Raw genomic sequence first — 209,979 nt, 5'->3', positions numbered from 1 at the left:
CCCAGGCGCTGCGCGCCTGGGAAGGGATCGCCTTCGCTTCGCTCAGGCGACAGGCCCCTTTGCTTCGCGAAGGGGCGGCGCGCTTCGCGCGCCAGAGATAGCCCTCCGCTTCGCTTCGGGCTGAAGGCCCCCTTCCCAGGCGCTGCGCGCCTGGGAAGGGATCGCCTTCGCTTCGCTCAGGCGGCAAGACCCCCCTCGCTTCGCGAGGGGGCGGTGCGCTTCGCGCACCAGAGATATCCCTCCGCTTTGCTTCGGGCTGGAGGCCCCCTTCCCAGGCGCTGCGCGCCTGGGAAGGGACCGCCTTCGCTTCGCTCAGGCGAGAGGACCCCCCTCGCTTCGCTCGGGGGCGGGCCGCTTCGCGGCCCATAGCCGGCCCTCCGCTTCGCTTCGGGCCCAAGGGCCCTTTTCCCAGGCGCTGCGCGCCTGGGAAGGGGCCGCCTTCGCTTCGCTCAGGCAAGAGCAGCCCCCTGGCTTCGCTCGGGGAGGCCTGCTTCGCAGGCCAAAGCCGCCCCTTTGGGGCGGAAGGCCTCCGCTTCGCTCCGGCCTAGTGATCTCCCTAGCTGAGCTCTGCCGAGTAGAGCCGACTCTTTGAGCCAGGTGACCTCAGCTTCGGGTCGAACCTTCCGCGGTTTCATGCCGAGCCCGATCGGCTCAGTATGACCAGGCATCAGTCCAGCTCTCGTGTCAGGCTCGATGAGGATCACTGACCTCCGGACAAAGGAGACACTCTGATGGGTATCAAGGACGAGATGCAGGAGAAGGCCAAGAAGGCCAAGGAGAAGCTGCAGTCAAAGCAGGATGAAGCTTCGCAGCGTGGCAAGACCGAGCAGGAGCGACTCAAGCAGCGAGCTGATGAAGCCCGCCAAAGTGGCACAAAGTCCTTCGATGACATTCCGGATGAGATGGACGACCGTCGCTAGCTAGCGTGGCCAATGGGGCCTGCATCCCTAGGGGATGCAGGCCCCATCAGCTTGACCACCGCTTACTGTTTTGCCTCGTCAGAGCCAAGTTTTGAGTAGAGGGAGGCTCACCTGAAAATTGGTTGATCAGGTGTGTTCGAGAATGACTCTGTGGTCTATGACCGTTTAGTGCAGGGGAGTTAACGCCGTTAACGCTTGTTGAGTGTCTCTGATTCAAAACAGTCTGTGGATAGAAATGGGAATCAGTCAGATTCAGGGCTGTTCTGGACAGGGTGTCCGGGGAGCGGTGAAGATCCACAACTACTGATGGGGCGTCAGGAAGTGCAGGGCAGAAGTGCCTTGCAGACGACGTTAAGTGCGCGCAGCGGGACGACCACCGGCCTATAGAGGGTACGGAGATGCGTTGCCGCAGGTCAGACGGGGTTCGCGGGGAAAGATATGTCCCCTCAGGAGGGACATATCTAGGGCGTTGTGTCGCTGCTGGGGGGACAGAGCGCCTACAAAACGTCAGTGCGGCTGACGGTTTTTGGCCCAAAACGTCTGCGGGGCTGACATAATGCGGGAGATATGTCGGCGGACTGCCGGGAGGAGGCGTGGGGTTCGTGAGAGGGGCACGGAGGGGGCTTCGAAGAGGCCGTGGCCGAGATGTGTCCCCTCAGGGGGGACGTAAGACACGCCGAACGTCAACGAGCGTGACACTAGTGTCACCCTTGTTGACATACTGCTTTCCGCAGATCAACGAAGTGGAGAGCATCCTCGTGTCATCAGAGCCACAGCGCCGTCGGCCGAGTCCGTCGCGCGCGCCGCGTCCTGATCTGCCCGTTGATGACGCGATCTCGGCGTGGAGTCAGCCGCTGGCGCCCGTCAAGGATCTGGACAGCCTCGCGAAGAGGTACCCGAGCCGGAAGCTGACTCTGGACGGCGAGCGCAAGCCGCTGGAGTTCTACGGGACCCAGAGCCAGCCAAACGCGTTCTCGATGGACAGCCTCGAGTTTTTTCTTGTGATCGCGCAGTACTTCCGTGAAGCACTGCCGTTGCGCCTGATCCTGCTGCTGATCGCGTGCCAGAGAGCGGGGGGGCGGATTCCGCTGACCCAGGAGGAGATGGCTACGATCCTGGATGTCAGTCGGACAAAGACGTCGGAGGCGCTCCACACGGTCATGTCTCATGGGATCGTCTTCAAGGTGAGGCGGGGTGTGTATCAGTTCAACCCGCCCTACAGTTACCGAGTAGCCGAGTTCATCCCGGGTACTGAGACAACGGGTGAGTTTGTGAAGGTGGAGCAGTCCAGCACCATCTCGCAGATTCGCGGTGACACGAGCTTGCCGGATCTGGTGCGGTTCCCGTCGCTGGACCACATGCGGCAGGCGATCGAGGAACTGCGGGCCGAACGGGCCAAAGAGCGCGCTGCGCGTCGGCTTAGCCGAGGACAGCGCAAGGAAGAAGGGACAGCTCAGTGAGCACCTTGCGATTCGCTGCGGTCAACGCCGACGGGCTTCTCTCTGACCTGGACCTCCCGCCCGCGGCCTACCGGGTGCTGCTGAAGCTGCGTTCGCTGAGCGAGCCCGGCGGGCGGATCCTCATCGATCAGGCCTCGATCGCCGGGATGCTGGATCTGAGCCGGCCGAGCGTGAACGCGGCGCTGCGGAGCCTGGAGCTGGCACGGCTGGTGCGGAAGGTCCGTAACGGCGTGTACCAGATCAATCCGATGCTGGCCGGATACAACTCGTTCGAGGACGCGGTGGCGGCCGTGAACGAGATGCCGATGGACGAGCGGCTGGACGCGCGGGGGTATGTCGACAGCTACCACCGCGCGGTGGCGGAGTATCAGGACCAGCTGGCTGAGCAGCGGAAGAAGCGGGCCGTGCAGACGGCCGCGAAGAAGGCTGTCGAGGCGAAGCGGAGGCGGACCCTGCACGCCGTGGGGTGATGCCGGTGGGACGTCGTCCGTTGATGAGGCGCTATGGAGTGGCTGAAGCCGCTCGGTGGCGCCTCTCGGCTTGTGGGGGTCTTGGCGACTATCTGGCCACTGAGGGCGGGGGATAGGGGCTCAGAAGGGCCTTGGGGGCCCTTGACGGGGTATCTGGGTGGCTGTCTGTGGGCGATGGTGACGGACTGACAGGTTGGGGAGGGTGCGGGGGCGGGGTGGTGGGGATCATGGGGGGATGAGTGATCATCTGGTGGGTGCGGCGGGCGGTGTGGTGCGGCTTGAGCGGTATGCCGAGGCCGAGTTGAGGGAGATCCTCGGGGACGGGGGCGATCCGTTCGGGGTGGCGGACGTGGGGCTCAGCTGGTTGGCCAAGGAGGTGCACTTCGGGGTTCGGCTGGATGGGCGGCTCGTGGCGCATGCCGGGTTGCTCAGGCTGCCCGTGGTGGTCGGTGGGGTTCGTGGCGAAGTGGTGGGGGTCGGGGGAGTGGCCGTCGCGGCTGATGTGCGGGGGCAGGGGCTGGCGCGGCGGGTCGTCGCCGCGGCTCTGGAGCACGCGGGAACGCTCGGGCCGCGGCACGGGCTGCTCTTTTGCCGGGAGGCCCTGGTGCCGCTCTACGAGCGGCTCGGGTGGCGGGTGGTGGGGGAGGACGTCCACGTCGAGCAGGGCGACGGAACTGTGCTGATGCCGTTGCGGACCATGGTCATCTCTCTGGGGGAGGCGACGGAGTGGCCTGGTGGTGGGGTGCGGCTGCTTTCGTTTCCCATGTGAGCGTCAGAAGTTGAAGTCGATGTAGTCGATGTCGGTGAAGTCGACCAGGAGGCCGGGGGCGCGGGAGCCCTGGTCGCGGAAGTAGACGTCCTGGAGGCCCTGGGCGGTGATGTGGCGCAGTTCCGTTTCGGTGGCGCCGGATTCCTGGGCGGCGAAGAGGCGGGACGCGTACTCCGGGGGCAGGTGCTGGGTGATGCGGCGCATCCGGCCGTCGTCGGTGGTGCCGGGGGCGGCGGTGAAGCCGAAGCGGGCGCGGGTCTCGACGACGAGGCCGGTGGACTTCGCCGCCTTGGCGCGGGCGCGCTTGCGGACCAGGGGCTGCCAGCTCTTGCGGACCTCGGCTTCGAGGCGGGCCGCGAGGTCGGGGCGGGGGGTCTTGATCTGGCCCTTGAGGTAGCGCTCGACGGTGCGGGGGGAGATGCCGAGGCGCTGTGCGACCGCTTTGGTCGAGTTCTTTTCGGATTTGAGCAGGAACTTCATACGGGCCTGGGGGGACTTCGGGATCGGTCGTGTGAAGTTGTGTTCGTCTGCTTGCGCGAGGCTGTCTTCGATGGTGTCGGACATGTCTTTCTTTATTCTCCGTCGGACGCGGCGTCGTGGCCCTTGATGTGGCGGGCGGGGTTGTGGCCTTCGTCGAGGAGGCCGACGGCCCACAGGAGGGGCTGGGTGCCCTCGTGCTTGACCATGCCCGGGCTGACGCCGAGGCGGAAGCCGCCGGGCAGGGGCTTGCCGTCAGGGGTGCGGGGGAGGAAGTCCAGGGGGCTCGGGCCGTCCGAAAGGTACACCGCGCAGTCGGAGAGGACCGCGATGGGGTACAGGTCGGCGGCGGTGGCGAGCTTGCGCATCTTGCGGTGCATGTTCACCCGGGCCGTGGAGATCACGGCCGCGCGGATGTCGGGGCGCCAGGTGGGGCGTTCGAGGGCGGGCCAGGCTTCGCCGGGGCGGTAGCCGGCGCCCTGGGGGCGTTCGCGGAGCTTGCCGATGCCGCCCTTGACGGTGGCCTTGATGGCGGAGAGGACCGCGGCGAGGGCGGGGTCTTTCTGTTTGTGGACCGACATGGCTTCGAGGAAGGCCTCGTCGGTGAGGTCCGGGGTGACGCCGAGGTCGGCCATCGTGGCCACGTAGGCGTCGCGCAGGCGGGTGTACCAGGCGTCGAGGTACGAGCCGTTGTCCGGGCGGAGCCAGGCTTCGGCGGGTTCGACGCGGTGGCCCAGCTCCTGCGCGTAGGCCAGGGTCGGGGTCGCGTACCAGGCCGGGCCGGTGGGGGGCTTGCCGTGCGGGGTGAAGGGGCTCGGCAGGCGGGGGTCGAGGGAGAGGGCCGAGAGGTCGGCGAGCCAGCAGCCGGGGACCTTCGGGTCGAAGCGGGGGGCCGGGGTGTGGACCGCCGGGCCGAGGCCGACGGTGAGGCGGTTCGCGGCCGCGGCGAAGGCCATGTTGACGTCGATGCCGACCGCGTGGGTGCGGGCGCATTCGGCGTCGGTGAGGAGTTCGGGGTCGCGGATCCAGTCGTACGCCTCTTCGTCGAGGACCTGGTCCGGGGTGCGCTGGTGGGCCCGGGGGTAGAGGGCGGCGACGACCGGGTGCTCGTCGGGGGCCTCCGGGGGAGCGGGGTCGACGGGGCGGGTGAGGGAGCCGGGGACGGGGGCCGATTCCCAGAGGTTGGTCTCGGGGTTGCGGGCCGCGCGGGTGGGCGGGCGCAGGGCCGTCATGAGTTCGAGGCCGGTGACGGCGGTGGAGCCGCGGGGGGTGAGGACGCGGGTGGCGTAGGTGGTGAGCAGCAGGGCGAGTTCGGGTGCGGGGAGGTTCGCGGTCTCCTCGCCCCAGGCGCGGGGGTCGAGGGCGGCCCAGGGGAGCACGGCGAGCTGGACGCACTGGCGGCCGGTGGTGGGGGAGGCCGGGCGGTAGACGCGGGCCCACGGGCCGAAGCCGCGGCGGGTCAGCTGCCACTTGCTCTTGGCGAGCTGCCGGACCACGGGGTGGTTGTCGGGGAGGCGCAGGCCGCGGCGGTCTTCGAGGGTGAGGGGGAGGCCGAGGGCCTCGGTGGCCTCGGGGGTGAGGACGAGGAGGGGGTCGCCGTCCTTGCCGTTGCGGTGGAGGCGGGGGGAGCGGAGGTCGGCTTCTTCGCTGAGGGCCCAGGCGATGAGGGTGGGGAGGTCGGTGGCGGCCTTGGGGGGGAGGGGGAGGATCAGGCCGTTGGTGGTGTGGGCTTGGGCTTGGGCGTCCAGGACGGCGAGGGGGGTGGGGGTGTGGGCTTTGTCCCCTGCGGGGGTGCTGGGGCTCCGCCCCAGGCTCCGCGCCTCAAACGCCGGCGGGGCTGGAGGTGGCGGGGTGGCGTTAACGGCGTTAACGGTCGGCTGGGGTGTGGGTGCGGCTTGGGGTGCCGGTGACGATGACGGTGCCGTGGGGGTGAGGGCGGGGGCGGGGGCGGGGGGAGTGGCTTGGTCCGCTGTGGGGTTCCTGGGGCTCCGCCCCAGGCTCCGCGCCTCAAACGCCGGCGAGGCTGGAGATGGCGGGGTTTGGGGGGCTCCGCCCGGGGCCTTGTGCTCCGGCGGGGCTGGAGATGGCGGGGCTTGGGGGGCTTCGATAGCAGGGGGCGGTGTGGGTCCGGCGTTAACGGCGTTAACGGTCGGCTCGGTGGGTGCGGGTGCGGGTCGGACGTTTGGGGTGGGGGCGTTAACGGCGTTAACGGGGTGGAGGGTGGCGAGGCCGTCCAGGAGGCGGGTGTAGGCCGCGCGTTTGGGGGGGCGGGGGTCCGTGCGGCCCGTTTCCCAGGAGGTCACGGTTTCACGGCGTACGGACAGGGCCTTGGCGATCTGGTCCTGGCTGAGGCCTGCGGCTTCGCGCAGGCGCTTGCGTTCGTCCGGGTGCGGGAGCGCGTCCTGGGCGGCGGCTTCCTCCAGCAGGGCGTCGACCGCTGCGAAGAGGCTCTGTTGTTCGTCGGGCATGTACCTACCTCCGTAGCGGAGCCTAGTCGAGTCGCACGCTTGAACGCACACGAAACGCACGTGGGGGCGTCATCAGCGTTAACGGCGTTAATGCTGGCAGCGCCCCCACCGTGAGTGCCGTCTGTGTCAGATGCGGGTCATGAGGAGTTCCGTGACGGCCTTCAGGTCGTCCGGGGTGAGGTGGGCGGTCAGGGCGTCCGCGATCGTTTCCGGGGATTCCGTCGTGATCGTGATGCGGGGGACCGGGGGTGCGGTGGGGGGTGCGGGAGGGGGCGTGGCGTTAACGGCGTTAACGCCGTTAACGGTCGGCGGGGTCGGGCGGGTGCGCTGGCGCGGGGGGTTAACGGCGTTAATGGTCTCTTCCGCCGCCGCGGCCTGGGATTCCTGCGGGAGGCGGCCGATCCGGCGGGCGGGTTCCACCTTCAGCTCGCCGGTGTCGACCTTCTCCTGAAGGGTGGGGGTGAGGTTCAGGAGGGTGAGCCGCTGGGAGACCCAGGCCGGTGTCTTGCCGAGGCGCTTGGCCACCTGGGCCTGGGAGCCGTGGACGTCCACCAGTTCCTGGAGGGCGCGGGCCTGGTCCATGGGGGCCACGTCGACGCGGTGGACGTTGGCGATCAGGGCCGATTCCAGGATGTCCGCGGCCGAGGTCGAGAGGGCATCGTTGACATGGATGTGCATCGTCTTCAGGCCCGCGAGCTGTGCGGCGGCGAGGCGCCGGTTGCCGTCGATGACGACGTACGGTGCCCGGCCCAGGCCGTCGGTCTGGCCCGGGTGGGCCTCCATGAAGGCCATGCGGGTGGCGACGGCGAGGGGCTGGAGCTGACCCCGGGAGAGGAGCGACTGGGCCAGTTCGTCGATTTCCGTGAGGTCTTCGCGGAGGTTGAACGGGTTGTGGGCGAGGGCCTCGATGGGAACCTCGGACGGGGGGACCACGCCGGAGGTGGGTGCTCCGGTGGCTTCGGCGATGGCCGCGCGGCGGGAGCTGACCCCGGCCGGCTGGGCGCGCGCGAAGGAGGCCGAGACCCCCAGCTTGTCGGCCTTGCTCATGAGATCTCCCTGGCGAGGGCGCGGAAGGCGACGGCCTGGTCGCCCTTGGGCGCGTAGACGAACAGCGGTTGCTTCACGCGGACGGCCTCACGCTGTTCCTTGAGGTCCGGGACGATGGCGACGACACGCGGATCCTTTATGTCCATCCAGGCCTGGAGGGAGGAGGTCGCGATGTAGCCGCGGCGGCCGTCGTAGAGGTTCACGACGAGACCGAGGTAGTCGATGTCGAGGCTGAGGTCGTCGCGGAGGTCGTTGATCTGGGAGGTGAGCAGATCGTAGGCGTCCGCGGAGGAGTCCTCGGCCTGTACGACGATCAGCGCGCCCGAGGCGCCGGGCTGTTCGGCGTCGCGGCGGCGGCCGTAGTAGATGGCCGCGTCCATGCTGAGGCCGAGGCTCGGGGGGCAGTCCACGAGGATCACGTCGTAGTCGGACTCGACGGGGGCGAGGGCGCGTTCGAGGGCGGCCTCGCGGGCGCGGACGGTGGAGAGGCGGACGTCGAGGAGGAAGGCGTCCGTACAGGCGGGGAGGATGTGCAGCCGGTCGCCGAACCGGTCGTCCGCGATGGGGACGATGAGGTCCGAGAGGGGACCCTTCGCTTCGCTCGCCATGTGGCAGGTGAGGCTGTCGCCGCCGATGGGGAGCGGCTGTTGGCCGAGCTGCTTGGTGAGGTGGCCCTGGGGGTCGAAGTCGACGAGCAGGACGCGCATGCCGAGGCCCGGGAGGTCTTCCAGGTCGAACGGGGTCGGGTGGGTGTCCGTCTCTGTGGAATGTGCCCCCGTGGGGTGGGGGTCTTCTTCGGCCGCGAGGCGGGCCAGTTGGCGGGCGATGCGGACCGGGTGGAGGCTGGCCGGGTCCTCGGCGAGGGCTTCGGCGGTGCCCGCGGTGATGGCGGTCTTGCCGACTCCGCCCTTCTGGTTGCACACGATGATGCGGCGGACCACGGAGGGACGCTTGACCGTGGGGGCCGGGTTCATCTCCAGCCAGAGCTGGACCGATTGGGCGAGACCCTGGATGAGGGAGACACCGCGGTCCTTGGAGGTGGAGCGGAACGATTCCCACTGGCCGGCGGGCAGCCAGGTGGAGAACGATTCGGCGCCGGAGGTGTCGACGGGGGAGGGGGCGGAAGCGAGGGCGCTCCAGTGGGAGATGCCTTGGTGTACGGCGTCCTGGATGTCCACCCGCAGCTGTGCCGTGCGGATTTTCAACTCCTGGCGCAGCCACGGGGGCAGCTTGGAGACGACCTTCTCTCGGTCGTTCTGAGACGAGGGCGAAGTCATGAGAGGGACTTTACTAACGTTCAGAGGGTGATGTGGGCGCCACGCTTGAGTTTTGCTAACGGAGTGGGTGGCAACCTGTCTCGGGCCTGGCTGTGCCGGGGAGGGGTGGCTGGATGCCTGCAGGTGGGTGCCCTGGTGGGTGCCTGATGGGTGCCCTGGTGGGTGCCCTGGTGGTGGGTCAGGGGGCGGAGCCGGGACTGCGGGGCAGCTGAAGCAGGTCTCGATCCAGGCGTTGTACGGGGACGGGTCCGGGTCCGTGAACGAGCCGAACTCGATGACCAGGCGGATGCCGGCGTGGATCCGGACGTTGGTGCGCAGTCCGTGGGCCATCTGGTGGGACAGGTCGATGGCGGTCTGGAGACCGGGATCGACGACGGCGGGCACGTCCTCGGAGACCTGGAACTGCTCGTCCATCAGGGTGCGGGCGAGGGCTTCCTTGGACGGGAAGTGGAAGTACAGGGCGCCCTTGGTGACACCGGCGTGCTTGACCACGTCGCTGAGGCTGGTCGCGCCGAAGCCGGACCGGTCGAAGGCGATGGCCGCGCCGTCGAGGATCGCCTGGCGGGTGATCTCGGCCCGTTCCTGCCTGGCCCTCGCCACGTGCGGTCTCCTCGGTCGGGGGTGGTTCGGCCGGGGCCGAGTGGTGGTGTTAACGCCGTTAAGTGGAGTTGGGTGGTCCGGTTGTTAACGGCGTTAACGGTGTCGGGCGTTAACGCCGTTAACGCCCGGGTGGGTGGGGTGCTGTACTACCGTGCCGAGCCGAAGGGTGGGTGAGGGCATGGGCGGCGGGGGAGTGCTCGTGACCGGCGGCGCCGGGTTCGTCGGGGGACATGTCGTGGAGCGGCTCGCGCGGTGGGCGGGCGGTGGTGGTGCGGTGCCGGTTCGGGTGCCGGTTCGGGTGCTGGTGCACCGGAGTGCGGTGGAGGTTCCGGGGGTCGAGGTGGTCCGGGGGGATCTCGCTGGTGGAGCGTTACGAGGGCTGTGCGACGGGATCGGGACGGTGCTGCACCTCGCCGCGCGGATCGGGGACGACGAGGAGGAGTGCCGGGCCGTGAACGCCGAGGGGACGCGGGCGTTGCTCGCGGAGGCCGGGCGGGCGGGGGTGCGGCGGATCGTTCAGCTCGGGACGGCAGCGGTGTACCGGGACGGGGCGCACCGGGGAGAAGCCGAGGGGGAACTGCTCGAGGGGCCGGAGTCGGTGACGAGCGTGACGCGGCTGGCGGGTGAGCGGATGGTGCTGGCCGCGGGTGGCACGGTGCTGCGGCCGCACCTGGTGTACGGGCGGGGGGACCGGTGGATGGTCCCCGGGCTGGTGGGTCTGATGGCGCGGCTTCCGTACTGGGTGGACGGCGGGCGGGCGCGGATCTCGGTGGTGGGTGTGGACGCGCTGGCCGATGCGTTGGCCGAACTCGCGGTACGGGAGGAGCCTCTGGGGGGCGGGGTGCTGCATGCCGGGCATCCGGTTCCGGTGACGGCCAGGGAACTGGTGGGCACGGTGGCTCGGGAGCTGGGGCTGCCGGGGCCGCGGGGGGACGTGGACCTGGCCGGGGCGATGGAGTTGTTGGGGGCGGTGGACGATCCGGTGACGCGGCGTCGGGTGTCGCTGCTGGGCGTCGACCACTGGTACGACAGCGGGCGGTTGTGGGGGATGGTGTCGGCGTCGCCTGGGCCGGGGTTCGGGGAGGGGTTCGCCGCTTACGCGCCGTGGTATCGGGAGGCGATGGCGCTTGGGCGGCGTGGCTGAGGCACTGCGGGTGTGCTCTCGTGCCCGTGGTTCTGCCCGTGGTTCTGGGTGATCGTGGTGCGGTGTGCTGCGCTGTGCCGCGGTGGTGGTGCCGGATCGGCTAGTGGGCGTCGAGGTGGACTGGCAGTCGGCCGGATGTGTCCAGCACGGCGGAGGTGGAGGCGGTGATGACGGCCGGAGGCGACACGGGCCGCGATGGCCCGCAGCGGCCCACAGCGAACAGGTCAGATCACGGGGCGGTACCCGTTGCCTCCGGCGGCGCCTCAAACGCCGGCGGGGCTGAAGGGGGTGGCTGGGCTGTGGGTGGTGGCCGGTTGGGGGCGGCGGGGTTGAGGGAGGCCGGGTTGAGGGGGGTGAGGTGGGTTGGTGGGGCGGTGGGTGTTCGGGTTTGGGTCAGGTGGTTGCGTCGTCCAGGCGGGTGAGGGTGGTGCGGAGGGACTGGGCGCGGTCGACGGCGTCTGGTGGGAGGTGGGCCAGGCAGGAGCGCAGGGCTCGTACGGTTGTCAGGCGGACGTTGCCGGGGTCGGTGGCGTCGAGCACTGTGTCGATGGCCTTGAAGGCCCAGAACTGGGCGAAGGGGAGGGTTTCCGTGGTGGCTGCTGACACTAGGGGCTGGAGGTGCTCTGCTTCCGGGCAGGCGTACAGGCGGGCGTAGGCGCTCAGGCGGGTGCCGCCGTCCGTCGAGGCGAGGGCGGTGGGGACGTCGAATCCGGTGAGGTGTGGGGTGACCCTGATCAGTTCCGCGAAGATCTGCTCCTGGCGGTAGGTCCGCTCCGGGCCGGAGGGCATTCTGCGGCGCAGGGCGGTGAAGTCGGCCGTGAGTCGGCCGACCCTTTCGGCCGCGGCTTCGCCCTGGAGGGTCTCGTCCCCTGAGGTGACCAGGGCGACCCGTGCCTGGCGGCTCGCGCTGTTCACGGCCAGTCGTACGTCCTCGGCCTGCTGTTCGGCGGCCTCCAGGCGTTCCTCCAGCTTGCGGTACTGGATCTTGGCGCCGCCGGGAAGTTCGAGGCTCTCGAAGAGATCGCCCAGCCAGGGGATGAGTGCGATGGCGGCCAGGGCCAAGGTGATGCCGTCGATCCTCAGATCGGGCCGGGCGAGGTGGATGGCGGCCACTGCCACCGCGGCTGCCGAGATCAGCGGTGCTGTCAGACGGTTTCGCCGGTTCATCGGTGCGCTCCCCTCTCCCCGGTTCCGGCGGCGCGTTCAGTTCGCGAGGCGGCCGCCGTCGACGGGGAGGGTGGTGCCGGTGATGTACGAGGAGTGGTCGGCGCAGAGCCAGGCGGCGGCCTCAGCGATCTCCGTGGTTTCGGCGAGGCGGTTCAGCATGGCCTTCGACGCCATGGCGGTTTCGCGGGCCGGGTGGTCGGCGGCGAGCCAGCCGGTGAGCATCTCGCTGCGGGTGGCGCCGGTGGCCAGGACGTTGACGCGGATGCCGTGGGGCGCGTACTCCTTGGCGGCGGCCTTGGTCAGGCCGATCACGGCGTGCTTGGCGGCGATGTACGGGGATCCCGCGACGGTGGCGACCAGGCCGGCGGTGCTGCTGTTGTTCACGATGGATCCGCCACCGGATTCCAGCATCGCGGCGAGTTCGGGGCGCATGCAGTTCCACACCCCGCGTGCGTTGGTGTCCATGACGCTGTCGTAGATCTCGTCGTCCATCAGGTGCATGGGGCCCGGCAGGGCCGCGAGGCCCGCGTTGTTGAAGGCGGCGTGCAGGCCGCCGTAGCTCTCGACGGCCGTGGCGACCGCGCGGGCCGCGTCCTGGGAGCGGGTGACGTCGGCGACGACGTACTGGGCTTGGTGACCGGCGGCCGTCAACTCGGCCGTCAGCGCGGCGAGTTCCGGTTCACGGCGGGCCACCAGGGTGACGCGGGCGCCTTCGCGGCAGAACACGCGGGCGGCGGCGGCGCCGATGCCCGCGCTGGCACCCGTGATCAAGGCAGACTTTCCCGTGAGCGCACCAGCAGGGCCACGTGTCATGGACGGGACATTAGCAGCGGTGGCACGCCGGGGTGGAGTGGTTCGGACGGTGCGTCAGCGGAGCGTTCCGGTGACCGTGGAGCGGAAGACGGTCTGCCCCTCCTGGTGGCCGGTGACGTCGATGACCGTGGGGGTGCGCGGGGTGGCCTCGATCCAGCAGGGGGTGTCCAGTTCGGCGTAGTGGTGGAACTCGGTGGACACGGCGGAGGGGGCGAAGCCCGCCGCGGATCTCAGTCCGCAGGCGGCCTGGCGGGCGGCCTCGACGAGGACCATGCCCGGGTGGTGGTCGTTGGCGTGCTCGAAGAGGATCGGGTGGTCGAGGTCGGGGCTCAGCAGCCAGCGGCCGGCGTCTTCGGTGGGCGCGAGGACCACGTCGAAGGGGAGGAGCCGTCCGGCGGTCGCCGCGGGGATGGGCGTACGTCGCTCCAGGGGCCGGGCCAGGCCGGCGCGGCCGCGGTCGCCGCGCAGGCGGCGGTAGGTGGCGGGGGCGACGCAGGTGAAGCGGGCGGTGCCGGTGGCGGCGAGGCGGCCTGCGCGGTGGATGTCGACCTGGAGGAACCCGCCGAAGCGGTTGCCCTGCCAGCCGAAGTCCGTGCAGGTGGCGACGATTTCGAGTTCGCTGGGCCCGCGGCCGATGCGCAGCCGGTCGGGGTCGGAGGCGAAGTCCAGGCTCCACAGCAGGACGTTGTGGCCGAGGGGGACCCCGTACACGGCGTGGCAGAGGTAGAGGCCCACCTGGCGGATCGTCTCGCCGGCCTGGACCGGGTCGTGGCTGGTGCCGTCGGCGCTGGTGAAGAAGGTGTGGGCGCGGGGCCACTGGCCGGTGAGCGAGAAGGTGTCGGCGCCGATCAGGTCGCAGCCGGTCAGGAAGACCTCGGCCAGCGAGGAGCGGTGGACGTACTCCCGGGGGACCGTGGTGGTCAGCTGGGGGGCGGGGGCCTCGTTGCAGCGGGTCCATGGTGCTCCCGTCGGCTCCAAGGGGCGGGCCGGGGGGTTCTTCCGGATCGTCAGCATCGTCATGGACCTCTCCACAGAGCCGTACGACGGATGGGATGGGCAGCGCACGCGAGACGCAAGATACGTACTCTCCGGTTTTGTTTGCAAGGTGCTAAAGGTGTCCGCATGTCGCACGTGTACCAATGTCAACATCTCGGATGACAGGTTTGGCGGCTCGTCGGGCGGGTCTCACCAGCGAAGTTCCGGTCGGAAGGTGTCGGCGGTGACGGCTGGGTTCCGCCCCAAGTGAGAGCTGGTCTTCCGGTCATATGCCCCGGTCCGGCGGGGTGTTGGCGGGTGCGGGGCCATGAGGGGAATTCAAGCCACCGTCAAGTGTAGGTCGAGCGGCATGCCGGTGGTGGCGTACACGTGTGCCCAATGCCAAACTTGGCTCCGCCGCCGGTGAGTTCAAAACCGGATGGGCGGTTTGGAATACAGGGTGTGGAGCTTCCTGCGCACCCCGTCGCCAATGTGTCACCACCTCATTGCCGATCCACCGCCGACCCTCTGGAGCCACCGATGAACCGTCAGTGCCCCTACGTGCTCGACCTGTCCGGAACGGACATCCACGCCGAGGTGGCGCACCTCCATCAGCAGGGGCCCGCGACGCGGGTGATCCTGCCGGGCGGGCTGGCCGGCTGGGTGCTGAGCGGGAGCGACACGATCCGCGCGCTGCTCGTCGACCCCCGGGTCTCCAAGGACGGCTACCGGCACTGGCCCGCCTGGATCAGCGGCGAGGTCGGCGCGGAGTGGCCGCTGGCCATCTGGGTCTCCGTACAGAACATGATCACTGCCTACGGGCCCGAGCACACCCGGCTGCGCAAGCCCGTGGCGGCGGCCTTCACCGCGCGGCGGGTGGGCCGGATGCGGCCGCTGATCGAAGAGGTCGCCGACGAACTGCTCGACCGGCTCGCCGAACTGCCGCCGGACACGGTGGTCGATCTGCGCACGGCCTTCGGGCACGAGCTGCCGACCCGGATCGTCTTCGAGCTCTTCGGGATACCCGAGCGGTCGTGGGCGCCCCTGCACACGATCATCAAGGGGTTCTTCGACACCACCATCACGGCCGAGGACGCCCAGGCCAACGGCGAGCTGATGTACGCCACGATGACCGACCTGCTCGCCCACCGGCGGGCGCACCCCGGCGACGACATCACCACCGTGCTCATCAACGCGCGGGACGAGGGCGACGGTTCGCGGCTCAGCGAGAAGGAGCTGATCGACAACCTGATCCTGCTGCTCACCGCGGGCTACGAGACCTCGGTGAACCTCATCTGCTCGGCGGTCCACGCGCTGCTGGGCAACCCCGGCCAGCTGGAGCTGGTGCGGAGCGGGGGCGCCGAGTGGGACGACGTGGTCGAGGAGACGCTGCGGCTGGAACCGCCGGCGACGTACGGGCTGATGCGCTTCGCGGTGGAGGACATCGAGATGGCGGACGGGGTGGTGATCCCGAAGGGCGATCCGATCGTGGTGTCCTTCGGCTCGGCGGGGCGCGACCCCGCGGTGCACGGGCCGGACGCCGGGAGCTTCGACATCACCCGGGCCACGCGCGGGGACCACCTGTCCTTCGGGTTCGGGACGCACCACTGCCTGGGGGCCTCGCTGGCGCGGCTGGAATGCCGGGTGGGGGTCGAGCGGCTCTTCGACCGGTTCCCGGACCTCTCACTGGCCGTCCGGCCGGAGGAGCTGCGCACGGTGGACTCGTTCATCTCCAACGGGCTGGAGTCGCTTCCGGTGTTCCTCGGTGCGGCGCGGTAGCGGGGGGCGCGGCGTGCGTGGTCCGGGGCGACTTGACACACTCGGCCCGCCGACCTGACACACCCGACCTGACACAGATGCGACGGGGTTCTCCGCGGCGGGTGCGGAGCGGACCCGGGCCGGTGAACAGGGAGTGTCCCCGAGGTGCGGGGGGAAGGTGTGGCCGGCGGGGCTCCGGGCCCCGAGAGGATCAAGGGTGAACCGTTGTCTGCTTGATAAAATACGGACCTTCTGGTTGGTTTTAGCGGGGGTGGTGGATCCTGTTCACAGGACCAGCCTGAACCGACCCTGGACAACGGAGGCACCCGTGGCACGACAGGAACGTGCGGTCCGTACGCGTCGCGCGATCTTGGAGGCGGCCGCCTCGGTCTTCGACGAGCGCGGCTACGACGCGGCCACCATCGCGGACATCCTCGCGCGCGCGGGCGTCACCAAGGGCGCCCTGTACTTCCACTTCGCCTCGAAGCAGGAGCTGGCGCAGGGCGTGCTCGACGAGCAGTTCGGCGAGGCCGGTGTGCCGTCCAGAGAGAGCAAGCTGCAGGAACTCGTCGACGTGGCGATGCTGCTGGCCCACCGGATGAAGCACGAACCGATGCTCAGCGCGGGGGCCAGGCTCTCGCTCGGGCCCGGGATGCGCGAGATCTTCGGGGGCGGATCGGTGCCGGGCTGGATCGAGTTCACCCGTGAACTGCTGGTCCAGGCGAAGCGGCAGGGCGAACTGCTGCCGCACGTGGATCCCGCCGAGACGGCCTGGATCCTCTCGGCCTGCTGGACGGGTGCGCAGATCTACTCGCAGACCCTCAACGACCGCGCGGACATCGAGGACCGGGTGGCCTCGGTCTACCAGCACATCTACCCGAGCATCTCGACGCCCGCGATGCTCTCCAGGCTGGACATCGCGCCGGACCGCGGGCGCCGGGTGGCCCTGGAGCTGGAGTCCCTGGCCGGGGCGGGCGCGGGTGCGGGAGCAACGGCGGGTGTGGCGGCGGGTGCGGGTGCGGGAGCCGGTGTGGGAGTCGGGTTTCCGGGCGGGCGGTAGGCCGGGACGGCGTGTCGGACCGCGCTGTCGGGCGGCCGCGGGCCGACTCCGGTTGGAGCGGTGGTCGGCCGCCGTTCACCTTCCCGCTCCGGCGGGGCGCGAGCGCCGCTCCAGTGGGGCCGCCGACTGTGTCGGCTGAAGATCTTTTACTCCCTTGGGCAAACCGCGAGGGCGGTTTGTGGAGACTCCATGGCCAAACAGGAACGTGCCGCCCGCACGCGTGAAACTCTGGTGCGCAGCGCCGCGGAGGTGTTCGCCGAAGAGGGATTCGTCACCGCGTCGATCGCGACGATCAGCAAGCGGGCCGGGGTGAGCGCCGGCGGCCTGCACTTCCATTTCGAGAGCAAGGCGGCGCTGGCCGAGGCCGTGGAGGACCGCGCCGTGGAGGCGTTGCGGCGGATCACCGTGGGGCGACCGCGACCGCGACCGCGACCGCATGACGGGCCCGCGGCGGCCGGGGCGGCCGCTGTGGCCGGGGCGGGCGGGGCGGGCGGTGCTGCTGGGGTGGCCGGGGCGGCCGGCAACTGGCTCCAGGTGCTGGTGGATTCCACGCACGAGCTGATGGCCCTGCTCGCGGAGGACATCGTCGTGCGGGCCGGATTCGGACTGTGCGCGGACGCCTCGCGGGGCAGCGGAGTGGATCTGAGGCGCCAGTGGCAGCTGTGGGTGGACGAGGTGCTCCGGTCCGCCGCGCGGGAGGGCGCCCTGGCCGAGGGGGTGTCGGCGCGGGACGCCGCGAGCGCGGTGGTGGCCTCGACGGTGGGGCTGGAGGTGCTGGGCGCCGGTGAGCGGGACTGGGTCTCGCGGCAGACCCTCACCCGGTTCTGGACCCTGATGCTGCCGCGGCTCGCCGCGCGGGAGGTGCTGGGGGACCTGGTGGCCGAGGGGACCGGGGGGTCCGGGGAGCCCGGGGGGACTTCGGGGCGGGTGGCGCGGGGTGCGGTCACCGGTGGCGGCACGGGTGCGGGTGCGGGGCGCTGAAGCAGACCAAGCGGTTGGGTTTGCGGCCTCAGGAGGCGGGTCTGTAGGCCCTGTTGAGGCAGGGCCTAGGCCTGCTGAACATCTTCCGGCGCGCGGATCGACGTACAACTCCCCAGGTCAGAGTGGGTTCTTGAGTGTCAGTAGGGCGCGGCTAGGCTGCAAAACAGCGCAACCGGTATGGTATTGACAAACCGTCGGTCCTGTTTTCTACTGAGGATGCGACTCATCCAAGGACAGGGGAGTACGGCGTGGATATCGATGTACTGGGCGCACTGGCCGTGCGGGAGAACGGAATCTCCATCACGCCGACCGCCCCCAAGCCCCGGCAGGTCCTGGCGCTCCTCGCGCTCCATGCCGACCAGGTCGTGCCGGTGTCGGCACTGATCGAGGAGCTGTGGGCGGGCGAACCGCCGCGCAGCGCGCGGACCACCTTGCAGACGTACGTACTCCAGTTACGCGCACTGATCGCGACGGCGCTGGAGCGCGAACCGGACCCGGAGGGCGGCGTCGCGGGCGCCGCCGGTGGCCGGACCGCGAAGGACGTCCTCGTGACGCTGCCCGGCGGCTACCTGCTCAACAGCAACGGCGGCACCAGCGACGTCCGCGAGTTCGACCGGCTGGCCGGGACCGGCTACCGCGCGATGGACGCCGGGGACTTCCCCGGCGCGGCGCGGCTGCTGCGCGAGGCCCTCGCCCTGTGGTCCGGGCCCGCCTTCGCCGACGTACAGGGCGGGGTCCAGCTCGACATGGAGACCCGGCGGCTGGAGGAGACCCGGCTGTGCGCGCTCGACCAGCGCATCGAGGCGGACCTGCGGCTGGGGCGCCACCGCGAACTGCTGGCCGAGCTGACCGTGCTGGCGAGCCGCTACCGCACGCACGAGAACCTGCACGGCCAGTTCATGCTGGCCCTGCACCGCTCCGGCCGGCGCGGTGAGGCCCTCGACGTCTACCAGCGGCTGCGCGGCATGCTCGTGCGCGAGCTGGGGCTCGAACCGTCGGCCGCGCTGCGCCGGTTGCAGCGCTCGATCCTCATGGCCGGCCCCGAGAGCCTCGCGGAGGCGACGGACGCGGGTGGCGAGCGGCTCGTCCGCGTCTGATGCCGGGCGCGATTGCGGATGCGGATGCCGATGTGGACGCGGGGGCGGGTGTGGCGCCGGCCGCGGCGCGGCGTGCCGGTCGGCGCGAGGGTGTGAAGGCGGGTGCCGCGGCTCGGCTGCGCGGGACGAGAGGGGACGGCGCGGTGCAGGAGAGGTCGGAGCGGACCCGCAGGCGGCTCGTCGGCGCCGGGGCCGAGTTGTTCCACCGCAATGGATACGCGAACGCGACCCTGGGCGACATCGCGGGCGCCGCCGGGGTGACCAAGGGGGCGCTGTACTTCCACTTCGCCTCCAAGGACGAGCTGGCGGAGGCGGTGCAGCAGCGGGGCTGCGCGCTGCTGCACGACTCGGTACGGGCGCTGCGCGAGGGCGGGGCCTCGCCGTTGCAGGCGCTGATCGACACCACGCACTGGATGGCGCGGATGCTGCACGAGGACCCGGCGATCCCGGCGAGCTTCCGGATCACCAAGGAGTGCGCGGGCCAGCAGCCGCCGGTGATCGACTTCCAGCGGACGTGGATCACCGCGGTGTGCACCTTGCTGCGGCAGGCGCGGGACACGGGTGAGCTGAGCGCGGACCAGCGCTGGGAGAGCGCGGAGTCGCTGGTGGCGGCCGCGGCGTGCGGCATCGAGGGCATGTCCGGGACCGGCATGCCGTACGGGGAGTTGCAGCGCAAGGTGGCGGCGCTGTGGGCGCTGTTGCTGCCGAGCGTGGTGGCTGCCGGGCGGGCGGGGGAGTACCGGACGCGGGGGGCTGCGCCGCTGTGGGTGGGGGCGGGGCTGGTGTCCGACGCGGAGGAGGGTGCCGGGGGCGAGGGTGCGGGCGGGGTTGAGGGGGATTCCCTGTCCGGGGCGGGGGCCGGTGCGGGTGCCGGGTTCTCTTCCTGAGTTTCCCGGTTCCCGTGGGCCTTTTCCGGTTATCCGGTGAGCACTCCAGTGGAATTCAGGCGGCGTGTGAGTTCGTCCACGCGGGTGCGGGGGTGGGTGCGGCTCGGTGATCCCTCCTGTTGCCTCCGGCGGCGCCTCAAACGCCGGCGGGGCTGATTTTGGCGGTGCCTCAAACGCCGGCGGGGCTGGCTTTGTTCGGCGTGGGCACGCCTTGCCTCCGGCGGCGCCTCAAACGCCGGCGGGGCTGACTTTGCCCGGTGGGCGCCTTCGGCTGTTGGCGAGGCTGACTTTGTCTGGAGTGGGCGCCTTTAGGCGTTGGCGGGGCTGGCCTTGCCCGGGGTGGGTGCCTTCAGCTGTCGGCGGGGCTGGTCTTGCCCGGGGTGGGGGGAATTCCGGGGCGGTGGGGATTTTCCTTCGTGCGTCATTTCGTACGGCTTCGAGCGGAATCCAGTAGCTGTCGGAAGGCGGGCTGGCATCGATTGTGGAGGTGGCCTCGAAAGGGGCTTGAGAATGCGGTGACATCGCGTGGGGCCCGGCTATCTTTCGTGAGTCGAAGGCCGAAAGAAGGCCGAAAAACGAGGTGGCTCGACGACGTGCGGAGGAGACCGTGAAGTTTCGGGTTCTGGGTCCGTTGAGTGCCGAGGTCAACGGGGGCTCGATCGTTCCGACAGCGCGCAAACCGCGGCAGATCCTGACCCTCCTCGCGCTGTATCCGGGGCGGGTCATGCCGGTCCCGACCCTCATGGAGGAGATCTGGGGCACGGATCTGCCGCAGAGCGCGCTGACCACGCTGCAGACCTACATACTCCAGCTGCGCCGAAGACTCGGTACCGCGATGGGCCCCGGAGGAGTGGGGGGTGGGCCGGGCGGAGTGGACGGTGCGGGCGGTGGTGCCAAGGACATTCTGGCCACGCGGCACGGGGGGTACCTGCTCCAGATACCGCCGGAGTGCGTGGACGTGTTCGAGTACGAGAACCTCGTCGCCGGAGGGCACGCCGCCTTCGAGGCCGGGGACGACGAGAGCGCGGCGGCGCAGCTGCGCAAGGCGCTGGCGCTGTGGCAGGGTCCGGCCCTGGTCGACGTACGGGTGGGACCGATCCTGGAGATCGAGGTGATGCGGCTGGAGGAGTCCCGGCTGGTCACCATGGAGCGGCGGATCGACGTCGACCTGCGGCTCGGGCGGCACGGGGAACTGCTCGCGGAACTGGCGGAGATGATCGCCCGGCACCCGCAGCACGAGGGACTGCACTCGCAGGCGATGGTGGCGCTGTACCGGTCGGGGCGGCAGGCGAGCGCGCTGGACGTCTACCGGCGGCTGCGGACCCGGCTGATCGAGGACCTGGGCGTGGAGCCGTCGCCGCAGTTGCAGCGGCTGCACCAGGCGATGCTGACGGTGGATCCGGCGCTGGACGTGGCCGCGGGGCCGAAGCGGGGGTCGACCTTCGATCTGTACGCCGCCTGAGGGGGGTGGATGCCGGGGGCGGTTAGCATTCCCGTGCATGGACAGTGATCTTGAGGTCGGGGTGGGCGGGGCCGGGCTGCGGCCCTTCCGGCTGGACGTGCCGCAGCGGGAACTGGACGACCTCGCGGAGCGGCTCGACCGGACCCGGTGGCCCTCCGAACTGCCGGGTGTGGGCTGGGACTACGGCGTTCCGGTCGATCACCTGCGGGAGCTGGCCGGACACTGGCGCCACGGCTACGACTGGCGGGCGGCCGAGGCGCGGCTGAACGAATGGCCGCAGTTCACCACCGTCATCGACGGGGCGCGGGTGCACTTCGCCCACATCCGCTCGCCCGAGCCGGACGCGACGCCGCTGCTGATGACCCACGGCTGGCCGGGGTCGATCGTCGAGTTCCAGCGGGTCGCCGAGCCGCTCACCGATCCGCGGGCGCACGGCGGGGATCCGCGGGACGCGTTCCACCTGGTGCTGCCGGGCATTCCCGGCTTCGGGCTGTCCGGGCCCACGACCGAGGCCGGGTGGGAGTTCAAGCGGGTCGCGCGGGCGTTCGCCGAGCTGATGGAGCGGCTCGGGTACCCGGCGTACGGGGTCCAGGGCGGTGACTGGGGAGCCGCCGTCTCCCGGGAGCTGGGCCGGATCCGGCCCGAGCGGGTGATCGGCGTCCACCTGAACCTGCTGCCCGGCGGGGGCGCCGTGACCGCGCCGCAGGAGGCGGAACTCGCCCCGCTGAGCCCGGCCGAGCGGGAGCGGACGGTGGCCTCCTGGGAGCGCTACCGGGTGTGGGCGCGGGAACGGCAGGGGTACGCCGACATCCAGGCGACCCGGCCGCAGACCCTGGCGTACGGGCTGAACGATTCGCCGGTGGGGCTGCTGGCCTGGATCGGCGAGAAGTTCGTGGAGTGGACGGATCCGCGGTGCCCGGTGGACCGGGACCAGGTGCTGACCAACGTGATGCTCTACTGGCTGACCGGAACGGCCGGTTCGGCGGCGCGCATCTACTACGAGCGGGCGCACGCGGACCACCACGGCGCGCCCCCGGAGCCGTCGGCGACGCCGACCGCCCTCGCCGACTTCCCGCGGGACAACTTCATTCCGCTGCGCCATGTCGCGGCGCGGACGGACAACATCGTGCGGTGGACCTCCTTCGACAGGGGCGGGCACTTCGCCGCGATGGAGGTGCCGGAGTTGCTGGTGGGGGACGTGCGTGCGTTCTTCCGGGAGCGGGCGGCCGCGGTGGCCGAGGTGGGTGGAGTGGCTGAGGTGGCCGAGTAGGTATATGCCAACTCGGCCGAACGTCTGCGCGAACAGGGAACGCCCTCATAACATAAAGGGCGTTCTCTTTTTTTCTGTAGCGCAGTCAGCCGGGGGTGGCGTGATGATCGTGATCAGTGGGGGGACCGGGTTCGTGGGCTCGGCGGTGGTGCGCAGGCTGGTGGGTGAGGGACGGTCCGTCCGGGTCCTCTCCCGGGAGGGCCGTGTGCCGGGCGGGCGGGCGTGCGCGGGCGGGGTGCGCGGGGACCTGGGCGATCCCGGTTCGCTGCGCGGGCTGTGCGACGGGGCCTCGGTCCTGCTCTCGCTCGCCTCGTACGTCGGCGGGGACGAGCGGCGCTGCGACGACGTCAACGTCCGCGGTACGTCGGCCCTGGTGGCGGAGGCGCGCCGGGCCGGGGTGGAGCGCATCGTTCACCTGTCCACCTGTGCCGTCTACGGGCCCGGGCCGCACCGGGGCGAGGGGGCGGGCGAGTTGGAGCCCGCGCCCGTCTCGGCCGCCAGCCGCAGCCGGCTGGCCGGGGAGGCTTCGGTGCTCGCGGCGGGCGGAACGGTGCTGCGGGCTCCGCTGGTGACCGGTTACGGGGACCGCTGGGCCGTGCCGGCGCTGGTGGACGCCTTCCGGCGGGTGCCCGCGCGCTGGGCCGGGGGGAGCGGGCTCGCCTCGTTCGTGGATGTCATGGACCTGGCACGTTTGCTGGCCGCGCTCGCGGTGACCCCGCGGGCGCTGCCGGGTGGGGTGCTGCACGCCGGACACCCCGAACCGGTGCGCAACGGGGCGCTGATGGGGGCGCTGGCGGAGTACGGGGTGCTGCCGCACGCGCCGGAGGCGGGCGGTTCGCTGACGTGGGAGGACTGCCTGGCGGGGCTGCGGGAGCGGGCCGGGTGGGTGAGCGAGCGCCAGTTCTCCCTGCTCGCCGGGGACATGTGGTACCGCAGCGACACGGCCTGGGAGCTGGGCGGGATCGACCCCGGACCCGGGCCGCTGGGACGGCTCGGGGCGGCCGCCGGGTGGTACCGGGCGCGGGGTGGGGTGGCGCCGGAGGGGGATGTCGTTGCCGAGGTGAGGACCGTACGGCCCGTGTCGTCCGTACGGTCCGTGTCGTCCGTAACGTCCCTGCCGTACGTGGGGCCCGTGCCGTCCGTGTGGCCCGTGCGGCCTTCCGGGTGGGGGGCGGGGGCGGGGGCCGGGCAGGTCCTGGTGCCGGGGGCGGTGCCGGGGCTGCCGTTCGCCCCGTCGGCCGGGCTGGCGTCCGGGCTGATGTCCGGTTCGGCGGGGGGTTCGGTGGCCGGTCTGGTGCCGGGGCTGGTGCCCGGGCAGCGCGGGCGGCGACGGGCCGTCCCGGCGGGCGTGGAGGCGGGGGCCGGGGCGGGCGTACGGGCGGGCGTCCAGCAGGTGGAAATCCCGGCGGGCGCCATCGCGTAGCGGGCATGATCACCCGATGCTCGACGAACAGCGAACCCTTCCGGTCCAGGTGGGCGACGAACGCGCCACGCTCACCAGCATCCTCCAGTACCAGCGCGACACCCTGATGATGAAGTGCGCGGGCCTGACGGCCGGACAGCTGCGCAGCAAGGCGCTCCCGACCACCGGGCTCACGCTGCTCGGGCTCGTCCGTCATCTGGCCGAGGTCGAGCGGGGGTGGTTCCGCAACGTCATCAACGGCGAGGACGTGCGCGGGTACTGGCCGCGCGACGCCGCCGGGCGGTGGACGGAGTGGGAGGTCGAGGACGCGGACCCGGCCGAAGCCTTCGAGAAGTGGGAATGGACCTGCGGGCTGTCCCGGGCGATCGTCGACGCGGCCGAGTCCCTCGACGTCACCGGCCGGTACGTGGACGAGGAGCGGCGCATCGACGAGACCTACTCCCTGCACTACGTCCTGACCCACATGATCGAGGAGTACGCCCGGCACAACGGGCACGCCGATCTGCTGCGCGAGGCGATCGACGGCACGACCGGGGAGTAGATCGACGGTACGACCGGGGAGTAGGCGGTACGTCTTGGGGGGGGCAGGCGGTACGGGGGCCCGCCGGGCCGTCGGCCTCAGGCCGCGCCGCCCGGGGTGGCGACGCGGCGGTCCACGGCGTCCAGGGCCGCGGCCCACGGGAAGTGGGCGGGGGCGTCCGGGCCCGCCGGGCCGGGGACGAAGCCGCCCTCCCCGTAGAGGAATTCGACGCCCGCCCCCCGCAGGACGGCCACGCTCTGGTCGAACTGCGGGTGGGCGGCCAGGGCGCTGTTCACGCAGGGCATCGCCACGACGGGCGTCCCCATGCCGGTCGCCTCGGCGGCCGAACCGGCCACGAACCGGTCGGTGAGGCCGAGGGCCCAGGCGTTGACCGAGTTGAAGGTGGCCGGGGCGAAGAGCAGGGCGTCCGCGGCGGGCCACACGTCCGGCTCGCCGGGCAGCTTGTACTGCCAGCGCACGGCGTGCCCGGTCAGCGCCGCCAGTCCGTCGAGGCTCCCGGCCACCCAGTGCGCGGCGGTGGGCGTCAGGCCCAGGCACACGTCCCAGCCGCGGGCCTGCGCGTCCTCGATCACATGGGCCACGTCGAAGACGGGCGGGGCGGCGGAGCAGAACAGATGGAGGGTCCTCGTGGTCGTCTTCATATGATCATGGGATCACATCCCCGTGCCGGCGATCACCGGTGGCTGTCCGGTGGCTGTCCAGCGGCTGTCCAGTGGGTGTCCGGGGGGTCGCGAGCGGCGCCGCCGAGGATGGAACGCCGTGAACGCCGCGCCGCCGTACCCACGGGGGCGGCCTGACGGCCCACGGGGAGGGGGCGGCGCCATGCCGCGGAGCAGCGGGACGGGCGCACGGGTACTGATCGTCGGGGCCGGGCCGGCCGGGCTGACCGCCGCGCACGAACTGGCCCGCAGGGGTCTGCGGGTCCGGGTGGTCGACGCGGGTGGTGGGCCGGGGCGTGTGGGTGGTGGGCGCGGGGGCGGTGTGCCGGGGCGCGTGAGTGGTGGCCGTGGGGGCGGGGCCGTCACGCTGCATCCGCGGACGCTGGAGGTTTTCGACCAGATGGGTGTGGTGGGCCCCGTACTGGAACAGGGGCGCCGCAACCGGGCGTTCACGATGACCGCGGGGGGTGGTCGGCCGGTCCGGCTCGACGCCGACTACGGCTCGACGCCCACCCGGTACCCGTACACCGTGCTCATCGAGCAGGCCCGTACCGAGGCCGTCCTGCGCAGGGCGGTGGCGCGGCTCGGGGTCCGGGTGGAGTGGGGCGTGCGGCTGACGTCCCTGGACCAGGACGAAGACGGCGTACGGGCGCACCTGGAGCATCTCGGCGGGCGGCGGGAGGTCTGCGCCGTGCCCTGGCTGGTCGGCTGCGACGGAGCGGACAGCACGGTCCGGGCCCGGCTGCGGCTGCCGGGTGTGGAGGGGGGCGTCGAGACGTGGGAGATGGCGGATGCGGTGGTGGGTGGGATTGCTGGTGGGGCTGCTGGTGGGCTTGTGCAGGACAGTGTGCACTGGGTGCACACCGGGGGGCAGGCGTTGTTGATGATTCCTCATCGGCGCGCCGGACACTGGCGGCTGCTGGACTCCGCGCCCGCCGATGCGGTCCGGGACGGGCGGCCGGTGGAACTGCGGCTGTCCGAGAAGCTGTCGGCCGGGCTGGGGCGCGAGGTCAGGGTGGGCGTGCCGCTCTGGAGCGCCGTGCACACCTTCCGGGGGGCGGTGGCCACGCGGATGGGCGAGGGCCGGTGCTTCGTCGCCGGGGACGCGGCGCATGTGTACGGGCCCGCGTCCGGGCAGGGTCTCAACACCGGGGTGCAGGACGCGTACAACCTGGCCTGGAAGCTGGCCATGGTCGAACAGGGCTGGACGGGGCGGGAGTTGCTCCGTACGTACGAGGAGGAACGGGTGCCGGTGGCGCGGGCGCTCCTCGGGGCGGCGCAGCGGACGGGGGTGCTGGCGCAGGTCACGAACGCGATGGCGGGGGCGGCGTTGCCGGCCGTCATGGGTGTCGTACGCGGCACCGGGCTGCTGCACCGGGCCATCCAGCGGAAGGTGCTCGGCGACATGTCGGGGCTCGGGCAGGCGTACGGGGGGCGGCCCGGCGGGCTCGGGGGCGGTCGGCGGGTCGTCGCGGAGGGGATCCGGGGGGAACTGCGGGACGTGCGGTGGTCGTTGCTGTACGTACCGGAGGGCACCGGTGAGGCGGTGGAGGTGGCGCGGGAGGCTGCGGGGCGGTATGCGGGGTGGTTGTCGGTGCGGGCGATTTCCGGGGCGGGCGGGGGAACTGGGGCGGGGGCGGGGGTGGGGGCGAGGTCCGGGGTGGGGCCGCGGGCGCTGGCGGATCCTGGGGGGCGTGTGCGGGGGGCGCTGGCGCTGGCCGCGGGGGGTTGGCTCCTGGTCCGGCCGGACGGGTACACGGCGGGGGGTGGGACCGAGCTGACGGAGGCGGAGTTGGCGGGGGCGGTGGCTCCGCTGGGGGTGGGCCGTGTTTCGCGGGGGAGGGGGGCTCCGGCGGGGCGGGGGGTTTGGGCTGGGTGAGGTGGGTGCGATGGGGGGTGCTGCGCGGGCTGGGGTGCCTCCGGCGGCGCCTCAAACGCCGGCGGGGCTGATTTTGGTGCGGCCTGGAGGTTGCCTGCGGGCGGATGTGGCGTGGGCTGGAGGTGGCCCGCGAGGCTGGACTTGGTGTGGCTGAGTGGTGGGCTGCGGTGGGGGTGCTGCGCGGGTTGTGGTGCCTCCGGCGGCGCCTCAAACGCCGGCGGGGCTGAATTTGGTGCGGCCTGCAGGTTCCCTGCGGGGTGGATTTGGCGTGGCCAGGCGGTCCCCTGCGGGCCGGACTTGGCGTGGCCAGGCGGTCCCCTGCGGGGCGGATTTGGTGTGGCCTCGAGGTGGGCTGCGGGGTGGATTTTGCGTGGCCAGGCGGTCGGCTGCGGGGTGGGTTTGGTGCGGCCTGGTGGTGGGCTGTCGGCTGGGGTCAGTGTTTGGGCCAGCCTATGTCTTCGTCCGACTGGACGTCTTGGGGTGGGTCGAGGGGGTCGTCTCCGATGTGCGGAAAGGCGGCAGCCGGGACGGCCGCGCGTGGTGCGCACACCGATGGCCTCATCGTCGACCCCCAGGCGTCGGAAAAGAGCAGGTCCCGGCCAGGTGCGGGGCCGGGTTCTGGAGAGTCTGCCTCGATCCGGTCGAGGAGCGCTTGAGATGGGGATGAGAGAAGCCGACTGGCTGTGGCAAAGGTTTGCCCGCGTGTTGCCAGGCGGCCTACGCTCGGTGCGGTTCTCCCGGCGACTCTCCTGCCCCGATCACCCCAGGGATGCTCATGCTGCGACAGCCCGCGTTCGGACACCGCCTGAAGAAGTTGAGGATGGCCCGGGGCCTGTCCCAGACCGCGCTCGCGGGGGAGGGCATGTCCACCGGCTATCTGTCCCGGCTGGAGTCCGGTGCCCGGCAGCCCACCGAACGGGCTGTCAACTATCTTGCGGGGCGGCTCGGGATCGAGGCTGCTGACTTTGAGGAGCCTGTTACCGGGTCGCTGGCCCATGCGCTCACCCTTGCCGCGTCCACCGGATCCAGTGACGCCATCGAGGAACTGCGCCAGGCGCTGGCCGCCGAGGCGCACGAGAGTCCCGTACTGCGCTGGCAGGCCCTGTGGCTGCTCGCGCAGGCCGACCGGCTCCAGGGTGACCACGCGGGCGAGCGCGAGCGGCTCACCCGGCTCGTCGCGCTCGGCGACGAGGTCGGCGTCACCGAGCTGCGCGTGCGCGGGCTGACCCGGCTCGCCCGCTGCCTGCGCTCCCTCGGTGACATCACCCCGGCCCTCGACGCGGCCGTCGAGGCCCACCGCCTCGCGCTCGGTGAGGAACTGGGCGTGGAGGACCGGGCCACCGCCCTGCTGGCGCTGATCTCCGTACAGGCGGAGGCGGGCCGCATCGGCGAGGCCCGGACGCACGCCGACGAACTGACCGCGCTGGTGGAGGGACGTACGGACGCGCTGTGGGCGGAGGCCATGTGGACGGCCGCCGCCGTACGGATGCGGCAGGGCGATTACGCCGGTGCGCAGGCCTGTTTGGAGGAAGCCCTGGAACGTTTCAGCAGCCAGGAAGACCTGGTGCTGTGGCTCCGTCTGCGCCTCGCCGCCGCCCGGCTGCACCTGCAACGGCTGCCCGCCGACCCCGAACAGGCGCAGCGGCGGGCCGCCGAGGCGGAGGCCGCCCTCGCCTTCGTCGGCACCCCCGCGCTGCGTCAGGACCTGACCGCGCTCAAGGCCGATCTGGCCTTCGCCACCGCCCGCTACGACGACGCGCGCGCCCTCCTCGGCGAACTGGCCGGGGACGCGCCGAGGATGACGTACCGCGACCAGGTCCGGCTGGAGATGCTCCGCCACCAGCTGCTGATACTCGGCGGCGACCCGGCCGGCATCCAGGGCCTGCGCACCCTGGCCCAGCAGGCCCAGGAGGACGCCAACATCGACCTGGCCGCCGAGATCTGGCGGATGCTCGCGGACGCCCTGGCCGAGAGCAGCCGGTCTTCCGCCTGAGGGGTCGTGCCGCCGGGCTTGAGGGAGGTTCGAGCGGGGCCGTGCACTCTGGAGGGCACCCGCAGAGGTGAAAGGGGCATTCATGTCGTCGCAGCGTGTGCACGCGAGCGAGCAGACGGCGTGGGTGGCCGCCCCGGCCGGCGTGGTCTACGGACTGCTGGCCGACGCCGTGCGCTGGCCCCTCCTGCTGCCCTCCCCCGTGCACGTCGAACGGATGGACTTCGACGGCGAGCACGAACGCCTGCGGCTCTGGGACGTGGCCGGGGACCGGGTCCGGTCCTTCCACCTCCGGCGCGTGCTGCGCCCCCACGCCCGCGCGGTCGACTTCGAGCAGGAGGACACCGCCCGCCTGGGCGTGCCCGTGTCCGGGACCTGGACGGTCGAACCGAAGGGCGATACGGAGTCACTGGTGACCCTGGTCCAACGGCGCACCCTGGTGGGGTTGCCCGCCGCCGAGAGCGAACGCAGCCAGCGGGAGTGGCAGGCGGAGCTGGACGCGCAGCTCGCGCACCTCAAGGAGGCCGCCGAACGCTGGGAGCGGATGGACCGGCTGCTGCTCTCCTTCGAGGACAGCGTGCACGTCCAGGGCCCGGCCGAGCTGGTCTACGACTTCCTCTACCGGATCGGGGACTGGAGCGAATCCGTCCCGCACGTGGAGTGGTCCAGCGTCATCGAGGACGTGCCGGGCGTGCAGGTCGCCGTCCTGGACACCTGCGCCGCGCCCGGCGGGCGGACGGTCTCCACGCGGGCGGTGCGGCTGTGTTTCCCCTCGGCCGCGCGGATCGTCCACAAGGAGCTGGTCACCCCCGAACTGATCGCCGCGCACAGCGGCGAATGGTCCCTGGTGCCGGACGAGGACGGGGTCCGGGTGGTCTGTGCGCAGCAGGTGATGCTGAACGAGGAGGCCGTCGAGCGGGTGCTGGGAGAGGGGACGAGCCTCGCGGAGGCCCGCCGGTACGTGCGCGCGTGGCTGGGGCGGGCCTCCGAAGAGGTGCTGGGGCTGGCCAAGTGGCACGCGCAGAGCGCCGTACGCAGGTTGCGATGACAGGTCCCGACACCGCTTCACCGTTCCCCCGTTGACCGTTCCCCTATGACGACCTCGCCGATGAACAGGAGCAGTTCGATGGCCCTCACCCGGTCCGGTCCCGTGCAGGAGCGCGAGGTCGTCCTTCCGGAGGCCGAGCCGGTCGCCCAGGAGGCCGCCGAACGGCCGCCGCGGACGCGGCACTTCGCGCTCGCCCACCCCTACGCGGCCCTCGCGCCCACCGTGGACGTCGCGCTGCGGGCGGTGCGGCTGGAGGCGCTGCTCTCCGATCCCTACGACGAGGGCAATCCGTACGGGTTCCACGGCCTGCGCGAAGGCACCGGCGGCCGGGGCGGGGTGCAGCGCACCGCCGTCGAAGCCGCCGTGCGGGCCGAGCTGGTACCGGCGGCGCACGGCGGCCGCTACACCGCCGCCGACGACCTCGTGCGCGTGCTGCGCCCACTGTTCCGCCGGGACCTGGCGCTCGGGTACGCGCACGGCGCGCGGGCGCTGATCGCCGCCCTGGAACGGGAGGAGCCGGTGCCCGCGCGGGCCGGGGAGTTCGCCGCGCTGCTCGGCCCGGCGGCGCTGATCGCCACCACGGGTACGGTGCTGCGCGCGGCGGTGCGGATGGTCGCCGAGCGGGGCCGGACCGAGCCCGCGATCCGGCAGTGGCGCGGACCGCTGGCCGCCGCCTTCGCCGAGCTGCTGGCCTGCGAGAGCCTGGTGGCGGTGGGGCTGCGGGCGAGTGCGCTGCCGCAGGGCAGCGGGCGGGCCGTGCGCGCGGCCGTCGGGTACGTGACGGCGCAGGTGGTGGGCGGGGTGCTGGACGAGGTGGACCTCGTACTCGGTGAATGCGGGCGTCCGGCCGGCTCGCTGGAGCGGCTGATGGTGGCCAAGCTGGCCACGGACGTGTCCCGGGCCGGGTCCGGTCCGGCGGACGTGTCCGCCTACCAGACGGACGTGGTGCGCGAACTGCCCTCGCTGGCCCTCGCCTTCGAGCGCCGGGCGGACACCACGGGCGCCGTGCTGTTCCGGCTCGGCGAGGCCATGCCCGCCCGGAGCGTGCCCCCGGCGCCGGAGGGCGACGACACCCTCGTCGGCGTGCTCACCGGCGCCGCGGCCCGGCTCTCCACCGCCGTCGCGGGCGGCGAGGCGGTCACCGCCGCGCTCGCCCGGGTGGCGGGACGGCTGGTGAGCGAGCAGCGCGCGCTGCACGGACCGTGCCTGGCCGCCGCGCACGCGGGCCGCGCCGATCCGGCGGTACGGGCGCTGGCCGACCGGCAGGCCATGCTGCTGCTGGCGGGCGCCGTGCTGGGAGTGCAGGGGGCCGCCGCCGGGCGGGTCCCGTTCCTGGGCGGCGAACACTGGTCGCTGCTCGCGGCCTCGCGGATCGCGGCCCGGCTCGGCATCGGTCCGGGCGGCCCGGCCGGGCCCGCGGAGATCGAGGCGCAGCAGCGGGTGTGGGCGGAGCTGGACGGCCGCGACCGGCTCGGGGTCGACTGCGACCTCTACGCGACCCGGGTGCTGTGGTGAGCGCGGCGGCGCCCGGCTACGGGCCGGGGCCCGCGCCGCTGGCGGTCGCCGGGCCCGACGGGCCGTGGGACGAGCTGGGCGACCGGCTCGACGACGACGGCCGGGCGGTCGTCTGCACCACCTGGGGCCAGTGGCTGACGGCCGCGCTGCTGGATCCGGGGCTGCGGCCGCTGCTCGGGCACGACTGGCCGCGCTACCGGCAGGGGCCGACGGCGGCCGGGCGGATGCGGTTCGCGGTGTCCCGGCTGGTGATGAAGTACACCGCCGCGAGCGCGCTGAACGTACCCGTGGGCGCCCTCGACCTCGGCTACCGGCCCGGCGGGCGGCCCGTCCTGCGCGGGCTCGGCGGCGAGCTGGAGGTGAGCCTGGCGCACACCGACGAGCTGATCGTGGTCGGGGTGAGCCGGACCGGGCCGATCGGGGTGGACGCGGAGCCGGTGGGGCGGCAGATCTCCTTCGAGCTGCTGCGCGAGCACGTGTGCACCCCGGCGGAGGACGCGGAGCTGGCCGCGCTGCCCGAAGAGGAGCGCCGGGTGCGGCTGTTGCGCATGTGGACCTTGAAGGAGGCGTACACGAAGGCGCTCGGGCACGGGATGCGGCGGAGCTTCGCCGGGTTCGGGTTCGCGTACGGGGCCGGGGCGGGTTCCGGGGACGGGGCCGGTGCGCCGCAGGTCGTGCCGGGCGATGACGCGGGCGGGCGGTGGAGCTTCGCCACGCATCTCGTCCAGGACCGCTATCTCGTCAGCGAGGCGCACCGGCGGGTACGGGCGGGCTCGGCGCCGAAGTCTGTGCCGGAGACCGCGCCGCCGGTCGACGCCGGTTCGCGGAGCGGTGCAGGTCCGCTTGAGGAAAGGGGCCCCGAACCGCTGGGCCTACTACGCTTTTTGGACCGGTAACCTCCGGCCGGGCCAAGGGAAGGCGTACGCCGTGAAGGCAAGGGAACTCGCCGGAGCGCGGCCTGCGGCCGCGCGCGGGCCGCGCCGTGTCCGGGTCGGGGGCCGTCGTGCCGGTCAGGACGGATAGCCCGGGTTTCCCCCAGCTCCCGGTGGCGGCCGGGGGAAGTACGGGCCAGGGATGACCGGCACGTCGGGCCCCCGGGGCCCGGGGCCGGTCCTCGTCGTGGTGCGCGAGGCGGGGCGGCCGGTGGCCGGAGCCCCCCTCGTCTTCGGCGTGCGCGGGCTGCGCGACGACGCGGACGCCGAACTGTTCGCTGCCCGGATCGCCGGGCGGCACCGGGAGTTCCAGGTCACGCTGGAGTGCCACGGGCCGGGGCGGCACACGCTGCGGCTGGTTCCGGGTGCGGGTGCGGGTGCGGGCGTGGGTGCGGGTGCGGGTGCTGGTGCGGGTGGCGGGCCGGGGCCCGAGTTGCTCGCCGACCTGCTCGGTCCGCACCGGGCGGCCGGGGAGCCGCTCGAACTGGTCGGCCACCAGCGGGAACTGCTCTGGGAGGCGGTCACCCGGCAGAGCGGCCCCGACCGGCACATCGAGCAACTGCACTGGACCTGGTCCGGCCCGCTGGAACGGGCGCGCTTCGCCGCGGCCTGGCAGTCGGTGGCCGACCGGGAAGCGGTGCTGCGGGCCGCCTTCGACTGGACGGCGGTGGCCAGGCTCGTACTGCACCCGCGCGCCGACGTCGACATCGTCCACCGCGCGCACGGCGAGGCCGACTGGCCCGGGCTCCTCGCGGCCGACCGGCTGCACGGCTTCGCGCTGGACCGGCCGCCGCTGCTGCGGCTCACCCTGCTGCACGGGCGGCCGGGGGCGCCCGTACGCGTCCTGCTGACCTACCACCGGGCGCTGCTCGACGAGCGCGGGGTGCACCTGCTGCTGCGCGAGTTCTACCGGGCCTACCTGGCCGGCGGGGTGCTGCCCGGCGGGGAGCGCCGCCCCGACCTGCGCGACCACGCCCGCTGGCTGGCCCGGCAGAGCAGCGAGGGCGCGCGCGAACTGTGGACGCGGACCGGACCCCCGCGGCACGCCGCGACCGCGGTGGGCCGCCGGGGCGCCGACACCCGCCAGAGCGGGGCGGGGCGGCTGCGCAGGCGGCTCGTCGAGCCGTACAGCTCCGGGCTGCGCTCCTGGGCCGCGGCCCGGGGGGCCGGGGAGAGCAGCGCCCTGCACGTGGTGTGGGCGCTGCTGCTGTACCGGGCGGCGGGGACCGGCGGCCCGCTGCGGGTGAGCTTCGGGGTGCAGCTTGGGCCCCGGGACATCGCGCTGCCCGGAGCCGCGGGGATACCCGGCGTGCTCGGGCACCCGCTGCCGATGACGGTGCGCGTGGACCCGGCGGCCCCGCTGGCCGAGCTGCTCCAGCAGGTGCGGGACGCGCTGCTCGACCTGGCCGCGTACCCGTGGGTGTCCGGCGACCGGATCCGGGCGTGGATCGGGCGCGGTGACGGCGAGCCGCCGCTCACCGACACCGTCGTGTCCTTCGACCACTGGCCCGAACTCCCGCCGGGCGTACGGGCCGAACTGGAGGGACAGGGGATCGAGGTGGACGAGCCGCGGCCCGCGGGCGGCGGGACCAGCCTGCCGATCACGCTGAACGCGCGGCACGAGCGGGGCGGGGCGCTGGCGCTCAGCGCGGTGTACGACCGGGCGAGTCTGGCCGACGAGGACGCGTCGGCGGCGCTCGGGCAGTGCGTGAGCCTGTTGCGGGCGCTGGCGCAGATGCGGGATCCGGGGACGACGGTGGGGCAGGCGCTGTCGCTGCTGGCCCATGTCGAGGTCCCGGCCGTGGCTCCGGACCCGCCGCCGGTCCGGCGGGTCGTGCTGCGGACCCTGCGGGCGGGTGGGGCTTCGGCGGATGTGATCTGCCTGGTGGCGGTGCCGGGGGTGGTTGCGGGGGCGTACGAGGTGTTCGCGCGGCGGTATCGGGGGGTGGGGAGGGTGGTCGTGCTGTGGCTGCCGGGGCTTCCGGGGGCGGGGGCGGTTTCGGTTCCGCCGGAACTGGATGGCTTGCTTGTGCCCGTCCCCGGGCGGCGGGTGTTCCTGTGCGGGTGCGGGCCCGGGGCGGGGGCGGCGCAGGGGCTGGGGGAGGCGCTGGTCCGGGAGCCGGGGCGGGACTTGGCGGTGACGGTGGTGATGACGGGGGTCGCGGATGCGGAGGCTTCGGCGGAGGCGCTTGTGCGGGCGCTGGCCCCGGTGGAGGCCTCGGCGTCGGCCTCGACGCCCAGTCGGTAGCCCAGTCGGTAGCCCTGGCGGGCCTGGTCTCGGGGGCGGGGGCGGGGGCCGGATCGGTGGCGCCGGTCGGCTGGCCCTCCGGGGGCGCCTCAAACGCCGGCGGGGCTGGAATGGCCTCGGCGAGGGTGGGGTGGGTGCGCCCCGTTGGGTCGGCTGGCCCTCTGGGGGCGCCTCAAACGCCGGCGGGGCTGGAATGGCCTCGGTGGGGGTGGGGTGGGTGCGCCCCGTTGGGTCGGCTGGCCCTCTGGGGGCGCCTCAAACGCCGGCGGGGCTGGGGTTGCGCGCCCTTGTCGGTCGGCTGTCCCCCTCTGGGGGCGCGGCGGGGGGTCAGGTGGTGGTTTCGGCGGTGGAGAGGGCTTGGAGGCGGGTGCGGATGTGGTGGCGGGCGGGGGTGCCGGTGGGGGTGCGGGGGATGGTGTCCAGGGCTTCCAGGCGACGGATGCGTTCTCCTGAGGAGAGGCGGGCGTTGGCCTGTTCCGCTATCGAGTCCAGGGTGTCGAGGAGGAGCAAGGGGGTGTGGGTCGGGACACCCGGGCGTAGGACGATGCCTGCCCAGACCAGGGCGCCGCGTGCTGGGTCGGGCCAGTCGGCCACGACGCACTCCGCGACCCGGGGGTCCTCGGCGATGACCCGTTCGATCAGGGACGGCGCGATGAGGACGTCGTCGCAGGTGAAGACGGAGCCGAGGCGGTCGACGACGTACAGTCCGCCGTCCTCGTCGAGATAGCCCACGTCGCCCGTGGAGAGCCAGCCGTCCGCCCCGCAGCCCGCGGTCAGCTGCGGACCGCGGATCTCCACCTCGCCCGTCGACCACACCGCGACCGGCTCCCGCCCGGCGGGCGCGACCACCCGGCACTCGGTGCCCGGCAGCGGGACGCCGACCGCGCCGAGGTCCGGCCGGGAGCCGGGCACCTGGTGGTGGGAGAGGGTGCACACCTCGCTCAGGCCGTACCCCTGCAGGACGGGCGCGCCCAGGACGTCGCGCAGCCGCCGCGCGGTCGCCGGTTCCAGCGGGGTGCCGCCGGAGAGCACCGCGCGCAGGTGCGGGCCGGGCAGGTCCGGGTGTCCGGGTGCGAAGCGGCGGTCGGCGGCCAGCCGGGTCAGCCGGCTCGCGAGCCCGTGGTAGTGGTCCGCGCCCACCCGCGCGGCGAGCGCGATCCCGGCCCAGGGCGCCGGATCGGCGCACAGCACCTGCCAGGCGCCCGCGTGCACGGCGGCGTTGAGGTGGGCGGGATGGTAGAGGGGCAAGTGGTTCACGATGACCGAACCGGAGTCCAGGTTCTGGGCGATGGCCGTTTGGGCGGCGCCCGCGATGAGGTTGCGGTGGCTGAAACGGATCGCTCGCCATGCCATGCCCGGCGACCCCGTGTGCGGGCTCGTGTGCGGGGTGAAGTGGAGGCAGGCCACGGAGTCCACGTCGATCGGGGGGCCGGTCCGCAGTGGGGTGTGCGGCGCGGACGCAAGCACCGTGGACAGTGCCAGGGACGAGCCGGGGGCCACTTCGCCGACCGCGTCCGTCACCACGATCGTGCGCAGGTGCGGCAGCTGGTCCTCCATCTTGACCAGCAGCTCGGCGAGGGCCGTGGGCACGAAGGCGATCTCGGCTCCGGCCGTGGTGAGGATCTCGTGCAGGGCGGCCGGACCGGTCAGCGGATCGACGAGGGCCAGCAGGTGGCCGCTGCGGATCGTGCCGTAGTAGACGGCGGGGAACACCGCGTCCAGGTTCGCGGCCGCCGCGACCACGGCGCCGGGCCGGGACGCGAGGCGGCGTACGACGTGCGCGATCCGGTCTGCTTCCCGGTCGATTGCGGCGAAGGTGAGGGTGGTACGGGCGGTGGTGACGGCCGGTGCGTCACCCCCGCGCGCCGCGGCCCGCCGCAGCAGGTCGTCGAGCGGGTTCTCCAGGTACCTCAGGATGGGCACGTGCGACCTCCTGGCTCCGAACGGCACCCCAAGCGGCGGGCCGGTGATGACCCATCACTGTCCGCGCCCCGGCTGGACCGGGGCTGGAGAGGCCTTCGAGAGGCCCGGCACGGGTGGCGGAGCCGCCCCGGGGGTACGCGCGTACCGGCCAGGAGGTGCGCGTACCGGCCCGGGGCGGGTCCTCAGGCGGCGAAGAGGTCGAAGGTCGAGGTGTGCCGGGGGCCCGCGAAGACGTCGAGCTGCGGGTCCACGGACAGCATCGCCTGGTGCAGGCGCTGCAACTGCGGGGAGGGCTCCACGCCCAGGTCCTCGATCAGCCGCATGCGCAGCTTGCGGTACACCTCCAGTGCCGAGGCCTGTCGGCCCGAGCGGTAGAGCGCGACCATCACCTGGGAGTGCAGTCCCTCGTGCTGGGGGTGGCGCGCGGTCAGTTCGGTGAGTTCGGCGATGAGTTCGGCGTGCCGGCCGAGGCGCAGGTCGGCGTCGATCCGCCGTTCCACGGTGACGAGCCGGCTCTCCTCCAGGCGCATCACCTCGATGTCGAGGATCGGTCCCACGCGTACGTCGACCAGGGCCGGTCCGCGCCACAGGTCCAGCGCGGCCTTGAAGCGGGCCGCCGAGACCTGGCTGTCGCCCGTCTCGAAGGCCGTCTGGCCCTCGCGGATCAGGCGCTCGTAATCGTGTACGTCGACGCTCTCTTCGGGGATCTGCAGCAGGTAGCCGCCGTGCCGGGTGGCCAGTACCTCTTTGGCGCCACCGGGCGCGTCGGGGCCCATCGCGGTGCCCAGGCGTCTGCGTAACTGGAGGATGTACGTCTGGAGGGTGGTCAGCGCGCTCTGCGGCGGCTGGGTCCCCCAGATCTCCTCCATGAGGGTGGGGACCGGCATGACGCGCCCCGGATAGAGCGCGAGCAGTGACAGAACCTGCCGTGGTTTACCCGCGGTCGGAACGATGGATCCCCCGTTGACCTCGGCACTCAACGGACCCAGAACCTGAATCCTCACGGTCTCCTCCGTACTCGTCGAGTTCCTTGTCTTTTCCATCCGGTGGGCAGAAATCCGCCCCCGCTCCAGGCACGCTAGCGGGGGCCACAGGTCTTTCTCTATTTCCTGTAGTGGTCCTTGAGCGCCTTTCCATGGCGTCCCATCAGTACGGGATGGATTCAGCCTCTTTGCAGGTCAGGGCGGGCTGGATGATGTTACGGGCGGATGTCCGGGGAAAGCTGGAGAGATATAGATCAACTTTCCGGGGCGCGAGAAGATCCGCGAATGTTTCCAAATTATCGGTAAAGGATTCGAGGAGTGTTCCGGGGGTGTTCGGGGGCTGTCCGGGGTGTCACGCGGGAACGGATGCCTGGATTCCGCCGACCGGATCCGGGAGCGGAAAACTCTGGGGGGCGCTGCGGCTCCACGGGAAGCCGTGGTTCAGCTGGATCACCGCGTCCTGCCCGGGGTCGGCGGGGACCGCGACGGCGACCAGGACGCCGGGGACCGGCTCCAGCTCGATGAACCACCAGGGGCGGGCCGTGTCGTCCTCCGGCGGGGCGAAGGCGCGCACACCGCGCTCGTCGTCCATCGTGAACACGAAGCTGTCGAAGGGCAGTCCGAGACCCAGGCCGCGGGCCTTGGAGTACGCCTCCTTGAGCGTCCACACGCGCAGCGCGCGCCGGTCGCGCTCGCGCCCCGGGGGCAGGGTGTCCACCCAGTCGCGCTCCTCGGGCGCGAAGGTGCGCACGATGGTGGTGATGGCCTGGGCGTCGCGGTCGTCCATCCGCTCCACGTCCACGCCGATGCGCTGGTGGCGCACGATGCCGAGCAGGTTGTAGCCGCCCGCGTGCGAGAGGTTGAAGTCCAGCTGGGCGCCGCCGCGCGGCAGGGCGTCGGGGGAGGGCCGCAGGAACGGCCGCCCGCGGGCGGAGCGCCAGATGACCAGCTCGGCCTCGGACAGGCCCGCCTCCAGGGACAGGGCGCGGCGCACCAGCGTGTGGGCGATCAGGTACTGGCTGCGGTCCCGCTCGAAGAGGAACTTGCCCGCGGTCTTGTGCTCGTGGGCGTCCAGCCAGTGCCCGGCCAGCAGACTGGCCAGGGCCGGACTGACCTCGTCGTTGGGGCACAGCCACAGGGTGACCGCCTCGGCGGTGGGGCCCTGGGCGGCGGCCGCCTCGACCAGTTGCTGCCGGTTGGTGCCGCCGGGCGCTCGCGGGGCGCTGGTTGCCGTCGTGGCGCTGGTCACCGTCGCGGCGTTCACCGTCGTGGCGGCGTTCATGCGAGGTCTCCCCGCTCGGCGCGGGCCGTATCCGGCGGGGCGGGCAGCCAGAAGGGGCGGGGGCGGGACGCGGTCGTCGGCAGGTCGAGGACGGGCCGCGGGCCGGCGCCGGGTGCCGTGTCGGTGACCAGGACGTCGACCCCGGCCAGCCACAGCCGGGTCAGCTGCTCCAGCCGGTCGCCCCGCCAGAGGGCGTCGACGTACGCGCGGGTCTCGCCGAGATCGCCCAGCAGCAGCGGGTCACGGGCGTGCGCGGTGCGGAGGTCCGCGCTGCGGACGGGGGGCGCGTACGGGAGGCCGTCCGCCTCCGGGAGCCCGCCGGGCGCGGCGAAGGCGGCCAGGGCGCTCGCCAGCTCCGGCACGTCGGTGGCGACGACGGCGAGGCGGCAGTCCATCGGGGCCCGGCCGGAGCGCAGTTCGCCCGCCACCGCGTCCAGATCGCAGACCGCGCCGCGGGCGGCCCCGGCGGGGGAGGTCAGCCAGCGGGCGAGCCGCCCGGCGGTGGCGGTGAGGTGCGCGGGGGTGGGCGCCGACAGCAGCACCAGGCGGGGGCCGCCGCCGGGCTCCGGGGCGGGTTGTTCCGGGGCGGGTGCCGGGGCCGGGGCCTCCGCCAGGACGAGGACGGCCTGCGGCTCGCCGTCCTCGTGTACGCCGACCAGGGCGCGGCGGGGCGCACCGGCCGGCCAGGGGGCGGGCTGGGCCCGGCCGCCGGAGCGCGCCGGGTCCGGGAGCAGGGTGGCGTGGCGCAGCTGCAAGACGGCCCGGGCGAGCGCGGCCGCGCCGGTCGCGGCCCCGGCCCGGCCCACGGAGCGCGCCGCGCTGCGGGAGTCCTCGGTCAGGGCGACGGCGGCGGCGGGGATCCGGGCGGTGGCCAGGGCCCGTTGGGCGAGGCGCTCCCGCAGCGGGGCGTGCGGACCGCGACCCGGGTGGCCGACCGCGCTGGACAGGACCACGGCCTGAACCCGGTCTCCGTCCGCGCGGGCGGCGGACAGCGGGCGCAGCAGGACGGCGGCGACCCCCTCGCCGTCACCGGGGCGCAGGCGGCCGGGGTGCAGGCGCAGTTCGGCGGCGCCGACGAGGGCGGCCGCGCACTCGCCCGCGCGCAGGGCGGCCAGCGCGTGGTGCACGGCGGTCAGGAAGGAGGAGGCGCCGGTGTCCACGCTCTGGCTGGGGCCGCGCAGGTCCAGCAGCCGGGAGAGCCGCCCGGCGGGGTCGCCGTACGGGGTCCCCGCGGGGGCCAGCAGGGAGTAGTCGTGGGAGGTGACGGCGGTGAAGACGCCGACGCTGCGGGACGCGGTGGCGCCGTCGGGGGAGCCGAGGGCGTCGAGGCGGGCCCCGGCGTAACCGGCGCCCTCCAGCACCTGCCGGGCGCTCTCCAACAGCAGCCGCTCCTGCGGATCGAGCGCGGCGGCGGTGGCGGGGTCCAGGCCGAAGAGGTCGGGGTCGAAGGCGGCTACTCCGTTGAGGAGGCGGGGGTTCTGGTCCGGGATCGGAGCGGTACCCGGTGTGTTCCCCTGGCCGGGGACGGTGGCGGGTTCGTGGCCCGGGGCCGGGCCTGCGGCCGGGGGCGTATTCCGGTCCGGGGGCGTGGCCCAGGCGGCCATGGCCCGTACCGAGGCCGGGGTTTCGGCCGTTCCCGGTCCGGGGGTTCCCGTGGGGGCGGTGTCGGCGCCGGGCGCGCCCGGGTGGACGTCCGGGGCCGTGCCCGTGCCGGTGGCTGCGGCGGGTGCGGCGGGTGCGGCGGGCGAGTTCGGGCTCGCGCCCGGGGCCGTGCCCGGGGTTGCGCCTGGGCCTGCGGCCGGGCTTGCGCCCGGGGCTGCGGTGGGGCCCGTGCCCGTGTCGGGGCCTGCACCCGGGCTTGCGCCCGGAGCCGCGCCTGGGCCTGCGGTCAGGCTTGCGCCTGGGGCTGTGGCGGGGCCAATGCCCGTGCCGGGGCCTGCGTTCGGGCCTGCACCCGGGCCCACGCCCGGGGCCGCACCCGGGGCCGCACCCGGGCTCACGCCCGGGGCCGCGCCCGGGGCCGCGCCTGGGCTCACGCCCGGGGCCACGCCCGGAGCCGCACCCGGGCTCACGCCCGGGGCCGTGCCCGGGGCCGTGCCTGGGCCTGCGGCCAGGCTTGGGCCCGGGGCTTCGGTGGGGCCGATGCCCGTGCTCGGGCCTGCGCCCGGGGTACGGACCGGGGTGAGGCGGGGGGTGCCTGTGGCCGTAACGCGGCCTGCGGCGGCCAGGCTTGGGCCCGTTGCGGGCGGGCCCGGGCGGGGCGCGGGGCGGCCTGTGGCCGTGGCTTGGCCTGCGGCCGCTACCGCCGGGCTCGGGGCCTCGGCCGGGGTTCCGTCAGCGGCCCTGGCGGGCACGGTGCCGGGGCCGGGCGGGTCCGCGGGCCTGGCGTACACCGGGGCGGTGCCGGGGCCGGGCTCGGCCGCGGCCGGGGCGGCCGCCGGGTCGGGGCCGGGGGCGGGCTGGTCCGTGGGCGTGGGGTACGCCGGGTCGGTGCCGGGGTGGTTTGCGGTCGGTTCCGCTCGGGCCGCGGTCTGGGCCGGGGGATCGGGCCAGTATCGGGCCGGGGGCGTGGGGGACGTGGGGCCGGGGAGGGTGCCAGGGCCGGGCTGGTCCGCGGGTCTGGCGTACGCAAGGCCGGGGCCGCGCTGGTCCGTGGTCGTGACGACGGCAGGGCCAGGGCCGGGCTGGTCCGTGGGCCTGGCGTACGCCGGGCCGGTGCCGGGGCCGGGCTGGGCCGGGGGTGTGGTGGCCGCCGGGACGGGGTCGGACATGGGCTGGGCCGGGGGCGTGGTGGGGGACAGGGACAGGTGCCAGAACGCGGTGAGGTCCACGGCTTGGGGGAAGTGGCCCTGGAGGGCGATGACCGCGCAGGGGGCGGGGGGCCGCGGGGCCGTGGGTGGGGTGGCGGGGAGGGGCTCCGGGGGAGCGGTGGCGGTCGGGTCGGCCGTCAGCAGGGCCACCGCGCGTCGGCGCTCCAGGGTGCCGCTCTTGAACCGCCTCAGGATCTCCCGGTCTTCCATCTCCTGGCGTGCCTTTCGTCTCCGGCCTGGTGGTGTCCGGGCGGTCGTTCCGGGCCGTGCGGAAGTGGAATCCGTCGCCCGGGAGGGGGAGGGGCGGGCCCGACCGGCCCTGGGTGCGGGGCGCGATGGCTCCGCGGGAGGTGCCCCGGGGCGGTGGACCCGGCAGCGCCCCCGTCGCGGGGTCAGCGGGCGGCGAGCAGGGCGGCGGCTTCGTCGATGCTGAGTACGTCGTCCCGTACCGCGTCCAGCAGGGCTTCGAGGTCGAGGCCCGGGCCCTGCGCGGCGGGTGGCGTCGGCGCGGCGGGCGCCGGGGGGACCGCGGGGGTGCCGGTGACGCGGGAGGTGACGTACGCGGCCATCGCGGCGAGGTCGGGGTGTTCGTAGAGCAGGGCGGTCTGTTCGGTGAGGTCCCAGGTCTGGTTGATGCCCGCGACGAACTCCGCCGCCAGGATGGAATCCAGGCCCAGCATCGTGAAGGGGGTCCCGGGGTCGATGGCCTCGGGGGCGCAGCGCAGGATCCGCGCGAGCTGGTCGCGCAGCACCAGGGTCAGGCCGGCGGGGTCGGCGGCCACGGCGACCGCGGCCGGGTCCCGTACGGGCCGCAGCGGGGACCAGGAGGTCGTGGCGGCGGACGGCGCCGGGGCGGAGGGCGCGTGCAGGCGCCCGGCGATGTGCCGGGCCAGCGCCGCCGGGGTCCGGTGCTCGTACAGCGCGTCGCTGGGCAGCCGGATGCCGTAGCGGGCGCCGAGCGCGGCGACGAACTGCGCACTGAGCAGGGAGTCGATCCCCAGGAAGGCGAAGGGCCGCTCGGCGTCGACGGAGTGCACCTCGGCGCCGGTCATCCCCGCCAGTACCGCGGTGAGTTCGGCGAGCACATCGGCGGCGGGAGTGTGCGGGGCGGTGGTCATGATGGGCGTCTCCCCGTGTCGGATCCCGGTCCCATGGTACTTTTCCGCAATTTCCTGGAGGGGTCCTCGAATTCCGCTGGGGCGGGGGAATTATGGCTTGACGAGGTTGGGCGGGGCTGGCGAATCTCTAGAGGGTATTCCTGCGTGTTCCGCGTCTGAAGGAGACATCATCGTGGCGAGCAAGAAGAAGAACGTGACGGGTTCCGAGCCGGAAGTGGCGCCGGGCGCCGTCGGCGAGGTCACCGAGGGAATGGACGACAGCTCGGACGCGGACATCCTCGGCAACATCGCCCTCCAGTAGGAGTTCAAACGGAGCACGGCTGAGGGGGCCCACCGGCGGGTGGGCCCCCTTCGCCGTGTCGTCCGCGCGCCACTCAGGTGGTGGAGAGGACCACGCACATCGCGCCGAGGGCCACCGCCTGGAGCAGCACCCGGACGTTGATGACGCTGTCCCAGGTGCGCTGCAGGCCGCGGGCGTCGGGGGCGACCTTGCACTCCAGGGCCGCGCTGGTGAGCGCCTTGTTCACCGGCACGCTCACCTTGTTGTAGATCGCCAGCCAGATGACCAGGGCCAGGGCCGAGACGCCCGCGGCGATGGAGGGCACGGGCTTGCCCTCGAAGCCCGCCAGCCCGGCGGTGGCCACCGTGGAGACCAGGCCCGAGACGCCGGGGACGACCATCCGGGCGTCCCCGAAGCGGTGGGTCTGGCCCATGACGCTGGTGAGGGTCGCGTCGTCGACGTGGGCGAGGGCCGGGCGCTGGACGAGTGCGCCGAAGACGTCGGTGCCGTAGACCACCGCGTTGGCCATGGTGGCGATCACGGCCAGCGTTTGCAGGAGGACTTCCATCACAACCACCTTTGTAGCGACGCTAGATGTTCTGCTGAGACTATCAAGTTCGATGCTTGGAATGCTAGCGTTGACAACTCCACTAGTCCGCCAGGGAGTTCATGACCGGTCCCGGACCGGCCCGGGCAGCCACGAGGAGAGCACACAAGATGGCCATAGGACATGCCCGTCGCATACTCATCGCCGGCGGAGGGATCGGCGGCCTCGCCGCGGCCCTCGCCCTCCAGCAGCGCGGTTTCGAACCCCTCGTCCTGGAACGGGCCGAGGAACTGCGCGACGGCGGGGCCGGTCTGCACATCTGGACCAACGGCGTCCTCGCGCTGGACTACCTCGGCGTCGCCGAAGAGGTCCTGGAGATCGCCCCCGCGCAGGAGACCGCCCACTTCAGCACCTGGCGCGGAGAGGTCCTCGGCGCCTGGCCGGTGGGCGACTTCGTCGCCCGCTACGGCGCGCCCACCATCGCCGTCGAACGGTCCGTCCTGCACGGCATCCTGCGCGACGCGCTGACGGGCGACGTGGTGCGCACCGGCGCCCACGTGGTCGGCTTCGACCAGGACCGCGAGGGGGTCACCGTCCGTTTCGCCGACGGCACCACCGAGCGCGGCGACCTGCTGATCGGCGCCGACGGCATCCACGGAGCCGTCCGGGACGCCATGTTCGGCCCCGCGCAGAACCGCTACAGCGGCTACATCGCCTGGCGCGGCCGGGCCCAGATGGAGCACGCCGACATCCCCCCGGGCACCTTCAACGCCATGTTCGGGCCGGGCACCCGCTTCACCTACTACGACGTCGCCCCCGGCCTGGTCCACTGGATGAGCGTGGCCAACGGCGCGCCCGGCGGCCGCGACCTGCCCGGCGTACGGGACATGCTGCTGCGCCGCCACGCGGGCTGGGGCGGGCCCGTCGCGGACATCCTGCGGGCCACCCCCGAGGAGTGGATCCTGCGCGGTGACGTCGAGGGCCGCAAGCCCGAACGCCAGTGGGGCCAGGGCCGGGTCACCCTCCTCGGTGACGCCGCGCACCCCATCACCTTCAACATCGGCCAGGGCGCCTGCCAGGCCCTGGAGGACGCCCTCGTGCTCGCCGAGCACCTCGCCGGGGCGGGCAGCGACCCGGTCTCGGCGCTGCGCCGCTACGAGAGCGAGCGCCAGCAGCGCACCGCGCCGCTGCAGAACATCGCCTGGCGGATCGGGCAGATGGGCTCGGTGAAGAACCCGCTGCTGATCAAGGTGCGGGAGGCGTTCATGCGCAAGAACTGGAACACCAAGGCCTTCGCCGCCGCGGAGAAGGACCAGGTCGCCTACGGGACCCGCTGGGCCAGGCAGACCGGGCGCCACCGCGCCCCCGCCGCCCCGGACCGGACCCCGGCGGCCAGCTCCGCCCCCGGCGCGGAGTAGGACCGTACGCCCGGAAGATCCCCGTGTACCGCCGAGCCCGGGTGGGCGGCCCATGGCCGCGTCACCCGGGCAGCGCGCGTCCGGCGGCCGCGTCCACCGGCAGCCGGGACCACAGCGGGTGGCCCGCCGGGAAGCCCATGCAGACCAGCACGTTGACCAGCATTCCGTACGCCATGAACGTGGTCGTCCCGGCCGGGTCGGCCCCGCCGAGCGGGGCCTCGACCGCCTCCCACACCTTCAGCCACTCCGCCCGCACCGCCTCGCCGAAGGCGGCGTCGCCCGCGGCTTCCGCGGCCGCCACCGCCACGTACACCTGCATCTGGAGCCGGAGCCGGTCCGGCTCCTTGACGAGGACCCGGGTGTAGGCGTTCGACATCGCGCGCAGCGCCTCGCGGCCCGTCAGCCCCCGCGCGGCCCCGGCGAACAGGGCCGCCGTGTCGGCGACGCAGCGGGTCGCCGCCGCCAGGAAGATCGCCCGCTTGCCGGGGAAGAGCCGGAACAGGTACGGCTGGGACACCCCCGCGCGCCGGGCGATGTCCGCGGTCGAGGTGCCGTCGTAGCCGCCCCGGGCGAATTCGAGCATCGCCGCCCGGATAACGCTCGTACGCCGTTCCTGCGCGCTCATCCTCGCCATGTCGCCGCCATGTCGGCCAGTTTGTGGCGGTGTGCTTTCCCCGTCAATGGCGGCCCCTTGGGCGGTCCCTTCGGCGGGTCCTTCGGCGGCAGTCGAGGTCAATTCGAGGAATGCGCCAGAACAGGGTGCCAGATTCACAGAGTCGAAAACCGGTCGCCGACGGCTCGATGACCTATCGGCCACAAGTCAGTGAGGTAGGAACGGGGATGATCGACAACCTATTCACGATGTTTCCCGGACAGGGCTCGCAGCGCGCGGCCATGGCGGGGCATCTCCTTCGCGAACACCCCCGCACGGCCGGACGCGTCCTGGCCCGGGCAGAGGAGGCCACGGGCCTGCCGCTGACCGAGCTGTGCACCACGGCTCCCGAAGAGGCGCTGGCCCCGACCGAGATCGCCCAGCCCGCCATCGTCGCCACCAGCCTCGCCGTGTACGAGATCCTGCGCGCCGAGACCGGCTTCACACCGGGTGCGGTGGCCGGGCACAGCCTGGGCGAGTACACGGCGCTGATCGCCGCCGGGGTGCTGGACGCGGACGACGCGCTGCGCCTGGTGCGCATCCGCGGGCAGCTCATGGCCGGGGTCTCGCGGACGGTCTCCGGCGCGATGACCGCGCTGATGGGGCTGGACCCGGCGCGGATCGAGGAGGTCTGCGCGGCGGCCGCCCCGCTCGGGGTGGTCGAGGTCGCCAACTACAACGAGGCGGGCCAGACGGTGATCTCCGGGCAGAGCGCGGCGGTCGCCGAGGCGGCCCGGCTCGCCCTGGAGGCCGGCGCGGAGCGCGCCGTGCAGCTCAAGGTCTCCGCCCCCTTCCACTGTTCCCTGATGAGCGCCATCGAGGACGAGTTCGCCGCGGCGCTGGAGCGGGCCACGTTCCACGCGCCCCGGGTGCCCGTCGTCAGCTCGGTGACCGCCACGGTCGTCCGCGACGGAGCCCACGCCCGTGACCTGCTGCGCCGTCAGCTGGCCGGACCCGTGCGCTGGGTCGGCGTACTGGAGACGGCGTCCGCGCTCGGCGTGGGCGGCTACCTGGAGGCCGGTCCCGGCCGGGTGCTCAGCGGCTTCGCCGGCCGCGCCCGGCCCGACGCGCCCGTCCGCAGCACCAACGACGCGCGCCGCATCACCACCCTGCTGCGCGACCTGAGGCCGGAGCCCGCCACCGCGGCCGCTGCCTGACCTCCGGCCCGACCCGCACGCCTTCCCACCCCGTTCTTGCCAACCCTCTCGAAAGGCAGCCCACGGTGCCCGAAACCCTTGCCACCACTTCGACCGACTACCTCTCCGCGGTCCAGGCCGCCATCGCCGACGCGCTCGGCATCGACGAGGCCGAGGCCGTGCCCGAGGCGACCCTGCTCGGTCAGCTGGGCGCCGAGTCGATCGACCTGCTCGACATCCTCTTCCGCGTGGAGCGCGCCACCAAGGTGAAGATCACCGTGGCCGACATCGCCAACCTGCTCCAGGGCGGCATCCCGGACGAGGAGTTCGGCGACGAGAACGAGGTCGTCAACGACACCGGTCTGACCCACCTGGAGAAGGTCCTGCCGCAGTTCAACCGCAGCCAGCTCAGCGAGCCGCTGACGGCCGAGGGCGTGCTGGGCCTGTTCACCGTCCAGAACCTGACCGACCTGCTGACCGAGCGCGCCCACGCGGCGGCCGCCGCCGCGTAGCGCGGGACCGGCAGGGGGCTCCGGGCCGACGGTGCCCCGGAGCCCCCTGCCGCTCCCTCCCGCCTCCCTCCCCCTCCAGACACCAGGCCGCCCGCCTCGCAGCAGAAACGGGAAGAGACAGATGAAGCTGAAGGACCGCACCGCCCTGGTCACCGGTGCCTCGCGCGGCATCGGCCGGGCCATCGCCCTGGCCCTGGCCGAACAGGGGGCGGCCGTCGCAGTCAACTACCGCTCGCGCCAGGAGGAAGCCCTGGCGGTCGTCGAGGAGATCGAGGCGGCGGGCGGGCGGGCCGTGGCGATCGGCGCCGACGTCTCCGATCCGCAGGACGCGGCCCGCCTGGTCGCGGAGGCCGTCCGGCAGCTGGGCGCCCTGGACATCCTGGTCAACAACGCGGGCATCAGCGACGACGGGCTGATCTACCAGTCGAAGCCCGACGCCTGGTGGAACGTCATGAAGGTCAACTTCGGCGGGGCCTACCACTGCACCCACGCCGTCAGCGAGCAGTTCATGACGGCGGGCAACGCCACCATCGTCAACATCTCCTCGGCCATGGGCGAGACCGGCTGGATCGGCCAGTCCAACTACTCGGCCTCCAAGGGCGCGCTGAACTCCTTCACCCGCGCCGCCGCCATCGAGTTCGCGCGCTTCGGCGTCCGGGTCAACGCGGTCCTGGCGGGCTTCACCCCGACCGAACTGGTGGGCGAGGTGATGGAGAAGGACGGCGGCAAGTCCATCAAGAAGCAGATCCCGCTGCGCCGCTTCGCCACCGTCGAGGAGGTCGCCGCGGCCGCCGTGTTCCTGGCGGGCCCCGACTCCGGCTACACCACCGGCGAACTGCTCTGCGTCGACGGCGGGTTCTCCGCCCAGCTCGGCATCGGCCGTCCGTAACGGACCGCGAGGATCGAAAGGACCGGAAGAAGAGACGACGATGCGATTCCATCTGATCGACAGGATCGAATCCTGGACTCCCCGCGAGCACATCACCGCTCGCAAGGTCACCTCCGTCGACGAGGACTACTGGCAGCACACCGGCGGCGGCCCCGCGATGCCCTTCGGGCTCGCCCTGGAGGCCCTGTGCCAGTCGGCCACCTGGCTGATCATGCTCAGCACCGACCACACGCTGCGCGCCGCGCTCCTCGCCGTCGGCGACGCCACCGCGAGCCGCGCGGTACGGCCCGGTGAGGTGCTCCGCATGGAGGCCAGGATCGAATCGATGACCGACGAGGCCGCGATCCTCGACGGCACGGTCACCGTGGACGGCGAGACCGTCCTGGACGCGAGCGGCATCCTGTGCGCGCTCATCGACGCCGAGCGGCTCGACGACCCGGCGAACACGGCGCGCATGGCGCGACAGCTACAGGGCGGAGGGCCGGTGGGATGAGCGGTACGAGCGACTACAAGCGCGTGGCCATCACGGGAATCGGGGCGGTCACCCCCCTCGGCAATGACGCCGGGACCACCTGGGAGGGCCTCGCGAGCGGGCGCAGCGGCATCGGGGCGCTGACCACCTTCGACGCCACCGGCTTCCCGGTGCGCATCGCCGCCGAGGTCAAGGACTTCGACGCGGCCAAGGCCATTCCGGCGCACGTGGGCCGCAAGCACCTCTCGCGGGTCGGCCAGTTCGGCGTCGCCGCCGCCTGGGAGGCGGTCCGCGACGCGGGCATCGACCAGGTCTCCGAAGAGGTGTACGCCGCCGACGAGCGCGGGGTCGCCATGGGCGCCAGCGTCGGCCGCCCCGAACTCCAGGCCCTCCTCGACATCGGGCACCTGCGGGCCACCACCGGTCAGCAGGACGCCTTCATCTGCCAGCCCCCGGCGGTCACCCTGACCGACGACCAGAACGTCCCGCTGGCCGCGATGGCCCGGATGGTCGGCGGCACCGGCCCGATGATGGGCATCTCCACCGCCTGCGCCGGATCCGGGCACGCCATCGGGGAGGCGTTCCGCGCCATCCAGGAGGGCGACGCCAAGATGATGGTCGCGGGCGGCTACGACTCGCTGACCACCTGGCTCGACCTGCTCGGCTTCAGCCTGCTGGGCGCGCTCACCGACCGCTACAACGACGACCCGACGCACGCCTCGCGGCCCTTCGCCGCGGACCGCTCCGGCTTCGTCATCGGCGAGGGCGCCGTCGCCGTGATCCTGGAGGACCTGGACAGCGCCCGCGAGCGCGGCGCCACGATCCTCGCCGAGATCCTCGGCTACGGCTCCACCCTCAACGCCTGGCGGATCACCGACTCCCCGCCGGACGGCTCCGGCGCCATCCAGGCCATGGAGGGCGCCATCGCCGAATCCGGCCTCGGCACCGGCGGGATCGACTACGTCGTCGCGCACGGCACCAGCACCCACGGCAACGACCAGTCCGAGACGGTCGCCATCAAGAAGGTGTTCGGTACGGACGCGCAGCGCATCGTGGTCAGCGCCCCCAAGTCGATGTCCGGGCACCTGACCTCGGCCAGCCTGGGCCTGGGCGTCCTCGCCGCGGTCAACGCGATGCGGCACTCCCTGGTGTCCCCGACGGTCAACCTCGACGAACCCGACCGCGGCCTCGACCTGGACTACGTACCGCACACCGCGCGCCCGATGCCGGTCGGCGCCGCACTCATCAACGCCTTCGCCTTCGGCGGCAGCAACACCGCCCTCGTCATCGGCGCCCCGCGGGAGGACGCGTGACCACCTCGCTCGCCACCCCCGTCGTCCCCGGCTTCGACCGCGTGGTGGAACTCGTACCGGGTGAACGGGGCGTCGGCATCCGCAACGTGCCGGCCACCCTGCCCGCCTTCGACCACCACTTCCCCCGCCACCCCATCCTGCCGGGCGTCCTGCTCCTGGAGTCCATGGCCACCCTCGGCAAGGCCGTGGCGGGCAGCGGCACCGACTGGCGCCTGAAGGGCGTGCGCGGGGTCCGCTTCAAGCACTTCGTCGGACCCGGCGACCAGGTCGAGATCACCGTCGAGGTGATCGGCCGCACCGAGGACAGCACCGATGTCAGGGCCACCGCCAAGGTCGAGGGCCGTGTGGTCGCCGCCGCTCGCGTCCTCACCCTCGTGAGCGCCGAGAAGCCCTGGGAGGGCACAGCATGAGCGACAACAGGCGGCGCGTGATGGTGACCGGCATCGGCCTGATGACCGGGATCGGCCAGGGCGCCGCACAGACCTGGGAGGCCCTGCTGGAGGGCCGCAGCGCCATCGGGCCGCTGCGCGCCTACGATCCGGCCCCGCTGAAGACCGGCATCGGCGCCGAGATCCCCGATTTCCAGCCCACCGAATGGGCCAGCCGCCGCACCCTGCGGATGCTGTGCCGCGGCGACCAGCTCGCCCTCGCGGGCGCCACCCTGGCGCTGCGGGACGCGGGCCTCGACGGCGAGAAGGACCTCGGGCACCGGGCCGGCCTCTTCCTGGGCAGCAACAAGGAAATGCCGCGCATGGACGAACTCATCGCCCAGCTCCAGGCCGTACGCGCCGAGGACGGCACCCCCGACCTGTACAAGCTGGGCCAGGACGCCTCCTCGGTGGTCGCCCCCCTCTTCTTCGTCGAGGGGCTCCAGCCCGCCGCCGGGTTCCACATCTCCGAGAAGTACGGGATCCGCGGCGCCAACGCCTACTTCGCCGGGACCGCCGACTCCGGCGCCATGGCCATCGGCCGCGCGATGCGCACCGTACGCCGCGGCGAGGCCGACATCGTGGTCGCCGGCGGCTACGACGACGCCACCGGCTGGTGGGCGATGTCCAAGATGGACGGCCTCGGCGTCCTGACCACCCGACCCGAACTCGGCGACGCGGCCTTCCGGCCCTTCGACCGGGACCGCTCCGGCTCCGTCTTCGGCGAGGGCGCCGCCCTGCTCGTCCTGGAAGAGCGCGAACACGCGCTGGCCCGGGGCGCCCACTGCTACGCCGAGGTCACCGGCTTCGGCGCGGGCAACGACTGCGTACGACCGCCCAGTCCGCAGGCCCGGGCGCGCGGCCTGTCCCGGGCCATCGGCCGCGCCCTGACCGACGCGGGCGGCATCTTCCCCGACGGCAGCTACATCGCCGCGCACGGCTGCGCCACCGTCCAGGGCGACGCCAGCGAGACCATCGCCCTGCACGACGCGCTCGGTACGTCCGCCAAGGCGGCGCAGATCAGCAGTGTCAAACCGCAGACCGGGCACCTGGTCGGCGGCGCCGGGGCACTGAACGCGGCCGTGGCCGCACTGACCCTGGACTCCGGGATCATCCCCGCGACCCGGAACCTGGACAACCCCGCCGCCGAGTGTGACCTGGACTACGTCCCGCTCACCCCGCGCGACACACGGCCCGACAGCGCACTCGCCCTCGCCCGCGGCCTGGAAGGCCAGGCGGTGGCGGTCGCGCTGAGGCGGGTCTCATGACCGGCACACCCGAAAGGAGCGCGGACATGACGGACGACGTGTACGACCACACCACCCCGCCGGACGGCCCGGGCCGCACCCGCACCGTGGTCATCTGCGGCGTCGGCGCTGTGACCGCACAGGGCGACGGCGCCGAGGCGCTGTGGGAGGGCATCCGCACCGGACACACGGCCATCGGCCCGGTCCGCGGCATGTCCATGGAGGGATACGACACCGAACTCGGCGGCGAGGTCTCCACCGACCGCCGCCCCGCCTACGACTACCTGGCCTCCTTCGGCGGGCAGGTCCGCGAACCCGCCGCCGACTTCGCGCTCCTCGCGGCGGAGGAGGCGATGGACCAGGCGGGCCTGGGCTCGCTGCCCGCCGACCGCTGGGGCGTCGCCTTCGGCTCCTGCAACGGCGGTCTGCGCAGCGCCGAACTGCTCGCCCGCAGAGCGATGGACGGCGCCGCCCCCGAGGACGACGGCCGGCACTACCTGCTGGTCCCGCCGCAGGCCATAGCCGAGGCGCTCAGCAGCGCCTTCGGCCTCAAGGGCCCCTCCCTGTCGGTGAACACGGCCTGCGCCTCCGGCGCCCACGCCATCGCCCACGCCACCGAGGCGATCGCCGCGGGCCGCGCCGACGCCATGCTGGTCGGCGGCTCCGACGCCTTCACCGAGACCGCCTTCGCCGGTTTCACCAGCCTCCAGTCCCTGTCCACCAAGCCCGCCGCGCCCTACTCCCGGGACCGCGACGGCCTCTCGCTCGGCGAGGGCGCGGGCATGCTCGTGCTCGCCGAGGAGTCCGTGGCGCGCGCCGCGGGCGCCCCCATCCTGGCCGAGGTGCTCGGCTACGGGCTCTCCGCCGACGGCTACCACGCCACCGCCCCGCACCCCAAGGGCGAGGGCGCCGCGCGCGCGATCCGCGGCGCGCTGACCTCCGCGGGCATCGCCCCGGAGGACGTCGGCTACATCAACGGGCACGGCACCGGCACCCCCAAGAACGACTCCGCCGAGTCCAACGCGGTCCGCGCCGCCTTCGGCGAGGCCGCCGAGAAGACCGCGCTCAGCAGCTCCAAGTCGATGATCGGCCACCTGCTCGGCGCGGCGGGGGCGGTCGAGGCCATCGTCACCGTCAAGGCGCTGGTCGAGCAGATCGCCCCGCCCACCGCCAACTTCACCGGCGTCGACCCCAAGTGCGGCCTGGACGCGGTGCCCGACCCCGGGCGCTCGCTGGCCATGAACGCCGCGCTGTCCAACAACTTCGCCTTCGCCGGAGCCAACGCCTGCGTCGCCTTCGGCTGGCCCTCCGGGCACCGCTTCACCGTCCCGGCCCCGCCCGCCACCGAGAAGGTCGTGATCACCGGCTTCGCCGCGATCACCTCGGCCGGTGACGGCGCCGACGCGCTGTGGCGGGCCTGGAGCGAGGGCGTCCCGCTGGGCGTGGACGAGGACGGACTGAGCGTCGCCCGCGCCGACTTCGACCCGCACGCGCACATCGACCGCCGCGTCGCCCGCCGGATGGACCGGCTCGGCCAGCTCGCCGTGGCCTCCTGCAAGGAGGCCCTGGAGCACGCGGGCCTGACCGCCGACGAGCGCGTCGGCGTGGTGCTGGGCACGGGCCTCGGCCCGATGCGCAGCATCGAGGAGTTCCTGCTCCCGGTGCTCGGCGGCTGCCCCTCGCACGGCAGCCCGGCCGTCTTCCCCAATACCGTCTTCAACGCGGCCGCGGGCCAGGTCGCCATGAACGTCGGCGCCAAGGGCCCCACCTCCACCGTGACCACCGGGCACGCGGCCGGGGCCTCCGCCCTGACCGTGGCCCACGACCTGCTGCTCCAGCACCGCGCCGACGCGGTGCTGTGCCCCGCGGTCGAGGACCTCTCGCCGGGCGTCCTGGACGCCTACCGCAAGCTGCCGCTGTTCGCCGGATCCGGGTACACCCTGGCCGAGGCGGGCATCGCGCTGGTGCTGGAGCGGGAGTCCACGGCCCGGGCCCGCGGCGCGAAGGTGCTGGCCGAGTTCGCCGGACACGGCACCGCCTCGGACGCCCAGGGCATCGGCCGCTGGGACGCCGAGGGCGAGGGCGTGGAACGGGCCATGCGCGAGGCGCTGGCCCACGCCGGGGTGGAGCCGGGCGAACTCGCCGGGATCTGGGCCAACGCGGCCGGACTGGAGCGGGCCGACACCCCCGAGACCCTGGCCACCGCCCGGCTGGGAGTGGCCGACGCGGCGCCCGTGCACAGCCCGAAGCGGATCCTGGGCGAGCCGGTCGGCGCGGGCGCGCAGCTGGCGGCCCTGCTCGCCCTCACCGGCTGGGACAACGGCCTGGCCAGTGGGCCGGTGCTCATCAACAGCTCCTCCCTCGGCGGCACCCACATCAGCCTCGTCCTGCGTCCCGCAACGGAGAACTGACCATGTCAGCCAGCACCGCGTCCACCACAAGTGACCGCCATGTATCGATCCTCGCCACCGGCGCGCACCTGCCCGGCGACCCCCTCGACAACGACGCCCTGGCCAAGATCTGCGGACCGCTCCCGGACGACGTCCTGGAGGGCATCCAGGTCGAGCGCCGCCACTGGCTGATCGACCCGGCCACCGGCGCCCACCGCACCTCCACCTCCGCCATGGCCACCGCGGCCGCCCGCCAGGCCCTGGAGCGGGCGGGCATGGAGGCGTCCGAGGTCGAGCTGATCGTGATGTCCACGGCCAGCCCCGACTACCTGCTGCCGGTCGCCGCGACCTACGTCCAGGAGCAGCTCGGCCTGGAGAACTGCGCGGTCATCGAGGTCCGCGCGGGCTGCGTGGGCGCCGTACAGGCCCTGGACATCGCCCGCCGCCAGCTCGCCGACGGCACGTACAAGACCGCCCTGGTCATCGGCTCGGAGGCGGTCTCCCCGCTGCTCGCGCCGGTCTTCCTCGGCAAGGACCCGTACAAGGTCCGGATGCGCGACCGGCTCACCGTCTACACCTTCGGCGACGGCGCCGGGGCTCTGGTGCTCAAGGCCGGCGAGGAGGGCTCCGCGCACGAGGGCAGCCGCCAGGTCTTCGCCACGCGGTCGATGGGCGGGGCGCGCAAGCCCGGCATGCTGATCACCGGCGGCGGGACCGACGCACCGCTGCACGAACAGCAGCAGCGCAAGCGGCTGATGGACATCAGCCTGGACATCCCCGGTACCGCGAAGTTCGGGCCGCGGGTCTTCGTCGAGGGCATCCACGACATGCTGCGCCGCTCGGGCCTCGCGCTCGACGAGATCGACGCCTGCGTGCTGCCCGAGGGCAACGCCGAGTACTTCGCCAGCGAGTACGGCACCGCCGGGCTCTCCGCCGAGGACCAGGCGACCCTGAGCAAGAACATCGTGGAGAACCTCACCGATGTGGGCGCCACCGGTTCCGCCGCGGTGCCGCTCGCCCTGGACGCGGGCTGGGTGGACGGCCGGATCACGCCCGGGGACACCGTCCTGCTGCTCGCGATCGAGGCCAGCCGCTACCTGTACGCGGGGCTGACACTCACCTGGGACGCCCCGACCCCCGCCAAGTGACGACGTAAGCGACGTAAGGACGGATGGACGTGTCGATACAAGAGACGGAGCGCACCGAGGTGGGTACCGGTACCGCAGTGAGCGTCGGGGAGAGCGTCGAGGAGCGGAACAAGAAGACCATCCGCTCGGTCTTCGACACCTTCGTCAACCGGGGCGACTTCTCCATCGTCGACCGGATCTACAGCCCCGACATGATCGACCACCAGCCGCTGCCGGGCGCCCCGGAGGGGCTGGAGGGGGTCAAGTACACCATCGCGGGTCTGCGCGAGGGCTTCCCCGACCTGCACGTGACCATCGAGGACATGAGCGCCGCCGGGGACCACGTGGTCATCCACAACACCTGGCGCGGCACGCACACCGGCGAGTTCCTGGGCATGCCGCCGACCGGCCAGTTCATCGAGTTCACGGGCGTGGTGGTGTGGCGGCTGCTGGAGAACGGGCTGATCGCCGAGCGCTGGGGCATCGGCGTGGAGTCCAACATGCTCTCGGTGCTGGGCATGCGGCGCCTGGCCCCCGCCTCGCGCGGGGCGGCCAAGGCGGCGGCCCGGCGGACGGTGAAGCCGGCGACCGTGGTGCTGGAGCTGCCCGCCGAGCGGGCGGCGCGGTGGCAGGACGTACAGGCCGAGCTGTCCGGTGAGCGGCTGCGCGCGTACGAGGCCTCCCGGCGCCGGGCCGGGATCCTCCAGGAGTCCTTCGCGGTACAGGAGTTGGGCGGCCGGTCCGTGGTGGTGCTCCAGCTGGAGGCGCGCGATCCGGCCGGGGCGGCGAAGCGGCTGCGGGAGTCCGGCAACGCCTTCGACGTGTGGCTGCGCGGGGCGGCGGGCGAGGTCTTCGGGGCCGATCCGTACGCGGCGCTGGCCGAGGGCGGGGCCGCCGAGCAGGGGCACGGCTGGTCGTCGGTCACTTCCGAACTGGTGGCGGGCGGCTGACTGATCTGACGCTTCGTCAGGTCTGTTGTCTAGCTTAGGTATTGACTCTTTCATTGCTAGTTCTCAAGAGCTATCACTGCTAGAGTTTCTAGGGATGAAAACTACCCGGGGAAGGCGTGGATGATGCGGCAACGAAAGCTCGGCAGCCAGGGGCTGGCGGTCTCCGAGCAGGGGCTCGGATGCATGGGCATGACCTTCGCCTACGGCCCCGCCGACGACCAGGAGGCCCTGCGCACGGCCCACCGGGCCCTCGAACTCGGCGTGAACCTCCTCGACACCGCGGACTTCTACGGACCGCACTCCAACGAGGAGTTCGTCGCCCGGGTCATCGCGGGCCGCCGGGACGAGGTCATCGTCTCCTCCAAGGTCGGCAACGAGGTCAGCCCCACCGGGCAGATCACCGGCAAGCTCAACGGCCGCCCCGAATACATCCGTTCCACCGTCGAGGGCAGCCTGCGCCGGCTCGGCACCGACCGCCTCGACCTCTACTACCTGCACCGCGTCGACCCCGACGTGCCCGTCGAGGAGAGCTTCGGCGCGCTGGCCGACCTGGTCGCCGCCGGAAAGGTCGGCTACCTCGGCATCTCCGAGGCCTCCGCCGCCACCATCCGCCGCGCCCACGCCGTCCACCCGCTGAGCGCCGTACAGACCGAGTACTCCCTGGCCACCCGCGACGTCGAGGCCAACGGGGTCCTCGACACCGTCCGCGAACTCGGCATCGGCTTCGTCGGCTACAGCCCGCTCGGCCGCGGCCTGCTCACCGGCCGCATCCGCACCCTCGACGGCCTCGCCGAGCACGACTTCCGCCGGGTGGCGCCGCGCTTCCAGAAGGAGAACCTCGACGCCAACCTGCACGTCGTCGAGCAGCTGGAAGCCCTCGCCGCCGCCAAGGGCATCACCACCGGCCAGCTCGCGCTGGCCTGGGTGCTCGCCCAGGGCGAGGACGTCGTGGCCATCCCCGGCACCAAGCGGGTCACGTACTTGGAAGAGAACATCGCCGCGTCCGCCGTCGCACTCGGCGCCGACGACCTCGCGGCCCTCGACCGGATCGCCCCCCACGGCAGCCTGGTGGGAGACCGCTATCCCGCAGGCGCCATGGCCACGCTCGACGGCTGAGGAACGGCCCGCGCACCTGCGAGGTGCGCGAATCCCCAAGGTGCGCGAATCCCAAAGGTGAGTGAGTGCGATAACCATGGCGAACATCACGATCATCGGCGGCGGGCTCGCCGGCCTGACCGCGGCGATATCCGCCGCCGAGCAGGGCGCCCGCGTCACCGTCCACGAGGCGCACGCCCACCTGGGCGGCCGCTCCCGCTCCGCCACCGGGCCCTACGTCACCAACGACGGCCCCCACACCTTCTTCGACAACGGCCCCTGCTGGAGCTGGCTGCTCCAGCGCGGCCTCGCCGGGAACTACGTCCGCCTGTCCTTCCACGAGTGGACGCGGATGCGCTTTCGCCACATGGGCAAACTGCGCATGACCCTGCCCGGCGGCTACATGAAGATGACCTGGATGCACCGGGACATCGAGGTCCCCATCGACCGCTCCTTCCAGGACTGGGCCAGCGAGCGCTTCGAGCAGCAGACCGTCAACGAAGCCCTCGGCTTCCTCGGTCCGATCCTCTTCGACGGCGACCCCGGCCGGCTCTCCGCCGCCTTCGTCTGGGAGCGGCTGCTGCGCGTCGGCACCCCCCGCTTCCCGCTCCCGAGCCGGTACTTCATCGGCGGCTGGGGCGGGGTCATCGACCGGATGGAACGCCGGGCCAAGGCCCACGGCGTCGTCATCGAGAAGAACTCCCGGATCACCGAACTCCCCACCGACGGCCCGGTCATCGTCGCCACCTCGCTCGCCGCCTCCCGCGGCCTGCTCGGCGACCCCACGCTCGACTGGCCCAGCGGCACCGCCGCCCTGCTCGACATGGCCGTCACCCACTCCAAGAAGGACGGCAACGTCTCCTTCGACATGGACGAGGGCGGCTTCACCTCCCAGTACTCCGACCACGACCCCTCCCTCGCACCCGAGGGACAGGCCCTCTTCCAGGGCCAGATGCCCATCCGGCCGGGCGAGTCGAAGGCCGAGGCCCTGGCGCGCCTCGAAAAGCTCTTCGACCTCACCACCCCCGGCTGGCAAGACCGCATCCAGTGGCGCCGCGAGGGAGTCTCCCGCGGCCGCACCGGCGCCCTCGACCTGCCCGGCCTGAGCTGGCGCGACCGTCCCGCCATCGACCGCGGCGACGGCGTCTACCTCATCGGCGACGCGGTCGCCGCCCCCGGCATCCTCGCCGAGACCTCCATCAACAGCGCCCTGCACGCGGCGGAACTCGCCGTCCGGGCCCAGCCCGTGACGCGCCGCGCGCCCGGCGTCCAGGCGGTGAGCCGGTCCGTCCTCTCGGCCCACTCGACCCTGTAACTCGACCCTGTAAGGGGGCGCATCACACATGAGAATCACGCTGTCCGAGCGCGGTACCCCGGACTGGCTGGTCGCCAGGGAGATGGCCCGCGAGGTGTTCGCCAAGCAGTACCAGGCGACCATCAACCCCGACCCCGACGGCTTCCTCGCCTTCTTCGAGGAGGACGAGAACGGCCAGGAGCAGGTCCTCGCCTGCGCGGGCCTCTCCTTCCCCGAGGACGAGCCGGTCCTGCTGGAGCGCTACCTCGACGCCCCGGTCGAAGAGGTCATCGCGGCCGAGGTCGGCGACCCCGTCGGCCGCCACCAGGTCCTCCAGATCGGCAACATCGCCTCCGTCCGCGCCTCGGCCGGCGGCGAGATCATCAAGTCGATCCCGCTGGTCATGGCCTGCCTGGGCCGCCCGTACGCGGTGATGACGATGACCGGCCGGCTCGCCGAGCTGATGTCCCGCCTCGGCTGCGTCTTCCACCCGCTCGCGGACGCCTCGCCCGACCGGCTGGAGCCGGAGGAACTCGCCTCCTGGGGCTCGTACTACGACACCCGGCCCATGGTCGGCTACGCCAAGGCGGTCGACCAGAGCACCCTGCTGCTCGCCGCCATCGGCCGCTACTGCTTCGAATCCGTCGACATGCGGCTGCTCAGCAACCGCCCGCAGGCGAAGGTGCTGACCCGTGCCGCATGACACCCTGCCCGTCTCCCTCGCCCAAGGCCTGCTGGACCAGGCCGACAGCGACGCCGTCATGGTCCGCGTCCTGTCCGGCGACGGCGGTACGGGCACCACCTGGAGCTACCGCGAGATCATCGGCGCGGCCCTGGTCCTCGCCGGACACCTGGAGCGCTGGGCCGCCGAGCACGGCCGCCCCGCCAAGGTCGGGCTGCTCGCCGAGAACTCCCCCGAGTGGGTCGTCGCCGACCTCGCCGCCCTCTTCGCCGCCGCCGTCGAAGTCCCGGTCCCCACCGCCTTCGCCGCCGAACAGGCCGCCTCCCTCCTCGACACCGCGGACCTCTGCTACGTCGACGACGGCGGCACCCGCGCGCTGGCCCGCTGGGCCGCCGACAGCGGACCGGCCAACACCGGATCCAAGGTGCTTCCCGACACGTGCCCGGTGACCGCCGTCGACATCAAGGCGCTGCTCGCCGAGACCCCTGCCGGGGGAGCGGCCCGCCCGCCGGTGCCCGCCGAGGACGCGGTCATCAAGGTGATCCACACCTCGGGCACCACCTCCGCCCCCAAGGGCGTCCAGATCCGCCGCCACGGCCTGGACGCGCTCCTGACCTCCCTGCGGGCCCGCACCGAACCCGCCGTCTTCGAGCGCTACCTCTCGATCGTCCCGCTGAGCCTGCTCATCGAACAGGTCGCCGGGCTCTACATGCCCTTCCTGGCCGGCGGCTCGGTCTCCTTCCTGCCGCCCGGCACCGCGCTGGTGGGCACCGCCGCCGACGCCGCGCCCCGGATGCTGAGCCTGCTGCGCCAGGCCCGCCCCACCGCACTCGTCGTACCGCCCACCGTCGCCGGACTCTTCCTCGCGCTCAGCGACCAGCAGCCCGGCGAGAGCGTCCCCGAGCGGCGCCGCCGGATCTTCGGCCACGAGGGCTCCGTCTTCATCGCCTGTGGCGGCGCGCCCGTCCCCGCGGAGATCCTCCAGCGCCTCGACGCCTACGGGGTCACCGTCCACGAGGGGTACGGACTCAGCGAGAACTCCTCGGTGGTCTCCTGGAACTTCCCCGGCCAGGTCCGCTTCGGCACCGTCGGGCGCCCCCTGGACCACGTACAGGCCGAACTCGCCGAGGACGGCGAGCTGCTCATCCGCAGCACCTCGCTCTTCGCCGGGTACACCCGCGAGGACCCGTCCAGCGTGGTCGTCGACGACCAGGGACGCCTGCACACCGGCGACCTCGCCGAGATCGACGAGGACGGGTACCTGCGCATCACCGGCCGCAAGAAGAGCATGGTGATCACCTCCAGCGGCCGCAACGTGTCACCCGAATGGGTGGAAGCGCGCTACCGCGAGATCGGCTTCATCCGTGAGGCCGCCATCGTCGCCGACGGCCTCGACCAGGTGCACGGCCTCTTCGTCATCGAGGCCGGCCTCGACCAGGACACCGCCCGCGAGCGCATCGACGCCTTCGGCAAGGAACGCCTCTCCGGCATCGAACGCGCCGCCGTCGTCCACCTCATGTCCGAGGACGACCCCGAGTACGCCACCTGCTTCACCGTCACCGGGCGCCCGCGCCGTGACGTCATCCGCACCCACGTGCTGCGAGGGCACCAGAGCGCCCCGGCCGGGGACACGACCGAGGAGAAGGCATGAGCACGGCAGTGAGCACCGCAGCGAGTACCGGAGTGAGCACCGCAGTGAAAACCACGCCCTACGGCACCGGCAGCGGCCTGCTGGTGGAACCCGTCGAGGGCGGCAGCCTCGCGGACATCGACCCCAAGGCCCTGCGCGGCCTGCTCGCCGAGGCGGGATTCCTGCTGCTGCGCGGATTCACCCCCTCCGACATGGACTCCTTCACCGCCCTGGTGCAGGCCACCTCCACCTCCACCACCCTCGACCCGGCCCGCGACTTCTACTCGGAGGTCGCCCAGAAGGTCGACGCCGGATTCGCCGAGGTCGGCCTGCACACCGAGAACGGCAACAGCCCCTTCCGCGCCCACGTCGCCTGGTTCTTCTGCGAGAAGGCCGCCTCCTCCGGCTCCCAGACCACCGTCTGCGACGGCTACCGCGTCTGGGACGCCCTCAGCGACGGGGCCCGCGAGGCCTTCGCCGCCCAGGACATCGTCTACAGCCGCTACGTCGGCGAGCAGCAGTGGCGCGCCATGGCCCACCACCTGCTCGGCAAGACCAAGCCCGCCGAGGACATCAAGGTGGAGGAACTCCTCGCACTGGCGAGCCAGTTGCCCGGCACCGAAATCCAGGCCGAGGCGGACGGCGGCATCCGCTACGCTTTCTGCACCCCCGCTGCCGGGACCACGATCTTCGGCGAGCGGCGCTCGTTCGCGAACAGCATCCTCGGCCCCTCCTTCAACTACGAGAAGCCGACGATCACCTTCGCCGACGGGACCGAGTTGTCCGAACAGCTGCTGGCCGAAGTCGAGTCGGTGACCGCACGGATCACCGAGAACCTCGAATGGCAGGACGGCGACGCCGCTGTCATCGACAACACCCGGGTCATGCACGGCCGCCGCGCCATCACTGACCCGAACCGGACCATCTACAACGCCCTGAGCTACATCGAGGCCACTGCCGCCTGACCGGACTGCGCCGCTCCCGGCCGCGGGGCCGGGGGCGGCGGGCCCACCCGAGAGGGAGCCATGAACACCGAGAAGAACGCCCCCCGTATCCAGGACCAGGCACCGGCCGCCGCGTCCGCGGCCGGACCGGGCACCGACACCCCGCCCGACCCACGACGATGGCGGCTGCTCGTCTTCGTCGCCCTCGCCCAGTTCATGGTGCTCCTCGACACCACCGTGGTGAACCTCGCGCTGCCCGCGATCCAGTCCGACCTGAAGGCCACCGCCACCGGCATCGAGTGGGTGCTGACCTCCTACATCCTGTGCTTCGGCGGCCTGATGCTGCTCGGCGGGCGCACCGCCGACCGCTGGGGGCGCCGGCGTACGTTCCTGCTCGGCGCGTTCCTGTTCACCGCGGCCTCGTTACTCTGCGGCATCGCCGACGGCACCGGCCTGCTGATCGCCGCGCGCGCCCTCCAGGGGTGTGGCGCGGCCTTCCTGTCCCCGGCCGCGATGTCCCTGGTCACCACCACCTTCCCCAAGGGCAAGGAGCGGACCACCGCCCTCGCGATCTGGGCCGCGCTGGCCGGACTCGGCGGCACCCTCGGCGTCATCGCGGGCGGCCTGATCACCGACAGCCTCAACTGGCGCTGGATCTTCTACATCAACATCCCCTTCGGGGTCGTCGCCGTCATCGGCGTGCTGATCCTGGCCGGCGGGCGCACCGAGACCAAGAGCGAGTCCACCCCCGACATCCTGGGCGCGATCGCCGTCACCGGCGGCCTGGCCTCCCTCGTGTACGCCATCGTCAACATCCAGGACAAGGGCTGGGGTTCGATCCCGTACGTCATCGTCCCGGCCGTCGCCGCGGTGGCGCTGCTGGTCGGCTTCGTCGTGGTCGAGCGCAAGGTCGCCGACCCGCTGATGCCGCTCCAGCTCTTCGCCACCCGCTCCCTGGTCACCGCCGGCCTCGGCCGCATCCTGACCAGCGGGGTGCAGGCCTCCGTCCTCTTCCTGAGCAGCTACTACCTCCAGCGCAGCCTCGGCTACTCCACCCTCAAGTCGGGCTTCGCCTTCCTGCCGCTCGGCGTCATCGCCATCCTGATCACCGCCCCGGCGACCCGGATCATGCACAAGTCCGGACCCCGCCCGGTCTACCTCTTCGGCGCCATCGGCTCCGTACTCGGCCTGATCCTGCTGACCCGGGCCCCGCACGACGGGAACTACCTCCTCGACGTGCTGCCCGCGCTGCTCATCCTGGGCGCCTCCATGCAGTGCTGCGGCATCCCCGTCAACGTCCACGGGGTGTCCGACATCCCGCAGGAACAGCAGGGCATCGCCTCCGGCGTGCTCGTCGCCGCCTTCCAGGTCGGCGCCTCGCTCGGCGTGGCGACCGTGGCCACCAGCGCCATGACCCGCACCACCGGCGAACTCGCCGACGGGCGGCTGCCCGCGATCGCCTGGGTGGACGGACTGCACCTGGGCTTCTGGATCGCGGTGGGCATCGGCGTACTCAACCTGCTCAACGCCTTCTTCGGGCTCCCCGGCAAGCGGCGTACCGGGCCCACCGAGAGCACCGGGACCGCTGTGGCCGCCACCACCGCGCGGAGCACCACCAGCGTCTGACCACCCCCTCGCCCTGACCACCCCCCTTGTCCTGACCACCCCCGGACACCAAGGAGAGGCATCCGATGGCACGCCCCGGAGACACCCTGCAGCTCGGAAAAGACCGGCTCACCTTCCTCACCACCGCCTCCCAGACGAACGGCGCCTATGTCGAGGTCGAGGTCGAGTACGCCCCGACCGTCCTGAAGCCGCCCGTCCACTACCACCCCAAGCAGACCGAGGTCATGCAGGTCCGCGGCGGCCGGATCACCCTCCAGCTGGAGGGCGTCGAACACGAATACACCGAAGGCGCCGAGTTCTACATCCCGCCGGGCGTGCGCCACTCCATGTGGAACCCGGGCCCCGAGACCACCCGGATGGTCTGGCGCACCACCCCCGCCTACCAGACCGAGAAGGTCTTCGAGACCCTGTGGGGCCTGGCCAACGAGGGGCGTCTCAGCGCCTCCGGCCCCGCGCTGCAGATGCCGCTGCTCGCCCTCGGTTTCCGGGACGAGTACCGCGTGATCACCGGCCGGCCCTTCGCCCTGGACATGGCGCTGTGCACCCTGCTCGCGCCGATCGGCCTGGCCTGCGGCTACCGCTCCTCCTACAAGCCCCCGCAGCAGCAGCGCACCGAGCCGGTCGGCGCGAACGCCTGACGGTGCGCGGGGGCCGACCGACCGGTCCGTCCGGCCCGGCGTTCGAGCGGTACGCGAGGTCGCGGCCCTAGCGTCTGCGACATCAAGCCGGTCGACGCGTGGAGGAACGGTCATGGCCACCGAACAGCACGAATTCACCCTGCCCGGTGCGGATCTCCCGCAGCCCGACGCGGATCTGCGCAAGCGGCGCGAGGCGGTCGTCCTCGCGCACACCGTCGCCGAGATCGCCTGGGACATCGACGGCGTACTGGCCACCTTCCCGCGCGGTGGCATCTACCGGATCCAGGCCTTCGAAGAGGGCCCGCTGATCGGTGAAGAGGCCATCAAGAAGGGCTACTTCGCCGACCTCAAGGCCGCGTTCCCGAACCTGGAGCACGACCTGCACCACGTGCACCACACCCCCACCGCCGTGATCCTGGAAGCCCAGGCCCGCGGCAAGCAGGAAGCGGACTACCGGGGCATACCCAACCTCGGCAAGTCCATCGACGCGCCCGTCGCCGTCTTCTTCCACTTCGACGGTGACGTCCTGGTCGACGAGACGCTGTACTTCGACATGGCGACCTTCCAGCGCCAGCTCGGCTGACCGTTCCCGCGCGCCGGACCCCGAAGCCACCCTCCCCGATCCGGGGAGGGTGGCTTCGCGCGTCCGTGGGTCCACCACGAATCGAGGAGGGCTGTAGTCCGGTTCCGTAGCGTCGTGAGCGCCGAAACGGCCTGTGTCACGGATGAGTTATGAGCATCTCCTACTGACATTGCCTCCAGAAAGGATGCTCGGATGAGCACCGTCAACCCCCCAGCCCCGGCCGGTGGAGCAAAGGGGGTGGTCTTCTGGGCCATCCTCACCACGAGCCTCGCCTCCTTCATGGCAGGCCTGGACAACCTCGTGATCATCACGGCGCTGCCCACCATCCGGGAGAAACTCGGCGGCAGCCTGACCGACCTCGAATGGACGGTCAACGCCTACACGCTGTCCTTCGCGGTCCTGATGATGTTCGGTGCCGCGCTCGGTGACCGCTTCGGCCGCCGCAAGCTGTTCGTGCTGGGCCTGCTGCTCTTCACGGGTGCCTCGGCCGCCGCCGCGCTCGCGCCCGGCATCAACGAACTCATCGCCTTCCGCGCCATCCAGGGCGCCGGCGCGGCCATCATCATGCCGCTCTCGGTGACCCTGCTGACGGCCGCCGTCCCCGCCGAGAAGCGCGGTACGGCGCTCGGCATCTGGGGCGCGGTCAACGGTCTGTCGATCGCGGCGGGCCCGCTCGTCGGCGGTGCGATCGTCGAGCACCTGTCCTGGCAGTGGATCTTCTGGCTGAACGTGCCCATCGGCCTGGCCCTGGCCCCGATGTCCTGGCGCAAGCTCGCCGAGAGCAAGGTCGCGAACTCGCGGCTCGACGCGGTCGGCACGATCCTGGCCAGCATCGGTCTCTTCGGCATCGTCCTCGGCCTGATCAAGGGCCACGGCGACGGCTGGACCTCCCCCGTCGTCCTCGCCTCCCTCATCGGCGGCGTGGTCGTCATGGGCGTCTTCGTGGTCTGGGAGAACAAGACCGCCCACCCCATGGTCCCGATGCGCCTCTTCAAGATCCGGGCGTTCACCGCGATCAACCTGGCCGGCACGCTGATGTCGGTCGGCATGTTCGGTGCGATCTTCCTGATGACCCAGTTCCTCCAGAGCATCCAGGGCTACAGCGCGATGGAGGCCGGTGTCCGGCTGCTCGCCTGGACCGCGATGCCGATGGTCGTCGCCCCGATCGGCGGCATGGTCTCCGACAAGATCGGCGGCAAGCCCGTCGTCACCCTCGGCCTCGCGATGATGACCGGCGGCATGGTCTATTGGGCCTTCATCCTGGAGCCCGATGTCTCCTACGTCGCCCAGCTGCCCTCCCTGATGATCTGCGGCGCCGGCATGGCCCTGTTCTACGCACCGCTGATGAACCTGACGATGGGCTCGGTCAAGGAGGAGGAGCAGGGCATCGCCTCCGGTGTCACGGCCGCCACCCGTGAGGTCGGCGCCGCGCTCGGTGTCGCCCTGCTGGCCTCCATCTTCTCCGCCAACGGTGGCTACGCCTCCCCGCAGAACTTCGTGGACGGGCTCGTCCCGGCCATGTGGGTCGGTGCCATCGGGGTGGCCCTCGCCACCCTGTCCATGCTGATCGCCCCCGGCAAGGGCAAGGGCGTCCAGCCCGAGCTCGCCCCGGTGGCGGCGGGTCAGTCCGCGCCGGTGGCGCCGCCGAAGGCCGCGCCCGCGGCCCCGGGTGGCAAGGCTTCCGGCGGCAAGGCGCCTGCCGACAAGCCGGCTCCGGCCTCCGTGCGCTGACCGTACGCACCGCTCCGATGGCCCCCGCGTCCCGTGCGCGGGGGCCATCGGCCGTGCCCGGGCGCTCCACCCGGGTTCGAGCGGGGCCGGAGCGGCTGCCCCGAGGATCGGACGGCCCGCTGTTCACGATTCCGATTCCGACCCCGACTCCGATTCCGATTCCGACAACGAACCGAGGAAGCATGGCAATTGAGGAGATGAAGGTCCGGGACGCCTTCCGGATCACGCCGTCGCAGCTGACCGACAACCGTGGCCGCTTCTTCGAGGCCTGGCGGATCGGCGAACTCACCGAACTGAGCGGCCAGCCCTTCACCGTCAAGCAGGTCAACTTCTCGGTCTCTTCGCGGGGCACCCTGCGCGGGATCCACGGCACCACCCTGCCCCCGGGCCAGGCCAAGCTGGTGACCTGTGTCCGCGGCGCCGCCCTCGACGTGGTCGTCGACCTGCGCGTCGGCTCGCCGACCTTCGGCATGTTCGACACCACCGTCCAGGAAGCCGAATCGGGCATCGGCGTCTACCTCGCCGACGGCCTCGGCCACGCCTTCCTCGCGCTCACCGACGACACCTGCATGAACTACCTCTGCTCGGAGGAGTACGTACCGGGCACGATGGTCGACATCCAGGCCCTGGACCCGGCCCTCGGCATCCCGTGGAACACCACCGAGCCGCTGGTCCGCTCCGAGAAGGACGCGCTGGCCCCGACCCTGGCCGAGGCCGTGGAGCTGGGGCTGCTGCCCACCTACGAGCAGGCCCGCGCCTCGTACGGGCCCGGCCACCGCCCGTGACACGGATCGCCGTCCTCGGCTCCGGGGCCGTCGGCACCAGCCTCGCCACCGGGCTGGCCGCCGCCGGCCACCGGGTGCTGACCGGCTCCACCCGGCCGGACCGCCCCCGCCCCGCCGACGACCCGGCGCTCGCGGCGGGCGTCCGGTTCACCGGCCACGCCGAGGCCGCCGAGCACGCCCGGATCGTCTTCAACACCACCCCCGGCGAGGTGTCCGTGGCCCTGCTGCGCGACCTCGAACCCGCCCTGCGCGGCCGGATCCTGGTCGACGTGTCCAACGCCGCCGAACGCAGCCCCGAAGGCTTCCCCGCGGCCCCCCTCTACCCGCACAGCAGCCTCGCCGAGGAGATCCAGCGGGTCCTGCCGCGGACCAGCGTGGTCAAGGCCCTCAACACGATGGACCACTCCGTGATGACGGCCCCGAGGATCCTGCCCGCCCCCGCCACCGCCTTCCTCTCCGGCGACGACCCGCGGGCCAAGGAGGAACTGTCGGCGCTGCTCGGGGACCTGGGCTGGCCGCGCGAGTGGATCCTCGACCTCGGCGGCCTCTACACCGCCCGGGCCCTGGAATGGACCGTCCTGATGCTGGGCCCGTTCATCACCCGCCACGGCTTCGTCCCGTTCGGCCTGGCCATCGCGCACTGAGCGTACATACGTACGCGTGCGGGAGCGGCGGCCGATGACCCACATCGGCCGCCGCTCCCGTTTTCGCCTACGTGGACGCCAGCACCCGGGCTCCGGTCAATGCGGGCATCGCTGCGGCCAGGGCCTCGCGCCAGTCGCGGATCACCTCGATGCCCGCGGCTTCCCAGCGGCCGTGTTCCAGCACGCTGTACGCCGGGCGCCTCGCGCCGGGGGCGGGGCCGACGAGGGGTCGGACCCGTTGCGGGTCGGCGCCCAGCAGGCGGAAGACCTCGCGCGCCAGCTCCAGGCGGGTGCAGCCGCCGGCGCTGGTCGCGTGGTAGATGCCGGGGGCGGCGCCGAGGCGGGCCGCGCGGCCGAGGGATACGAGGCGGTCGGCTACGTCCGCGGTCCAGGTGGGCTGACCCCGCTGGTCCTCGACGACGTCGACGAACTCCCGCTCCCGCTCCAGCCTGATCATCGTACGGACGAAGTCGTCGCCGCCCTCGCCGCCCTCGCCGTAGAGCCAGGCCGTCCGCACGACGTACCCGGTCCACGGCAGCAGCCGCAGCACCGCCCGCTCGCCCTCCAGCTTGGTGCGCCCGTACGCCGTGCGCGGGGCCGCAGGCGCGTCCTCCGGGTACGGCACGCGGGCCTCGCCGGAGAACACGTAGTCCGTGGACACCTGCAGCAGCAGCGCCCCGAACTCCCCGCACGCGCTCGCCAGATGCAGCGGCGCCGCGCCGTTGACGTGCTGCGCCTGGGCCTCGTGCGTCTCGGCGGCGTCGACGTCCGTGTACGCCGCCGCGTTGACGACGACCACCGGCCGGTGCGTGGCGATCGCCGAGCGCACCGCGCGGCGGTCGCGCACGTCGAGCTCCGCGCGGCCCAGGCACACGGCCGGCTGCCCGGCCGCCTCCAGCGCCACCCGCAGGTCCCGGCCCAGCAGCCCGTCCGCGCCCGTCACCAGCCAGTGGCTCACAGGGCGGCCTTCCGCTTCAGCGGCTCCCACCAGGCGCGGTTGTCCCGGTACCAGGCGAAGGTCTCCGCGAGGCCCTGGTCGAAGTCCTTCCGGGGCCGGTAACCCAGCTCGGTGGAGATCTTCGTGCAGTCCACGGAGTAGCGCAGGTCGTGCCCGAGCCGGTCGGCGACGTGCTCGACCCGGTCCCAGCCCGCGCCCGCCAGGTCCAGGAGCAGGGTGGTCAGCTCCTTGTTGCTCAGCTCGGTGCCACCGCCGATGTTGTACACCTCGCCCGCGCGGCCGCCCGTACGCACCAGCTCCAGGCCCTGGACGTGGTCGTCGATGTGCAGCCAGTCGCGGACGTTGAGCCCCTCGCCGTACAGCGGCACGCGCAGCCCGTCGAGCAGGTTCGTGACGAACAGCGGGATGACCTTCTCCGGGAAGTGGTGGTGCCCGTAGTTGTTCGAGCAGCGCGTCACCCGCACGTCCAGGCCGTGCGTCCGGTGGTACGACAGCGCCACCAGGTCGGAGGAGGCCTTGGAAGCGGCGTACGGCGAATTCGGCTTCAGCGGATCGGTCTCCGGCCAGGACCCCTCGGCCACCGACCCGTACACCTCGTCCGTGGACACGTGCAGGAAGGGCACGGGCCCGCCGGGCCGGCGCAGCGCCGCGTCCAGCAGGGTCTGCGTACCGAGCACATTGGTGGTGATGAACTCGGCCGCGCCCAGGATGGAACGGTCCACGTGCGACTCGGCCGCGAAGTGCACGACCTGGTCGTGCCCGGCCACCAGCTCGGCGACCAGCGCGACGTCACAGATGTCGCCCTGGACGAACCGGAACCCGGGACGCCCGCGCACCGGATCGAGGTTCGCGGGATTGCCCGCGTAGGTGAGCTTGTCGAGCACGGTGATCGCCACGTCCCCCGGGCCGGCGGGCCCGAGCAGCGTACGGACGTAGTGCGAACCGATGAACCCCGCCCCGCCGGTGACGAGGATGCGTGTGGTGGTCAACGGAATCTCCTCGGATGGAAGCCCCGGCTTTCGGGCCGGGGTGTTGCGTGGTGCTTTGACCAGAGGTTGTTTCCTCGTGGACGGGCTGAATAGCGTCGGGAAACATGAGGTCCCGGACCGTGAAGCGGGCGTTCAGGTATCGCTTCCATCCCACTGCCGTGCAGGCGGCCGAGTTGTCGCGCACCTTCGGCTGTGTACGCAAGGTGTACAACTTGGCGCTGGCTGCCCGGTCGGAGGCGTGGCGGCGACAGGAGCGGGTGGGCTACGCGCGGACCTCGGCGATGCTGACCGAGTGGAAGAGGACCGAGGAGCTGGCGTTCCTGTCGGCGGTGTCCTCGGTCCCGCTGCAGCAGGCGCTCAGGCACGTGCAGCACGCGTTCGTCGCGTTCTGGGACAAGCGCGCGAGGTATCCGCGGTTCAAGTCCAAGAAGCGCTCCCGGGCGAGTGCGGAGTACACGCGCTCCGCGTTCGCATTGCGCGATGGTCGGCTCACACTGGCGAAGATGCGAGAGCCGCTGGACATCGTGTGGTCGCGGCCGCTGCCGGAAGGGGCGGATCCGAGCATGGCCACGGTGTCCCGTGACGCGGCCGGCCGGTACTTCGTGTCGTTGCTGTGCGAGGACATTCCGGCGGACCTGTCCGGCGGAGCAGGGGCCGTCGGAATCGATGTGGGCATCACTTCGCTGGTGACGTTGTCCACCGGCGAGAAGATCGCGAATCCCGGGCACGAGCGCAGGGAGCGTGCCCGGTTGGCCAGGGCCAAGCGGGAACTGGCGCGCAAAGAGAAAGGTTCGAGGAACCGGACCAAGGCACGGATGAAGGTCGCCAGGATCCATGCCCGCATCGCCGACCGGCGGCGGGACTCGCTTCACCAGCTCTCCACCCGGCTCGTGCGTGACAACCAAACGCTCGTGATCGAGGACCTGTCCGTGCGGAACATGCTGGGGAACCACGCTCTCGCCCGAGCTGTCGCGGACGCGAGCTGGGCGGCTCTCCGGTCCATGCTGGAGTACAAATGTGCCTGGTACGGGCGTGAGCTGATCGTGGTCGACCGGTGGTTTCCCAGCACGAAACTCTGTTCCTCCTGTGGAACGCTCGCCGACGTGCTTCCGCTGGGCGTCCGCATCTGGACGTGCGAGACCTGCGGCAGGACCCATGACCGGGACGTGAACGCGGCAGTCAACCTTCTGGCCGCCGGGCTGGCGGTCGCAGTCTGTGGAGACGGCGTAGGACCTCAACGGAACTCTCCTGAGAGGCAGCGGTCGGCGAAGCAGAAATCCCGACCCGTGAGGGAAGGAACCCTCTCCTCCTGAGGTGAGGGACGAGGTCAAGAGGAAATCTGCACCTTGCTGTGGTCGCCGAGGATGAGACGGTGGGCCGCGGGCACCCGGGGGGCGGGGGTCACCTCCACGTTGCGGCCGATGATCGAGGCCTCCACGCGGCTGGCGCCCCGGACCGAGGAGCCGTCCAGGATGATGGAGAACTCGATCTCGCTGTCGGTGATGGTGCAGTCGCGGGAGATCGAGGTGAACGGCCCGATGTACGAACCGGTGACCACGCTGCCCGCGCCGATCACGGCGGGGCCGACGATGCGCGAGGCCGTGACCTGGGCGCCCTCGTCGATCTGCACGCGCCCGATGATCTCACTCGCGGCGTCGACCAGGCCCTCGATGCGCGGCTCGGCGCGCTCCAGGACGGACCGGTTGACCTCCAGCATGTCGTTGACGTTCCCGGTGTCCTTCCAGTACCCGGAGATCGTCGTGGACCGGACGTCGAGGTCCGCGTCGATCAGCCACTGCAGGGCGTGGGTGATCTCCAGCTCGCCGCGCCAGGAGGGCTTGATGGCGCGCACCGCCTCGTGCACGGCTGGGGTGAAGAGGTAGACGCCGACGAGGGCGAGGTCGCTCTTGGGGACCTCCGGCTTCTCCTCCAGACCGACGACCCGGCCGTCGGGGCCCAGCTCGGCCACGCCGAAGGACTTCGGGTCGGAGACCTGGGTGAGCAGGATCTGCGCGGTGGGACGCTCCGCGCGGAAGGACTCCACCAGGTCGGAGATCCCGCCGACGATGAAGTTGTCGCCGAGGTACATGACGAAGTCCTCGTCGGCGAGGAACTCCCGGGCGATCACCACGGCGTGGGCGAGGCCCAGCGGCGCGGTCTGCGGGATGTAGGTGACCTCGATGCCGAACTTGGAGCCGTCGCCGACGGCTTCGCGGATCTCGTCGGCGGTGTCCCCGACGACGATCCCGACCTCGGTGATGCCTGCGTCCGCGATCGCTTCCAGGCCGTAGAAGAGCACCGGCTTGTTCGCCACGGGCACGAGCTGCTTGGCGGATGTGTGGGTGAGGGGGCGCAGGCGGGTTCCGGCCCCGCCGGAGAGTACGAGAGCCTTCATGGCACCAGAGGCTAGAAGCGGCCACTTGAGCCGGGGTGGGGGTTCACCTTGAGCGGGGTCGTGGACCCCCGGGTTCCCCGGGTGCTCCAGGGCGGCTCCACCGGGAGTGCGGATCGTCGGTGTGCAGCGACCGGCGACGCGAGCCGTACAGCCGTACAGCCGTACAGAGAGGCAGACACACCCATGTCGGAGAACCACCGGGACCTCGTCCAGCGCTTCGTGGACATGATCAACAGCCATGACGTGAGCACGATGGCCGAGCACACCGCCGTCGACCACATCGACCACAACCCGATCGTCGCGGACGGCATCGAGGCCAACACGGCCTTCTTCCAGTCGATCTTCGACGCCTTCCCGGACGTCAAGGTCGTCGCCCACGACCTGATCGTCGACGGCGACCGCGTGGCGGGCCGCTTCGAATACTCGGGCACCCACCAGGGCCCCTTCTTCGGCATACCGGCCACCGGCCGCACGCTGAACTTCCAGTCGATCGACATCTGGCGCGTCGAGAACGGCCTCCTGGCCGAACACTGGGACCAGCTGGACGTGGCGGGCATGTTCCACCAGCTGGGCGCGGACTTCTACGCGCTGCAGGGGGAGTAGTTCCGCCCTTTCTTGCGCGCTTTGGCGGTCCGGGCCGGATGGATTTACCGTCCGGCCCGGACCTTTTTGATCTGGCTGGCTTAGCGGTCGTGGTCGTGGTGGTGGTGATGGCCGTGGTGGTGGTCGTAGCAATAGTCCCAGTTCCAGTACCAATACCAGTTGTAGCAGTAATCGTGATGGTCGTGGCTGGGCGCCATCGCGGTCGTGGTGCTGGTGTGCGCCGCTGATGGCGCGGCGAATGCGGTGGTGGGGAGCAGTGCGCCCGCTGCGGCCAGGGCGGTCGAGGCGGTAAGAATGGCGAAGCGCTGTATTCGGGATTTGTGGGTCATGGCAAATTCACCTCCGGCGAGAAATGCTTTCTGTCTGGGTGATCTGATCCCATGTATCGATTAAGCCCGAGTAAGCGCACGTGGTCATGCCCCTGATTTTCGGGGCTTGACAAATCAGTCGGTCAGGAGGTGGTCGGCCTTTCCCGCCTTGATGTCCCGGATCAGCTGGCGGAGGGCGTCCGTCGTGTCGGTGAGGTACGAGGCCTCTGCGCCCGCGACGGCGATGTAGCTGTTGCCGTCCCCGTCCACCCCGATCCGGTAGCAGGAGTTTCCCTCGCCGCAGAACGGCTCTTCCCAGGTCACGGCAGGCACGTTGTCCCCTCTCACAGCTGGTTTGCGATGGTCTGGATGAATGCCCGCGAGTCATCGGGAGACAGGGCGAGTTCTTCCATGAGGTCGAAGTGGGCTCGGTACTTGCCGAGTTGCGCATCGGCGTAGAGGAAGTCGGGTCCGTGGGCGTTGTCGACCTGCACGGTGTCCAGCTGTGCGGTCGGGCCCTCCGCGTAGAGCACGGTCTGGCCTGCTCCGGGAAATCCGCCCGCTTCGAACGGTAGGACGAGCACGGTCACATTGTCCTGCTGCGAGCGCTCAAGCAGGTGCTCCAGCTGGGCGCGGAGTACCGCACGCCCGCCGAACTGCATGCGCAGGGCGGCTTCGTGCACGATGGCGACGAATTCCCGGGCGCCCGTGCCGGCCAGGACCTGTTGGCGTTCGGCGCGAAATGCCAGACGCAGCGCCACCTCGTGCTCCGGCAGGGCCGGGATGACCATCCGGAACACGGCGAGTGCGTGGTCGGATGTCTGGAGGAGGCCGGGCATGTGCACCGAGAAGGCGCCCCGCATGCGGCTGCTGTGCGCTTCCAGCTCCGCGATGTCCAGGAAGCCCTGGGGCAGTTGGCCTCGATAGCGGTCCCACCAGCCGCGACTGGACGCGGTCAGCGTCGTCAGCCCGGCGATGTGCTCCTCGTCGGTCACCGCACAGTTGCAGGCCAGCGTCCGTAGCCGGTCTGCGGAGATGGCGCGCGTTCCGGACTCCATCGCGGAGATGGCCCCGCGGTCCACGCCCAGCAGTCCGGCCGCGTACTCGGCCGAGATGCCCGCTGCCGTGCGCATTCTGCGTAGCTCATGCCCCAGCCTCTTCTGACGCTCCGTGGGTGCGGTCCTCGCGCTCATGGCGTGCAGTCTTGCGCGTCCGTAGCCGGTCTGGCCACGAGAGGATGATTTCTCCCGCAAGCAGGGCCAAATTTGGCCCGTGGTCGCTACGTTAGGTGACGCACCGCTCACGCAGTGGGAGTCGAAGTGCATCGCCGCAGCATGCCTTGGGCCTTGGGCCTTGGGCCTCGGTGACGAGCCACGCTTCCGTCCGCGTCAGCCATTCGTGCGCGCCGAACTCGCCGTAGTCACCTCCGACCTCAGGGAGTCCCGCGATGTCCACCCACCCCTTCATCGCCTGTCCTCCGGCCCCGCCGGTCCGTGCCGGGGGCGAACCGCCCGCGCTCGACACGCTCACCTGCAGCCTCACCGTGCCCGGGGAGCCGCTCGGTGCCCAGATCGCGCGGTCCGTCGTACGGTCCGTCCTGCACGCGTACCGGCTCGATCCGCTGGAGGCCGCCGTCGTACAGGTCGCCGGAGAACTGGTTGCCGCCGCCTGGCAGTTGGAACCCGGGCGGAGCCTGTACCTGTCCGTCCGCCATCGCGACGACTCGCTCCACCTGACCACCTACGACGGCCACGCGCCCCACACCCACCCCCGGATCGCCGCTCACTGCGAGGCCCGGCGGCGGGCGGCGCTGCGGCTCATGGCAGCGGTGGTGCGGTCGTGTGGCGGGGACTGGGGCTTCGGGGAGTCCCGCGAGCCCGGTGGCGGGACCCGGACCTGGGCGAGCCTGCCCCGGCGCGGGGCGGCCGACTACCTGGGCGCCTGACCTGGCGTTATTGCCCCGGAGCCCGGCCCGCTTCGTCTGCGATGCCGCGGGCGATGACGGCCGTCGAGGTGACCGCGGTTCCGGCCTTGCCCCAGGGGCTGTCCTTCAGGAGCACGGTGCGCTCGCCGAGCAGGTGCGTGGTGGCCTTGTCGAAGATCCACTCGGTGCGCTCGCCGTTGTGGATGCGGGCGACCGCGACGCCCTCGCGGCCAGCGGCGTCCGTCGCTCCAGGGACCAGGACGACGCCGGGGATCCGGGCCGCGGCGCGGTAGAGGGCGGCGCTCACGCCGGGTGGGGCCTCCACGGTCCGCAGCAGGTCGCCGATCGCGACGAAGGCCTCCTGGTCGGGGCCGGTGGTGGAGCCGGATCCCGCGCCGTGGTTGAGGCGGGTGTCGGCGTAGATCGTCTCCAGCAGACGGTCGGGGTCCGTCGGGAGGGATTCGAGGAAGCGGTGGGTGGGGCTGTTGATGGTGGCCCTGCCCTTGCCCGGCGCGGGGTCCTGTGAGGTGCCGCTCGCGGTGCGCGTGAGCGTGCCGGTGGATCCGTCGGCGGATACCCAGCGCTCCGCCGATTCGTCGGTACGGGCCGCCTCCATTCCGCCGTTCCCGGTCTCCGCCAGGGACGTGGAGAACCCGGTCGTCTTGGTGTAGAGGTACTGCCCGTCGCGTACGGGCGCTGCCGCAGCCGCCTGCGCCGTCATGGCCGCGCGGTCCAGCAGCCGGACGGCGGCCGGGTCGGGCGGGGCGGCGACCGGACCGCGACCGCCTCCGCCGGAGCCGCTCGCGCCGAGGGTCACGGCCAGGGTCACGGCACCCGTCGCGGCCCCGGCCGCCAGGAGCAAGGCCAGCGGTCGGCGGGACCACGCCCGCGTCCGGGCGCCGGGGGCGGCCCCGGCCGTTTCGCGCATCAGGTGCTCCTGGACCCGAAGAGACGGGAGGGACGGGGGAGGTGAGGCTCTTCGGTGGTGTTCACGAGCCGGGAGCGTACGGTGCCAGCCGGTCCGCCGCACCCTTGTGCCATCTCGCTCTGGCTGAGACCGGACCACACGCACGGGAGCAGGACCTCGCGGTCCGCGCGGCGCGCACCTGCCACCCTGGGAGGGTGGACGGACTACGAGAGGCTGGCCGTTGACCGGAGACGATTGGATACTCGCGACCTTCGCGGTCACGCCGCTCGCGTTGTTCGCGATCGGCCTCACGGTCGACGTGATGTCCAACGGTTCCGGCTGGGGCACGGGCTCCTGCCGCAACTGCCGGCACGGCTACGAGCAGCATCGGAGCGGAGCCGACCAGGGCGCGGGCCGCTGCACTGTCGTGTCGGAGGGCGGCACACGGTGCGACTGCCTGAACTACGAGTACCCGTCGGAACCGGAGCAGTCGACCGGGCACATCGGCTGCGGCGGCTGACCCGGCGGGCCAGCCGCCCGGCTCAGTCGGCGGTGAGCAGGGCCGCCGCGGATTCTTCGGCGAGGGCTTCCGCGTGCGGGGGAAGGGGGTGGCCGGCGCGGAGGTGGCGGCGGACCAGGGACAGGGGGAGGTCGATCAGGGCCAGGATGACGCGCTCGTGGTCCATGGGGCCCTTCGCGCCCAGGACTTCGGCGAGGAGGTGGAGGGAGTCGAAGACGTGCTCGTTGCCCCGGTCCGCGCGCTCCCTGTGTTCCGCGGACCAGTCGGCGCGGCCGAACTGCTCGGCGCCGTAGAGGAGGAGCGAGGCCTCCTGTGGGTGGGCGCGGCTCCAGGAGACGACGTGCCGCGCGGCCGCGCGGGCGGCGCCGCGGGGTTCGGGGGCGCTGCCGAGCGCGATGAAGTACCCCTCCTGGAAGCGCTCCACGGTACGCAGCCACACCTCGGCGAGCAGTGCCGTACGGCCGGGGAAGCGGTGGTACATGGACCCGCTCGGCGCGCCGATCGCCTGGGCGACGGCGGACATGGTCACGCCCGCCGGTCCGGTGGAGGCGGCCAGTTGGACGGCGGCGTCGAGGATCTGGTCGGTGTCGAAGCGGGGTGGTCTCGCCATGAATCAGAGAGTACCCTCCAGATTATTAGAGGGTCACCTCTAATAGGCGAGGGGAGGACGTCATGGGCGTCTACAACGTGCACGAGCGTCTGCTGGCCGCCAAAGGGAGCGAGGTGGGCGCGCTCATCGACAGCCTGTCCGATGGTGTGGCGGACCGGCTCTGGCCGCAGCAGAAATGGCCCGCGCTGGAGTTCGACCGCCCCTTGGCCGTCGGCGCGACCGGCGGTCACGGGCCGGTCCGCTACGCGGTCACCGCGTACGTCCCCGGGACCTGGGTCCGCTTCACCTTCAGCGGGCCGCGCGGATTCCACGGCTTCCACGAGTTCGCGGTGCTGCCCGTCGACGCGGAACGCACCGTGCTGCGGCACACCCTCGCGATGAGGACCGGCGGACTGGCGCGCCTGACCTGGCCCCTGGCCTTCCGCTCGATGCACGACGCGTGTTTGGAGGACGGCCTGGACCGCGCCGAGCTCGCCTGCACGGGCACGGTGGCCCGTCCGGCCCGCTGGAGTCCGTACGTACGTCTCCTCCGCGCCCTCGAACGCCGGGTCAGTGCCCAGTAGTCGAAGCCGCCATCGCCGTGATGGTGTCCATCAGGTGGGCGTGGGTGAGGATCGCTTGGGAGTGGGGGGTGAAGTCCTCGCGGTGCAGGATCGCCGAGGCGAAGGCGCCCGCGATGTTCGTGAAGTGGTGGTCGGGGGCGAGGGGGATCTCCGTGGTGCCGTCCGCCTTCTCGACGCGCAGGATCGGGGTGAGGTCGTCCGGGGTGCTGAAGGCGCGTTCCAGGCGCAGGCGGCCCTCGCTGCCCCACAGGCCGTAGCCGCTGAGGTAGGAGTGCTCGACGCCGTACGCCAGGTGGGCGGCCGCGCCGGAGGGGGAGGTCAGCAGGGCGCTCCCGGCCGGCTGGGGACCGTACGCGCTGTCCGGGCGGACCTGCGCGCCCGCCACCCGCAGATCCGGGCCCAGGAACAGCTGGGCCGCGCGGACCGGGTACGCCGCCACCTCCGGCAGGGTGCTCGCGCGCACCCCGCCCGGGCGCAGCGGGATGCCGAACTCCGAGGTGAAGAGCTGGACTTCGCCGATCAGGCCGTCCGCCACCAGCTGCCGCACCCGCGCGTGCTGCGCGTGGTGCAGGAACATGAAGCTCTCCATGAGGAGCAGACCGCTCTCGTGGGCCGCCGCGACCGCCTTCTCGGCGTCCGGCAGCGAGGTCGCGAAGGGCTTTTCGCACAGCACGTGCTTTCCTGCCGCCAGTGCCCGCAGGGTCCATTCGACGTGCATCTCGGGCGGCAGCGGGATGTACACCGCGTCCACGTCGGAGCGCTCCAGGACCTTCTCGTAGCCGGCCAGCGGGGCGCCGCCGAAGCGGTCGGTGAAGTGCCGGGCCTTGTCGATGGTGCGGCTGGCGATCGCGGTGATCTCGACGAGCGGCTGGCGCAGCATCGAGGGCAGCATGCGGCGTTCGGCGATGTCGGCGCAGCCCAGTACGCCGACGCGCAGGGCCTTCGGCGCGCTCACAGGGCGTACGCTCCGCCCAGCGCCCAGGCCGCCCGCAGGCTGGTCAGGAGCGTCCGGGCCTCGATGTTCAGGTAGTTGCTGTGCCTGAGGAGCCCGGCCAGCTGGCCCGCGGTCACCCACAGGAAGTCCTCCGGTACGTCCACGGGGAACTCGTCCCCGACCTCCACCAGCGCGTAGCGGTTGCCCGCGTGGTGGAAGCGGCCGCCCTCCTCGGACTGCACCGTGTCGTACAGCAGCCGGGACTTCGGCGCGGAGAGCACCATGTCCAGGTAGCGCGGCTGCCGCTCCACGGGCAGGGTCAGCGCCCGGCCCGGCTGGCACTGCACGGTCGGGCCCAGCTCGGCGACGTCCAGGACGCCCGCCTCGGAACGGGCCTGCGCCAGCAGGTGCGGCACCCCGCCGATCCGGCGGACGACGAAGGCGGCGAGGCCCTGCTCGGCGGGGGCGAGCAGCGGCTGCGTCCAGCGCTTGACCTCGCGGTTGGCGGCGGAGACCGAGGCCGCGATCACGCTGAAGTGGTGGCCGCCGGCGTGCCGGATCTCGTGGTCGGTGCGCTCCCAGCCCTCCACGCCGTGCAGCGGCAGGCTGCTCTGCACCAGTTCGCGGGTCGCCTTGATCTCGGTGAGCCGGGACAGGACGTGCTCCGTGGTGTGCAGCGAGGGGCCCTCGTCCGCGAAGGTGGGGATCAGGGACAGGACGGTGCGGGCGTCCATGTTGATCACGTTGTTCTGGTAGAGCAGCTGGTGTATCTGGCCGAGGGTCAGCCAGATGAAGTCCTCGTGCGCGGGTACGTCGCCCAGCGCCTCGACCACCATGTTCCGGTTCCGCTTGCGCAGGAACCAGGAGCCCTGCTCCGACTGGAGGGAGTCGAACAGCACCCGTGAGCCGACCCGCGGCGGCTTGAAGTAGTCGATGTAGTGCACGGACGCGCCCTTGTGCACCCCGGTGTAGTTGCTGCGGGTCGCCTGCACGGTGGGGGAGAGCTGCACCGTGTCGAGGTTGCCGGGTTCCATCTTCGCCTGCATCAGGCAGTGCAGGATCCCGTTGAACTCCTTGACGACGATGCCGAGGATGCCGACTTCCGGCTGGTTGATGATCGGCTGCGACCAGGAGGCGCCGTGGCCGCCCCATTCGGTGCGCACCCGCAGGCCCTCGACGGAGAAGAAACGGCCGCTGTCGTGCACGAGGTTCCCGGTGGAGTCCTCGAAGTGCCAGCCGACCAGCTCGGCGAACGGGATGCGCCGCACGTCGTAGCGGTTGGTGCGCCGCTGCTCGGCGAACCACTCGCGGAAGACCGGGTTGGGGGTCACCGAGCTGTCGAGGGCCTGGGCCGACAGGGTGAACCGCCGCCCCAGGCTCGTGACGACGCCCGGGGGCATTGCCTGGGTGATGGTCATCGGTGGACTCCTTCGCCTTGTCACGCCTTGTCCCGTTGTCACGCCTTGTCCCGCGCGCCCAGGGGCAGCCGGTCGCACCACGACGATGGGGGAGCGCGATCGGCTGTGGCTGGAGAGGGCCTTGAGGTGGGACGTACGGGGGCTCAAGTGACGGACGGTCATGGGGTGGATGCCAACGCGTGCGGGCGGGGCTGCTGTTGGTGCTCGGCGGCGCGTTCCGTGCGGTGCCGCTCGCGGTAGTGGCCCGGCGCGGCGAGGAGTTCGGCGTGCGTGCCGCGCTGGACGACCCGGCCCCCGTCGAGGACCACGATCTCGTCCACCGCGTCCAGGCCGATCGTGCGGTGGCTGATCAGCAGCACCGCGCGGTCCGGGCGGGGCGCGAGGAGCGCGGCGAGCACCGCGTCGGCGTCCCGGGGGGCCAGCGATTCGGTGGGCTCGTCCAGGACCAGTACGGCCGGATCGGCGAGCAGGGCCGCCGCCAGGCCCAGGCGGCGGCGCTCACCGCCGGAGAACGCGGCCGCGTCCTCGCTGACCTCGGCGTCCAGGCCGCCGGGCAGCGCGCGCACCCAGTCCGCGGCCCCGGCCCGGGCCAGCGCCGCCCACAGCCGGTCCTCGGCCGCGCCGGGGCGGGCCAGCTGCAGGTGCTCGCGCACGGTGCCGGCGAACACGTGGTGGTACTGGGTCAGTCCGGCGGCCAGCCGCGGCCGCAGCGCGCCCTCCGGGAGGTCCGCGAGCGGTACGCCGCCCAGCGCGACCCGGCCCGCGGTGGGCTCCAGCAGCCCCAGGGCCAGCCCGGCGACCGTGCTCTTCCCGGAGCCGCTGGGCCCGACGAGCGCGACCCGACGGCCCGGTGCGAGGACGAGGCGGATCCCGGTCAGGGCGGGGCGCGCGGCACCGGGGTGGGTGACGCCGACGTCGGTGAACTCCAGGGTGAGGGGGCCCGTAGGTGTGGCCGTCCGCCCCCTGGTCGGGGTGGTCGGGAGGGTGCGCAGGGCGCGCAGCCGGTGCAGGGAGGTGGTGAGCCGGGTCAGGTGGTCGGCGGCGGTGCGGACCGGGGTGGCGAGGTCGAGGGTGGCCAGCGCGGTCAGGGTCAGGACCGCCGCGGTCACCGGGCCGGTGGCGGCGCGCAGGGCGAGGACGGCCACCGCGGCCGTGGTGCCGAGCTGGACCAGTACCGCCGTCGCGGCGAGGACGGCCGCGGCGCGGGCGGCGGCGAGTTCGCGGCGGGCCACGGCGCGGGAGGCGGCGCGCTCACGGGCGGCCACCCGCGCGGTCGCCCCGCACAGGGCGAGGTCCTCCGCGCCCTCGACCACGTCCACGGTGCGCGCGGCCAGTTCGGCGCGGGCCGCCGACAGCCGGGCGGCGGAGCGGCGCCCGGTGGCCGCGGCCAGCACCGGCAGCGCCACGCAGGCCAGCAGCAGCCCCGCGCCCAGCGCCCACCCGGCGGCGGGCACCACGAGCGCGGTCCACACCGTGACCCCGCCGCCCACGAGCAGCGCGGTGAGCATCGGCAGCGCCACCCGCAGCAGCGCGTCCTGCACGGCGTCGGCGTCGGCGACGAGCCGGTTCAGCAGCTCGCCGCGGCTGAAGGCGCGCAGCCCGTACGGTGCGTGCGGGGCCAGCAGCGTGAGCAGCCGCCCCCGTACCCGCTCCATGATCCGCAGCGTCGCGTCGTGGCCCCACAGCCGCTCGGCGTAACGCAGCGCCCCCCGCCCCAGGGCGAACGCGCGGACCGCGACCACCGCGACCATCAGCGCCCCCAGCGGCGGCTGCTGGGAGGCCCGGCAGATCAGCCAGGCCGCGCTCGCGGTCAGCGCGATGGCACAGGCCTCCCCGAGCGCGGCGGCGAGCGCGGCACCGATGAGCCTCCCGGCGGGGGTCTGGTCCCTGCCCGGGGTCGGCCCGCTGCCCGGGACCGGGCCCAGGGCCGGGGCGGGGTCGGAGGTGCGCTCCGGGACCGGGGCGGAGGCAGATGACTGGGCCGGGCCCAGTTCCGGGGCCGGGGAGGGGCTGAAGGCGGGGGACAGGGCAGGGGGCGGGGCGGAGGCCGGGTGCGGGGCTGCCGACGGGGGCGGGGCTGAGCCCGGGGGCGGGGTCATGGGTGGGTCTCCTCAAGTGCCGGTACGGGGCGCGGCGCGTGCAGGCGTAGGACCGTGTCCGTGTGTTCGACGACCGCCGGGCGGTGGGTGGCCACCAGCAGGGTGGCCCGGCCCGCCGCCGCCTCCAGGGCGCGCAGTACGTGCTCCTCCGTGCCGCCGTCCAGCCGGGCCGTCGGCTCGTCCAGCAGCAGCAGCGAGGGGCGGCGCAGCAGCGCGCGGGCCAGTGCGAGCCGCTGGCGCTCCCCGCCGGACAGCCCGGCGCCGCCCTCGCCGACCCGGGTGGCCGGTCCGTCCGGCAGGCGGCGTACGAAGTCGGCCGCGCCCGCCGCCTCCAGCGCGTCCCACACCTCGTCGTCGCCCGCCTCCGCCCGCCCCAGACGCACGTTGTCCGCGACCGACAGGGCGAACAGGTGCGGCTGCTGCGGCACCATCGCGATCCGGTCCGTCCACGCGGCCCGGTCCTGCGGCGTGCGCGCGGCCACCGATACGCCGCCCACCCGCAGGTCCCCGGCGAGCGGCGGCAGCAGCCCGGCGATCGTCCGCAGCAGGGTGGTCTTGCCGGTTCCGCTGGGCCCGGTGACCGCGCAGCTGCGCCCGGCCTCGAACCGCCAGGACAGCCCGGTCAGGGCGGGCGCGCCGGGCGCGTGACCGACGCTGAGCCGGTCCAGTACGAGGGGGAAGCGGGCCGGGTCCGGCAACGGCTGTGCGACAGGAGGCCGTTCGCGTACGAGGGCGGGCGCGGGCGCGGTGCCTTCGAGGAGGGTGCGGACCTCGGCCAGGACCGTACGTCCCTCCTGCGCCGCGTGGAACCGCGCGGCCAGCAGCCGCAGCGGCCGGTACGCCTCCGGGGTCAGCAGCAGCACGGCCAGCCCCGTCGACAGCGGCATCGCGCCGTCCAGCAGCCGGAAGCCGACCGGGACGGCGATCAGCGCCACCGACAGGCTGGTCAGGGTGTCCATGACGAAGGTGGACAGGAAGGCCACGCGCAGCGTCCGCACCGTCGCCCGCCGGTGTTCGGCGGCCCGCGCGCGCACGCTCTCGGCGGCCCGGCTCTCCTGCCCGAACACGCGGAGGGTGGCGAGGCCGCTGAGCGCCTGGAGGAAGTACCCGCCCAGGCGCAGCAGCACCGCCCACTGCGCTTCGGTACGGGCCTTGGTGTGCATGCCGACCAGCGCCAGCAGCAGCGGCACCAGCGGCAGCGTGACGAGCACGACCAGGCCCGAGACCCAGTCCGCGGCCCAGATGGTGCCGGTGACGGCGAGCGGCAGGACCACCGCCTGTGGGAGCAGGGCCACCGATCCGGTGAGGTGGTCGTCGAGCGCGTCCATGCCCTTGCCGAGCAGGGCGACCACTGAGGCGGGCCGCGGGCCCCGGCCGCGGACAGCGGCGGCGGTGACGGCCGCGGTGAGTTCCGCGCGCAGCTCCTCCTTGTACCGGGCGGCCGCCGCGCCCGCCGAGGCCCGGTCCCACCAGGCGTGCGCGGCCCGCCCGGCGATCACGACCGCGAGCAGCGGGACCGGAACGGCGTGCAGTGCGGCTCCCGGGCCCCGTTCGACGGCGGCCGCGAGCACCGAGGCCAGGAAGACGCACTGCAGGAGGGTCAGGACGGCTTCCGCCACCGCGCCGAGCGCGCGGTGCACCAGGAACCGCCGGAGCAGGGGCGAACTCCGTACCAGGGCGAGGTCCATCGGTCGCTGTCCGTCCTGACTCTCGGGGCCTTCAGGAGAAGGCGGGTGCGTCCAGCGTTTCGGATGCCGGTGTCGCCGGAGCGGGGGTGGTCCGCGCCGGGGCCCACAGCACCAGCCACATGTAGACCTGCGCCGCGACCACGATCAGCAGCACCGGCCCGGAGGTCCAGATCACCGCCGCCAACGCGGTCTGGTCGGTGGCCAGTTGGGCCGCCGTCGGCGCGGGCACGCCCGCCACGGTGGAGGTCAGCAGGGCCGGGTACTTGCCCGCGAAGACCGCCCCCGCCGCCGCGATCACGGCGGCCGTGGTCGCCCAGGGCGCGAGCCGCGCCCGCCCGCTCCCGGCCAGGGAGCGGGCGAAGAGCAGCGCCCCGACGGCGAGTACGACGGCCAGCGCCGCCAGGACCGGGTGGCGCAGCGCGTCGGCGACAGCGCCGGTGCTGCGCCCGCCGACCCAGCCCGTCAGGGCGGTGACCGCGAGCAGCGCCGCCGCGAGCATCGCGCCGATCCCGGTGAGCGCGGCCGCCCGCCGGGCCGGGGCCCCGGTCAGCCGGGCGGCCAGGAAGGCGCTGCCGTGCGTACCGAGCAGCGCGACCATGGTCAGCCCGCCCAGCAGGGTGAACAGGTCCGGGGCGGCGACGCCCCGCACATGACCGTCACCGCCCAGGGAGACCCCGGCGGCCGTGACGGCGAGGAAGCAGCCCCAGCCGAAGGCGGCGGCCGCGCCGGCCGCGCAGATCAGCAGGTCGAAGGCGCGCCGGACCCGCTCGCCGGGGTGCCGGCCGCGCAGTTGGATGCCCGCGTTCAGGACCAGCGCACCCGCGAAGGCGATCAGCGCGTAGGGGTACGCGCCGTCGACGAGCGCGCCGCGGAGCCCCGGCAGGGTCCCGGCGAGGGCGCCGATGGAGACCAGCAGCCAGGCCTCGTTGCCGAGCAGCAGCGGCCCGACCGCCCCGAGCACGGCGCGCCGCCCGGGGGCGTCGGAGCCGGTGCGGGGGAGGGCCAGCCCGACGCCGTAGTCGATCCCGGCGAGGACCAGATATCCGGTGAACAGCACGATGAACGCCACGAGGGCGAGGGTCGGGTAGCTCATGACGGGTGCACTCCTTCCCGGGGGGCGGCGTACGGATCGGCGTGCGGACCGGCTTGCGGCGCGCGGGGGTTCGTACGGGGATCCACGCGCGGGTCGTGCCGCCCGTCGTGGGCGGGGGCGGCCAGGCCACTGGCGAGGGAGTCCGAGGCCGTGCTGCCGGAGGTGGCGGGCTCCGAGCCCTGGCCGAGGCCGCTCTCGCCGGGGCCGCGCAGGGCGGCCCGGGACAGCAGCCACCAGTCCAGGCCGAGCAGACCGACCACGAGGACGACGAGGACGAGGAGCGAGGCGGTGAGCCGGCCCGTACCGAGGCCGGGGGTCATGGCCTGGCGGGTGGTCAGGATGCCGGTGATGACGAACGGCTGGCGGCCGACCTCGCGGACGATCCAGCCGCAGAGGTTCGCGACGAAGGGCAGCACCATCGCGAAGGGCAGCAGCCGCCGCAGCACGGCGGACCGCATGACGTCCGCGTCCGAGTCCGGCGTGCCGGTCCCCTGGCCGGGGTGGCTGTACGGGGCCTGCTGGGCGTACGGGCCCGGCTGGCCGGGATGACCGTACGAGGGGTACTGGCCGTGCTGGGCCGGGGGTTGCCCGTACTGGCCCGTGCCCTGGCCGTACTGGCCGGTCGGGCCGTGCAGGCCCTGGCCCGGGGCCCACTGGCCCGGGTAGACCTTGCGGCCCCGCACCTGGGTCGGGACGGGCCGGGCCGGGGGAGCGGCCTGCCACTGGCCCGGCCGGGGGGCCTGGCCGGTGGGCCACTGGCCGGGGTATGCCCGGCCCGCAGGGGTCTGCGGGCGCTGCTCGCGCAGGGAGACGAGGGCCCAGATGCCCAGGATCAGCAGCACCCCGCCGATCATCATCATGAGGGTGAGGGCGCCCAGTACGGGCCCCGACGGCGGCCCCTCCAGCGGGCCGAACTTCTTCGCCAGCTCCTGGAGCTGCCGCGTCACCTCGGCCTGGTTGCCGTCCAGCACCGCCCCCTTGAGCGGCTGGTCCTTCTTCGTGTTGCCGAGCTGGACCATCCCGCTGAGGACGACCAGAGAGGCGCCCCAGGTCCCGGCGTGCGCCCCCATCTTCAGGGAGTGCCGGACGAACGCCCGGTCCGCGCGCCCGCGCCGGTGCAGCAGCAGGCTGATGCCGAGCACGAAGAAGCCGCCGACCGCGAGCGCGCCGCCGGTGATGTGGAAGATGGCGATCCAGGAGTTGGCGTTGGAGAACAGCGCCCCGAAGCTGGTCAGTTCGAGGTGCCCGTCGCGCATCGTGTAGGCGACCGGGTTCTGCATGAAGCCGTTGGCCAGCAGCGCCCACACCGCGGAGGTGTACGCCGCGGCGGCCACCACCCAGATGCACGCCAGGTGGACGTACTTCGGCAGCCGGTCGAAGCCGAAGATCCACAGCGCGAGGAAGGTCGACTCGGCGAAGAACGAGACCACCGTCTCCACCGCGAGGGGCGCGCCGAAGACGCTGGCGGCGGAGGACTCCAGGCCGGTCCAGTTGGCGCTGAGCTGGAACTCCATGGCCAGGCCGGTGGCGATGCCGACCGCGTAGTTGATGACGTAGAGGGTGCCCCAGTAGGTGGTCATCCGTCTGAACGCGGGGTCGCCGGTGCGCACCCAGCGGGTGTGCGTGACGGCGACGAGGGCGACCAGCCCGAGGGTGAGGGTGACGAGGAGGTAGTGAGTGGCGACCGTGAGGCCGAACTGAAGGCGCGCCAGGTCCTGGGGGGCCATTCCGTTCACCTCGATTCTTTCGTTGCTAGAATTCCTAGCAACACTAGACAATCGTGGTCGGCGCCCCTAGGGTTGGGCCTCATGAGAATCCTCTTTGCCAGCGTGGGCAACTTCGGGCACATATTTCCCTTGCTTCCCTTGGCGAGGGCGGCGCGAGCCGCCGGCCACGAGGTCGCGTTCGCAACGGGTGAGCAGTTCCACCAGACCCTCAGCGAGGCTGGTTTCGAGCCGGTGACGGCAGGCCGGTCCGTGCCCGAGGCATTCATCGAAGCAGCGGGCGGTCGAGCCTTCCTTGAGGCCCACGGCGGCGAGGTGGGCGCCCAGGACGTCCCGCCGGAGGTCCTCGCGAACCTGCACATCAAGGTGTTCGGCTCGGTCCTGCCGCGGTGGGTCGCCGCCGACCTCGCGCCGGTCTTCGAGAGCCGCAGCTTCGACCTCGTCGTCCACGAAGTGCTCAACCCGGGCGCCGGATTCGCGGCCCAGCTGGCGGGCGTACCCGCCCTCGCGCACGGCGTCGGCCTGCTCTCGCAGGACCACGAGGCCGAGCGCCTCCAGCAGGAGATCCTCGCCACCGCCGCCGACCTGGGCGTCACCGTGCCCGCCGGGCAGGCGCTCACCCTCGGCAACACCTACATCGACATCTGCCCGCCGTCCCTCCAGGACAAGGCGTTCGTCGCCTCTGTCCAGGAGCGCATCGAGCAGCGCCCCGTCGCCTTCGTCGAGCCCGGCGAACTCCCCGCGGGCCTCGGCGAGTCGGGCGAGCCCTTCGTCTACCTCACCCTCGGCACGGCGCTCGGCTCCGCCGAGAACCTGCGCACCGTGATCGACGGCCTCGCGCCGCTGGGCGTGCGGGTGCTGGTCGCCGCGGGCTTCCGGGTGCAGATCGCCGACCTCGGCGAGCTGCCGGAGCACGTGATCGTCGCGCCGTGGCTGCCGCAGTCCGCGGTCCTGGCGCACGCCGCGCTCGTCGTCCAGCACGGCGGCAGCGGCACCACGCTCGCCACCCTCGAAGCGGGCCTGCCCCAGCTGATCGTGCCGCAGGGCGCGGACGGTCCCGCCAACGGCCAGGCCGTACGGGACGCGGGCGCGGGCGAGGTCCTCTTCGACCTGACCGCCGACGCGGTGACCGAACACGCCCGCAAGATCCTGGGCGACCCCGGCTACCGCGACGCGGCCCGCAAGATCGCCGCCGAGATCGCCGCGATGCCCTCCCCGGAAGACATCGCGGCCCGCCTCCCCGACCTGGCCTGACCCGCCCTCCGGGTTAAGGGCCACCGGCCCACTGAACTCCCGGGCGTCGGCGCCCCCTCCGGCCGCCCGGGCCCCGGAATCCGGTGCGCGCGCCTTCCGTTCCCCCGCGCGGCGCGCGCACCGGATCCTCAACGGGATCGGTCGGCTCAGCCTGAGACGGCTACGGGTAGCGGGGCCAGGGAGGGCTTCGTGAGGCCGGCCGGGAGGAGGTCTTCCACCGGGTCCGTTTCGGCGGCGGAGGACAGTGCGGTCAGGGCGGTGCGGAGGTCGTTCGCCAGGGCTGACGCCTGCGCGCGGTCCAGGACCGCGGAGGCGAAGTCCAGCGCCAGCAGGGGGTCTTCGCGCCAGCGCAGCACCGTCAGGGTCGCGTCGGCCGTGGCGCCGCCCAGGTGCCCGTGGTGGAAGCGGGCGGTCAGTGGGCCCGCCGTGGTGCGTACCGGCAGCAGGCCGTCGTGGTCCGCGAAGGTGACCTGGGTGAGGGGGGTCCGCGACCGGTCCCCGCGCAGGCCCAGTTCGCGGACGAGCGCGTCCGTGTCGAGCGCCGCGCAGGCCAGGGCCTCGCCGAAGGCGCAGGCGATCCCGCGCAGGAAGTAGTCGACGCCGCCCTCCAGCTCGCAGCACACCGGCACGCTCGCCGAGCCCGGCGCGACCGTCCGCAGCGGCGCGCCCGCGCGGTGCCTCGGGAGTTCGGCGCCCACCAGCAGCCATTCGTGCCCGGAGCGCCGCCCCACGGCGAGCGCCCAGGCCGCGAGCAGCACCGTCCCGTGCGGTACGCCCGCCCGCGCCGCCGTCGAGTCGACCGCGTCCCGCAGCTCCGCGTCCAGCGCGAGGGACAGCCGCTCGCCCCGGAAGTCGAAGACCGCGGGCCGCCGCCCGGGGGCGGTCAGGTCCACCACGGCGGGGAACTCCCGTATCCGTTCCACGCGTTCGGAGAGCAGCACCGGGTCCGGGTCCTCCCGTATGGCGAGGGGCGGCGGCGCCCCCGCCCGGGCCGCGGCCGGCTGCCGCCCGGCCGCCGCGCGGGCGTAGTCGGCGAGCAGTTCCCGCCAGACCAGGGCCGCCGACCAGGCGTCCGCGACCGCGTGGTGGCAGAGGAACGACAGCAGGTGCCGGTCCGCCGCGAGCCGGGTCAGGGCGAAGACGTAGGGCGGCCGGTCGGGGTGCCCGATCAGCCGGTCCACCTCCTCCGCGAGCCGCGCGTGCACGGCGTCCACGGCCGCCCCGGCGCTCGCGGCCGGAGCCCCGGGCAGCTCGGGCAGGGTGATCAGGGGCGGGGCGTAGGCGTCGAGCACCCGGCGTACGGGCCCCCGCGCCGACGTCGGGAACGCGGTCCGCAGCCCCTCGTGCCGTGCGCCCAGCGCGGCGAGCGCGGCCCGCAGCACGGCGGGGTCGAGCGGCCCGGCCAGTTCGGCGCTCAGCATCCGGTGCACCGCGCCGGGGCCGACGTAGCGCTGGGCGGTGAGCGGCTCCGACTGCCCGGGCAGCAACGGGAGTTCGCGCGGGCCCGGGCCGGGATCCGGGGCCGCGGGGGCCACCGGCACGGCCCGGGCCAGTACGTCCGTCAGCGGAGCGGCGCCCAGCAGCTGGGCCACGTCGAGCGAGAGTCCCAGCTGTTCGTCGGCGCGCGCCTGGAGCCGCATGGCCTGACCGAGGCCGCCGCCCAGGGTGAGGAAGGGCGAACCCGAGGCCCCGGCCGGCAGCGTGCGCCGATCGTGGCGCAGGACGTCCGCGGCGAGGTCGAGCAGCTCCTCCAGGGGAGTCGGGGTCTGCATGGGGTGGCCCTCTCTGTGGGCGGACTTACCCCGATGCTGCCGACCATGCCTTGAAGGCCACTAGACGATGAGGTCAGAGGGCCGGGACGGGCGCGCCCGACCCCGTGACAGGACCCATGACCGGACCCGTGACCCGACCCGGCTGTCAAAGGCAGGAACCCTATCACTGACCGCTGGAATTGCACCGAAAGTGGTACCGTGTGGGCCATGACTCCCCGAGAGCGACGCCTTCGTGAGCAGGGCCAGCGCCGCCAGTTGATCCTCAGCTCGGCCCGCGAGATGGCCGAGGCCGAAGGCTGGGACTTCGTCACCACGCGGCGTCTCGCGGAGCGCATCGAGTACAGCCAGCCCGTGCTCTACCAGCACTTCAAGAACAAGGACGCGATCGTGCACGCGGTGGCCCTGGAGGGCTTCGGCGAACTCGCGGGCGCCCTGCACGCCGCGCGCGTGCGGCACGCGGAGGCGGATCCGCTGGAGGCGCTGGACGCGGTCGCGCGCGCCTACCTGGCCTTCGCGGCCAAGGGCCCGGTCCTCTACCAGGCGATGCTCACCCTCGACGCGGGCGGCGCCGCGGCCTCGGGCGGCGCGGCCGACGCCGAACAGGCGGCCACCCCGCAGCCGGTGCTCGACGCCCTCGCGGAGATCCGGCTGGCCGTCGAGCCGGTGGCCCGGGGCCGCGATCCGGAGCTGCTGACCGAGGTGCTGTGGAGCGCCTGGCACGGCCTCGCCACCCTCACCCGGGGCCGGCGGCTGCGCCCGGACCTGACGGAGGAGCGCCTCACCGCCCTGACCGCCGTCCTGACGGGACCCGCGGCCCAGGTCGGCTGACCACCCGTCTGAGGCCGGTCAGCCGCTCAGCCGGACACCTTCCCGGACTCCGACGTCCCGGCGGCCTGCCCCGGCAGCGTGGCCTGCGCGGCCTTTCCGGCCTCCTGCGCGTCCACATGCTCCTTCACGCGCTTGCCCAGCAGCGTGAAGAGCAGGATCAGGCCGACCGTCAGGATGATGTGCCCCAAGCCGCCCACCAGGGAGAAGAGTTCGGGCACCTTGTGCCCGAGCACGGTCTGGGTGCCCCGGTAGGTCATGCTCGCGCAGGTGATGGTGATGCCCGCGTTGTAGAACCAGAAGAAGTAGTCGAAGTGCTTCGTTCCCGACAGCGAGAACACCTTGTCGAGGCCGAGGACGATCAGCAGGCCCAGCATGCCCAGCGCGAGGAGGTGGGTGTGCACCACCGCGAGCTGGGTCTCCCCGGTGAAGTCGTAGGCCTTGGTGAGTTCCCGGTAGTACAGGCCGGAGATCACTCCGATGATCATGTAGACGTGTGCCGCGTAGAACGTCTTCCGCATGCCTGTGCCCCGCTCCCCTGATGATCACATCCCGCCCCGACGAGATCATTCAAGCACTCGGCGCAAGCCTCTTCGCGGAATTGCCCAGATCACTCAAGTCCGTTTCCAGCAGGCCTCGACCGTCTCTCCACCAGGGCTCCCCGGCCGCGGCGGGCAGCGCCACCGGGACCGGAGCGAGCTGCTCCGGCGTCAGCTCCGGCAGGTCCACCAGCGCACCGAACCGCCGCGCCACCTCCCCCGCCTCCGGGTCCCCGCCGCACACGAACCAGGGGCGCGGCAGCCCCTTGGTCCCCTTCACCCAGCGCAGGTAGCGGGCCGCCTCGTCCATCAGCGCGGCCCCCGGGTCGAGGGTGAAGGTGGGCACGTGCGCGGTGCGCCGCAGGTACGCCCGGCTCAGCGGCATCGAGTCCAGCCGCAGCAGGACGACCTCCACCTCGCCGCGCCCGAGGACGCTCTCGGCGAAGGCGGTGCGCGGGCTCTCGGCAAGCAGGATCGCGTTCATGGTCAATCTCCCTGAGGTCTAGAAGTGGTCGGTGGAGCCGTCGCCCAGGTCACCGGCGAGGTCGCCGAGGTGCTCCAGGCACAGCTCGTACACGTCCTCGGGGTGCGTCTCGTGCCACCCCTGCGGTACGGGCGCCCCCGCGGGCCACAGCGCGCGGTGCCCGGCGCCGTCCGCGACGACGACGAAGGTCGCGAACTCGTCGGCGAACGGGTCGTCCGCCCACGGGTGGTCGAGGATGTGCAGGCTCCCGTCGGCCTCCACCCGGGCCGCGTGCCCGGTCCGCCACATCCGGGCGGTGGACCCCTGCGGCCCGCCGGCCAGCGGGTCGGGCAGGAAGCTCGCGCCGCTGGCGCCCGGCAGGCCCGTGTAGCCCTGGGCCACGCCGACCCCGGCGACGTACAGCGAACCGGTGTTCCCGGTGGCCACCGGCCGCAGCCGCGCGTCCAGGACGTAGGCCCGGTAGCCCGGCGCGGGCCGGGTCCGGCCGTCCGGGGTCTGCTCGATGACCAGGCGGCCCTCGGCCCACCCGGCGCTGTAGGTCAGCGCCGTCCCCTCGGCCCGGGCCAGTGTGACGAGCGCGTCGTCGGCGCGGCCCAGCACGGCCGCGGCGCCGTGCTCGCGCAGCCAGCCCAGCACCTCGTACGGGGTGCCCAGGTGTGCGAGGGCCGGGTCGGGTACGTTCACCCGCGCCCCGGAGACGAAGGCGGCCAGCAGCCCCACCGCCGCGTCCGCGTCCGGGTAACCGGTGACCAGCCAGGCGGCGTCGCCGTGCGCGCCGTGCGATCCGTGCCCCAGGCTCGCGGCGGCCAGCGGGCCGGTGCCGATCGCGACGGTGGCGTGCGGGGTGCTCGCCAGCACCACCGGGGCGTCGGGGTCGAGCGGGCTCGTACGGTCGGCGGAGCGCACCGGCCACTTCCCGTCGGCGGGCAGCAGGTCGGCGGCCGGGTCCCGGACCAGCCGGGCCGCCCCCGGCACCGGCGGCAGCAGCCGGTCGGCGGCCTCGTCCAGCAGCAGGACCACCGGCCAGACGGCGGCGGGCAGCCCGCGCACCGGATCCACCGGCAGACAGGCGGCGCCCGTCTTGGCGATGGCGAGCGCGGCCACCGCGAAACCGGTCGGCGAGGCGATCGCGGTGACCACCGTGGTGCCCGGGCCCGCCTGGTGGGCGATCAGGGCGTGGGCCAGCAGATCGGAGCGCGCGTCGAGTTCGGCGTAGTCCATGCCCGGGGTGGCGCCGCCCATCCCCGGCATCCCCGCCATGCCCGCCATCCCCGGGACGCCGGAGCCGCCGCCGATGCCGGCCAGGCCCGCGATCCCCGCCAGGCCCGCGAGCCCGGCCGGACCGGCCAGCGGCGCCAGGCCGCTCAGGTCCGTCAGCCCCGCCGGACCCGCCGTCGCGCCGCCCGACAGGGCCGGGGCACCGGGCGTACGGGCCACCTGGGCCGCGAACAGCGAGGCCACGCTGCGCACCGGCAGCTCCAGGTGCTCCCCGAGCCAGGGGCCGACGGTCTGCGCCGACACCTCGCCCGGCAGCGGCCGCAGCCGGCTCAGCGCGCTGTGCGGTGCCTCCAGGGCCGCTTCGAGCAGCGAGACCAGCTGCCCGGTCAGATGGGCGGCGGCGGTCTCCCCGATCGCGTCGTGCTGGAAGGCGGCGTTCAGCGCGAGCCCCGCGGGCGCCCCGGCCGGGGTCTGCCGCTCGGTCAGGGTCAGCGCCAACGCGGCGGCCCGGTGCGGGAGTTCGGGGTTCTCGGCGGAGACGGTCAGCCCGGCCCCCTCGAACTCGCCGCCCGTCTCCTGGAGCAGGGCGAGCGCGATCCCGCCCGGCAGGGCCAGGGCCGCGTCCCCCTGCCGGTAGGCCGCGAGGTCGGCCGTACGGACCCGCGCCAGGAGTTCGGTGAACGCCGGGTCCCCCGAGGTGTCCACCGACAGGGCCAGCACCCGCCCGTACGGGCCCACTGCGCCCCGCAGCGCCGCGCTGTCCCGGGCGGGCACCGGAGCGGCAAGCGTGACCGGGGACCGCGCGCCCAGCCGGGTCAGCAGCGCCGCCAGCGCCGCGTGGACCACCATGAACAGGGTGGCGCCGTGCCCGGCGGCCAGCAGGGCCAGCCGCTCGTGCAGGGCGGGGGGCAGCTCGCCCGCCAGCGAGCCGAGCGTGGAGTCGGCGCGGTCGGGACCGCTGCCCGGCGCCGAGGTGGGCGCGAGGTCCCCGTACATCGCCCGGGGCGCGCCCTGCGGCGCGGGCGTCGGCCAGCGCGGGGAGTCACCGGTCGCGCGGGCCCCGTAGGCCAGGGCCAGTTCGGCGGCCAGCGGCGTGTGCGACCACAGGTCGACCGACTCGCCCGGCAGGGTCAGCTCCAGCACGTGGTCATCGGCGGCCAGGGCGCGCAGCCGGGTGCCCGCCGAGCCCAGCCGGCTGTTGCGCAGCGCCTCGTGCCGCCCGCCCAGGTCCCGCAGCGCCTCCTCCAGGGCGCGCACGCTCAGCGCCCCGCGCAGCCGCAGCGGCAGCACCGCGCTCGCGGTCGCGCTCCCGCCCGGACCGGTGGCGGTGGCCGGGCTGTCCCCGACGAGCGCGGCGAACAGGGCCGGGGTCGGGGCGTCGTTCAGGGCGCGCGGGCCGGGGTCGACGCCGAGCGCGTGCCGGGCCCGGGCCAGCAGCCGGGCCGAGGCCAGCGAGTGACCGCCGAGGGCGAAGAAGTCGCAGTCCGCGCTGACCGCCCGCCGCGGCAGGCCGAGCACCTCGGCGAACAGGTCGCGGACGATCTCCTGGACGGGGGTGCCCGGCTGGGTGCCCGGCCGCTCCCCGCTGAAGGCCGGTACGGGCAGGGCCGCCCGGTCGAGCTTGCCGCTGGGGGTGAGCGGCAGCGCGTCCAGGACCATCAGGGCGGAGGGGATCATGTAGTCCGGCAGCCGCTCCTGGAGGTGGGCGCGCAGCACCACTTCGATGTCGACGCCGTGGTCGAAGGCGGCGGGGGTGTTGGCCCCCGTGCCCGCAGGGGTCGCCGGGGCGGCGTACACCGAGGTGAGCGGGCCGTACGGGATCCGCTCCGGGTCGATCAGGACCAGGTCCAGGGCCTCGCCGCGCTCCGCCGACCAGGTCGGCAGCGCCCGGTAGCCCGCGGCCTCCGCCGCCGTGCACAGCTCCTCCGGGTCCGGCGCGCCGCCCGGCTCCGCGAGCCGCGCCAGGGCCTCGCGGAGCGTCCCCGCCCGCTCCAGGGTGCGCAGGGCGGCGCATTCGCCGTGCAGCCGGGCGTTGGGGAGCCCGGTCAGCCGCAGCGCCGCCGGGCGGTGCTGCCCGAGGTACGCGGCCAGCCCGGCGGCGCCGCTCACCTCGCGCCCCCAGGGCAGCGCCGGGGCCGCCGCGAGGTCGGCGACGGGCTCGGCGGTGCTCAGGACGACGTCGTAGCGGTAGCGGGTCAGCTCGTTGTGGTCGGCGCCGCGCTTGGCCCGTACGTCGACCGCGCGGATCTCCGGGAACTCCGCGGCCAGGGCCGTGAACAGACCCGGGTCCAGGAGCAGTTCGGTCTCCAGGGCGACGCGCCGCTCGACGGCCCGCAGCACGGACGCGGAGTCGGTCGGCTGTCCGCCCGGTTGTCCCTCCCGGTGCGCCAGCTCGACGCCGGTCCGCAGGGGGCGGGCCAGACCCAGGTGGCGCAGGTCGCCGAGCAGGATCGAGCCGCCGGGGGCGAGCAGGGGCAGCGCGCGGCCGATGACGGTGCGCAGCCGGTCCAGGTCGGGGAAGTACTGGGCGACGGAGTTGAGGACGATCGTGTCGAAGTGACCGGCGGGCAGCCCGGCGGTGTCCTCGGCCTCCCGGCAGCTGAGCCGCACCTTGCCGCGCAGCCGCCCGTCCGCCCGGGTCTGGGTGTACAGGGCGTCGATGACGGCGGGGGAGAAGTCGGTGGCCCAGTACTCCTCGCACTGCGCGGACCGCGCCAGCGGGGCCATCAGCAGTCCGGTGCCGACACCGATCTCCAGGATCCGGCGCTGGCCCAGCTCGCGGATCCGGTCGAGGGTGGCCGCGCGCCAGGCCCGCATCTGGGACAGGGGCAGCGGCAGGGCGTCGTAACTGCTGTCCCAGCCGGTGAAGTTCTCGCCGAGGCCGCCGGAGCGGGCGTCCTGGTAGAGGGTCTGGAAGATCTCCCGCCAGGCGGTGACCTGCCCGGCCGGGTCCGCGGCGGGCGGCGCGAGCGGGGCGGGCACGACGTGCGCGACCAGGCGGCGCTCGCCGTCGTCGCTGCCATCGGAACTCTGGTGTACCGAGACCACGGACTCGGCGACGGCCGGGTGCGCGCCGAGCACCGCCTCGATCTCGCCCAGCTCGATCCGGAAGCCGCGCAGGGTGACCTGCTTGTCGACCCGGCCGAGGAACTCCAGCTCGCCGTCCTCCCGCAGCCGTACGAGGTCACCCGTGCGGTAGAGGGTGCCGCCGCCGGGGGTGAACCGGTCCTCGACGAACCGCTCCGCCGTGAGCCGGCCGCGCGGGCCGGGTTCGTTCCGCGCGAGGTAGCCGGTGGCCAGGCCCGGCCCGCCCAGCAGCAGTTCACCGGAGCCGCCCGGGCCCACCCGCGCGCCGTCACGGCCGACGACCACGGTGACGGTGGCCCCGACGGGCCGCCCGATCGGGATCGTACGGGCGTCCTCGGCGGGTTCGGTGACCTCGTGCCAGGTGGCGAAGGTGGTGGCCTCGGTGGGCCCGTACATGTGCAGCAGCCGGTTCGGCGGCCCGGCCCGGAACACCTCGCGCACCCGGCGCGGGTCGCAGGGCTCGCCGCCGAACAGCAGCGCGCGCAGCGGGGCGAAGGCGGCCGGGCGCTCGCGGGCGATCCGGTGGAAGAGCGGGGTGGTCAGGAAGGCGACCGTGACGCCCTGGTCGCGGACCGCCTGCTCGAAGCGGGCCGGGTCGACGACGGTGTCCCGGGCCAGCCCGGCGAGCCGGGCCCCGGCGGCGAGGGTCGACCAGATCTCGAAGGTGACGGCGTCGAAGGCGGGGCTGGCGGCCTGGGCGACCACGTCCTCGGGGCCCAGGCGCAGGAAGTCGTCGGAGGCGATGAGGTCGAGGACGGCGCGGTGCGGGACGACGACGCCCTTGGGCGCGCCGCCGGTGCCGGAGGTGTAGCAGACGTACGCCGCGTCCTCGGGGCCCGGCGCCGGGGCGCTCAGCGCGGCGAGCGCGGAGGGGCGCTCCGAGATCAGGGTGGCGTCGGTGTCCACGGAGACGACGGCGACAAGGGCTGCATCGCCCTCCAGGTCCGTCAGGTCCGTGTAGTCGGCGGCGAAGGCGCCCTCGGTGACGACGGCGCGGGCCGCGCTGTCCCGGACGATCAGACGCCGCCGCTCGGCGGGGTGCGCCGGGTCGACGGGTACGTAGGCCGCGCCCGCCCGGACGATGGCGAGGAAGGCGGTCACCAGGTCGGGCCCCGGCCGCAGCGCGGTCACCACGCGGTCGCCGGGACGTACGCCGTGCGCGCCGAGGTGGGCGGCGAGCCGGTTGGCGGCGAGGCTCAACTCCCGGTAGGAGAGCGAGACTTCATCGCCCCCACCGGCGGGGTGGGTGACGGCGGTCGCCTCGGGCCGCGCGAGTACGTGCTGTTCGATGAGGCCGGAGAGTGACATCAAGGCTGTAGCTCCTTCGACAGCGGCGACCGGGCTGGCGGCGACCGGACTGGCGGCACCGGACTGGGGCTTGGCAAAACCTTGCCTTGATGTTGGCAAGCGGATCCTGAGCCTCTGTCCAAGAACGCATGAAGTTCGGTGGAACCGCAGGCCAATGGGGGTGGATTGGCGATCTTGTACGATCTCCCGATGGCAGAAGACGGGTTGTCAGAAGAGCACGCTGTGGTGGTGCTGCGGCCGGTGACGGCGGCGGACCTGGACCGGTTCGAGGCGGAGTTCGCCGGCCCCCACGGGCCGGGCCCCTACCAGTGGTTCGGTCACACCCCGGCCCTGCGCGCACGGCAGGTGCTCGCGGAACGGGGGCTGCTGGGCGGGGACGAGAACATGCTGTCCGTCACGGTCGGCGACACCCTCGTCGGGCGGGTCGAATGGTTCCGGCGCGCATGGGGCCGGGCGGACACCTCGTCCTGCTGGGAGATCGCGATCGGCCTCTTCACCGCGCACCGCGGCCGGGGCATCGGCACCCGGGCGCAGCGCCAGCTGGTGGAGTACCTCTTCGAGCACACCCGCGCGGAACGCGTCCAGGTGTGCACCGACGCGGACAACATCGCCGAACAACGGTCCGTAGAGAAGGCCGGTTTCGCACTGGAGGGCCGCATCCGCCGGGCCCAGTGGCGCGCGGGGACCTGGCACGACCAGCTGATCTACTCGGCGCTGCGGACACCCTGAACTGCCCGGTCCCTCCCGGCGCCCCGCCCACCGAAGGCGCGGAGGGGAATGGCGGAGACCCCGGCGCGCGCGGGCGGTGCTGGCCGCGCGGTCGCGGTCGAAGTCGGCGAGCAGTTGCGGGGCCACCTGGGCGAGGACGGCGCGGATCGCCTCGGGCTGGGCGGGGGGCTGTGGGACAGCGGACGGCTGGGGTGCGGTGCTCATGCGGCCTCGGTCCTCTCCTCCTGGTCAAGCTCGCCCGCACGGTAGGCGTTGGCAAGGGCGGTGACGTGCCGGCGGGACCAGCCGACGCGGCGGCCTGCCGCGGCTTTCTGTCCGTAGCGGTCGGCGGAGCCGATCCGGCCCACCGTGCGATGGAGGTGCGCCTGCGCCCGCGCAAGGGCCTGCTCGGCCCGGCGGACGGAATGGGCGGCCGGACCGGTCAGGAATCGAGAAGTGCCGGTCGCCGGGCCGCGGTTACCGTGACGGCATGGACATCACCATTCACACCACCTCCCTCCCGCACGACGATCCGGACGCCGCCGTGGCGTTCTACCGCGACACCCTCGGCTTCGAGGTCCGCAGCGACGTCGGGCAGGGCAAGATGCGCTGGATCACGGTCGGTCCCGTCGGCCAGCCGGGTACGTCCATCCTGCTGGCGCCGCCGGGCGCGGACCCCGGGGTCACCGAGGAGGAGCGCCGCACCATCGCCGAGATGATGGCCAAGGGCACCTACGGCTGGATCCTGCTGGCCACCCCGGACCTCGACGCCACCTTCGAGAAGGTGCAGGCCGGCGACACCGAGGTGGTCCAGGAACCGACCGAGCAGCCGTACGGCGTCCGCGACTGCGCCTTCCGCGATCCCGCGGGCAACCTGATCCGCATCCAAGAGCTCCGCTGAGCCGTTCGGCGATCGATTCGGCTTCGACGGAAGGAGTTCTCCCATGTGCCATCCTGCGTGGATGAGCGCACTCATGGCGGCACAGCGCCTGGCCGACCTGGCGCGGCTGCGTCGCGTGCGCGACCGGATCGACCGGGAGTACCAGCAGCCGCTGGACGTCGAGGCACTCGCCCGCGGCGCGAACATGTCGGCCGGGCACCTCAGCCGCCAGTTCCGGCTGGCCTACGGCGAGTCCCCGTACTCCTACCTGATGACGCGGCGCATCGAGCGCGCGATGGCGCTGCTGCGCCGTGGCGACCTCAGCGTCACCGAGGTCTGTTTCGCGGTCGGCTGCTCATCGCTGGGCACCTTCAGCACCCGCTTCACCGAGCTGGTCGGCGTACCGCCCAGCGTCTACCGGCGGCAAGCGGCGGACGCGGCGGCGGGCATGCCGTCCTGCGTGGAGAAGCAGGTGACCAGACCGGTCAGGAATCGAGAAGCACCGGCGACCGCGCCGCACCTAGCGTGAAGACCATGACTTCCCTCGCATCCGTCACCCTTGAGGTGGCCGACCTCTCCGCCGCCCAGCGCTTCTACACCGCCTTCGGTCTGGGCGACCGGATCCGTCTGCGGGCCTCGGAGGAACCGACGACCGGCTTCCGCGGGTTCGCGGTGGCGCTCACGGTGTCCCGGCCGGCCACCGTCAAGGGCTTCATCGACGCCGCCCTCGACGCCGGTGCCACAGCGCTGAAGCCCGCCTCGAAGTCGTTCTGGGGCCACGGCGGCGTCGTACGGGCCCCGGACGGCACGATCCTGAAGGTCGCGACGTCGGAGAAGAAGGACACCGGCCCGGCCACCAGGGACATCGACCAGATCGTGCTCCTGCTGGGAACCGCGGACGTGACCGCGAGCAAGAAGTTCTACGTCGGCCGCGGCCTCGCCGTGGCGAAGGGCTTCGGCAGCAAGTACGTCGAGTTCGCGGCGGGGGCCGGGCCCGTGAAACTGGCTCTGTACGGGCGCCGGGCCCTCGCCAAAGACCTCGGCGTCCCCATCGACGGCACCGGATCGCACCGGCTCGCGCTGGGCACCGATGCCGCGTCCTTCACCGACCCGGACGGCTTCGCCTGGGAGGGCGTACCGGCGGTGTGTGCCTGAGGCATCGCGCATGACCGAAGCCCCCGTCGTGGTCGGATGACCGGCGGGGGCTTCGCGGTGGTTGGTCGGGTCAGGCGACGGCCCAGGGAGCGAGGTCCCGGGTGCGGTGGCCTGTGGCGACGGGGCGCTGCTGGTCCCAGGAGGGCTGCAGCGCGGCGGAGAGTATGCCCCACAGCTGACCGGCCGTGAGGGAGTGCACGGGGATGACGACCTGTCCGGCGAGGCTGGTGCCGAACGCCCGCTCCAGGCCGCTGACGATGCCGATGAGGGCCATCGAGTCCAGCCCGTACGCGTCCATCGGGACGTCGGCCGCGGGCTGCTTGTCCTTGCCGAGCCCGGGCAGGCCCTGGCGCAGGACGGTCTCGAACTTCGCGTTCCACGGTGCGTGGGCCATCGGGGACTTCCTTCCGGGGCGGCGGTGCGGGTGCTCTTCGCAGCACCGTGCCGCATCCGGCTAGAGCCGCCGTGGAGGTTACGGCCAGCCGATGTTGGGGGTCGGGGTCGGCGCCGGGGCGGTGGGCGGGGCGACCGGCCAGCCGATGTCGGTTCCGCCGTCGGCGTTGGCGACTCCGCCGGCGGTGAGGACAGCGGCTCCGACGAGGGTGGCGGTGGCGATGAGGCGGGCGATGTTCTTCATGGTGTCCTCCGTGGCAATTGTTTGATCCGGCTTGGCAACCTCTCTGCCAAGAAGATTGGCAACACCCACTGGAAATCTGCTCGGAATCCACTGGAGAAGGAGTGGAGAACCCCCGAAAAGGCGTTGTCTGTGCCACCGCTGGCCGGTCGGGTTGCCTGAGCACACCCCTTTGACCTGCATAGATGGAGATCCGGCAAGGGTGGCGGCGAATGTTGCCAAGTATTGCCAAGAGGGGGTTGCCCGGGTGGGCGGGGGATTGCCAAGGCCCACTGCCTAGAGTCCCGCCGGAGCGGGTGTTGCCAAGGATTGCCAAGCTGGCCCAGTGGTGGGCAACATATTGCCAAGCTAGTTGGCAAGACTTGGTACACCCCAACTGTGGGGGGAGGCCCCTGAAATGAACACGGCTCACCTCGACACGGCGGGCAGCGGCCGGATGCCGGCCGCCGTGCGCGCCGTACTCGCCGACGCCACCGCCCGCGACGACCTCTACGGCCCCTACGACCTGGAGGAGCGCCTCGGCGCCGTCCTGCACACCGAGGTCTACGCCCGCCTCGGCGGACTCCTCGGCGTCCCGGCCGCCGACACCGCCCTGTTCACCGGCGCGGCCGCCGCCTTCGACTCCTGCGTCGCGGGCCTCGCCCCCGCCCTCGGCCCGGGCCACCGGATCTGGACCACCCCGTACGAGGGCGTGGCCCGGCTGACCACCCTGTACGCCCTGCGCGACCGTACGCACTGCACGCTGGAGGTCGTCCCGCTGCGCGCGGACGGCGGCCTCGACCTGGAGTGGATGGGCGCCCACCTCGACGAGGACGTGGCCCTCGTCTCCGTCACCCACGTCGCCGCGACCCTCGGCACGGTCAGCCCGGTCGAGGCCGTCGGACGGCTGCTGGCCGGTCACCGCGCCGTGTACGCCGTCGACGCCTCGCACTCCGTCGGACGGCTGCCCGTCGACGCCACCGCCATCGGCTGCGACCTGCTCACCGCCGACGGCTGGCGGTTCCTGCGCGGCCCCGACTCCATCGGCTTCGCGTACGTCGCCCCCGCGCTGAGGTCGGCGCTCACCGGCCACGCGCACCCGCAGCCCCACCCGGCGGCCGTCGCCGCGCTGAACGAAGCCCTCGCCCACCACGCGGCGGCCGAACTCCTCCCGCGCCGCGACCTGCAGACCGAGCTGCGCGCGGTCCTGGAGCGCACCCCGGGCATCGAACTGCTCACCCCGGACGCCCCGGCGGGCCCGGACGCCCCGGGCGCCCCGGAGCGGGAGCAGTCCGGGATCCTCGCCTTCCGGCACGCCGACCTGCCCGCCGCGCTGATCCGGCGGGGCCTGGCGCGGCGCGGGGTCGTCGTGTGGAAGACGGTGGGGCAGGAGACGCCGCTCCATCTTCCGGCGCGGGGCGTCACGACGGCGTTGCGGGCTTCCGTCCACTACGACAACACCCCCGAGGACATCGCCCGCTTCGACGAAGCCCTCCAGGACGTGCTCGCGGAACTCCGGGAGGAGCTGCGGGCACGGGACGAGCAGAACGCCCCGGTCCGGTTGCTCGCCCCGGCGGCCTCCGGCCCGGCCACCCCCACCCGCGCCCCGGCCCGCCGCGGCCACCTGACACTGGTCGCGGGCTGACGCCGTACGCCTCGCCGCGAGCCTTCTCCGTACGCCTTCGCCGTACGGCGGCCGATTCGGTACGGCCTACCCGTACCGCCCGCGATGATGCGGACTCGTCAATGGGTGGCTGGCGATCTTGACCCTTCGAGTGAACGTCCACACATCGGACGCCGTGATCATTTGGAGTGACTGCCGCCGCAAGGCCTTCTGTTGCAGGTCGGGGCCATGGAGAGTCCTCCCCGTTGCACGGACTTTTCGTCTTCGGCAGGGGAGAGAACCATGAACGGAACGAAGAAGCTGGCCCTCGGGGCAGCGGTGCTGGCGCTCGCGATCGGCGGCTCGGTCGCCGCGTCGACCGTATCGACCGCGTCGACCGCCTCGGCCGGGACGCGGGAGGCGTCCCATGCCGCGGTGACCACCACGGCATGGGCCAAGGTCAGCGCGAACGGGCAGATCCTCGGCGGGCAGGGCATCACCGGGATCAACAAGTTCGGCATCGGCCGCTACAACATCAGCACCAGTGCCGGCCTCGACAGGTGCGCACTCCTCGGCACGATCAACACCAACGGGGGCTCCGACCCCGGCCCGGGCAGCTCGTCCATCCTGGTCGGCCAGGTGAACGGCAACACGCTCTTCATCCGCACCGCGACCCCGTCCGCCGGTGGCAGCGCCGCGGTCGACAGCGACCGGCCGTTCTCGATCACCATCGTCTGCGCCTGACCGATGCCCCGCTCCTGACCCGTTCCTAACCCTCCTCTCGGCGCTCCAGCCGTGCCGAGAGGTGGTGCTGGAGCGGCTGGCCGACCGCCTCCAGGTCGTGGACGAAGGTGAGCGCGCCGTCGTCGGTCAGGGTGTAGCGCCGGTGCGTGGCGCTGACCTCCTTGGCCGTGGGCGCGAGGGCCACCTCGTGGGTGGCGAGGTCGACAGACGTGCCGTCCGCCCGGCCGACCAGGATCTCCGCGATGCCGGTGGGCTGCGTGATCAGCGCCTCCACCCGGCCGTCGGGCTGGAGCCGCCACCAGCCGCTCTCCCGGGCGGACGGGCGCAGCGGCGCGTCGTCGGCGTCGAGCAGCCAGGCCCGGGTCTCGTAGTGCAGGAAGGGCCGGCCGTCATGGCTGAAGGTGACCTCCTGCGCATAGGTGAACTCCCCGGCGAGGGTCGGGTATCCGCCGCGCCCCCGCCCCCGCCAGGTCCCCAGCAACCCGAGCACCGGCCCCAGCAGCGGGTGCGGCGCGGGCGCCTCGTCCGGTCGGTGGGCGTCGGGGTACGGGTGCTGCGGTGCGGGGTCGAACACGGTGCGCGCTCCTGGGGCCGGTGCTGTGTGGTGCCGCCGGGAAGCCTAGCGCTGTGGCCGGAAAGGTTCACCGTGTCACGGCGCCCGGCACGGCACCTCTCCCCCAGCTACCGCTGGGAGGTGCCCCCGGCGTTGTCGGACCACGACGGTACGTCCAGTACGAGTCGCGGCCCTCCGCCTTGCGATGCGTCCCCTCGGCCCTTCGGGCCTGGGGAGACCCCAGGGCACCGGACACCGCGACCCGGCAAACCTTTCCGGCCACAGCACTAGCGCCGGCGGCGTCATCGCCCGCGCCGGCGGGCGGGGACGTTCGCGCGGGCGAGGACGGACAGGGTGAACGGGCGGAGCGCGTCAGTGCGTTCCCACCCTCCCGGGTCCATGACCTCGCGCTGCTGGACGTACGCGACCGGGTCCAGCCCGTGCTCACGCAGGAGGGCGTCCATCTCCTCGATGCTCAGGAACGTCCGCCAGGGCTCGCCCTGCTCGGCCGTCGCCGCCATGACCGCCTCCGCGTACGCCTGCCCCGCCCCGTCGCGCAGTCCGGCCGGCAGGAGGTGCTCCACGATGAGTTCGGTGCCGGGCGGGAAGCCGCTGATGACGGCCGGCGTCCGTCCGATCGCCTCCCGGGTGAGGTACATCGTCACCCCGAGCCAGCTGACCAGGGCGGGCCGGTCCGGGTCGAAGCCGGACTTCACCAGGTGGTCGGCCAGCGCGTGCGCGGACTCGCGCTCGAAGTCGAACGGGACGAAGGCCACGGACGAGGGCACCTCGGTCCCCGTCGCGACGAGCAGTTCCCGCTTCCACTCCTGGGTCGCGGGCAAGTCGACCTCGAACACGTCGACGTGGGTGGCGAGTTCCGACCGGTAGGCGAAGGAGTCCAGCCCCGCGCCGAGGATCACGTACTGGTCCAGGCCCCCGTGGGCCAGCCGGGCCAGCCGGTCCTCCGTGTGGCGGCTGCGGAAGTGCTGTGAGGATGTGGTTCGGTAACGATCCGGCGCCCGGCCCCGGGTGGGGGTCCAGCAGGTCTCCAAGACCTCTTGAGGGCCCGGGGTGACGGTGGCTGGATCCGGCCTTCAGACCTGGAGGATCCACATGACCATGGCTCCCGAAGCCCCGCCCATACCGGTTCTGGACCGAGCCGCCGAACTGGCCGAGATCAAAGCCCAGGCCTTCGCCGGGCCCGACGAGCGCGCCACCGAGCGCCAGCACGCCAAGGGCAAGCTCACCGCGCGCGAGCGCATCGACCTGCTGCTCGACCCGGGCTCCTTCCAGGAGATCGAGGCCCTGCGGCGGCACCGCGCGACCGGGTTCGGGCTGGAGGACAAGCGGCCCTACAGCGACGGCGTGATCACCGGCTGGGGCACGGTCGACGGACGCAACGTCTTCGTCTACGCGCACGACTTCCGCATCTTCGGCGGCGCCCTGGGCGAGGCCCACGCCGAGAAGATCCACAAGGTGATGGACCTCGCCGAGGCGGCCGGAGCCCCGCTGGTCTCGCTCAACGACGGCGCGGGGGCCCGTATCCAGGAGGGCGTCAGCGCGCTCGCCGGATACGGCGGCATCTTCCAGCGCAACACCCGCGCCTCCGGCGTGATCCCGCAGATCAGCGTGATGCTCGGCCCGTGCGCGGGCGGCGCCGCCTACAGCCCCGCCCTGACCGACTTCGTCTTCATGGTCCGCGAGACCTCGCAGATGTTCATCACCGGCCCGGACGTGGTCCGCGCCGTCACCGGCGAGGAGATCAGCCAGAACGGCCTCGGCGGCGCCGACGTGCACGCCTCCGTCTCCGGCGTGGCCGCCTTCGCCTACGACGACGAGGAGAGCTGCCTGGAGGACGTGCGCCACCTGCTCTCGCTGCTGCCCTCCAACAACCGCGAGAGCGCCCCCCGCGAGGAATGCGACGACCCGGCCGACCGGACGAACGACGCGCTGGAGGAGATCGTCCCGGCCAACCCGCAACAGGCGTACGACATCCGCAAGGTCATCGAGGAGACCGTCGACCACGGCGAGTACTTCGAGGTCCAGCCCGCCTGGGCGCAGAACATCGTCTGCGCGCTTGCCCGGATGGACGGGCACGTCGTCGGCTTCGTCGCCAACCAGCCCGCGGCGCTGGCCGGCGTGCTCGACATCCACGCCTCGGAAAAGGCCGCGCGCTTCGTGCAGTTCTGCGACGCGTTCTCGATCCCGCTGGTCACGCTGGTCGACGTACCCGGCTTCCTGCCCGGCGTCGACCAGGAGCACAACGGGATCATCCGGCACGGCGCGAAGCTGCTCTTCGCCTACTGCAACGCCACCGTCCCGCGGATCTCGCTGGTGCTGCGCAAGGCCTACGGCGGCGCGTACATCGTCATGGACTCGCGCTCGATCGGCGCCGACCTGGCGCTCGCCTGGCCCACCAACGAGATCGCGGTGATGGGCGCCGAGGGCGCCGCCAACGTCATCTTCCGGCGGGAGATCGCCGCCGCCGACGACCCCGAGGCGATGCGCGCGCAGAAGATCAAGGAGTACACGACCGAGCTGATGCACCCGTACTACGCGGCCGAGCGCGGCCTCGTCGACGACGTGATCAACCCGCAGGAGACCCGCGCCGTCCTCATCCGGTCCCTGTCGATGCTCCGGTCGAAGTACGCCGACCTGCCGTCGCGCAAGCACGGGAACCCGCCGGTATGAGCGACGGTATGAGAGCCGGCATGAGAGCCGGTATGACCGATATCGCCGAAAGAACCGAAACGAAAGAAACAAGTCCGGACAGTGAACTCTGGCGGATCGTCCGGGGTCATCCCAACGGGGTCGAAACCGCGGTGCTGACCGTAGTACTTTCGGCAATGTTCCGCAGGTCGGACGGCATATCGGAGCAGGTCAAGCGCACGGTACCCTCCGGCTGGGACCGCACCCCGAACAGCCGATTCCGGTCCGCGGGGACGTGGCGTCACGGCTGAGAAACCGCCGTGTCCGACCACCCCCCGTGCGCACCACACTCCCGAGGAGGACGAGCCCGTGAAGGACCCCAAGGACTCGAAGGCCAGGCTGGACGCGCTGCGCGCGGACATCGAACGCCGCAACCCCGCCCAGCCCGAGTTCCACCAGGCGGTGCGAGAGGTACTGGAGACCCTCGCCCCCGTCTTCGCCGCGCGCCCCGAGTACGCGGTGCCGGGACTCGTCGAGCGGCTCTGCGAGCCCGAGCGGCAGATCATCTTCCGGGTGCCGTGGACGGACGACCACGGGCACGTCCAGGTGAACCGCGGCTACCGCGTCGAGTTCAACAGCGCGCTCGGCCCGTACAAGGGCGGCCTGCGGTTCCACCCGTCCGTCGACATCGGCGTGGTGAAGTTCCTCGGCTTCGAGCAGATCTTCAAGAACGCCCTGACGGGCCTCGGCATCGGCGGCGGCAAGGGCGGCAGCGACTTCGACCCGCGCGGCCGCTCCGACGCCGAAGTGATGCGCTTCTGTCAGTCGTTCATGACCGAACTCCAGCGCCACATCGGCGAGCACACCGACGTGCCCGCCGGTGACATCGGCGTCGGCGGCCGCGAGATCGGCTACCTCTTCGGCCAGTACCGCCGGATCACCAACCGCTGGGAGGCCGGCGTCCTCACCGGCAAGGGCCGCGGCTGGGGCGGATCCGCGATCCGTCCCGAGGCCACCGGCTACGGCTCGGTGCTCTTCGCCGCCGAGATGCTGAAGCTCAAGGGCCTCGGCCTGGAGGGCCGCACCGCGGTCGTCTCCGGCTCCGGCAACGTCGCGATCTACACGATCGAGAAGCTGCACAAGCTCGGCGCACACCCGCTGACCTGCTCCGACTCCCAGGGCTACGTGCTCGACGAGAAGGGCATCGACATCGAGCTGCTCAAGCAGATCAAGGAGGTCGAGCGCGGTCGCGTCAGCGACTACGCCGCCCGCCGCGGCGGCTCGGCCCGCTACGTGCCCGGCGGCCGGGTCTGGGAGGTGCCCGCGGAGGTCGCGTTCCCCTCGGCCACCCAGAACGAGCTGGACGTCCAGGACGCCCACAGCCTGATCGCGGGCGGCGTCAAGGCCGTCTCCGAGGGCGCCAACATGCCCACCACCCCGGAAGCGGTCCGCATCCTGCAGGAGGCCGGCGTGGCCTTCGGCCCGGGCAAGGCCGCCAACGCGGGCGGCGTCGCCGTCAGCGCCCTGGAGATGAGCCAGAACGCGGCCCGGGTCTCCTGGACCGCGGAGCGCGTCGAGCAGGAGCTGGCCGGGATCATGCGTGACATCCACGCGGTCTGCCACGAGACGGCGGAGCGCTACGGCGCCCCCGGCGACTACGTGACGGGCGCCAACATCGCGGGCTTCGAGCGCGTCGCGGACGCGATGCTGGCCCAGGGCATCATCTAGTCGGTACGCGTAGGGAGGGCGGCCGGGCGGGAGGTTTCCGCCCGGCCGTCGTCCGTTCCCGGTCGTCTGACACCCTGGGACGCAGTCGACGTCGACGATGGACAGACGATGGACAGGGGACCCTTCGGTGCTGCTCAAGGCCTTGCACGGCATCCACGGAGACCGCGCGGACGCGGTCACCATCGCCGGCCGCTCCACCTCGTACGAGGACCTGCTCGGCGCGGCCCGCGCGGTGGCCGCCGACGTGGCCGGGGCGCCCGCCTTCGCCGTGACCGCGACCGCCTCCCTGGAGACCGTCGCCGCGGTGGTGGGCGGACTGCTCGCCGGGGTGCCCGTGGTCCCCCTGCCGCCGGACGCCGGGCCCGCCGAGCGCGACCACATCCTGCGCGACTCCGGCGCCGCCGTCGTCGAGGTCGACTTCACCCGGCGGGCCGCCGCGAGCGCCGTCACGGCCGGCGCTGTCACGGGCGGCGCGGGACCCGGCGACCCGGCCCTGATCCTCTACACCTCGGGTACCACCGGCGCCCCCAAGGGCGTCGTCCACACCGCCGACGCGCTCGCCGCCGGGCTCGACGCCCTCGCCGACGCCTGGCAGTGGACGGCGGAGGACACCCTGGTCCACGGGCTGCCGCTGTTCCACGTCCACGGCCTGGTCCTCGGCGTCCTGGGCGCCCTGCGCACCGGCAGCCGCCTGGTCCACACCGGCCGCCCCACCCCCGGGGCGTACGCCGCGGCGGGCGGCAGCCTCTACTTCGGCGTCCCCACCGTCTGGTCCCGGATCGCGGCCGACCCGGCCGCCGCCGCGGCCCTCGCCGGAGCCCGGCTCCTGGTCTCGGGCAGCGCGCCGCTGCCCACCCCCGTCTTCCGCGCGCTGTCGCACCTCACCGGGCACGCGCCGCTGGAGCGGTACGGCATGACCGAAACCCTGATCACGCTCAGCGCCCGGGCGGACGCGGTGCCCCGCCCCGGTACGGTCGGCACCCCGGTCGCGGGGGTCCGTACCCGGATCGCCGCCGAGCCCGGCGCCGAGATCGGGGAACTCCAGCTCACCGGACCCACCCTGTTCAGCGGCTACCTGGGCCGCCCCGAGGCCACGGCCGCCTCGTACACCGAGGACGGGTGGTTCCGTACGGGCGACATCGCGGCCATCGACGCGGACGGCCTGCACCGGATCGTCGGCCGCGCCTCCATCGACATGATCAAGTCGGGCGGCTACCGGATCGGCGCGGGCGAGGTCGAGAACGCCCTCCTCGACCACCCGGCGGTCAGCGAGGCCGCCGTGGTCGGCGTCCCGGACACCGACCTCGGCCAGCGCATCGTCGCCTTCGTCGTCGCTGAAGGGGTCGGCGCGGCCGAGCTGACGGACTTCGTCGCGGCCCACCTCTCGGTGCACAAACGCCCGCGCGAGGTGCGGTTCGTGGCGTCACTCCCGCGCAACGCCATGGGCAAACCCCAGAAGCGGCTGCTGCTTTCGCCGGACGAACGCTGAACCGGCGCCGGACCGGGGGGCGTTAACGGCGTTAACGCCGTTAACACCGTGAGTGGCGGAGGCAGAGCGGAGCGTTAACGGCGTTAACGCCCGGACCCCGGCCCGGCCCCGGGCTCGGCCCGCACGCCCGGCCCGCACGCCGGGTTGGCATGCTGTGCCCATGACACACACGGAACCGGCGTTCGTCTGCCGCCACGAAGGCCCGCACGGGCGCAGCGCGCTGACGGTGGAGGGCGCGGGCGACGCATGGCTGCTGCGCGCCGAGTCGCCGTCCGGTACGGAGACCCTCGCCTTCGACGGCGCCGCGCACGTACGGGCCTTCGCGCGGGCGGTGCTGGACCTGCCGCCGCGCGCGGAGCCGTACGAGTACGAGATGGAACTCTCCCGTACGGACGACACGGGCCGCACCCACCTCGTGACGCTCCTGATCGGGCGGGACGCGTCCGACGGGTTCCAGCCGTACATCCAGTACCAGTCGTTCTACGAGAGCGCCGCGGCCACCGGCATGGGCATGGCGGTGGACTGCGAGGAGCTGGACGCGGAGCGGCTGCACGCCGGGGCCCGCGCGCTGCTGCGGGCGGCCGCCGAGCCGGCCGCGTAACCGGCCCCGTAACCGGCCGCGTAACCGGCTGTCCGACACCCTCCGGTTTCCTCCATCACCCTTCCGGTGCGCCCCGAGTCCCCTCCGCGACCGTCATGACGTCAACGCGAGCATGGGAGGGCGCCCGATGAAGGCACAGCCGACGGCGATGAACAGAGCCCCCGAACGGCCCGTGGCCCTGGTCACCGGGGCGACCAGCGGCATCGGCCTGGCCATCGCCCGGGACCTCGGCGCGCGCGGCCACCGGGTCTTCCTGTGCGCGCGCACGGAGTCGGCGGTGAAGCAGACCGTCGAGGACCTGCGGGCCGAGGGCCTGGACGTGGAGGGCGCGGCGGCCGACGTACGCGACCGCGCCTCGGTGGCGGCCCTCGTCGCGGCGGCCGCCCTCGCCTTCGACGAGCCGGTCTCCGTCCTCGTCAACAACGTGGGCCGCAGCGGCGGCGGCGCGACCGCCGACCTCACCGACGAGCTGTGGTACGAGGTCATCGACACCAACCTCAACAGCGTCTTCCTGGTCACCCGCGAGGTGCTCGGCCGGGGCGGGCTCGGCGCCGCGGGCTGGGGCCGGATCATCAACATCGCCTCCACCGCGGGCAAGCAGGGCGTCCTGCTCGGCGCCCCCTACTCCGCCGCCAAGCACGCGGTCGTCGGCTTCACGAAGTCCCTGGGCAAGGAGCTGGCCCCGCTCGGGGTCACGGTCAACGCGGTCTGCCCCGGGTACGTCGAGACGCCCACCGCGGCCCTCGTGCGCAGCGGGTACGCGCAGGTGTGGGACACCACCGAGCAGTACGTGCAGGAGCAGTTCGAGGCGCGGATCCCGCTGGGGCGCTACTCCACGCCCGAGGAGGTGGCCGGGCTGGTCGGCTATCTGACCACCGACCTCGCCGCGTCCATCACGGCGCAGGCGCTGAACGTGTGCGGCGGGCTGGGGAACGTCTGAACGTGCGGGGCGCCCCGGCGGGGCGCCCCGCACGGCGTCCATCGCTCACAGCACGGTGGGCGATCCCGAAACCTCCCAGACCACGGCCCACGGCGCGATCCCCGAGGCCTTCCAGTCGGCCGGCACCCGCTCCTCCACCGGTTCGTCCGACAGCAGTACGTGCCGCAGCGCGGGCAGCGTCGTCCCGCGCGCGGCGGCTCCGGTGAGCCGCGCCAGCCCGGAGGGCAGCTGCGTCAGCACCGTCACCTGCTCGTCCCCCAGCAGTTCGGCGAACTCGCGGGCGTCCGCCCCGGTGTCCCGGTCGACGACCACCGCGAGCCCGCCCGAGAGCAGCGGCCCCCATATCTCCCGCATGCCCAGGTCCAGGCTCAGCGAGTGGAACGAGGCCCACACCTCCTGCGGCCCCGCCTCCAGCAGCGGAACGATGCTGTCCACCCAGGACAGCACCTCCCCGTGCGTCACCGGGTCCACGGACAGCGCACGGCCGGGGTGGCCGCCCGAGGGGAGCGCCAGGAAGGCGGCCTCCTGCGGGAGTTCACGACGTACGGCGGCCGCGCTGCGCGGACGGGTCGCGATGACGAACGGACCGGCCTTGGACACGGGGACCTCGTCGCGCAGCAGTCCGCTGTCCGAAATGACGAGCGAGGCGTCGGCGTCGCGCATCAGGAATTCCTGGAGCCCCGCGTTGTGCCCGGGCTCCAGCGGGAGTACGGCCGCCCCCGAGCGCAGCGCGCCGACGACGGCGCCCGCGGACATGCACGAGCGCCGGGCGCGCACGGCGACCGCGCGCCCCGGGCCCGTACGGCCGGAGAGCTTGCGCGCGATCTCGTCGGCGAGCCAGTCGAGTTCGAGGTACGTGGCCTGCTCCTCCGGGTCGCGCGCGGCGATCCGGACCGGGTGGCGGGCGGCCGTGGCCGCGAAGCGGATGTCGATGCGGTCCCGGCGCTCCGGCCGTTCTCCGGCCGGGTCGAGCCCGATCCGGCCGAGCAGACCGCCCAGGTCGGCGGACAACTGGTCGAGCTCCGGATGCTCCGGAGTGGGGTTCATGGGGCCTCCCGGACCTCGCTGCGGTCTTCCAAGGGTTGATGCTGGTGGCGCGCGCCGGAGGATCGCTCAAGTCCCGGCGTACAGAACGGTTCCAGGGCGGGTCCAGGCCGGGTCCAGGGCGGGTCCGGGCCGGGCGGAGGTCCGCTGGGCGTGCGCCGGGGAGTGGGTCCAGGGATCCCCGGGAGCCCCTCGTGAACGGCTCCAGGCGGGGTCGAGGGGGGCTCGGGACGGGCTCGGGATGCTGTGGCCGGGCCGGGTAAGGCATGCCTACGATTCGAGGGTTCCCGCCGCCGCCACGCAGTCCATGCCCCCTTTCGCGGGCTCAGGCCGTAGACGCACGCGTATGGAGGAGAGCTTTGTGGCTATGGCCCGTCTCGCGAGACTGGACTTGACTGTACTCATGACTCAGAACACGCAGAACACTCAGAACGCGCAGATCACCCTCGTCATCGGAGGCACCGGCAAGAGCGGCCGGCGCGTCGCCGAAAAACTCGCCGCCCAGGGTCTTCCGGTCCGGGTCGGATCGCGCCATGGTGAGCCGGCCTTTGACTGGAACCAGCCGGAGACGTGGGCGGCGGCCCTGGAGGGTGTAGACCGGGTATACGTGACCTACTACCCGGACTTAGCTTTCCCGGGTGCCGCCGAGCAGGTCGGCGAGTTCTCCAAGGTGGCCGTGGCGAGCGGCGCCCGCCGCCTGGTGCTGCTCTCGGGCCGCGGCGAGGAGGCCGCGGAGGTCAGCGAGGACAACCTCAAGGCCTCCGGAGCCGACTGGACCGTGGTGCGGGCCAGCTGGTTCAACCAGAACTTCAACGAGAGCTTCTTCCTGGAGCCCGTCCTGGCCGGTGAGATCGCCCTGCCGACCGGGGACGCGGTGGAGGCCTTCGTCGACGTCGACGACATCGCCGACGTGGTCGTGGCCGCCCTGACCGACGACAAGCACATCGGCAAGACCTATGAACTGTCCGGCCCGCGGCTGCTCAGCTACAGCGACGTCGCCGCGGAACTGACCAAGGCCACCGGCCGGGAGATCACGTACATCCCGGTCACCAACGAGGAGTACCGCGCCGTCCTGCGGGAGAACGACCTCCCGGAGGAGTTCGCCGACCTGTTCACCATGATCCTGGACGGCCGCAACGCGCACCTGGTGCACGGGGTCGAGGAGGCCCTGGGCCGCAAGCCCAAGGACTTCGCCGACTTCGCCCGCGAGGCGGCGGCGAGCGGGGTCTGGAACGTCTGACCGGCACGTCTGGTCCCTGTCCCCGTCCGGCGGCCTGCCGGACGGGGACAAGGGCCGGGTGTACGCACGCCCACACGTCGCCCCCACCGGGAGGAGACCCCGATGACCGGCACACCCCCACCGTCCTTCTCCAGCTCCAGCGAGAACGGACTGGCAGCGCTCCCACCCCACTTCCACGGCTTCGCCCTGATGCACATCGCGATGCGGCGCGACGCGGCACGGCTGCGCGCGGCCGCGCCCGCCTGGCGGGGCGGGGGCGCCGAGTGGTGGCAGCGGCTGCGCGAGGTCATCGAGTGGCACCACACCAGCGAGGACGACGTGCTGTGGCCGGGGCTGCGCCGCCGCGACGCCGACTTCGACGCGCAGGCCCGCGAACTCCACGACGACCACGAGGAGTTGGACGCGGCGATGGCGGCGGTGTCCACGGCCGTGGGACGCGGCGGCGACGGGCTGGTGGCGGCGGCCAAGGGCTTCGAGGAGATCCTGCGCGGCCACCTGCGCGACGAGGAACGCGTGGTCTTCCCCGTCTTCGACCGGCTGGGGGAGCGGGCCTACCTGGCGGAGGAGCGCAAGGTGGTCTCCAGCGCCCCGGTGCGCGTGATGACGTACCTCCAGCCGTGGATGTTCGACGGCGCGAGCCGCGAGTCCGTCGCGCACGTGTCCTCCACCATTCCACCGCCGGTCCGGCTGATCGGTGCGACGCTGTTGCGCAGGCGGTACGAGCGCACACTGAAGGGAATCCTGACGTGACGAGCACGACGACCCAATCGGCCACCCTGGTGGCGGCGACGGTGGGCACGGGCCTGATGGCCGGTCTCTACTTCGCCTTTGACATCTCGGTGATGCCGGGCCTGGGACGCGGTGACGACCAGACCTACGTGACCGCGATGCGGAACATCAACGACGCCATCGACAACGGGCTGTTCGGCCTGCTCTTCCTCGGGGCGTTCCTCGCCACCGGCGTGGCAGCCGTACAGCAGCAGCGCGGCGGCCGGCCGGACGCGGCGCGCTGGGGCTGGACGGCCTTCGCCCTGTACGCCCTCTCGCTGGTGGTGACCGCGGTGATCAACATCCCGCTGAACACCCAACTGGCCCGCGCCGGAGCCGACTTCGGGGCCGCCAGGTCCCGCTTCGGGGCCCGCTGGACCGGCGGCAACATCGTGCGCACCGTGGCCTGCACGGCGGCCCTCGCCGCGCTGGGCCGGGCGCTGACCCTGCACGGCCGCGGCTCGGCGGCGTAGGCGTCGTAGGAAGCACCACCCCCGTGAACGGCGCCCGCTCTCACTTCCGTCCCCCGCGGGAGAGCGGGCGCTTTCGGACCGACCGGCACAAGGAAGGCGCATCGCAGATATGGACACTCTGACCGGTCTGCTGGAAGGCCCCAAGGCCCGGGGTGCCTTCCTCCTCAAGTCCGTCTTCAACCCGCCCTGGTCGCTGCGCGTCGAGGACCAGGCCCCGCTGTCCGTCGTCACGATGGTGCGCGGCGAGGCGTGGCTGGTGCCGGACCGGGGAACGCCCGTACTGATCCGCCCCGGCGACCTGACCGTCGTACGCGGCCCCGATCCGTACACGGTCGCCGACAGCCCGGACACCCCGGTCCAGATCACGGTGGGACCGGAGCAGCGGTGCAACACCGAGGCGGGGGAGGACGTCACCGACACCATGGCGCTGGGCGTGCGGTCCTGGGGCGAGGCCTTCCAGGACGACGGCTCGGCCATCATGCTCAGCGGCACCTACCAGGCGCCCAGCGAGATCGGCCGGCGGCTGCTGAACGCGCTGCCCACCATCCTGGTCCGCCCGGCCGCGTCCGGGGACGACACCCTGGTCCGGCTGCTCGCGATGGAGATCGGCAAGGACGAACCGGGCCAGGAGATCGTCCTGGACCGCCTCCTGGACCTCCTCCTCATCGGCATCCTGCGCACCTGGCTCGCCGATCCGGGCAGCGGCGCGCCCGCCTGGTACCGCGCCCAGAGCGACCCGGTGGTCGGCCCCGCGCTGGGGCTGCTGCACGAGAACCCGGCGTACGGCTGGACCGTCGAGGAACTCGCCCTCAAGGTCGGGGTCTCGCGCGCCTCCCTGGCCCGCCGCTTCGCGGAGGTCGTCGGCGAGCCCCCGGTCGCCTACCTCACGGGCTGGCGCCTGGCCCTGGCCGCCGACCTGCTGCGCGAACCGGAAGCCACCGTCGCCACGGTCGCCCGCCGCGTCGGCTACAGCAGCGCCTTCGCCCTCTCGACGGCCTTCAAGCGCGTCCGCGGCGTAAGCCCCCAGGAATTCCGCGCGGGCACCACCCCGGACACCCCCCAGGAAGCCCCGGCACCCCCGCGCACGGTGATCCTGCCGGTCTGACTCACACGTCGGCGCTACTCCGCGCCCGCACCGGGGCGCTGAGCGAGGGGTCGACCAGGACCGGATCCTCGGCCCTGGCCCGCGCCAGCACATCGGGCTCCAGCCGCGCCACGGCCAGCCCCGGATCCTCCGTCCCCGCCTCGGCGAGCAACATCCCATCGGGCCCCCACACCCCACTCCTCCCACACCCGTCGTACGAACCACTGGGCCCGCTGTGATTGGCGAGCACCACATAACTGGTGTTGTCGAGCGCCCGAGCCGGAAACACGGTCCCGAGCTGCCGCTCCCCACCCCCTCGCCCGAACATCGCCCCGACGAGATACGCGTGCGCCCCATCGAGCGCGGCAGCCCGAGCATGCTCGGGAAACCCGGAGTCCCAACAAATCCCCAACCCGAGCCGCCACCCATCAAGCGAAACGGTGCACCCCCGAGCCCCCGCGGTGAACCCGGCGGCCCGCTCGCCCGGCGTCACATGCTGCTTGTCATACCGCACCACGAACCGCCCGTCCCGCCCGAACACGAACGCCGAAATCCGCAGCCCACCACTCCCCCCATCCACAGCAGGAGCCCCCACCACCACAGCAGTCCCGGTCTCAGCACAGGCGGTGGCCAGTACGTCCAGTCGGGGGTCCTCGGGGCTCAACGCGTAGGTCGCGGGGGCGGCCACGATGCCCGGCAGTTCGTATCCGGTGAGGAACAGCTCCGGAAGGACGAGCAGGTCGCTGCCCTGGGCAGCGGCGCGCCGGACCAGACCGGCGGCAGTGGCAGCATTCGCCGAGACGTCCAGCGCCACACAGGCCGCCTGCCCCGCCGCGACGGTGAGCGGCTCGACGGGCAGGGCGGAAGGCAGGTCATGAAGATCATCCATGGAGGGCCAACCTACCCGAGCGCTGCTCACCCCTCCCGGTGGACCGCCGTCAGGACCAGAGTCGAAGTCGACAGCCAGCGGCCCTCGTAGTGAGGGTTTGCGGGGGGCGCGTGGGGCGGGGGGTGGAGGACGCAGGTGAAGGTGCCTGTGGGGGAGAGGGTCAGGGTGGCTTGGCGGAAGCCGAGCCAGATGCCCGTGGACGGGTACCAGGCCTTGTATGCCGCTTCCTTCGCCGAGAAGAAGATCCGCTCCCAGAAGATGTCCGGGTGGGCTTCGGTCAGGGTGGCCAGGTGGGCGCGTTCCGCCGGGGAGGTGATCAGGCCGAGGACGCCCGGGGGGAGGGGGCCCGCCGGTTCGGCGTCGATGCCGAGGGCCGACGTATGGGTGCGGTGGTCGGCTACCGCGGCGCGGTAGCCGTCGCAGTGGGTGATGCTGCCGACCACCCCGGGCGGCCAGGCCGGGGCGCCGCCCGGGCCCGGGAGCAGGGGGACGGGGGCGTGGCCGAGGTCGGCCAGGCAGCGGCGGGCGCAGGCCCGGGCTGTCGCGAACTGGCGGCGCCTGCGCTCCCGGCGGCCCGCCAGCAGTGCCGCCTCGGCCGGGAACAGGGGGGCGGGCGCCGCGTCGTCGAAGGCTTCCGAGGACGCGACGCCCGGCGGGAGGAGTCCCTCGATCACCGTGGCGAGAGCGACGAGAGTGAGGTGAGTTCCGCCACCGCCGAGACCGCCAGCAGCGGGCGTTCCAGCGGCAGCATGTGGCCCGCGCCCGGCACCGGTTCGAAGCGGGCCCCGGGGAGGGTCTCCGCGAGGATCTCGGCCAGCGCCGGGGCGATCACCTTGTCGCCCTCCCCGTGCAGCACCACCGCGGGCACCGTCACCTTCTTCAGCGCCTCGCGCACGTCCCAGCCCCGCGTGCAGCGGAAGAACTCGGCCCGGACGTGCGGGGCGGTCGCCGCGAACAGCTGCCGGTTCACGTCCAGCGCGACCGGGTCCACCCCCTTGCCCATGGTCGAGGACAGCAGCTTGCCGCCCAGCCAGGACCGGCGCAGCGCCCACGAGAACAGGGCGTTGCCCATCATCTTGACCTCGCTGTCCGGGGTGTCCTGGCCGTGCGCGGCCGTCCCCAGCAGCACCAGGCCGTGCAGGCGCCCGGCTTCCGGGTCGTGGGCGGCGTACGACAGCGCCGCGAACCCGCCGCCCGAGTGGCCGACCACGACCGCGCCGCGCGCGTCCGTCTCGCCCAGTACGGCCGCCAGGTCCGCGCCGAGCCGTTCCACCGAGACCGGGGTCCGGCCCGCGGTGGAGGCGCCGTGCCCGCGCTGGTCGTAGAGCACCACCCGGTGCCCGGACCGGATCAGCCGGTCCGCGACCGTGCCCCAGACGCGCCGGGTGTGCGCCCAGCCGTGGACGAGGACCACGTCGACGGAGGGCGCCGTCCCGGCGAGGGGGGCCAGTACGGTCACCGCCAGCTCCGCGCCGTCGTCCGTCCGTACGGTCAGCTCCCGGCTCGTCTCCCGGGCCAGCTCCGCCTCCAGCGGCGCGCTCATCGCCGGGCTCCCGCGCCCACGGGCGAGAGCTGACGGTTCAGCGACTCGAAGGCCGACAGGGCCCCCTTGGAGTGCTCCGCGCCCAGGTCGGCGACCTTGGAGAGGATCTTCAGGAAGCCGTTCGGGGTGCCGACGAAGTGCATCGAGATCCGGGTCCGGCCGTCGGCCAGCGGCTCCAGCCGGAAGACGCTGCGCCCCCGGAACACCCCGTCGACGTACTCCACTTCCAGCTTTCGGCCCGGCTCCACCGCGACGGTGCGCGAGGTGAAGCGGAGCTTGAGGCCGCCGTTGTCGGATCCCTTGGTGTGGACGGTGACCCCGATCCGGCCGCCGACCTGGTCGGCGGAGCCGGAGATGACGGCGAACGTGTTGGACGGCACCCACCACTTCTTGGCGCCGTGCAGCTCCGCGACGAGCGCCTCCCAGACGGCGGCCGCCGGGGCGTCGATCACCGCCTCGTCGATCAGGTCGTATGTCGTCGTCATCTCGAAGCCTCCGAAAATTGAGCACAGGAACGGGATACAGGAACGGGATATGGGACAGCGGCGGGGGCGGGGTCCCTCACCCCACCCCCGCCGCCGGGACTCCACTTCCGGTCAGGCCGTCACCGTCAGGCGAAGAAGCCCTGGCCGGGCGTGAAGAGGTTGTTCGGGTCGTACTTCTTCTTGGCGTTGACGAAGCCCGTCCAGCGGTTGCCGAAGTGCGTCCGCCAGTCGGCCTGCGTCATGTTCGGGACCGAGCCCACGAGGTAGCGCTTGGCGCCCATCGACACCGCCAGGTCGTACAGGCGGCGGTTCTGCGCCAGCATCCCGTCGATGTCCGCGCCCGCGTTCGGGAAGCGGAGCAGGTCGAAGAGGTAGCCCACGGACTCGTTGGGCTGCATCGCCAGCGGCTTCTTGATCTTCGAGGTGAAGTACGGGTAGAAGAGCAGGAACCCGCCGCCCAGGGATTCGGCGTTCAGCTCCCGCTCCACCAGCTTCATGAAGGTCTTCGTCTTCGAGGCCGGGAGGAACATGCTCAGCCACGGCTTGGGGCCGAACCAGTGGCCGGTCTCCTTGAGGTAGGCCTCGTAGGCGTCCAGCCGGAACATGTACTCCCGGTACGTCGTGTCCTCGATGACCGCGTCCGCCCGTACGTCCTTCAGGTCGCCCAGCAGCTTCGCGCGGTCCGGCGGGGTCGTGTTGTAGGTGGCGCCGACCTCCATCTTGTAGCGCCAGCCCGAACCGTCCGGCTTCTGGAGCATCTCGCCGGCCTGGACCTGGAACCGGCCGTCGGCCATCACCTTCTCCGCGTCGTGCAGATACGTGTCCACGTCGGCGTAGAAGAGACTGAAGATGACCGACCGCTTCGGCGCCGGGATCAGCTTGACCTTGACCCGCACGATGATGCCGACCTGGCCGCCGCCCGACAGCGCCGCGTTGAACAGCTCCGCGCGCAGCAGCGGGGTGGCGGTGACCAGCTTGCCGTCACCCGTGACGATGTCGATGGACTGCACGTTGTCGCACAGCAGGCCGTAGCGCTGCACCGTGCCGCCGATCCCGCCGATGCTGATGGTGCCGCCGACCGAGATGTACAGGTAGTCGGGCAGCGCCGGCGGGGTCTTGTCCACCTTGAGGGTGGCGTCGGTCAGCTGACCCCAGGTCACCCCCGCCTCCACCACGGCGCAGTTCTCGCCGATGGAGAGGATCTTCGACATGCCCTTGGCGTCGATGGAGATGCCGCCGGGCACCCGGGCCTGCCCGTACACCGAGTGCGACTCGATGTCCGTGCCCGTGCCGCCCTGCCCGTTGGCCGCCACCTTGATCCCGTTGGTCCGGGCGTAGTTGACGATCGTGACGATGTCCTCGACATTGCCCGGGTGCAGCACGGCCCACGGCTTGTTGCCCGGCGCGTCCCAGAGGTGACCGAAGTCCGTGCCGAAGGACCCGACCGTGGCGGGCGTCGTCACCAGGGTGCCGACGAGTCCCGGCACCGGGACGACGTCCGGGTTCCCGGCCGCCTCGGCGGCCGTCGCCCAGGTCTGGTCGACGGCGTTCCAGCCCACGACGGCGACCGCGGTGGCCGCCATCGAGCCGAGGATCCGCCGCCGGGACGGCTGCGCGACGGTGCCGGCGACAGCGTCGGCGCCGGCGTTGACTCCAGAGGTACTGCTCATCTGCGTACGTCTCCCGATTCCATGGCGTACGTGCATACGTGACGTGCGTGACCTGTGTGAACGGCGCGCGTACGTCCGTACGTCCGTACGCGCGCCCGGTGGAACGGTGGGGACCGGTGGGGACCTACTGCTGCGGCACCGGCTTCGTCGTGCGCACCTGCGAGGCGAGCTGGTACTCGCTCAGGTCGAAGCGCTTGGTCTGGTTGCGGAAGCGCCAGGTGTACGTCGGCCAGATGGACGGGTTGCGCCCGTTCTCGTCGAGGTACCAGCTCTGGCAGTTGCCCGCGTTCCACACCGAGCCGTCGAGCTTGGCGTCGAGGGCCTTGTTCCAGGCCGCCTGCGCTTCCTTGCGGACCTCGACGCTGGACAGACCGCGCTTCTCGATCTGCTTCAGCGCGTCCACGACGTAGTTGATCTGCGCCTCGATCATCACGACCTGGGACGAGTGCCCCAGCGTGGTGTTCGGGCCCAGCAGCATGAACAGGTTCGGGAACCCGGCGATCGTGGTGCCCCGGTGGGCCGACATGCCCTCCCGCTTCCACGCGTCGCGCAGCTGTACGCCGTCCCGGCCCCAGATCCGGCGCGCGACCGGACGGTCGGTGGCCTGGAAACCGGTGCCCAGGATGATGGTGTCGACCTCGCGCTCGACCCCGTCCTCGCCCACGATGGACTTGGCGCGGACCTCGGCGATCCCGTCGGTGACCAGGTCCACGTTGGGCTGCTGGATCGCCGGGTACCAGGTGTTCGAGAACAGCAGCCGCTTGCAGGCCATCACGTAGTCGGGGGTCAGCTTGGCGCGCAGCGCCTCGTCCGGCACCGACTTCTTGAGGTGGTCGCTCGCCATCTTCTGCATCTTCCCGGCGACCTTCGGGCGGGCCATCACGAAGGCCAGGATCTCCCGGCCCCACATGTTGAAGTTCCGCCGGAAGTTCTGGTAGCCGGGCATCGAGCGCAGCAGCTTGGCCTGCGTCGCGCTGGTCGGCTTGTCGTTCTTCGGGCCGACCCACGGGGGCGTGCGCTGGTAGAGGTCCAGGCGCTCGACGTCCGGCTGGATCTGCGGGACGAACTGGATCGCGGAGGCGCCCGTACCGATGACCGCGACGCGGCGCCCGGTCAGGTCGTGGTCGTGGTCCCACCGCGAGGAGTGGAAGACCTTGCCCTCGAAGTCCGCGAGCCCCTTGATGTTCGGGACGGCCGGCTCGCTGAGGTAGCCGGTGCCCGTGACCAGGACCTGCGCGGTGTAGTCGCCCTGCGAGGTCTCGACCTTCCAGTGCCGCTCGCCGTCGTCCCAGCGGGCGGAGACCAGCTCGTGCCCGAAGCGGATGTGCGGGCGGACGCCGAAGCGGTCGGCGGTGTCGCGCAGGTACGCGTACAGCTCGTCGCGCTTGCCGAAGGTGGACTTCCAGTTCGGGTTCTGGGCGAACGAGAAGGAGTACAGGTGGGACATGACGTCGCACGCACAACCCGGATAGCTGTTGTCGCGCCAGGTGCCACCGACCTCATCGGCCCGTTCGAACACCAGGAAGTCGTCGATGCCCGACTGCAGCAGCCGGATGGCGGTACCCAGGCCCGAGAACCCGGTACCGATGACGGCGACCCGCAGATGCCGGGTCGGTCCGCGGCCCTTGGCGGCCGCCTCGGTCGTCGGGCGGGCTCCGCCGTCCTTGGCCGGTTCGAGAATGCTCGTCACGTCGGCCTCCTAGCGGCGCGTGATGGTCACGCGGAAGTTGTTGAAGAACTTGTCTTCGAGGGTGTACGCGAAGATGTCGAGGTAGCGCTCGAAGCGGGCCACGACCTCCTCGCCCTCCAGGGCGACGGCCTCGTCCCGGCGCTCGGCGAGCAGCACCAGCCAGGCGCGGCAGGCCATCGCGAAGGACTCGCGCTCGTTGACGATCTCGTCGATCTCGAAGAGACCCTCGGCGCCCGCGGCCAGCTCGTGCAGGTGCGGGATGTGGCAGTCCTTGAACTCGGACCGCTGCAGGAACTTCAGGTCGTCGAGGAGCGCGCGGTTCATCGGCAGCGCCTCGGCGGTCATGGTGTGCAGCACGAACTTGGCGCCCGGCTTGAGCGTGTTCGCGACCTGCTGGAAGAAGTACCGGTAGCGCTTGGTGCGCTCCTTCGGCGGCAGCGCCGAGGAGACGAAGTGCTCCAGCGCGTTGATGCAGAACGCCGCGTCGTACTTCTCGCTGTCGTCGGCGACCTTGTAGTCGGCCCAGCTCTCGACCAGCGTGGTGATCTTCGGGTTCTTCAGCCCGTCGATGAAGGCTTCCTGGGTGCGCGACAGGGTCAGGCCGACGGCCTCTTCGGCGCCGTGGACGGTGGTGAGGCGGTTGAGCATGGTGCCCCAGCCGCAGCCGATGTCCAGGACCCGCTGGGCGCCGCCGGCGCGGACGCCCGCGAGTTCCGCGAACTTGTCGAGCTTGCGCTCCTGCGCCTCGTCGAGGGTGGCGACGAGGTCCTCGCCGTCCTCCCAGTAGCCGCCGGAGTACATCATCGTGGGGCCCAGCAGCAGCCGGTAGAAATCGTTGCTGACCTCGTAGTGGTGCCTGATCGCATCGACCTCGGGGTCCACCGACTTGGGGGCGACCGTTGTCATCTGATCCTCATTCCTGGCTGTCCGGGGCTGTCCGGCGGGGCCCTGGCTGTCCGGCGGGGCCGTCCGATCTGAATTCGCGTCCGAGAAAACCCGATGACGCGCAAGGCATGCGCAACACGGTCCGAATCCGCTGGAAAAAGGGGGTGCCGAGGGGGTGGTGGGAGGCCGTGTTGCGCCTTCCTTGCGGGCCCGGGGTTTTCATCGCTGTCGAAAACCAAGACGCACTGCCGAGTTGCACTGCCGAGAGAGGACCGACCCCATGTCGCTGCCCACCATCGAAGAACTGGCGAGCCAGCTCGAGGCCGTTTCGGGTGCCGCAGAGGTCAGCCCCGACGCCCCGCTCCAGCACATCGCGGACGTCGACTCGCTGGACCTGATGGAGTGGCTGTACGGATTCCAGACCAACTACCCGCACATCCCGGCCGACGAGTCGCTCTTCGCGGACCTCGACGACACGACGACTCTGCGTGATGTCTACGCGAAGATCGTCGAGCTCGTCCCGGCGCAGGCGTAACAGAGGGCGAGGGGAAGCACGTGACCGGCTTCGACATCACCGGGTGGGGCATGTCCGTACCCGAGCGCGTCGTCACCAGTGCGGAACTCGCGGAGCGCTTCGGCGTGGACGAGCACTGGGTCGTCAGCCGCTGCGGGATCCGTGAGCGGCGGGCGGTGGATCCGGGGCAGACCACCGTCTCCCTGGCCGTCGAGGCCGGCCGGCGCGCTCTGGACAAGGCGGGCCTGACCGGCGCCGACATCGCCCACCTCATCGTCGCCACGGCGACTCCGGAGCAGCCGTCCCCGGCGACCTCCGCGTTCGTCCACCACGAACTCGGCATCGCCGGGAGCGCGCACGACGTCAACTCGGAGTGCGCGGGCTTCGTCTACGGGCTCGTCTCCGCGATGGCCCTCATCGCGATCGACCCCCGGCCGATCCTGCTGATCGGCTCCGACACCCACACCCTGACGGCCAACCCGGCCGACCGGGACCTGTCCATCCTGGTCGGCGACGGCGCGGGCGCCGTCGTCCTCCAGGCCGGGCCGGAGAACCGGGTCAAGGCCTGGAACCTGGGCGCCGACGGCTCCTGCACCGGATCCCTGAAGGTGCTCGCGGGCGGCAGCCGGATGCCGACCACCCAGGAGACGCTCGACGCGGGTCTGCACTACGCGCAGATCAACGGCAACGAGATCTACCTCAACGCCGTCCGCTACACCGTCCGTACGGTGCGCGAGACGCTGGAGAGCGCCAAGGTGGACGCGGCCGACGTGGACCACGTGGTGCCGCACCAGGCGAACATCCGGATCATCAACTCGATCATGTCCCACACCGGGCTGCGCCAGGAGGCGCTGATCACCAACCTCCAGAAGTACGGCAACACGGCGTCGGGTTCCATCCCGATCGCGCTGGCGGAGGCCCTCGACGAGGGCCGGATCAAGGCCGGTGACAAGGTCCTGCTGGCCGGGTTCGGCGCCGGTATGACATGGGGTTCGATCCTGATGGAATGGGGCGGTGCGGCAGCATGAGCAACAAGAGTGCGGGCCAGCGGCCCGAGTCCCCGGTCGCGCTCGTCACCGGCGCCTCGGGCGGTCTCGGCCAGGCGCTGGCGCTGGAGCTGGACGCCCTGGGCTGCCGGGTCGCGGTGCACTACAACAGTTCGCGCGACGCGGCGGTGGCGGTCCAGGAGAAGCTGACGAACCCGTCCGTGCTGGTCACGGGCGACGTCGGCTCCTGGGAGACGGTCCAGGGGATGTACGCGGAGATCACCGCCGCGCTCGGGCCCGTCGACGTACTCGTCAACAACGGGGCCATCCGCAAGGACGGCCTCATGGCGATGCAGAACCCGGCGGACTGGGCGCAGGTCATCCAGACCAATCTGATCGGGTCCTTCCACACGGCCCGGGCCTCGGTCCCGGCCATGCTGCGGCAGCGCTGGGGCCGGGTGATCAACATCGTCTCCCCGTCGGGCATCATCGCGACGGCCGGGCAGACGGCGTACTCGGCGTCCAAGGCGGGCCTGATCGGCTTCACCCGCACGCTCGCGTCGGAGTGCGGCCGGCGCGGCGTCACGGTGAACGCGCTGTCCCCGGGGTTCATGATCACGGGGATGACGAAGGACCTGCCGGACCGGGTGATCGAGGGCATGGAGGACAAGGCCCCCATCCCGCGGTTCGTGACGGTCGAGGAGGTCGCGCGCAGCGCCGGCCTGTTCCTGGACCAGGACTGCATGACCGGCCAGGTCATCAGCATCGACAGCGGCGTGTCGATCACCTGACCCGGCGCGCGCGTGCGACGGTCCCCGCGTACGACGGTCCCCGCGCCAGGACGGCCCCGGCCCCCAACCCCCCAGGGTGGCCGGGGCCGTTCGGCGTGTCCTACGCCGCGGGGTGGGAGGCGGCCGGCCGCGCGGCCGCCGGACCCGCCGCCGTCGGGTGCGTCACGCAGCCGTGGTCCGACAGCGAGCACGGCTGCGGGGCCGCCGCCCGGTCCACCTCGAACATGCCCATCAGGAACGGGTCCAGGACCGCGAACGGCCGCGCCGCGGGCCGCGGCTCCGGCGTGCGCAGCAGGTCCAGGTACGCCGCCTCCGTCTCCGGCGCCGGATCGATCCCCAGCTCCTCCGCCAGCACCTCGCGCAGCTGCTGGTAGCTGCGCAGCGCCTCGGCGCGGTTGCCCGCCCGGGTGTGCGCCGCCATCCGGCAGCGGTACGCGCTCTCGCGGAACGGAGCCCGCCGCACCGCCTCCTCGGCGTACCGCAGGGCGTGGTGCTGGTCGCCCAGCGCGGACGAGGACAGGCTCGCCATCTCCAGCGCCTTGAGCCGCAGCTCCTCCAGCTGCTCGCGCACCGCGTTGACCCAGTCCCCCTCGTGCGAGGGCAGGAACGAGCCGCGCAGGTTCGAGACCGCGCCGGCCGCCAGCTGCTGGGCCACCGCGTAGGCGCCCTCCGCGTACGCCTCGGCCGCCTCCGCGACCGCCGTCTCCGCGCACTCCACGTCCACGGCGGCGTCCTGCGGTATCCGCAGCACGTACCGGCCGCCCTGCGCGATCAGGGGCGTCACCCCCGGCTGGTCCTGCGGGGTGGTGACGAAGGTCCGTACCCGGCTCACGACGCTGCGCAGCGCCGAGGCCCAGGTGTCGGGCAGTCCCTCGGGCCATACGGTCTCGGCCAGTTGGTCACGTTCGGTGCCCCCTGCCCGTTCGAGGAGGAGACGGGCGAACGCCACCTGCGCCTGGGCGCTGGAGAGGTGCTGTGGCGGGGCTCCGTCCGGCTCGATCGTGACAAGGCCTACGAGTCTGATCAGCACTATGCACTCTCCGAAACGGTCGACTTCCGGCCGTGTCCCCCTGGTTCGCGTGCGGTTCGAAGATACCTTCGGGCCTTCTCCGCGTGTCAACAGAGCCCGGCAAACATTCCTTCGCGAATGAAATGCCAGGTCGCGCCGCGCTATCGCCCCGCTCGAATCCCGCTGTTGCGTCGTCATTGCGCCGACGCGTCTTAATGGAATTCCACTAGAGCCCAGCCGGAAGAACGGCAGGGCACCGATGGAGTTCCGGGTCCGCCGGACGATCACGACGAGGAGAAGCACGTGAACGCATCCGCCGCCTGGGACCGCCTGGAGCCGAAGCTGGCCTACTTCCGGGACCGCGTCCGGTCCCTTGAGTACGAGCCCAACCGCAAGAACAGCTTCGTCGCATACACGGTGGAGCGGGACTCGGCGTACGCGGACCAGGACGGCCAGCGGCTGCTGATGATGTCCGGCTACAGCTACCTCGGCCTCGCCGGTGACGAACGGGTGGTTTCGGCCGCCAAGGCCGCCGTGGACCTCTACGGCACCGGCAACCACGGGGTGCGCGCCCTGGCCGGCTCGACCCCGCTGCACGAGGAACTGGAGGCGGAGGTCGCCCGGTTCGCGGGCCGCGAGAAGGCCCTCGTCTTCGGCTCCGGCTACGCGGCGAACGTGGGCACCGTCGGCGCCATCGTCGGCCCCGGCGACACCGTCTTCATCGACAAGTACGACCACGCCAGCATCGTCGACGGCTGCAAGCTCTCCGGCGCCACCGTCACCCGCTTCCGCCACAACGACGTGGCGCACCTGGAGCGCCGGCTGGCCGCCGCCCCCGACACCGGGGTCCGCCTGGTCATCGTCGACAGCGTCTACTCCATGGACGGCGACATCGCCCCCCTCGTGGAGCTGCGCAAGGTCTGCGACGCCCACAACGCGCTGCTGATGGTCGACGAGGCCCACGCGCTCGGTGTCATCGGCGCCACCGGCAGGGGCATCGAGGAGCACTTCGACCACGAGGTGAAGGTCGACATCAAGCTCGGCACCCTCTCCAAGGCCATCCCCTCCATGGGCGGCTGGGTCGCGGGCTCCGCGGAGCTGGTCCACCACCTGAAGTACGCCGCCCGCCCCTTCCTCTTCTCCGCCGCCCTCGGCCCGGCCCAGGCCGCCGCCGCCCTGGAGTCCCTGCGGGTGCTCCAGCGCGAGCCGGAGCGGGTCGAGTTCATCCAGCAGGAGTCGGCGCGCTTCCGCGGCATGCTCCACGACGCCGGGATGAGCACCGTCGACAGCGAGACCGCCGTCGTCCCGATCATCGCCGGGTCCGACGAGGCCGCCTACGACTACGCGACCACCTGCCGCAAGAACGGGGTCATCGGCCTCCCGGTGGTCACGCCGGCCGTCCCCAACGACCTGGCCCGGCTGCGGATCGCCATCACCGCCGCGCACACCAAGGCGGACATCGACTTCGCCGCCGAGGCCTTCATCAAGTCCGCCCGCGAGTGCCGGATCATCTGACCCCGCGCTCACCGGCCCCACCCTCCCGCCTCCCGCACCCGTCACCGAGGAGAGACATGCCTGGATCGTCCAGGGGCAGTTCGGCGCAGCCGCCCGTAGCCATCACCGGCATGGGCGTGGTCACCCCCGGCGGGTGCACCCCGGACGAGTTGTGGAGCACGCTGCGGACCGGCCGGTCCACCGCGGCCGAGCTGACCCACCTCGACCTCAGCCGCCACCGGGTCCGCATCGGCTGCCGCGTCCGCGGTCTGGAGGAGCTGGCGGGGCTGGTCCCCGCCAAGGAGGCCCGCCGGATGGACCCCTTCGCCCATTACGGCACGGCCGCCGCCCTCGCCGCCCACCGCGACGCCGGATCACCGGCCGCCGAGGCCGGCCGCACCGCCATCGTCGTCGGCAACGCCGTCGGCGGCCGTGCCACCAGCGACCTGGAGTCCGCCCACTACACCGAGGCCGGACCGGCCCGGGTCAACCCGCTCATGCCGCTGATGACCATGCCCAACGCGGCGGCCGCCCAGATCGCCATCCGGCTCGGCTGGACCGGCCCCGCCCTCACCGTCGCCAACACCTGCGCCAGCGGCGCCGACGCCATCGGCCACGCCCTGATGCTCCTCCAGACCGGCCGCGCCGACCTCGTCCTCGCCGGGGGCTGCGAGCACACGCTCACCCCGGTCACCCTGGCCGGCTTCGGCAACCTCAACGCCGTCTCGCTGCGCAACGACGACCCCGAGCACGCCTCACGTCCCTTCGACGTGGACCGCGACGGGTTCGTGATGGGCGAGGGCGCCGGGTTCGTCGTCCTGGAACGCCTCGACGACGCCCGGGCCCGCGGCGCGAAGACCTACGGCCTGGTCGCCGGGTACGCCGCCACCGCCGACGCCCACCACCTGGCGATGCCGCTGCCCGACGGCGCCGGAGCCGCCGCCGCCATGGCCGGGGCCATCGCCGACGCGGGCCTCGACCCCACCGACATCGTGCACGTCAACGCGCACGGCACCTCCACCCCGTACAACGACCGCTCCGAGGCCGCCGCCCTCACCAAGGTGTTCGGCACCGCGCAGCCCCCCGTCACCGCCCCCAAGTCCGTCATCGGCCACCTCATCGGCGCCGCAGGCGCCGTCGAACTCATCGCCACCGTGCAGGCCATGCGGCACTGCGAGGTGCCGCCCACCGCCAACCTCGAACAGCTGGAGCCAGGAATGGACATCGACGTCGTCCACGGCGCGCCGCGCGCCGTCCGGCCGGGGCCCGCGATCACGAACTCCTTCGGGTTCGGCGGCCACAACTCCTCCGTGGTGGTGACGCCGGTATGACGCTCCTCGCCCTGCCCGCCCCCGTCCGCACCCTGACCGTCACCGAGGCCGACGTCACCGGCTACCGGGCCGCCGCCCGCCCCGGGCTGGCGCCCGCCGCCCCCGGCCAGGCCTCGCCCGTACACCCCTTCGTCCTCGCCCACACCGTCGCCGAACAGACCGTGGCCGAGCTGACCGCCGCCGAGCCGGGCCCGGTCTCCGTGGTCCACCTCGGCCAGGACATCCGCGTCCTGCGCCCGGTCCGCCCGGATGAGGAGGTCACGGTACGCCTGGAGGTCCTCGGCGTGCGCAAGGAGCCGCGCGGCGCCCGGATCGCGCTGCGGGTCCGGCTGACCGGGCAGGGCGCGGGGGCCACCGGACCGGAACCCTTCGCGGAACTGGTCATCTCCGCCCTGCTGGTGGGCGCCACCCTGCTGGAGCCCTTCGGTGACATCGCGGGCGGATCCCCCGCCCCCGCCCCGCTCGGCGCGGGCCCGCCGCAGAGCGTGACGCACGAGCTGACCCCGGACCGGATCCGTACGTACGCCCACGCGTCCGGCGACCTCAACCCCATCCACCTCGACGCGGAGGCCGCCCGCGCGGCCGGCTTCGACACCGTCATCGCGCACGGCATGAGCGTGGTCGCCCTCGCCGTCGAGGAGGCCGTGGACCGCTTCGCCGACGGCGACTCCGGCCGGGTGCGCGGCCTCGGCGGCCGCTTCTCCGCCCCCGTGCCCCCCGGTGTCCCGCTGGAGATCGTCCTGCAGCCCGACGCCGAGGCCCGGGTCGTCCGCTTCACCTGCAAGACCCCCAAGGGCGCGGCCGTCAAGAGCGGCTGGATCGAGTTCGCGGGGCCGTCCGCGGAAGGAGGTGACCAGCCATGACCACCGCCGTGAACACCCGGCAGGTTCCCGCCCCCGGCCTCGTCGCCGGATTCCTGACCCAGGTCCACGACCGGCCGCACGCCACCGCCCTCGTCTTCAACGGGGCCGAGACCACCTACCGCGAGCTGTACGACCTGGCCGGCCGCGAACGCGACCGCCTGGCCCGCCTCGCCCTCGCCCCCGGCGAGCCGGTCGGTGTCCTCGCCGACAAGTCCCCGGCCACCGTCGCCCTCGTCCTCGCCTGCCTGCTCGCCCGCCGCCCGGTGATGCTGCCGTCCCCGGCGCTCGCGGACACCCTGCTCGCCGACCTCTTCGCCCAGGCCGGGTGTACGCACGTACTCGCCCCCGGCGGGGAGAGCGCCCGGGTGGGTCCCAACCCGGACGTGGCGGCCCAGCCGCTGCCCGCCGAGGAGGCCGCCGAGGTGGCCTTCCTGCTCACCACCTCCGGCTCCACCAGCCTGCCGAAGATCGTCCCCCTGGGCCGGGACGAGGTGGACCGGTTCGTCGCCTGGGCGGGCGCCGCCTTCGACATCGGACCCGACCGGACCGTCCTCAACTACGCCCCCCTCAACTTCGACCTGTGCCTGCTGGACGTGTGGACCACCCTGGCCCGCGGCGGGCGGACCGTCCTGGTCGACCCCGCCCTCGCCGCCCACGGCCGTCACCTGCTCGACCTGGTCGACCGGCACGAGGTGCACGTCGTACAGGCCGTCCCGATGGCCTTCGGCCTGCTCCAGGACGCGGCCGCCAAGACCGGCTTCACCTTCGAGACCGTCGAGCACGTGATGTTCACGGGCGACGCCATCGCGGACCGCACCTTCGCCGCCCTGCCGACGCTCTTCCCCAAGGCCCGCGTCCACAACATCTACGGGTGCACCGAGACCAACGACAGCTTCATCCACGAGGTCGACACATCGGCCACCTCCTTCCCGCCCGTCCCCATCGGCCGCCCGCTCCCCGGGGTGCACGCCCTGGTCCTGGACCCGGTCACCGGCGCGCTCGTCGAGGGCGCGGGCAGCGGGGAACTGTACGTCTCCACCCCCTTCCAGACCCGCGGCTACCTCGACCGGACCCGGCACGCCGACAAGTTCACCGGGCACCCGCTCGGCCTGGACGACCGCCGCTGGTTCCGCAGCGGAGACCTCGTACGACGCGACGCCGAGGGCACCCTGCACCTGACCGGACGCACCGACTTCCAGGTCAAGGTGCGCGGGGTCGCCGTCAACACCGCCGAGATCGAACGGGTCCTGCAGGAACACCCCGAGGTCCTGGAAGCGGGCGTCAGCGCCGTACCCGACCCGATCGGCGGCAAGAAGCTCGTCGCCGGGGTCCAGCGGACGCCCGGCTCCACCCTCACCGTCCTCGCCCTGCGCTCGCACTGCGCCCGGCACCTGCCCCGCAACGCCGTCCCCACGCAGCTCACGCTCACCGACGAGCCGCTGCCGAAGACGGCCACCGGAAAGGTCGACCGCAAGGCGCTCGACCGCCTGACTCCCATCACTCCTGTCACCACTGCCGCGTCCGCCGCTCCTCTCGCCGAAGGAATCCCGTCATGAGCAACGTCGACACCATCAAGAACTTCGTCATCACCGAGTTCCTCCCGGGCACCGCCCCCACCGAGCTGGCCGTCGACCACGACCTCCTCAACGACGGGGTCATCGACAGCCTCGGCGTCCTCAAGCTGATCGCCTGGGTCGAGGACCGCTTCGAGCTCGCCGTCGGCGACGCCGACCTCGACCCGAACAACTTCCGCAGCGTGGAGGCGATCGACCACTTCATCGCCGACGCCCGCGCGGCGGCCTGAGCCAACCACCGAGAGGGATGAGGGAGGGGGAGCGACCGTGCACGAGGCACTCACCGGCCTGCTGGAACAGAAGGCTCCGATCGGGCGCGACACCTGGGGTTCCTGGTGGGACCTGCTGGGCGACGGCGGCCTCGACACCGCCCAGGTCGTCGGTCTGCTGGCCTCGCTGACCAGCCGGCTCCCCGACCACGACACCCTGCGCCACCTGCTCGACTCGCTCGCCGAACGCCGCCCGCCGACGACGGTGACGGGCCCCTGGGAGGGCACCGTCAACGTCGTCGGGACCGGCGGCGGACCCCGCACCTTCAACATCTCCACCGCCTCGGCGTTCGTCGCCGCGGCCGCCGGGGTGAAGGTGGTCAAGACCGGCTCCCGCGCCTACACCAGCTCGCTCGGCTCCGTCGACCTGCTGGAACGGCTCGGGGTCCGCCTCACCTCCTCCTACGCCCAGACCGAGGACACCCTCGCCGCGTACGGGATCGCCTTCGCCGGGCCCTTCGTCTACCCGGCGCAGCTGACCCGGCTGGCGCGGACCGTGGCCCCGCTGAGCATGAAGCCCTTCGGCCGCTTCCTGAACGCGCTCGGCCCCTTCCTCGCCGACCTGCCGGTCGCCGCCCAGATCACCGGGGTCTCGGCCGCCGCGCCGCTGGACACCCTGCGCCAGCTGGCCGCGTCCACCCTCACCCGGCGGATCTGGCTCACCGCGAACGACACCGGAGCGGACGAGCTGCTGCCCTTCGCCACCAACACCGTCTACGGGGAGCGTGCCATGACCCGGATCATCAGGCCCGGCGAACTCGCCCCGGGCGACGGCTCCTTCGGGGACCTGCGGCCGGTGACCGACCCGGCCGACGCCGTCTCGCACTTCCTCTCCGTGCTCTCCGGCACGGCGGGCGCGGTGGCCACCCGTACGGTCGCACTCGGGGCCGCGGCCCTGCTCGTGGCCGAGGGCACCCGCAGGGACTGGCCCTCCGCGGTCGCCCTGGCCCAGGGCGCGATCCTCTCGGGCGCCGCCCGGGACCTGGCCGAGCGCATGGCCGCCGCCCCGAAGCCGGGCCCCAAGCCCGCCCCGAAGCCGGCCGCCCCGGCGCCGCGCACCCGGGCGGTGTCCCGTGCCTGAGCCCACGAAGCCCGCGTCCTCGACTCCCGTGTCCTCGGCTCCCGCGCCCTTCTTCCCGGGGCGCCGGACCCCCGGCGGAGCCCCCGGACTCGCCCTCTTCCTCAACGCGGGCGACCCGCCGCTCCCGGTCCTGCGCGACCTCGTCCTGATGCTGGACGAGGAGGGCGTCGACTGCCTCGAACTGGCCGTGCCCTTCCCCGACTCGGTCACCGACGGCCCCGTCATCCGGCGCTCGGCGCGCCGGGCACTGGACCGGGGCGGGGCCGCGCTGGACGACGTACTCGCCTTCGTGGCGGACGTACGGCCGCACCTGAACCACACCCGGATCGCCCTGCTCACCGACTGGAGGTACTCCCTCGGGGACCGCGACCTCGGCGCCGTCACCCGCGAGATCGCCGCGTCGGGCGCGGACGGACTCCTCGTCCACGCCCTGCCCCCCAGGCTGCGCGCGGAGCACCTGGAGTCGGCCGCCGCGGCCGGGCTCCCGGTGGTCACCACCTGCTACACGCAGAGCCCGGCCGACACCCGGGCCCAGGCGGCGGCCTCCGCCTCGGCCTACCTCTACCTCGTCGCCCACTACGGGCGCAGCGGCACGGCCCCCGCCACCGGCCACGCCGCGCTCGCCCACACCGTCACCGGCCTGCGGGCGCACACCGACTCGCCGATCGCCGTCGGCTTCGGGGTCAGCACCCGCCAGGACGTGGAAGCCGTCGGGGCCAGCGGCGCCGACGCCGCGATCATCGGCTCGGCCGCGGTGGCCGCCGTGGAACGGGCCCAGCGGGACGGGCGCGATGTGCCCGAAGCCTTCCGGGAGTTCGTCCGCTCGGTCCTGCCCGCCGCCGTACCCGCCGTACCCGCCTGACCTGCACGCCAGTACCTCTCGTCCCTCCGCTCACCCTCACACATCGGGAGTTCGCCATGATCGTTCGTGACATCGAGTCCGTGAAGACCGTCGAGTGGGGCAACGGCCTGAGCCGCCGCTTCCTCCTGGCCGAGGACGGCCTCGGCTACACGCTGACCGACACGGTCGTGCTGGCCGGCACCAAGTCCCGCCTGGAGTACGTCAACCACCTGGAAGCCTGCTACTGCATCGCCGGCTCCGGCGAGGTCATCGAACTCGACGGCACCTCGCACGAGATCGTCCCCGGCCGGATGTACGCGCTCGACCAGCACGACGCCCACTTCCTGGTCGCCAGCCCCGACGAGGACCTGCGCCTGGTCTGCGTCTTCTCGCCCGCCCTGCGCGGCAACGAGGTGCACAACCTCGACGCCCACAGCTCCTCGGCCTACTGAACCACCCGGGGCCGCCCGGGAGCCACGACCGCGATTCCCGGCCCCGGGCGGCCCGCACCCGCAGACACACCACGATTCACTATTCAAAGGGGTCCGTCGTGATCCGTTGGAACTCCGACCAGGCAGATCTGCGCGAAGGCCTGGAGCGGTGGGGAGACGCCCTCAGCGCAGACCATCTCGAACTCGACGAGAAGTCCGCCTTCTCCGAGGACAAGTGGAAGCTCGTCCAGAAGACCGGGATCCTCTCCCTGCCCTTCGAGGAGCAGTACGGCGGCCTCGGCCAGTCGGTCCTGACCACCATGTACGTGCTGGAAGGGCTCGGCGAGTACAACCGGGACTCCGGTCTCAGCTTCTCCGTCACCACCTCGATCTGCTCGACCGGAATCCCCGTCCAGCAGTTCGGCACCCCCGGGCAGAAGGAGCGCTACCTGCCCCTGATCGCCTCGGGAGAGGCGATCGGCGCCCACGCCATCACCGAGGCCGAGGGCGGCTCGGACGCCATGGCGATGACCACCCGGGCGGTCCGCGACGGCGACGACTTCGTCATCAACGGCAGCAAGGTCTTCGTCAGCAACGGGCCGATCGCGGACGTGATCGTGGTCTACGCCCGCACCCATCCGGACGGCGGCCCGCTCGGCACGACGGCCTTCCTGGTGGACCGGAACACCCCCGGCATCACGGCGGGCACACCGCTCAAGAAGATGGGGCTGCGGACCTCGCCGCTCTGCGAGCTGTTCTTCGACGACGTACGGGTCCCCAGGACGGCGGTCCTCGGCCGGGTCGGCGGCGGATTCATGGTCCTGGACCACGTGATGAAACGGGAGATCCTCTACTCCTTCATCGTCAACGTCGGCGAGATGCAGCACCGGCTGGACCGGTGCGTCGAATACGCGAAGACGCGCAGGTCGTTCGGCAAGTCGATCGGCTCGTACCAGTCGATCGCCAACAAGATCGTCGACACGAAGATCCAGCTGGAGACCGCCCGCAAGTGGCTCTACGACACGGGCGAGAAGCTGGAGGCGGGCGAGAACATCACCGTCGACCTCGCCATATCCAAACTCGTCACCAGCGAGAGCAACCTCGCCACCAGCCTCACCGCCGTGCAGATCTTCGGCGGCCACGGCTACATGGCGGAGTACGGGCTGGAGATCGACGTCCGCAACGCCGTGGGCGGCACGATCTACTCCGGCACGAACGAGATCCAGTACAACCGCATCGCCTCGATGCTGGGACTCGGCAAATGACCACCGGGGCTTTTGTTCCTTCCCCCGCCACCTTGTCCCGGACCCTGCTGAAGGTGTGCGGAGCCACGGAGGCGGAGGACATCGGGGCCGCGGCGGCCGCCGGGGCGGACTGCGTCGGGCTCTGGCACGGCGTGCCCGGCGGCCCCCGCGAGCTGGACCGGGACGCCTTCGCCGCCCTCGCGGCGGCGACCCGCTCGGCCGGCCTCCTGCCGGTCCTGGTCACCTTCCTCGCCGACGCCGGGGAACTGACGGAGCTGGCCCGCCGTGCGGGGGTCGGCTGGATCCAGCTCCACGCCTACCAACCACCCGCGGTCGTACGGGCGTTGCGGTCCGCCCTCCCCGAGGAGGTCGGGATCGTCAAGGTGCTGCACGTGACCCCGGGCGGGGGCGGCTGCGTCGAACGCCCGCTCATCGGCGCCTACGAACGCGCCGGCACCGACCTCTTCCTCCTCGACACCGCCACCGCGGACGGCCGGATCGGCTCCACCGGCCGCACCCTCGACCCGGCCGACGTGCTGGCCCTGCTGCCCCGCCTCACCCGGCCGTTCCTGCTGGCCGGAGGCCTGGACCCGGCCAATCGGCCCGCCTACGAGGAGGTCGTGCGCCACCCCGGCTTCCGCGGCATCGACGTGGACACCGCCGCCCGCGACCGGACCACCGGCGCCTTCGGCATCCCGCAGATCGCCGCCCTGGCGAGAGCCTGGCGCACCCCCTCCTGAGCCTCCCCTCTCTCCCTTCATGACATGGAGCTTTGGCGATGACGAAGCAGAACCGGACCGGCTTCCCTTTTCTAGAGGCCCTCCTGGCCTCCCCGACCCCGGTGGTGATGGAGGTCAAGCGGCGCGACGCGCACGGCTACGACCTCCTCGGCGGCCGCACCCCGGCCGCGATCGTCGGCGCGTACGAGACCGCCGGCGCCCCCTGCATCTCGGTGGTCACCGGCCGCTGGTTCGGCGGCTCGCCCGCCCTGCTGCGCGACGTCGCCGCGATGACCGACCTGCCGCTGCTCCAGAAGGACTTCATCACCCGCAAGGACCAGATCCGCGCGGCGAAGGAACTCGGCGCCTCCGCGGTCCTGCTGACGGCCGCCCTGCTGCCCGAGTCGAGCATGCGCACCCTGGTCACCGAGTGCCTGCTGGCCGGGCTCACCCCCTTCGTCGAGATCACCAGCGAGGCCGAACTGGAAGGGGTCCACCACCCCGAGGAATGCGTGATCGCGGTCAACAACAAGGACATCAAGACGCGCGAGCGCGACGCCGGTGACCTGCACCGCAGCCTGGACCTGCTCCCGGCGGTCCGCGCGACCGGCACCCCGGCCCCGGTCAGCGCCAGCGGCATCAACGGCCCCGCGACCGCCGCGAACCTCCTCGACGCGGGCTTCGCCGGCCTCCTCGTCGGCACCTCCCTGCTGCGCACCCGCTCCCCGATCGCCTGGATGGACGCGGTGGCGGGCGCCCGCAGAGACCTGGCGATCCGATGAGCGCGCGTACGGTCCACACTCTCACCGGGTCGGGGATCCCGCTCTCCGCCCACTTCACCCTCCCGGCGGAGGGCGCGGCGCCCCGCGCCACGATCCTGGCCATCCACGGCCGGGGCATGCGGGCCGGGTACTGGGACGCCTTCACCCCGCTGGCCACCCGCCTCGGCCACGCCGTCCTGGCCGTGGACCGCCCCGGCTACGGCGACTCGGCGGCGTACCTGCCCGAGGGCCAGAACCTCGCCGACCAGGCCGAGACCCTCCGGGCCGCCCTGAAGGAACACGCCCGTACGCACGACCTCGGCGCCGGGGTCTTCCTGCTCGGCCACTCCGACGGCGGCAAGGTCGCCCTCCACACGGCCGCCGGGGGAACGGACGCCCCGCCCCTGCTGGGCCTGGACGCCTCCGGCGTCGGCTACCACTACAACCCCGAGGCCCTGCACTTCCCCTCCACCCTCGGCGGCGGCGCCACCAAGCTCAACTGGGGCCCCCTCGGCCTCTACCCCCGCGGCACCTTCCAGGCCAGCCGCGCCCTGCTCGCCCCGACCCCGCCGCGCGAGTCGGCGGAAACGATGTGGTGGCCGCGCCAGTTCGAAACCCTGGCCCCCGAGATCCGCATCCCGGTCCGCCTCACCTTCGCGCAGCACGAGGCCTGGTGGGACCTCTCCGAGACCGCCCTCCAGGCGATGACCACCCGCCTGACCGCATCCCCCTCGGTCACCGTCGACCACCTCTCTTCCTCAGGCCACAACATCAGCCTGGGCCACACGGCCACCGCCTACCACCTCCGCGCCCTGGCCTTCCTGGAGGAATGCCTCCTGCGGCGCTGACCGTTCGCGGTGGCGCATCACCCCCTCCCGACCGCCGGTCCGGGAGGGGGTGACTTCGCGGTCAGCGTGCGAAGGTGCGCCTGCGACGGCGGACGGTGGCTTCTGCGCTGTGCGGGGCCGTGACGGTGCAGTCGTTCGGTACGGTCCGGATGGCCAAGGTCACGCCGCTCGTGATCTGGCAGCGGCGGCCGATCGCGACGCCGGGGCCGATGCCGATGTTGGTGCCGGTCTGGGTGTCGTCGCCGATGAGGGCTCCGAACCGGGTCGTGCCCGACCGGTACAGGCCACTGGCGGTCCGCATGATCACCTCCCGGTCAGGCGTGCGCATGTCCGTGGTCATGTTGATCGCGGCCACGGTGACGTTCGCGGACAGGTGGGTCCGGGCCCCGAGGATCGTGCGGTTGACGCCGATCCGGTGGCCGAGGACGGCGCTTTCCCCGACGAACGTGGCGGTGACCTCGCAGTTGAATCCGACCCGGGCACCAGCGCACAGGATGCTGCCCTTGCGTACGGTGCTGAATTCGTGGACCTTGACGTCCGGTCCGATGATCACGTCGTCCCCGATGATCGCCGTGGGGTGGATGAACGCGGAGGGGTGGATGCGCCGTTCCTCCCCGAGCCTCACGAGGGCTTCGCGCTGGAGGCCGGTCCACTGGGCCAGGAATTCGGCGAGTTCGAACGTCTCCAGACCGCCGTACGGCGTCGTGGCGATGGCCCCCTCGGTGGGGCCGGTGACGTAGTTGCCGAGGGTGATCCGTTCCATGCCGTTGGCCTTTCGTACGGTCCGGAGCCCGGGCTGGGTCATTCGCCCGGCCATGTACGGGCTGCGGCGGGCTCCTGGCGGAGCCAGTCCGGGACGGCGGCCGGGGTGTCCTGGAGCCACTTCACGTAGCGGGCCACCCCCTCGGTGATGGTGACCTTCGGCTTCCAGGCCAGGATGCTCTCCATCCGGCGAATGGCCGCGTACCCGCCGAGGGGGTCACCCGCCGGGAGAGGCGTCTCCAGGCAGGCCGTGTCCGGGTAGTGGGCCTGGACCAGCTGGGCGACCGCCCTCACGCTGGTGGGGACACCGGTGCCGATGTTCACGGTTTCGGTGTGTGCGCGGGGGCTGGTCAGGGCCCGTAGGGTGCCCTCGGCTATGTCGTCGACGTGGACCATGTCCCGTACCTGGCGGCCGCCGCCGTTCAGGTGGAGCGGGAGGCCGAGGTGGGCCCGTACCGCGAACCAGGCCACGACCCACGAATGGGAGTCGGGTTTGACGGTCTGCGGTTCGCCGTAGACGGAGAAGTACCGGACGATCGCGTACGACGTGCCGACCTGGCCGAGGACGAGCGCGGTCTGTTCCTCGCCCCACGCCTTCGTGTTGCCGTACACGGACTTGGGGCGCATGCGGGTGAACTCGTGGAATTGGGGCTGGATGCGTCCGTGGACTGCTTCGAGGAGCTGGCGCATGGTCAGGAGGTCGGGGCTGTCGGTCTCCTCGGGGTCGCCGTCGCCGTAGACACTGGCGGAGGAGACGAAGACCATGCGGCGGACGCGGTCGGTCGCGGCGACGGCGTCCAGGATGGTCTGGGTGCCGGACACGTTGGTGTCGATGGCGGCCAGCGGGTCCCGGGTGCAGGCGGCGACGTCCGCGAGGGCGGCGGCGTGAATCACGTAGTCCGATTCCGCGACCAGCTTGCGCACCAAGGCGGTGTCCCGGACGTTCCCCAGGACCACGTCGGGGTCCCCGGCGCGGACGTCGAACAGGTCGGCGTACACGTGCTCCGGGTACGCGCTCATGGTGCACAGGGTGACTGCGCGGGCGCCGAGGGCCTGTAGCCGGGCGGTGATGCGGGAGCCGATGAGTCCGGCGCCGCCGGTCACCAGGACGGTGGCGCCGGCCAGGGCACCGAGGTCTGAGCGGTGGTGCACGATGCCTCCAGAAACAGGGTCCGGGTGGAACGTGACGGGCAGTCGGCCTTGCAATCAGTGAAGCGGTGGTTACTGTGCGCAGGTATCGTGGGCGGCGCAGCAGCCTGTTCAACCTGTTCAAGATCAGGTCAGGGAGTGGCAGTTGACGGAACGGCGGGATCCGAACACCGCGCTGGCGGACGTCATCGCCGAGGCCGGGTGCACGTACGAGGCCCTGGCCAGGGCGATCCGTACCGTCGCCGCCGAGGCCGGAGAGGAACTCCACACCTCCCGCTCGGCCGTGCACTCCTGGGTCGCGGGCGGAACACCGAGCGGTCGGACGCGCTCGTACATCGCCGAAGCGCTCACCAGAAGGGTGAAGCGGAAGGTCACGCTCTCCGAGATCGGTCTAGGCTGCGCGGGCATCGGCGAGGCCCTGGGGGCCGATCCGTTGGCCAGTGCCACCGACCTCGGGAGATTCGTGATGCTCCGTCGCAGGAACTTCCTCAACGCCGCCTTCGCGACGGCCGCCGTCGGTCTGCCCCTCGCCTACGACCACGAAGCCGTCGCCGCCACCCTCCGGGCGGCCGAGCGCGGCGGCAGCGTCGGCGCGGGCGAGGTCGCCACTGTCCGGCAGCTCACCGAAACATTCCGAAGCGCGGACGACCGACTGGGCGGCGGCCACGGGCTGACGACGGTGACCGCCTACCTCACGGACACGGTAATCCCCATACTGGAGGGGCGGTTCGCGTCCGAGTCATTGCGCCGAAGCGCTTTCGGGGCGGCGGCCACGCTGGCGTGCCTGGTCGGCTGGAAGCACCACGACCTCGGCCGTGAAGGTGCCGCGCAGCGCTACTACCTGCTCGGCTTCCAGCTGGCCTGCGAGTCCGACCCGGATGGGCACGGCGCATGGATGATGCGGGCGCTGACCCACCAGGCACTCGACCTCGGCCACCCCGCCTCGTGCGTCGGTCTGGCGGAGGAAGCACTACGCCGCGCGTCGGGCAAGGTCGACCGGCAGACCGAGGCACTCCTGCTGGTCACGTGCGCCCGGGCGTACGGGGCCTGCGGCGAGGGGCCGAAGGCGGCAGCCGCCCTGCTGTCGGCCGAAGACGCGATGCTGGCCGGTCACGATCAAGTGCCCCCGTACGCCGCCGCCTCGGGACCGGTCGTGGCCACCGTCGCTTCGCACACCGGCAAGACCCTGACCGAGATGAAGGACCACCGGGCCGCTGAGAAGCACTACCGCGCGGCGCTCAGGGGCCGGGTGCCGGGCACCTACCAACGGGTGCACGGCCTCACGTTGGTCAACCTCGGCAAGTCGGTTGCCGCCCAGCACCGGCACGAGGAGGCAGTGGCCCTGTGGAACCGATCCCTCGACTTCATGGACGGAGTGGTCTCCGACCGGAGCCGGAAGGAGATCCGGTCCATCCGGTCCACGGCCGCCGGGTACGGAAAGCGCGGGATCCCCGGAGCGCGAGCCCTGGATCAGCGCGCCAACGAGCTGCTGCGGGCCCAGGCATGAGCGGCCCCCGTAGGCACACGCTCACGGTCGGCGTCGTCATCCTCACGATGGGGGACAGGGAGAGGGAACTCCAGGCCCTCCTCGATTCGGTGGCGGCCCAGGAGGGCGCCCCCGCGACGGTCGTCGTGCTCGGCCAGGGGGTCCGGCTCCCCGACCTCCCCGACGGAGTCGCGGCCGTCGAGCTGCCCGAGAACCTGGGCATCCCCGGAGGCAGGAACGCCGGGGTGCGGTGGCTGCGCGAACACGGCGGCGCCGACGTCGTCCTGGTCCTGGACGACGACGGCCTGCTGCCAGGAACCGACGCGCTGCGGCTCCTCCGGGAGGCCTTCACCGCGAACCCCCGGCTCGGGATCGTGGGCTTCCGCATCGCCGACGAGGAAGGCCGCTCCCAGCGCAGGCACGTACCCCGCCTCGGCGGCGCCGACCCCCTGCTCTCCGGCCCGGTCACCACCTTCCTCGGCGGCGCCCACGCGATCCGGATGCGCGTGATCGACGAGGTCGGCGAGTTCCCCGCACCGTTCTTCTACGCCCACGAGGAAACCGACTTCGCCTGGCGCGCGCTCGACGCCGACTGGCAGATCGACTACCGGGCGGACCTCGTACTGCGACACCCCCGCACCCCGGCATCCCGCCACGCCGTCTACTACCGCAACACCGCGCGCAACCGCGTCTGGCTCGCGAAGCGACACCTGCCCGCCGTCCTGATCCCGGTGTACCTCGCCACGTGGGCGGCCTACACCCTGGCACAGCGTCCCCCGGCGGCCGGGCTGAGGGCATGGTGGGCCGGATTCTTCGAGGGCGTACGGGTCGCGTGCCCGCCCCGGCGTCCCATGCGGTGGCGAACCGTGTGGCGCATGACCCGACTGGGTCGACCGCCAGTGATCTGACTCTCCGAGACCGCCCTCCAGGCGATGACCACCCGCCTGACGTCACCCTGCTCGCGGGCCCCGGCCGGGTGCTCCGTTCGAGTGCCGTCGGTGGTGGCTGGAGGCGGTCGAAGCCGCTGGTGGGAAGCTTTCTTCAGTTCCTTGCGTGCCAGCTGTGCGTGCGCCGGCCGCGCGGGCGGTTCGGGAGCATGCGGCGCATGACGTTGATGAAACGAAATGCGTACCTGTGGTTCAAGCACACGATCACCGCCCGCGCGTCGGCCGGACCGGTGCTGTGATTCCGGCGCAGGCCGCGCGGCCCGGACAGCACGTGCGCGTCGTGGTCGTCGGAGCGGGGTTCTCCGGTATCGGCGCTGCCATCCGGCTGCGCCGGGCGGGGTTCCGCGATGTCCTCGTTCTGGAGAAGGCGCCGCAACTCGGCGGCACCTGGCGGGAGAACACGTATCCGGGCTGCGCCTGTGATGTGCCCTCGACGCTCTACAGCTACTCCTTCACCCCGGGTGCCGCCTGGAGCAGGGTCTTCGCCGGACAGGAGGAGATCCATGCGTATCTGCGGACCACGGCCGCGGAGCACGGGCTCTGCGATGCCGTGCGCTGCGGAGTGCACGTACGGGAAGCCCGGTGGGATCCGGCGGCCGGGCGCTGGCTGCTGGAGACCAGCGACGGGCCCTACAGCGCCGAGGTACTGGTCCTGGCCACCGGGCCGTGGCACGTTCCGCGCCGCCTCGACGTTCCCGGGCTGGAGGACTTCACCGGGCCCGTGATGCACACCGCCCAGTGGGACCACGGCGTCGACCTGACCGGGCGGCGCGTGACCGTGGTGGGGGCCGGCGCCTCCGCCGTCCAGGTCGTGCCGGCCATCGCGGCCCGGGCGGCGGCCGTGCACCTCTTCCAGCGGACCGCCCCGTGGGTGCTGCCCAAGCCCGACCTGCCGGTGCCGGCGGCGCTCAACTGGGGCCTGGACCGGTTGCCCGGTGCCCGCAGTGCCTTGCGCGCCGGGCAGTACACGCTGCAGGAGGGCTTCGGATTCGCCTTCCGCCACCCTCGGGTCGCCCGCCTCGTCGAGGCCGGTGCCCGTGCGCACCTGCGGCTCGCGGTCCGGGACCGGGTCCTGCGCCGGGCGCTCACGCCGGACTACCGGCTGGGCTGCAAGCGCCTCCTCACCTCCAGCACCTTCTACCCCGCGCTGGCCCAGCCGCATGTCCGCCTGCACCCCACCGCCGTGACCGCCGTACGCGGGAACGAGGTCGTCGGCGCGGACGGCACCGTGGCGCGCACCGACGTCCTCATCACGGCCACGGGCTTCGGCGTCGGCGAGCTGCCGCTGGCCCGCAGCCTGTACGGCGCGAAGGGCACGACCCTGCACGAGGCCTGGGACGGCGCACCGCAGGCGTACCTGGGCACCACCGTCAGCGGCTTCCCCAACCTCTTCCTCCTCCTCGGGCCCAATCTGCTCGGCGGCTCCACCTCCGCGATCACTGTCCTGGAAGCCCAGCTGACGTACCTCACCGCCGCCCTGGCCCACCTCGACCACGGCCGCCACCGCGCCCTGGAGGTCCGGCCGGAGGCGCAGGCCGCGCACAACACGGCGGTGCAGGAGGCGTTGCGGACCACGGTGTACAACTCCGGTGGCTGCAGCAGCTATTACTTCAGCCCCGGCGGGCGGAACACCTTCGCCTGGCCGTGGTCCACCGGGCGGCTGGTGCGCCGGCTCGGCCGCTTCGACCCCGGTTCCTACGCCTGGTACGGGAAGGACGGATCCCTGCCCGCTCCCTTGCCCGCCCCCTTGCCCGCTCAGGCGAGGCCGCAGCACGACGACGACCGCACGGTGCCCGCGAAGGGAACACGGCCATGAAACGGCGCCCGAGAGTGCGACCTTACGAACGGGAAATCCACCACCTTCTGCCCCCGGGCGCCGATCCCGAGCCGGTCACCGCTCCCACCGGCTGGTACTTCGCCCGCTTCAGCAGGGACCTGCGGCGCGGACAGGTGGTGCCGGTCACCTACATGTCGTACGAGTACGCGCTGTTCAGGACGGACAGCGGACAGGTCGGCATGGTCGAGAGCCAGTGCTGTCACATGGGGGCGCATCTGGCCCGGGGCGGATACGTCCGCGAGGAGAGCCTGACCTGCGGCTTCCACGCCTGGGAGTTCGACGTCACCGGCCGCTGCGTGAAGATCCCCGGCGGCTGCCGCATCCCGTCGCGTGCCGTGCAGCGCAGCCTGACCGTGGTGGAGCACAGCGGGTGCCTCTGGTTCTGGCACGGGCCCGGCCCCGCGCGGCCCTTCACCGAACTCGACCACGCGCAGGACCGCCGGCGCTACCTGCACGTGTCCGGTGAGGTGCACGTGTGCCGCTCAGACCTGCTCACCGTCAGCGAACACGTCACCGACGTCGCGCACTGGCCCTGCGCACACGGTGCGCCGGGGCCGATGGCGTACGTTCCCCTGCGGGACGAGGGCCGCCACTTCTCCTTCATGATCCAGCCCGTCGACGCGAACGTCACCCGGGTCCAGCGCTTCCGCCCCTACGCCCGGGTCACGATGGCGAGCCCGACACTGGCCCTGGTCACCGCCCAGTCACAGCCGCAGGAGGACCCCCGGCCACCGCTGCTGACCGTGATCGCCGCCGTGAGTCCGGTGGGGCCCGGCCTGACGGTCGCGATGTGGGCCGTCGTCGTACGCAAGCTCGGACCGGACTGGCTGCTGTGGCCGGTCAACCGGCTGTGGGCGGCGTTCCTGCGGCGCCTGGTGCGCCGCAATGCCGCATCGGATGTGGATGTCCTGCGGTGGAGGCGGCCTGTGGCCAAGGATCTGTGGTCAGCGGCTGACGGCCCCTCGGTCCGCGCGTACCGGAGCTTCTACCGGCGCAACCTTCCCCCGGACGGCGGAGCGTAGGGTGGCGCGCAGCCGGTTCTTGTCCGGTTTGCCCGCCTCGGTGAGCGGCAGGCGGTCCACGAGGTGGACGCGGCTCGGCTCGTACAGTGCGCCCATGCGGGCCGTGACGAACTCCGCGAGCCGGTCCGGCCGCGGGGTGTGACCCGGGGCGGGGACGACGGCGACATGGAGTTCCTCCGTGTCGTGCGCGCCGCGCGTCCCGAAGGCCGCGCAGTGCGCGACGGCGGGGTGGGTGAGCAGGAGCTGCTCCACCTCGGCGGGGTACACGTGGCCGCCGACCACGATGACGATGTCCTTCAGCCGGTCGACCAGGTGCAAGTGGTGATCGGCGTCGAGGAATCCCAGGTCCCCGGTGGCGAGCCAGCCGTCGCGCAGCACCGCGGCGGTGAGGTCGGGCCGGCGCCAGTAGCCGCTCATCATCAGGGGGGTGCGGACGTGGATCTCGCCGGTGTCACCGGGGGGCTGGGCGGTGCCTGCCGTGTTCCGGATCTCGATGTCGACTCCGGGCAGCGGGCGGCCGAGCGTGATCCGGCCGTCGGGCGCGGTCACCGCGTGTTCGTGCGGCAGGACTTCGGTGATCGGGCCCGCCTCGGTCTGGCCGTACGAGCCGTGCAGCACCGGGCCGAAGACCTCGGCGGCCCGGCGCATGCGCGCGGCGGACGTGGGGGCGCCGCCGTAGAAGAGGCGGCGGAGGCTGGAGACGTCGGTGGTGGCGAGGTGCGGGTGGTCCAGCAGCTCGTGCAGCAGGGGAGGCAGGAGCCAGAGGTCGGTGATGCGGTGCCGCTCGACGGCCGCGAGGACGTCAGCCGGGTCGAAGGCGGGATGCAGGAGGACGGAGCCCCCGGCGAGGAGCGTCGCGTCGGCGATGATGCCGGCCATGTGCGCGAGGGAGGTGCAGGCGAGGAACCGTACGGAGGGACCGGACGGGAGGTGGGCGGCGTGGGCGGCCAGGATCCGCCGGTAGGGGCCGTGTGCCATCCGGACGAGTTTGGGTGTCCCGGTGGTGCCGCCGGTGAACCGGAGGCACCAGTCGTCGTCGGCGCGGGCGGCGCCGACGCGGGCGGCGCCGGGGGGTGTGCGTACGGCGGGCGGGCTGTCGGTGAACAGGCCGGGGGCCAGGGTCAGTACGGCGGGCACACGGCTCCTGGCGGCCCCGGCCGCCGTTCGGGCGCCGGGGTCGACGAGGAGCAGGGCGGGGTCGGTGCTCTCCAGGATCTCGGCCTGTGCCGCGGGGGCCGTGCCGTGGCCGAGGTGCACGACCCTGGCGCCGAGAAGGTTCGCGGCGTACCGGGCGATGAGCGCTTCGGGGTGGTTGCCCGTGAGGAGTGCGACGGTGCTCGCGCGGGTGACGCCGTGGGCCGCCATCAGCGTGGCCGCCCCGCGGACGCCGTCGTGCAGATCCCCGGCGGTGAGGGTGCGGTCCGCCGTGGTGAGCGCGGAACGTCCGGGTGCGCGCGCGAGGGTGTCGAGCAGGGCGTCCACGTAACTCTCGTACGGGGGCGGCGGGTTCCCGGGCATGGCGGTGACTCCTTCAAGGGGAGGGGGAGGGAGGCGGGTGCTTCTTCTCCGGAGGCTTCTCCGGGGCTTCTCCGGAGGCTAAGGGCACCTCGCTCATGATCTCCAAGGCCGTTTTGGTCATGAGACGATGCCTTGGGAGATATGAAGGGGATAGGAAAGGGGCGGCTGGTGGATCTGCTGTCGTTGCGCTGCTTCCAGGTCGTCGCGCGCCACGAGCACATCAGCCGGGCGGCCGACGAACTGCGCGTCGCCCAGCCTTCGGTGAGCCGGACGATCGCCCGGCTGGAGGCGGAGCTGGGTGTGCCGCTCTTCGACCGCCGGGGTCGCCGGATCCACCTCAACCGGCATGGCGCGGCCTTCTTGAGCCGCGTGGACCGGGCGCTGGCGGAGCTTGAGGACGGGCGCCGCGAACTGGCGGACGCGGCGCGCCGTGGTGACGGGGGCGGCGGCAGTGTCACCGTGGCGAGCGAGACGCTCCTGACCCTGACCGGGCTGCTCGCCCGGTTCCGCGCGGCTCATCCCGGTGTCGATGTCCGGCTGCGGCAGTCGTCCGCCCAGGCGATGGCCCGCCAGCTGCGCACCCGCGAGGCGGATGTATGTTTCGCTTCCCAGCCGGTGGCCGGTCCGTCCCTGCGCGCGGTGGTGCTGCTGACGGAGGAGGTACTGCTCGCGGTGCCCCGCGGTCACCGGCTGGCCGGGCGGCAGCGGGTCGAGGTGACGGAACTGGACGGGGAGCCGTTCGTCACGCCCGGCCGGGGCCACTGGCAACGGACGCTCGCCGACGGGCTGTTCGCACAGGCGGGCGTGCAGCCGACGGTCGTGTGCGAGGGGGACGAACCCGGCGCGGTCCTCGACCTGGTCGCCGCGGGCCTGGGGGTGGCCCTCGTCCCGGCCGTCGCGCGGGACTCCGGGACCCGGGACATCGTGGCCTGGGCGCGGCTGGCCTCACCGGACGCGCGCCGCGAACTGCGACTCGTACGGCACGAGGATTCCTACGAGTCGACGGCCGCCCGCTGCTTCGCGGAGTTCGCCGTGCGGCACTTTCGGGGCGAGGGCGCGGGCGAGGGCGAGGGCGCGGGCGAGCCGGAATTCTGAAATTCTGAAACCCGCCTAGCGGATCTGGTCGGCCGCCCACGCGGCCCACTCTCGGCGCATCGCGTTGAAGCGGAGGCCGTACTCCAGGGCGATCTTGCCGTTCACCGACAGCGGGTCGTCGCCCCAGTCGATGGAGTCGGCCAGTTGGCGCAAGGCCTCGTGTTCCTGCTCCGACAGCTCCATCAGCTCGGTGAGGTAGCTCCGCGCCTGGTCGGGCGTGATCACGTTGAGGAAGAAGACCCGCAGCAGGATGTCGCTCCGGGTGTTGCGCGTGGGCTTGATCTCCGTCAGCCAGTGGCGCAGCTCCGCCAGGCCCTCGTCCGTGAGGGTGTACTCCTTGCGGCCGCGCGGGCCCTGGGCCGAGGCGCTGATCAGCCCGTTGTCGGCGAGCTTGGACAGCTCTGTGTACATCTGGCTCTGTGTGGCGGGCCAGACGTTGGCCAAGGATGTCTCGAAGCGCTTCAGCAGGTCGTAGCCGCTGGCGGGGCGCTCTGACAGGAGTCCGAGGAGGGCGTGTCGAAGGCTCATGCCGCCATCTTACCTTCCACTCTTGACATGTCGAGGCTGGAGGTTCTAATTTCGACATGTCAGAACAGGAACGTCACAGGAAACGTCAGCAACCCGGGGGCCTTCGATGTCGTACGTACGCACCTTCCTTCCGTGGATCGTCTTCGCGGTCGTCCCGTCCGCCCAGTGGCAGTGGGGGGCGCTCGCCGGTCTGCTGGTGGCGGTGGCGGTGATCGCCCAGCAGCGGCGTACGGGAGTCGGCTTCGACGCGCTGATCATGGAAGCCGGCTCGGCCGTCTTCTTCGCGGTCCTCGCGGCCGTCGCCTTCGCGGATGCCCATTCCCCCGTACACGCCTACTCGGCGGCGTTCTCCTCGGCCACCCTGGCCCTCATCGCGGGGGTCTCGCTCCTCGCGGGCAAGCCGTTCACGCTGGGCATCGCCAAGCGCACCACCCCGCCCGAGGTCTGGAGCCTCAAGCCCTTCGTCCGGATCAACGTGGTCATCACCACCGTGTGGACCGCCGCCTTCGCCATCACGGCGGGCGCCCTCGCGGCCCTCGCCCACGCCGGCCAGGGTCACTCCACGACGGCGACGCTCGTCCAGGCCGCCGGGTTCGTCGTGCCCATGCTGTTCACCGTGCGCTACGTCGCCAGCGCCCAGGCCAAGGCCCAGGCCAGGGGCTAGTCAGCACCTGACGCTCGGCGCCGGACCGGCGCCGACGTCCCGAAGCCGGTCCCCGGCTCCGGCGGCCCGGCTCCGGCGGCCCCGACCCATGAGTCGCGCGCCGCCGGATCGCCCTGCCCGTACGACAGCGATCCCGCTCGCCCCCCTCACAGTTCAGCCCCGGGTCCGGGTTCTCCGGACCCGGAGAACCCCTGTGCTTCCACGTGCTTCCACGTGCTTCCACCTCACCAGGAGAATGTCATGAACATGATCAGTCGCCTCGCCTTGTCCCGCCTCGCCCTGTCCGTCGCCGTCGTCGGTGCGGTCACCGCCACGACACTGGGGCAGGCCTTCGCCGACACCCCGGCGCCGCCCGCCGCCACCGCGTCCAGAACGGCGAACCAGGGCTTACTGACCCGCTTCACCCCGACCGTGCCCAACCCGACGACCGCCTCGGCGGCGCAGTTGGCCGCAGCGCCCCGGCCGGTCGGCGCCTTCGCCACCCTGACCGCGGACTCCTCGGCAGGCGGCAGCATCAGCAGGGCCGATGTCATCTCCCGGGCCCAGTCGTGGGTCGACGCCGGCGTGCCGTACAGCATGACCAGCTACCGCAGCGACGCCAACGGCACGTACCGCACCGACTGTTCCGGCTTCGTCTCCATGGCCTGGCACCTCGGCTCCTCCAGCGGGAACAACTGGGGCGAGACCACCGGCACCCTGCTGAACTACACCTCCTCCATATCCAAGGAGTCCCTCAAGCCGGGTGACATCCTCCTCAACCCCGACTCGGGCGCCAGCGGCCACGTGGTCCTCTTCAACGGATGGACCAGCTCCGACCACTCCACGTACGACGCGCTGGAGGAGTCCGGCAGCAGCGGCGCCGTCCACCACAGCATCCCCTACCCCTACTACAGCGGCCACGGCACCTTCAGCCCCCGCCGCTACGACAACATCCAGGACTCCAACACCCGCGCGGACATCACGGGTGACGGCAAGGCGGATCTGATGGTGTTGAGCCCGGACGGGACGATCGGGCTGCGTCCGGGGTCGGGGTCGAGTTTCGGTGCGAGTACCACGGTCAGTGCGGGCTGGCAGAACTTCCTGGGCGGTGCGGGTCAGGGGCGCCTGTATTACGCGGACATCAATGGCGACGGCAACAAGGACCTGCTGGTCCAGGCCGTGGACGGCACCATCGGCGTCCGTTTCAACAACGGTTCGGGCACGAGCTTCGGCGCGAACGTTCCCCTGTCCTCGGGTTGGCAGAACTATCTGAGCCAGCCGGGTCAGGGCCGGCTGTCCTTCCCTGACATCAACGGTGATGGCAAAGCGGACCTGGTGATCCAGGGCACTGACGGGACGATCGCGACCCACCTCGGCTCGGGTACGAGCTTCGGTGCGAACATCCCCCTGTCCTCGGGTTGGCAGAACTACCTGAGCCAGGCCGGTCAGGGCCGGCTGTCCTTCCCCGACATCAACGGTGACGGTAAGGCCGACCTGGTGATCCAGGGCGCCGACGGCACGATCGCGACCCACCTGGGCTCGGGTACGAGCTTCGGTGCGAACATCCCGCTCTCCTCCGGCTGGCAGAACTACCTCAGCCAGCCCGGCCAGGGCCGCCTGTCCTTCCCCGACATCAACGGTGACGGCAAAGCGGACCTCGTGATCCAGGGCACCGACGGCACCGTAGCCACCCACCTCGGCTCGGGCACGAGCTTCGGCGCGAACATCCCCCTGTCCTCGGGTTGGCAGAACTACCTGAGCCAGCCCGGCCAGGGCACCCTCTCCTTCGAGTAGCGCGACACGTGCTCCGGGGGGACCGGCCCGGTCCCCCCGGAGCACCGCCATGCCCTGATCCACTCCGCGCACTGCTCTCTGATGGGAAGAATCCCGTGTCCATATCGCCCCGCGCCCGCAAGGCCGTATTCACCCTCGCCGCTGCCCCGCTCGCCCTACAACTACTCCTCGGCACCGCGACGACCGCGCAGGCCGCGTCCGTCACCACCTGGGACAAGGTCGCCAGCTGCGAGAGCGGCGGCAACTGGTCCATCAACACCGGCAACGGCTTCTACGGCGGGCTGCAGTTCACCGCCAGCACCTGGAATTCCTACGGCGGAACGAACTACGCCGCCCGCGCTGACCTGGCCACCAAGCAGCAGCAGATCCTCACCGCCGAAAGGGTGCTTGCCTCTCAGGGCCCCGGAGCGTGGCCCACCTGCGGCCCCCTGGCCGGACTCGGCAACGACCACACGGACCCGTACCCTCCCGCCCCCACCCGCGCGGATGTCACGGGTGACGGCAAGGCGGATCTGATGGTGTTGAGCCCGGACGGGACGATCGGGCTGCGTCCGGGGTCGGGGTCGAGTTTCGGTGCGAGTACCACGGTCAGTGCGGGCTGGCAGAACTTCCTGGGCGGTGTGGGTCAGGGGCGTCTGTATTACGCGGACATCAATGGCGATGGCAACAAGGACCTGCTGGTCCAGGCCGTGGACGGCACCATTGGCGTCCGTTTCAACAACGGTTCGGGCACGAGCTTCGGTGCGAACGTGCCGCTGTCCTCGGGTTGGCAGAACTACCTGAGCCAGCCGGGCCAGGGTCGCCTGTCCTTCCCCGACATCAACGGTGACGGCAAGGCGGACCTGGTGATCCAGGGCACTGACGGGACCATCGCGACCCACCTCGGCTCCGGTACGAGCTTCGGCGCGAACCTCCCGCTCTCCTCGGGTTGGCAGAACTACCTGAGCCAGCCCGGCCAGGGTCGCCTGTCCTTCCCCGACATCAACGGTGACGGCAAGGCGGACCTGGTGATCCAGGGCACTGACGGCACGATCGCGACCCACCTCGGCTCGGGCACGAGCTTCGGCGCGAACATCCCCCTGTCCTCGGGTTGGCAGAACTACCTGAGCCAGGCCGGTCAGGGCCGGCTGTCCTTCCCCGACATCAACGGTGACGGCAAGGCGGACCTGGTGATCCAGGGCACCGACGGCACCGTAGCCACCCACCTCGGCTCCGGTACGAGCTTCGGCGCGAACCTCCCCCTCTCCTCCGGCTGGCAGAACTACCTCAGCCAGCCCGGCCAGGGCACCCTCTCCTTCGAGTAGGGCCCGACAGCGCCGGCCCTAGAGACCCGAGGTGTCGAGTACGACCTCGAACGGTTCGGGCAGGCGGACCGGGACGCCGAAGGGGTGAGGGCCGTCGGCGCGCGTGTAGCCGAGCGGGCCGGGCTCGGAGAACAGGCTCACGCTCCGCTCGACCCGGTCGACGAGCAGGTACAGCGGTGCGCCGTACTCGGCGTACCGCTTGCGCTTGACGACGCGGTCGGTCTCGGCGTTCGACTCCGAGGTCACCTCGACGACGAGGAGCGTCTGGTCGGGTACGAGCGCCCCGCCGCCCCTGGCCAGTTCGGCCGGCACCACGGCGAGGTCGGGCACGTACCAGTTCTGGGACTTGGGGAGATCGAGGTTCCCGGAGCCCGTGATGCAGCGCAGCTCCGCCACCCGGGGCGTGATCTGGTCACGGATGGTCTCGGTCGCGGCTGCGTGGTCCCAGGACCGTGACCGCCTGGTGTGGATGACACCCTCGACCACCTCCGCGCGGTCATCCTGGGTGTGCTGAACGGCGTACTTCAGCGCCTGTTCAGGGTCACTCACCCCTGCTGTGCTCATGGCGTGGCCCCCCGGGTCATCCGTCACCCCGACGCTACCGCTCCCGGACTCCCCGGCCCCGAGTCCGGTCGTCACCCGAAAGGCCGACGTCCGGAGGTCGGTGAAATACGGTTGTCGTCGCAGGTCGGTGCATGGATAGGGTCGGCTCCATGGCAACACGACTTGTGCAGATTGCGATGAACGCCCGGGACGACTCGGCGGTCGGCCGGTTCTGGGCGGAGGTGCTCGGCTGGGGCATCGACAGTGAGGGGCCCGGCGTGACCAACGTCGAGCCCGTCGGGCTTCCCTATCCGGACCCCTCCGCCCTCTTTGTCGACGTCATTCGCGTCCCGGAGCCCAAGACGGTGAAGAACCGGGTACACGTCGACCTCGCCACCCAATCCGCCGCCCATCAGGCGGAGTTGGTCGCGCGGCTGCGGGCTCTCGGTGCCACCGATGCTGACCTCGGGCAGGGTGAGGTCCCGTGGACGGTGCTGGCCGACCCGGAGGGCAACGAGTTCTGTGTGCTGGAGCCCCGGGAGATGTACCGGGACACCGGGCCGATGGCCGCCGTGGTGGTCGACTGTGTGGATCCGCGGGTCATGGCGCGGTTCTGGGGAGAGGCGATGGACTGGACCCTGCACGAGGTGACCGACGACCGGGCGGCGCTGCGCTCCGCCAAGGGGGTCGGCCCGTACCTCGAATTCATCCGCACGCCCGACGTGAAGACCGTGAAGAACCGGATCCACCTGGACCTCCGCGCGTACGCCGGTGACGATCACACGGCCGAGGCCGACCGGCTTCGGGCCCTCGGTGCCACCGACGTCGACCTCGGGCAGGGCGACGTGCCGTGGGCGGTGCTGGCCGACCCGGAGGGCAACGAGTTCTGCCTTCTCACCCCGCGCTGATCCCGCACTGACCCCGCGCCCCTCCCGCCCGGCGGCGGGAGGGGGCGTCGGCGTGTGCCTGGGCCAACAGCCAACAGCCAACAGCCAACAGCCAACAGGCCGTCAGGCCGCCACCACGCGGCTGACCAGCTGGTCGCGGATGCGGGACGGGATGGCCGGGGCGAAGCGCTGGAGGTAGTGGTCCATGTGGAGGTCGTCGCCGACCAGGAACGGCAGGTCGAAGACCAGGAGCTTGCGGACCGCCAGCAGCGGCAGCGGGGAGCGCAGGGGGCGGAAGGACTCGTTGTAGAGGCCGGGCTCCTCGCACACCGGGTGGAACTGGCCGATCATCAGGCCCTCCGCGACGAACTCGTCCTTCGCCTTGCGCTGCAGCTCGTCCAGCTCCACCGAGTCCGTCGGGTCGAAGCCCGGCAGGACGAGGAGGATCGTGAGCAGTTCGCGGTCCTCGGGGGAGAGCGCCTCCGAGAGCGCCGCGTGCCGGGTGCGCAGGGAGTCCACCGCCGAAGCGAGGTCGTCGCAGTCCTCCGACGGGAGCGCCAGGTGGAAGAGGTCCTTGCGCAGCGCAGGCTGCGTGTACGGACACACGGGCCCGGTGCGGCCCAGTTCGGGATGGCTGGACACCAGGAACTCCCGGCTCCACATGAGCACTTGCAGCAGCGGACCGATGTGCTCCGCCGGAACCTCGCCCCGGGCGACCTCGCCCGAGGTCCACGACATGATCAGGTCGTCGCCCCTCATCGGGCATCCCTCCACATCGGCCGCAGGACGGGTCCGCCCTCCGGCAGGACGATCTCCGGTCCCACCCGTTCGAACCCGGCGCGCCGGCTCGCCGCCTCGCCGCCGGGCGAGCTGGCCTCCGTGTACATGCCGACGCCCTCGGCGTCCGCGCGGGCCATCACCCGCGCCACCAGCCCGGACACCAGGCCGTCCCGCTGGCGGTCCGCGCGGACCGCCGCGAAGGCGACGTAGTAGTGCGGCGGGCCGTGTGGATGCCGTTCCTCCTGGAGCGCGGCGATGGTGTGCAGCGCCGGCGCGTGCGGGCCGAGGGCCGCGGCGGCCTGCGCCAGCCGCGCCCCGTCCGGTTCGGCGCCCGGCGGCAGGAAGAGGAGGACGGCGTCGCCGTCCGGGGTGGTGAGCACCCCGCCGTGGTCGGCGCACAGTTCGACGAAGGCCCGGAAGAACCCGGGGAGCCGTTCGGCGCGCTCCTGCTCGTCCTGGACCATCCACCGGGTCAGGCCGTCCTGGTGGAAGGCATCGGCGAGGAGCGCGGAGAGGTGGGTGAGGGTCGAGCGGCTGAGCGTCGAGCGGGTCAACGGGCGAGAGGATAAGGGTGATGACTGGGACATGGGTCCTCCGGTCAGAGGGTGCGGATGCGAGTTCCGGTGCGGGCACCGGCACCGGCGCCGCGGCCGTGCGCGGCCAGCGCCGACACGCGGGCGTGCAGGGTCGGGAGGTAGTGCTCGGACTCGGGCTTGATCAGGACGCTGCGCACGATGCGCGCCGCGTCCGCGTCGCGGACCACGCCCGGGTGGCGCCGTACGAAGGCATCGGCGTCGGCGCGCAGCACGCTCAGGAAGACCGGGTCGGCCTCCGCCGTCATGCCGTCGCGCAGCAGCCGGTCCGAGGCGGCGTCGATCGCGGACAGCGATCCGTCCGCCGTCGCCGGGAAGTAGGTGACGATGTCGAGGTCGGGGCGCTGGTACAGCTCCAGGTCGGCCGACTCGGTGATCAGATCGGCCCAGCGCAGCGCGGCCCGCCGGTTCGCGGCGAGGATCGAGCCGAAGCCGTCCGGGGTGAGCGGGAGCAGTTCCAGGGTCAGCCACAGCGCGGACGCGGCGGCGCCCGCCCGCGAGCACTCCAGGCTGATCTCGCCGAGGTGCAGGTCGGCGTCGGTGAAGTAGGTGTACGGGGAGTCGTGGGCGAAGTGCCGTCCGGCGCGCGGGTCGGGGAAGAGGACCGCCCCGCAGCCGTAGGGCTGGAGCCCGTGCTTGTGCGGGTCGACGACCACCGAGTCGCACTCCGCGATGGCCCGCCAGGGCCGCGGGTCGAAGCCCTCGGCCCCGGCCCGGCCGAGGATGGCGTAGAAGCCGCCGTACGCCGCGTCGACGTGGACGCGCACCCCGTGGCGGCGGGCGATCGCGACCACCTCGTGGACCGGGTCGACGGTCCCGAGCCCGGTGGTGCCGGTGGTGACGACGACGGTGCCGATCCGCCCGGTGCGCAGGGCGTCCTCCAGCGCGTCGAGGTCGATCCGCCCGTGCCCGTCGACCGGGATCCGGTGGCCCTCGACGCCCAGGACGTGGCACATCCGCTCGTGGGTGTAGTGGCATTCGCTGCTGTACGCGATCCCCTTGTCCGGGTGCAACTGCCGCGCCACGTAGAGCGCTTCGAGGTTGGCCATGGTGCCGCTGGTGGTCAGGTGCCCGACGTGCGCGTCGAAGCCGAACATGGCGGCGAGCGAGGCGACCGCCTCGCGTTCCATCTCGGTGGTCGCGGGCCCGCCCTCGGCGGCGTGGTTGTTGGGGTTGAACAGCATGGCGGTCAGATAGCCGACGACGGCCGCCGGGTGCGGGGGCTTGACCATCTGTCCGGCGTAACGCGGGTGGAAGAACGGATAGTTGTGGTCCATCCGCTTCGCGAGCCGCTCGAAGGCCTCGTCGAAGGCGTCGGGGCCGACGCGGTGGGCGTCGTGCGTCTCGTACGGGCCGAACTGGCCGCCCCACCGTTCGGCGACCCCGAGGGCGCGCGGCAGCCAGTCGCGCAGATCGTGCAGATCGTTCAGGTCCACGGTGGGCCTCCCCCGGGTGGCCGCGCTCTGCGGCACGCGTCGTGCGTACGCGGTCATACGTACGCACGAGCAGATATACGGAGCCCACGCAAGGCCCGCGCAACGCCGGACGCCCGCACACCACCTGGGCTCCAGTGATGTGCGAGAGGCATCTGGTGCACTCGCCGCGCGACACCCGTGTGCGGCACCCGTGTCCGGTACCGGGATCCCGCCCGTGCCGCACCCCGGAATCCCCCGACCCACCACCCCTTCCAGGAGGACATCGCATGGTCACCAGACGCAGCGTGCTCGGCGGCGCCCTGGCCGCGGCCGGTGCCGGACTGATCACCGGCGGCGCGCTGACGCCGATGCTCGACGCCCGTACCGCTCAGGCCGCCGACGCGGCGCCGGGCGTCGAACCCCGAGCGGTCGCGGTATCCGTACCGGCGCCGTTCTCGGTGCGGATGCCGGTCCTGCCGGTGCTGACCCCGGTCTCGACCGCGGGCGGGCAGGACACCTACGCCGTCACGATCAAGGAGGTGTCACGGGAGATCCTGCCCGGCGCCATGGCCAAGGTCCTGACGTACGACGGCTGCTTCCCCGGACCGGTGCTGCGCGCGCGCAGCGGCCGCAAGGTGGTGGTCCGCCACCGCAACACGCTCTCCATGCCGGTCGCCGTCCACCTGCACGGCGGCTCGGTCACCCAGGAGAACGACGGCTCCCCGATGGACACCTTCGGGCCGGGCACCTCGCGCACCTACACCTACCCGAACCAGCAGCCGGGCGCCCCGCTCTGGTTCCACGACCACGCCCACCACATGGAGTCGGAGCACGTCTACCGCGGCCTGTCCGCCGCCTACCTGCTCTCCGACGACACGGAACGCGCGCTGCCGCTCCCCTCCGGGCAGTACGAGATACCCATCGCGCTGCGAGACGCACACTTCGACGCCTACGGCCAGCTCGTCTACGTCATGGACGACGCCTTCGGCCGCACCACCATCCTCGCCAACGGCCGCCCGAGCCCGTACGTCGAGGTCGCGGCCCGCAAGTACCGCTTCCGGCTGCTGAACTCCTCCAACATGCGCTTCTTCCAGCTGAAGCTGTCCGACGGCGGCCAGATGATCCAGATCGGATCGGACGGCGGGCTGCTGGAACACCCCTTCCCGACCGACACCATCGGGCTCTCCCCGGCGGAGCGCGCGGACGTGGTCATCGACTTCTCCCGCTACCCGGTCGGCACCCGGATCGTCCTGGAGAACACCCTGGGCCCCGGCACCCCCGACCAGGTCGGCAAGGTGCTGCGCTTCGACGTCGTCCGCACGGCCGCCGACCCGAGCCGGGTGCCGGACACCCTGCGCACCCTGCCCGCCGTGGCCGCGCTGCCGAAGCCGGCGGTCGAGCGCAGCATCGTACTGAGCATGGACGAGGACGGGCGCCAGGAACCGCGGGGGTTCCTGGACGGCCAGGTCTACGATCCGAACCGCATCGACCAGACCGTCACCTACGGGACGTCGGAGGTCTGGACGGTCACCAACGCCAACAAGCTGATCCCGCACAACTTCCACATGCACCTGGTCCAGTTCCGGGTGCTGGAGCGCAACGGGGCCCCGGCCGGACCGGCGGAGGCGGGGCTGAAGGACACCGTCCGGCTGTTCCCGGGGGAGAGCGTCACACTGCACGCGACCTTCGCCTCGTACCGCGGGACGTACGTCTACCACTGCCACCTGCTGGACCACTCGGCCATGGGGATGATGGCGAACTTCCGGGTCCGGTAGGCCGCCGCAGCGCGGCTCGACGTGCCCTCAAGGGCCGGACGAGCACGGGCCGCGAGAGTGGCGAGCACAGACCATGTCCAGCCGTGTCCCCCATGACTTCACATGTGTCCGTACGTGTCCCCGCAAGGAGATCAGAATGACCACCTCGCTCACGTTCCTCACACACCACGACGGCTTGCGCACGGTCCTGGACGAGGTACGCGCGGTCTGGGCGACCCTTCTCAAGATCACCGACCCCCCGCTGGAAGCCAGCTTCTTCGAGCTGGGCGGCGACTCCCTGGCGGCCCACCACATGCTCCTCCACCTCTCCCGCACCTACGGCGTCGAACTCCGGCTGCGCCAGATCTACGAGACCCCCACGATCGCGACGCTGGCCGAGGCCGTGGCGGTCCGGATCGAACAGGGCCGGAGCACCTGATGGGCACCTGATGCCAGCGAAATCCGGCCATGCCGTCCCGACCCGTCCCGACCCTTCCTCAAGCGCACTTCCGGTAGCCCTCCGGCGGCGGGGAGGAGGGTCGGGGCACAGGTCAGGGAGGTTGAGCCGATGTCGGGTGAGCGAGTGCACCGCGCGTCGTACGAGATCGACGTGACCGCGCCGGCCGGAGTGGTCTACGGGCTGATCGCGGACACCACGCAGTGGCCGTTGATCGCGCCATCGAGCATCCATGTCGAGCGGCTGGATTTCGACGGGGTCATCGACCGGTTCCGGATGTGGTTCACCGCCAACGGGAGCGTCAGATCGGCGCTCTCGCACCGCACCCTGGACAGCGCGCGGACGCGGATCGAGTTCCTCCAGGAACTTCCCGCCGGGTCCGCAGGGTTCGCCGGGTCCGCCGCGCCCGCCGTCAGCATGGCCGGGACCTGGACCGTCGAGCCGTGTGGCGCCGGGCGCAGCAGGCTGCGCCTGGAGCACGAGTTCACCGTGGCTGCCGGCCCGCCGGGCGACGTCGCCTGGCTGCTGCTCGCGACCGACACCAACAGCCGGGCCGAGCTGGAACAGCTCAAGGAGAATGCCGAGCGGTGGCGCGAAATCGACGGGCTGCTGCTCGGCTTCGAGGACTCCGTCCGGGTGCACGGCCCGGCCGAGCTGGTCTACGACTTCCTGTACGGGGTGGCCGACTGGCCCGGCCGGGTCCCGCACGTCGCCCGCGCGGAGGTCCGGGAGGACGTCCCCGGGGTGCAGTGCCTCCGCATGGAGACCCGCGCCGAGGGCGGCGGACCCCCGCAGGCCACCGAGTCCGTACGGATCTGTTTCCCGCACGCCTCCCGGATCGTCCACAAGCAGACGAGGACACCGCCGCTGATCGAGGCACACACCGGGGAGTGGTCCGTACTGCCCGACGAGACGGGCGTGACGGTGATCTCCCAGCACAGCGTGCTGCTGCGCGCGGCGGACGTCGAGCGGGTGCTGGGGCCGGCGGCCGACCTGCCCCGGGCGCGCGCCCACGTACGCGCGACGCTCGGCCGCGAGAGCCTGTCCGTCCTCCAACTGGCCAAGCGGCATGCCGAGTCCGCGATCCGCAGCCTCTGAGGCGCCCGCGCCCGGATCGGTGCTGATGATGCATCAGATTCCGATGTCACGAACGTGTCGGGGGTATCCGGGCGCGGCTCGCCTCCCGCTTCCGCCATGGCACAAGATCGATCGGGGACACCTCTCTTCACCCGATTCTCTTTGTCCGACCCCGGCCCGCCCGCCCACCCGCCGACCCCTTTCCCGCACCCGACCGTACGTACCCAACAGCCATCAGGAGTGACATGTCCCGCCGCCTGTTCACCTCGGAGTCCGTCACCGAGGGCCACCCCGACAAGATCGCCGACCAGATCAGCGACGCCATCCTCGACGCCCTGCTTCGGGAGGACCCCGCCTCCCGCGTGGCCGTCGAGACGCTGATCACCACGGGCCTGGTCCACATAGCCGGTGAAGTGACGACCCAGGCGTACGCCCCGATCGCGGCCATCGTCCGCGAGAAGATCCTGGAGATCGGCTACGACTCCTCCAGCAAGGGCTTCGACGGTGCCTCCTGCGGCGTCTCGGTCTCCATCGGCGCGCAGTCCCCGGACATCGCGCAGGGCGTGGACACGGCGTACGAGAGCCGGGTCGAGGGCGATGAGGACGAGCTGGACAAGCAGGGCGCGGGCGACCAGGGCCTGATGTTCGGCTACGCCTGCGACGAGACCCCGGAGCTGATGCCACTCCCGATCCACCTGGCCCACAAGCTCTCGCGCCGCCTCTCCGAGGTCCGCAAGAACGGCGCGATCCCCTACCTGCGCCCCGACGGCAAGACCCAGGTCACCATCGAGTACGACGGCGACAAGGCGGTCCGCCTGGACACCGTCGTCGTCTCCACCCAGCACGCCGCCGACATCGACCTCGACGCGCTGCTGACCCCCGACATCCGCGAACTCGTCGTCGAGCACGTCCTGGGGCAGCTGGCCGAGGACGGCATCAAGCTGGACACCGAGGGCTACCGGCTGCTGGTCAACCCGACCGGGCGCTTCGAGATCGGCGGCCCGATGGGCGATGCCGGCCTCACCGGCCGCAAGATCATCATCGACACCTACGGTGGCATGGCCCGTCACGGCGGCGGCGCCTTCTCCGGCAAGGACCCGTCCAAGGTCGACCGCTCGGCCGCCTACGCCATGCGCTGGGTCGCCAAGAACGTCGTCGCCGCCGGTCTCGCGACCCGCTGCGAGGTCCAGGTCGCCTACGCGATCGGCAAGGCCGAGCCCGTCGGTCTCTTCGTCGAGACCTTCGGCACCCACACCGTGCCCTCCGACCGCATCGAAGAGGCCATCTCCCAGGTCTTCGACCTCCGCCCCGCCGCGATCATCCGCGACCTCGACCTGCTGCGCCCGATCTACGCGCAGACCGCCGCCTACGGCCACTTCGGCCGCGAACTCCCCGACTTCACCTGGGAGCGCACCGACCGCGCCGAGGCCCTCAAGGCCGCCGCCGGCCTCTGAGCACCCCGCCTCACTCGTATCGCCCCCTTCGCCCTTCGCCCTTCGCCCCGCCGACATCGAGATCAGCTCACAGGAGTCCACGTGCGTATCGCGGTGACCGGATCCATCGCCACAGATCACCTCATGGCCTTCCCGGGCCGGTTCGTCGACCAGCTGCTCCCCGACCAGCTGGAACACGTCTCGTTGTCCTTCCTCGTCGACACGCTGGAGGTCCGGCGGGGCGGAGTGGCGGCCAACATCTCCTACGGGCTCGGCGGACTGGGCCTCGCCCCGCTCCTCGCGGGCGCCGTCGGCGCCGACTTCGCCGAGTACGAGGTCTGGCTCAAGGACCACGGCGTCGACACCAGCGCGGTGTACGTCTCCGACGACCGCCAGACCGCCCGCTTCATGTGCATGACCGACCAGGACTCGAACCAGATCGCCTCGTTCTACGCGGGCGCCATGGCCGAGGCCGACCGGATCGACCTGCGCGCCCTGCACGCCCGCGCCCCCCTCGATCTGATCCTCGTCTCCCCGAACGACCCGGCGGCGATGGTCCACCACACCGACCAGGCTCGCGCGCTGGGCATCCCCTTCGCCGCCGACCCCTCCCAGCAGCTCGCCCGCCTCTCCGGCGCCCAGGTGCGCACCCTGGTGGACGGCGCGGCCTGGCTGTTCACCAACGAGTACGAGTCCGCCCTGCTGCGCGAACGCGCCGAGTGGAGCCACTCCGACGTCCTCGACCGGGTCGGCACCTGGGTCACCACCCTCGGCGCCCAGGGCGTCCGCATCGACCGCCAGGGCGACCCGACGATCACCGTGCGCGCCGTCCCTGGCATCACGCCCGAGGACCCCACCGGCGTCGGCGACGCCTTCCGCTCCGGTTTCCTGGCCGCCGTCAGCTGGCACCTGCCGCTGGAGACCGCGGCGCAGCTGGGCTGCGCGATGTCCGCCCTCGTCCTCGCCGCGGTGGGCTCGCAGTCGTACGAGGTCCGGCCCGCGGCCCTCGTCGACACCGTCCGCGCGGTGTACGGCGACCGCACCGCCGACCTGCTCGCACCGGAACTGGGACGGCTGACATGACGACGGACGCGCAGGGACGCATGACCGCGCAGACACGCATGACCGCGCAGGAGCGCGCGGACGCCCTGCGCCGGGCGCTGGCCACCCGGGTGGTGGTCGCGGACGGCGCCATGGGCACCATGCTCCAGGAGCAGGACCCGACCATGGAGGACTTCCAGCAGCTGGAGGGCTGCAACGAGGTCCTGAACGTGACGCGCCCCGACATCGTGCGCTCGGTGCACGAGGCCTACTTCTCGGTGGGCGTGGACTGCGTCGAGACGAACACCTTCGGCGCGAACCACGCCGCGCTCGCCGAATACGAGATCCTCGACCGGAACTTCGAGCTGTCGGAGTCGGGCGCGCGGATCGCCCGCGAGGTCGCGGACGAGTTCACGGCATCGACCGGTCAGCAGCGCTGGGTGCTGGGCTCCATGGGCCCGGGTACGAAGCTCCCCACCCTGGGCCACATCCGGTACTCCACCATCCGCGATGCCTACCAGATCAACGCCGAGGGTCTGATCACGGGTGGTGCGGACGCGCTGCTGGTGGAGACGACGCAGGATCTGCTGCAGACGAAGTCCTCGATCATCGGTGCGCGGCGGGCGATGGACGCGCTGGGTGTGTCGGTGCCGCTGATCTGCTCGGTGACGGTGGAGACGACCGGCACGATGCTGCTGGGTTCGGAGATCGGCGCGGCCCTGACCTCGCTGGAGCCGCTGGGCGTCGACATGATCGGGCTGAACTGCGCGACGGGCCCGGCGGAGATGAGCGAGCACCTGCGCTACCTCGCGCGCAACGCCCGTATCCCGATTTCCTGCATGCCCAACGCCGGCCTGCCCGTGCTGACCAAGGACGGCGCCCACTACCCGCTCTCGGCCGAAGAACTCGCCGACGCCCAGGAGTCGTTCGTCCGCGAGTACGGTCTTTCGCTGGTCGGCGGCTGCTGCGGTACGACGCCCGAGCACCTGCGCCAGGTGGTCGAGCGGGTCCGGGGCGCGGCCATCACCGGGCGCGAACCCGCCCCCGAGCCGGGTGCCTCGTCCCTCTACCAGACGGTTCCGTTCCGTCAGGACCTCGCGTTCATGGCGATCGGTGAGCGGACGAACGCGAACGGGTCGAAGAAGTTCCGGGACGCGATGCTGGAGGCGCGTTGGGACGACTGTGTGGAGATGGTCCGGGACCAGATCCGTGAGGGTGCGCACATGCTGGATCTGTGTGTGGACTATGTCGGCCGGGATGGTGTGGCGGACATGGATGAGCTGGCGGGCAGGTTCGCGACGGCGTCGACGCTGCCGATCGTTCTGGACTCGACCGAGGTTCCCGTGATCAAGGCGGGTTTGGAGCGTCTGGGCGGGCGTGCGGTGATCAACTCGGTGAACTACGAGGACGGGGATGGTCCGGAGTCGCGGTTCGCGCAGGTGACGCGGCTGGCGCAGGAGCATGGTGCGGCGTTGATCGCGTTGACGATCGATGAGCAGGGTCAGGCGCGGACGGTCGAGCACAAGGTGGCGATCGCGCAGCGGCTGATCGCGGATCTGACGGGGAACTGGGGGATCCGGGAGTCGGACATCCTCATCGACACCCTCACCTTTACGATCTGCACGGGTCAGGAGGAGTCGCGGGGTGACGGTATCGCGACGATCGAGGCGATCCGTGAGCTGAAGCGCCGCCACCCCGACGTCCAGACCACCCTCGGCCTGTCGAACATTTCCTTCGGCCTGAACCCGGCCGCCCGCGTCCTGCTGAACTCCGTCTTCCTGGACGAGTGCGTCAAGGCGGGCCTGGACTCGGCGATCGTGCATGCGTCGAAGATCCTCCCGATCGCGCGGTTTGACGAGGAGCAGGTCACCACCGCTCTCGACCTGATCTATGACCGGCGTGCGGAGGGGTATGACCCGCTGCAGAAGCTGATGGCCCTGTTCGAGGGTGTGAACACGAAGTCGTTGAAGGCGGGGCGGGCGGAGGAGCTCCTCGCCCTGCCGCTGGACGAGCGGTTGCAGCGGCGGATCATCGACGGCGAGAAGAACGGCCTGGAGAGGGACCTGGACGAGGCTCTGGAGAGCCGCCCCGCCCTGGACATCGTCAACGACACCCTGCTGGAGGGCATGAAGGTCGTTGGTGAGCTGTTCGGCTCCGGTCAGATGCAGCTCCCGTTCGTCCTCCAGTCGGCGGAGGTGATGAAGACGGCGGTGGCGTATCTGGAGCCGCACATGGAGAAGACCGACGCGGACGGGAAGGGCACGATCGTGCTGGCCACGGTCCGCGGGGATGTTCATGACATCGGGAAGAACCTGGTCGACATCATTTTGTCGAACAACGGCTACAACGTGGTCAACATCGGGATCAAGCAGCCGGTCTCGGCGATTTTGGAGGCGGCGGTCGAGCACCGCGCGGACGTGATCGGGATGTCGGGGCTGCTGGTGAAGTCCACGGTGATCATGAAGGAGAACCTCCAGGAGCTGAACCAGCGCAAGCTGGCCGCCGACTACCCCGTCATCCTCGGCGGCGCCGCCCTGACCCGCGCCTACGTCGAACAGGACCTCCACGAAATCTACGAAGGCGAAGTCCGCTACGCCCGCGACGCCTTCGAAGGCCTGCGCCTCATGGACGCCCTCATGGGCATCAAGCGGGGCGTCGCCGGAGCGGAACTCCCGCCCCTCAAGCAGCGCCGCGTGGCCAAGCGGGAAGCGGTGCCCGAGGTGGAGATCGAGGACATCCCCGAGCTGGGATCCGTACGCTCCGACGTAGCCATCGACAACCGGATCCCGGCCCCGCCGTTCTGGGGGACTCGGGTGGTCAAGGGGATTCCGCTGAAGGACTACGCGTCCTGGCTGGACGAGGGCGCGCTGTTCAAGGGGCAGTGGGGGCTCAAGCAGGCCCGGGCGGGCGGGGCGACGTACGAGGAACTGGTCGAGAGCGAGGGCCGCCCGCGGCTGCGCGGACTGCTCGACAAGCTGCACACGGAGAACCTTCTGGAAGCGGCCGTGGTCTACGGCTACTTCCCGTGCGTGTCCAAGGGCGATGACCTGATCATCCTGGACGACCAGGGCAACGAGCGGACCCGGTTCACCTTCCCCCGCCAGCGCCGCGGCCGCCGCCTGTGCCTCGCCGACTTCTTCCGCCCCGAAGAGTCGGGGGAGACTGATGTGATCGGGCTCCAGGTCGTCACGGTCGGCTCGAAGATCGGTGAGGCCACCGCCAAGCTGTTCGCCGCCGACGCCTACCGCGACTACCTCGAACTGCACGGCCTGTCCGTCCAGCTCGCCGAGGCCATGGCCGAGTACTGGCACGCCCGGGTCCGCGCCGAACTCGGCTACGCGGGCGAGGACCCCGCCCGCGTGGAGGACATGTTCGACCTGAAGTACCGGGGCGCGCGCTTCTCCCTCGGGTACGGGGCCTGCCCCGACCTGGAGGACCGGGCCAAGATCGCCGAGCTGCTCCAGCCGGAACGCATCGGGGTCCACCTCTCCGAGGAGTTCCAGCTCCACCCCGAACAGTCCACCGACGCGATCGTCATCCACCACCCCGAAGCGAAGTACTTCAACGCACGCTGAGAAAGGAGACAGACATGCCGGCCACCCTGACCGCTACAGCGGCCCTCACCGCCCCCGCCGAACGCCCCCGCACGTCCGCCCCGGCCACGCTTGGCGTCCGCGAACTGCTGGCCCAGGGCCGGCAGAGCTTCTCCTTCGAGTTCTTCCCGCCGAAGACGGACGCGGGGGAACGCATCCTGTGGAACGCCATCCGCCGGATCGAGCCCTTCGCGCCCTCCTTCGTCTCCGTCACCTACGGCGCGGGCGGCTCCTCCCGGGACCGGACCGTCGAGGTCACCAAGCGCATCGCCGCCGAGACCACGCTGCGCCCGGTCGCCCACCTCACCGCCGTCGGGCACTCGGTGGCCGAGCTGCGCCACATCATCGGGCAGTACGCCGACGCGGGCATCCGTGACGTGCTGGCCCTGCGCGGCGACCCGCCCGGCGACCCCAAGGGGGACTGGACGGCGCACCCCGACGGACTAACCCACGCCCATGAACTGGTATCGCTCATCCGGCAGTTGGGGGACTTCACGGTCGGCGTGGCGGCGTTCCCCGAGCGCCACCCCCGCTCGCCCTCCTGGGACGAGGACATCCGGCACTTCGCCGCCAAGTGCCGGGCGGGCGCGGACTACGCCATCACCCAGATGTTCTTCCACGTCGAGGACTACCTGCGGCTGCGCGACCGGCTGTGCTCGGTGGGCTGCCTGACCCCGGTCATCCCCGAGATCATGCCCGCGACCGACTTCCGGCAGATCCAGCGCTTCTCCGAACTGAGCGACGCCCGCTTCCCCGCAGACCTCGCCCGGCGCCTCGAAGCGGCCAAGGACAGCCCCGGCGACGGCCACCGCATCGGCGTCGAGTACGCCACCCGGATGGCGGAGCGGCTGCTCGCCGAAGGGGCGCCCGGCCTGCACTACATCACCCTCAACAAGTCCACCGCGACTCTAGAGATCCATCAGAACCTGGACCTGGACCTGGACGCGCGCCAGGCCCTCCCTTCCGGCACCCCAGCCACCACCATCACGGAGTAGACCCCCATGGACTTCAAGGTCGCAGACCTCTCGCTCGCGGATTTCGGCCGCAAGGAAATCACCCTGGCCGAGCACGAGATGCCCGGTCTGATGTCGATCCGCAAGGAGTACGCCCCCTCGCAGCCGCTCGCGGGTGCCCGTATCACCGGTTCCCTGCACATGACCGTGCAGACGGCCGTGCTGATCGAGACCCTCGTCGCGCTGGGCGCGGAGGTCCGCTGGGTGTCCTGCAACATCTACTCCACCCAGGACCACGCGGCCGCCGCCGTCGCGGTCGGCCCGACCGGCACGCAGGAGAACCCGGCGGGCATACCGGTCTTCGCCTGGAAGGGCGAGACCCTGGAGGAGTACTGGTGGTGCACCGAGCAGGCGCTGATCTGGCCGGGCCACTCCGGCCCGAACATGATCCTCGACGACGGCGGTGACGCGACGCTCCTGGTCCACAAGGGCGTCGAGTTCGAGAAGGCCGGCGCGGTCCCCGACCCGTCGACCGCCGACAACGAGGAACTGCGCCTGGTCTTCGAGCTGTTGGGGCGCAGCTCCATCGACTGGTCCGCGCTGGCCGCCGAGATCCGCGGCGTCTCCGAGGAGACCACCACCGGCGTGCACCGCCTGTACGAGATGCACCGCGAGGGCGCGCTGCTGTTCCCGGCGATCAATGTGAACGACGCCGTCACCAAGTCGAAGTTCGACAACAAGTACGGCTGCCGCCACTCCCTCATCGACGGCATCAACCGTGCCACCGACGTCCTCATCGGCGGCAAGACGGCCGTGGTCTTCGGCTACGGCGACGTCGGCAAGGGCAGTGCCGAGTCGCTCCGCGGCCAGGGCGCGCGCGTCATCGTCACCGAGATCGACCCGATCTGCGCCCTCCAGGCGGCCATGGACGGCTTCCAGGTCGCGACGCTCGACGACGTGGTGGAAACGGCCGACATCTTCATCACCACGACCGGCAACAAGGACATCATCATGGCCGCCGACATGGCCCGGATGAAGCACCAGGCCATCGTCGGGAACATCGGCCACTTCGACAACGAGATCGACATGGCCGGTCTCGCGAAGATCGACGGCATCGTCAAGGACGAGGTCAAGCCGCAGGTCCACACCTGGAAGTTCCCCGACGGCAAGGTCCTGATCGTCCTCTCCGAGGGCCGTCTGCTGAACCTCGGCAACGCGACCGGTCACCCGTCCTTCGTCATGTCCAACTCCTTCGCGGACCAGACCCTGGCCCAGATCGAGCTGTTCACCAAGCCCGAGGAGTACCCGATCGACGTCTACGTGCTGCCCAAGCACCTGGACGAGAAGGTCGCCCGCCTCCACCTCGACGCGCTCGGCGTCAAGCTCACCACCCTGCGCCCGGAGCAGGCCTCGTACATAGGTGTGGACGTCAACGGCCCGTACAAGCCGGACCACTACCGCTACTGATTCCGCCGCAGCCGAACAGAAAACGCCACCGGCCCTCGAAGAACGCTTGAGGGCCGGTGGAAACGCCATGGCCGGGGGTCCCGGGGGATGCCACGATCGGATGTCCGAGCCGAGGGCAGGCAGCACCTCCGACCACCACCAAAGGACGCACCCATGACCCACAATCCGGCCGGTAGCCCGAACCAGTACCAGCAGCCGCAGCAGCAGCCGTACGCGGGCCAGCCCGCACCTGTGGCGGCTGCCGAGCGCGGCAAGTTCCCCACCGTCCTGCTCCTCGTCTCGACCGTCCTCGTCGGACTGATGGCGGGTCTGTTCTTCGCCTTCGACGTCTCGGTGATGCCGGGCCTGGCCAAGGCGGACGACCGGACCTACGTCACGGCGATGCAGAACTTCAACTCGGTCATCGACGGCAGCCCCGTCTTCGGCATGGCCTTCATGCTCGCGCTGGTGGCGGCGGTCGTCTCGGCGATCGTCGAGTTCCGCAAGGGCCGCCGCAACGTGGCGATCTGGGTCGCCGCCGCGGCCGTCGCCTACTTCGTCGTCCTGCTGATCACCTTCAGCGTCAACATCCCGCTGAACAACGAGCTGGCCGACGCCGGCGACGCCCTGAAGATGACCGACTTCTCGATCGTCGAAAAGTTCAAGACCACCTGGGTCTCCACCAACATCGTGCGCACCCTGCTGTGCACGGTCGCCCTCACGGCTCTCTCCCGTGCCCTGCTCCTGTACGGCCGCGCCACCCGCTGACCGCCGTACGCCGAACCGCCACCGCCATCGCCGGCAGCTTCTGCCTCAGGCGGTGGCGGTTCCGTGCAGCACCAGCGCCCACGCCAGGAACCCCAGCGCCGCCGTGCACAGCAGCGTCCGCCATACGTTGGCGCGCACCCAGGGCCCCTCGAAGGCACGGCGCACGGCGCCCGGGTCCGCGATCCGCTCGACCGGGCCCGCCTTCTCCAGCGCGTTGTTCAGCGGGATGTTCACTCGGTTCGTCACGCCCATCGACAGGATGTAGCAGGTCAGCGCCCCGCCCAGCGGGACCAGCAGGTCGTGCCCGTCGGAGGTCAGGTGCAGGCCCAGGGCCAGCGCGGTGAAGAGGAAGGCGCCGATGTAGCCGAGGACGAACCATCCGTTGAGGATGGCCACGTTGATCCGCTGCATGACCGTGATGAGCGTGCGGTCGTCGGAGCGCTTGAGCCCCGGCATCACCGCGACGGCGAAGGCGTAGAACAGCCCGCTGACCAGTCCCATGGTGACGGTGGCGGCGATGAGCGAGGCCAGACGGGCGGTCTCCACGTGATTTCCCCCTGCTCGTGGTCATCGACAGGTCATCAGATCGTCAAGTCAGGGCGATCATACGGGTGCGGGCCCCCGGGGGAGCGGTCGGCTCCAGCGGCCACCGTCCCCGCCTCGACCGCTCCTCAAGCGCTTCTCAAGCGGTTCCTCAAGCGGTTCCTCAAGCGTTTCGTCCCGTGCTACCGCGGGGACGGCGTCGTCGCACTCGTGGGGGCGCCCTCGGTCAGGGTGACGGAGATGCCTTCGCCCGCGGCGCGCTCCAGCCGGGACTTGAACTCCGCGGAGGCGACGCCCTCGGCACTCGTGAGCACGTAGACGCCGTTCGCGTCGCCGCTCGGGTAGGCGGCGTAGACCGGCAGCGCGTCGCGCAGTCGGACGATCCGCCCCGCCGCGGCCACCAGGTCCTTGTGCGTGAAGCGGGCGAGGTAGAGGTCGGCGCGGGCCGGATCGGCGCCCGGGTCCGCCCGGTGGGCGGCCAGGACCAGGAGACGGCCCCGGGCCAGGTCGGTGACGCAGAGCGCCACCCGGCCCGGCGGTGAGTCGGTGACCTGGGTGGAGTAGACGTCGGCGAAGGCGCCGCGGCCCTGTTCCCCGATGGCCTGCGAAAGGCGCGTCCCTTCGGGGGTGTTGGCGGGCGTGCCGTCGATCGTGGTCGGCGGGGCCTGCCCGGCGCCGGGCTCGTTGCGGGATACGGGACAGGGCGCGTTCGCGCTGGCGACCGGCGCGATGGCGGCGGGCCCGCCCCCGCGGCCGGGCGCGGTCCCGCATCCGGCGAGCAGCACGGCGGCGGTCGCGGTGATCGTGGTGGTGGCGACGGTACGGCGCATCGTCCTCGGTCCCCCTTCGGAGCACGGCGGTGGTCGGCACGGTAGGGACGTGCCGACCGGTCCGCCGGTTCCGGGGCGTCAGGCGGTGGGCTGTCAGGCCGCGGCGCCGCCGTCGACCGCCGGGGAGTTCCCGAAGGCCTTGACCGCCTGGTAGTAGGTCCAGGCGGTGGAGTCGCAGGAGGCCTTCTTCACGCCCGAGTAGGCGGAGCAGACCCGCTTGAGGTCGGCGTACAGCATGTCGTCGAGCCGGGACTTGTTCGCGGCGAAGGTGCCGGCCGCCTTGTAGTTGCGGTAGCCGAAGTCGTGGTGCGCGCAGGACGTCGCGAAGGGGAATCCGAACGGGTTGTCGGGGGAGGAGGAGCAGTAGTCGGTCGACCAGTCGAAGCCGTACGCCGCCCAGGCGCCCTGGTTCCCGCGGGCCGACAGCCACGCGTTGTAGCTCGCCGCGCTGGTCTGCGTCCAACTGCTCAGCACCTGCGGCTTGTCGGCCGGGGCCGCGGACGCGGGCCCCGCGAGGGCGACGAGCGCGGTGACGGCGGTGACGGCCGGGACGAGCATGGCGGTGAGGCGACGGGGCATCAGGAACCTCCGGAGGAAGGGGGCGCGCCCGGGGATCGGCGGCGCGGCGTCCTCAGGATGTACGGCCGAGATAAAGGGAGGGCATCGCGCGGCTTGACGCCCGGCGGATGCAGCACCACGCGCCGGGCCCCCGTCCCTGAAGGGGCGGGGGCCCGGCGCGTGGTGGACTGCGGCTGGACTGGCGGGACTAACGGCCCTTCTTGCCCCAGGACTTGCTGTCGAGAATGCGGTTGTGGTCGTTGCGCAGGGTGGCCGAGTCGCGCTTGTCCCAGACGTGGTGGGTCCGGTTCTGGTACACGTCGTGGGCGGTGTTCTTGCCCCTGCCGGTGTGCACCTTGACGCTGGAGTGACCGGCGAGGGTCATGCCGTGGAAGCGGTAGGTGTTGCCCTGCTTGTCGGTGAGCGTGTAACCGCGCAGGTTGACCGGCTTCTTGCCGGTGTTCTTCACCTCGACCCACTCGCCGTTGAGGCTGCGGTTGGTGCGGTCGTCGCGGCCGGGGCTTTCGTGCTGCACCTGGCCGATCATGACGGTGGAGTGCTTGCCCGTACCGTGACCGTGGTCGTGGCCACCGGTGGAGGCCGCGGCCGGGAGGGCGGCGGTGCCGAGGACGGCGACGGAGGCCACGACGGTGGCGAAGACGCGACGAGTGGTGCGCGAAGCAGACATGGAGATGTCACCTCAAGAACGTGCGGGTTCCCGGCTTGCTGCCGGGAATCCACACTCTGGCCCGCAGACCGAGCAATTTCTAGCAAAACGCCCAAGATTACTCAATCAAGACAAACAGGCCATATCTTAGGATTACCGTGAGAGTGCGGCGGGTTGGCCGGTCCGAGCACCCCCAACGGGGGCGGCCTCGGCGGCCGGTGCGGCCGGGGCCGTGACCCGGTCGCGGAGCATGAGGCAGACGGCCGCTCCGGCGATCAGGACGGCGATCGGCAGGATCGCGGTGGTGTGCAGGGTGGCGGTGAAGGCGACCGCGTAGGTCTTGCCGGTGGCCAGCTCCGCGGCGAGGCGGCCCTGGAGCAGCGCGCCGACCGCGGCCGCGCCCACCACCGAACCGATCTGCCGGACCGTGTTGTTGACCCCGGAGGCGGCGCCGGCCAGGTGCGGTGGCACGTGGCGCATGGCCTCCGTGGACATCGGGGCGATGGCGACGATGCCCGCGCCGTAGCAGGCGACCCCGGCGAGCAGGACGTACTTGCCGCCGATCCGGTCGGCAAGCCGCCCTGCGAAGGGCCCCACCGTCATCGACACCAGCGAGGAGGGGGCGAGGACCAGGCCCGCCTTGATGGCGCTGAGCCCCAGTACGGACTGGAGGTAGAGGTTGAACGGCAGCACCAGCCCCAGCATGGCGACCGAGATCAGGCCGACCAGCGCCGTCATCGCGGTGAAGTTGCGGTCCCGGAAGAGGGCGAAGGGGATCAGCGGCTCGCGGTCCTGACGGCGGCTCTGGTGGAACAGGAACCCGGCGGCCAGGGTCGCCCCGGCGGCCAGCAGCACCCATATCCCGGCCCCCCAGTGGTGGTTCTGCCCCTCCTGGAGACCGAAGGCCAGGCAGAACAGGGCGGCGCCGGAGAGCAGGACACCGGTCAGGTCGAAGCGGTGGGCGCGGGAGGTCCGGATGTCCGGGACCACCAGGAACGTCAGGGCGAGCGCCGCGATGCCGATCGGCACGTTCACGAGGAAGATCCAGCGCCAGCCGATGCCGGCCAGGGTGAACACCGTGAGTCCCGCGGCGAACAGGGTCCGTGGACCGTGCAGGTCGCCGAGCCGGCTCGCCGTGATGATCAGGGCCGAGAGGGTCAGGGCGTAGCCGCTGACCACCCAGAGCGTCTGGTCGAGCGTGGCGCCGAGGCCGCTCATCATGTCCGGGATCGCGATCTGGGCCGCACCCTCATGAAGATCGGCGAAGGGGCCATGCCCCAGCCCGAGGGGGGAGAGCTGCGCCACGGCGGCAGCGTCCGGTCCGTCCTCATCGTGGCCAGCGACGTGTCCGCGCACCCCGACAGCGCCGTGGGGGAGATCGCCGCCCGCACCGGGCTGCCGCAGAGTCAGGTCTCCACCGCCGTCGCCCGGCTCAAGGAAGCGGGCGCCGTCATCACCGCCCCCGACCCCGATGACCGGCGCCGCCTGCTGGTCCGTCAGGCCCCCGAGGTGTCTGGCCGGGTGGCCGAGGTCCGGTCCACCACCATCGAGGACGCCCTCGCCGCGGCTCTCGGGAACCCTGCCCCCGAGCAGCTCAGGGAGGTCGCCGACGCCCTCGACGTGCTCGCCCGCCACCTGTCCCGGAACTGACCTCCGCCCTCAGCGGACCGGCCCTCGGCAGACCCGCCCTCAGTAGACCGGCCCTCAGCAGACCGGCCGTCGGCCCGTGTCGCGGGCGGCTTCCTCCGCCGCCGCGACGGGCGTCGGCAGCTCCGTCACCGGTGCGTCGAGCGGCATCAGCCGGCCCGCCCGGCCCGGCAGGACCGAGGCCCCGCCCTTCGCGGTCACCCGGCCCGTCGGTGCGGCTTCCAGGGTGCCGAGCGAGGCGACGTACGCGGTGAAGCTCTCCATGTCCCGCCGGTGCCGCACCGGTTCGCGGAATCCGCCCAGCGCCGGGTAGCCGTCCTGCCCGGTCAGCGTGTACGACGTGGTCACCACCCGGTACACCGCCTCCGGCCGCAGCGCCGCGCCGCCGATCAGGACGTCCGCGGGCGCGACCCGGTCCCCGGCGGGGCGGTCCGGGTCGAAGGAGTAGCGGACGTTCGCCGACACCGCGAGCGGCGCGTAGGTCAGGGCGCCCCGCGCGTCCGGCGCCCACTGCTGCTCCAGCGCGTCGTGCAGCTGCGCCCCGCTGACCGAGGCCGTGACGAGGGGGTTCCCGTACCCCACCGCCCGCCAGGCCCGTTCGAAGGTGACGATGTCCTCTCCGGGCGCCGCCACCAGGTCCGTGTTGATCACGCTGCGGCCCAGCCGCGGCGCGAGCGCGATCAGCGCCAGGTCGGCGGGAGCAGGGGCGGGCACGGGCCTGGGGCTGGTGTCGAAGGGGTCCGGCGCCTGCCCGGCCGCCCACAGCGCCCAGTCGGCCACCAGGTTCCCCATCGTGCTCTCCCCGGCCGCCGAGAGCCGCCGCTGGAAGGGGGCCCGCTGGCGCCCGATGGTCAGGCCGGCCCGCTGGCGCGCGTACCCCTCCCAGTGGTCCACCACCTCCCGCAGCCCCGGATCGGCGGGCACGTCACGGGTGTTGGGGTGATTGGTCGAGGTGGTCAGCTCGCGGACCACCGCGCCCGTGTCCGGATCGAGCCGCAGCGTGATCTCGTTGACGATCTGCCCGTGACAGCCCGCCTCCACAAACGGCCGCGGCCGTCCGGCCGGGTCCGGCAGCATCATGGTGAAGGCCCGGTGCCAGTGCCCGGTCACGATCGCGTCGATGTCCGCCGACACCCGCAGCGCCAGCTCGTACGCCGGACCGCTCGGCGCGGTCCCCGAGTCGAAGGCGTCCCCGGCCACCGCCCCGTCGTGCATGCTCAGCACGATGGCGTTGACGCCCTGCGCCTTCAGCAGCGCCGCGCACCGGTCGGCGGTGGCCACCTCGTCCGCCGTCCGCAGGCCGGGCTGGAAGGAGTTCGGGAACCCTTCCGTGCCCAGCGCGGTCAGGTGGATGAACCCGATCGGCAGCCGCCGCCCGCCCGGCGCGCTCACCCACTCGACGTGGTACGGGGGCAGTACGGGCGCCTCCGTACCGCCCGTACCGCCCGTACCGTCCTGGCCCGTGGCCGTCACGTTCGCGCTGTAGTAACGGAAGTCCGCGCCGTGGAAGGGCCGTCCCGCCGAGTCCGGGAAGGAGTGGGTGATCCCCGCCCCCTCGACCCCGGCGCCCGCGCCGCGCTGCATGTGCTCCACCAGGAAGCCGGGCGTCCGGTCGAACTCGTGGTTCCCGGCGGTCGCGAAGTTCAGCCCCAGCCGGTTCAGCGCCTCGATCGTCGGCTCGTCCGACAGGCTGAAGGCGGGGAACTCCCACCCCGAGAACAGATCGCCCGGAGCGAAGAAGAAGGAGTTCGCCCACCCGGCCCGCAGCCGCTGCAGATGCGTGGCCATGTAGGCGACCCCGCCGACGGTGTACGTCGCCCCGTCCGCCCCCGCGATCACCGCGTCCCGGGCCGGGGGCGCGCTCAGGTACCCGTGCAGATCGGTGATGTTCAGCAGCTGTACGTCGACGTACCCGGCCGCGCTGACCCGGTCGAGCCCCGCCGCGCTGCCCGCGACCGCGGTCCCGGTGAGCGCCTTGACCCCGACTGTCCCCGCGGCCGTCAGAAACCGCCGCCTGCCCATGCGCCTGCCCATGCCCGCCCCCGCCATCGCCCCGTCCTCCCCTTACGGCCGCACCCCGTCCCCCCACACAACGTGCGGCGGAGGCGCCCGTCACGGGCCTACCGGGTCAGCTGGGGGTACTGGGCTTACTTCGCGTACTGGGCGTACTGGTCCTGCTTGGCGGTGAGTCCGGCGGTCCCGGCGGTCCCGGCGCCCTGGGCCGGGGTGTGCTCGGCGCGGTAGCGCTTCATGAACTTGAACATCAGGACGACGGAGCCGATCGGCACGCCCCAGTTGCAGATCCAGTTCAGGTCGCCGTTCGAGGGCGCGGCGAGAGCGATCAGGTGGGCCACGGTCATCAGCGCGAACACACCGCCCCACGCGGCGGAGAACAGCCGGTTCGTCTTCTTGAAGACGGGGGACGTCCAGGCCGCCGCGGGGACCTCCTGGCGGGCGTACTGCTCGGTGAAGGGCATGAACGGAAGGGTCAGGAAGATCAGCACCGCCAGCACGGCGGTCGCGACCGTCCGGCCGTAGTCGGTGACGAACCCCTCCGCGCCGTGCCCGCCGAGCCATGCCGCCACCGAGAGCCCCGCGAAGGTCACCACACCCATCGCGTCGAGCAGCATCACCTTGCCGCGCACCAGCGCCGGGCTCGCGATGGCCAGGGAGACGAGCGCGGCGAGGGCCGCCGACCACTGGGGTGCGAGACCGTTGCCGGCCGCCTCGGAGAAGGCGATCCACGGGACGAAGCTGAGGAGCGGGTTCGACTTCACGGCCGGGTCTCTTCTCGCTGGAGGGGTGTGCGGTGGGTGCCGGGCCTGCCTTCGTGAAACCTTCCTGGCCTGACATGTCAAAAGTAGAACGTCTAGTCATGACATGTCAATAGTGGAATGTGGGTGGGTGGGTGTGGTGGTGCGGGTGCGTCAGTCCGCGACCGGCGCCGGGGCGAGGCCGTCCGCGACCAGGCCGGCGAGGACCGCCCGGCCCAGCGTCTGCACCGCCGACTGCGGCCGGACCATCACGGTGAACTCCTTGATCCGTTCCTGCGCGTCCAGGTGCAGCAGATCGATCCCGTGGATCTCCTTGCCGTCGACGGTGGCCCGGAAGACCAGCACCGCCGCCGGGGCCTCGGCCCCGTCGGCCCCGGTCAGTCCGGACCCGTCGAGCCGGCCGACGTAACGGAAGTCCTCGAAGGTCCGCAGCAGCACCCCGAAGAGGCCCATCACCATCGGACGGCCCTCGAACGGCGTGAACTTCACGGGGCTGTAGAGCCGGACGTCCTCGGTGAACAGGTCCTCCAGCGCGGCGAGGTCCCGGCGGTCGACGGCGGCACGGAAGCGGTCCACGGTGGTCCCGGTGGTCATAGCGTCTCCTTCATAGTCACTCATCTGATTACTCAATTTCTTGACTATGATGGTGCAAGGTCATGCCCCGTGACCAGAGGCTTACAGGGAAGGAGGCGGCAGCCCGATGGCACTGCGCCACGCCGTACTGGCGGCGCTGCTCGACGAGGAACTGAGCGGCTACCAACTGGCCAAGGCGTTCGACATGGGGGTGGCGAACTTCTGGCACGCCCTCCCGCAGCAGCTCTACGTCGAACTCGCCAAGCTGGAACAGGAAGGCCTGATCGCGGGCCGCGAGGTCGTCCAGGACACCCGCCCCAACAAGCGACTGTTCCAGGTCACCCCGGCCGGCCTGGCCGAACTGGACCGCTTCACGGCCGCCGCCACCAAGCCGTCCTTCATGCGCGACGACCTCGTCGTCAAGGTCCAGGCCGCCGACCACGTCGACACCGACGCCCTGATCACCCAGCTCACCGAACGGGCCATCTTCGCCGCCGCCAAGATCGAACTCTTCGAGGCGATGCTGTGGAAGATGCGGGCCGGGCGCACCGAAGAGGAGTTCCTGCGCCACGGCGACCGCATCGGCCCGTACCTGACCTGCCTGCGCGGCCTCGACTTCGAGCGCGCCAACCGGGACTGGTACGAGCGCACCATCACCGTCCTGCGCGATCGGCAGCCCGAGCATGGCTGAAACGACCATGACCGAGGACCGGTTCCCGTCCCCACTGCGCTTCGTGGCCCTCGGCGACAGCCAGACCGAAGGACTCGGCGACGGCGACGACACCACCGGACTGCGCGGCTGCGCCGACCGCTTCGCCGAGCACCTCGCCCTCCACCACCCCGGCCCCGGCGTCCTGTACGCCAACCTGGCGATACGCGGGCGCCTCGCGGGCCAGGTCAGGGCGGAGCAGCTCGCTCCCGCCCTCGCCCTGCGCCCCGACCTGGCCACCGTCGTCGCCGGGGTCAACGACCTGCTGCGGCCCCGCTTCGACCCGGACGAGACCGCCGCTCACCTGGAGGCGATGTTCGCGGCGCTCACCGGGGCGGGCGCCCGGGTCGCGACCGTCACCTTCCCCGACATCGGCCGGCTCGTCCCGCTCGCCCGCCCGCTCGGCCCCCGCGTCACTGCCCTCAACGCCCGGATCCGGCTGGCCGCCGACCGCCGCGGCGTGGCCGTCGCCGACACCGCCCGGCACCCCGTGGTGACCGACCCCCGCTTGTGGAGCCCCGACCGCCTGCACGCGAGCCCGCGCGGCCACGCCCTGATCGCCGCCGCCGTCGCCCACGCCCTCGGCCTGCCGGGCACCGACGACTCCTGGACCCGCCCCCTGCCCGGCCCGCCCCCCGGCCCCCGCACCCTCACCTCCGAACTCCGCTGGGCCACCGCCTTCCTGACCCCCTGGCTCACCCGCCGCCTCCGCGGCCGCTCCTCCGGCACCGACCGCACCGCGAAACGCCCCACCCTCCTCCCGGTGTCCCCGTATCCGCAGACGGCGAGGTGAAGCCCGGCTACGAGGCCACCTCCGGCTACGACGCGTCGGGCTCGGCACCGGTCTGTCGCAGGGCGGCGAGGCGGGCGGCGGCGTGCGCGGCGGCGGGGGAGCCCAGTCGGCGGTAGAGGGCGACGGCGTCCTCCAGGTCTGCCAGGGCGGCGGCGCGGTCGCCGAGGGCGAGGGCGCAGCGGGCGGTGCCTTCCAGGGCGCGCGCCTCGTGGTGCGGGCTGCGGGTGTCGCGGGCGAGTGCCAGGGCCTGCCGGTGGAGCGTCAGCGCCGCGCGCGGGTCCGCCGTCCGCTCGGTCAGGGCTCCGAGGCCGAGCAGGGAGTCGGTCTCGCCGAGACGGCTGCCGGTCTCCTGGTAGAGCGCCAGTGCCTGCTGGTGGAGCGCGATGGCGTCGCGGCTGTCCCCCAGTGCGTCGTGGGCCCGGCCCAGGCCGAGCAGGGAGTCGGCCTCACCCTGGCGGCTGCCCGCCTTCCGGCAGGCGTCCAGGGAGCGCTGGTGCAGTGCGGCCGCGCCGCGGTGGTCACCGGCGGCGTGCCGGATCCGGCCCAGCCCGCGCAGGGTGTCGGCCATGCCCTGCACGCTGTTGAGGGCCTCGTGGATCGTCAGCGCCTCCTGGTAGAACTCCCCGGCGCTGTTCCGGTCGCCCATGTCGTCCAGGATGTGGGCCAGGTCGTGCAGGGCGGCGGCCTCGCCGCGGCGGTCTCCCATGGTCCGGTAGAGGGCGAGCACCTGCGAGGTCAGCTCGACCGCGCCGGGGGAGTCGCCCGAGGAGTGCCGGGCCCGGCCCAGATCGCACAGCACGCGGGCCTCGCCGAGCCGGTCGCCGAGGGCCCGGAAGGCAGCCAGGGCCCGTTCGTGCAGCCAGGCGGCCTCCTTGACGTCCCCGGTGAGCAGCCGGATGCGGCCGAGTTCGTGCAGGTCGTTGGCCTCGCCGTGCTGGTCGCCCAGTTCCTGGTGGATCGCCAGGGCCCGCTCGTACAGCTCCGCGGCGGCCTGGTGGTCGCCGTCCGCGTGCCGGGCCCGGGCCAGGTCGCACAGCGTGTCCGCCTTCCGGTCACCGGCGGCTGCCGCCGCGGTCGCCGCGGACCGGTGCAGCGCGGCGGCCTGGTCCCAGCGCCCCTCCAGCAGGAGAAAGGCCGCCAGGTCGGTGGAGACCGACACGGTGAAGGAGGGGAGGGCCGCCAGGGCGGGGTGGCCGAGGAGCGAGAGCAGGTTCCGCTGCTCGCCGCGCATCCAGGCCAGGGCCTGGGTACGGTCGTTCAGCGCGGGGAGGACGGGGAGAGCGGCCTGGGCCGCCTGCTCCGGCTCCGGGCGGCGACCGGGGCGCGTACGGCGTGCCAGGTGCTCGTTGGCCCGCGCGGCGGCGTGCTTGTAGTACCCGGCGAGCCTGCGCAGCGGGGCGTCGCCCTCCGTCCCCCGGGCCGGGTCCGCAGTCGGATTTTCGGCCGGCGACCGGGCGTGGAGACCGACGAGGTCGTGGAAGAGGTAGCGCCCCGGGGTGCGCTGGACCAGCAGGTCGTGGTGGAGCAGGGATTCCAGCAGCCGCTCCGCCGTGGGGTGGTCGGTGCCGGCCAGGGCGGCGACGGCGTAGGTGTCGACGTCGTGGCCGGGGAAGAGGCCCAGCAGCCGCAGCAGGTCCTGTTCCTCGGGGGCGAGGGCGGCGAAGGAGGTGGCGAAGACGGCGGTCAGGCCGCGGTTCTCGTCCGTCAGATGGGCCGGGCGCCGGTGCTCGTCGCGGAGCCGGTCCACCAGGTCCACCAGGTCCTCCGGGCCCGGGCCGCGGTGGTGGCGCAGCAGCGCGGCGGCGATGCGGATCGCCAGCGGCAGGTGGCCGCAGAGCCGGACCAGCTCGCCGGCCGCCGGATGGCCGGCGGGGACGCGGCCGGGGCCCGCGGCTTCGCGCAGCAGCGCCACCGCGTCCGCCTCCGGGAGTACGTCGATGGCCAGGCTGTGCGCATCGTCGAGGCCGGTCAGCCGCCTGCGGCTGGTGATCAGGACCAGGCAGCCGGGCGCGCCCGGCAGGAGCGGGCGTACCTGCGCGCCGCTCGCGGCGTTGTCGAGGACGATCAGGGTACGGGTGCCGGCGAGCCGCTCCCGGTACAGGGCGGCGCGGGTGCTCAGTTCCTCTGGTATCTGCTGCGGCGGTACGCCCAGCGAACGCAGCAGCCAGTCCAGGGCATCGGCGGGGGCGACCGGGGGGATCCCGGCCGTGTGGCCGCCCAGGTCCAGGAAGAGCTGCCCGTCGGGGAACCGGGCCCGCGCCCGGTGCCCGGCGCGGATGGCCAGCGCGGACGTGCCCACACCGCCCGTGCCGTCGATCGCCGAGATCGCCACCACGCCGGAGGAACTGCCCGCGGGCGCCGACCCGGCCAGCGCCAGCAGCTGGTCGAGCTCCCGGGCGCGGCCGGTGAACAGCCCGGTGTCGTACGGGAGTTGGCTGGGCGCGTCGGGGCGTTGCCGCCCCGCTTCGGGGGCGACGGCCGCGTGGGCCGGGGCGGAAACGGTGCGCGCCGCCGCGAGTAACTGTTCGCGGCGGCGCGGATCGAGCGAGAGGGCCTCGGAGAGACAGCTCACGGAGGAGAGCCGCGGTTGTCGGCGCCCGGCCTCCAGCACGCTGATCGAGTGGGCCGAGACTCCCGAACGGTCGGCCAGTTCGTCCTGCGTCCAGCCGGCCGAGAGCCGGCAGTCGCGCAGAAGCTCCCCAAAGGTGCCAGCGCCCACTTTTCCCCCCGGAAATGGTCTGCCGCCGAACAGGCACACGGCAGTCGGACCATTCTCGGTCAGTGGGCTGTGCGGGATCAACAGCAGTTCTGGCCAGGGGGAGGGCGGGCGGCGGGCCCTGCTCAGGGGCTTCGGAGGCTAGTACCCGCAGTTGCGAAGACTGCCCTTGGCGGCGCCGTTGTCCACGTAGGGGGCGTAGGTCCACCCGTAGACGTGCTGCGACCACCCGGCGTCGTTGTGGTACTCGGCGTAGGTGTGGTACCAGAGGGTCCCGTAGCCCAGGTTCGCCCCCAGCTCGCTGTAGCAGTCGACGTCGATCCCGTCATGCGACCGCGGGGAGAGGTCATAGGCGACTTTGTGGGCGTTGTCGATGTTGAAGTACCACCCGTACACACCCACGTTGTTATTGGTGCTCAGCCGGATCCCCACGTCCATGACCCTCGCCGGCGAGTTGGCGGTCTGCGGGGCGGCGCCCGCCGGGGCGGCGGCCACTGCCCCCATGGTCAGGGCGCCGATCAGCGCCGTGGTCGCGGCGAGCTTCTTCCCGATGTACATGAGACTTCCTTCTGCCGGTGCGGGGCGACGGGTGCCGGGCTGGCCCCTGTTCTCGCCCCTTCCGATGCACCACATCCTTGGAGCCCGGGGGCGCCACCTCCATGACGGCAGCTTGACGTTCGCCTGTCGTTCGGACCGCGACGGGGGCCCTACGCCCCCGGGGCGGGTGCGGTGCCCGGTGCGGCGCCGCGGGCCGCGTCGTGGGCCGTCAGGGCGGCGGTCAGTCTGCGGGCGTCGGCCGGGTCGGTGGCGTCGTGGCCGGTCAGGAGGTGGATCCGGGCGAGGCGGTAGGTGAGGGTGTTGCGGTGCACGGTGAGGGCCTGCGCGGCCTCCGCGCGGCGGTAGCCCGACGCGATGAACTCCCGCAGGGTGTCCAGGAGATGGGGCTGGTCCGCCAGTGGTGCCAGGGTCGCGACCAGGGCGTCGCGGGCCGGGCCCGGCTGGACGAGCTGGTACTCCACCGCCAGGTCGGCCAGCCGGTACAGCCCGGGGGCCCGCCCCAGGGACTCGGCCAGCGCCAGCACCTCACAGGCCTCCGTGTGCGCCTGCGCGACCGCCGCGTGGCCCGGCGCGGTGGCGGCCGCCGCGATGCAGCGCAGCTCGGTCGCCGCGTCGAGCCGCGCGAGCAGCCGACGCGCAGGGCACGGTTGAGGCTGCGGCTGGGGTGGCCGCTTGCCGCGCTGTGCCGGATCGCCCCCGGCCTCCTCCGACACCGGTACGAGCAGCACCCCGCCCTCGCCCTTGAGCGTGGCCAGCACCTCCGGATTCCGGTCGAGTTCGGTCCGTACGGCGCGCAGGATCCCCGTGGCCGCGCCGCCCTGCGCACCGCCCTGCGCGTCGGGCAGCCGGAAGACGACCACCTCGTACCGCTCCGCGAGCGTGCGCCCGTACCGCTCCGCCGCCCGCCGGGCCGGGCGCCCGGCGAGCAGGACGTCGGCCAGGTTGCGTCCGTGCTCGCGCTGCTCCCAGTCCAGATCGGCCTGTTCGCGTACGTACGCCTCGGCGACCTTCGGCATCACCTCGCCGAGGAAGCCGAGCAGCCGGGTGCCGAGCAGGTACGGATCGATCCCGGACTCCGCGGAGTCGCTGCTCTGCGTCGCGGCCAGCGCCAGCTTCCACGCCTCGCCCGCGCCCAGCGAGTACACCCGCAGCACCGCCTCCAGCGGCACGCCGTCCCGGGCCCGTTCGGCCCCCCACGCGACGGGCGCGGCCAGTTCGGGCGCGGCCGGGAGCCGTCCCTCGGCGAGGCTGGTGAGGAAGAGCCGCAGCACCGCCTCGGTGTTGGCGAGGAGGTCCCCGTCGATCACGCTGTCGGGCAGCAGCCGGTAGGCGGGTATCTCGGCGGTCAGGCGGGCGACGGTCGCCGCGGCGATCTCCCCGACCCTGGGCAGCAGCGCGGCGGCGAATCCGGACTCGTCCATGCGCGCATTGTCACCGTGCCTTGTCACCGTGCACAAACGCGGGTGGAAGCTTTCTGCGCGTACCGCCAGGGGACAGGGGGTCCCGGCCGGAGCATTCTGTGCAGTCCGACCAGAACGGTTCACCCCCTCAGGAGAGTTGCGATGACAGTGACCGCACGTCCCGTCCGCAGGTGGCTCGCCCGGGCCGCCCTCCCGCTGGTGCTCACCCTGGCGGCCACGGCGGCCCCGGCTCAAGCCGCAGCCCCCTCGGCCTCGGCCTCCGCCGGCATCAACGACTTCTCCTGCCGCCCGAGTTCGGCCCACCCGGAGCCGGTGGTCCTCCTCCACGGCACCTTCGCGACCTGGTACGAGGACCTCAACTACCTCCAGGCCGACCTCGCCGCCCGCGGCTACTGCACCTTCGCCCTCACCTACGGCGCCTACGACGGCTTCCCGCTGGTCGGCGGCCTGAAGCCGGTGGCCGTCTCCAACCTGGAGATCAAGGAGTACGTCGAGCGGGTGCGCGCCGCCACCGGCGCCGCCAAGGTCAGCGTCGTCGGCCACTCCGAGGGCGGCCTGCAGGCCCTGTACCTCGCGAAGATGCAGGGCATCCAGTCGCACATCAAGGCCGTCGTCGCCATCGCGCCCCCGACCCACGGCACGGACGCCGCGCGCCTGGTCGACCTCGGCGACAAGGTCCTCGGCCGCGGCACCCTCGACCACATCGCGGCCACGCTCGGCATCCCGGTCCTGTCCGACGAGTTCCCGGGCGGGCCCGCCATCGTGGCCCTCAACGACGGCCCGGTGGCGCAACCCGGTATCGCGTACACGGTCATCTCGTCCCGCTACGACGAACTCGTCACCCCGACCGAGACGGCGTTCGTCCGCGAGCCGGGCGTCGACAACCGCTACGTGCAGGACTCCTGCCCGCTCGACCCGGTGGGCCACATCGGGGAGGCGTACGACCTCAACGTCTGGCACCTGGTCCGCAACGCGCTCGACCCGAGCCGCGCGACCCCGATCCTGATCTGCGCCGTCGGCTCCCCGGGCTGAGACGGCGAAGACACAGACGAACAGACAAGAGGGCGAGGAGTTCAGCTCCTCGCCCTCTTCAACATATAGCTCACCGGGGGGCTTGCGGCAAGGCCCCAGCCATACCGCACAATCGCTGGCGCAAAGCCATGACCTGCGGAAACGAGGAGTCGCGCCATGCGTGTGCTGTTGTCTGGCTGGGGATCGCGGGGGGACGTCGAACCGCTGGCGGCGCTGGCGGTGGCGCTGCGGGAAGCGGGTGCGGGGGCGTCGGTGTGCGCGCCGCCGGACGAGGAGTTCGCGGCGCTGCTGGCGCGGGTCGGCGTACCGCTGGTGCCGCTCGGGCCGTCGGTGCGTTCGGTGGTCTCGGGGCCGAAGCCGCCGACGGCGAAGGACGCGTTCCGGCTCGCGCCCGAGCTGGTCGCCGCGCGGTTCGCCACGCTCACGGAGGCGGCCGCGGGATGCGACGTACTGCTGGCCGGCGGCCTGATGCCGGCGGGGGCGCGGGACGTCGCCGAGAAGCTCGGCATCCGCTATGTGTACGCCTGCTTCCACACCTGCGGGCTGCCCTCGCGGGACTTCCCCCCGGCCACCCGGCCGGGCACGGCGTCCCCGCGGGACGAGACAGGGAACGACGAGACCGGGAACGACGAGACCGGGAACGACGAGACCGGGAACGAGGCGCTGTGGGAGCAGGACGCCCAGCGGGTCGACGCGCTGTACGGCGAGGCGCTGGCCGGACACCGCGCGGCGATCGGCCTGCCGCCGCTGCCGCCGGTGACGGGCGTACGCGACCACGTCTTCACCGACCGCCCGTGGCTCGCGGCGGATCCGACGCTGTGGCCCGCGCCCGACGTCGTGGACGGCCTCGACCCGGTGCGGACCGGGGCGTGGATCCTGCCCGACGACCGGCCGCTGCCCGCCGACCTGGAGGCGTTCCTGGACGCGGGTGAACCACCGCTGTACGTCGGCTTCGGCAGCATGGCCGCGCACGCTCCGCGGGAGATCGCCCGGGTGGCCGTCGAGGCGGGCCGGGCGCTCGGCCGCCGCGTGCTGCTGGCCCGCGGCTGGGCCGAACTGGCCCCGGTCGACGACCGGGACGACTGCTTCGCCGTCGGCGAGGTCAACCAGCAGGCCCTCTTCCGCCGGGTGGCCGCCGTCGTGCACCACGGCGGCGCGGGCACCACGACGACGGCCGCCCGGGCCGGTGCGCCCCAGGTCGTGCTGCCCCGGATCGTGGACCAGCCGCGCTGGGCGGCCCGGGTGGCCGAGCTGGGCATCGGCGCGGCCCACCACGACCCTGCCCCGACCGTGGACTCCCTGTCCGCCGCGCTCAGCACGGCCCTCAGCCCCGGGACCCGGACCCGCGCGGCGGCCGTGGCCACCGCGATCCGCACCGACGGTGCGGCGCTGGCCGCGCGCCTGCTGCTGAAAAAGACGCCCTAGTCCGTCTCGCGCGGCGTGTGCAGGCCCGAGACGACCATGTGCACCAGCAGGTCGTACGTGTCGTCCAGCTTCTCCGGCAGTTCGAAGGCGCCCCCGGTCTCCAGCGCCGCGAACCCGTGGACGACCGCCCGCAGGCAGCGGGCCGCGTGGATCGCGGCGGAGTCCTCCAGTCCGTATGCGCGCAGCGTGGCCAGCATGATGGCGACCAGCCGCGCCCCCGCCTCGGCGGTCCCGGGTTCGGGGCGCTGGACGAGCGCCGCGTAGCGGTGGGGGTGGCGGCGGGCGTAGGCGCGCCAGGCCGTCATCAGGGCGCGGACGGCCTCGTCGGAGGAGCGGCCGAGGACGGCGGCACCGACCTCGTCCGCCATTTCGTTCATGATCCGCGCCGATACGAGGTCGCGCAGCTCGGCCAGGCCGCGTACGTGCTTGTAGAGCGACGGCGTACGCACTCCCGCCCGCGCGGCCACCTCGGACAAGGTCAGCGCGGCGGGCCCGGAGTCCGTACCCCCGGCGCCCCCGGTGCCTTCGTCGATGAGCCGCAGCGCGATGTCGACCACGGCCTCCGTCGAGAGGGCCGCCCTAGCCACGGGCGCCGTCCTTCGGGAAGCCCAGGGAGCCCGTGGAGCCCAGGAAGTCCAGGATCGCGGCGGCGGTCTCGGCGGGGAACTGGGCGTGCGCGTAGTGACCCGCGCCCTCGATCATCGCCAGCCGCCCCACCCCCGCGGGCAGTTCGGCCACGATGCCCTCGCCCTCGGCCCGGGGGTCGGCCCAGTCGGGGTCGAGGGTGCCCTCGACGATCAGCGCCGGGCACCGGACGCCGTCCAGTCGCGCCCCCGCGTCGGTCGGCGCGGACATCCCCATCGCGGAGACCACGGCCATCCGCCCGGGCCTGCGCAGGTCGGCTTCCAGGGAGCCGATGCGCGCGTCGAGCGCGGCGGCGGGCATCTCCGGGTGCGCGTGGCGCAGGTACCGCTTCCACAGTCCCACGCTGCGCAGCGCGCACGCCCCCATGAGCAGCAGGATGCCCTTGCGGTGGTGCCCCTGTGTGACGAGCGCGCCGAGGTCGGTCTTCTGGACCCGGGTGAAGGGGCTGATCTCGACGACCGCGCTGACCAGCCCGGGCTCGTCGGCCGCCGCGATGGTGGCGGCGCCGCCCGCGAAGGAGTGCCCGACGAGGACGGCGGGGCCGCCTCCGAGGTGCCGGACGAGCGCGAGCAGGTCGCCCGCCACGTCGGTACGGGTGTACGAGGCCCACCCGGCGTCCGACTCGCCGTGCCCCCGCAGATCCGTGCGGGCGACCCGGTATCCGGCGCCGGCCAGGAGCGCGGCCAGTTCGCCGTAGGAGCCCCGGTTGTCGCCCATTCCGTTCGCCAGTACGACCAGCGGTCCCTCGCCCGTGACGTCGTACGCGAGCTGTCCGCCGTCGGTCTTCAGGAACTCGGTCATCGCCCTGCCCTCTTCCGGAGATTCCGCGGACTGCCTGCTGCCGCCCTGCGGGCTAACCTTCATTGCCATTAAGCTAATGGTGTTAGCCGACGGGGTCAAGTGCCTGCGGCCGGTCATTCGCTCACGCCAGGGAACGGTCAAGGCGGACCAGGTGATTCCGGACAGGTTTTCGAGGAGCGGCGGCCCGTTCGGGCGTGTCCGGTTCCGGTCGGCCGGGAGGGCGGGGCCGAAGCCCCGGTACGCCCCGGTCGTCAAACGGGTCCAAAGGCCTGGCCTTTGGCGTAATGACAACTAAAGGCCGATTGGCCGGTATTCATCGCACTGGCCCGATTTTGGGCCGCTCCGGGCCGGGGTCGTGAAGTCCGTACGTTACGGTAACTTCGCTTTCTGTCACCAGGAAGCACCCCCCACCCCACCCCTCCCGCGCGGCCGCCGCGGCAGCTCGTGCTGCCCGTACGACGGCGTCCGCGCACGCTCGTTCAGCCTGGAGACACACGTGAGTACGACCGAGCGCGGCAGCCGGTTGGAGGCCCTCGGGGCCCACATACCGGAGCGCACGCTGACCACCCGCGACCTGATCGGACGCACCGAGAGCCTGCACGGCGTGGACGTCGAGCGGATCACCGGAGTCGTGGAACGCCGCGTCGCCGACCCCGACTCAGAGACGGCCGAGGACTCCTTCGGGATGGCGCTGTCGGCCGCGCGCGACGCCCTCGCCGTCTCCCGCTACGGAGCCGCCGACCTGGACGTCGTCATATCGGCGTCCATCACCCGCTTCAAGGACGGCGGGCGCTTCGCCTTCGAACCGTCCTTCGCCGGCTCGCTCGCCCGGGAACTGGGCGCCCGGTCCGCGATCCACTTCGACGTCTCCAACGCCTGCGCGGGCATGATGACCGGCGTCTACGTCCTCGACCGGATGATCCGCTCCGGGGCCGTCCGCACCGGACTGGTCGTCAGCGGCGAGCAGGCGACCCGGGTCGCCGACACCGCCGCCCGCGAGCTGAGCGACTCCTACGACCCGCAGTTCGCCTCGCTCTCCGTGGGCGACTCGGGAGCCGCCGTGATCCTGGACCGGGCCACCGACGAGGCCGACCGGATCCACTACGTCGAGATGCTGACCTGCTCCGAGTACTCCCACCTGTGCATGGGCATGCCCAGCGACCGCACCGAGGGCATCGCCCTGTACACGGACAACAAGAAGATGCACGACAAGGACCGCCTCGCCCTGTGGCCCCGCTTCCACGGGGACCTGCTGGCCAAGGCCGGCCGCGACTTCGCGGCGGAGGACTTCGACTACGTGATCCAGCACCAGGTGGGCACCCGCTTCATCGACTACGTCAACGCCACCGGCGAGCGGGAGTTCGGCGCGCCGATGCCCACCTCCCTCGCGACCGTGGAGCGCTTCGGCAACACCGCCACCACCTCGCACTTCCTCACCCTGCGCGAGCACCTGCGGGCGGGCACCGCCCGCCCCGGCGCCACCTTCCTGCTGGTCCCCGCCGCCTCCGGCGTGGTCACCGGCGCCCTGTCCGCCACGATCACGAACATGGGGGTCTGAGCCATGGGCATGGTCATCACCACTGCCGTCACCGCGTCCCCGGACGCCGGAAGCACGGCAGGGTCCACCACCGTTGCCCTCGCGGGCCGCGCCGCCCGGGACTGCCTGACCCGCGCGGGGCTGTCCCCGGCCGCCGTCGGTGTCCTCGTCAACGTCGGCGTCTACCGCGAGTCCAACACCTTCGAACCGGCCCTCGCCGCCATGGTCCAGAAGGAAGCGGGCATCAGCCTGGACTACCTCGCCGACCCCGCCCCGGCCTTCTCCTTCGACCTCATGAACGGCGCCTGCGGGGTGCTGGCCGCCGTACAGGTCGGCCAGTCCCTCCTCGACACCGGCAGCACCGAACGCCTCCTGATCACCGCCGCCGACGTACACCCCGGCGGCGACGCGCGCCGTGACCCGGACTACCCGTACGCCGACCTGGCGGGCGCCTGGCTGCTGCAGCGCGGCGCCGACCCCGGCAGCGGATTCGGTCCCGTACGCCACTACGCGCCCGAGGGCCCGGTGGGCGCCGAGGGCTACCTCGACACCGCCCGCATGGGCAGCGGCGGCCGCTCCCTGATCACCGTCCGGCGCGAGCCGGGCCACGGCGCCCGGCGGAGCGCGCTGGCCGCCACCGCGGTCGCCGACTACGCGCGGGAGTTCGGCCTCGACCTCGCCCGCACCCTGGTCATCGGACCGCCCGCCGCGGATGCGGGGGAGGCGGAGTGGGAGGGTGAGGGCGAGCCGCACACCGCCGCGCCGGTCCTCGGCTACCTCCGGGCGCTGGACGCCGGACGGCCCCGGGACTGCGACCGGCTGCTCTTCGTCAGCGTCGGCGCGGGCCCCACCGTGGTCTGCGCGAGCTACACCCCCGAGGGGTGGTGACCGGCGTGGACGTGAACATCAAGGTGAACCCGGACCCGAAGGTGGACCTCGCCCCCGGGGGCCTCGCCGACCACCTCGCCCGCAATGCCGCCGCCTTCCCCGACCGGGCCGCCGTCATCCACCCCGAGCCCGGCGCCCGCGAGCCGGACGGCCGCCCCCGCTACCGCACCGTCTCCTACGGGGAGTTACAGCGTTCGGTGGAAGACCTCGCCCACGGCCTGGCCCGGGCCGGGATCACCCGGGGCACCCGGACGGTCCTGATGGCACCACCCGGACCCGAGCTCTTCGCCCTGGCGTTCGCGCTCTTCCGGCTCGGCGCCGTCCCCGTCGTCGTCGACCCCGGCATGGGCTTGCGCCGCATGCTCCACTGCTACCGGGCCGTCGGCGCCGAGGCGTTCATCGGCCCCCCGCTCGCCCACCTGGTGCGCGTCCTGGGCCGCCGCACCTTCGCCGCCGTACGGATCCCCGTCACGCTCGGCCGCGGCTTCCTCGGCAGCCTCGGCGCACATACGCTCGCGCGGCTGCGCGCCCTCCCCGGACCGCGCCGTGCGCCCGCTCCCGTCGGCGGCGACGACCTGCTGATGATCGGGTTCACCACCGGAAGCACCGGCCCCGCCAAGGGAGTCGAGTACACCCACCGGATGGCCCTCTCGATCGCCCGCCAGATCGAGGCCGCCCACGGCCGGACCCGCGACGACACCTCGCTCGTCACCCTCCCGTTCTACGGGCTGCTCGACCTGGTCTACGGTTCCACGCTCGTCCTCGCCCCGCTGGCCCCGGCCAAGGTCGCCCAGGCGGACCCGGCGCTGCTGGTGGACGCGCTGGAACGGTTCGCCGTCACCACCGTCTTCGCCTCGCCCGCCCTGCTGCGCAACCTCGCCGACCACCTCACCGCCCGCGACGGCGAGCACCCGCTCCCCGACCTGCGCTGCGTGGTCTCCGGCGGCGCGCCCGTACCCGACGCGGTCGTCGCCCGGCTGCGCGCGGTCCTCGACGAGAAGGCGCGCGTCCACGTCACCTACGGGGCGACCGAAGTCCTCCCCATCACCTCCATCGAGTCCGAGGACATCCTGGGCGAGCGGGCGGCCCGCAGCGCCGAAGGCGCGGGCACCTGCGTCGGCCGCCCCGTCCCCGGCACCCTGGTCCGCATCGCCCCCGTCACCGACGGCCCGCTCCCGCGGCTGCTCCCCGGCACACCGTCCCTGCCCGCGGGGCGCGTCGGCGAGATCCTCGTCGCGGGCGAGTCCGTCAGCCCCCGCTACCACGGCGATCCCCGCGCCGACGCCCTGCACAAGACGTACGAGGACCCGCCCGGCGGGGTCGGCGCCACCCGCGTCTGGCACCGCACCGGTGACCTCGGCTACCTCGACGCCGACGGCCACCTGTGGTTCTGCGGACGCAAGGCACAACGGGTGCGCACCGACGGCCAGGACCTGCACACCGTGCGCTGCGAAGGCGTCTTCAACGCCCACCCGCTGGTCCGCCGCACCGCCCTCGTGGGCGTGCGCACCGGCACGGAGCCCTTTGGGCCGCGGCGCCCCGTCATCTGCGTGGAAACCGCGCACCCCCTCGACACCGCCGCCTGGCAGGCGCTGACCGCCGAACTGCGCGTACTGGCCGCCGCCCACGCCCCGACGGAACCGATCGAGGAGTTCCTGCGCCACCCAGCCTTCCCCGTGGACATCCGGCACAACGCCAAGATCGGCCGCGAGGAACTGTCCCGCTGGGCCGAGCGGCAACTCGCGCCACACCAGGCCACGTTCGCCCGCGCCGCGCGGCTCGTCCCGCTCGCGGGATGGGCGTACCTGCTGGGCGGCGCCGTCTGGGCGGCCACCGCGGGCGCCCCCGACATCCCCCTCCTCCACTGGCTGTGGTGGGCCGACGCCGTCCTCAGCACCGTCGGGCACGCCGTCCAGATCCCCCTCGCCCTGCCCCGCGCCCGCGCCGCGGGCCACGGCCGCGCGGCCACCATCGCGCTCACGATGCTCTACGGCGCCACCTGGTGGCGGTCCCTGTGAACATCCTGATCACCGGAGCCACCGGCTTCCTCGGCGGCCACCTCGCCGACGCCTGCCTGCGCGAGGGGCACACCGTACGGGCGCTGGTGCGCCAGGGCTCCGACACCGCGCGGCTGCGCTCCCTGCCCGGACTCGACCTCGCCGTCGGCGACCTCGGCGACCCCGCCTCGCTGCGCGCGGCGGCCGAGGGCCAGGACGTCGTCCTGCACAGCGCCGCCCGCGTCGTCGACCGCGGCACGTACGCGCAGTTCCACGAGGCGAACGTCGCCGGGACCCGGCACCTGCTCACGGCGGCCCGGGCCGCGGGAGCCCACCGCTTCGTCTTCGTCTCCAGCCCCAGCGCGCTGATGCGGGTCCGCGAGGGCGACCGGCTCGGCCTCGACGAGAGCGTCCCGTACCCCACCCGCTTCCTGCACCCCTACAGCGCGACCAAGGCCCGCGCCGAGCAGAACGTACTCGCCGCGCACACACCGGAGTTCACCACCTGCGCGCTGCGCCCGCGCGGCATCTGGGGCATCCGCGACCACGCGGGCTTCCTGCCGACCCTGATCGGCGCGATGCACGCGGGCCGCCTCCCCGACCTCTCCGGCGGCAAACGCGTCCTGGTCTCCCTGTGCCACAGCGACAACGCGGTCGACGCCTGCCTGCGGGCCGCGACCGCCCCCGCCGAACGCGTCGGCGGCAAGGCGTACTTCGTCGCGGACGACGAGGTCACCGACCTGTGGCCCTTCCTGACCCGGGTCGGCGCGGCCCTCGGCTGCGCCCCGCCCACACCCCGCATCCCGCTCGCGGCCGGCCGAGCCCTGGCCGCCACGCTCGAAACCCTCTGGCGACTGCGCCCCGCCACCAGCCGCAAGAGCGCTCCCCCTCTCAGCCGCTACTCCCTGGCCCTCCTCACCCGCTCCACCACCTACGACACCACCGCCGCCCGCCGCGACCTCGGCTACGCACCCCCGCGCACCCAGCGCGCCGGCCTGGCCGAACTCCTCCCCTGGATCCACTCGTTGGGCGGCCCCCAGCCCTGGTCCCACCCCACCACCCCACACACCCCGCACCCCCAGCAAGGGACCCCCACCCGATGACCAACCAGCCCCCGCCCCCGACCCGGGCTCAGACCCGCGCCCAGGCCTCTGCCCAGGCCTCTGGCTCGGCCCCGACCTCGGAGCCGGGTCCGGTCTTGGCCTCGGCTCCGGTCTTGGCCTCGGCTCCGGTCTTGGCCTCGGCTCCGGCCCCGGCCTCGGCTCCGGCCCCGGCCTCGACTCCGGCCCCGGCCTCGGCTCCGGCCCCGGCTCCGGCCCCGGCCCCGGCTTCGGCGCCGCCCGCGCCCGCGGCCCCGGCCCCGGCCCCGGCTTCATCCCCGACCCCGTCCCCTGCCCCGGCTCCGGCCTCGACTCCGGTTCCGGCCCAGGCGTCTGGCCAGGCCCAGGCCTCTGCCCCGGCTCCGGCTCCGACCTCGGCTCGGGCTTCGGGCCTGGCCCCGGCCCCGACCTCGGCCCCGACCCCGTCCCCTGCCCCGGCTCCGGCCTCAACCCTGGCCCCGGCTCCGGCCTCGACTCCGGTTCCGGCCCAGGCGTCTGGCCAGGCCCAGGCCTCTGCCCCGGCTCCGGCTCCGGCTCCGACCTCGGCTCCGGCTTCGGGCCCGGCCCCGACCCCGACCCCGGCCCAGACCGAGCACGCTCCCCCCGCACCCGGCCCGGTAGGGCACTGGTACCGGCGCCCCGTGTCCGCCACCGAGCGGCTCTACCTCGCCGCCGGGGACCCGCGCGGGGCCATGGCCCTGCGGATCGTCATCGAGGGCGACGGTGTGCCCGAGCCCGCGCACTTGCGGGCCGCGCTCGCCCGGGCCGCCGAGTCCTGCCCCGGGTCACGGCTCGTGCGCACCGGGGCCGAGTGGCGGGCCGAGGGGCCGCCGCCGGGCCTGCGGTACGCCGCCCCCGCGGACCCGTACGACGGCGTCCTCGATGCGGCGGTGCTCACCGGGCACACCCACCCCGCCGACCCGCCCGGCTGCGAGGTCCTGGTCGTGCCCGGCCTGGACCCGGCCCGCTCCACCCTCGTCTTCAGCGCCTCCCACGCGCTGATGGACGGTCACGGCGCCCTGCTCTGGGTCCGGGAGGTCTTCCGCGCGCTGCGCGGCGAGCTCGCCCGCCCCGCACTGTCCCCGGAGACCGACCACGCGCTCCTGCGCCGCCTGGGCTGCACCGCCCGCCGCCCCACCCCGCCCCTGGACCGCCCGTCCCCCCTGCCCCGCGAGGGCCGGGGCGCCGCCGCAGGCGCAGGGCACACCCACTGGCTGCGCCGGACCCTGCCCGGTCACCACCCGGCCCTGACCGCCCGCCTCGCCCAGGCCCTCGCCGACACCACCGGGCGCTCCGCCCGGGTCATGGTCCCGGCCGACCTGCGCCGCTACGATCCCGACCTCGCCGCCACCGGCAACCTCACCCTGCCCCTCTTCCTCGACCTGCACCCGGGCACGGAGTGGACCGTCGCGCACACCCGCCTGCTGACGGCCCTCGCCGAGGGCCGCGAGTGCGCCACCGGCTTCGAGAGCGCGGCGGCCCGGCTCCCGGGGGCCGCCACCGCCTTGCTGCTGCGGGCCGCCCAGGCCGTCGCGGCCCGTACCGACCGGCACTTGGCCACCGCCGTCGTCTCCCACCTGGGCCGCCTGGACCTGTACGAGTACCAGGGCGGCGGGTTCACCGCCACTGCCGTCCACGCGCTGCCCGTCCACGCGCCGCTGGTGCCGCTCTCGCTGGTCGCCGCCGAGACCGGCACCGGAGCGGACGGCACCGCCCGGACCGAGGTGACGATCGGCGTCCGTGGCGGCCCCGGGCTCGCCGACCGCGCGGCCCGCCTCCTCGACGCCACCCTGACCCACCTGACCGGCCCGGCCGCGATGCCGTCCGCACTGGTCCGCACCGCCACCGCGCCCGCGCCCGCCACCGCGCCCGCGCCCGTCAAGCCGGCCGTCCCGGCCTCGGGCCCGGCCCTGGCCTCGGCCCCGACACCGACACCGACACCGACACCGGCCCCGGCCCCGGGTTCCGGCTCCGGCCCGGGTTCCGGCTCGGACCCCGCCCGGAGCCCCCGCCCCGGCGCGGCCTCCGCTTCCGCCCCGGCGGCTGCCGCGCCCGCCCCGGCAACCAGTTCAACCCCCGCCGCCGGGAACGGCGTTCGGGCCGGGTCCGCCCCCGCCCCCGCCACGGCGGCCGCCGCACCCGCCCCCGCCCCGGTGCCGGACCCCGGACCCACCGGCGCGGACACCGTCGTGGACCTCTTCCGGGCGCGGGCCGCCCGTACACCGCACGCCTGCGCCCTCGACGGCCCCGAGGGCCCGCTCACGTACGCCGCACTCGACCGCCGCTCCGACGCCGTTGCCACCGCGCTGCGCGACCGCGGCATCGGCCGGGAAGATCCGGTCGCCCTGGTCGTCGACCGCTCACCGGCCGGGGTCACCGCCCTGTGGGGCATCCTCAAGGCGGGCGCCGCCTACCTGCCGCTGGACCCCGCCCACCCCGACGCGCGGATCGAGGAGGTCCTGCGGGCCTCCGGCGCACGGCTCTGCCTGACCCAGCGTCACTTCACGGAGCGGCTGGCCCGGTTCGTGCCGTGCCCGGTGCTCGCCGCCGAGGACGTGCCCGCCCTGCCCGACGGCTCCCCGCCGCCCGGACCCGGCCCCGCCGCCGGGGACCTCGCGTACGTCATGCACACCTCCGGCTCCACCGGCCGGCCCAAGGGCGTACAGATCGAGCACGGCAGCCTCGTCGGCTTCGTCCGCTGGATGACGGCCCTCTGCCGGGTCACGGACACCACCCGCTTCGGTTTCGTCTCCTCCTACGCCTTCGACATCTCCTGCTTCCCGTTGTTCCTCCCCCTCCTCGCGGGCGGTACGGCCGTCCTCGCACCCGGCGCCCCCTCGCGCGCCGCGCTGCGCCGCCTCGTCACCGAACACCGGGCCGACACCCTCGCCCTGACCCCGTCCCACCTGCCGCTGCTGACCCCGGGCGGGGCCGTACGCACCCTGCTGCTCGGCGGCGAGACGCTCACCCCGGCCGCCGTACGCGCGGCACGCACCGCCTTCGGAGCGGACTGCCGGATCATCAACGGCTACGGGCCCACCGAGGCCACCGTCGCCTGCCTCGCCCACGTCGTCGACGACGGCGACCTCGACGGGGGCGCCGCGACGATCCCGCTGGGCACGCCGGGCCCGTACGCCCGCGTCGACCTCGTCGCACCGGACGGCACGGGGGCGTTGGACCCAGGGCAGAGCGGTGAAATCGTCGTCACCGGCCCCCAGGTCGCCCGCGGTTACCTGGTGGCCGACGGCCCGTCCCCCTTCCTCACCCTCCCCGACGGCACCCGCGGCTACCGCACGGGCGACCTGGGACGGCGCCTCCCGGGCGGCGCCATCGAGTTCGCCGGGCGCGCGGACGGGCAGCTCAAGATCGCCGGACACCGGGTCGAACCCGCCGAGACCGTCGCCGCGCTGGAGGCCCACCCCGCCGTGCGCCGCGCCGTGGTCACCGCCCGCCGCCGCACCCCCACCACCGCCCCGGCGCTGTGCGCGTACGTAGTCCCCCGCGCCCCCGGCCCGGACTCGTGCAAGGACCTCCCCGCCCTCCTCCGCGCCGGGCTGACCGGCAGACTGCCCGCCCACCTGGTCCCGGCGCATCTCGTCCTCGTGGACGAGATCCCCAGCACGGTGACGGGCAAGGCCGACCTCGACGCGCTCCCCGACCCGTTCGGCAACCAGGACCCCGCACCCGCACCCGCACCCGCACCCCTCCGGGAACGAGTGGCCGGACACTGGGCCGCGATCCTCGGCACGGACACCGCCACCGCCCTGGCCCCCGGCGCGGACTTCCAGGACCTCGGCGGCGACTCCCTCGCCCTGATCGAGATGCTCACCGCGGTCTCCTCGGACCTGCTGAACCAGGCCCAGGCCGACCACTTCATGAGCCGACTGGAGTCCCTGGTCCGCGAAGTGACGGTTGATCAGATATGTACCCACATCGAGGCCGCCCGGGAAGAGGTACCCGCGTGATCTTCATCGGAGACGGCGCCCTGCTCCACCGGGCCGTGCGCCACGCCCTCGCCGAGGGTCACCCCGTCGACCTCGTCTGCTCCACGGACCCGCTTGACGCGGCCGGGGCCCCGCACCTGGCCGCCCCCGACGTCAACGCGCACGCCGACACCCTCGCGGCCGCCTGCACCGACGGCATCGTCTGGTCGCTCAACAACCGGCGGATCTTCCGGGCGCCCCTGCTCTCCCGGGGCCTGCGCATCCTCAACGTCCACAACGGCCTGCTGCCGCAGCACCGCGGACTGCCCTCCGTCGCGCTCCTCTTCGCCCTGCTGCACGGCGACCCGGAGTACGGCGCCACCCTCCACGAGGTCGACGCGGGCATCGACACCGGCCCGGTGCTCGCCGAGCGCCGCTTCCCCCTCACCCCCGAGGACCGCCACCACCAGGTCATGCTCCGGGGCATCCGGGCCTGCCAGCGGCTCTTCGAGGAGCACCTCCCGTACGTGGCCACGGGCACGCCCGCCCCGCCCGCCGCCACCCCCCGCCCGCCCGCGCCCTCCGCCTACTACGGCGCCCGCGCCCTGGCCCGCCTCGCGGACTTCCGCGACCACCCGTCCTACCCCCGCGCCACCGACCTCGGCCCCTTCGCGCCCCACGCCCCCGAAGTGGCCCGGGCGGTGGCCGAACTCCGCTGACGGCGTCCGCGGGTCCGCTCTTCTTCGTGACGGTTCGATGGAACCGATATGTCGCCGTATCGATCTATAGCAGCGAGATCCGTTCGAGATCCGTGTTCGAGAACCGTACGTCTGCCCCGGAGTCCGAGTGAAACACCGTTCCGCCACGCTCTGCGCGGCCCTCGTCCTGTCCGCCGTCGCGGCGCTGTCCGGCTGTTCCAGCGACGGCGATCCCGTCTCCTTCGCGCCGAAGGATTCCGGGCAGTCGGCGAAGCCCGGGGAGAGCAAGGCCGCCAGTGATGTCCGGATGCCGACCAACCCGCGTTCGTGGGACCCGCAGCGGACGCTGGCGGACGGGACCCGGGTGGTGCACGTCGACCTGAAGGGGCCGAAGTCCGGTTTCACCGGCCGGGTGTGGGCCTGGGTGCCGAAGCAGTACGACCGGCCCGAGTACAAGAACAGTGCCTTCCCCGTCCTGATGGCCCTGCCGGGCGCCGTGGGCTACCCGACCAACTACTTCTTCTCCAAGGAGTTCCGTCTGCAGGAGCGGATCGGGGAGGCCGCCGACAAGGGTGAGAGCCTGCCGTTCATCGTGATCATGCCGGTCCTGAACGCGGACAAGGACACGTACTACGACGGCAGTGACATACCGGGGCAGCCGAAGATGGGCACCTGGATCTCGGATGACGTCCCCGACCTGGTGCGGGAGAACTTCCGTACGTACGCCGACCCGAAGGGCTGGGGCTTCTTCGGTTCCTCCTCCGGCGGCTACGTGGGCATGAAGATGGTGCTCCAGTACCCCGACCGGTTCAGCGTGGCGATCGCGGGCGGTCCGGACGCGGCGCCCGACTCGCCGCTGTGGAACGGCCATGCGAAGGAGAAGCAGGAGAACAGCCCGTCCTGGCTGGCCGAACAGCTGATCAAGAAGAGCGGCGGGGCGGGCGGCCCCACGAGCAGCCCGTCGAGCAGCGCCAAGGCCGGCTCCAAGAGCAGCCCCAAGAGCACGCCCAAGAGCAGCCCTTCGACCGGTGCCACGACCGGCCCCTCGACCGGCCCCACGACCGGCCTCAAGGTCCACATCTCCTTCATCATGGGCACGAAGGAGCCGAAGCAGGAGGTCGCGGCGCTCGACAAGCTCCGCCAGGAGATCACCAAGGGCCCGATAGAGACCCGGGTGACCTCCTTCGAGGGCGGCCACGACGGCTACAAGTACACGGACACCCTGTTCAACGGCGGTGACCTGAAGTGGATGAGCGACCGGATGCGCGGTCCGGTCGCCGCGCAGTGACCGTGCCCGGGGGAAGGGACGTGCCGATGACGGCCACAACCGAGGTGTCGGCCGCGGCCGCGCCCCTCGTGACACGCGCCGACCGGGGTCCGGGGGCGCCGCGGCCGCGGACCCGGCGCGCCCTGGTGGCCCTGGCGGCGACCGCGCTCGTGGCCTGCGCGGGCGTCGCGCCCGCGCACGCGAGCGCTCCCCTGACGCCGGTGACGCCCACGCCCGGTGCGTCAGGGGCGTCCGGGGCGTCCGGGGCGCCCGGTGGTGCGGCGCGCAAGGAGCCGCCCGCGCAGATGTCGAAGGTGGGCGGCGAGCGGCTCGGCAGTCCCGGCGACCAGGTGGGCGCGGGCGCCCCGAACCTTCCGGCGGGGCTGTCGGCGCTGTCCTGGGTGGTGGCGGACGCGGACACCGGCCAGGTGCTCGGGGCACGGAACGCCCACTGGCAGCTCCCCCCGGCCAGCACCTTGAAGATGCTCTTCGCGGACACGGTGCTGCCCGCGGTGCCGCACGACGGGAGCCGTACGGTGACGCCCGAGGACCTCAAGGGGATGGGCGACGGCAGCAGCGCGGTCGGCATCGTGCCCGGGGGGACGTACCAGGTACCCGACCTGTGGCGCGGGGTGTTCCTGCGCTCGGGCAACGACGCGGTGCACGTGCTCGCGGCGATGAACGGCGGCGTCGAGAAGACCGTCGCCGACATGCAGCGGCGTGCCACGGAACTGGGCGCCGGTGACACGAGCGTGCGCAGCCCCGACGGCTACGACGCCCCCGGCCAGGTCTCCTCGGCGTACGACCTCACGCTCTTCCTGCGACAGGGCATGAGGGACAAGGACTTCAAGGAGTACTGCTCGACCGCGTCGGCGCAGTTCCCCGGTGGGCCCGCCGGACCCGGCAAGGACAAGCCGTTCGGGATCAGCAACACCAACCGCATGCTGTCCGGCGCCGACGGCGTGGCCCCGTACCCGGGCCTGATCGGCGGCAAGAACGGCTACACCACGAACGCGGGGAACACCCTGGCCGAAGCGGCCCAGCGGGACGGGCACACCATCGTGGTGACCGTGATGAACCCCCAGGACAACAAGCGCGACCAGGTCTACACCGAGATGCGCGCACTGCTCGACTGGGGCTTCGCGGCGGTCGGCAAGGCCACCCCGGTCGGCACCCTCGACCAGGCCGCGGCGGGTGGCGGCGCCAAGGCGAAGGGCGGGGCGGCGGGAGCGTCGTCCGGTTCCGGTTCCGGATCGGGTTCCGGCTCGGCCTCCGGTCCGGGCGTGCTGGGCTGGAGCGCGATCGGAGCCGGGGCGGCGGCCGTGGCGGGGGGCGCGGGCTGGCTGGTGGTGCGCGGGCGCCGTCGCGCGCGGGGGCGAAACGCGCGGGGGTGAAACGGGAGGGCGCCCCGCCGACAGTCACTTGCCCGCCGCTCACTCGTTCCCTCCGTGTCATCACCACCGAGGAAGGGACGAGACGGGGATGAGCCGTCGTCAGAAGGGCCGCAAGCACCGTGAGGTGAACCGGACACCCCGCCCGGTGGGCCGGGCGCCACTGCGGCTGCCGGGCAGTTCGCCCCGCAAGCGGCGGTCACCGGCCGCGCAGGCCATGGAGGTCGTGTCCTCCACGAGGTCCGTGGAGGACACCGGTCCGGCCCCCGTGTTCACGGTCCCGGTGAGCAGCGGTGGCCTGGGGCTGCCCGCCGCGCGCACCTGGCAGGGCCTACGGGGCTCCGGGCCTGCGGGGGCGAGCGTCGCGGAGCTGTGCATCGCCGCCGGGTTCACGGCGCCCACCGTGGTCAGGCACCTGCGGGCACTCGCCGGCTTCGGACTGGCCCGCCGGTCCGAGACCGGCCAGCTGTGGCACCGGACCGACGCCGACCCGGCCGCCATCGAGGTGTCGTCGCTGACCTCGTCCTAGCCCCGCCCGGTCCACCGGCGCCCGGGCAGCGGCCGTCCTCCCGGACCCGCGTCGGCGGTCGTTGTCAGACCCCCTCGGTACCGTCGGTACATGAGAGCTACGGCAACGTTCACCGTCACAGGATTCACCCCCGCCGAGTTGCGGCCGGAACCGGCCGTGTCCACCGGGATGCCGGTGGGCGTCGCGACGATGGAGAAGCACTTCGAGGGGGAGGTCGCGGGGCGCTCGGCGACCCTGTTCACCGCCGCGTTCGACCAGTCGACCGGGGTCGGCACCTATGTGGCCATGGAGTCCTTCGAAGGCTCGCTGGCGGGCCGCGAAGGTTCCTTCAACTTCGCGCACTCGGCGACCACCTCCGGGGCCGACCGCACCGCGGAGTTCTTCACCATCGTGCCCTCCAGCGGCACCGGCGAGCTGGCCGGCATCACCGGCGCGGGCGGGATGGCCGTCGACGCCGATGGCACGCACCGCATGTGGTTCGACTACGAGCTCGGCTGAGCGGGATGAGCGGCGGACGCAAGCAGCCGGTGCGGGCCCCGGCTGCGGGGCGCGTTCCCGGCCCGCGGCGGATGGCCGTGGCGTGGGGCGTGATCGTGGTCGTGGCCGTGGTGAGCACGACCGGGCTCACGATGTTCGACCTCGGCGTGGGCATCGTCTTCGGCCTCCTCGCGCTGTGGGCGCTGTATGCGTGGGTACTGCGCAAGATCGTCTACGGGGGCGGGCCCGTACCCCGCCGGACCAGGACGGCCTACTGGGCCGGCGGCCTCCTCATGGTCGTCGGCGGAGTGCACGCACCGGACGCCTTCCTCGCCGTCGCCGGAGCACAGGGCACGGCCACGGTCGCCTACTCCTCCACGGCCACCGGCGCGCACGGGATGACGTACGGGCAGTGCTGGATCGACCTGCCCAACGGCGCCGACGAGCACCTCCCCGGGACCGGTCCTTGCCCCGCGCCGCACGGAGCGCACCTCACGGTCGTCTACTCGCCGGACGGCGTGGTCGGCCCGCTCCTCGGGACCAAGCGCGACCTGATGTGGTGGTGGGAGGCCGGCTTCCTGCTCGCCGGCACCGCGCTGCTCGTCACGACGGCGATACGGACCGTCCGCGACCCGGCCCGGGACCTCCCCCCACGCCGCCGACCCCCGCCCCGCCGGGCCGGCTGACCGCCGACCCGGCCGCGCACCCCTTCCCGGCGGGGCCATATCCAGCCCCTCGGGCGGGCGAGCCGCACACCCTCCGACGGCGGGGCCAAATCCAGCCCCTCGGGCGGTCGAGCCGCACCCTCCGACGGCGGAGCAAAACCAGCCCCTCCGGCGTTTGAGGAGCGGGGTTCGGGGCGGAGCCCCGAGACGCCCGGCGCAGCCGCCGCCCTTCCAGGCCGGCCCGCGCGTCCCGCCGGGATCCTGCCGCCGCCTCAGGAGCCCTGCGAACGGCCCTCGTCACGGGCCTGGTTACGGCCCTCGGCACGGGCGTCGATACGCCGCCGGGCCCGGGCGATCATGCGCCGCCCGCGGTCATCCCCCAGGGCGCACAGCGCGCGCAGCGCCCTGGCCTCGTAACCGCCACCCCGTACGCCGCCGAGCACCGCGAACCGCGTGCCGTCGCCCTCCGCGACCGCGGCCATCCCGCCGATCACCCGCCTGCTCTGCATCAGGCAGTAGCCGGGCTGGAGCAGGACGTCGAACCGGGCCCGGTAGCCGAGGGGACCGTGCGCCCAGCCCCAGCCCCGCCCGTGCCCGGGCCCCCCGAGCCCCCCGGACCGGTGGCCCGGGAGCATGCGGAACGCCCGGAGGGTCGGCACCAGGTGGGGCAGCTCCCCCTCCAGGTCGCCCGCCACGTCCCACACGGCTTCGGGAGGAGCGTCGACGTACTCCTCCACGTACATGACGGCGCCCAGCCCGGCGGCCATGACGCGCAGCCGCCGGACGGGGTCGAGTTCTGTCGTGGGCCAGCCGGTGGTCATCGTGTCCACGCCTTCCGAAAGCTGTTGCGGGCCCGGTGCAGTCTCGACTTCACCGTGCCACAGGGGATGTTCAGGGCATCGCTGGCCGCGCGTTCGTCCAGCCCTTCGAGTTCGCGCAGCGTCAGCACCGCGCGGTGCTCGGCGGACATCCGGCGCAGGACGTCGTGGACCTCGCAGGCCAGTTCCGTGTCGCGCGGGCCGGGTACGTCGTCGAACTCGCCCCACGGGGTCTCCCGTCGGGCCCGCCGCGCGACCCGCACCGCCTCGCGCACGGTGATGGTGCGGACCCAGCCGTACAGGGCGGTCGGGTCCTTCAGCCGGGGCAGGCCCTGGAAGACGGCGATCAGGGACTCCTGTACCGCGTCCGCACTGTCGGCGAGGGCGATCGGGCGGCAGAGCCGGCTGACGTACGGGGTCAGCAGGGTGATCAGGTCGTTGACGGCCAGCACGTCACCGGCCTGGGCGGCGCGCACCAGCCGGGCGGCGGGCTCCCAGGGCCCGGCCTCCGGGCCGACCGCGGACGGGCGGGCGCGTCCGGGGTCGGGCTCCTTCGGCCGTGGCGTGTCCGGCTCCTGACGCCGGGCCGCTGTGTCGACTGCTCTCATCTGCCGCTCTCCTCCGTCGCGTGGGGCATCGCTCCGTCCGCACGCAGGCGGCGCAGACCGCACGGTGCTTCATAGGGACAGAGGCGCAAAACAGAGCGGACACTCCATCGGTCCGCCCATTTGCTCGCAGGAATCGGAGACCGGGGGAGTGTCCGGAGCCCGGACGGCCTCTTCCCTGGTGTCGGACATGCCGCCGGAGCCGTGAAGGGGCCGAGGACACGTGAAGGGGCCGAGGACAGTGGAGAAGGAACGTCATCCCGAGGTGCGCACCGGTCAGGGCGTGGTGCGGGGCCGGGTCGAGGACGGGATCGCCGTCTTCCGGGGCATCCCCTACGCGCGCCCGCCCTTCGGCGCGCTGCGCTTCGCCGCGCCGGAGCCGGCGGCGCCGTGGGACGGGGTCCGGCCGGCGCTGGAGTTCGGGCCGCCACCGCCGCAGTACGACCGGATGAGCCCGCGGGCGGCTGCGGGCGGCGCCGGCGGGGCGGCGGTCGACCGGGCTCCGGACTGTCTGACGGTCAACGTGTGGTCTCCGGCGCTCGGGTCCGTCGCACTGCCCGTGATGGTGTGGTTCCACGGCGGCGCCTACGTGTTCGGCAGCGCGGCGGACCCGGTGTACGACGGGGCGCGCCTCGCCCGCCGGGACGTGGTGGTGGTGACCTTCAACTACCGGGTGGGGATGGAGGGGTTCGGGCAGCTCGCCGGAGCCCCGGCCAACCGCGGCCTGCTCGACCAGATCGCGGCCCTGCGGTGGGTGCGGGAGAACATCGCGGCCTTCGGCGGCGCACCGGACGACGTGACGCTGTTCGGCGAGTCCGCCGGAGCCGGGTCGATCGCGGCCCTGCTGGCGATGCCCGCGGCCGCGGGGCTCTTCCACCAGGCGGTGGCGCAGAGCGTGCCCGGCTCGTACTTCACCCCGGAGCTGGCCTCGCGGATCGCCGGGGCCGTGGGCGCCCGCGTGGGCGCTCCGGCCACGGCGCGGGCGCTCCGGGACACTGATCCGCACTTGCTCGTGCGGGCCGCGGACCAGGTGTTCGCCGCGCGGGGCGAACACGCGGAGCAGTGGGGCACGGTGGCGCACGCGGAGACCGTGTTCTCGCCGGTGGTCGACGGGGAGTCGCTGCCGCGCACCCCGTGGGAGGCGGTCGCCCAGGGGGCGGCCCGTGACCTGGCCCTGATGTTCGGTCACAACCGGGACGAGTACCGGCTGTTCATGGCCAAGCGCGGGGAGTTCGGCGAGGTGAGTGGCGACCGGGCGGACACGGCCCTGCGGGTGTTCGGGCCGGGCGGCGGCGGGGGGAGCGCGTACCGCCGGGCCTACCCGGGGGCGGGCGCCGAGGAGCTGTACGAGACGGTGATGTCCGACTGGATGTGCCGGATGCCGACGGTGCAGCTGCTGGAGGCCCAGGTGGCGGCGGGCGGTGTGGCGTACGCCTACGAACTGCGCTGGCCGGCCCCGGTGTCCGGGGGGCGGCTGGGTGCCTGTCACGGTCTGGACGTACCGCTGGTGTTCGGGACCCTGGACGCTCCGCTCGCCCGGCAGATGCTGGGGGAGAGCGCTCCGGCGGCGGCCGGCGCGCTCTCGGAGCGGATGCAGTCGGCCTGGGCGAGGTTCGCCCTGTACGGAGATCCGGGCTGGCCCGGATACCGGGCGGCGGACCGGCTGTCGAAGGTTTTCGACTGCGAAGACGCTCTGCTGGGGGACCCGGTGGCGGCCTCCCGGAAGGTGTGGCGGAACCACTCCTTCACTGCGCTGGAACCGCGGTAAACGCCTTTCCCGCGCAGGAGCGGCGGCCGTCTCAGATCGCGGAAGTTGTTTGGAACAGGTCAACTTCCTGATGTTAGGGTGGCTGCTGCTGCGCATGGCCGGATTTTGGTCGCGACGGGGGTTGAATGACCTCAATACGGCTGTCCGCAGAAGGTTACTCACGGGTTAATCATAAGCAGCGCTCTATATGTTCCACATTTCATGCTCCAGACATCTTTTGTTGGGCATTGAACAATCGCACGGTTTGGCGCCGCCCCCGTCCGGCGATACGAATACCGACAATGGGGGCGCAGTGGCCGAAATCGAAGTCGCGCGGACGACCGGCTGGGACATGGAGGAATTGGCCCGGCTCGTGGAAGGCGCGCAGCGGGGCGATGCGCTGGCCATGGACGAACTCCTCGGCGTCGTCGCACCGTACGTCGGCCGGATCTGCGGACCGGTGGCGCTCCAGGACGCCGCGGACGCGGCGCAGGAGGCGCTCATCGCGGTGTTCCGCAACCTCGGCCAGCTGAAGGCCCCGGCCGCGTTCCTCGGGTGGGTCCGGTCCATCGCCGTCCGGGAGGCGCTCAAGTACGCCAAGCAGCGTCAGCGGCAGGGCCCCCAGCCCGCGGACTGGGACGAGAAGCCGGCGCTGGAAGACCTCCAGCTCGCCTCGGACATCGCCGACGTGATGGGGCGCCTCGCACCCGAACACCGGGTGGTGCTGACCCTGCGGCACATCGACGGCCTGGACGAACAGGAGGTCGCGAGGATCCTCGTGGTACCGGTGGGGACGGTCAGGTCCCGGCTGTTCCGGGCACGCCGGTCATTCCGTTCCGCTTGGGAGTGAGCGGGCGTCCAGTCAGCGGGCGTCCGGTGAGCGGGCGTCCAGGCGCCGCTGCAAGCGGTCGAAGAGCATGCCGGTCCGTTGTTCCGCCCGCGGCTGGCGCACGCGGTCGACGAACCGGCCCCCGGGGAAGCGCAGGCTGCTGTAGAAGGCGAAGCGGGTGCGCTCGCCCTCGGCCACGGCGGCCATGCCGCCGACCAGCACCTTGCTCTGCATGAGGCACCAGCCCGGTCGCAGCACGATGTCGAAGTGCTCGCCGTGGCCCAGAACGCTGACGGCCCGCCCCGTCAGCCGGTCCTTTCCGGATCCTTCGGATCCGGTGACGGCAAAGGAACGCAGCCCCGGGACGATATGCGGGAGTTCCCGTTCCAGATCGGACGCGACGGCCCACAGGGCATCGAGAGGAGCGTCGAAAAGACGCTCGCCGTAACTCGGGTACTTCGATGCGGAGGCGATGACCTTCAGGCGGCGGAGCGGATCGATTTCGACTGCCGGCCAGTCGCTGTGCAGCGGACCAGTCACTGGAAACCGCCCCCTCTGATTCGTATGGGAGAGAGGCTCGCAGCATCCCCCTGCCTGGTCAAGCACTTCGGATTACCCGATCGGAGCGACCGGGCGCAATAGCGTATCGAGCCAGCCCCGATACGGCTCGCCCCGCCCCCTCCGGGAAAAGAAATTCGGTCCCGCGGGAGTGCATCCGCGCCGCGCGGCCTCTTCCTCCTCGAAGGAACACGGTTACCCGAGCATCGTACAAGGGGAGCAGCGGCATGCGGTTCGCCCAGTTGCCGGAGCGCAATGCGGGAACGACAGGAACGGGGAAGGCAGTCGTGCTGACCATGGGGACCCCGCTGAGGACCCGACTGACACTGCCGCGCGCCCTGGCGGACTCCAGGCCGCGCGAACCGGGGCTCGGCTTCGGCACCTGTTCCGTCCACGAGGGGCCGCCCGTGGCGGTGCGCGAGGCCGAGCGCCGGATGGCGAAGGACATGCCGCCCCGGCGCCGGGCCGACTTCCTGATCGGCCGTGGCGCACTGCACCGTGCGCTGCGCGCGGCGGGACTGACCGCCGACGCGGTGCTGTTCGAGGGGTCGCGCCCGCTCCTGCCCGCCGGGATCTCGGCGTCGATCAGCCACTCCGACGGGGTCGCCGTGGCCGTGGCCGGGCCCTCGGAGCGGTTCTCCTCGCTGGGCGTCGACCTGGAGCTGACCGGCCCGCCCCTGCGGGCGGCCCACCTGGTGCTGCGCGGGGCCGAGACGGCCGCGCTGCACGAGGCGGGGGACGCGGCGGAGCAGCGGCTGCTCGCGATGTACTCCGCCAAGGAGGCCGCGTACAAGGCCCTCAGCCCGCACCTCGGCCCCGAACTGCGGGGCCTGCGCGACCTGTTGCTCACCGCGGACGCCGACGGATTCCTGGCCCATGCCCCGAGCCGCCCCGCCCTGCGGCTGCGGGTGAGCGTCCGCAAGCTCCCGCGGGGCGTCCTGTGCTGGGCCCTCCCGCTGGGCACCCCGACCGCATCCTGACCGGCCCGCCTCCCGGGCCACGGCCCCGTCCTCACCGGCCCGCGGCCCCGGCTCCGGCCGTTCGTCCGTACGGGCCCGCACCCGCACGTGATCACGCGTACGGGCCCCCACCCGCACGCGCTCCCATCCCGCACGCGCTCACATCCGTACGCGATCACCCTCACGGACCACACCACCCTCACGGAGGTCATGCCGTCATGGACGCACCCACCCTGCTCGCCCCGCCCCGTCCGGCGGACTGGACGCCCGCCGCCTGGCGTCGGCACCCGGCCGCCCAGCAGCCCGAATGGCCCGACCACGCCCTGCTGCGCCGGGTGCGCGCCCGGCTCGCGGGCACCGCACCCCTCGTCCGCCCCGGCGAGATCCTGGAACTGCGCCGGGGGCTCGCCCGGGCCGCCCGCGCGGAGGCCTTCGTGGTGCAACTGGGCGACTGCGCGGAGACCTTCGAGACACCCACCTTCGCGGGCACCGCCGCCCGGGTGGAACTGCTCCACACCACCGCCCGGACGCTGGGACGCGCCCTGCGCCGACCGGTGATCCCGATCGGGCGGATCGCGGGCCAGTACGCCAAACCGCGCTCCTCGCCCACCGAGCGCGTCGGTGACCTCGTACTGCCCTCGTTCCGCGGCCACTTGGTCAACGATCCCGCCCCCACGCCCGCCGCCCGCGTCCCCGACGCGACGCGGCTGCTGCGCGGCCACGCCCACGCCCGTGACGTGCTCGCCCTGCTGCGCGAACTCGCCGCGTCCGGGATGACCGTGCAGGACCCCGCGATGGACGGCGCCCCCGCCGTGTGGACCAGCCACGAGGCCCTGCTGCTCGACTACGAGGAGCCGCTGGTGCGGCGCGACCCGGTGACCGGCGGCTGGTTCCTGACCTCCACCCACCTGCCCTGGATCGGCGCGCGCACCGGTGAACCCGACGGCGCGCACGTCCGGTTCCTGGCCGGGGTGGCCAACCCGGTCGGGGTGAAGGTCGGCCCGGGCACGGATCCGGAGCGCCTGGCCGAGCTGTGCGCGCGGCTCGACCCGGACCGCCGGCCGGGCCGGCTGGTGCTCATCTCGCGGATGGGCGCGGACGCGGTGCGCTCCGCGCTGCCTCCCCTGGTGGAGCGGGTCGCCCGGCTCGGCCACCCCGTGGTCTGGGTGTGCGACCCGGTCCACGGGAACACGTACACCAGCGGTACGGGCCACAAGACCCGCCACGTGGACGTGGTGGGCGAGGAGATCCGCGGGTTCTTCGCCGCGGTGCGCGCGGCCCGCGGCTGGCCCGGCGGCATCCATCTGGAGGCCACCCCGGCCGATGTCACCGAATGCGTGGGCGGCGCGCCCGCGGTGGCGGAGCGGGACCTCCCGCTGCGGTACGAGACGGCCTGCGACCCCCGGCTGAACGGCGCGCAGACCGCCCGACTGGCGGAACTCGTCGCGGAGTTGTGCGCCACGCCCTGACCCGACCGCTCGCGGGTCGCAGGTCGCAGGTCGCGTCGCGAGGCCGCCGGGCCCGGAAGGGTTCCGGTGAGGTTCGTCGCATTTCCGGCCGGAACGTCCGGCGCCGTCGCCACCTCCTGACGGGGTGACCGGCCCGCACGGGCCCGGTCGGCCGACCGATCGCCCCTCGCCCCCTGGGAGTTGCCATGCAGGACCGGACACCGCCGATGCCCGAGCTGGAAGGCGTCCAGCACCACTACGTCGACGTGCGGGGGGTGCGGCTGCACGTCGCGGAGGCGGGCCGGGGCACGCCCGTGGTACTGCTGCACGGCTTCCCGCAGCACTGGTACGGATGGCGGCGGCTGATCCCGCTGCTGGCCGGCGACCACCGGCTGATCTGCGTGGACCTGCGCGGCTTCGGCTGGTCCGAAGCACCCGCCGGGGGGTACGACACCGACAGCCGGGTGGCCGACGTCCTCGCGCTGATGGACGGGCTCGGGCTGGAGCGGGCCGCGCTCATCGGCCACGACTGGGGTGCGTGGACCGGCTTCCACCTCTGTCTGCGGGCCCCGGAGCGGTTCAGCCACTTCCTCGCGCTGAACATGCTCCACCCGTGGCCGCTGCACCACCGGCTGATGCCGCAGGCCTGGCGGTTCTGGTACACGGCGCTGCTCGAACAACCGCTGCTGGGCCGCTGGGTCCTGCGCAACCGCCCGGCCTTCACCCGCTACCTGATGCGCAAGGGGGTCACCGACCCGGCCGTCTGGGAGCCCGCCGTGCTGGACGGGTTCGTCACGTCGAGCCGGGAGCCGGACCGGGCGCGGGCCGGCGAGGCGCTGCACCGGGCCTTCGCGCTGCGGGACATCGCGAAGCTGCTGCTGGGCAGCTTCAAGAAGCACCGGCTGACCACACCGACCGTGATCATGGCGGGGGCCCACGACTTCATGCTGCCGCCGAGCGTGCTGTCGGGCGCCGGCCGGCACGCCGACGACCTGCGGGTGGAGGTGCTCGCCGACTGCGGGCACTACCTGCACGAGGAGCGCCCCGACCTGGTCGCCGAGACCGCCCGCACGCTCTTCTCCGACTTCCCCAGGGGCGACTGAAACCCCGCCGCCGTTCCGCGTCCGGCCCGGTCCTCGCCCCCTCCCGGGGGGCGCGGGCCGGGCCGGACGCGTTCGCGCGGACGGCGCGGGGGCCCGTACACGCCCCCTGCACGTCCCGTACGCAACCCCTGCAACTCCCGTACGCAGCGCGGATATTAGGCCCGCACGGCCGGAGCGAGAGGCTCCGGAAAAATATTCGAATCTCGGTGGAGTGTGACGGCCCCTCCCCCTCTCTTATCTGGTGTCGGCCGCTTCGAGCCGCTTGCCGCAAGACCACGAAACCCCAGCGCCCCACGACCGCCCCAGGGCGGAATCAGCGCTGCCCGAAAGCACCAGCCAGGCCGAGCAGAGGGATGACCATGCCCGACATATCCGCACTCAACCTCGACGTGATCCCCCAGCCCACCGCATCCCTCGGGGTGCTCCCCACCGTCGCCGCGGAGAAGCACCCCGACACCCCCTTCCTGTCCGACACGGCCTGGCGCACTTACGACGGCCCGGTCCGCACCTTCGCCGAGTTCGCGCGGGCCATCGACGACTACGCCGACCGGCTGTGGGCCGCCGGGATCCGCAAGGGCGACGTGGTCGCCGTGGTCCAGCGCAACCACATCGAGGTCGAGGCCGTCATGTGCGCCCTCGGCAAGATCGGCGCCCTGCCCGCCCTGCTGTCCTCCGGCATGGAGGTCGGCGAGCTGCTCGAATGTTTCGCCCGGCTGGACAACCCGTACCTGCTCGTCGACTCCCTCGGGCTCTCCCTGTTCGGCGATGCCCGCCGCGCCCTGCGGCTCCTGGTGCGCAACGTGCTGTGCCTGGAGCCGACCGAGCAGAACTGGGTCGTCCCGGTCCAGGACCGGCTGCCGCACGTGGCGAACCCGCGCGACGAGGACGAGTGGTTCGTCATCACCCACTCCTCGGGGACCACCGGCGCTCCGAAGATGGCGGCCCACTCGACCCGTTCGCTGTTCGGCATGGTCGCCCCGATGATCATGATCTTCCGGGACCAGTACTCGACGGACGACCTGAACGCCAAGCACCTGTCCTTCGTCCACGCCCGCACCTGCGCCGGCACCCTCGCCTCGCTCGAAACCGCGATGCCCGCCCTGGCCATCGCCGACCCGGACCCGGCCAACGTCAAGCGCCTGATGCTCGAACACCGCCCGACCTCCCTGGAGACGCACCCCAACGTCTACATCCAGTGGGAGTCGCTGGCCGACGACCCGGACCGCCCCTTCCAGCACGTCGAGCGGTTCATCAGCACCTTCGACGCGATGCACCCGCGCACCGTACGGGCCCTGCTGAACGCCTCCGAGCACCCCGACGCCCACTACTTCCAGGCGTACGGCCAGACCGAGTCCGGCCCGATCTGCCTGCGCATCGTGACCCGCGAGGAGTCCGCGGACTACTCGCCGCGCAACGTCGGTCACGCCGGCGGCGGCATGGAGATCCGCATCGTCGACGAGCGGGGCAACCCGCAGCCCGCCAACACCCCCGGCATCATCGAGACCCGCTCGCCCGGTCGCATGCGCGGCTACGTCGGCGGCGACCCGATGCCCCCGCAGGACTCCTGGTGGCCGATGGGCGACATCGGGCGTCAACTCGACGACGGCTCCCTCGAACTGCTCGACCGCATCGTCGAGCACGTCGACGGCGTCGGCAGCCTCCTGGAGAAGGAGGACCACCTCCTGGAGGCCCTGCCCGAGCTGGTCGAACTGGTCCTGGTGAAGGCCGAGGACACGGAGGACAGCGCGGTGTTCGCCGTCGCCTGCCCCCGCCCCGGCACCGTCCCCGACCCCGAGCGCTTCCGCGCCGTCGCCGCCGAGGCCGGGCTGCCCGACCTCCAGGTGCGCTTTTGGGAGTGGGAGGCGATGCCCATCACCGGTTCGTACAAGGTCCGCCGCTCCGTGCTCCGCCGCAAGCTCGCCCGCCGCATCCAGCGCACCACCACACAGCGCACCACCACACCCGCGAAGGAGTCCTGACCGAAATGGTCCAGCTCTGGAACCTGCTCTCCGCGTCCGTACACGACGCGACGATGCTCCACACCCCC

193 protein-coding genes and 1 pseudogene (1 of these 194 cut by a window edge) are annotated in these 209,979 nt (G+C 72.5%); 122 read left to right on the top strand and 72 right to left on the bottom strand.

Features of this window, described 5'->3' with window-relative positions; translation table 11 throughout:
• The first annotated feature begins 731 nt into the window (after positions 1 to 731).
• From OHS33_RS38540 to OHS33_RS38525, 4 genes are all read left to right on the top strand, one after another.
• On the top strand, positions 732 to 920 hold the full coding sequence (locus OHS33_RS38540) for a hypothetical protein (RefSeq protein WP_330335581.1): 189 nt from the start codon (positions 732 to 734) through the stop codon (positions 918 to 920).
• A gap of 743 nt (positions 921 to 1,663) precedes the next feature.
• Positions 1,664 to 2,380 carry a hypothetical protein gene (locus OHS33_RS38535; protein ID WP_330335580.1) on the top strand — a complete coding sequence of 239 codons (717 nt, stop codon included), beginning with the start codon at positions 1,664 to 1,666 and terminating at the stop codon, positions 2,378 to 2,380.
• Positions 2,377 to 2,850: a MarR family transcriptional regulator gene (locus tag OHS33_RS38530; RefSeq protein WP_330335579.1), complete on the top strand. Its 474-nt coding sequence runs from the start codon at positions 2,377 to 2,379 to the stop codon at positions 2,848 to 2,850. The genes OHS33_RS38535 and OHS33_RS38530 overlap by 4 nt, the downstream gene beginning before the upstream one ends.
• A 235-nt stretch (positions 2,851 to 3,085) precedes the next feature.
• Entirely contained in the window at positions 3,086 to 3,619 is a 534-nt protein-coding gene (locus OHS33_RS38525; protein ID WP_330335578.1) for a GNAT family N-acetyltransferase, read from the top strand.
• Between the two features lie 3 nt (positions 3,620 to 3,622).
• Here OHS33_RS38525 and tpg read toward each other — a convergent pair whose 3' ends face one another.
• From tpg to OHS33_RS38500, 5 genes and pseudogenes are all read right to left on the bottom strand, one after another.
• Positions 3,623 to 4,183, bottom strand: coding sequence for a telomere-protecting terminal protein Tpg (gene tpg / locus OHS33_RS38520; protein ID WP_330335577.1), 561 nt, complete (start codon positions 4,181 to 4,183; stop codon positions 3,623 to 3,625).
• Between the two features lie 8 nt (positions 4,184 to 4,191).
• Entirely contained in the window at positions 4,192 to 6,564 is a 2,373-nt protein-coding gene (gene tap / locus OHS33_RS38515) for a telomere-associated protein Tap (protein ID WP_330335576.1), read from the bottom strand.
• A 126-nt stretch (positions 6,565 to 6,690) separates the two neighbouring features.
• The gene (locus tag OHS33_RS38510) at positions 6,691 to 7,611 is read right to left on the bottom strand and encodes a ParB/RepB/Spo0J family partition protein (protein ID WP_330335575.1); all 921 of its coding nucleotides are present in this window, start codon (positions 7,609 to 7,611) and stop codon (positions 6,691 to 6,693) included.
• A complete protein-coding gene (locus tag OHS33_RS38505; protein WP_330335589.1) occupies positions 7,608 to 8,888 on the bottom strand; it encodes a ParA family protein in 1,281 nt (426 codons plus the stop codon). Before OHS33_RS38505 ends, OHS33_RS38510 begins: the two co-directional genes overlap by 4 nt.
• 432 nt (positions 8,889 to 9,320) lie before the next feature.
• Positions 9,321 to 9,488 (bottom strand): annotated as a pseudogene (locus OHS33_RS38500) (TetR family transcriptional regulator); the annotation flags it as partial.
• A 151-nt stretch (positions 9,489 to 9,639) separates the two neighbouring features.
• On the opposite strand from OHS33_RS38500, the gene OHS33_RS38495 reads away from it, so the two are divergent.
• Complete coding sequence (locus tag OHS33_RS38495; protein ID WP_330335574.1) at positions 9,640 to 10,632, top strand: NAD-dependent epimerase/dehydratase family protein; 993 nt, start codon at positions 9,640 to 9,642, stop codon at positions 10,630 to 10,632.
• Between the two features lie 393 nt (positions 10,633 to 11,025).
• On the opposite strand, the gene OHS33_RS38490 is transcribed toward OHS33_RS38495, so the two are convergent.
• The 3 genes from OHS33_RS38490 to OHS33_RS38480 are packed head-to-tail and all read right to left on the bottom strand — an operon-like array spanning position 11,026 to position 13,632.
• Positions 11,026 to 11,799, bottom strand: a complete 774-nt coding sequence (locus OHS33_RS38490; RefSeq protein WP_330335573.1) for a hypothetical protein — start codon at positions 11,797 to 11,799, stop codon at positions 11,026 to 11,028.
• A 36-nt stretch (positions 11,800 to 11,835) separates the two neighbouring features.
• Entirely contained in the window at positions 11,836 to 12,612 is a 777-nt protein-coding gene (locus OHS33_RS38485) for an SDR family NAD(P)-dependent oxidoreductase (RefSeq protein ID WP_330335572.1), read from the bottom strand.
• Between the two features lie 54 nt (positions 12,613 to 12,666).
• Positions 12,667 to 13,632, bottom strand: a complete 966-nt coding sequence (locus OHS33_RS38480; protein ID WP_330335571.1) for a ScbA/BarX family gamma-butyrolactone biosynthesis protein — start codon at positions 13,630 to 13,632, stop codon at positions 12,667 to 12,669.
• 495 nt (positions 13,633 to 14,127) lie between these two features.
• Between OHS33_RS38480 and OHS33_RS38475 the strand changes: the two genes are divergently transcribed.
• The 9 genes from OHS33_RS38475 (at position 14,128) to OHS33_RS38435 (ending at position 24,066) form a co-directional block, all read left to right on the top strand.
• Positions 14,128 to 15,366: a cytochrome P450 family protein gene (locus OHS33_RS38475; RefSeq protein WP_330335570.1), complete on the top strand. Its 1,239-nt coding sequence runs from the start codon at positions 14,128 to 14,130 to the stop codon at positions 15,364 to 15,366.
• Between the two features lie 307 nt (positions 15,367 to 15,673).
• On the top strand, positions 15,674 to 16,405 hold the full coding sequence (locus tag OHS33_RS38470; RefSeq protein WP_330335569.1) for a ScbR family autoregulator-binding transcription factor: 732 nt from the start codon (positions 15,674 to 15,676) through the stop codon (positions 16,403 to 16,405).
• 189 nt (positions 16,406 to 16,594) lie between these two features.
• On the top strand, positions 16,595 to 17,386 hold the full coding sequence (locus tag OHS33_RS38465) for a helix-turn-helix domain-containing protein (protein ID WP_330335568.1): 792 nt from the start codon (positions 16,595 to 16,597) through the stop codon (positions 17,384 to 17,386).
• A 248-nt stretch (positions 17,387 to 17,634) separates the two neighbouring features.
• On the top strand, positions 17,635 to 18,483 hold the full coding sequence (locus OHS33_RS38460) for an AfsR/SARP family transcriptional regulator (RefSeq protein WP_330335567.1): 849 nt from the start codon (positions 17,635 to 17,637) through the stop codon (positions 18,481 to 18,483).
• 143 nt (positions 18,484 to 18,626) lie between these two features.
• Positions 18,627 to 19,370 carry a ScbR family autoregulator-binding transcription factor gene (locus OHS33_RS38455; RefSeq protein WP_330335566.1) on the top strand — a complete coding sequence of 248 codons (744 nt, stop codon included), beginning with the start codon at positions 18,627 to 18,629 and terminating at the stop codon, positions 19,368 to 19,370.
• Between the two features lie 607 nt (positions 19,371 to 19,977).
• On the top strand, positions 19,978 to 20,832 hold the full coding sequence (locus OHS33_RS38450) for an AfsR/SARP family transcriptional regulator (RefSeq protein ID WP_330335565.1): 855 nt from the start codon (positions 19,978 to 19,980) through the stop codon (positions 20,830 to 20,832).
• A gap of 37 nt (positions 20,833 to 20,869) precedes the next feature.
• Positions 20,870 to 22,102, top strand: a complete 1,233-nt coding sequence (locus OHS33_RS38445) for an epoxide hydrolase family protein (protein WP_330335564.1) — start codon at positions 20,870 to 20,872, stop codon at positions 22,100 to 22,102.
• Between the two features lie 103 nt (positions 22,103 to 22,205).
• The gene (locus tag OHS33_RS38440; RefSeq protein ID WP_330335563.1) at positions 22,206 to 23,525 is read left to right on the top strand and encodes an NAD-dependent epimerase/dehydratase family protein; all 1,320 of its coding nucleotides are present in this window, start codon (positions 22,206 to 22,208) and stop codon (positions 23,523 to 23,525) included.
• A gap of 16 nt (positions 23,526 to 23,541) precedes the next feature.
• The gene (locus OHS33_RS38435; RefSeq protein WP_330335562.1) at positions 23,542 to 24,066 is read left to right on the top strand and encodes a DinB family protein; all 525 of its coding nucleotides are present in this window, start codon (positions 23,542 to 23,544) and stop codon (positions 24,064 to 24,066) included.
• A gap of 77 nt (positions 24,067 to 24,143) precedes the next feature.
• Here OHS33_RS38435 and OHS33_RS38430 read toward each other — a convergent pair whose 3' ends face one another.
• A complete protein-coding gene (locus OHS33_RS38430) occupies positions 24,144 to 24,707 on the bottom strand; it encodes a flavoprotein (RefSeq protein WP_330335561.1) in 564 nt (187 codons plus the stop codon).
• A 181-nt stretch (positions 24,708 to 24,888) separates the two neighbouring features.
• On the opposite strand from OHS33_RS38430, the gene OHS33_RS38425 reads away from it, so the two are divergent.
• The 6 genes from OHS33_RS38425 (at position 24,889) to OHS33_RS38400 (ending at position 34,337) form a co-directional block, all read left to right on the top strand.
• Positions 24,889 to 26,604 (top strand): FAD-dependent monooxygenase, encoded by a 1,716-nt coding sequence (locus OHS33_RS38425; RefSeq protein ID WP_330335560.1) that lies wholly within the window; start codon positions 24,889 to 24,891, stop codon positions 26,602 to 26,604.
• Positions 26,605 to 27,379: 775 nt separating this feature from the next.
• Positions 27,380 to 28,597 carry a helix-turn-helix domain-containing protein gene (locus tag OHS33_RS38420; RefSeq protein WP_330335559.1) on the top strand — a complete coding sequence of 406 codons (1,218 nt, stop codon included), beginning with the start codon at positions 27,380 to 27,382 and terminating at the stop codon, positions 28,595 to 28,597.
• Positions 28,598 to 28,679: 82 nt separating this feature from the next.
• Positions 28,680 to 29,642, top strand: a complete 963-nt coding sequence (locus OHS33_RS38415; RefSeq protein WP_330335558.1) for an aromatase/cyclase — start codon at positions 28,680 to 28,682, stop codon at positions 29,640 to 29,642.
• A 45-nt stretch (positions 29,643 to 29,687) separates the two neighbouring features.
• On the top strand, positions 29,688 to 31,157 hold the full coding sequence (locus OHS33_RS38410; protein ID WP_330335557.1) for a hypothetical protein: 1,470 nt from the start codon (positions 29,688 to 29,690) through the stop codon (positions 31,155 to 31,157).
• Positions 31,154 to 32,053, top strand: a complete 900-nt coding sequence (locus tag OHS33_RS38405; RefSeq protein WP_330335556.1) for a 4'-phosphopantetheinyl transferase family protein — start codon at positions 31,154 to 31,156, stop codon at positions 32,051 to 32,053. Before OHS33_RS38410 ends, OHS33_RS38405 begins: the two co-directional genes overlap by 4 nt.
• 178 nt (positions 32,054 to 32,231) lie before the next feature.
• The gene (locus tag OHS33_RS38400; RefSeq protein WP_330335555.1) at positions 32,232 to 34,337 is read left to right on the top strand and encodes a condensation domain-containing protein; all 2,106 of its coding nucleotides are present in this window, start codon (positions 32,232 to 32,234) and stop codon (positions 34,335 to 34,337) included.
• A 327-nt stretch (positions 34,338 to 34,664) separates the two neighbouring features.
• On the opposite strand, the gene OHS33_RS38395 is transcribed toward OHS33_RS38400, so the two are convergent.
• The 5 genes from OHS33_RS38395 to OHS33_RS38375 all read right to left on the bottom strand — a co-directional run bounded on the left by OHS33_RS38395 (position 34,665) and on the right by OHS33_RS38375 (position 42,453).
• Complete coding sequence (locus OHS33_RS38395) at positions 34,665 to 36,260, bottom strand: class I adenylate-forming enzyme family protein (protein ID WP_330335554.1); 1,596 nt, start codon at positions 36,258 to 36,260, stop codon at positions 34,665 to 34,667.
• A gap of 182 nt (positions 36,261 to 36,442) precedes the next feature.
• Positions 36,443 to 37,264 (bottom strand): AfsR/SARP family transcriptional regulator, encoded by an 822-nt coding sequence (locus OHS33_RS38390; RefSeq protein ID WP_330335553.1) that lies wholly within the window; start codon positions 37,262 to 37,264, stop codon positions 36,443 to 36,445.
• Positions 37,265 to 37,595: 331 nt separating this feature from the next.
• Positions 37,596 to 38,525 carry a 4'-phosphopantetheinyl transferase family protein gene (locus tag OHS33_RS38385; RefSeq protein ID WP_330335552.1) on the bottom strand — a complete coding sequence of 310 codons (930 nt, stop codon included), beginning with the start codon at positions 38,523 to 38,525 and terminating at the stop codon, positions 37,596 to 37,598.
• A complete protein-coding gene (locus OHS33_RS38380; protein WP_330335551.1) occupies positions 38,522 to 40,129 on the bottom strand; it encodes a beta-ketoacyl [acyl carrier protein] synthase domain-containing protein in 1,608 nt (535 codons plus the stop codon). The genes OHS33_RS38385 and OHS33_RS38380 overlap by 4 nt, the downstream gene beginning before the upstream one ends.
• A gap of 1,598 nt (positions 40,130 to 41,727) precedes the next feature.
• Complete coding sequence (locus OHS33_RS38375; RefSeq protein WP_330335550.1) at positions 41,728 to 42,453, bottom strand: acyl carrier protein; 726 nt, start codon at positions 42,451 to 42,453, stop codon at positions 41,728 to 41,730.
• A gap of 172 nt (positions 42,454 to 42,625) precedes the next feature.
• Between OHS33_RS38375 and OHS33_RS38370 the strand changes: the two genes are divergently transcribed.
• Positions 42,626 to 42,754, top strand: a complete 129-nt coding sequence (locus OHS33_RS38370) for a hypothetical protein (protein WP_330335549.1) — start codon at positions 42,626 to 42,628, stop codon at positions 42,752 to 42,754.
• Between the two features lie 73 nt (positions 42,755 to 42,827).
• On the opposite strand, the gene OHS33_RS38365 is transcribed toward OHS33_RS38370, so the two are convergent.
• A complete protein-coding gene (locus tag OHS33_RS38365; protein WP_330335548.1) occupies positions 42,828 to 43,301 on the bottom strand; it encodes a DUF1772 domain-containing protein in 474 nt (157 codons plus the stop codon).
• A 149-nt stretch (positions 43,302 to 43,450) separates the two neighbouring features.
• On the opposite strand from OHS33_RS38365, the gene OHS33_RS38360 reads away from it, so the two are divergent.
• Complete coding sequence (locus tag OHS33_RS38360) at positions 43,451 to 44,698, top strand: FAD-dependent monooxygenase (protein WP_330335547.1); 1,248 nt, start codon at positions 43,451 to 43,453, stop codon at positions 44,696 to 44,698.
• A 61-nt stretch (positions 44,699 to 44,759) separates the two neighbouring features.
• On the opposite strand, the gene OHS33_RS38355 is transcribed toward OHS33_RS38360, so the two are convergent.
• Positions 44,760 to 45,332, bottom strand: coding sequence for a TetR/AcrR family transcriptional regulator (locus OHS33_RS38355; RefSeq protein WP_330335546.1), 573 nt, complete (start codon positions 45,330 to 45,332; stop codon positions 44,760 to 44,762).
• 206 nt (positions 45,333 to 45,538) lie between these two features.
• On the opposite strand from OHS33_RS38355, the gene fabD reads away from it, so the two are divergent.
• The 21 genes from fabD to OHS33_RS38250 all read left to right on the top strand — a co-directional run bounded on the left by fabD (position 45,539) and on the right by OHS33_RS38250 (position 67,466).
• Positions 45,539 to 46,507, top strand: coding sequence for an ACP S-malonyltransferase (gene fabD, locus OHS33_RS38350; RefSeq protein WP_330335545.1), 969 nt, complete (start codon positions 45,539 to 45,541; stop codon positions 46,505 to 46,507).
• 65 nt (positions 46,508 to 46,572) lie between these two features.
• Positions 46,573 to 46,998: an acyl carrier protein gene (locus tag OHS33_RS38345; protein ID WP_283458448.1), complete on the top strand. Its 426-nt coding sequence runs from the start codon at positions 46,573 to 46,575 to the stop codon at positions 46,996 to 46,998.
• A gap of 121 nt (positions 46,999 to 47,119) precedes the next feature.
• Entirely contained in the window at positions 47,120 to 47,887 is a 768-nt protein-coding gene (locus OHS33_RS38340) for an SDR family NAD(P)-dependent oxidoreductase (protein WP_330335544.1), read from the top strand.
• Positions 47,888 to 47,927: 40 nt separating this feature from the next.
• Positions 47,928 to 48,380, top strand: a complete 453-nt coding sequence (locus OHS33_RS38335) for a 3-hydroxylacyl-ACP dehydratase (RefSeq protein ID WP_330335543.1) — start codon at positions 47,928 to 47,930, stop codon at positions 48,378 to 48,380.
• A complete protein-coding gene (locus OHS33_RS38330) occupies positions 48,377 to 49,672 on the top strand; it encodes a beta-ketoacyl-[acyl-carrier-protein] synthase family protein (RefSeq protein ID WP_330335542.1) in 1,296 nt (431 codons plus the stop codon). Before OHS33_RS38335 ends, OHS33_RS38330 begins: the two co-directional genes overlap by 4 nt.
• A complete protein-coding gene (locus OHS33_RS38325) occupies positions 49,669 to 50,082 on the top strand; it encodes a 3-hydroxyacyl-ACP dehydratase FabZ family protein (RefSeq protein WP_330335541.1) in 414 nt (137 codons plus the stop codon). The genes OHS33_RS38330 and OHS33_RS38325 overlap by 4 nt, the downstream gene beginning before the upstream one ends.
• Positions 50,079 to 51,368 carry a beta-ketoacyl-[acyl-carrier-protein] synthase family protein gene (locus tag OHS33_RS38320; RefSeq protein ID WP_330335540.1) on the top strand — a complete coding sequence of 430 codons (1,290 nt, stop codon included), beginning with the start codon at positions 50,079 to 50,081 and terminating at the stop codon, positions 51,366 to 51,368. Before OHS33_RS38325 ends, OHS33_RS38320 begins: the two co-directional genes overlap by 4 nt.
• A 26-nt stretch (positions 51,369 to 51,394) precedes the next feature.
• Positions 51,395 to 53,758 carry a beta-ketoacyl-[acyl-carrier-protein] synthase family protein gene (locus OHS33_RS38315; protein ID WP_330335539.1) on the top strand — a complete coding sequence of 788 codons (2,364 nt, stop codon included), beginning with the start codon at positions 51,395 to 51,397 and terminating at the stop codon, positions 53,756 to 53,758.
• Positions 53,759 to 53,760: 2 nt separating this feature from the next.
• Positions 53,761 to 54,885 (top strand): 3-oxoacyl-ACP synthase III family protein, encoded by a 1,125-nt coding sequence (locus OHS33_RS38310; RefSeq protein WP_330335538.1) that lies wholly within the window; start codon positions 53,761 to 53,763, stop codon positions 54,883 to 54,885.
• A gap of 29 nt (positions 54,886 to 54,914) precedes the next feature.
• Entirely contained in the window at positions 54,915 to 55,814 is a 900-nt protein-coding gene (locus OHS33_RS38305) for an ester cyclase (RefSeq protein WP_330335537.1), read from the top strand.
• A 123-nt stretch (positions 55,815 to 55,937) separates the two neighbouring features.
• Entirely contained in the window at positions 55,938 to 56,930 is a 993-nt protein-coding gene (locus OHS33_RS38300; protein WP_330335588.1) for an aldo/keto reductase, read from the top strand.
• Between the two features lie 76 nt (positions 56,931 to 57,006).
• Positions 57,007 to 58,224 (top strand): phytoene desaturase family protein, encoded by a 1,218-nt coding sequence (locus OHS33_RS38295; protein ID WP_330335536.1) that lies wholly within the window; start codon positions 57,007 to 57,009, stop codon positions 58,222 to 58,224.
• Positions 58,225 to 58,252: 28 nt separating this feature from the next.
• Positions 58,253 to 58,906: a thermostable hemolysin gene (locus tag OHS33_RS38290; RefSeq protein WP_330335535.1), complete on the top strand. Its 654-nt coding sequence runs from the start codon at positions 58,253 to 58,255 to the stop codon at positions 58,904 to 58,906.
• Positions 58,896 to 60,536: an AMP-binding protein gene (locus OHS33_RS38285; RefSeq protein WP_330335534.1), complete on the top strand. Its 1,641-nt coding sequence runs from the start codon at positions 58,896 to 58,898 to the stop codon at positions 60,534 to 60,536. Before OHS33_RS38290 ends, OHS33_RS38285 begins: the two co-directional genes overlap by 11 nt.
• Positions 60,533 to 61,480, top strand: coding sequence for a TauD/TfdA family dioxygenase (locus OHS33_RS38280; RefSeq protein WP_330335533.1), 948 nt, complete (start codon positions 60,533 to 60,535; stop codon positions 61,478 to 61,480). Before OHS33_RS38285 ends, OHS33_RS38280 begins: the two co-directional genes overlap by 4 nt.
• A 60-nt stretch (positions 61,481 to 61,540) precedes the next feature.
• On the top strand, positions 61,541 to 63,085 hold the full coding sequence (locus OHS33_RS38275) for an MFS transporter (protein ID WP_330335532.1): 1,545 nt from the start codon (positions 61,541 to 61,543) through the stop codon (positions 63,083 to 63,085).
• A 65-nt stretch (positions 63,086 to 63,150) separates the two neighbouring features.
• Positions 63,151 to 63,723, top strand: a complete 573-nt coding sequence (locus OHS33_RS38270) for a cupin domain-containing protein (RefSeq protein WP_330335531.1) — start codon at positions 63,151 to 63,153, stop codon at positions 63,721 to 63,723.
• Between the two features lie 112 nt (positions 63,724 to 63,835).
• Positions 63,836 to 64,306, top strand: a complete 471-nt coding sequence (locus OHS33_RS38265; RefSeq protein ID WP_330335530.1) for an ester cyclase — start codon at positions 63,836 to 63,838, stop codon at positions 64,304 to 64,306.
• 192 nt (positions 64,307 to 64,498) lie between these two features.
• Positions 64,499 to 66,037: a DHA2 family efflux MFS transporter permease subunit gene (locus OHS33_RS38260; protein ID WP_330335529.1), complete on the top strand. Its 1,539-nt coding sequence runs from the start codon at positions 64,499 to 64,501 to the stop codon at positions 66,035 to 66,037.
• 182 nt (positions 66,038 to 66,219) lie between these two features.
• Positions 66,220 to 66,822: a dTDP-4-dehydrorhamnose 3,5-epimerase family protein gene (locus OHS33_RS38255; protein WP_330335528.1), complete on the top strand. Its 603-nt coding sequence runs from the start codon at positions 66,220 to 66,222 to the stop codon at positions 66,820 to 66,822.
• Entirely contained in the window at positions 66,819 to 67,466 is a 648-nt protein-coding gene (locus OHS33_RS38250; RefSeq protein ID WP_330335527.1) for an NADPH-dependent F420 reductase, read from the top strand. The genes OHS33_RS38255 and OHS33_RS38250 overlap by 4 nt, the downstream gene beginning before the upstream one ends.
• 67 nt (positions 67,467 to 67,533) lie before the next feature.
• Here the strand turns inward: OHS33_RS38250 and rfbD are convergent, their stop codons facing one another.
• Together rfbD and rfbB are read right to left on the bottom strand one after the other, a co-directional pair.
• Positions 67,534 to 68,424 (bottom strand): dTDP-4-dehydrorhamnose reductase, encoded by an 891-nt coding sequence (gene rfbD, locus OHS33_RS38245; RefSeq protein ID WP_330335526.1) that lies wholly within the window; start codon positions 68,422 to 68,424, stop codon positions 67,534 to 67,536.
• Positions 68,421 to 69,413 carry a dTDP-glucose 4,6-dehydratase gene (rfbB, locus tag OHS33_RS38240; RefSeq protein ID WP_330335525.1) on the bottom strand — a complete coding sequence of 331 codons (993 nt, stop codon included), beginning with the start codon at positions 69,411 to 69,413 and terminating at the stop codon, positions 68,421 to 68,423. Before rfbB ends, rfbD begins: the two co-directional genes overlap by 4 nt.
• A gap of 104 nt (positions 69,414 to 69,517) precedes the next feature.
• On the opposite strand from rfbB, the gene OHS33_RS38235 reads away from it, so the two are divergent.
• Entirely contained in the window at positions 69,518 to 70,726 is a 1,209-nt protein-coding gene (locus OHS33_RS38235) for an RNA-guided endonuclease InsQ/TnpB family protein (RefSeq protein WP_330335524.1), read from the top strand.
• Between the two features lie 14 nt (positions 70,727 to 70,740).
• On the opposite strand, the gene OHS33_RS38230 is transcribed toward OHS33_RS38235, so the two are convergent.
• Positions 70,741 to 71,808, bottom strand: coding sequence for a glucose-1-phosphate thymidylyltransferase (locus OHS33_RS38230; RefSeq protein ID WP_330335523.1), 1,068 nt, complete (start codon positions 71,806 to 71,808; stop codon positions 70,741 to 70,743).
• A 183-nt stretch (positions 71,809 to 71,991) separates the two neighbouring features.
• Here OHS33_RS38230 and OHS33_RS38225 point away from each other — a divergent pair, with 183 nt between their 5' ends.
• Positions 71,992 to 72,411, top strand: coding sequence for an ester cyclase (locus tag OHS33_RS38225; protein ID WP_330335522.1), 420 nt, complete (start codon positions 71,992 to 71,994; stop codon positions 72,409 to 72,411).
• Between the two features lie 80 nt (positions 72,412 to 72,491).
• Here the strand turns inward: OHS33_RS38225 and OHS33_RS38220 are convergent, their stop codons facing one another.
• The 3 genes from OHS33_RS38220 to OHS33_RS38210 form a co-directional block, all read right to left on the bottom strand.
• A complete protein-coding gene (locus OHS33_RS38220; protein WP_330335521.1) occupies positions 72,492 to 72,740 on the bottom strand; it encodes a hypothetical protein in 249 nt (82 codons plus the stop codon).
• A 114-nt stretch (positions 72,741 to 72,854) separates the two neighbouring features.
• Positions 72,855 to 73,052 (bottom strand): hypothetical protein, encoded by a 198-nt coding sequence (locus OHS33_RS38215; protein ID WP_330335520.1) that lies wholly within the window; start codon positions 73,050 to 73,052, stop codon positions 72,855 to 72,857.
• Between the two features lie 11 nt (positions 73,053 to 73,063).
• Positions 73,064 to 73,912 (bottom strand): helix-turn-helix domain-containing protein, encoded by an 849-nt coding sequence (locus OHS33_RS38210; RefSeq protein WP_330335519.1) that lies wholly within the window; start codon positions 73,910 to 73,912, stop codon positions 73,064 to 73,066.
• Between the two features lie 254 nt (positions 73,913 to 74,166).
• Between OHS33_RS38210 and OHS33_RS38205 the strand changes: the two genes are divergently transcribed.
• On the top strand, positions 74,167 to 74,664 hold the full coding sequence (locus OHS33_RS38205; RefSeq protein WP_330335518.1) for an ATP-binding protein: 498 nt from the start codon (positions 74,167 to 74,169) through the stop codon (positions 74,662 to 74,664).
• A gap of 7 nt (positions 74,665 to 74,671) precedes the next feature.
• Here the strand turns inward: OHS33_RS38205 and OHS33_RS38200 are convergent, their stop codons facing one another.
• Positions 74,672 to 75,673, bottom strand: coding sequence for a CU044_5270 family protein (locus OHS33_RS38200; RefSeq protein ID WP_330335517.1), 1,002 nt, complete (start codon positions 75,671 to 75,673; stop codon positions 74,672 to 74,674).
• A 118-nt stretch (positions 75,674 to 75,791) separates the two neighbouring features.
• Between OHS33_RS38200 and OHS33_RS38195 the strand changes: the two genes are divergently transcribed.
• Entirely contained in the window at positions 75,792 to 76,070 is a 279-nt protein-coding gene (locus tag OHS33_RS38195) for a hypothetical protein (RefSeq protein WP_330335516.1), read from the top strand.
• Between the two features lie 22 nt (positions 76,071 to 76,092).
• Here OHS33_RS38195 and OHS33_RS38190 read toward each other — a convergent pair whose 3' ends face one another.
• On the bottom strand, positions 76,093 to 76,680 hold the full coding sequence (locus OHS33_RS38190) for a TetR/AcrR family transcriptional regulator (RefSeq protein WP_330335515.1): 588 nt from the start codon (positions 76,678 to 76,680) through the stop codon (positions 76,093 to 76,095).
• A 62-nt stretch (positions 76,681 to 76,742) separates the two neighbouring features.
• Between OHS33_RS38190 and OHS33_RS38185 the strand changes: the two genes are divergently transcribed.
• On the top strand, positions 76,743 to 77,243 hold the full coding sequence (locus tag OHS33_RS38185; protein WP_330335514.1) for an SRPBCC family protein: 501 nt from the start codon (positions 76,743 to 76,745) through the stop codon (positions 77,241 to 77,243).
• Here OHS33_RS38185 and OHS33_RS38180 read toward each other — a convergent pair.
• The 6 genes from OHS33_RS38180 to OHS33_RS38155 form a co-directional block, all read right to left on the bottom strand.
• Positions 77,230 to 78,198, bottom strand: a complete 969-nt coding sequence (locus OHS33_RS38180; RefSeq protein WP_330335513.1) for a Gfo/Idh/MocA family protein — start codon at positions 78,196 to 78,198, stop codon at positions 77,230 to 77,232. The two genes, OHS33_RS38185 and OHS33_RS38180, sit on opposite strands and share 14 nt — an antisense overlap.
• Positions 78,195 to 79,595, bottom strand: coding sequence for an NDP-hexose 2,3-dehydratase family protein (locus OHS33_RS38175; RefSeq protein ID WP_330335512.1), 1,401 nt, complete (start codon positions 79,593 to 79,595; stop codon positions 78,195 to 78,197). The genes OHS33_RS38180 and OHS33_RS38175 overlap by 4 nt, the downstream gene beginning before the upstream one ends.
• Before the next feature lie 158 nt (positions 79,596 to 79,753).
• A complete protein-coding gene (gene cydC / locus OHS33_RS38170) occupies positions 79,754 to 81,694 on the bottom strand; it encodes a thiol reductant ABC exporter subunit CydC (RefSeq protein WP_330335511.1) in 1,941 nt (646 codons plus the stop codon).
• Entirely contained in the window at positions 81,691 to 83,382 is a 1,692-nt protein-coding gene (gene cydD / locus OHS33_RS38165) for a thiol reductant ABC exporter subunit CydD (protein WP_330335510.1), read from the bottom strand. Before cydD ends, cydC begins: the two co-directional genes overlap by 4 nt.
• 31 nt (positions 83,383 to 83,413) lie before the next feature.
• Entirely contained in the window at positions 83,414 to 84,475 is a 1,062-nt protein-coding gene (locus OHS33_RS38160; protein WP_330335509.1) for a cytochrome d ubiquinol oxidase subunit II, read from the bottom strand.
• Positions 84,472 to 86,202: a cytochrome ubiquinol oxidase subunit I gene (locus tag OHS33_RS38155; protein ID WP_330335508.1), complete on the bottom strand. Its 1,731-nt coding sequence runs from the start codon at positions 86,200 to 86,202 to the stop codon at positions 84,472 to 84,474. The genes OHS33_RS38160 and OHS33_RS38155 overlap by 4 nt, the downstream gene beginning before the upstream one ends.
• Positions 86,203 to 86,283: 81 nt before the next feature.
• On the opposite strand from OHS33_RS38155, the gene OHS33_RS38150 reads away from it, so the two are divergent.
• Positions 86,284 to 87,453, top strand: coding sequence for a glycosyltransferase (locus OHS33_RS38150; protein WP_330335507.1), 1,170 nt, complete (start codon positions 86,284 to 86,286; stop codon positions 87,451 to 87,453).
• Positions 87,454 to 87,599: 146 nt separating this feature from the next.
• Here the strand turns inward: OHS33_RS38150 and OHS33_RS38145 are convergent, their stop codons facing one another.
• Entirely contained in the window at positions 87,600 to 89,225 is a 1,626-nt protein-coding gene (locus OHS33_RS38145; protein WP_330335506.1) for a condensation domain-containing protein, read from the bottom strand.
• Positions 89,226 to 89,432: 207 nt separating this feature from the next.
• Here OHS33_RS38145 and OHS33_RS38140 point away from each other — a divergent pair, with 207 nt between their 5' ends.
• Entirely contained in the window at positions 89,433 to 90,053 is a 621-nt protein-coding gene (locus tag OHS33_RS38140) for a TetR/AcrR family transcriptional regulator (RefSeq protein ID WP_330335505.1), read from the top strand.
• A 26-nt stretch (positions 90,054 to 90,079) separates the two neighbouring features.
• Here OHS33_RS38140 and OHS33_RS38135 read toward each other — a convergent pair whose 3' ends face one another.
• The 3 genes from OHS33_RS38135 to OHS33_RS38125 are packed head-to-tail and all read right to left on the bottom strand — an operon-like array spanning position 90,080 to position 96,686.
• Positions 90,080 to 90,571 (bottom strand): DUF2871 domain-containing protein, encoded by a 492-nt coding sequence (locus OHS33_RS38135; protein WP_330335504.1) that lies wholly within the window; start codon positions 90,569 to 90,571, stop codon positions 90,080 to 90,082.
• 49 nt (positions 90,572 to 90,620) lie between these two features.
• Positions 90,621 to 91,073, bottom strand: coding sequence for a hypothetical protein (locus OHS33_RS38130; protein ID WP_330335503.1), 453 nt, complete (start codon positions 91,071 to 91,073; stop codon positions 90,621 to 90,623).
• A gap of 18 nt (positions 91,074 to 91,091) precedes the next feature.
• Positions 91,092 to 96,686, bottom strand: coding sequence for an amino acid adenylation domain-containing protein (locus tag OHS33_RS38125; RefSeq protein ID WP_330335502.1), 5,595 nt, complete (start codon positions 96,684 to 96,686; stop codon positions 91,092 to 91,094).
• Between the two features lie 189 nt (positions 96,687 to 96,875).
• Here OHS33_RS38125 and OHS33_RS38120 point away from each other — a divergent pair, with 189 nt between their 5' ends.
• From OHS33_RS38120 to OHS33_RS38100, 5 genes are all read left to right on the top strand, one after another.
• On the top strand, positions 96,876 to 97,415 hold the full coding sequence (locus OHS33_RS38120; protein ID WP_330335501.1) for a GNAT family N-acetyltransferase: 540 nt from the start codon (positions 96,876 to 96,878) through the stop codon (positions 97,413 to 97,415).
• A 48-nt stretch (positions 97,416 to 97,463) separates the two neighbouring features.
• Positions 97,464 to 97,664, top strand: a complete 201-nt coding sequence (locus OHS33_RS38115; protein WP_330335500.1) for a hypothetical protein — start codon at positions 97,464 to 97,466, stop codon at positions 97,662 to 97,664.
• Between the two features lie 220 nt (positions 97,665 to 97,884).
• A complete protein-coding gene (locus tag OHS33_RS38110; RefSeq protein WP_330335499.1) occupies positions 97,885 to 98,295 on the top strand; it encodes a VOC family protein in 411 nt (136 codons plus the stop codon).
• 43 nt (positions 98,296 to 98,338) lie between these two features.
• A complete protein-coding gene (locus OHS33_RS38105) occupies positions 98,339 to 98,803 on the top strand; it encodes a helix-turn-helix transcriptional regulator (protein WP_443065505.1) in 465 nt (154 codons plus the stop codon).
• Positions 98,804 to 98,808: 5 nt separating this feature from the next.
• Positions 98,809 to 99,429 (top strand): glyoxalase, encoded by a 621-nt coding sequence (locus tag OHS33_RS38100; RefSeq protein WP_330335497.1) that lies wholly within the window; start codon positions 98,809 to 98,811, stop codon positions 99,427 to 99,429.
• Positions 99,430 to 99,499: 70 nt separating this feature from the next.
• On the opposite strand, the gene OHS33_RS38095 is transcribed toward OHS33_RS38100, so the two are convergent.
• On the bottom strand, positions 99,500 to 99,823 hold the full coding sequence (locus OHS33_RS38095; RefSeq protein WP_330335496.1) for an acyl carrier protein: 324 nt from the start codon (positions 99,821 to 99,823) through the stop codon (positions 99,500 to 99,502).
• Between the two features lie 78 nt (positions 99,824 to 99,901).
• The gene (locus OHS33_RS38090; protein WP_330335495.1) at positions 99,902 to 100,066 is read right to left on the bottom strand and encodes a hypothetical protein; all 165 of its coding nucleotides are present in this window, start codon (positions 100,064 to 100,066) and stop codon (positions 99,902 to 99,904) included.
• A gap of 394 nt (positions 100,067 to 100,460) precedes the next feature.
• Here OHS33_RS38090 and OHS33_RS38085 point away from each other — a divergent pair, with 394 nt between their 5' ends.
• Together OHS33_RS38085 and OHS33_RS38080 are read left to right on the top strand one after the other, a co-directional pair.
• Complete coding sequence (locus OHS33_RS38085; RefSeq protein WP_330335494.1) at positions 100,461 to 101,687, top strand: aminotransferase class V-fold PLP-dependent enzyme; 1,227 nt, start codon at positions 100,461 to 100,463, stop codon at positions 101,685 to 101,687.
• A gap of 261 nt (positions 101,688 to 101,948) precedes the next feature.
• Complete coding sequence (locus OHS33_RS38080) at positions 101,949 to 102,389, top strand: hypothetical protein (protein ID WP_330335493.1); 441 nt, start codon at positions 101,949 to 101,951, stop codon at positions 102,387 to 102,389.
• A 25-nt stretch (positions 102,390 to 102,414) separates the two neighbouring features.
• On the opposite strand, the gene OHS33_RS38075 is transcribed toward OHS33_RS38080, so the two are convergent.
• A complete protein-coding gene (locus tag OHS33_RS38075) occupies positions 102,415 to 102,963 on the bottom strand; it encodes an FABP family protein (protein ID WP_330335492.1) in 549 nt (182 codons plus the stop codon).
• A gap of 281 nt (positions 102,964 to 103,244) precedes the next feature.
• Positions 103,245 to 103,994, bottom strand: coding sequence for a class I SAM-dependent methyltransferase (locus OHS33_RS38070; protein WP_330335491.1), 750 nt, complete (start codon positions 103,992 to 103,994; stop codon positions 103,245 to 103,247).
• Positions 103,995 to 104,055: 61 nt separating this feature from the next.
• Here OHS33_RS38070 and OHS33_RS38065 point away from each other — a divergent pair, with 61 nt between their 5' ends.
• The 5 genes from OHS33_RS38065 (at position 104,056) to OHS33_RS38045 (ending at position 110,349) form a co-directional block, all read left to right on the top strand.
• Positions 104,056 to 105,633 carry an acyl-CoA carboxylase subunit beta gene (locus tag OHS33_RS38065; RefSeq protein ID WP_330335490.1) on the top strand — a complete coding sequence of 526 codons (1,578 nt, stop codon included), beginning with the start codon at positions 104,056 to 104,058 and terminating at the stop codon, positions 105,631 to 105,633.
• 327 nt (positions 105,634 to 105,960) lie between these two features.
• Positions 105,961 to 107,319, top strand: coding sequence for an NADP-specific glutamate dehydrogenase (gdhA, locus tag OHS33_RS38060; RefSeq protein WP_330335489.1), 1,359 nt, complete (start codon positions 105,961 to 105,963; stop codon positions 107,317 to 107,319).
• Between the two features lie 130 nt (positions 107,320 to 107,449).
• The gene (locus OHS33_RS38055) at positions 107,450 to 108,808 is read left to right on the top strand and encodes an AMP-binding protein (protein ID WP_330335587.1); all 1,359 of its coding nucleotides are present in this window, start codon (positions 107,450 to 107,452) and stop codon (positions 108,806 to 108,808) included.
• A gap of 160 nt (positions 108,809 to 108,968) precedes the next feature.
• The gene (locus OHS33_RS38050) at positions 108,969 to 109,409 is read left to right on the top strand and encodes a hypothetical protein (protein WP_330335488.1); all 441 of its coding nucleotides are present in this window, start codon (positions 108,969 to 108,971) and stop codon (positions 109,407 to 109,409) included.
• Positions 109,410 to 109,536: 127 nt separating this feature from the next.
• The gene (locus OHS33_RS38045; protein WP_330335487.1) at positions 109,537 to 110,349 is read left to right on the top strand and encodes an SDR family NAD(P)-dependent oxidoreductase; all 813 of its coding nucleotides are present in this window, start codon (positions 109,537 to 109,539) and stop codon (positions 110,347 to 110,349) included.
• Positions 110,350 to 110,394: 45 nt separating this feature from the next.
• Here the strand turns inward: OHS33_RS38045 and OHS33_RS38040 are convergent, their stop codons facing one another.
• Entirely contained in the window at positions 110,395 to 111,396 is a 1,002-nt protein-coding gene (locus OHS33_RS38040) for an AMP-binding protein (RefSeq protein ID WP_330335486.1), read from the bottom strand.
• Between the two features lie 400 nt (positions 111,397 to 111,796).
• Between OHS33_RS38040 and OHS33_RS38035 the strand changes: the two genes are divergently transcribed.
• The 4 genes from OHS33_RS38035 to OHS33_RS38020 all read left to right on the top strand — a co-directional run bounded on the left by OHS33_RS38035 (position 111,797) and on the right by OHS33_RS38020 (position 114,979).
• Positions 111,797 to 112,633 carry an NAD(P)H-binding protein gene (locus OHS33_RS38035; RefSeq protein ID WP_330335485.1) on the top strand — a complete coding sequence of 279 codons (837 nt, stop codon included), beginning with the start codon at positions 111,797 to 111,799 and terminating at the stop codon, positions 112,631 to 112,633.
• Positions 112,634 to 112,735: 102 nt separating this feature from the next.
• Positions 112,736 to 113,383: a hemerythrin domain-containing protein gene (locus tag OHS33_RS38030; protein ID WP_330335484.1), complete on the top strand. Its 648-nt coding sequence runs from the start codon at positions 112,736 to 112,738 to the stop codon at positions 113,381 to 113,383.
• Positions 113,380 to 113,874, top strand: coding sequence for an anthrone oxygenase family protein (locus OHS33_RS38025; protein WP_330335483.1), 495 nt, complete (start codon positions 113,380 to 113,382; stop codon positions 113,872 to 113,874). Before OHS33_RS38030 ends, OHS33_RS38025 begins: the two co-directional genes overlap by 4 nt.
• A 109-nt stretch (positions 113,875 to 113,983) precedes the next feature.
• Positions 113,984 to 114,979: an AraC family transcriptional regulator gene (locus OHS33_RS38020; RefSeq protein ID WP_330335482.1), complete on the top strand. Its 996-nt coding sequence runs from the start codon at positions 113,984 to 113,986 to the stop codon at positions 114,977 to 114,979.
• 1 nt (position 114,980) lies between these two features.
• On the opposite strand, the gene OHS33_RS38015 is transcribed toward OHS33_RS38020, so the two are convergent.
• The 7 genes from OHS33_RS38015 to OHS33_RS37985 form a co-directional block, all read right to left on the bottom strand.
• The gene (locus OHS33_RS38015) at positions 114,981 to 115,847 is read right to left on the bottom strand and encodes a carbon-nitrogen hydrolase family protein (protein ID WP_330335481.1); all 867 of its coding nucleotides are present in this window, start codon (positions 115,845 to 115,847) and stop codon (positions 114,981 to 114,983) included.
• A gap of 26 nt (positions 115,848 to 115,873) precedes the next feature.
• Entirely contained in the window at positions 115,874 to 116,521 is a 648-nt protein-coding gene (locus OHS33_RS38010) for a 4'-phosphopantetheinyl transferase family protein (RefSeq protein WP_330335480.1), read from the bottom strand.
• On the bottom strand, positions 116,518 to 117,390 hold the full coding sequence (locus OHS33_RS38005) for an alpha/beta fold hydrolase (protein ID WP_330335479.1): 873 nt from the start codon (positions 117,388 to 117,390) through the stop codon (positions 116,518 to 116,520). The genes OHS33_RS38010 and OHS33_RS38005 overlap by 4 nt, the downstream gene beginning before the upstream one ends.
• Positions 117,387 to 117,875: an SRPBCC family protein gene (locus OHS33_RS38000; protein ID WP_330335478.1), complete on the bottom strand. Its 489-nt coding sequence runs from the start codon at positions 117,873 to 117,875 to the stop codon at positions 117,387 to 117,389. The genes OHS33_RS38005 and OHS33_RS38000 overlap by 4 nt, the downstream gene beginning before the upstream one ends.
• Before the next feature lie 125 nt (positions 117,876 to 118,000).
• Positions 118,001 to 119,545, bottom strand: coding sequence for an FAD-binding protein (locus OHS33_RS37995; RefSeq protein WP_330335477.1), 1,545 nt, complete (start codon positions 119,543 to 119,545; stop codon positions 118,001 to 118,003).
• 124 nt (positions 119,546 to 119,669) lie between these two features.
• The gene (locus OHS33_RS37990; RefSeq protein WP_330335476.1) at positions 119,670 to 121,235 is read right to left on the bottom strand and encodes a flavin-containing monooxygenase; all 1,566 of its coding nucleotides are present in this window, start codon (positions 121,233 to 121,235) and stop codon (positions 119,670 to 119,672) included.
• 9 nt (positions 121,236 to 121,244) lie between these two features.
• Complete coding sequence (locus OHS33_RS37985; protein ID WP_330335475.1) at positions 121,245 to 122,141, bottom strand: class I SAM-dependent methyltransferase; 897 nt, start codon at positions 122,139 to 122,141, stop codon at positions 121,245 to 121,247.
• Between the two features lie 259 nt (positions 122,142 to 122,400).
• Here OHS33_RS37985 and OHS33_RS37980 point away from each other — a divergent pair, with 259 nt between their 5' ends.
• Genes OHS33_RS37980 through OHS33_RS37970 form a run of 3 tightly spaced genes read left to right on the top strand, consistent with a single transcriptional unit; the run spans position 122,401 to position 124,411 of the window.
• Complete coding sequence (locus OHS33_RS37980; protein WP_330335474.1) at positions 122,401 to 122,655, top strand: hypothetical protein; 255 nt, start codon at positions 122,401 to 122,403, stop codon at positions 122,653 to 122,655.
• A gap of 20 nt (positions 122,656 to 122,675) precedes the next feature.
• Positions 122,676 to 123,662, top strand: a complete 987-nt coding sequence (locus tag OHS33_RS37975; RefSeq protein WP_330335473.1) for a 3-oxoacyl-ACP synthase III family protein — start codon at positions 122,676 to 122,678, stop codon at positions 123,660 to 123,662.
• On the top strand, positions 123,659 to 124,411 hold the full coding sequence (locus tag OHS33_RS37970; RefSeq protein ID WP_330335472.1) for an SDR family NAD(P)-dependent oxidoreductase: 753 nt from the start codon (positions 123,659 to 123,661) through the stop codon (positions 124,409 to 124,411). The genes OHS33_RS37975 and OHS33_RS37970 overlap by 4 nt, the downstream gene beginning before the upstream one ends.
• Positions 124,412 to 124,511: 100 nt before the next feature.
• Here OHS33_RS37970 and OHS33_RS37965 read toward each other — a convergent pair whose 3' ends face one another.
• Positions 124,512 to 125,441, bottom strand: a complete 930-nt coding sequence (locus tag OHS33_RS37965; protein ID WP_330335471.1) for an AfsR/SARP family transcriptional regulator — start codon at positions 125,439 to 125,441, stop codon at positions 124,512 to 124,514.
• Between the two features lie 282 nt (positions 125,442 to 125,723).
• On the opposite strand from OHS33_RS37965, the gene OHS33_RS37960 reads away from it, so the two are divergent.
• The 12 genes from OHS33_RS37960 to OHS33_RS37905 all read left to right on the top strand — a co-directional run bounded on the left by OHS33_RS37960 (position 125,724) and on the right by OHS33_RS37905 (position 136,876).
• Positions 125,724 to 126,935 carry an aminotransferase class I/II-fold pyridoxal phosphate-dependent enzyme gene (locus tag OHS33_RS37960; RefSeq protein WP_330335470.1) on the top strand — a complete coding sequence of 404 codons (1,212 nt, stop codon included), beginning with the start codon at positions 125,724 to 125,726 and terminating at the stop codon, positions 126,933 to 126,935.
• A 56-nt stretch (positions 126,936 to 126,991) separates the two neighbouring features.
• Positions 126,992 to 128,245, top strand: coding sequence for a beta-ketoacyl-[acyl-carrier-protein] synthase family protein (locus OHS33_RS37955; protein ID WP_330335469.1), 1,254 nt, complete (start codon positions 126,992 to 126,994; stop codon positions 128,243 to 128,245).
• Positions 128,242 to 129,108, top strand: coding sequence for a MaoC/PaaZ C-terminal domain-containing protein (locus OHS33_RS37950; RefSeq protein ID WP_330335468.1), 867 nt, complete (start codon positions 128,242 to 128,244; stop codon positions 129,106 to 129,108). Before OHS33_RS37955 ends, OHS33_RS37950 begins: the two co-directional genes overlap by 4 nt.
• Complete coding sequence (locus OHS33_RS37945) at positions 129,105 to 130,664, top strand: AMP-binding protein (RefSeq protein WP_330335467.1); 1,560 nt, start codon at positions 129,105 to 129,107, stop codon at positions 130,662 to 130,664. Before OHS33_RS37950 ends, OHS33_RS37945 begins: the two co-directional genes overlap by 4 nt.
• On the top strand, positions 130,661 to 130,912 hold the full coding sequence (locus tag OHS33_RS37940) for a phosphopantetheine-binding protein (RefSeq protein ID WP_330335466.1): 252 nt from the start codon (positions 130,661 to 130,663) through the stop codon (positions 130,910 to 130,912). The genes OHS33_RS37945 and OHS33_RS37940 overlap by 4 nt, the downstream gene beginning before the upstream one ends.
• A gap of 37 nt (positions 130,913 to 130,949) precedes the next feature.
• On the top strand, positions 130,950 to 132,032 hold the full coding sequence (locus tag OHS33_RS37935) for a hypothetical protein (protein ID WP_330335465.1): 1,083 nt from the start codon (positions 130,950 to 130,952) through the stop codon (positions 132,030 to 132,032).
• Positions 132,025 to 132,894 carry a tryptophan synthase subunit alpha gene (gene trpA, locus OHS33_RS37930; RefSeq protein ID WP_330335464.1) on the top strand — a complete coding sequence of 290 codons (870 nt, stop codon included), beginning with the start codon at positions 132,025 to 132,027 and terminating at the stop codon, positions 132,892 to 132,894. Before OHS33_RS37935 ends, trpA begins: the two co-directional genes overlap by 8 nt.
• A 56-nt stretch (positions 132,895 to 132,950) precedes the next feature.
• Positions 132,951 to 133,325 carry an ectoine synthase gene (locus tag OHS33_RS37925; protein WP_330335463.1) on the top strand — a complete coding sequence of 125 codons (375 nt, stop codon included), beginning with the start codon at positions 132,951 to 132,953 and terminating at the stop codon, positions 133,323 to 133,325.
• Between the two features lie 98 nt (positions 133,326 to 133,423).
• Complete coding sequence (locus OHS33_RS37920) at positions 133,424 to 134,569, top strand: acyl-CoA dehydrogenase family protein (RefSeq protein WP_330335462.1); 1,146 nt, start codon at positions 133,424 to 133,426, stop codon at positions 134,567 to 134,569.
• A gap of 32 nt (positions 134,570 to 134,601) precedes the next feature.
• A complete protein-coding gene (locus OHS33_RS37915; RefSeq protein WP_330335461.1) occupies positions 134,602 to 135,288 on the top strand; it encodes an N-(5'-phosphoribosyl)anthranilate isomerase in 687 nt (228 codons plus the stop codon).
• A gap of 38 nt (positions 135,289 to 135,326) precedes the next feature.
• On the top strand, positions 135,327 to 136,049 hold the full coding sequence (locus OHS33_RS37910; RefSeq protein WP_330335460.1) for an indole-3-glycerol-phosphate synthase: 723 nt from the start codon (positions 135,327 to 135,329) through the stop codon (positions 136,047 to 136,049).
• Positions 136,046 to 136,876, top strand: coding sequence for an alpha/beta hydrolase (locus OHS33_RS37905; protein WP_330335459.1), 831 nt, complete (start codon positions 136,046 to 136,048; stop codon positions 136,874 to 136,876). The genes OHS33_RS37910 and OHS33_RS37905 overlap by 4 nt, the downstream gene beginning before the upstream one ends.
• A 61-nt stretch (positions 136,877 to 136,937) precedes the next feature.
• Here OHS33_RS37905 and OHS33_RS37900 read toward each other — a convergent pair whose 3' ends face one another.
• Both OHS33_RS37900 and OHS33_RS37895 read right to left on the bottom strand, forming a co-directional pair.
• Positions 136,938 to 137,639 carry a transferase gene (locus OHS33_RS37900; protein WP_330335458.1) on the bottom strand — a complete coding sequence of 234 codons (702 nt, stop codon included), beginning with the start codon at positions 137,637 to 137,639 and terminating at the stop codon, positions 136,938 to 136,940.
• A 38-nt stretch (positions 137,640 to 137,677) separates the two neighbouring features.
• Positions 137,678 to 138,790, bottom strand: coding sequence for an NAD-dependent epimerase/dehydratase family protein (locus tag OHS33_RS37895; protein ID WP_330335457.1), 1,113 nt, complete (start codon positions 138,788 to 138,790; stop codon positions 137,678 to 137,680).
• 142 nt (positions 138,791 to 138,932) lie between these two features.
• Here OHS33_RS37895 and OHS33_RS37890 point away from each other — a divergent pair, with 142 nt between their 5' ends.
• The 4 genes from OHS33_RS37890 to OHS33_RS37875 all read left to right on the top strand — a co-directional run bounded on the left by OHS33_RS37890 (position 138,933) and on the right by OHS33_RS37875 (position 144,079).
• Positions 138,933 to 140,294, top strand: coding sequence for a tetratricopeptide repeat protein (locus OHS33_RS37890; protein WP_330335456.1), 1,362 nt, complete (start codon positions 138,933 to 138,935; stop codon positions 140,292 to 140,294).
• A complete protein-coding gene (locus OHS33_RS37885) occupies positions 140,291 to 141,181 on the top strand; it encodes a glycosyltransferase family 2 protein (RefSeq protein ID WP_330335455.1) in 891 nt (296 codons plus the stop codon). The genes OHS33_RS37890 and OHS33_RS37885 overlap by 4 nt, the downstream gene beginning before the upstream one ends.
• 274 nt (positions 141,182 to 141,455) lie before the next feature.
• Positions 141,456 to 143,036, top strand: coding sequence for a flavin-containing monooxygenase (locus OHS33_RS37880; RefSeq protein ID WP_330335454.1), 1,581 nt, complete (start codon positions 141,456 to 141,458; stop codon positions 143,034 to 143,036).
• Positions 143,037 to 143,050: 14 nt separating this feature from the next.
• Positions 143,051 to 144,079: a Rieske 2Fe-2S domain-containing protein gene (locus OHS33_RS37875; RefSeq protein ID WP_330335453.1), complete on the top strand. Its 1,029-nt coding sequence runs from the start codon at positions 143,051 to 143,053 to the stop codon at positions 144,077 to 144,079.
• Here the strand turns inward: OHS33_RS37875 and OHS33_RS37870 are convergent.
• Complete coding sequence (locus OHS33_RS37870; RefSeq protein WP_330335452.1) at positions 144,002 to 145,597, bottom strand: class I adenylate-forming enzyme family protein; 1,596 nt, start codon at positions 145,595 to 145,597, stop codon at positions 144,002 to 144,004. The two genes, OHS33_RS37875 and OHS33_RS37870, sit on opposite strands and share 78 nt — an antisense overlap.
• 168 nt (positions 145,598 to 145,765) lie before the next feature.
• On the opposite strand from OHS33_RS37870, the gene OHS33_RS37865 reads away from it, so the two are divergent.
• Entirely contained in the window at positions 145,766 to 146,692 is a 927-nt protein-coding gene (locus OHS33_RS37865; protein WP_330335451.1) for a LysR family transcriptional regulator, read from the top strand.
• A 15-nt stretch (positions 146,693 to 146,707) separates the two neighbouring features.
• Here the strand turns inward: OHS33_RS37865 and OHS33_RS37860 are convergent, their stop codons facing one another.
• On the bottom strand, positions 146,708 to 147,220 hold the full coding sequence (locus tag OHS33_RS37860) for a PadR family transcriptional regulator (protein ID WP_330335450.1): 513 nt from the start codon (positions 147,218 to 147,220) through the stop codon (positions 146,708 to 146,710).
• Between the two features lie 106 nt (positions 147,221 to 147,326).
• On the opposite strand from OHS33_RS37860, the gene OHS33_RS37855 reads away from it, so the two are divergent.
• The 3 genes from OHS33_RS37855 (at position 147,327) to OHS33_RS37845 (ending at position 150,961) form a co-directional block, all read left to right on the top strand.
• Entirely contained in the window at positions 147,327 to 147,884 is a 558-nt protein-coding gene (locus tag OHS33_RS37855; RefSeq protein ID WP_330335449.1) for a hypothetical protein, read from the top strand.
• A gap of 240 nt (positions 147,885 to 148,124) precedes the next feature.
• Entirely contained in the window at positions 148,125 to 149,657 is a 1,533-nt protein-coding gene (locus OHS33_RS37850) for a C40 family peptidase (RefSeq protein WP_330335448.1), read from the top strand.
• 95 nt (positions 149,658 to 149,752) lie between these two features.
• Complete coding sequence (locus OHS33_RS37845) at positions 149,753 to 150,961, top strand: transglycosylase family protein (protein ID WP_330335447.1); 1,209 nt, start codon at positions 149,753 to 149,755, stop codon at positions 150,959 to 150,961.
• Positions 150,962 to 150,979: 18 nt separating this feature from the next.
• On the opposite strand, the gene OHS33_RS37840 is transcribed toward OHS33_RS37845, so the two are convergent.
• On the bottom strand, positions 150,980 to 151,525 hold the full coding sequence (locus OHS33_RS37840; protein WP_330335446.1) for a Uma2 family endonuclease: 546 nt from the start codon (positions 151,523 to 151,525) through the stop codon (positions 150,980 to 150,982).
• A gap of 149 nt (positions 151,526 to 151,674) precedes the next feature.
• On the opposite strand from OHS33_RS37840, the gene OHS33_RS37835 reads away from it, so the two are divergent.
• The gene (locus tag OHS33_RS37835) at positions 151,675 to 152,412 is read left to right on the top strand and encodes a VOC family protein (RefSeq protein ID WP_330335445.1); all 738 of its coding nucleotides are present in this window, start codon (positions 151,675 to 151,677) and stop codon (positions 152,410 to 152,412) included.
• Between the two features lie 102 nt (positions 152,413 to 152,514).
• On the opposite strand, the gene OHS33_RS37830 is transcribed toward OHS33_RS37835, so the two are convergent.
• The 3 genes from OHS33_RS37830 to OHS33_RS37820 are packed head-to-tail and all read right to left on the bottom strand — an operon-like array spanning position 152,515 to position 155,200.
• A complete protein-coding gene (locus OHS33_RS37830) occupies positions 152,515 to 153,150 on the bottom strand; it encodes a DUF6875 domain-containing protein (protein WP_330335444.1) in 636 nt (211 codons plus the stop codon).
• Positions 153,147 to 153,725 (bottom strand): hypothetical protein, encoded by a 579-nt coding sequence (locus OHS33_RS37825; protein WP_330335443.1) that lies wholly within the window; start codon positions 153,723 to 153,725, stop codon positions 153,147 to 153,149. The genes OHS33_RS37830 and OHS33_RS37825 overlap by 4 nt, the downstream gene beginning before the upstream one ends.
• 44 nt (positions 153,726 to 153,769) lie before the next feature.
• Positions 153,770 to 155,200, bottom strand: coding sequence for a pyridoxal phosphate-dependent decarboxylase family protein (locus tag OHS33_RS37820; protein WP_443065504.1), 1,431 nt, complete (start codon positions 155,198 to 155,200; stop codon positions 153,770 to 153,772).
• Between the two features lie 266 nt (positions 155,201 to 155,466).
• On the opposite strand from OHS33_RS37820, the gene OHS33_RS37815 reads away from it, so the two are divergent.
• The 9 genes from OHS33_RS37815 (at position 155,467) to OHS33_RS37775 (ending at position 167,701) form a co-directional block, all read left to right on the top strand.
• Positions 155,467 to 156,954: a multicopper oxidase family protein gene (locus OHS33_RS37815; RefSeq protein WP_330335442.1), complete on the top strand. Its 1,488-nt coding sequence runs from the start codon at positions 155,467 to 155,469 to the stop codon at positions 156,952 to 156,954.
• A gap of 136 nt (positions 156,955 to 157,090) precedes the next feature.
• Positions 157,091 to 157,372: an acyl carrier protein gene (locus OHS33_RS37810; protein WP_330335441.1), complete on the top strand. Its 282-nt coding sequence runs from the start codon at positions 157,091 to 157,093 to the stop codon at positions 157,370 to 157,372.
• A gap of 129 nt (positions 157,373 to 157,501) precedes the next feature.
• Positions 157,502 to 158,488 (top strand): aromatase/cyclase, encoded by a 987-nt coding sequence (locus OHS33_RS37805; RefSeq protein ID WP_330335440.1) that lies wholly within the window; start codon positions 157,502 to 157,504, stop codon positions 158,486 to 158,488.
• Between the two features lie 224 nt (positions 158,489 to 158,712).
• Positions 158,713 to 159,921, top strand: coding sequence for a methionine adenosyltransferase (gene metK, locus OHS33_RS37800; protein ID WP_330335439.1), 1,209 nt, complete (start codon positions 158,713 to 158,715; stop codon positions 159,919 to 159,921).
• Between the two features lie 81 nt (positions 159,922 to 160,002).
• Complete coding sequence (locus OHS33_RS37795; protein ID WP_330335438.1) at positions 160,003 to 160,983, top strand: carbohydrate kinase family protein; 981 nt, start codon at positions 160,003 to 160,005, stop codon at positions 160,981 to 160,983.
• Between the two features lie 20 nt (positions 160,984 to 161,003).
• Complete coding sequence (metH, locus tag OHS33_RS37790; protein WP_330335437.1) at positions 161,004 to 164,516, top strand: methionine synthase; 3,513 nt, start codon at positions 161,004 to 161,006, stop codon at positions 164,514 to 164,516.
• Between the two features lie 14 nt (positions 164,517 to 164,530).
• The gene (metF, locus tag OHS33_RS37785) at positions 164,531 to 165,529 is read left to right on the top strand and encodes a methylenetetrahydrofolate reductase [NAD(P)H] (RefSeq protein WP_330335436.1); all 999 of its coding nucleotides are present in this window, start codon (positions 164,531 to 164,533) and stop codon (positions 165,527 to 165,529) included.
• Positions 165,530 to 165,535: 6 nt separating this feature from the next.
• The gene (ahcY, locus tag OHS33_RS37780) at positions 165,536 to 166,954 is read left to right on the top strand and encodes an adenosylhomocysteinase (RefSeq protein WP_330335435.1); all 1,419 of its coding nucleotides are present in this window, start codon (positions 165,536 to 165,538) and stop codon (positions 166,952 to 166,954) included.
• Positions 166,955 to 167,107: 153 nt separating this feature from the next.
• A complete protein-coding gene (locus OHS33_RS37775) occupies positions 167,108 to 167,701 on the top strand; it encodes an anthrone oxygenase family protein (protein WP_330335434.1) in 594 nt (197 codons plus the stop codon).
• 45 nt (positions 167,702 to 167,746) lie between these two features.
• Here OHS33_RS37775 and OHS33_RS37770 read toward each other — a convergent pair whose 3' ends face one another.
• The 5 genes from OHS33_RS37770 to OHS33_RS37750 all read right to left on the bottom strand — a co-directional run bounded on the left by OHS33_RS37770 (position 167,747) and on the right by OHS33_RS37750 (position 171,604).
• The gene (locus OHS33_RS37770) at positions 167,747 to 168,247 is read right to left on the bottom strand and encodes an anthrone oxygenase family protein (RefSeq protein ID WP_330335433.1); all 501 of its coding nucleotides are present in this window, start codon (positions 168,245 to 168,247) and stop codon (positions 167,747 to 167,749) included.
• 179 nt (positions 168,248 to 168,426) lie between these two features.
• Positions 168,427 to 169,074 (bottom strand): hypothetical protein, encoded by a 648-nt coding sequence (locus tag OHS33_RS37765; RefSeq protein ID WP_330335432.1) that lies wholly within the window; start codon positions 169,072 to 169,074, stop codon positions 168,427 to 168,429.
• Between the two features lie 93 nt (positions 169,075 to 169,167).
• A complete protein-coding gene (locus tag OHS33_RS37760; RefSeq protein WP_443065503.1) occupies positions 169,168 to 169,653 on the bottom strand; it encodes a phospholipase in 486 nt (161 codons plus the stop codon).
• A 187-nt stretch (positions 169,654 to 169,840) separates the two neighbouring features.
• The gene (locus tag OHS33_RS37755; RefSeq protein WP_330335431.1) at positions 169,841 to 170,320 is read right to left on the bottom strand and encodes a lamin tail domain-containing protein; all 480 of its coding nucleotides are present in this window, start codon (positions 170,318 to 170,320) and stop codon (positions 169,841 to 169,843) included.
• Between the two features lie 132 nt (positions 170,321 to 170,452).
• On the bottom strand, positions 170,453 to 171,604 hold the full coding sequence (locus tag OHS33_RS37750; protein ID WP_330335430.1) for an MFS transporter: 1,152 nt from the start codon (positions 171,602 to 171,604) through the stop codon (positions 170,453 to 170,455).
• Here OHS33_RS37750 and OHS33_RS37745 point away from each other — a divergent pair.
• On the top strand, positions 171,551 to 171,949 hold the full coding sequence (locus OHS33_RS37745; RefSeq protein WP_330335429.1) for a MarR family winged helix-turn-helix transcriptional regulator: 399 nt from the start codon (positions 171,551 to 171,553) through the stop codon (positions 171,947 to 171,949). The genes OHS33_RS37750 and OHS33_RS37745 overlap by 54 nt on opposite strands.
• Positions 171,950 to 172,003: 54 nt before the next feature.
• Here the strand turns inward: OHS33_RS37745 and OHS33_RS37740 are convergent, their stop codons facing one another.
• The 3 genes from OHS33_RS37740 to OHS33_RS37730 form a co-directional block, all read right to left on the bottom strand.
• Positions 172,004 to 173,980 (bottom strand): bifunctional metallophosphatase/5'-nucleotidase, encoded by a 1,977-nt coding sequence (locus OHS33_RS37740; RefSeq protein WP_330335428.1) that lies wholly within the window; start codon positions 173,978 to 173,980, stop codon positions 172,004 to 172,006.
• Between the two features lie 113 nt (positions 173,981 to 174,093).
• Positions 174,094 to 174,723 (bottom strand): hypothetical protein, encoded by a 630-nt coding sequence (locus OHS33_RS37735; RefSeq protein WP_330335427.1) that lies wholly within the window; start codon positions 174,721 to 174,723, stop codon positions 174,094 to 174,096.
• 150 nt (positions 174,724 to 174,873) lie between these two features.
• The gene (locus OHS33_RS37730; RefSeq protein ID WP_330335426.1) at positions 174,874 to 175,314 is read right to left on the bottom strand and encodes a nuclear transport factor 2 family protein; all 441 of its coding nucleotides are present in this window, start codon (positions 175,312 to 175,314) and stop codon (positions 174,874 to 174,876) included.
• Positions 175,315 to 175,420: 106 nt separating this feature from the next.
• Between OHS33_RS37730 and OHS33_RS37725 the strand changes: the two genes are divergently transcribed.
• Both OHS33_RS37725 and OHS33_RS37720 read left to right on the top strand, forming a co-directional pair.
• Positions 175,421 to 175,984, top strand: coding sequence for a PadR family transcriptional regulator (locus OHS33_RS37725; RefSeq protein WP_330335425.1), 564 nt, complete (start codon positions 175,421 to 175,423; stop codon positions 175,982 to 175,984).
• Positions 175,977 to 176,795, top strand: coding sequence for an SGNH/GDSL hydrolase family protein (locus OHS33_RS37720; RefSeq protein ID WP_330335424.1), 819 nt, complete (start codon positions 175,977 to 175,979; stop codon positions 176,793 to 176,795). The genes OHS33_RS37725 and OHS33_RS37720 overlap by 8 nt, the downstream gene beginning before the upstream one ends.
• 25 nt (positions 176,796 to 176,820) lie before the next feature.
• On the opposite strand, the gene OHS33_RS37715 is transcribed toward OHS33_RS37720, so the two are convergent.
• The 3 genes from OHS33_RS37715 to OHS33_RS37705 all read right to left on the bottom strand — a co-directional run bounded on the left by OHS33_RS37715 (position 176,821) and on the right by OHS33_RS37705 (position 181,490).
• Entirely contained in the window at positions 176,821 to 179,514 is a 2,694-nt protein-coding gene (locus OHS33_RS37715) for an ATP-binding protein (RefSeq protein WP_330335423.1), read from the bottom strand.
• Between the two features lie 138 nt (positions 179,515 to 179,652).
• Positions 179,653 to 180,069 (bottom strand): hypothetical protein, encoded by a 417-nt coding sequence (locus OHS33_RS37710; protein ID WP_330335422.1) that lies wholly within the window; start codon positions 180,067 to 180,069, stop codon positions 179,653 to 179,655.
• Between the two features lie 149 nt (positions 180,070 to 180,218).
• Complete coding sequence (locus OHS33_RS37705) at positions 180,219 to 181,490, bottom strand: PucR family transcriptional regulator (protein WP_330335421.1); 1,272 nt, start codon at positions 181,488 to 181,490, stop codon at positions 180,219 to 180,221.
• Between the two features lie 141 nt (positions 181,491 to 181,631).
• Between OHS33_RS37705 and OHS33_RS37700 the strand changes: the two genes are divergently transcribed.
• Together OHS33_RS37700 and OHS33_RS37695 are read left to right on the top strand one after the other, a co-directional pair.
• The gene (locus OHS33_RS37700; RefSeq protein ID WP_330335420.1) at positions 181,632 to 182,522 is read left to right on the top strand and encodes an esterase/lipase family protein; all 891 of its coding nucleotides are present in this window, start codon (positions 181,632 to 181,634) and stop codon (positions 182,520 to 182,522) included.
• A gap of 156 nt (positions 182,523 to 182,678) precedes the next feature.
• Complete coding sequence (locus OHS33_RS37695; RefSeq protein WP_330335419.1) at positions 182,679 to 183,947, top strand: glycosyltransferase; 1,269 nt, start codon at positions 182,679 to 182,681, stop codon at positions 183,945 to 183,947.
• Here OHS33_RS37695 and OHS33_RS37690 read toward each other — a convergent pair.
• Together OHS33_RS37690 and OHS33_RS37685 are read right to left on the bottom strand one after the other, a co-directional pair.
• Positions 183,944 to 184,534, bottom strand: a complete 591-nt coding sequence (locus OHS33_RS37690) for a TetR/AcrR family transcriptional regulator (protein WP_330335418.1) — start codon at positions 184,532 to 184,534, stop codon at positions 183,944 to 183,946. The two genes, OHS33_RS37695 and OHS33_RS37690, sit on opposite strands and share 4 nt — an antisense overlap.
• On the bottom strand, positions 184,527 to 185,393 hold the full coding sequence (locus OHS33_RS37685) for an alpha/beta fold hydrolase (RefSeq protein WP_330335584.1): 867 nt from the start codon (positions 185,391 to 185,393) through the stop codon (positions 184,527 to 184,529). The genes OHS33_RS37690 and OHS33_RS37685 overlap by 8 nt, the downstream gene beginning before the upstream one ends.
• Before the next feature lie 496 nt (positions 185,394 to 185,889).
• Here OHS33_RS37685 and OHS33_RS37680 point away from each other — a divergent pair, with 496 nt between their 5' ends.
• The 4 genes from OHS33_RS37680 to OHS33_RS37665 are packed head-to-tail and all read left to right on the top strand — an operon-like array spanning position 185,890 to position 190,918.
• Positions 185,890 to 186,951, top strand: a complete 1,062-nt coding sequence (locus OHS33_RS37680; protein ID WP_330335417.1) for a 3-oxoacyl-ACP synthase III family protein — start codon at positions 185,890 to 185,892, stop codon at positions 186,949 to 186,951.
• A gap of 9 nt (positions 186,952 to 186,960) precedes the next feature.
• Complete coding sequence (locus OHS33_RS37675; protein WP_330335416.1) at positions 186,961 to 187,818, top strand: hypothetical protein; 858 nt, start codon at positions 186,961 to 186,963, stop codon at positions 187,816 to 187,818.
• Positions 187,819 to 187,823: 5 nt separating this feature from the next.
• A complete protein-coding gene (locus OHS33_RS37670) occupies positions 187,824 to 189,836 on the top strand; it encodes a fatty acid CoA ligase family protein (RefSeq protein WP_330335415.1) in 2,013 nt (670 codons plus the stop codon).
• Entirely contained in the window at positions 189,833 to 190,918 is a 1,086-nt protein-coding gene (locus OHS33_RS37665) for an NAD-dependent epimerase/dehydratase family protein (RefSeq protein WP_330335414.1), read from the top strand. Before OHS33_RS37670 ends, OHS33_RS37665 begins: the two co-directional genes overlap by 4 nt.
• 28 nt (positions 190,919 to 190,946) lie before the next feature.
• Here OHS33_RS37665 and OHS33_RS37660 read toward each other — a convergent pair whose 3' ends face one another.
• The gene (locus OHS33_RS37660; RefSeq protein WP_330335413.1) at positions 190,947 to 191,567 is read right to left on the bottom strand and encodes a hypothetical protein; all 621 of its coding nucleotides are present in this window, start codon (positions 191,565 to 191,567) and stop codon (positions 190,947 to 190,949) included.
• Between OHS33_RS37660 and OHS33_RS37655 the strand changes: the two genes are divergently transcribed.
• From OHS33_RS37655 to OHS33_RS37625, 7 genes are all read left to right on the top strand, one after another.
• Complete coding sequence (locus tag OHS33_RS37655) at positions 191,557 to 194,880, top strand: non-ribosomal peptide synthetase (RefSeq protein ID WP_330335412.1); 3,324 nt, start codon at positions 191,557 to 191,559, stop codon at positions 194,878 to 194,880. The genes OHS33_RS37660 and OHS33_RS37655 overlap by 11 nt on opposite strands.
• Positions 194,877 to 195,557 carry a formyltransferase family protein gene (locus tag OHS33_RS37650; protein ID WP_330335411.1) on the top strand — a complete coding sequence of 227 codons (681 nt, stop codon included), beginning with the start codon at positions 194,877 to 194,879 and terminating at the stop codon, positions 195,555 to 195,557. Before OHS33_RS37655 ends, OHS33_RS37650 begins: the two co-directional genes overlap by 4 nt.
• 127 nt (positions 195,558 to 195,684) lie before the next feature.
• Positions 195,685 to 196,824 (top strand): alpha/beta hydrolase, encoded by a 1,140-nt coding sequence (locus OHS33_RS37645; protein WP_330335410.1) that lies wholly within the window; start codon positions 195,685 to 195,687, stop codon positions 196,822 to 196,824.
• Positions 196,825 to 196,850: 26 nt separating this feature from the next.
• Positions 196,851 to 198,197 (top strand): D-alanyl-D-alanine carboxypeptidase family protein, encoded by a 1,347-nt coding sequence (locus tag OHS33_RS37640; protein WP_330335409.1) that lies wholly within the window; start codon positions 196,851 to 196,853, stop codon positions 198,195 to 198,197.
• 88 nt (positions 198,198 to 198,285) lie between these two features.
• Positions 198,286 to 198,723 (top strand): hypothetical protein, encoded by a 438-nt coding sequence (locus tag OHS33_RS37635; RefSeq protein ID WP_330335408.1) that lies wholly within the window; start codon positions 198,286 to 198,288, stop codon positions 198,721 to 198,723.
• Between the two features lie 90 nt (positions 198,724 to 198,813).
• Positions 198,814 to 199,221, top strand: coding sequence for a DUF3224 domain-containing protein (locus OHS33_RS37630; protein ID WP_330335407.1), 408 nt, complete (start codon positions 198,814 to 198,816; stop codon positions 199,219 to 199,221).
• Between the two features lie 5 nt (positions 199,222 to 199,226).
• On the top strand, positions 199,227 to 199,886 hold the full coding sequence (locus tag OHS33_RS37625) for a hypothetical protein (protein ID WP_330335406.1): 660 nt from the start codon (positions 199,227 to 199,229) through the stop codon (positions 199,884 to 199,886).
• Positions 199,887 to 200,137: 251 nt separating this feature from the next.
• Here OHS33_RS37625 and OHS33_RS37620 read toward each other — a convergent pair whose 3' ends face one another.
• Both OHS33_RS37620 and OHS33_RS37615 read right to left on the bottom strand, forming a co-directional pair.
• Positions 200,138 to 200,686, bottom strand: a complete 549-nt coding sequence (locus OHS33_RS37620; RefSeq protein WP_330335405.1) for a hypothetical protein — start codon at positions 200,684 to 200,686, stop codon at positions 200,138 to 200,140.
• Positions 200,683 to 201,291, bottom strand: a complete 609-nt coding sequence (locus tag OHS33_RS37615; protein WP_330335404.1) for an RNA polymerase sigma factor — start codon at positions 201,289 to 201,291, stop codon at positions 200,683 to 200,685. The genes OHS33_RS37620 and OHS33_RS37615 overlap by 4 nt, the downstream gene beginning before the upstream one ends.
• 238 nt (positions 201,292 to 201,529) lie before the next feature.
• Here OHS33_RS37615 and OHS33_RS37610 point away from each other — a divergent pair, with 238 nt between their 5' ends.
• Positions 201,530 to 203,056 (top strand): carboxylesterase/lipase family protein, encoded by a 1,527-nt coding sequence (locus OHS33_RS37610; RefSeq protein ID WP_330335403.1) that lies wholly within the window; start codon positions 201,530 to 201,532, stop codon positions 203,054 to 203,056.
• Positions 203,057 to 203,348: 292 nt separating this feature from the next.
• Positions 203,349 to 203,885: an RNA polymerase sigma factor gene (locus OHS33_RS37605; RefSeq protein ID WP_330335402.1), complete on the top strand. Its 537-nt coding sequence runs from the start codon at positions 203,349 to 203,351 to the stop codon at positions 203,883 to 203,885.
• 12 nt (positions 203,886 to 203,897) lie between these two features.
• On the opposite strand, the gene OHS33_RS37600 is transcribed toward OHS33_RS37605, so the two are convergent.
• Complete coding sequence (locus OHS33_RS37600) at positions 203,898 to 204,404, bottom strand: hypothetical protein (RefSeq protein WP_330335401.1); 507 nt, start codon at positions 204,402 to 204,404, stop codon at positions 203,898 to 203,900.
• Positions 204,405 to 204,718: 314 nt separating this feature from the next.
• On the opposite strand from OHS33_RS37600, the gene OHS33_RS37595 reads away from it, so the two are divergent.
• The 5 genes from OHS33_RS37595 to OHS33_RS37575 all read left to right on the top strand — a co-directional run.
• Entirely contained in the window at positions 204,719 to 205,402 is a 684-nt protein-coding gene (locus OHS33_RS37595) for a 4'-phosphopantetheinyl transferase family protein (RefSeq protein WP_330335583.1), read from the top strand.
• A 197-nt stretch (positions 205,403 to 205,599) separates the two neighbouring features.
• A complete protein-coding gene (locus OHS33_RS37590; RefSeq protein WP_330335400.1) occupies positions 205,600 to 206,850 on the top strand; it encodes a 3-deoxy-7-phosphoheptulonate synthase in 1,251 nt (416 codons plus the stop codon).
• Positions 206,851 to 207,035: 185 nt separating this feature from the next.
• A complete protein-coding gene (locus OHS33_RS37585; protein ID WP_330335399.1) occupies positions 207,036 to 207,932 on the top strand; it encodes an alpha/beta fold hydrolase in 897 nt (298 codons plus the stop codon).
• A 359-nt stretch (positions 207,933 to 208,291) separates the two neighbouring features.
• Positions 208,292 to 209,911, top strand: a complete 1,620-nt coding sequence (locus OHS33_RS37580; protein WP_330335398.1) for a class I adenylate-forming enzyme family protein — start codon at positions 208,292 to 208,294, stop codon at positions 209,909 to 209,911.
• A gap of 5 nt (positions 209,912 to 209,916) precedes the next feature.
• Positions 209,917 to 209,979: the start of an AMP-binding protein gene (locus OHS33_RS37575; RefSeq protein ID WP_330335397.1), read on the top strand. Its footprint extends 1,623 nt past the window's final position; only the first 63 of its 1,686 coding nucleotides appear in the window; the start codon lies at positions 209,917 to 209,919; its stop codon lies off the right edge, out of view.

Origin of the sequence: Streptomyces sp. NBC_00536 (genome assembly GCF_036346295.1) — a bacterium.
Lineage (GTDB): Bacteria > Actinomycetota > Actinomycetes > Streptomycetales > Streptomycetaceae > Streptomyces.
This window is presented reverse-complemented; position numbering and strand designations above follow the sequence as displayed.

Excerpts from the sequence above, each read along its gene's own strand:
- OHS33_RS38045 (WP_330335487.1), top strand. The coding sequence starts at position 109,537 with ATGAAGGCACAGCCGACGGCGATGAACAGAGCCCCCGAACGGCCCGTG.
- OHS33_RS38015 (WP_330335481.1), bottom strand. The coding sequence starts at position 115,847 with ATGGATGATCTTCATGACCTGCCTTCCGCCCTGCCCGTCGAGCCGCTC.
- metK (WP_330335439.1), top strand. The coding sequence starts at position 158,713 with ATGTCCCGCCGCCTGTTCACCTCGGAGTCCGTCACCGAGGGCCACCCC.
- OHS33_RS38150 (WP_330335507.1), top strand. The coding sequence starts at position 86,284 with ATGAGAATCCTCTTTGCCAGCGTGGGCAACTTCGGGCACATATTTCCC.
- cydD (WP_330335510.1), bottom strand. The coding sequence starts at position 83,382 with ATGGACCTCGCCCTGGTACGGAGTTCGCCCCTGCTCCGGCGGTTCCTG.
- OHS33_RS38160 (WP_330335509.1), bottom strand. The coding sequence starts at position 84,475 with ATGAGCTACCCGACCCTCGCCCTCGTGGCGTTCATCGTGCTGTTCACC.
- OHS33_RS38355 (WP_330335546.1), bottom strand. The coding sequence starts at position 45,332 with ATGGCGAGGATGAGCGCGCAGGAACGGCGTACGAGCGTTATCCGGGCG.
- OHS33_RS38335 (WP_330335543.1), top strand. The coding sequence starts at position 47,928 with ATGCGATTCCATCTGATCGACAGGATCGAATCCTGGACTCCCCGCGAG.
- OHS33_RS38275 (WP_330335532.1), top strand. The coding sequence starts at position 61,541 with ATGAACACCGAGAAGAACGCCCCCCGTATCCAGGACCAGGCACCGGCC.
- OHS33_RS38320 (WP_330335540.1), top strand. The coding sequence starts at position 50,079 with ATGAGCGACAACAGGCGGCGCGTGATGGTGACCGGCATCGGCCTGATG.
- OHS33_RS37775 (WP_330335434.1), top strand. The coding sequence starts at position 167,108 with ATGACCCACAATCCGGCCGGTAGCCCGAACCAGTACCAGCAGCCGCAG.
- OHS33_RS38410 (WP_330335557.1), top strand. The coding sequence starts at position 29,688 with ATGACGACCTCGCCGATGAACAGGAGCAGTTCGATGGCCCTCACCCGG.
- OHS33_RS37615 (WP_330335404.1), bottom strand. The coding sequence starts at position 201,291 with ATGAGAGCAGTCGACACAGCGGCCCGGCGTCAGGAGCCGGACACGCCA.
- OHS33_RS37755 (WP_330335431.1), bottom strand. The coding sequence starts at position 170,320 with ATGTCTGCTTCGCGCACCACTCGTCGCGTCTTCGCCACCGTCGTGGCC.
- OHS33_RS38480 (WP_330335571.1), bottom strand. The coding sequence starts at position 13,632 with ATGACGATGCTGACGATCCGGAAGAACCCCCCGGCCCGCCCCTTGGAG.
- cydC (WP_330335511.1), bottom strand. The coding sequence starts at position 81,694 with ATGACCCCGCCCCCGGGCTCAGCCCCGCCCCCGTCGGCAGCCCCGCAC.
- OHS33_RS37765 (WP_330335432.1), bottom strand. The coding sequence starts at position 169,074 with ATGCGCCGTACCGTCGCCACCACCACGATCACCGCGACCGCCGCCGTG.
- OHS33_RS37980 (WP_330335474.1), top strand. The coding sequence starts at position 122,401 with ATGTCGCTGCCCACCATCGAAGAACTGGCGAGCCAGCTCGAGGCCGTT.
- OHS33_RS38440 (WP_330335563.1), top strand. The coding sequence starts at position 22,206 with ATGATCGTGATCAGTGGGGGGACCGGGTTCGTGGGCTCGGCGGTGGTG.
- OHS33_RS38490 (WP_330335573.1), bottom strand. The coding sequence starts at position 11,799 with ATGAACCGGCGAAACCGTCTGACAGCACCGCTGATCTCGGCAGCCGCG.
- OHS33_RS37585 (WP_330335399.1), top strand. The coding sequence starts at position 207,036 with ATGCAGGACCGGACACCGCCGATGCCCGAGCTGGAAGGCGTCCAGCAC.
- OHS33_RS38365 (WP_330335548.1), bottom strand. The coding sequence starts at position 43,301 with ATGGAAGTCCTCCTGCAAACGCTGGCCGTGATCGCCACCATGGCCAAC.
- OHS33_RS37620 (WP_330335405.1), bottom strand. The coding sequence starts at position 200,686 with ATGACCACCGGCTGGCCCACGACAGAACTCGACCCCGTCCGGCGGCTG.
- OHS33_RS38035 (WP_330335485.1), top strand. The coding sequence starts at position 111,797 with ATGACTCAGAACACGCAGAACACTCAGAACGCGCAGATCACCCTCGTC.
- OHS33_RS37815 (WP_330335442.1), top strand. The coding sequence starts at position 155,467 with ATGGTCACCAGACGCAGCGTGCTCGGCGGCGCCCTGGCCGCGGCCGGT.
- OHS33_RS38145 (WP_330335506.1), bottom strand. The coding sequence starts at position 89,225 with ATGCAGACCCCGACTCCCCTGGAGGAGCTGCTCGACCTCGCCGCGGAC.
- OHS33_RS38420 (WP_330335559.1), top strand. The coding sequence starts at position 27,380 with ATGCTGCGACAGCCCGCGTTCGGACACCGCCTGAAGAAGTTGAGGATG.
- OHS33_RS38020 (WP_330335482.1), top strand. The coding sequence starts at position 113,984 with ATGGACACTCTGACCGGTCTGCTGGAAGGCCCCAAGGCCCGGGGTGCC.
- OHS33_RS38385 (WP_330335552.1), bottom strand. The coding sequence starts at position 38,525 with ATGAACGCCGCCACGACGGTGAACGCCGCGACGGTGACCAGCGCCACG.
- OHS33_RS38340 (WP_330335544.1), top strand. The coding sequence starts at position 47,120 with ATGAAGCTGAAGGACCGCACCGCCCTGGTCACCGGTGCCTCGCGCGGC.
- OHS33_RS38040 (WP_330335486.1), bottom strand. The coding sequence starts at position 111,396 with ATGAACCCCACTCCGGAGCATCCGGAGCTCGACCAGTTGTCCGCCGAC.
- OHS33_RS38330 (WP_330335542.1), top strand. The coding sequence starts at position 48,377 with ATGAGCGGTACGAGCGACTACAAGCGCGTGGCCATCACGGGAATCGGG.
- tap (WP_330335576.1), bottom strand. The coding sequence starts at position 6,564 with ATGCCCGACGAACAACAGAGCCTCTTCGCAGCGGTCGACGCCCTGCTG.
- OHS33_RS38210 (WP_330335519.1), bottom strand. The coding sequence starts at position 73,912 with ATGAGCGCGAGGACCGCACCCACGGAGCGTCAGAAGAGGCTGGGGCAT.
- OHS33_RS37945 (WP_330335467.1), top strand. The coding sequence starts at position 129,105 with ATGACCACCGCCGTGAACACCCGGCAGGTTCCCGCCCCCGGCCTCGTC.
- OHS33_RS38465 (WP_330335568.1), top strand. The coding sequence starts at position 16,595 with ATGGCCAAACAGGAACGTGCCGCCCGCACGCGTGAAACTCTGGTGCGC.
- OHS33_RS38175 (WP_330335512.1), bottom strand. The coding sequence starts at position 79,595 with ATGACCATCACCCAGGCAATGCCCCCGGGCGTCGTCACGAGCCTGGGG.
- OHS33_RS38435 (WP_330335562.1), top strand. The coding sequence starts at position 23,542 with ATGCTCGACGAACAGCGAACCCTTCCGGTCCAGGTGGGCGACGAACGC.
- OHS33_RS37850 (WP_330335448.1), top strand. The coding sequence starts at position 148,125 with ATGAACATGATCAGTCGCCTCGCCTTGTCCCGCCTCGCCCTGTCCGTC.
- OHS33_RS37970 (WP_330335472.1), top strand. The coding sequence starts at position 123,659 with ATGAGCAACAAGAGTGCGGGCCAGCGGCCCGAGTCCCCGGTCGCGCTC.
- fabD (WP_330335545.1), top strand. The coding sequence starts at position 45,539 with ATGATCGACAACCTATTCACGATGTTTCCCGGACAGGGCTCGCAGCGC.
- OHS33_RS38030 (WP_330335484.1), top strand. The coding sequence starts at position 112,736 with ATGACCGGCACACCCCCACCGTCCTTCTCCAGCTCCAGCGAGAACGGA.
- OHS33_RS37710 (WP_330335422.1), bottom strand. The coding sequence starts at position 180,069 with ATGTACATCGGGAAGAAGCTCGCCGCGACCACGGCGCTGATCGGCGCC.
- OHS33_RS37900 (WP_330335458.1), bottom strand. The coding sequence starts at position 137,639 with ATGGAACGGATCACCCTCGGCAACTACGTCACCGGCCCCACCGAGGGG.
- OHS33_RS38540 (WP_330335581.1), top strand. The coding sequence starts at position 732 with ATGGGTATCAAGGACGAGATGCAGGAGAAGGCCAAGAAGGCCAAGGAG.
- OHS33_RS38225 (WP_330335522.1), top strand. The coding sequence starts at position 71,992 with ATGTCGGAGAACCACCGGGACCTCGTCCAGCGCTTCGTGGACATGATC.
- OHS33_RS38475 (WP_330335570.1), top strand. The coding sequence starts at position 14,128 with ATGAACCGTCAGTGCCCCTACGTGCTCGACCTGTCCGGAACGGACATC.
- OHS33_RS38115 (WP_330335500.1), top strand. The coding sequence starts at position 97,464 with ATGGCGGAGACCCCGGCGCGCGCGGGCGGTGCTGGCCGCGCGGTCGCG.
- OHS33_RS38005 (WP_330335479.1), bottom strand. The coding sequence starts at position 117,390 with ATGAGCGCGCCGCTGGAGGCGGAGCTGGCCCGGGAGACGAGCCGGGAG.
- OHS33_RS38400 (WP_330335555.1), top strand. The coding sequence starts at position 32,232 with ATGACCGGCACGTCGGGCCCCCGGGGCCCGGGGCCGGTCCTCGTCGTG.
- OHS33_RS37870 (WP_330335452.1), bottom strand. The coding sequence starts at position 145,597 with ATGCCCGGGAACCCGCCGCCCCCGTACGAGAGTTACGTGGACGCCCTG.
- OHS33_RS38505 (WP_330335589.1), bottom strand. The coding sequence starts at position 8,888 with ATGACTTCGCCCTCGTCTCAGAACGACCGAGAGAAGGTCGTCTCCAAG.
- OHS33_RS37955 (WP_330335469.1), top strand. The coding sequence starts at position 126,992 with ATGCCTGGATCGTCCAGGGGCAGTTCGGCGCAGCCGCCCGTAGCCATC.
- OHS33_RS38235 (WP_330335524.1), top strand. The coding sequence starts at position 69,518 with ATGAGGTCCCGGACCGTGAAGCGGGCGTTCAGGTATCGCTTCCATCCC.
- OHS33_RS38065 (WP_330335490.1), top strand. The coding sequence starts at position 104,056 with ATGACCATGGCTCCCGAAGCCCCGCCCATACCGGTTCTGGACCGAGCC.
- OHS33_RS37630 (WP_330335407.1), top strand. The coding sequence starts at position 198,814 with ATGAGAGCTACGGCAACGTTCACCGTCACAGGATTCACCCCCGCCGAG.
- OHS33_RS38375 (WP_330335550.1), bottom strand. The coding sequence starts at position 42,453 with ATGACCACCGCCCCGCACACTCCCGCCGCCGATGTGCTCGCCGAACTC.
- OHS33_RS37885 (WP_330335455.1), top strand. The coding sequence starts at position 140,291 with ATGAGCGGCCCCCGTAGGCACACGCTCACGGTCGGCGTCGTCATCCTC.
- OHS33_RS37580 (WP_330335398.1), top strand. The coding sequence starts at position 208,292 with ATGCCCGACATATCCGCACTCAACCTCGACGTGATCCCCCAGCCCACC.
- OHS33_RS38485 (WP_330335572.1), bottom strand. The coding sequence starts at position 12,612 with ATGACACGTGGCCCTGCTGGTGCGCTCACGGGAAAGTCTGCCTTGATC.
- OHS33_RS38510 (WP_330335575.1), bottom strand. The coding sequence starts at position 7,611 with ATGAGCAAGGCCGACAAGCTGGGGGTCTCGGCCTCCTTCGCGCGCGCC.
- OHS33_RS38120 (WP_330335501.1), top strand. The coding sequence starts at position 96,876 with ATGGCAGAAGACGGGTTGTCAGAAGAGCACGCTGTGGTGGTGCTGCGG.
- OHS33_RS38185 (WP_330335514.1), top strand. The coding sequence starts at position 76,743 with ATGGGCGTCTACAACGTGCACGAGCGTCTGCTGGCCGCCAAAGGGAGC.
- OHS33_RS37695 (WP_330335419.1), top strand. The coding sequence starts at position 182,679 with ATGCGTGTGCTGTTGTCTGGCTGGGGATCGCGGGGGGACGTCGAACCG.
- OHS33_RS37855 (WP_330335449.1), top strand. The coding sequence starts at position 147,327 with ATGTCGTACGTACGCACCTTCCTTCCGTGGATCGTCTTCGCGGTCGTC.
- OHS33_RS38430 (WP_330335561.1), bottom strand. The coding sequence starts at position 24,707 with ATGAAGACGACCACGAGGACCCTCCATCTGTTCTGCTCCGCCGCCCCG.
- OHS33_RS37705 (WP_330335421.1), bottom strand. The coding sequence starts at position 181,490 with ATGGACGAGTCCGGATTCGCCGCCGCGCTGCTGCCCAGGGTCGGGGAG.
- OHS33_RS38295 (WP_330335536.1), top strand. The coding sequence starts at position 57,007 with ATGGCGAACATCACGATCATCGGCGGCGGGCTCGCCGGCCTGACCGCG.
- OHS33_RS38255 (WP_330335528.1), top strand. The coding sequence starts at position 66,220 with ATGGCAATTGAGGAGATGAAGGTCCGGGACGCCTTCCGGATCACGCCG.
- OHS33_RS38380 (WP_330335551.1), bottom strand. The coding sequence starts at position 40,129 with ATGGCCGCCTGGGCCACGCCCCCGGACCGGAATACGCCCCCGGCCGCA.
- OHS33_RS37985 (WP_330335475.1), bottom strand. The coding sequence starts at position 122,141 with ATGACAACGGTCGCCCCCAAGTCGGTGGACCCCGAGGTCGATGCGATC.
- OHS33_RS37760 (WP_443065503.1), bottom strand. The coding sequence starts at position 169,653 with ATGCCCCGTCGCCTCACCGCCATGCTCGTCCCGGCCGTCACCGCCGTC.
- OHS33_RS38205 (WP_330335518.1), top strand. The coding sequence starts at position 74,167 with ATGTCCACCCACCCCTTCATCGCCTGTCCTCCGGCCCCGCCGGTCCGT.
- metH (WP_330335437.1), top strand. The coding sequence starts at position 161,004 with ATGACCGCGCAGACACGCATGACCGCGCAGGAGCGCGCGGACGCCCTG.
- OHS33_RS37685 (WP_330335584.1), bottom strand. The coding sequence starts at position 185,393 with ATGACCGAGTTCCTGAAGACCGACGGCGGACAGCTCGCGTACGACGTC.
- metF (WP_330335436.1), top strand. The coding sequence starts at position 164,531 with ATGCCGGCCACCCTGACCGCTACAGCGGCCCTCACCGCCCCCGCCGAA.
- OHS33_RS37940 (WP_330335466.1), top strand. The coding sequence starts at position 130,661 with ATGAGCAACGTCGACACCATCAAGAACTTCGTCATCACCGAGTTCCTC.
- OHS33_RS38525 (WP_330335578.1), top strand. The coding sequence starts at position 3,086 with ATGAGTGATCATCTGGTGGGTGCGGCGGGCGGTGTGGTGCGGCTTGAG.
- tpg (WP_330335577.1), bottom strand. The coding sequence starts at position 4,183 with ATGTCCGACACCATCGAAGACAGCCTCGCGCAAGCAGACGAACACAAC.
- OHS33_RS38230 (WP_330335523.1), bottom strand. The coding sequence starts at position 71,808 with ATGAAGGCTCTCGTACTCTCCGGCGGGGCCGGAACCCGCCTGCGCCCC.
- OHS33_RS37860 (WP_330335450.1), bottom strand. The coding sequence starts at position 147,220 with ATGAGCCTTCGACACGCCCTCCTCGGACTCCTGTCAGAGCGCCCCGCC.
- OHS33_RS38135 (WP_330335504.1), bottom strand. The coding sequence starts at position 90,571 with ATGCGGAAGACGTTCTACGCGGCACACGTCTACATGATCATCGGAGTG.
- OHS33_RS38000 (WP_330335478.1), bottom strand. The coding sequence starts at position 117,875 with ATGACGACGACATACGACCTGATCGACGAGGCGGTGATCGACGCCCCG.
- OHS33_RS38290 (WP_330335535.1), top strand. The coding sequence starts at position 58,253 with ATGAGAATCACGCTGTCCGAGCGCGGTACCCCGGACTGGCTGGTCGCC.
- OHS33_RS37725 (WP_330335425.1), top strand. The coding sequence starts at position 175,421 with ATGGCACTGCGCCACGCCGTACTGGCGGCGCTGCTCGACGAGGAACTG.
- OHS33_RS37675 (WP_330335416.1), top strand. The coding sequence starts at position 186,961 with ATGGTCATCACCACTGCCGTCACCGCGTCCCCGGACGCCGGAAGCACG.
- OHS33_RS38050 (WP_330335488.1), top strand. The coding sequence starts at position 108,969 with ATGACACACACGGAACCGGCGTTCGTCTGCCGCCACGAAGGCCCGCAC.
- OHS33_RS38080 (WP_330335493.1), top strand. The coding sequence starts at position 101,949 with ATGAACGGAACGAAGAAGCTGGCCCTCGGGGCAGCGGTGCTGGCGCTC.
- OHS33_RS37925 (WP_330335463.1), top strand. The coding sequence starts at position 132,951 with ATGATCGTTCGTGACATCGAGTCCGTGAAGACCGTCGAGTGGGGCAAC.
- OHS33_RS38315 (WP_330335539.1), top strand. The coding sequence starts at position 51,395 with ATGACGGACGACGTGTACGACCACACCACCCCGCCGGACGGCCCGGGC.
- OHS33_RS38100 (WP_330335497.1), top strand. The coding sequence starts at position 98,809 with ATGACTTCCCTCGCATCCGTCACCCTTGAGGTGGCCGACCTCTCCGCC.
- OHS33_RS37595 (WP_330335583.1), top strand. The coding sequence starts at position 204,719 with ATGGGGACCCCGCTGAGGACCCGACTGACACTGCCGCGCGCCCTGGCG.
- OHS33_RS37720 (WP_330335424.1), top strand. The coding sequence starts at position 175,977 with ATGGCTGAAACGACCATGACCGAGGACCGGTTCCCGTCCCCACTGCGC.
- OHS33_RS37745 (WP_330335429.1), top strand. The coding sequence starts at position 171,551 with ATGAAGATCGGCGAAGGGGCCATGCCCCAGCCCGAGGGGGGAGAGCTG.
- OHS33_RS37635 (WP_330335408.1), top strand. The coding sequence starts at position 198,286 with ATGAGCCGTCGTCAGAAGGGCCGCAAGCACCGTGAGGTGAACCGGACA.
- OHS33_RS37700 (WP_330335420.1), top strand. The coding sequence starts at position 181,632 with ATGACAGTGACCGCACGTCCCGTCCGCAGGTGGCTCGCCCGGGCCGCC.
- OHS33_RS38140 (WP_330335505.1), top strand. The coding sequence starts at position 89,433 with ATGACTCCCCGAGAGCGACGCCTTCGTGAGCAGGGCCAGCGCCGCCAG.
- OHS33_RS38425 (WP_330335560.1), top strand. The coding sequence starts at position 24,889 with ATGCCGCGGAGCAGCGGGACGGGCGCACGGGTACTGATCGTCGGGGCC.
- OHS33_RS37830 (WP_330335444.1), bottom strand. The coding sequence starts at position 153,150 with ATGAGGGGCGACGACCTGATCATGTCGTGGACCTCGGGCGAGGTCGCC.
- OHS33_RS38445 (WP_330335564.1), top strand. The coding sequence starts at position 20,870 with ATGGACAGTGATCTTGAGGTCGGGGTGGGCGGGGCCGGGCTGCGGCCC.
- OHS33_RS37590 (WP_330335400.1), top strand. The coding sequence starts at position 205,600 with ATGGACGCACCCACCCTGCTCGCCCCGCCCCGTCCGGCGGACTGGACG.
- ahcY (WP_330335435.1), top strand. The coding sequence starts at position 165,536 with ATGGACTTCAAGGTCGCAGACCTCTCGCTCGCGGATTTCGGCCGCAAG.
- OHS33_RS37730 (WP_330335426.1), bottom strand. The coding sequence starts at position 175,314 with ATGACCACCGGGACCACCGTGGACCGCTTCCGTGCCGCCGTCGACCGC.
- OHS33_RS38300 (WP_330335588.1), top strand. The coding sequence starts at position 55,938 with ATGCGGCAACGAAAGCTCGGCAGCCAGGGGCTGGCGGTCTCCGAGCAG.
- OHS33_RS37840 (WP_330335446.1), bottom strand. The coding sequence starts at position 151,525 with ATGAGCACAGCAGGGGTGAGTGACCCTGAACAGGCGCTGAAGTACGCC.
- OHS33_RS37810 (WP_330335441.1), top strand. The coding sequence starts at position 157,091 with ATGACCACCTCGCTCACGTTCCTCACACACCACGACGGCTTGCGCACG.
- OHS33_RS38130 (WP_330335503.1), bottom strand. The coding sequence starts at position 91,073 with ATGAACGCGATCCTGCTTGCCGAGAGCCCGCGCACCGCCTTCGCCGAG.
- OHS33_RS38105 (WP_443065505.1), top strand. The coding sequence starts at position 98,339 with ATGTGCCATCCTGCGTGGATGAGCGCACTCATGGCGGCACAGCGCCTG.
- OHS33_RS37835 (WP_330335445.1), top strand. The coding sequence starts at position 151,675 with ATGGCAACACGACTTGTGCAGATTGCGATGAACGCCCGGGACGACTCG.
- OHS33_RS37640 (WP_330335409.1), top strand. The coding sequence starts at position 196,851 with ATGACGGCCACAACCGAGGTGTCGGCCGCGGCCGCGCCCCTCGTGACA.
- OHS33_RS38110 (WP_330335499.1), top strand. The coding sequence starts at position 97,885 with ATGGACATCACCATTCACACCACCTCCCTCCCGCACGACGATCCGGAC.
- OHS33_RS37805 (WP_330335440.1), top strand. The coding sequence starts at position 157,502 with ATGTCGGGTGAGCGAGTGCACCGCGCGTCGTACGAGATCGACGTGACC.
- OHS33_RS38415 (WP_330335558.1), top strand. The coding sequence starts at position 28,680 with ATGTCGTCGCAGCGTGTGCACGCGAGCGAGCAGACGGCGTGGGTGGCC.
- OHS33_RS38310 (WP_330335538.1), top strand. The coding sequence starts at position 53,761 with ATGTCAGCCAGCACCGCGTCCACCACAAGTGACCGCCATGTATCGATC.
- OHS33_RS37905 (WP_330335459.1), top strand. The coding sequence starts at position 136,046 with ATGAGCGCGCGTACGGTCCACACTCTCACCGGGTCGGGGATCCCGCTC.
- OHS33_RS37625 (WP_330335406.1), top strand. The coding sequence starts at position 199,227 with ATGAGCGGCGGACGCAAGCAGCCGGTGCGGGCCCCGGCTGCGGGGCGC.
- OHS33_RS38265 (WP_330335530.1), top strand. The coding sequence starts at position 63,836 with ATGGCCACCGAACAGCACGAATTCACCCTGCCCGGTGCGGATCTCCCG.
- OHS33_RS38125 (WP_330335502.1), bottom strand. The coding sequence starts at position 96,686 with ATGTCACTCTCCGGCCTCATCGAACAGCACGTACTCGCGCGGCCCGAG.
- OHS33_RS38085 (WP_330335494.1), top strand. The coding sequence starts at position 100,461 with ATGAACACGGCTCACCTCGACACGGCGGGCAGCGGCCGGATGCCGGCC.
- OHS33_RS38260 (WP_330335529.1), top strand. The coding sequence starts at position 64,499 with ATGAGCACCGTCAACCCCCCAGCCCCGGCCGGTGGAGCAAAGGGGGTG.
- OHS33_RS37910 (WP_330335460.1), top strand. The coding sequence starts at position 135,327 with ATGACGAAGCAGAACCGGACCGGCTTCCCTTTTCTAGAGGCCCTCCTG.
- OHS33_RS38155 (WP_330335508.1), bottom strand. The coding sequence starts at position 86,202 with ATGGCCCCCCAGGACCTGGCGCGCCTTCAGTTCGGCCTCACGGTCGCC.
- OHS33_RS37995 (WP_330335477.1), bottom strand. The coding sequence starts at position 119,545 with ATGAGCAGTACCTCTGGAGTCAACGCCGGCGCCGACGCTGTCGCCGGC.
- OHS33_RS37740 (WP_330335428.1), bottom strand. The coding sequence starts at position 173,980 with ATGGGCAGGCGCATGGGCAGGCGGCGGTTTCTGACGGCCGCGGGGACA.
- OHS33_RS38360 (WP_330335547.1), top strand. The coding sequence starts at position 43,451 with ATGGCCATAGGACATGCCCGTCGCATACTCATCGCCGGCGGAGGGATC.
- OHS33_RS38220 (WP_330335521.1), bottom strand. The coding sequence starts at position 72,740 with ATGACCCACAAATCCCGAATACAGCGCTTCGCCATTCTTACCGCCTCG.
- OHS33_RS38090 (WP_330335495.1), bottom strand. The coding sequence starts at position 100,066 with ATGAAGAACATCGCCCGCCTCATCGCCACCGCCACCCTCGTCGGAGCC.
- OHS33_RS38095 (WP_330335496.1), bottom strand. The coding sequence starts at position 99,823 with ATGGCCCACGCACCGTGGAACGCGAAGTTCGAGACCGTCCTGCGCCAG.
- OHS33_RS38280 (WP_330335533.1), top strand. The coding sequence starts at position 60,533 with ATGAGCACGGCAGTGAGCACCGCAGCGAGTACCGGAGTGAGCACCGCA.
- OHS33_RS38190 (WP_330335515.1), bottom strand. The coding sequence starts at position 76,680 with ATGGCGAGACCACCCCGCTTCGACACCGACCAGATCCTCGACGCCGCC.
- OHS33_RS37950 (WP_330335468.1), top strand. The coding sequence starts at position 128,242 with ATGACGCTCCTCGCCCTGCCCGCCCCCGTCCGCACCCTGACCGTCACC.
- OHS33_RS38270 (WP_330335531.1), top strand. The coding sequence starts at position 63,151 with ATGGCACGCCCCGGAGACACCCTGCAGCTCGGAAAAGACCGGCTCACC.